At 71.4% G+C, this 230,686-nt stretch carries 195 protein-coding genes and 8 pseudogenes (2 of these 203 cut by a window edge); 116 read left to right on the forward strand and 87 right to left on the reverse strand.

From position 1 onward, the window contains the following. The 11 genes from AVL59_RS12400 to AVL59_RS55830 all read left to right on the forward strand — a co-directional run. Positions 1-1,304: the 3' portion of a cellulose-binding domain-containing protein gene (locus AVL59_RS12400; RefSeq protein ID WP_067302818.1), read on the forward strand. It extends 196 nt beyond the left edge of the window; only the last 1,304 of its 1,500 coding nucleotides appear in the window; the start codon falls outside the window, past its left edge; it ends in the stop codon at positions 1,302-1,304. A gap of 341 nt (positions 1,305-1,645) precedes the next feature. Then, positions 1,646-2,386: a Crp/Fnr family transcriptional regulator gene (locus AVL59_RS12405; RefSeq protein ID WP_067302821.1), complete on the forward strand. Its 741-nt coding sequence runs from the start codon at positions 1,646-1,648 to the stop codon at positions 2,384-2,386. Between the two features lie 109 nt (positions 2,387-2,495). Continuing rightward, positions 2,496-3,341 carry a nucleotidyl cyclase domain-containing protein gene (locus AVL59_RS12410; protein ID WP_067302824.1) on the forward strand — a complete coding sequence of 282 codons (846 nt, stop codon included), beginning with the start codon at positions 2,496-2,498 and terminating at the stop codon, positions 3,339-3,341. 5 nt (positions 3,342-3,346) lie between these two features. Continuing rightward, positions 3,347-5,932 carry a hypothetical protein gene (locus AVL59_RS12415; protein WP_067302826.1) on the forward strand — a complete coding sequence of 862 codons (2,586 nt, stop codon included), beginning with the start codon at positions 3,347-3,349 and terminating at the stop codon, positions 5,930-5,932. Next, positions 5,925-7,400: a chromosomal replication initiator protein DnaA gene (locus tag AVL59_RS12420; RefSeq protein ID WP_067302829.1), complete on the forward strand. Its 1,476-nt coding sequence runs from the start codon at positions 5,925-5,927 to the stop codon at positions 7,398-7,400. The genes AVL59_RS12415 and AVL59_RS12420 overlap by 8 nt, the downstream gene beginning before the upstream one ends. Next, the gene (locus AVL59_RS12425; protein WP_067302832.1) at positions 7,397-7,948 is read left to right on the forward strand and encodes a Pycsar system effector family protein; all 552 of its coding nucleotides are present in this window, start codon (positions 7,397-7,399) and stop codon (positions 7,946-7,948) included. Before AVL59_RS12420 ends, AVL59_RS12425 begins: the two co-directional genes overlap by 4 nt. Positions 7,949-8,051: 103 nt before the next feature. Continuing rightward, entirely contained in the window at positions 8,052-10,313 is a 2,262-nt protein-coding gene (locus tag AVL59_RS12430) for a vWA domain-containing protein (RefSeq protein WP_208870357.1), read from the forward strand. 120 nt (positions 10,314-10,433) lie between these two features. Beyond that, positions 10,434-14,192 carry a tubulin-like doman-containing protein gene (locus AVL59_RS12435; protein WP_067302835.1) on the forward strand — a complete coding sequence of 1,253 codons (3,759 nt, stop codon included), beginning with the start codon at positions 10,434-10,436 and terminating at the stop codon, positions 14,190-14,192. Positions 14,193-14,194: 2 nt separating this feature from the next. Beyond that, a complete protein-coding gene (locus AVL59_RS12440) occupies positions 14,195-16,972 on the forward strand; it encodes a hypothetical protein (RefSeq protein WP_067302837.1) in 2,778 nt (925 codons plus the stop codon). A 70-nt stretch (positions 16,973-17,042) separates the two neighbouring features. Continuing rightward, a complete protein-coding gene (locus AVL59_RS12445) occupies positions 17,043-19,133 on the forward strand; it encodes a hypothetical protein (protein ID WP_237281489.1) in 2,091 nt (696 codons plus the stop codon). Continuing rightward, a complete protein-coding gene (locus AVL59_RS55830) occupies positions 19,130-21,103 on the forward strand; it encodes a hypothetical protein (protein ID WP_067302839.1) in 1,974 nt (657 codons plus the stop codon). The genes AVL59_RS12445 and AVL59_RS55830 overlap by 4 nt, the downstream gene beginning before the upstream one ends. A 208-nt stretch (positions 21,104-21,311) precedes the next feature. On the opposite strand, the gene AVL59_RS12455 is transcribed toward AVL59_RS55830, so the two are convergent. The 6 genes from AVL59_RS12455 to AVL59_RS12480 form a co-directional block, all read right to left on the reverse strand. Continuing rightward, positions 21,312-21,914, reverse strand: coding sequence for an NUDIX hydrolase (locus AVL59_RS12455; RefSeq protein ID WP_067302842.1), 603 nt, complete (start codon positions 21,912-21,914; stop codon positions 21,312-21,314). Positions 21,915-21,926: 12 nt separating this feature from the next. Beyond that, positions 21,927-22,973, reverse strand: a complete 1,047-nt coding sequence (locus AVL59_RS12460; RefSeq protein ID WP_067302845.1) for a hypothetical protein — start codon at positions 22,971-22,973, stop codon at positions 21,927-21,929. After that, positions 22,970-23,809 carry an inositol monophosphatase family protein gene (locus AVL59_RS12465; protein WP_067302847.1) on the reverse strand — a complete coding sequence of 280 codons (840 nt, stop codon included), beginning with the start codon at positions 23,807-23,809 and terminating at the stop codon, positions 22,970-22,972. The genes AVL59_RS12460 and AVL59_RS12465 overlap by 4 nt, the downstream gene beginning before the upstream one ends. 110 nt (positions 23,810-23,919) lie before the next feature. After that, positions 23,920-24,792, reverse strand: coding sequence for a phytanoyl-CoA dioxygenase family protein (locus tag AVL59_RS12470; RefSeq protein ID WP_067302849.1), 873 nt, complete (start codon positions 24,790-24,792; stop codon positions 23,920-23,922). A 26-nt stretch (positions 24,793-24,818) separates the two neighbouring features. Beyond that, positions 24,819-27,467 carry an aconitate hydratase AcnA gene (acnA, locus tag AVL59_RS12475; protein WP_237281490.1) on the reverse strand — a complete coding sequence of 883 codons (2,649 nt, stop codon included), beginning with the start codon at positions 27,465-27,467 and terminating at the stop codon, positions 24,819-24,821. Positions 27,468-27,571: 104 nt separating this feature from the next. After that, complete coding sequence (locus AVL59_RS12480; RefSeq protein ID WP_067302854.1) at positions 27,572-28,462, reverse strand: isocitrate lyase/phosphoenolpyruvate mutase family protein; 891 nt, start codon at positions 28,460-28,462, stop codon at positions 27,572-27,574. A 478-nt stretch (positions 28,463-28,940) separates the two neighbouring features. Here AVL59_RS12480 and AVL59_RS12485 point away from each other — a divergent pair, with 478 nt between their 5' ends. The 11 genes from AVL59_RS12485 (at position 28,941) to AVL59_RS12535 (ending at position 40,563) form a co-directional block, all read left to right on the forward strand. Beyond that, positions 28,941-30,059, forward strand: a complete 1,119-nt coding sequence (locus AVL59_RS12485; RefSeq protein WP_067302857.1) for a homocitrate synthase/isopropylmalate synthase family protein — start codon at positions 28,941-28,943, stop codon at positions 30,057-30,059. Positions 30,060-30,156: 97 nt separating this feature from the next. Then, a complete protein-coding gene (locus AVL59_RS12490) occupies positions 30,157-31,293 on the forward strand; it encodes a hypothetical protein (RefSeq protein WP_067302860.1) in 1,137 nt (378 codons plus the stop codon). A gap of 6 nt (positions 31,294-31,299) precedes the next feature. Next, positions 31,300-32,283 (forward strand): isocitrate/isopropylmalate family dehydrogenase, encoded by a 984-nt coding sequence (locus tag AVL59_RS12495; RefSeq protein WP_067302863.1) that lies wholly within the window; start codon positions 31,300-31,302, stop codon positions 32,281-32,283. Positions 32,284-32,297: 14 nt separating this feature from the next. Next, positions 32,298-32,984: a hypothetical protein gene (locus AVL59_RS12500; protein ID WP_067302865.1), complete on the forward strand. Its 687-nt coding sequence runs from the start codon at positions 32,298-32,300 to the stop codon at positions 32,982-32,984. Beyond that, positions 32,981-34,027, forward strand: a complete 1,047-nt coding sequence (locus tag AVL59_RS12505) for a hypothetical protein (protein WP_159399901.1) — start codon at positions 32,981-32,983, stop codon at positions 34,025-34,027. The genes AVL59_RS12500 and AVL59_RS12505 overlap by 4 nt, the downstream gene beginning before the upstream one ends. Beyond that, the gene (locus AVL59_RS12510) at positions 34,024-35,133 is read left to right on the forward strand and encodes a Gfo/Idh/MocA family protein (protein ID WP_067302871.1); all 1,110 of its coding nucleotides are present in this window, start codon (positions 34,024-34,026) and stop codon (positions 35,131-35,133) included. The genes AVL59_RS12505 and AVL59_RS12510 overlap by 4 nt, the downstream gene beginning before the upstream one ends. Continuing rightward, positions 35,130-36,797 (forward strand): glucose-6-phosphate isomerase, encoded by a 1,668-nt coding sequence (locus AVL59_RS12515; protein WP_208870359.1) that lies wholly within the window; start codon positions 35,130-35,132, stop codon positions 36,795-36,797. The genes AVL59_RS12510 and AVL59_RS12515 overlap by 4 nt, the downstream gene beginning before the upstream one ends. Next, positions 36,794-37,750, forward strand: coding sequence for a ribose-phosphate pyrophosphokinase-like domain-containing protein (locus AVL59_RS12520; RefSeq protein WP_067302873.1), 957 nt, complete (start codon positions 36,794-36,796; stop codon positions 37,748-37,750). Before AVL59_RS12515 ends, AVL59_RS12520 begins: the two co-directional genes overlap by 4 nt. Next, positions 37,750-37,998, forward strand: coding sequence for a phosphopantetheine-binding protein (locus AVL59_RS12525; protein WP_067302876.1), 249 nt, complete (start codon positions 37,750-37,752; stop codon positions 37,996-37,998). Before AVL59_RS12520 ends, AVL59_RS12525 begins: the two co-directional genes overlap by 1 nt. A gap of 4 nt (positions 37,999-38,002) precedes the next feature. Continuing rightward, positions 38,003-39,298: a class-II aminoacyl-tRNA synthetase family protein gene (locus tag AVL59_RS12530; RefSeq protein ID WP_067302878.1), complete on the forward strand. Its 1,296-nt coding sequence runs from the start codon at positions 38,003-38,005 to the stop codon at positions 39,296-39,298. Then, positions 39,295-40,563, forward strand: a complete 1,269-nt coding sequence (locus AVL59_RS12535; protein ID WP_067302880.1) for an ATP-grasp domain-containing protein — start codon at positions 39,295-39,297, stop codon at positions 40,561-40,563. The genes AVL59_RS12530 and AVL59_RS12535 overlap by 4 nt, the downstream gene beginning before the upstream one ends. Before the next feature lie 126 nt (positions 40,564-40,689). On the opposite strand, the gene AVL59_RS12540 is transcribed toward AVL59_RS12535, so the two are convergent. Further along, the gene (locus AVL59_RS12540) at positions 40,690-41,448 is read right to left on the reverse strand and encodes an LmbU family transcriptional regulator (RefSeq protein WP_335743742.1); all 759 of its coding nucleotides are present in this window, start codon (positions 41,446-41,448) and stop codon (positions 40,690-40,692) included. A gap of 341 nt (positions 41,449-41,789) precedes the next feature. Here AVL59_RS12540 and AVL59_RS12545 point away from each other — a divergent pair, with 341 nt between their 5' ends. After that, complete coding sequence (locus AVL59_RS12545) at positions 41,790-43,709, forward strand: 1-deoxy-D-xylulose-5-phosphate synthase (protein ID WP_159399903.1); 1,920 nt, start codon at positions 41,790-41,792, stop codon at positions 43,707-43,709. Positions 43,710-43,798: 89 nt separating this feature from the next. Then, the gene (locus AVL59_RS12550; protein WP_067302883.1) at positions 43,799-44,839 is read left to right on the forward strand and encodes a zinc-dependent dehydrogenase; all 1,041 of its coding nucleotides are present in this window, start codon (positions 43,799-43,801) and stop codon (positions 44,837-44,839) included. On the opposite strand, the gene AVL59_RS12555 is transcribed toward AVL59_RS12550, so the two are convergent. Next, entirely contained in the window at positions 44,823-45,788 is a 966-nt protein-coding gene (locus AVL59_RS12555) for a PfkB family carbohydrate kinase (protein WP_067302885.1), read from the reverse strand. The two genes, AVL59_RS12550 and AVL59_RS12555, sit on opposite strands and share 17 nt — an antisense overlap. Before the next feature lie 148 nt (positions 45,789-45,936). Between AVL59_RS12555 and AVL59_RS12560 the strand changes: the two genes are divergently transcribed. From AVL59_RS12560 to AVL59_RS12570, 3 genes are all read left to right on the forward strand, one after another. Continuing rightward, entirely contained in the window at positions 45,937-47,013 is a 1,077-nt protein-coding gene (locus AVL59_RS12560) for an aldo/keto reductase family protein (protein WP_079146661.1), read from the forward strand. A 61-nt stretch (positions 47,014-47,074) separates the two neighbouring features. Next, positions 47,075-48,298 carry an MFS transporter gene (locus AVL59_RS12565; protein ID WP_208870360.1) on the forward strand — a complete coding sequence of 408 codons (1,224 nt, stop codon included), beginning with the start codon at positions 47,075-47,077 and terminating at the stop codon, positions 48,296-48,298. 1,109 nt (positions 48,299-49,407) lie between these two features. Further along, the gene (locus tag AVL59_RS12570; RefSeq protein ID WP_067302888.1) at positions 49,408-50,133 is read left to right on the forward strand and encodes a helix-turn-helix domain-containing protein; all 726 of its coding nucleotides are present in this window, start codon (positions 49,408-49,410) and stop codon (positions 50,131-50,133) included. A 7-nt stretch (positions 50,134-50,140) separates the two neighbouring features. Here the strand turns inward: AVL59_RS12570 and AVL59_RS12575 are convergent, their stop codons facing one another. From AVL59_RS12575 to AVL59_RS12590, 4 genes are all read right to left on the reverse strand, one after another. After that, positions 50,141-51,088 carry a phytoene/squalene synthase family protein gene (locus AVL59_RS12575; RefSeq protein WP_067302891.1) on the reverse strand — a complete coding sequence of 316 codons (948 nt, stop codon included), beginning with the start codon at positions 51,086-51,088 and terminating at the stop codon, positions 50,141-50,143. Positions 51,089-51,129: 41 nt separating this feature from the next. Next, positions 51,130-52,455: an FAD-dependent oxidoreductase gene (locus AVL59_RS12580; RefSeq protein WP_067302894.1), complete on the reverse strand. Its 1,326-nt coding sequence runs from the start codon at positions 52,453-52,455 to the stop codon at positions 51,130-51,132. A 78-nt stretch (positions 52,456-52,533) separates the two neighbouring features. Further along, positions 52,534-53,886 carry a DUF6545 domain-containing protein gene (locus AVL59_RS12585; RefSeq protein WP_067302897.1) on the reverse strand — a complete coding sequence of 451 codons (1,353 nt, stop codon included), beginning with the start codon at positions 53,884-53,886 and terminating at the stop codon, positions 52,534-52,536. Beyond that, positions 53,879-54,475: an ImmA/IrrE family metallo-endopeptidase gene (locus tag AVL59_RS12590; RefSeq protein WP_067302899.1), complete on the reverse strand. Its 597-nt coding sequence runs from the start codon at positions 54,473-54,475 to the stop codon at positions 53,879-53,881. The genes AVL59_RS12585 and AVL59_RS12590 overlap by 8 nt, the downstream gene beginning before the upstream one ends. A gap of 674 nt (positions 54,476-55,149) precedes the next feature. Here AVL59_RS12590 and AVL59_RS12595 point away from each other — a divergent pair. Beyond that, a complete protein-coding gene (locus tag AVL59_RS12595) occupies positions 55,150-56,832 on the forward strand; it encodes an SWIM zinc finger family protein (RefSeq protein WP_237281491.1) in 1,683 nt (560 codons plus the stop codon). 113 nt (positions 56,833-56,945) lie between these two features. Here AVL59_RS12595 and AVL59_RS12600 read toward each other — a convergent pair whose 3' ends face one another. Further along, positions 56,946-59,117: a SpoIIE family protein phosphatase gene (locus AVL59_RS12600; protein ID WP_067302905.1), complete on the reverse strand. Its 2,172-nt coding sequence runs from the start codon at positions 59,115-59,117 to the stop codon at positions 56,946-56,948. Between the two features lie 467 nt (positions 59,118-59,584). Here AVL59_RS12600 and rsgA point away from each other — a divergent pair, with 467 nt between their 5' ends. The 5 genes from rsgA (at position 59,585) to AVL59_RS12625 (ending at position 67,151) form a co-directional block, all read left to right on the forward strand. Continuing rightward, the gene (rsgA, locus tag AVL59_RS12605; protein ID WP_208870361.1) at positions 59,585-60,700 is read left to right on the forward strand and encodes a ribosome small subunit-dependent GTPase A; all 1,116 of its coding nucleotides are present in this window, start codon (positions 59,585-59,587) and stop codon (positions 60,698-60,700) included. A gap of 304 nt (positions 60,701-61,004) precedes the next feature. Beyond that, a complete protein-coding gene (locus tag AVL59_RS12610; protein ID WP_079146663.1) occupies positions 61,005-63,785 on the forward strand; it encodes a SpoIIE family protein phosphatase in 2,781 nt (926 codons plus the stop codon). Between the two features lie 69 nt (positions 63,786-63,854). Further along, the gene (locus AVL59_RS12615; RefSeq protein WP_208870591.1) at positions 63,855-65,261 is read left to right on the forward strand and encodes a DNA-3-methyladenine glycosylase 2 family protein; all 1,407 of its coding nucleotides are present in this window, start codon (positions 63,855-63,857) and stop codon (positions 65,259-65,261) included. Next, the gene (locus AVL59_RS12620; protein ID WP_067302912.1) at positions 65,261-65,755 is read left to right on the forward strand and encodes a methylated-DNA--[protein]-cysteine S-methyltransferase; all 495 of its coding nucleotides are present in this window, start codon (positions 65,261-65,263) and stop codon (positions 65,753-65,755) included. Before AVL59_RS12615 ends, AVL59_RS12620 begins: the two co-directional genes overlap by 1 nt. A gap of 175 nt (positions 65,756-65,930) precedes the next feature. Beyond that, positions 65,931-67,151, forward strand: a complete 1,221-nt coding sequence (locus tag AVL59_RS12625; protein WP_067302914.1) for an SGNH/GDSL hydrolase family protein — start codon at positions 65,931-65,933, stop codon at positions 67,149-67,151. Positions 67,152-67,249: 98 nt separating this feature from the next. Here AVL59_RS12625 and AVL59_RS12630 read toward each other — a convergent pair whose 3' ends face one another. Then, entirely contained in the window at positions 67,250-67,732 is a 483-nt protein-coding gene (locus AVL59_RS12630) for a DUF456 domain-containing protein (RefSeq protein ID WP_067302916.1), read from the reverse strand. A 42-nt stretch (positions 67,733-67,774) separates the two neighbouring features. Next, complete coding sequence (locus AVL59_RS12635) at positions 67,775-68,758, reverse strand: helix-turn-helix transcriptional regulator (protein WP_067302919.1); 984 nt, start codon at positions 68,756-68,758, stop codon at positions 67,775-67,777. A 463-nt stretch (positions 68,759-69,221) separates the two neighbouring features. On the opposite strand from AVL59_RS12635, the gene AVL59_RS12640 reads away from it, so the two are divergent. The 3 genes from AVL59_RS12640 to AVL59_RS12650 all read left to right on the forward strand — a co-directional run bounded on the left by AVL59_RS12640 (position 69,222) and on the right by AVL59_RS12650 (position 73,357). Next, positions 69,222-70,766 (forward strand): protein phosphatase 2C domain-containing protein, encoded by a 1,545-nt coding sequence (locus tag AVL59_RS12640; RefSeq protein ID WP_067302922.1) that lies wholly within the window; start codon positions 69,222-69,224, stop codon positions 70,764-70,766. 69 nt (positions 70,767-70,835) lie between these two features. After that, complete coding sequence (locus AVL59_RS12645; protein WP_067302926.1) at positions 70,836-72,578, forward strand: pyruvate dehydrogenase; 1,743 nt, start codon at positions 70,836-70,838, stop codon at positions 72,576-72,578. A 329-nt stretch (positions 72,579-72,907) separates the two neighbouring features. Continuing rightward, positions 72,908-73,357: an ATP-binding protein gene (locus AVL59_RS12650; RefSeq protein WP_067302929.1), complete on the forward strand. Its 450-nt coding sequence runs from the start codon at positions 72,908-72,910 to the stop codon at positions 73,355-73,357. Positions 73,358-73,436: 79 nt separating this feature from the next. Here AVL59_RS12650 and AVL59_RS12655 read toward each other — a convergent pair whose 3' ends face one another. Beyond that, positions 73,437-74,480, reverse strand: a complete 1,044-nt coding sequence (locus AVL59_RS12655) for a DUF2637 domain-containing protein (protein WP_067302932.1) — start codon at positions 74,478-74,480, stop codon at positions 73,437-73,439. A gap of 449 nt (positions 74,481-74,929) precedes the next feature. Here AVL59_RS12655 and AVL59_RS12660 point away from each other — a divergent pair, with 449 nt between their 5' ends. Next, positions 74,930-75,712, forward strand: a complete 783-nt coding sequence (locus tag AVL59_RS12660) for a GntR family transcriptional regulator (RefSeq protein WP_067302935.1) — start codon at positions 74,930-74,932, stop codon at positions 75,710-75,712. Between the two features lie 110 nt (positions 75,713-75,822). Here the strand turns inward: AVL59_RS12660 and AVL59_RS12665 are convergent, their stop codons facing one another. Together AVL59_RS12665 and AVL59_RS12670 are read right to left on the reverse strand one after the other, a co-directional pair. Continuing rightward, positions 75,823-76,590: a hypothetical protein gene (locus AVL59_RS12665; RefSeq protein WP_067302938.1), complete on the reverse strand. Its 768-nt coding sequence runs from the start codon at positions 76,588-76,590 to the stop codon at positions 75,823-75,825. Between the two features lie 165 nt (positions 76,591-76,755). Further along, positions 76,756-78,429 carry a PucR family transcriptional regulator gene (locus AVL59_RS12670; RefSeq protein ID WP_067302940.1) on the reverse strand — a complete coding sequence of 558 codons (1,674 nt, stop codon included), beginning with the start codon at positions 78,427-78,429 and terminating at the stop codon, positions 76,756-76,758. A gap of 348 nt (positions 78,430-78,777) precedes the next feature. On the opposite strand from AVL59_RS12670, the gene AVL59_RS12675 reads away from it, so the two are divergent. The 8 genes from AVL59_RS12675 to AVL59_RS52085 all read left to right on the forward strand — a co-directional run bounded on the left by AVL59_RS12675 (position 78,778) and on the right by AVL59_RS52085 (position 88,908). Beyond that, the gene (locus tag AVL59_RS12675; RefSeq protein ID WP_067302943.1) at positions 78,778-79,671 is read left to right on the forward strand and encodes an FAD binding domain-containing protein; all 894 of its coding nucleotides are present in this window, start codon (positions 78,778-78,780) and stop codon (positions 79,669-79,671) included. After that, positions 79,671-80,252, forward strand: coding sequence for a (2Fe-2S)-binding protein (locus tag AVL59_RS12680; RefSeq protein ID WP_067302946.1), 582 nt, complete (start codon positions 79,671-79,673; stop codon positions 80,250-80,252). Before AVL59_RS12675 ends, AVL59_RS12680 begins: the two co-directional genes overlap by 1 nt. Position 80,253: 1 nt before the next feature. Beyond that, positions 80,254-82,638 carry a xanthine dehydrogenase family protein molybdopterin-binding subunit gene (locus tag AVL59_RS12685; protein ID WP_067302948.1) on the forward strand — a complete coding sequence of 795 codons (2,385 nt, stop codon included), beginning with the start codon at positions 80,254-80,256 and terminating at the stop codon, positions 82,636-82,638. Between the two features lie 210 nt (positions 82,639-82,848). After that, on the forward strand, positions 82,849-84,315 hold the full coding sequence (locus AVL59_RS12690) for an NCS2 family permease (protein WP_067302950.1): 1,467 nt from the start codon (positions 82,849-82,851) through the stop codon (positions 84,313-84,315). Between the two features lie 145 nt (positions 84,316-84,460). Then, on the forward strand, positions 84,461-85,612 hold the full coding sequence (locus tag AVL59_RS12695) for an XdhC family protein (protein ID WP_067302953.1): 1,152 nt from the start codon (positions 84,461-84,463) through the stop codon (positions 85,610-85,612). A gap of 177 nt (positions 85,613-85,789) precedes the next feature. After that, complete coding sequence (locus tag AVL59_RS56330) at positions 85,790-85,864, forward strand: 50S ribosomal protein bL37 (RefSeq protein ID WP_099504217.1); 75 nt, start codon at positions 85,790-85,792, stop codon at positions 85,862-85,864. 797 nt (positions 85,865-86,661) lie between these two features. Next, complete coding sequence (locus AVL59_RS12700) at positions 86,662-87,609, forward strand: restriction endonuclease (protein ID WP_079146665.1); 948 nt, start codon at positions 86,662-86,664, stop codon at positions 87,607-87,609. 576 nt (positions 87,610-88,185) lie between these two features. Beyond that, complete coding sequence (locus tag AVL59_RS52085; RefSeq protein ID WP_159399904.1) at positions 88,186-88,908, forward strand: hypothetical protein; 723 nt, start codon at positions 88,186-88,188, stop codon at positions 88,906-88,908. Between the two features lie 234 nt (positions 88,909-89,142). Here AVL59_RS52085 and AVL59_RS12705 read toward each other — a convergent pair. From AVL59_RS12705 to AVL59_RS56840, 3 pseudogenes are all read right to left on the reverse strand, one after another. After that, a pseudogene (locus AVL59_RS12705) lies at positions 89,143-89,427 on the reverse strand (transposase); the annotation flags it as partial. Between the two features lie 17 nt (positions 89,428-89,444). Continuing rightward, positions 89,445-90,488, reverse strand: a pseudogene (locus AVL59_RS56835) (IS110 family RNA-guided transposase). A 211-nt stretch (positions 90,489-90,699) separates the two neighbouring features. After that, positions 90,700-91,149 (reverse strand): annotated as a pseudogene (locus AVL59_RS56840) (winged helix-turn-helix domain-containing protein); the annotation flags it as partial. Between the two features lie 41 nt (positions 91,150-91,190). On the opposite strand from AVL59_RS56840, the gene AVL59_RS12720 reads away from it, so the two are divergent. Then, positions 91,191-91,775, forward strand: coding sequence for a hypothetical protein (locus AVL59_RS12720; RefSeq protein WP_067302956.1), 585 nt, complete (start codon positions 91,191-91,193; stop codon positions 91,773-91,775). A gap of 1,275 nt (positions 91,776-93,050) precedes the next feature. Here AVL59_RS12720 and AVL59_RS12725 read toward each other — a convergent pair. Further along, the gene (locus AVL59_RS12725) at positions 93,051-93,491 is read right to left on the reverse strand and encodes a phage tail protein (RefSeq protein ID WP_067302958.1); all 441 of its coding nucleotides are present in this window, start codon (positions 93,489-93,491) and stop codon (positions 93,051-93,053) included. A gap of 526 nt (positions 93,492-94,017) precedes the next feature. Between AVL59_RS12725 and AVL59_RS12730 the strand changes: the two genes are divergently transcribed. Continuing rightward, on the forward strand, positions 94,018-94,383 hold the full coding sequence (locus AVL59_RS12730; RefSeq protein ID WP_067302961.1) for a hypothetical protein: 366 nt from the start codon (positions 94,018-94,020) through the stop codon (positions 94,381-94,383). Positions 94,384-94,612: 229 nt separating this feature from the next. Here the strand turns inward: AVL59_RS12730 and AVL59_RS50410 are convergent, their stop codons facing one another. Next, positions 94,613-95,101 carry a hypothetical protein gene (locus AVL59_RS50410; protein WP_067302963.1) on the reverse strand — a complete coding sequence of 163 codons (489 nt, stop codon included), beginning with the start codon at positions 95,099-95,101 and terminating at the stop codon, positions 94,613-94,615. A gap of 603 nt (positions 95,102-95,704) precedes the next feature. Between AVL59_RS50410 and AVL59_RS12740 the strand changes: the two genes are divergently transcribed. The 3 genes from AVL59_RS12740 (at position 95,705) to AVL59_RS12745 (ending at position 97,060) form a co-directional block, all read left to right on the forward strand. Continuing rightward, positions 95,705-96,274: a DUF4232 domain-containing protein gene (locus tag AVL59_RS12740; protein ID WP_067302966.1), complete on the forward strand. Its 570-nt coding sequence runs from the start codon at positions 95,705-95,707 to the stop codon at positions 96,272-96,274. A gap of 283 nt (positions 96,275-96,557) precedes the next feature. Beyond that, complete coding sequence (locus AVL59_RS47945; protein ID WP_079146666.1) at positions 96,558-96,791, forward strand: hypothetical protein; 234 nt, start codon at positions 96,558-96,560, stop codon at positions 96,789-96,791. A 44-nt stretch (positions 96,792-96,835) separates the two neighbouring features. Next, complete coding sequence (locus AVL59_RS12745; protein ID WP_067302968.1) at positions 96,836-97,060, forward strand: hypothetical protein; 225 nt, start codon at positions 96,836-96,838, stop codon at positions 97,058-97,060. Positions 97,061-97,298: 238 nt separating this feature from the next. Here AVL59_RS12745 and AVL59_RS12750 read toward each other — a convergent pair whose 3' ends face one another. Both AVL59_RS12750 and AVL59_RS12755 read right to left on the reverse strand, forming a co-directional pair. After that, on the reverse strand, positions 97,299-97,547 hold the full coding sequence (locus AVL59_RS12750) for a DUF7660 family protein (protein WP_067302970.1): 249 nt from the start codon (positions 97,545-97,547) through the stop codon (positions 97,299-97,301). 162 nt (positions 97,548-97,709) lie between these two features. Continuing rightward, positions 97,710-98,282: a TetR/AcrR family transcriptional regulator gene (locus tag AVL59_RS12755; protein WP_067302973.1), complete on the reverse strand. Its 573-nt coding sequence runs from the start codon at positions 98,280-98,282 to the stop codon at positions 97,710-97,712. A gap of 127 nt (positions 98,283-98,409) precedes the next feature. Here AVL59_RS12755 and AVL59_RS12760 point away from each other — a divergent pair, with 127 nt between their 5' ends. Further along, on the forward strand, positions 98,410-99,447 hold the full coding sequence (locus AVL59_RS12760) for a hypothetical protein (RefSeq protein ID WP_067302976.1): 1,038 nt from the start codon (positions 98,410-98,412) through the stop codon (positions 99,445-99,447). A 174-nt stretch (positions 99,448-99,621) separates the two neighbouring features. On the opposite strand, the gene AVL59_RS12765 is transcribed toward AVL59_RS12760, so the two are convergent. Then, positions 99,622-100,062: an SRPBCC family protein gene (locus tag AVL59_RS12765; protein WP_067302979.1), complete on the reverse strand. Its 441-nt coding sequence runs from the start codon at positions 100,060-100,062 to the stop codon at positions 99,622-99,624. Positions 100,063-100,254: 192 nt separating this feature from the next. On the opposite strand from AVL59_RS12765, the gene AVL59_RS12770 reads away from it, so the two are divergent. From AVL59_RS12770 to AVL59_RS12805, 9 genes and pseudogenes are all read left to right on the forward strand, one after another. Beyond that, entirely contained in the window at positions 100,255-101,268 is a 1,014-nt protein-coding gene (locus AVL59_RS12770) for a DUF2278 family protein (RefSeq protein WP_067302982.1), read from the forward strand. Positions 101,269-101,726: 458 nt separating this feature from the next. Then, the gene (locus AVL59_RS12775; protein ID WP_067302984.1) at positions 101,727-102,377 is read left to right on the forward strand and encodes a phosphoribosyltransferase; all 651 of its coding nucleotides are present in this window, start codon (positions 101,727-101,729) and stop codon (positions 102,375-102,377) included. 17 nt (positions 102,378-102,394) lie between these two features. Continuing rightward, positions 102,395-102,856: a TIGR03668 family PPOX class F420-dependent oxidoreductase gene (locus AVL59_RS12780; protein WP_067302986.1), complete on the forward strand. Its 462-nt coding sequence runs from the start codon at positions 102,395-102,397 to the stop codon at positions 102,854-102,856. 81 nt (positions 102,857-102,937) lie between these two features. After that, on the forward strand, positions 102,938-104,629 hold the full coding sequence (locus AVL59_RS12785) for a trypsin-like peptidase domain-containing protein (protein ID WP_067302989.1): 1,692 nt from the start codon (positions 102,938-102,940) through the stop codon (positions 104,627-104,629). A gap of 35 nt (positions 104,630-104,664) precedes the next feature. Beyond that, a pseudogene (locus AVL59_RS54125) lies at positions 104,665-105,705 on the forward strand (protein kinase domain-containing protein); the annotation flags it as partial. 53 nt (positions 105,706-105,758) lie between these two features. Further along, positions 105,759-106,874 carry a tetratricopeptide repeat protein gene (locus AVL59_RS54130; RefSeq protein WP_237281492.1) on the forward strand — a complete coding sequence of 372 codons (1,116 nt, stop codon included), beginning with the start codon at positions 105,759-105,761 and terminating at the stop codon, positions 106,872-106,874. A gap of 48 nt (positions 106,875-106,922) precedes the next feature. Further along, the gene (locus AVL59_RS12795) at positions 106,923-108,470 is read left to right on the forward strand and encodes a VWA domain-containing protein (protein ID WP_067302993.1); all 1,548 of its coding nucleotides are present in this window, start codon (positions 106,923-106,925) and stop codon (positions 108,468-108,470) included. Next, complete coding sequence (locus tag AVL59_RS12800) at positions 108,467-109,519, forward strand: hypothetical protein (RefSeq protein ID WP_208870363.1); 1,053 nt, start codon at positions 108,467-108,469, stop codon at positions 109,517-109,519. Before AVL59_RS12795 ends, AVL59_RS12800 begins: the two co-directional genes overlap by 4 nt. Then, positions 109,516-110,826, forward strand: a complete 1,311-nt coding sequence (locus tag AVL59_RS12805; RefSeq protein WP_067302996.1) for an ABC transporter substrate-binding protein — start codon at positions 109,516-109,518, stop codon at positions 110,824-110,826. Before AVL59_RS12800 ends, AVL59_RS12805 begins: the two co-directional genes overlap by 4 nt. Positions 110,827-110,891: 65 nt before the next feature. On the opposite strand, the gene AVL59_RS12810 is transcribed toward AVL59_RS12805, so the two are convergent. After that, positions 110,892-111,734 carry a patatin-like phospholipase family protein gene (locus tag AVL59_RS12810; RefSeq protein WP_067302999.1) on the reverse strand — a complete coding sequence of 281 codons (843 nt, stop codon included), beginning with the start codon at positions 111,732-111,734 and terminating at the stop codon, positions 110,892-110,894. A gap of 359 nt (positions 111,735-112,093) precedes the next feature. Beyond that, the gene (locus AVL59_RS12815; protein ID WP_067303001.1) at positions 112,094-113,092 is read right to left on the reverse strand and encodes a polyphosphate kinase 2 family protein; all 999 of its coding nucleotides are present in this window, start codon (positions 113,090-113,092) and stop codon (positions 112,094-112,096) included. A 161-nt stretch (positions 113,093-113,253) separates the two neighbouring features. Between AVL59_RS12815 and AVL59_RS12820 the strand changes: the two genes are divergently transcribed. Further along, a complete protein-coding gene (locus AVL59_RS12820) occupies positions 113,254-114,051 on the forward strand; it encodes an MFS transporter (RefSeq protein WP_237281869.1) in 798 nt (265 codons plus the stop codon). Between the two features lie 279 nt (positions 114,052-114,330). Further along, positions 114,331-115,524 carry a macrolide family glycosyltransferase gene (locus tag AVL59_RS12825; protein ID WP_079146668.1) on the forward strand — a complete coding sequence of 398 codons (1,194 nt, stop codon included), beginning with the start codon at positions 114,331-114,333 and terminating at the stop codon, positions 115,522-115,524. A 114-nt stretch (positions 115,525-115,638) separates the two neighbouring features. Here the strand turns inward: AVL59_RS12825 and AVL59_RS12830 are convergent, their stop codons facing one another. Further along, positions 115,639-116,652, reverse strand: a complete 1,014-nt coding sequence (locus AVL59_RS12830; RefSeq protein ID WP_372450345.1) for a magnesium and cobalt transport protein CorA — start codon at positions 116,650-116,652, stop codon at positions 115,639-115,641. Between the two features lie 398 nt (positions 116,653-117,050). Between AVL59_RS12830 and AVL59_RS12835 the strand changes: the two genes are divergently transcribed. The 3 genes from AVL59_RS12835 to dmpI all read left to right on the forward strand — a co-directional run bounded on the left by AVL59_RS12835 (position 117,051) and on the right by dmpI (position 119,341). After that, entirely contained in the window at positions 117,051-118,160 is a 1,110-nt protein-coding gene (locus AVL59_RS12835) for a winged helix DNA-binding domain-containing protein (RefSeq protein ID WP_067303007.1), read from the forward strand. Between the two features lie 31 nt (positions 118,161-118,191). Then, a complete protein-coding gene (locus tag AVL59_RS12840; RefSeq protein ID WP_067303009.1) occupies positions 118,192-119,058 on the forward strand; it encodes a LysR family transcriptional regulator in 867 nt (288 codons plus the stop codon). Positions 119,059-119,158: 100 nt separating this feature from the next. Next, positions 119,159-119,341: a 4-oxalocrotonate tautomerase DmpI gene (gene dmpI / locus AVL59_RS12845; RefSeq protein WP_067303012.1), complete on the forward strand. Its 183-nt coding sequence runs from the start codon at positions 119,159-119,161 to the stop codon at positions 119,339-119,341. A gap of 115 nt (positions 119,342-119,456) precedes the next feature. Here dmpI and AVL59_RS12850 read toward each other — a convergent pair whose 3' ends face one another. From AVL59_RS12850 to AVL59_RS12860, 3 genes and pseudogenes are all read right to left on the reverse strand, one after another. After that, positions 119,457-120,248, reverse strand: a complete 792-nt coding sequence (locus AVL59_RS12850; RefSeq protein ID WP_067303015.1) for a S1 family peptidase — start codon at positions 120,246-120,248, stop codon at positions 119,457-119,459. 203 nt (positions 120,249-120,451) lie between these two features. After that, the gene (locus AVL59_RS12855) at positions 120,452-123,298 is read right to left on the reverse strand and encodes an ATP-binding protein (protein WP_067303018.1); all 2,847 of its coding nucleotides are present in this window, start codon (positions 123,296-123,298) and stop codon (positions 120,452-120,454) included. Between the two features lie 139 nt (positions 123,299-123,437). Then, a pseudogene (locus AVL59_RS12860) lies at positions 123,438-123,917 on the reverse strand (helix-turn-helix transcriptional regulator); the annotation flags it as partial. Between the two features lie 188 nt (positions 123,918-124,105). On the opposite strand from AVL59_RS12860, the gene AVL59_RS12865 reads away from it, so the two are divergent. Then, the gene (locus AVL59_RS12865) at positions 124,106-125,779 is read left to right on the forward strand and encodes an AMP-binding protein (protein WP_067303023.1); all 1,674 of its coding nucleotides are present in this window, start codon (positions 124,106-124,108) and stop codon (positions 125,777-125,779) included. Continuing rightward, positions 125,776-127,365 carry an AMP-binding protein gene (locus AVL59_RS12870; protein ID WP_067303026.1) on the forward strand — a complete coding sequence of 530 codons (1,590 nt, stop codon included), beginning with the start codon at positions 125,776-125,778 and terminating at the stop codon, positions 127,363-127,365. The genes AVL59_RS12865 and AVL59_RS12870 overlap by 4 nt, the downstream gene beginning before the upstream one ends. Before the next feature lie 4 nt (positions 127,366-127,369). Here AVL59_RS12870 and AVL59_RS12875 read toward each other — a convergent pair whose 3' ends face one another. After that, entirely contained in the window at positions 127,370-128,065 is a 696-nt protein-coding gene (locus tag AVL59_RS12875; protein WP_067317206.1) for a hypothetical protein, read from the reverse strand. 195 nt (positions 128,066-128,260) lie between these two features. On the opposite strand from AVL59_RS12875, the gene gcl reads away from it, so the two are divergent. Then, entirely contained in the window at positions 128,261-130,048 is a 1,788-nt protein-coding gene (gene gcl, locus AVL59_RS12880) for a glyoxylate carboligase (RefSeq protein ID WP_099053053.1), read from the forward strand. 256 nt (positions 130,049-130,304) lie between these two features. Here gcl and AVL59_RS12885 read toward each other — a convergent pair whose 3' ends face one another. The 17 genes from AVL59_RS12885 to AVL59_RS12965 form a co-directional block, all read right to left on the reverse strand. Beyond that, complete coding sequence (locus AVL59_RS12885) at positions 130,305-130,538, reverse strand: hypothetical protein (protein ID WP_067303032.1); 234 nt, start codon at positions 130,536-130,538, stop codon at positions 130,305-130,307. 400 nt (positions 130,539-130,938) lie between these two features. Beyond that, positions 130,939-132,396: a catalase gene (locus AVL59_RS12890; RefSeq protein WP_067303035.1), complete on the reverse strand. Its 1,458-nt coding sequence runs from the start codon at positions 132,394-132,396 to the stop codon at positions 130,939-130,941. A gap of 207 nt (positions 132,397-132,603) precedes the next feature. Beyond that, a complete protein-coding gene (locus tag AVL59_RS12895; RefSeq protein ID WP_067303037.1) occupies positions 132,604-133,497 on the reverse strand; it encodes a 2-hydroxy-3-oxopropionate reductase in 894 nt (297 codons plus the stop codon). A gap of 43 nt (positions 133,498-133,540) precedes the next feature. Next, positions 133,541-134,380, reverse strand: coding sequence for a TIM barrel protein (locus AVL59_RS12900; protein ID WP_067303040.1), 840 nt, complete (start codon positions 134,378-134,380; stop codon positions 133,541-133,543). Between the two features lie 148 nt (positions 134,381-134,528). Next, a complete protein-coding gene (locus tag AVL59_RS12905; protein ID WP_067303043.1) occupies positions 134,529-135,296 on the reverse strand; it encodes a hypothetical protein in 768 nt (255 codons plus the stop codon). A gap of 36 nt (positions 135,297-135,332) precedes the next feature. Beyond that, positions 135,333-135,821, reverse strand: a complete 489-nt coding sequence (locus AVL59_RS12910; RefSeq protein WP_237281494.1) for a hypothetical protein — start codon at positions 135,819-135,821, stop codon at positions 135,333-135,335. After that, positions 135,818-137,092 (reverse strand): MCE family protein, encoded by a 1,275-nt coding sequence (locus AVL59_RS12915; RefSeq protein WP_067303049.1) that lies wholly within the window; start codon positions 137,090-137,092, stop codon positions 135,818-135,820. The genes AVL59_RS12910 and AVL59_RS12915 overlap by 4 nt, the downstream gene beginning before the upstream one ends. Further along, positions 137,089-138,363 carry an MCE family protein gene (locus AVL59_RS12920; protein ID WP_067303052.1) on the reverse strand — a complete coding sequence of 425 codons (1,275 nt, stop codon included), beginning with the start codon at positions 138,361-138,363 and terminating at the stop codon, positions 137,089-137,091. The genes AVL59_RS12915 and AVL59_RS12920 overlap by 4 nt, the downstream gene beginning before the upstream one ends. Then, entirely contained in the window at positions 138,360-139,469 is a 1,110-nt protein-coding gene (locus tag AVL59_RS12925) for an MCE family protein (protein WP_208870364.1), read from the reverse strand. The genes AVL59_RS12920 and AVL59_RS12925 overlap by 4 nt, the downstream gene beginning before the upstream one ends. Then, positions 139,466-140,536: an MCE family protein gene (locus AVL59_RS12930; protein ID WP_237281495.1), complete on the reverse strand. Its 1,071-nt coding sequence runs from the start codon at positions 140,534-140,536 to the stop codon at positions 139,466-139,468. Before AVL59_RS12930 ends, AVL59_RS12925 begins: the two co-directional genes overlap by 4 nt. 122 nt (positions 140,537-140,658) lie before the next feature. Next, positions 140,659-141,699 (reverse strand): MCE family protein, encoded by a 1,041-nt coding sequence (locus tag AVL59_RS12935; RefSeq protein WP_067303055.1) that lies wholly within the window; start codon positions 141,697-141,699, stop codon positions 140,659-140,661. Continuing rightward, positions 141,696-142,943, reverse strand: coding sequence for an MCE family protein (locus tag AVL59_RS12940; RefSeq protein ID WP_079147385.1), 1,248 nt, complete (start codon positions 142,941-142,943; stop codon positions 141,696-141,698). The genes AVL59_RS12935 and AVL59_RS12940 overlap by 4 nt, the downstream gene beginning before the upstream one ends. 5 nt (positions 142,944-142,948) lie before the next feature. Then, positions 142,949-143,764: an MlaE family ABC transporter permease gene (locus AVL59_RS12945; protein ID WP_067303059.1), complete on the reverse strand. Its 816-nt coding sequence runs from the start codon at positions 143,762-143,764 to the stop codon at positions 142,949-142,951. 3 nt (positions 143,765-143,767) lie between these two features. Continuing rightward, on the reverse strand, positions 143,768-144,538 hold the full coding sequence (locus AVL59_RS12950) for an MlaE family ABC transporter permease (protein ID WP_067303061.1): 771 nt from the start codon (positions 144,536-144,538) through the stop codon (positions 143,768-143,770). Continuing rightward, positions 144,535-145,464, reverse strand: coding sequence for an ABC transporter ATP-binding protein (locus tag AVL59_RS12955; protein WP_067303064.1), 930 nt, complete (start codon positions 145,462-145,464; stop codon positions 144,535-144,537). The genes AVL59_RS12950 and AVL59_RS12955 overlap by 4 nt, the downstream gene beginning before the upstream one ends. Positions 145,465-145,572: 108 nt before the next feature. Continuing rightward, complete coding sequence (locus tag AVL59_RS12960) at positions 145,573-146,541, reverse strand: RNA polymerase sigma factor (RefSeq protein ID WP_067303067.1); 969 nt, start codon at positions 146,539-146,541, stop codon at positions 145,573-145,575. 53 nt (positions 146,542-146,594) lie between these two features. After that, positions 146,595-147,677: a lytic transglycosylase domain-containing protein gene (locus AVL59_RS12965; protein ID WP_308281794.1), complete on the reverse strand. Its 1,083-nt coding sequence runs from the start codon at positions 147,675-147,677 to the stop codon at positions 146,595-146,597. Between the two features lie 235 nt (positions 147,678-147,912). Between AVL59_RS12965 and AVL59_RS12970 the strand changes: the two genes are divergently transcribed. From AVL59_RS12970 to AVL59_RS13005, 8 genes are all read left to right on the forward strand, one after another. After that, positions 147,913-148,170, forward strand: a complete 258-nt coding sequence (locus AVL59_RS12970; RefSeq protein ID WP_067303074.1) for a YkoF family thiamine-binding protein — start codon at positions 147,913-147,915, stop codon at positions 148,168-148,170. Next, on the forward strand, positions 148,167-148,535 hold the full coding sequence (locus AVL59_RS12975; RefSeq protein WP_067303077.1) for a helix-turn-helix domain-containing protein: 369 nt from the start codon (positions 148,167-148,169) through the stop codon (positions 148,533-148,535). Before AVL59_RS12970 ends, AVL59_RS12975 begins: the two co-directional genes overlap by 4 nt. Positions 148,536-148,652: 117 nt before the next feature. Beyond that, complete coding sequence (gene uraD, locus AVL59_RS12980; protein WP_067303080.1) at positions 148,653-149,165, forward strand: 2-oxo-4-hydroxy-4-carboxy-5-ureidoimidazoline decarboxylase; 513 nt, start codon at positions 148,653-148,655, stop codon at positions 149,163-149,165. A gap of 4 nt (positions 149,166-149,169) precedes the next feature. Continuing rightward, positions 149,170-149,574: a hydroxyisourate hydrolase gene (gene uraH, locus AVL59_RS12985; protein WP_067303083.1), complete on the forward strand. Its 405-nt coding sequence runs from the start codon at positions 149,170-149,172 to the stop codon at positions 149,572-149,574. A gap of 4 nt (positions 149,575-149,578) precedes the next feature. Beyond that, positions 149,579-150,502, forward strand: coding sequence for a factor-independent urate hydroxylase (pucL, locus tag AVL59_RS12990; RefSeq protein WP_067303087.1), 924 nt, complete (start codon positions 149,579-149,581; stop codon positions 150,500-150,502). A gap of 127 nt (positions 150,503-150,629) precedes the next feature. Further along, positions 150,630-152,009, forward strand: coding sequence for an 8-oxoguanine deaminase (locus AVL59_RS12995; protein ID WP_067303089.1), 1,380 nt, complete (start codon positions 150,630-150,632; stop codon positions 152,007-152,009). 315 nt (positions 152,010-152,324) lie between these two features. Continuing rightward, on the forward strand, positions 152,325-153,650 hold the full coding sequence (locus tag AVL59_RS13000) for a nucleobase:cation symporter-2 family protein (protein WP_067317211.1): 1,326 nt from the start codon (positions 152,325-152,327) through the stop codon (positions 153,648-153,650). Between the two features lie 68 nt (positions 153,651-153,718). Further along, complete coding sequence (locus AVL59_RS13005; RefSeq protein WP_067303093.1) at positions 153,719-154,342, forward strand: TMEM175 family protein; 624 nt, start codon at positions 153,719-153,721, stop codon at positions 154,340-154,342. A 7-nt stretch (positions 154,343-154,349) separates the two neighbouring features. Here the strand turns inward: AVL59_RS13005 and AVL59_RS13010 are convergent, their stop codons facing one another. Beyond that, a complete protein-coding gene (locus AVL59_RS13010; RefSeq protein WP_237281496.1) occupies positions 154,350-154,724 on the reverse strand; it encodes a carboxylesterase family protein in 375 nt (124 codons plus the stop codon). A 154-nt stretch (positions 154,725-154,878) separates the two neighbouring features. Continuing rightward, entirely contained in the window at positions 154,879-155,487 is a 609-nt protein-coding gene (locus tag AVL59_RS13015; RefSeq protein WP_067317213.1) for a TetR/AcrR family transcriptional regulator, read from the reverse strand. A gap of 359 nt (positions 155,488-155,846) precedes the next feature. Between AVL59_RS13015 and AVL59_RS13020 the strand changes: the two genes are divergently transcribed. After that, positions 155,847-156,248: a winged helix-turn-helix transcriptional regulator gene (locus tag AVL59_RS13020; protein WP_208870365.1), complete on the forward strand. Its 402-nt coding sequence runs from the start codon at positions 155,847-155,849 to the stop codon at positions 156,246-156,248. A 12-nt stretch (positions 156,249-156,260) separates the two neighbouring features. On the opposite strand, the gene AVL59_RS13025 is transcribed toward AVL59_RS13020, so the two are convergent. The 6 genes from AVL59_RS13025 to AVL59_RS13050 all read right to left on the reverse strand — a co-directional run bounded on the left by AVL59_RS13025 (position 156,261) and on the right by AVL59_RS13050 (position 161,958). After that, the gene (locus tag AVL59_RS13025; RefSeq protein WP_067303099.1) at positions 156,261-156,683 is read right to left on the reverse strand and encodes an acyl-CoA thioesterase; all 423 of its coding nucleotides are present in this window, start codon (positions 156,681-156,683) and stop codon (positions 156,261-156,263) included. Between the two features lie 53 nt (positions 156,684-156,736). After that, entirely contained in the window at positions 156,737-157,363 is a 627-nt protein-coding gene (locus AVL59_RS13030) for a hypothetical protein (protein ID WP_067303102.1), read from the reverse strand. A gap of 110 nt (positions 157,364-157,473) precedes the next feature. Next, positions 157,474-158,073: a histidine phosphatase family protein gene (locus AVL59_RS13035; protein ID WP_067303105.1), complete on the reverse strand. Its 600-nt coding sequence runs from the start codon at positions 158,071-158,073 to the stop codon at positions 157,474-157,476. A 105-nt stretch (positions 158,074-158,178) separates the two neighbouring features. Next, positions 158,179-158,712 (reverse strand): DUF4232 domain-containing protein, encoded by a 534-nt coding sequence (locus AVL59_RS13040; protein WP_067303108.1) that lies wholly within the window; start codon positions 158,710-158,712, stop codon positions 158,179-158,181. Positions 158,713-158,744: 32 nt separating this feature from the next. Then, a complete protein-coding gene (locus tag AVL59_RS13045; RefSeq protein ID WP_237281497.1) occupies positions 158,745-160,532 on the reverse strand; it encodes a trypsin-like serine peptidase in 1,788 nt (595 codons plus the stop codon). Positions 160,533-160,797: 265 nt separating this feature from the next. Beyond that, positions 160,798-161,958 carry a serine hydrolase domain-containing protein gene (locus AVL59_RS13050; RefSeq protein WP_067303111.1) on the reverse strand — a complete coding sequence of 387 codons (1,161 nt, stop codon included), beginning with the start codon at positions 161,956-161,958 and terminating at the stop codon, positions 160,798-160,800. An 86-nt stretch (positions 161,959-162,044) separates the two neighbouring features. On the opposite strand from AVL59_RS13050, the gene AVL59_RS13055 reads away from it, so the two are divergent. After that, positions 162,045-162,518 carry an HIT family protein gene (locus tag AVL59_RS13055; protein ID WP_067303114.1) on the forward strand — a complete coding sequence of 158 codons (474 nt, stop codon included), beginning with the start codon at positions 162,045-162,047 and terminating at the stop codon, positions 162,516-162,518. A 57-nt stretch (positions 162,519-162,575) separates the two neighbouring features. Here the strand turns inward: AVL59_RS13055 and AVL59_RS13060 are convergent, their stop codons facing one another. Then, a complete protein-coding gene (locus AVL59_RS13060) occupies positions 162,576-163,784 on the reverse strand; it encodes a pyridoxal phosphate-dependent aminotransferase (protein WP_067303117.1) in 1,209 nt (402 codons plus the stop codon). Positions 163,785-163,866: 82 nt separating this feature from the next. Between AVL59_RS13060 and AVL59_RS13065 the strand changes: the two genes are divergently transcribed. Further along, positions 163,867-164,493, forward strand: coding sequence for a winged helix-turn-helix transcriptional regulator (locus AVL59_RS13065; RefSeq protein ID WP_067303120.1), 627 nt, complete (start codon positions 163,867-163,869; stop codon positions 164,491-164,493). Positions 164,494-164,846: 353 nt separating this feature from the next. On the opposite strand, the gene AVL59_RS13070 is transcribed toward AVL59_RS13065, so the two are convergent. From AVL59_RS13070 to AVL59_RS13080, 3 genes are read right to left on the reverse strand one after another with little or no spacing between them, the layout of a single operon-like run. After that, the gene (locus AVL59_RS13070) at positions 164,847-165,647 is read right to left on the reverse strand and encodes a hypothetical protein (protein ID WP_067317219.1); all 801 of its coding nucleotides are present in this window, start codon (positions 165,645-165,647) and stop codon (positions 164,847-164,849) included. After that, positions 165,647-166,909 (reverse strand): VWA domain-containing protein, encoded by a 1,263-nt coding sequence (locus tag AVL59_RS13075; RefSeq protein WP_067303123.1) that lies wholly within the window; start codon positions 166,907-166,909, stop codon positions 165,647-165,649. The genes AVL59_RS13070 and AVL59_RS13075 overlap by 1 nt, the downstream gene beginning before the upstream one ends. A gap of 18 nt (positions 166,910-166,927) precedes the next feature. Further along, positions 166,928-168,433 (reverse strand): IucA/IucC family protein, encoded by a 1,506-nt coding sequence (locus AVL59_RS13080; RefSeq protein ID WP_067303126.1) that lies wholly within the window; start codon positions 168,431-168,433, stop codon positions 166,928-166,930. An 89-nt stretch (positions 168,434-168,522) separates the two neighbouring features. Between AVL59_RS13080 and AVL59_RS13085 the strand changes: the two genes are divergently transcribed. The 7 genes from AVL59_RS13085 (at position 168,523) to AVL59_RS13115 (ending at position 178,421) form a co-directional block, all read left to right on the forward strand. Next, entirely contained in the window at positions 168,523-170,025 is a 1,503-nt protein-coding gene (locus tag AVL59_RS13085) for an IucA/IucC family protein (protein WP_067303130.1), read from the forward strand. A 316-nt stretch (positions 170,026-170,341) separates the two neighbouring features. Continuing rightward, positions 170,342-171,358, forward strand: a complete 1,017-nt coding sequence (locus AVL59_RS13090) for a beta-ketoacyl-ACP synthase 3 (protein ID WP_099053055.1) — start codon at positions 170,342-170,344, stop codon at positions 171,356-171,358. A 17-nt stretch (positions 171,359-171,375) separates the two neighbouring features. Next, the gene (locus AVL59_RS13095; RefSeq protein WP_067303135.1) at positions 171,376-171,612 is read left to right on the forward strand and encodes an acyl carrier protein; all 237 of its coding nucleotides are present in this window, start codon (positions 171,376-171,378) and stop codon (positions 171,610-171,612) included. Further along, positions 171,609-172,847, forward strand: coding sequence for a beta-ketoacyl-[acyl-carrier-protein] synthase family protein (locus AVL59_RS13100; protein WP_067303138.1), 1,239 nt, complete (start codon positions 171,609-171,611; stop codon positions 172,845-172,847). Before AVL59_RS13095 ends, AVL59_RS13100 begins: the two co-directional genes overlap by 4 nt. Positions 172,848-173,613: 766 nt before the next feature. Beyond that, positions 173,614-174,528, forward strand: a complete 915-nt coding sequence (locus AVL59_RS13105; RefSeq protein ID WP_067303141.1) for a HipA family kinase — start codon at positions 173,614-173,616, stop codon at positions 174,526-174,528. Positions 174,529-174,538: 10 nt separating this feature from the next. Further along, positions 174,539-174,817, forward strand: coding sequence for an Rdx family protein (locus tag AVL59_RS13110; RefSeq protein ID WP_067303144.1), 279 nt, complete (start codon positions 174,539-174,541; stop codon positions 174,815-174,817). Positions 174,818-174,845: 28 nt separating this feature from the next. Beyond that, complete coding sequence (locus AVL59_RS13115) at positions 174,846-178,421, forward strand: NACHT and WD repeat domain-containing protein (protein ID WP_067303147.1); 3,576 nt, start codon at positions 174,846-174,848, stop codon at positions 178,419-178,421. A 40-nt stretch (positions 178,422-178,461) separates the two neighbouring features. Here the strand turns inward: AVL59_RS13115 and aceB are convergent, their stop codons facing one another. Continuing rightward, the gene (gene aceB / locus AVL59_RS13120; RefSeq protein WP_067303149.1) at positions 178,462-180,087 is read right to left on the reverse strand and encodes a malate synthase A; all 1,626 of its coding nucleotides are present in this window, start codon (positions 180,085-180,087) and stop codon (positions 178,462-178,464) included. 184 nt (positions 180,088-180,271) lie between these two features. Continuing rightward, positions 180,272-180,880, reverse strand: a complete 609-nt coding sequence (locus tag AVL59_RS13125; RefSeq protein ID WP_067303152.1) for a nucleotidyltransferase family protein — start codon at positions 180,878-180,880, stop codon at positions 180,272-180,274. Positions 180,881-181,010: 130 nt separating this feature from the next. On the opposite strand from AVL59_RS13125, the gene AVL59_RS13130 reads away from it, so the two are divergent. After that, positions 181,011-181,325, forward strand: coding sequence for a DUF5955 family protein (locus tag AVL59_RS13130; protein ID WP_079146671.1), 315 nt, complete (start codon positions 181,011-181,013; stop codon positions 181,323-181,325). Between the two features lie 95 nt (positions 181,326-181,420). Here AVL59_RS13130 and AVL59_RS13135 read toward each other — a convergent pair whose 3' ends face one another. Then, the gene (locus AVL59_RS13135) at positions 181,421-182,215 is read right to left on the reverse strand and encodes an IclR family transcriptional regulator (protein ID WP_067303161.1); all 795 of its coding nucleotides are present in this window, start codon (positions 182,213-182,215) and stop codon (positions 181,421-181,423) included. Between the two features lie 273 nt (positions 182,216-182,488). Here AVL59_RS13135 and allB point away from each other — a divergent pair, with 273 nt between their 5' ends. Further along, positions 182,489-183,829 carry an allantoinase AllB gene (gene allB, locus AVL59_RS13140; RefSeq protein WP_067303164.1) on the forward strand — a complete coding sequence of 447 codons (1,341 nt, stop codon included), beginning with the start codon at positions 182,489-182,491 and terminating at the stop codon, positions 183,827-183,829. Positions 183,830-183,884: 55 nt separating this feature from the next. Next, positions 183,885-185,000 carry an allantoicase gene (gene alc / locus AVL59_RS13145; protein WP_067303167.1) on the forward strand — a complete coding sequence of 372 codons (1,116 nt, stop codon included), beginning with the start codon at positions 183,885-183,887 and terminating at the stop codon, positions 184,998-185,000. Between the two features lie 68 nt (positions 185,001-185,068). Here the strand turns inward: alc and AVL59_RS13150 are convergent, their stop codons facing one another. Next, positions 185,069-185,866, reverse strand: coding sequence for an SDR family oxidoreductase (locus tag AVL59_RS13150; protein WP_079146672.1), 798 nt, complete (start codon positions 185,864-185,866; stop codon positions 185,069-185,071). Between the two features lie 102 nt (positions 185,867-185,968). On the opposite strand from AVL59_RS13150, the gene AVL59_RS13155 reads away from it, so the two are divergent. The 3 genes from AVL59_RS13155 (at position 185,969) to AVL59_RS13165 (ending at position 188,034) form a co-directional block, all read left to right on the forward strand. Next, positions 185,969-186,784, forward strand: coding sequence for an AIM24 family protein (locus AVL59_RS13155; protein ID WP_079146673.1), 816 nt, complete (start codon positions 185,969-185,971; stop codon positions 186,782-186,784). Between the two features lie 74 nt (positions 186,785-186,858). After that, positions 186,859-187,485, forward strand: coding sequence for a dihydrofolate reductase family protein (locus AVL59_RS13160; protein ID WP_067303173.1), 627 nt, complete (start codon positions 186,859-186,861; stop codon positions 187,483-187,485). 153 nt (positions 187,486-187,638) lie between these two features. After that, on the forward strand, positions 187,639-188,034 hold the full coding sequence (locus AVL59_RS13165; protein WP_067303176.1) for a ribonuclease: 396 nt from the start codon (positions 187,639-187,641) through the stop codon (positions 188,032-188,034). Between the two features lie 55 nt (positions 188,035-188,089). On the opposite strand, the gene AVL59_RS13170 is transcribed toward AVL59_RS13165, so the two are convergent. Beyond that, positions 188,090-188,290 carry a hypothetical protein gene (locus AVL59_RS13170; RefSeq protein ID WP_067303179.1) on the reverse strand — a complete coding sequence of 67 codons (201 nt, stop codon included), beginning with the start codon at positions 188,288-188,290 and terminating at the stop codon, positions 188,090-188,092. Positions 188,291-188,459: 169 nt separating this feature from the next. Here AVL59_RS13170 and AVL59_RS13175 point away from each other — a divergent pair, with 169 nt between their 5' ends. Beyond that, positions 188,460-189,734, forward strand: coding sequence for a sensor histidine kinase (locus AVL59_RS13175; RefSeq protein WP_079146674.1), 1,275 nt, complete (start codon positions 188,460-188,462; stop codon positions 189,732-189,734). Positions 189,735-189,823: 89 nt separating this feature from the next. Next, positions 189,824-190,492, forward strand: coding sequence for a response regulator (locus AVL59_RS13180; RefSeq protein ID WP_208870592.1), 669 nt, complete (start codon positions 189,824-189,826; stop codon positions 190,490-190,492). Between the two features lie 40 nt (positions 190,493-190,532). On the opposite strand, the gene AVL59_RS13185 is transcribed toward AVL59_RS13180, so the two are convergent. Beyond that, positions 190,533-191,552 carry a Gfo/Idh/MocA family protein gene (locus AVL59_RS13185; RefSeq protein ID WP_067303182.1) on the reverse strand — a complete coding sequence of 340 codons (1,020 nt, stop codon included), beginning with the start codon at positions 191,550-191,552 and terminating at the stop codon, positions 190,533-190,535. Positions 191,553-191,690: 138 nt separating this feature from the next. Between AVL59_RS13185 and AVL59_RS13190 the strand changes: the two genes are divergently transcribed. The 8 genes from AVL59_RS13190 (at position 191,691) to AVL59_RS54135 (ending at position 202,762) form a co-directional block, all read left to right on the forward strand. Further along, complete coding sequence (locus AVL59_RS13190; RefSeq protein ID WP_099053056.1) at positions 191,691-192,428, forward strand: GntR family transcriptional regulator; 738 nt, start codon at positions 191,691-191,693, stop codon at positions 192,426-192,428. Positions 192,429-192,628: 200 nt separating this feature from the next. Beyond that, positions 192,629-193,633: a sugar ABC transporter substrate-binding protein gene (locus tag AVL59_RS13195; protein WP_067303188.1), complete on the forward strand. Its 1,005-nt coding sequence runs from the start codon at positions 192,629-192,631 to the stop codon at positions 193,631-193,633. Continuing rightward, entirely contained in the window at positions 193,630-194,709 is a 1,080-nt protein-coding gene (locus AVL59_RS13200; RefSeq protein ID WP_099053057.1) for an ABC transporter permease, read from the forward strand. The genes AVL59_RS13195 and AVL59_RS13200 overlap by 4 nt, the downstream gene beginning before the upstream one ends. Beyond that, on the forward strand, positions 194,706-195,497 hold the full coding sequence (locus AVL59_RS13205; RefSeq protein ID WP_067303191.1) for an ATP-binding cassette domain-containing protein: 792 nt from the start codon (positions 194,706-194,708) through the stop codon (positions 195,495-195,497). Before AVL59_RS13200 ends, AVL59_RS13205 begins: the two co-directional genes overlap by 4 nt. 116 nt (positions 195,498-195,613) lie before the next feature. Continuing rightward, positions 195,614-196,759 carry an ROK family glucokinase gene (locus AVL59_RS13210; protein ID WP_067303194.1) on the forward strand — a complete coding sequence of 382 codons (1,146 nt, stop codon included), beginning with the start codon at positions 195,614-195,616 and terminating at the stop codon, positions 196,757-196,759. Further along, positions 196,756-197,337 (forward strand): sugar kinase, encoded by a 582-nt coding sequence (locus tag AVL59_RS13215; protein WP_067303197.1) that lies wholly within the window; start codon positions 196,756-196,758, stop codon positions 197,335-197,337. The genes AVL59_RS13210 and AVL59_RS13215 overlap by 4 nt, the downstream gene beginning before the upstream one ends. A gap of 95 nt (positions 197,338-197,432) precedes the next feature. Further along, entirely contained in the window at positions 197,433-200,288 is a 2,856-nt protein-coding gene (locus tag AVL59_RS13220; RefSeq protein ID WP_067303200.1) for a DEAD/DEAH box helicase, read from the forward strand. A 401-nt stretch (positions 200,289-200,689) separates the two neighbouring features. After that, entirely contained in the window at positions 200,690-202,762 is a 2,073-nt protein-coding gene (locus AVL59_RS54135) for an SWIM zinc finger family protein (RefSeq protein ID WP_237281498.1), read from the forward strand. 31 nt (positions 202,763-202,793) lie between these two features. Here AVL59_RS54135 and AVL59_RS13230 read toward each other — a convergent pair whose 3' ends face one another. Then, the gene (locus tag AVL59_RS13230; RefSeq protein ID WP_067303205.1) at positions 202,794-203,213 is read right to left on the reverse strand and encodes a hypothetical protein; all 420 of its coding nucleotides are present in this window, start codon (positions 203,211-203,213) and stop codon (positions 202,794-202,796) included. Then, positions 203,194-203,520 carry a hypothetical protein gene (locus tag AVL59_RS52090; RefSeq protein WP_159399905.1) on the reverse strand — a complete coding sequence of 109 codons (327 nt, stop codon included), beginning with the start codon at positions 203,518-203,520 and terminating at the stop codon, positions 203,194-203,196. Before AVL59_RS52090 ends, AVL59_RS13230 begins: the two co-directional genes overlap by 20 nt. Before the next feature lie 607 nt (positions 203,521-204,127). Here AVL59_RS52090 and AVL59_RS13235 point away from each other — a divergent pair. The 4 genes from AVL59_RS13235 (at position 204,128) to AVL59_RS13250 (ending at position 206,464) form a co-directional block, all read left to right on the forward strand. After that, positions 204,128-204,406 carry a hypothetical protein gene (locus AVL59_RS13235; RefSeq protein WP_067303207.1) on the forward strand — a complete coding sequence of 93 codons (279 nt, stop codon included), beginning with the start codon at positions 204,128-204,130 and terminating at the stop codon, positions 204,404-204,406. 30 nt (positions 204,407-204,436) lie between these two features. Continuing rightward, complete coding sequence (locus AVL59_RS13240) at positions 204,437-204,940, forward strand: hypothetical protein (protein WP_067303209.1); 504 nt, start codon at positions 204,437-204,439, stop codon at positions 204,938-204,940. Between the two features lie 225 nt (positions 204,941-205,165). Beyond that, the gene (locus AVL59_RS13245) at positions 205,166-205,849 is read left to right on the forward strand and encodes a S8 family serine peptidase (RefSeq protein WP_067303212.1); all 684 of its coding nucleotides are present in this window, start codon (positions 205,166-205,168) and stop codon (positions 205,847-205,849) included. A 126-nt stretch (positions 205,850-205,975) separates the two neighbouring features. Beyond that, positions 205,976-206,464 carry a GNAT family N-acetyltransferase gene (locus tag AVL59_RS13250; protein WP_079146675.1) on the forward strand — a complete coding sequence of 163 codons (489 nt, stop codon included), beginning with the start codon at positions 205,976-205,978 and terminating at the stop codon, positions 206,462-206,464. 87 nt (positions 206,465-206,551) lie between these two features. On the opposite strand, the gene AVL59_RS56345 is transcribed toward AVL59_RS13250, so the two are convergent. The 4 genes from AVL59_RS56345 to AVL59_RS13265 form a co-directional block, all read right to left on the reverse strand. Then, positions 206,552-206,920, reverse strand: coding sequence for a hypothetical protein (locus AVL59_RS56345; protein ID WP_372450316.1), 369 nt, complete (start codon positions 206,918-206,920; stop codon positions 206,552-206,554). Between the two features lie 30 nt (positions 206,921-206,950). Beyond that, positions 206,951-208,171 (reverse strand): metallophosphoesterase, encoded by a 1,221-nt coding sequence (locus AVL59_RS13255; RefSeq protein ID WP_067303215.1) that lies wholly within the window; start codon positions 208,169-208,171, stop codon positions 206,951-206,953. Positions 208,172-208,392: 221 nt separating this feature from the next. Further along, on the reverse strand, positions 208,393-209,421 hold the full coding sequence (locus AVL59_RS13260; RefSeq protein WP_208870366.1) for a zinc-binding dehydrogenase: 1,029 nt from the start codon (positions 209,419-209,421) through the stop codon (positions 208,393-208,395). Between the two features lie 68 nt (positions 209,422-209,489). After that, positions 209,490-210,467 (reverse strand): aldo/keto reductase, encoded by a 978-nt coding sequence (locus AVL59_RS13265; RefSeq protein ID WP_067303220.1) that lies wholly within the window; start codon positions 210,465-210,467, stop codon positions 209,490-209,492. A gap of 216 nt (positions 210,468-210,683) precedes the next feature. On the opposite strand from AVL59_RS13265, the gene AVL59_RS13270 reads away from it, so the two are divergent. Further along, the gene (locus AVL59_RS13270; RefSeq protein WP_067303224.1) at positions 210,684-211,592 is read left to right on the forward strand and encodes a helix-turn-helix transcriptional regulator; all 909 of its coding nucleotides are present in this window, start codon (positions 210,684-210,686) and stop codon (positions 211,590-211,592) included. A 413-nt stretch (positions 211,593-212,005) separates the two neighbouring features. Beyond that, a pseudogene (locus tag AVL59_RS54140) lies at positions 212,006-212,179 on the forward strand (IS5-like element IS4811 family transposase); the annotation flags it as partial. Positions 212,180-212,235: 56 nt separating this feature from the next. On the opposite strand, the gene AVL59_RS13275 reads toward AVL59_RS54140, so the two are convergent. Next, a complete protein-coding gene (locus tag AVL59_RS13275) occupies positions 212,236-212,865 on the reverse strand; it encodes a TetR/AcrR family transcriptional regulator (protein ID WP_237281499.1) in 630 nt (209 codons plus the stop codon). A gap of 152 nt (positions 212,866-213,017) precedes the next feature. On the opposite strand from AVL59_RS13275, the gene AVL59_RS13280 reads away from it, so the two are divergent. Further along, complete coding sequence (locus tag AVL59_RS13280; protein WP_067303229.1) at positions 213,018-213,683, forward strand: peroxiredoxin-like family protein; 666 nt, start codon at positions 213,018-213,020, stop codon at positions 213,681-213,683. 495 nt (positions 213,684-214,178) lie between these two features. Here the strand turns inward: AVL59_RS13280 and AVL59_RS13285 are convergent, their stop codons facing one another. Then, positions 214,179-214,841: an MBL fold metallo-hydrolase gene (locus AVL59_RS13285; RefSeq protein ID WP_067303236.1), complete on the reverse strand. Its 663-nt coding sequence runs from the start codon at positions 214,839-214,841 to the stop codon at positions 214,179-214,181. A gap of 129 nt (positions 214,842-214,970) precedes the next feature. Continuing rightward, the gene (locus tag AVL59_RS13290; protein ID WP_067303239.1) at positions 214,971-215,744 is read right to left on the reverse strand and encodes a DUF2306 domain-containing protein; all 774 of its coding nucleotides are present in this window, start codon (positions 215,742-215,744) and stop codon (positions 214,971-214,973) included. Positions 215,745-215,817: 73 nt separating this feature from the next. Between AVL59_RS13290 and AVL59_RS13295 the strand changes: the two genes are divergently transcribed. Beyond that, positions 215,818-216,468 (forward strand): TetR/AcrR family transcriptional regulator, encoded by a 651-nt coding sequence (locus AVL59_RS13295; protein ID WP_079146677.1) that lies wholly within the window; start codon positions 215,818-215,820, stop codon positions 216,466-216,468. A 68-nt stretch (positions 216,469-216,536) separates the two neighbouring features. Here AVL59_RS13295 and AVL59_RS13300 read toward each other — a convergent pair whose 3' ends face one another. From AVL59_RS13300 to AVL59_RS13320, 5 genes are all read right to left on the reverse strand, one after another. Then, positions 216,537-217,739 carry an IS110 family RNA-guided transposase gene (locus AVL59_RS13300; RefSeq protein ID WP_443732255.1) on the reverse strand — a complete coding sequence of 401 codons (1,203 nt, stop codon included), beginning with the start codon at positions 217,737-217,739 and terminating at the stop codon, positions 216,537-216,539. A gap of 316 nt (positions 217,740-218,055) precedes the next feature. Then, on the reverse strand, positions 218,056-218,625 hold the full coding sequence (locus AVL59_RS13305) for a TetR/AcrR family transcriptional regulator (protein ID WP_067303242.1): 570 nt from the start codon (positions 218,623-218,625) through the stop codon (positions 218,056-218,058). 147 nt (positions 218,626-218,772) lie between these two features. Then, positions 218,773-219,984 (reverse strand): alpha/beta hydrolase family protein, encoded by a 1,212-nt coding sequence (locus AVL59_RS13310; RefSeq protein ID WP_067303245.1) that lies wholly within the window; start codon positions 219,982-219,984, stop codon positions 218,773-218,775. Further along, positions 219,981-220,820 (reverse strand): NmrA family NAD(P)-binding protein, encoded by an 840-nt coding sequence (locus AVL59_RS13315; RefSeq protein WP_067303248.1) that lies wholly within the window; start codon positions 220,818-220,820, stop codon positions 219,981-219,983. Before AVL59_RS13315 ends, AVL59_RS13310 begins: the two co-directional genes overlap by 4 nt. Beyond that, positions 220,820-221,242, reverse strand: a complete 423-nt coding sequence (locus AVL59_RS13320) for a nuclear transport factor 2 family protein (protein ID WP_067303250.1) — start codon at positions 221,240-221,242, stop codon at positions 220,820-220,822. Before AVL59_RS13320 ends, AVL59_RS13315 begins: the two co-directional genes overlap by 1 nt. A gap of 604 nt (positions 221,243-221,846) precedes the next feature. Between AVL59_RS13320 and AVL59_RS13325 the strand changes: the two genes are divergently transcribed. The 3 genes from AVL59_RS13325 to AVL59_RS13335 all read left to right on the forward strand — a co-directional run bounded on the left by AVL59_RS13325 (position 221,847) and on the right by AVL59_RS13335 (position 223,683). Further along, positions 221,847-222,389, forward strand: a complete 543-nt coding sequence (locus tag AVL59_RS13325; protein WP_067303253.1) for a DUF5994 family protein — start codon at positions 221,847-221,849, stop codon at positions 222,387-222,389. Next, positions 222,386-222,913, forward strand: coding sequence for a hypothetical protein (locus AVL59_RS56350; RefSeq protein ID WP_372450377.1), 528 nt, complete (start codon positions 222,386-222,388; stop codon positions 222,911-222,913). Before AVL59_RS13325 ends, AVL59_RS56350 begins: the two co-directional genes overlap by 4 nt. 284 nt (positions 222,914-223,197) lie before the next feature. Next, positions 223,198-223,683: a DUF5994 family protein gene (locus AVL59_RS13335; protein WP_067303256.1), complete on the forward strand. Its 486-nt coding sequence runs from the start codon at positions 223,198-223,200 to the stop codon at positions 223,681-223,683. 317 nt (positions 223,684-224,000) lie between these two features. Here the strand turns inward: AVL59_RS13335 and AVL59_RS13345 are convergent, their stop codons facing one another. Both AVL59_RS13345 and AVL59_RS13355 read right to left on the reverse strand, forming a co-directional pair. Continuing rightward, entirely contained in the window at positions 224,001-224,864 is an 864-nt protein-coding gene (locus AVL59_RS13345) for a slipin family protein (RefSeq protein WP_067303263.1), read from the reverse strand. A gap of 398 nt (positions 224,865-225,262) precedes the next feature. Further along, the gene (locus AVL59_RS13355) at positions 225,263-225,898 is read right to left on the reverse strand and encodes a DUF5994 family protein (protein ID WP_067303269.1); all 636 of its coding nucleotides are present in this window, start codon (positions 225,896-225,898) and stop codon (positions 225,263-225,265) included. Positions 225,899-226,252: 354 nt separating this feature from the next. Between AVL59_RS13355 and AVL59_RS13360 the strand changes: the two genes are divergently transcribed. Together AVL59_RS13360 and AVL59_RS52100 are read left to right on the forward strand one after the other, a co-directional pair. Continuing rightward, complete coding sequence (locus AVL59_RS13360; RefSeq protein WP_067303271.1) at positions 226,253-226,858, forward strand: DUF5994 family protein; 606 nt, start codon at positions 226,253-226,255, stop codon at positions 226,856-226,858. 5 nt (positions 226,859-226,863) lie between these two features. Then, complete coding sequence (locus tag AVL59_RS52100; RefSeq protein ID WP_159399907.1) at positions 226,864-227,025, forward strand: hypothetical protein; 162 nt, start codon at positions 226,864-226,866, stop codon at positions 227,023-227,025. A 369-nt stretch (positions 227,026-227,394) separates the two neighbouring features. Here the strand turns inward: AVL59_RS52100 and AVL59_RS13365 are convergent. The 3 genes and pseudogenes from AVL59_RS13365 to AVL59_RS13370 form a co-directional block, all read right to left on the reverse strand. After that, positions 227,395-228,776 (reverse strand): annotated as a pseudogene (locus AVL59_RS13365) (acetoacetate--CoA ligase); the annotation flags it as partial. A 124-nt stretch (positions 228,777-228,900) separates the two neighbouring features. Next, positions 228,901-229,104: pseudogene (locus AVL59_RS56355) on the reverse strand (helix-turn-helix domain-containing protein); the annotation flags it as partial. 48 nt (positions 229,105-229,152) lie between these two features. Further along, complete coding sequence (locus AVL59_RS13370) at positions 229,153-230,073, reverse strand: helix-turn-helix transcriptional regulator (RefSeq protein WP_067303274.1); 921 nt, start codon at positions 230,071-230,073, stop codon at positions 229,153-229,155. Positions 230,074-230,373: 300 nt separating this feature from the next. On the opposite strand from AVL59_RS13370, the gene AVL59_RS13375 reads away from it, so the two are divergent. Beyond that, positions 230,374-230,686, forward strand: partial view of a hypothetical protein gene (locus tag AVL59_RS13375; protein WP_067303276.1) — the start only. Its footprint extends 752 nt past the window's final position; only the first 313 of its 1,065 coding nucleotides appear in the window; it begins with the start codon at positions 230,374-230,376; the stop codon falls past the right edge of the window.

Consider the following 230,686-nt stretch of genomic DNA (forward strand, 5'->3'; position numbering starts at 1 on the left):
GTGCGGGGCGGCTGCCGGTGATCCCGGAGCTGCTGACCGCCGTCCGCAGCACGGCCGCGAACTGGGAGGCCGACGGCCGGGGACACAAGCTGGACCCCGACCTGAGACTGTGGCTCAACTCCGGCCAGGCCGCCCGCTACGGCGGCCCGCCGCTGCGCCGTCCGGTCGCGCTGCGCGGGCTGCGGGACCTGCAGGACGCCGACGCCTCACTGCTGTGGCTCGCGGAGGTGGAGGCGCTGCCCCTGCCGACGGTGGCCCGTCGGCTCGCCCTGGACCCGGCCACGGTCACCGAGGAACTCGACCAGGTCCGCGGCCTGTTCCGGGAACGCTGTCACCGCGCGCACCTCGACTCCCCGATGGACGCGCAGTGCCGCAGCTACGCCGGGCTGCTGGACGCGGTCAGCCGCTCGGCCGCCGCCGACACGCCGGGCGACCTCTCCCGGCACCTCGCCACCTGCGCCCAGTGCGCCGAAGCCGCCGCCTGCCTGCGGCTGCACGGCGGCAGCCTGCCCGCCGCGCTGGCCGGCGGGGTCATCGGCTGGGGCGGCCTCGCCTATCTGGAGCGCCGGCGCCGCGCCGCCGAGGTCAGGCTCGCCGGTGTCCGCCCCCGCGCCGCCGAGGCGGACACCGGCGAGCCCGAGGAGGGCGCGGGCCGCACCCGGGTGCTGCGCGGCGGCCTGCTCGCCGCCGCCGTCCTGCTGTCGGCGCTGGCGCTCGGCGTGTCGATGATGCCGTTCGGCGACTCCCGAGGGCCCGACGGGCCCGGCGACGACACCGCGGCCGTCCGCGACGAAAGCCGGCCCGTCGCCGCGCCCGGCACCTCCCGCACCACCGCGGGACCGACGCCTTCCCGCACGCCCTCCGCCACCCCTTCCGCGACCGCCACCCGGACCAGGCCCGCACACGGGAACCCCGACCCCGAACCCCAGGGCACCTCCTCCGGCACCACCGGCACCGGCCCGAGCCGGACGACGGCCCCCGCCCCCGACCCCGCCTGCCGCGTCGCCTACGACCTGGTCAACCAGTGGGCCGACGGCTTCCAGTCCACCGTCACCGTCAGCACCGGAGAGGCCCTCACCGACTGGCAGGTCGGCTGGACCTTCCGTGACGGCCAGCAGGTCGGCCAGATGTGGGACGCGACCGTCGAGCAGAACGGCTCCCGAGTCACCGCCACCGCGGCCCCGTACGACAAGACCGTCGCCGCGCACGGGACGCTGAGCTTCGGCTTCCTCGCGTCCTGGCAGGGCGGGAACCGGGCGCCGAACCACTTCACGCTCAACGGGAAGCCCTGCGCGACGAGTTGAGGCCGTAGCGCCTCTTCCGTCCCGTGTGCCCTCAGGCGCGGTCGCCGGGGTGGCGATTAATCACCGTCCCCTCACCGTGCCACTACCTCGGCATCACCGCCCCGACGGCAGAAAACCTGAGTTTTCGCCAAATCCTCCACCCTCGGCGGACCAGCTCGCCGCACGTGACGGAAGCGGGCCCGTGACCCGGGCGAGGCACGCTCACGCGACCTACCTGGCGGTTCCGCAACTACCGGGCGGTACCCCCGGTGTGGCGCAATTCACTCGCCTGAAAACGGCGCTCTGTCACCATCAACGCCATCGCAAGACCAGGCATCAGCACTGCGGCGGGGGGCGTGGGCATGGGGCTGCTCGGCAATGAGCTCGCGTTCGCGCACGCGCTGACACCCCAGGAGCGGGAGAGCGTGATGGCTCTCGGGAGCCGGAAGCGCTACCCGGCCGATGCCCACCTTGTGACCGAAGGGGACCGGTCGAGTCACGTAGTGATCATACTTCAGGGGTGGGTGACCGTTTCCGTGGCCACGGACCGGGGTGCCACCCGGCTCATACTCGGGCTGCGCGGCCCCGGTGAACTGCTGGGTGAGATGGCCGCGTTGGACCGCCATCCCCGCAGTGCCACCGTGCGCGCGCTCGGCCCCATAGAGGCCCAGGTCATCTCCGGGGACGCGTTTCGCGGATTTCTCGCCGTGCACCCCCGGGTCAGCGGTCTGGTGATACGCCAGCTCACCTTCCGGCTCCGCAGCGCCGACCAGGAACGGTCCGCGCTCGCCTCACTCACCGTGCTCCAGCGCCTGGCCAGCCGGCTCACCGAGCTCTCCGGAGCCGAATCCGCCGGCCCCTACACCCCGTCCGCGGCGGCCTCTTCGAACGGTCTCACGCCCGCCGGGCGCGTCAGCCCCGTCGGCCCCGTCGTCCAACTCGCCCAGGACGAACTCGCCGCGACGATCGGAGCCACCCGGGAAGCCGTCGCCAAGGCCCTGCGTCTGCTGCGCGACCAGAACATTGTGCGCACCGGAAACCGGCTGGTGGAGATCCTCGATCCGGCGCTGCTCGCCCTCCTGGCGGAGGGACATCAGGAGTAAACCCCCGCCTCGCCATGTGTAAACGGCTACAGACGGCCTGCGTCCCGGGCCCGACGCTGATGGGACGAACCATTTCTTCGGCAAGCGAAAAGCACCGCAGGGGGCACGGGTGAACCACGAGGTACCGGAACTCGGGGAAGCGCACTACGAGTTGGTGATCAGCGTCGATGCCAGACGGTCGGGACAGTACGAGGACATCGACAAGCCGCGTATGCGCGATCAGATCTACCGAGTGCTGGAGACGGCGTTCGCCCACGCCGGAGTGGGGCTCGACGCCTTCCACATGGAGGACCGCGGGGACGGCGTGCTGATCGCGGTCGCGGGCCGGATCGCGGTGAGCCGGCTGCTCGGCCTGTGGCTGGTCGAGGTGCGCGAGAAGCTGCGGGACGAGAACCGCGGTCTGCGCGTGCCCCTGGGGCTGCGGATCGGCATGCACGTCGGCCCGGTCCGGCACGACGACCGCGGCATCAGCGGCCGCGCGGTCGACCTCGCCTGCCGGCTGGCCGACTCCTCCGTCGCCCGGCTGCTCCTCGACGCCGAGGAGGCCGACCTCGTCCTGGTGACCTCCCAGTCCCTGTACGAGGACGTGGTCAGCGGCGGCGGCAAGTTCATCGAGCCCGCGCACTACGCCCCGGCCCGGCTGGAGCTCAAGGAGGGCGAGGTCACCGCCTGGTTCCACCTTCCCGGGCGGCCCGCTCCGGAGATTCCCGACGCCGTACCGCCGTCGGCACCCGCACCCGCCTCCGGCTCCCTGACCGGCGCCGACGACGACGAGTTCGACGACAACGACGAGTACCAGGACGTCAACGACACCATGTCCGGCCACCGGACCGGTCCCGACGGAGTTCATTACAACGTCATCGGTGACGTGTCCCATAACCACCACAACAAGTACGAGGGGAACGTGCAGATCGGCCGGACCGTCAACCACGACTCCGGGCAGGGGAAGGGCTGAGCCGAGTGAGCGACGACGAGCAGGCGGGCGGCGCGGCCGACGACGTCCCCGAGAAGCCCGACGGGGGACGGTCGTCCGACGACGACAAGAAGCAGGACCGGGACGACAAGAGGCAGGACCGGGACGGCAGGAAGCAGGACCGGGACGACAAGAAGTCCAAGGACGACCACTCCCGGGACGACGAGGACAAGGACGACGACAAGAAGTCCGCCGAGGACGAGGAGGCGGAGAAGGAGAAGGAGCGGGAGAGGGAACGCGAGCGCGCCGCCGGGCGGTTCAAGGCGTACACCCGCGACCCCCTCGCCGACGACCAGGGCGAGGACGGGCCCACCGATCTCGCCGCCGCCGCGCGCACACGCCGGGCCACCCGGCTGCTGTTCGACGTCGGCCGGGACCTGAACCGCTTCGACCGCTCCTACATCAACAGCGCCCACATCGGCGACATCAACCTGCGGCTGGACGGCCGCCAACCGGGCGCCGGCATGCGCAGCGGGCCCGTACCCGAGGAGGAACTGCGCAGGCTCCGCCGCGTCCATGTGGAGCCGGAAGGGTACGTGCGGCTGCGCAACGCCCTTCGCGCCCGGCGGCTGCTGGTGCTCGGCGCCGCGCCCGGTACCGGACGTACGAGTACGGCCCTCTCGCTCCTCGACGAGGTCACCGGGCGCCCGGCCGAGGACACCGACACCGACCGGGTGCTGCGGGTCGACCCGGGCGGCGGGGTACGGCAGTTGGCCGCCGAGCTGGAGTCGAGCGGGGGCTCCGGGTACGTGCTGGAGCTGTCCCTCACCCGGCCCGGTGCGCTGCTCCCGGACGAGATGGACCTCGACGAGCTCGCCGCGGCCCTGGCCCGGCACGAGGCCTTCGCGGTGATCGTCGTCACCGTCGGCTCGGCGGCGAACCCGCTGCTGGCCGGCCGGTACGGCATGCTCTGCCCGCCCGTGCCCCACCAGGAACTGCTGCACACCCGGCTGCGCGAGCGCCTGGAGCGGCATGCCGCCACGGAGCCGGACGGCGGAGCCCGGGCGGACGACCTGCTCGCCCGCGCCCGGGAACTGGCCGAACGGGAAGAGGTCAAGGAGGCCGTCGGCCTCAACGAACTGCGCCCGGCCGAGGCCGAACTGCTCGCCTCGCTGCTGGCCGGACATGTGATGGGGGACTTCCCCTACGAGGAACTGCTCTCCGGGTGCCGCAGCCTCGCCGCGAGCCAGGCCCAGGAGTGGTTCGCCGGAGTCGACCGGGCGCTGACGGCGCGGCCGGCGCAGTCGGCCGAGGCGGACCGGAAGGCGGAGCGGCCGGGCACGGCGACCCTGTTCCACCCGGTGGCGTTCCGGATCGCCCTCGCCGTCCTCGGCGGGGCCACGCACAGCGCGGTGGCCGCCGCCGCGCACCTGCTGACCTGGGAACTGTCCGTGCAGTGCGACCCGGACAACACCCCGGCCCGCCCGCTGTTCTGCGACGACCCGGAAGCCGATCTGGCCCTCTCGCGCGCCGAACCGAAGGACGGCAAGGTCGAGGTGGACGGCGTCGAGGTGCCGGCGCGGCTGATCTGGTACCGGGGTTCCGCTCTGCCGTCCGCGGTGCTGACCGAGCTGTGGGACCGGCACTTCCCGGTCCGCGCGCCGGTGGTGCGCTGGCTGCGGCTGCTGGCGGACGACCCGCGCTCGCAGGTGTGGATGCGCGCCGCGGTGGCCGGGGGGGAGCTGTGCGTACGGGACTTCGACCACGGCTACACGGAGCTGGTCCGGCCGCTCGCCGAGGCGGCCACGCCCCGCCGCAGGATCTTCGCGGCCACCACCCTGGACCAGGCCGCCGGTCACGACTCGCACCGCAAGACCGTGCACAAGCTGGTCGCCGACTGGAGCCGCAACGGCACGAAACTCCTGCGCTGGACCGCGGCGATGGCGCTCGGCTACGGCAACGCCGCGGCCAGTACGGACGACACCCTGGACGCCCTGGCCCGGATCGGGGTCCGCGACGACGGGGAGCAGCTCGCGGCCGCCTCCTTCAACGTCGTACGGCTGCTCGCCCTGCCGGACGCGGCACAGGTGCTGGAGCGGATGGCCGAGTGGACCCACCACAAGCGCGAGCGGTACCAGGACCTGGGCCTGGTGACCACCGTCCGGCTCGCGCTGACCACGGTGGACGAGGTGCTCTCGGACGACCCGGACTCCCCGCTGGCCGACCGCGGCGACTGGCCGATGCCGCTCGCCCTCGCCGCCACCCGGCCCGAACTGGTCGGTCCCATGGCCGACTTGATGTGGACCGCGCTGAACACCGCGCGGGCCAGGGACGTGGCGATGGACGCGCTGGAGCGTCTGCTGCGCTCGGCCGTGCGCAAGGACGGCACCGAGTGGACCCGGCCAGGGCTCGCGGCGCTGCTGCCCGCGCTGGCGACCGACGAGTACGACCGGCGGCGGCTGGACTGGCTGCTGCGCCACATGATGAACGACCCCGAGAACCCCGTCCCCGAGCCGCAGGCCCGCGACTTGTGGCGGCTCGCCGTGAGGCCGCCCGAGCGGCCGCGGCAGGCGCGGCCGCGCCAGGAGATCACGCGCCGGGAGACGACCCGCGAGGAGGAGAGGCATGGCTGAGGACGAGGACGAGGCGGCGGCCGGAGGCGTGGCGCCCCCCGGGCCGTTCCTGAAGGAGTACAAGCCGATCGGGATCCCGCCGGTGAGCGCCCAGAAGGCCTCGGTGGTCTTCTACCGCAAGGGCGGCTACAGCGTGATCACCGTCTCCGGGGTGCGGCACGTCGACAAGCGGGCGCTGGCCCAGCCGCACTCCGTCTGCGAGATCGCGCAGGGAACCTATGTGTCGACCCTCGAACTGGATCTGCCGGCCGCCGGAGGCACCAGTTTCTTCAAGGCCGAGGTGGACATCGAGTGGGAGGTCACCGATCCCTACCTGGCCGCCGTCCAGGTCGTGACCGACGTCGCGGCGCGGCTCACCTCGCCGGTGCTGGAGCGGCTGCGGGAGGTCACCCTGACCTACCGGGTGACCGACGCCGAACAGGCCAACCGCGTCATCACCCGCGAGTGCGTGGGCGGACGCTGGAGCGATCTGGGCTCCGACCTCGGCCTGCGGGTGCGGCTGTACGTCCGCCTCGGGGTGGACGACGAGGCCATCGAGTACGCGAAGAAGCAGCGCGAGGTGCGTGCCGACGCCGAGGTCACCAAGGTGCGTCAGGACGCGTTCCGGCGCATGCTGCAGGGCGGGGAACTGGAGCAGCTCAGCTTCATGCTGGCCGCCGACCCCGAGGGGGCGAAGGACTTCCTGGAGAAGATCCGCCAGGAGGGCCGGCAGGACGAGCGGGACCGTGTCGACCGGCTCTACAGCATGGCGCTGCGGGGCGAACTCAACTCCATCGACGTGGAGACCCAGGTCCTGAACCTCCTCAACAAGGACAACCGCGGCCTGAGCGGCCCCATCGGGTCGGTGCCCGCCCGCCGCGAGCCCCGGCAGCTGGGGGCGTCCGCGGACGGCCCGTTCACCCCGGACTGGGTGTCGGACGAACCGCCCCGGCGGCAGCCGTACCGGGCGGAGCCCTCCCGGCAGGAGCCCCGGCGCAGGGAGCGCCACCACGGCGACGACACCGCGGCGGACGAACCGCCCTCCCGCGCCCGGCGCCGGCCCCACCGCTCCGACGCCTACCCGGCGGACGACGTGGACCGGGAGCCGCCGCGTGGCCGGGCGTACCGGCCGGACCGGTCGGACGGTTATGCGGAGGACGACTTCGACTGGGGACCGCCGCGCGGCAGGCCGTACCGGTCGGAGTCCTATCCGGTCGACGACGTGGACCGGGAGCCGCCGCGTGGCCGGGCGTACCGGTCGGACCGGTCGGACGGTTATGCGGACGACGACTTCGACCGGGATCCGCCGCGCGGGCGCACCCACCGGCCGGAGCTCTATCCGGCGGACGACCCCGACCGCGATCCGCCGCGCGGGCGCACCTACCGGCCCGAACGCTACCCGGCGGACGAGGACTTCGACCGGGAGCCCCCGCGCGGCCGCAGACGCCCGCGGGACGACGGCTGGGACTGGGCGGAAGAGGAACGATGACCGCCGAGGGTGAGGCCCAGACCTCCCCCGCCTCGGTCGGGCCTGTGCCGGACGGGGGTCGGCACTGCCACGACCGGGCGGGGGAGCGCATCGCCGAACGGCTGCTGAGCACGGCCAGGGAAGACCTCGGCCGGGCCGACTCGAAGGCCGCCGTCCTGCTGTCCGGGACGCTCGCCCTGCCCGCGTTCCTGCTCGGCCGGCACGGCCCACCGGGCTGGCACAGTCCCGCCGACGTGGCGCTCGGCCTCGCGGCCGTGCTCTGGTCCGGCGCGGTGATCGCGCTGATCGGCGCGCTGATGCCGCGCACCCGCACGATCCGGGGCCGCGAGGGGGTGACCTACTTCGGCGACCTGGCGGCCTCCCGCGACCCGCAGGGGCTGTCCATCCAGGTCGCCGAGGCCGGATGCGACCCCGCCGAATGGCTGCTCGTCCAGGCCGTGGACGTCAGCTCGATCCTGTCCGCCAAATACCGGGCCATCCGCTGGGGCATGGGCTCGCTCGCCCTGTCGGCCGCCCTGGCACTGGCCTGGGGGCTGACCCCGCGCTGACGCGTGGCCGGCCCGCACCAAGCACTCCATGCATCAACGAACGAAGAATCAGGGGACGGCCGTGGGAAGAGTCACGGGAAGACGGCACACAGAAAGGGGCCGGGTGCGTCGCGCCGCGGTCCCGGTACTGGCCTGCGCCGCGTTGTTCGTGTCCCTGCTGGCACCGGCCGGACAGGATCCGGTGCCGGCGGCGGACTCCACGCCGGCGTTCCCGGCGGTCAACTACGCGGTGGCCGTGGACGAGTCCACGAGCCTCGCGGCCGAGGACATGAAGGCCGAGAAGGCCGCCGCCGCACGGATCGCACTCGGTGACGTGTCCTCGGACTCCCATGTCACCGTCTTCGGCTTCGCCGCGGCCGAGGCCGACGGGCAGCGCGCGGTGGACCCGGTGTGCCCGCGCACCGGGCTGGACGCGACGGGCCGCGAGACGATCGGCGCCTGCGTCGGCAAACTGCACCGCCGCACGAAGAGCGAGGGCACCGGCACCGACTTCCCGAGCGCGATACGCCAGGGCGTGCACGACCTCACCGACGGCACCGACCCATCGCAGCCCCGAGTGCTGTTCCTGCTCACCGACGGGTACATGGACGTCAGCGACAGCCCCAAGTACGGTTCGCCCGAGCACCGCGAGGACGAGGGCAAGCGACAGCTGGGTCTCGCCCTCAAGGAGGCCGCCGCGCAGAACGTGCAGATCTGGCCGCTCGGCTTCGGAGACCAACCGCGACTCGACGAACTCAAGCGAATGGCCGCCGGCGGATACCAGAAGGGCTGCGTCGATCTGCCCTCCGCCAGCCCGCAACCCCACAAGGTCAAGGCGTCGGACATCGGCTCCACGCTGGAGGACATCTTCGCCGCCGCCCACTGCATGCGCCATGGGGAGGGAACCAGCAAGCGGCCCCCCGCCACCCTGGAGATCGGCATCTCGCCCCTCGCCACCGTGGGCAGCATCGTCGTCGACAAGGGCGACCCCCAGGTGAAGATCACCTACTACGACCCGAGCGGCGACGAGGTCCCCACCCACGGGTCGTTCAAGAAGTCCCAGTTCGAGCTGGCGGGCGGCACCGGGCCGGTGGAAGCCCTGAAGATCGTCGATCCGCTGCCCGGCACCTGGAAGGTCAAGGCCGAGGCCCCGGAAGGACACCGCTCCCTGCCGGTCTCCGTCAGCGTGCTGTGGCAGGGCGAACTGCGCGGCGCCATCACCATGGACCCGCCCTCGCCGGGGGCCGGGGACAAGGTCACGGTGACCATGCGGCTGCAGACGCGCGAGGGCTACCAGATCAAGGACCCGCGCGACTACGCGGGGCTGCGCGTCCGCAGCCAACTGACCGGTGACGGTTTCAGCCCCGTGGCGCTGGACCTCACCGACGACGGCAAGGCGCCCGACTCCACGGCCAGCGACGGTTCCTTCACCGGCGCCGTGCGGATCCCGAAGTCCGCCACCGGGGCACTGAAGGTGAGCGCCACGCTGACCGCCTCGGGGCTGCGTGCCGACACCCGCAGCGAGGACGGCTGGAGGGCGCCCGGCCAGCTGCCCGTCACCGCCTTCCTCAGCCTGCCCGAGGCAAGTGTCCACCCCGGCGCCACGATCACCGGCACCCTGGAGCTCCACAACAGCAGCGACACCGCGCACACCCTGCGGCTCTCCGTGGCCGATCTGCAGCCCGGGCTGCTCTCGGTGAACCCCGCCGAGATCACCGTCAAGGCTCACGAGTCCGGCACCCGGAAGGTGACGGCCGAGGTCGCCCCCGCGAACGTCTTCGGCGACCGCCTCGGCCACGACGGGCTCAGGCTCGCCGGCAGCGTCAAGGTCGCCGACACCACCGACCACGACCGGACCCTCGCACAGCCCCAGCTCTCCGTGCGGGTGACGCCCGAGCCGGGGATCTGGGACAAGTACTGGTGGGCGTTCGTGAGCGCCGCCGCACTGGTCGTGCTGCTCGCCGTGGCGGGCGCCGTCTGGGTACGGCAGCGCCGACGGCGCCGGGACCCGCACGGCCTGGTGCTGCGGCTGGTCTCGGACGACGGCACCGTCCTCAACGAGCACCCGGCCGGACACGGCCACAAGCAGTGGTACGAGTTCGCCGTCGCCGAAGCCCACCGCAGCCCGCGCATCGAGCGGCGCCCGCACGGCCCGTACGCCGTCCAGCGCAGCCCCGAGGGCGGAGCGGTCCTGCGCAAGCGGGGCGGCGGCCGCACCCTGGTGCCCGCCCGGGGCCAGGTCCCCCTGACCGACACGCTGCACCTGGCCGTCGGCGGGGACGTCAAGCCGACGAGGAAGGGCGGCAAGCCGAAGCAGCCCACCGTGGGCCCCCGACCCGGCGCAGGGGAGAGCAGCAACGCCAGCCCCTACATCGACTTCGAGTGATGCGCGGGCGGGCACCCCACCGCCCGCCCGCCACCGCTTCGCGGCCACCGCGCCGCGCACCACCACGGACGTTCCCAGCACGAACCCGCGGCCGCCCCGGCCGCGAGCGGGGAGGAAACCATGAAGATCTTCCAGCCGATGCTCTTCGTCGGCCTGGGCGGCACCGGGGGACTGGTCGGCGCCGAACTGGAACGCAGGCTGCGCGCCGAGCTGTGCGGCCCCGACGGCATGGCGCTCAGCCGGCAGAGCGGCCACGCCCCCTTCCAACTGCCCGACTGCCTCCAGTTCGTGTACGCGGACTACAGCGAGAGCGATCTGCAGCGGCTGCCGCAGTTCAACGTCGACCGGTCGCTGCGGGCCGCCTACGCCCGTACTTCCCGGGCCACGCACAACCTGCTGCCGAACTTCGACAGTTCACCGGAAGTGACCAAGATGCTCCGGGCGAGCCTGCGCGAGGAGGTGGCCGGCTGGCTGCCGCCGATCATCGACGAACCGGAGGTCACCCCGCTCCACAACGGCGCGGGCCAGCTGCCCACCGTCGGGCGCGCCGCCCTGTTCGCCACGCTGCGCTACGGCCTCGCCCCGGTCCTGGAGCCGCTGCTCCAGGCGATCGACGCGATCGCCAAGTCGGCGGGCGAGCTGAGCGAGCTGGGCGGCGGCAAGGTCAGCGGCTGCGACGTCTTCGTCGCCTTCTCGGTGGCCGGCGGCACCGGCGCCGGGATCTTCCTGGACTATCTGCACCTCATCAACCACGCCTTCCAGCTGCGCCGCTTCGACGGCGTGAAGATCTACCCGCTGGTCGTCATGCCGTCGTCGTTCTCCACCGCCACCGGTGGCGGCCGCGAGGCGGAACTCAACGCGGCCCGGGCCCTGGTCGACCTGTTCCGGCTGGTGGACCGGCAGAACGCGCCGCGGGAGGGCGCGGAGATCGGCGACCTCGACTTCGACTCCAGCTTCGGCATCCGCTACCCGGGCTCCACCCCCGTGCGGCTGCGCACCGGCATCCTGCCCACGGCGTTCCTGTTCAGCCCGACCGCCGGCATCCGCGCGGACGATCTGCGCCGCTCCATCGTCTCCCTGGTGATGTCGCTGATCGGCACCGAACTGGGCGACGGCCGCTCCCGGGGCCGCAAGATGGCGGCCGACGACGACTACCAGACCTTCGCCGCGAGCTTCATCAACCGGGGCGTGGCGCGCGGTTCCCTGTCGCCCACCGGAATCGGCCGGCAGGGCGTCTCCACCAGCCTGGTGGCCTCCATGACCGCCCCGATGGACCAGCTGGCCGACCTGGTGGCCGGGCGGGTGCTCAGGGAGGCGGTCGCCGATCTCGTGGAGCGGCCGCGGACCGCGCTGCGCGAGGGCGCGGTGCCGATGATCCGGCAGCTGTTCGCCGACTCCCACCTCGAAGAGCTGTGGGAACGAAGGCAGTTGGCGGTACCGGAGCCCGATCCGCTGCCGCGCGGCGGCAGGAACATCGAGCAGGCCCTCGGCGAGCGCATCGCCGACATGCAGCGGCTGGTGGCCGACCTGCGGGCCGAGGCCGACCGTCAGGCAGCCGTGATGGCCGACCGGTTCGCCCCGCGCCCCGCCATCGACAAGCTGCTGCAGAGCGCCGACCCCTTCCTCGTCGAACGCGTCGTCAGGGGCATACCGGAGAGCGACGAGAACATCGCACGCCTCGGCTTCCTCGGCATGCTGGAAAGCCGCGCCCGCGCCCCGCAGCGCCCGCCCGGCGTCACCGAGCAGCCGCCCAAGATCCCCCGGATCAAGGGCCAGCTGGCCGGACTGGCACCGGCCCGCTGGGGTGACGACGACGTGCAGGCGGCCATCCAGGAACAGGACGCCTGGTACCAGTGGCGCTGCCGGACGGTGTGGCACGAGGCCTGGCGGGAGCAGCAACAGCACTGGCAGCCCCAGGCGGACGCGGCCGGGACCGACCTCGACCGGCTGGTGCGGGCCTTTCGCAGTCACGGCGAACGGGAACGCAAGACCTCCCAGCAGAAGGGCCACGAACTGTACGAGGACCGCACCGGTATCTCGTATCTGCTGCCGCCGCAGCGCACCCTCAACCACTTCTACGAGGACGTGGTCGCCCGGCTGATCCGCCGCGAGGGGCTGCGCGAGACCGACTATGAGGCCGCGCTGCTGCTCAAGCTGGTCGACGGGGACACCTGGCGCCAGGTCCACGCGCGCAGCCGCCGCGACCCGGAGGGGGCCGTCGCACAGGTCAAGGGGCAGCTGGAGGCCCGCATCACCCGGCTGTTCGCCGAGAGCGGCACCCATCTGGAGGAACGGCCGCTGCTGCCGGCCATGGGCACCCTGCTGGCCGCCGCCGCGGGCAGCCAGGACGCCGGCGACCAGGTCAGCAAGGAAGCGCTCGATCTGTTCGGACGCAAGCTGGCCGGGCTGCTGCCCGTCGGGTTCACCCCGGAGGGCACCGGACCGCTGCGGGCCCTGATCACCCACCCGCGAGTGCAGGCCGTCGAGGAGGTCCAGGAGTACCTCGGCAAGACGCTGCGGCTGCCCTCGGACGCGAAGAACTCGGTCGAGTACCGCGGGGTGGAGAGCGACTCGGTCACCGTGGTCCTCTTCCGCAGCGAGATGAGCCTCACCCAGGTGCCCGAGGCCCGCAAGGTGCTGCGCCAGTGGGCCCGCGCGAAGGAGTCCGAGCAGGCCCAGGACGTGCTGCGGTGGCGCCAGCGGCTCGGCTACCGGGACAACTGGATGGTCAGCAGCGAGGAGGACCGGCGCACCATCCTGCACCGGCTGCTGTGCTGTCTGTGGAACGGCCAGGTGGACGTGGTGGACGGCGAGCCGGCCTCACCGGACCGGGTGCGGCTGCGGCTGTTCCCGGAGACGGGCGCCAATGTGCCCGGAGTCCGGCTGCGCCTCGGCGACTTCCCCGGCGGTGTGTCGAGCTGGGCGGAGCTGCTGCGGTCCTACGAACGCTGGACGGTCCTCGACGACGAGCGGACCGTTGAGGACTACTGCCGTGAGCTGATGGGGACTCAGCCGCTGGGCCTCGCCCGCACCGGCAGCGAACCGCATCAGCTCTTCGTCGACCTGGTCGAGAAGATCGCCCCGCGCCAGCTGGACCTGCTCGCGGACCGCCGGGAGCGGGGCGGCGAGCGGGTCGAGGGCTGGGTGCGGCCGCTGTGGGAGTTCTGGGCGGAGACCCTCCCGGCCGCCCTGGACAAGGAGTTCGGCGATCAGCGCGCCGTCCAGCCGACCCTGCGCACCCTGCTGGAACACGTGCGCGGCGGCACCCCGACGCGGCCTCGCGTCCGCGACGACGTCCAGGAACCCCGGCACGCGGTGGCCGATGACGACGACTGGGGCACGGCACCCGTCTCCTCCTTCGACACCTACCGCCGCGAGGACGAACGGGACGAGCCGAACGACAGGACCGGCACCGGGGGCCACGGGAACGAGCGGCCGTACGGCGAGGAGGGGCCGTACGGCGACGAGCGGCGGCGCGGCGAGGAGCGGACCTACGGCGAGGAGAGGGCGCACGGCGACGAGTGGCGGCGTGGCGACGACAGGCCGTACGGGGACGATCGCGGCAGCCGGTTCCGGAAGGAGGACAACGAAGAAAGGGGGGACAGGAGCGACAGGAGTGACAGGGGGGACAGGGGCGACAACGGGGGCGAGGCGGACCGGGACAGCTGGGCCGACTGGAGCGGCTCCCGCGACGAACGGTCCCGCTCCCGCTACGCCGCCGACGCCGACCCCGACTCCGCGAGTGACGGGGACGGACGCCCCCGTCGCGAGGACGTGCCTGCGCCGTCGTGGGACGAGCCCGGTGACCGGGACGCCTACGGCGGCGGCGACGAGCGCGACCGGTCCCGCCGCACCTCCTGGGACGGTGACGCACGGTGAGCATGCCTCAGGACTTCGGCGCCGTCATCCATCTGGACCTGCGGGCCGGAGCCGCCGAACTCGACAGCGCCTCGGCCCTGCGCAGCAGGGTCGCCCGGCAGCTGGGCCGGGCCGGGCTGCCGGAACCCGACGATCCGCTCTTCCTGGTGGTCGACACCCCGGCCGGGCTCACCGACCACCAGCTCCAGTACGAACTGCTCACCGGCTTCAGGGCCGTTGGGGAGGTGCGGCTCCTGGTGCTCCTGGTCGGCAGTGCGCCGGGCTCGTACGCCGGTGAGGACGAGGCGTTCCAGCCCGACCGCCGGCTGGTGCGGCCCGCAGTCCTGCGGGCCTCGAACACCGCGCTGCTGTGGGCGGGCGATCTGCGCTCGGCCCGCACCGCGCTGGAGCATCCCGCCGCCGACGACCCGGACGCGCTCGCGGTGCTGGTGGGCGTGCTGTCGGTCCCGGACCTCTACCTCAAGGTGCTGCGCACCATCGGCTCGCTGCCCGAGGCCGTCGCCGCGCCCGGGGTCCGGCTGTTGGAGCAGGACCTGCCGCCGGAGGTGCGCGACCGGGCCTGGCGCGACGCGCTCACCCGGTTCGCGGGCGAGGACACCGAACTCGCGCAGGACGTCCTGCTGACCGCCTCGTCCGGAGCCGATCTGCCGGAGCCGCTGCGCGCCCTGGTGGCGGTCCGGGGCGGCCGGGACCAGCGCCACCGGGAACCCGGCGGCGTGGCGGACGACGCCTACCGCGCCTGCGCGGACGCCCTTACCCACGCCGAGGACGCGCTGGCCGGGCTGCGCGCCCTGCCCGGTCTTGTGCGGCCCAGCCGCAGGGTGGCGTTCGAGGCGGACGTCGACCAGGCACGCGAGGCCCTCGACGAGTACCGGGACCTGGTCGCCACGGCCCTGCGCGGCGGCGGTGGCACGACACCTTCCGGCGCCGAGTCGGCGGCCCGGCTCGCGGCCCTCGGGCTGCGGGTGCCGTCGGCCGAGGGCATGGGCGAGCGGATCGGCGAGGGCCTGAAGGAGTTCGCCGGGAAGCTGCTGGGCCAGGGGCTCAGCATGCGGGCGGTGGCCCAGCGCTTCACCGGTCTGGCCGGGCGGGTGGAGCCGGTGCCGGGTTCGGCGCTGCTGCCGGGGCTCGCCGACTACTCCGCCGACACCGTCGCCCGGCAGTCCGGGACGGAGGGCACAACGGCGCCGAGCCCTCCGCTCGCCGCCCCGGCGGCCGCCCTGGCGGGGCTGTTCGGCGCGCTGTGGCAGGGGCCGTACCTCGTGCTGGCCCTGCTCGTCCCCCTGCTGTTCGTCGGCATGGCGGCGCTCGGGGAGGCCCGGCTGCGCGGTTCCGGACGGCCCGGCCGCTGGGCCGTGGCCCCTCGCGTCGCGGCGTTCGCCGGCGCGGCGGCCGGGGCGGGCCTGGGGCAGGCGACCGGGCCCTCGCTCTGGCTCGGCGGGTTCGGTCTGCTGGCGGGTCTCGGCGGCGCGGGGGAGACGGCCCGCCGCCTCTGGCGCGCCGCGGCGGGCGCCTGGGCGCCGGGCCGCGTCACGGCCGTGCTGCGGCGGGCCCTCGACGGGCTCGACGGCCTGCTGGCCGAGGCCGTACAGGAGCACTGGGCCGTCGAGGAGCGCCTGTACTGCGCCGACGCCGCCCGTTCCGTCGCCGGCATGCTGCGGGCGACGGCGGCCGCAGCGGAGGCCGAGGCGGTACCCGAGCCGGAGCGGCTCACGGCGTCGGGCGCCTTCGCCGAGCCGGGTGAGCGGACACCCGCCGAGGACGACTGGCTCGCCGGCCCCTCCGCACTGGAGACGGACGACGCCTTCGCCGCCACCGACGACGGCGAGGCCGACTGGGCGAGCGTGTACGCCTGGCGGGACGAGTCGTCGTGGGACGAACCGGCCGAGCGGGGCGAGCAGCGGGAGAAGGGAGCCGGGGAGAGCCAGGAGAGAAACCCCGCCGCCCCTTGGGAAGAGCGCACCAAGGGGGTGCCGCGCTGGCTGGAGCGGGAGAGCGGCGAAGGCGGACCGGAGCTGGTAGCCACCTTGGCCGCGGATCTGACGGACGCCGCCCTGGAGGCCATGAAGCACTACTGGGGCGCCGTCGAACGCGGCCAGGCCGGCGCCCGCGCCGTGCGGCGCACCGAGGAACGGGTCCACGAACTGCTGTCGACCGCCCGCCGTCACCTCCAGCTCAACGGCGTGCTGGCCCCGCCTCCGTTCGCCGCCGCCCGCCGGGTCCGCGCCACCTCGGCGAACCTGCTCGGCACCGACCCGTACCGGCCGGCCGAACTGGTCGGCGCGGATGCCGACCGGCAGGCCGTGGTGCAGCTGTCCTCGCCCGAGCAGGGCGCCTTGCTCAGCCGCGATCCGGCGGCCGCCGTGTGGATCAGATTCGCGCCGAGGGCCGTGCGTGACGAGGTCGAGAAGGCCTGGCGGTCCAGCGGTTCGGCCCAGCCGGAGGAGGTCCTGTGGACGTCGTCGGGCAGATACGCCGGTCTGGTGCGGCTCACTCCGCTGCGGATGGGCGTGGTGGACACCGTCCGGCCCCGCTACGGCTCCGGGCCCGACGACAGGCCGGACGCGTACGCCGAGTCGCCCTCGTACGACGGGACCGGTTCCTACCCCGGAGCGCACCCGTACGACGGGACCGGCTCCTACGCCAGGACGGGCTCGTACGACGCGGCCGACCCCTACGACCGGCCGAACTCCTACGACCGGACGGCGGACCGGGACGACCACGCGGACCCGTACGGCCCGCCGGACACGGATCGCCGAGGGGACGGTGACCGCTGGTGACCCGCGCTTCGCGCCCCGGCCGCGTCCCCCCGTACGGCCCGGCGCACACGTACGAAGGAGAGGACCGCCGGTGACCAGCCCCGTGCTCCCGGACAAGCTAGCGTTCACCCTGCCCTCGGGCCGGCGCCGGGTCACTCCGGCCCGCTTCGGCCGCGAGTCCCGCCGCGACCGGCTGCTGCCCCAGCTGATCCGCAACTGCCTGCTCGACGACGACGCGGAGCAGTGCGTCCAGGTACGCCTGACCGCCGCCGACGCGGCCAACCCCGCGGCCCGCGCCCTGCTGGACACCGAGGCGGGCACCGCCCTGCGACTGCACCGCGTCCTCGACGACACGGAGTTCGCCGCGCTCTTCCCGAGGATCATCGGCTACGAACTGGACGCGACCGAGCCGTTCCTGCTGTACGCCGCACCGCGCGGCATCGCCGCCGCACGCACCCATGTGATGGCCGCGAGCGACCAGCAGCGCTTCACCCGTGACCTGATGCTCGCCCTGTGCCTGCTGGACGGCCAGGGCCTGGTGCCGCGCGGCGTCTCGCCCGCCACCGTGCTCTGGGACGGCGCCAGGGTCCAGCTGTGGGGACTGGAGGCGGTGAGCAGGACGGGACAGCCGAGGAGCCCCTGGGGCCGGCAGCCCTTCTGCTCGCCCGAACAGCGCCGGGGCGAAGGGCTCACCGACGTGCGGGACGCGGTGTGGAGCGCGGCCCAGGTGCTCTACCGGCTGGTGACCGGCCGCACGGGGCCCGCCGACCGCGCGCCCGCCGACCTCGGTGAACACCGGGTGCTCGACCAGACGTTGCGGCAGGCCTTCGCACCCCGGGCGGCCGACCGGCCGACGCCCGCCCAGGTGCTCGACCTCGTGGCGCCGGGAGCCGCACGCCGCGTCCGGCTCACGCTTCCCCCCGACGAGATGCGACCGCACCGGGAGGCCTTCGAGGAGTCATTGCGTCTCAAACGGCAGGCCCCGGTGGTCCGTTCCGAGGGCGGGCCGGGCGCCGACGCCGGGCGCGCCGCCGGCGAGGTGCTGTGCCCGTACTGCCTGGAGACCATCCAGCTCGACCTCGGCAAGCTGTTCGTCACCGACAGCAGGATGCAGTACCAGCCGCTGGACCTCGCCGGCATCAAGAACCCGGTCCGGCGGCACGATGTCATGCGCGGCGCCGTCCAGAAGTGCACGGCGGACACGGACCTCCCCGAGCACTTCATCCCGGTGCCCTACCTGATGTACGGCCGCCCGCTGACCGTCGCGATGGTCGGCCAGTCCTCCACCGGAAAGAGCCATCTGCTGACCCAGATGATCGCGGCCGTCACCGACGGCGGCCTGGAGCCGTTCGGCCTGAAGTGGCAGTCCGTCAATCCGGAGCAGCACGCCCGGTTCGTACGGGAACGGGTCCAGCCCCTGCGCAGTGGCAAGGTCCTGGACCACACGGCCGCCCTGGGCCTGGACGACTTCGCCCGCTTCGTGGAGTCGCTCCTGATCACCGACGTCCGCGGACAGGTGCGCCCGGTCGCCTTCTTCGACCTCGGCGGCGAGGACCTCGTGCGCACCGACGCGGCGCTGCGGTTCCTGCTCGGGGTCGACGCCCTGATCTTCGTCGTCGACCCGGCGCTGGCCCTGCCGCTGCCCCAGCTGGACCACGTCAGGGAACGCTGGGGAGTGGAGGTGAACCGGGACGGTGACCTGGCCTTCGGCACCGTCCTGGACCGGCTGCGCAAGAACGGCCCGTATCTGGACGTGCCGGCCGCGATGGTGCTCGGCAAGGCGGACCTGCTCCGCTTCCAGCCGCCCGTCGACCGCTGGCTGAGCCGGCCGCCGGCCACCTCGCTCGACCCCGCGCTCGTGCACGAGGAGAGCCGGGACGTGTACGGGCTGCTGCGCCGGCACGCCGGGCAGGCGTGGCTGCGCCCGTTCGACGCGATCCGCCGCTGCACCCTGCACATCGCCTCCGCCACCGGCGGCCAGGAGGCCCACGGCCGCTATCCGGCGGGCGCGGGACCCCGGCGGGTGCTGGAGCCGCTGCTGGCCCTGCTGGCGATGCACGGGCTGATCGACGTGCCGGGCGGCGGCGAGGCGCTCGCCGTGGGGGAGACGCCCGTCCTCGAAGCGGTGCCGTGGGAGGAAACAGAGGGATCCGGGGGATCCGGGGGAGAGGAACTTCAGTGAACGGCTTCCAGGACCTGGACTCGGTGCACCAGGTCGTCTTCCGCTGGGACGGCAACCACGGCCGTCAGGGCACCGGCATGAACGCCGTCGCCCACTCCTGCTCGGCCGAGCGTGCCGAGGAACTGGGCCGGGAACTCGGCCGGTTGCTGTGGGGGTCCGGCCCGGCGGCGGCACGGCCCAGTGTCGTGCGCACCCTGTCCCGCGACGGCGACGTCATGCTCGTACAGCGCTGGCCGACCACCGACCGGGGCGGTCGGCCGAGCACGGTCAGCCATGTCCTCGTCGGCGACCCCGGGGTCCTGCAGACGTGGCGGTGCCTGGCCCTCGCGTACGGGAGCTGGGGGCGGCCGGAGAGCGCCGAGCAGGCGGTCGGGGGACAGGACAAGATCGACTGCTCGCAGATCGACGACATGGCCCGCCGCCGGCTGCCGGACATGCTGGAACTGCTGCCCACCGTCAAGCACGCGCTGACCATGGTCGCCGCGGAGTTGCTGCGCGATCCGAGGCAGCGGGTCTCGCTGCTCCTGGAGGAGCAGACACCGCCCGGCTGGCCGGACCGGGACCAGGTACCGGTCGTCTATCTCGGGCTGTTCCTGCTCTTCGGGGGCTGGCTGCGCCAGGAGTGGACGTTCGCCACCTACGACGCGGCGGACACCCACGCCCTGCGGCTGATGTCCGTCCCGCGCTGGGAGCCGGACACCGGCGGGTCCGGTCCGCTGGCCCGGGTCATGGGCCGCCGGCCGGCCCGTCCCCAGTTCGAGCACCAGGCGGCGGCCCAGCTGGTGAAGCACCTCCTCTCACACCCGGAGGCGGACCCCGGCGTGCCGCAGCTGACCGAGGAGTTCGCCGACGGTGCCTCCCTCGACTGGGAGCGACGGCGTGCCCGGCTGAAGGACATCCTCGACCCCGACCGCACGACCGGCCGGCGCACCGCGCCATCCGCGTCCCGCCCGGCGCAACCGGGTCTGCCCCCGGGCTGGGACAGACACGTCGAGCGGGAGCGGAGGAAGGAGCGGGAAAGGGGCGGGAGGGAGGACCGGATCCGCGATCCCGAGCGGGACAGGCGCCCGGAGCCCCGCCCCGAGCCGGTGGCCGCACCGCCTTCGCCGCCTTGGCAGCCGTCCGCGCACGAGCCCGCGCAAGGGCCCGCGCAGGGATCCCCGTACGCGCCTGGATACGAGCCTCGGTACGAGCCCGGGCCCGCAGGGCCGCAGGGGTCCGTACCCGGCGGCCAGGACGCGCTCCGGCGGGAGTTGCACGAGCATCGGCGCGGCGACAGCACGCGGCACGACCGCCTCAGGACGCAGCTCGGCCGGCAGCCGGACGAGTTCCTCCTCGATGAACTGCGCCTGGGCCGGCTGCCGCAGGACTCCCTCGATCTGGTGCTGAAGGAGCTGGGGAGGCCCGGCCGCGTCGGCGAACGCTCCCGGCAGACGGCGGAGGCCCTGTGCGCGCAGGTGCTCGACGACGACCTCTACATGTTGCCGCGGACGAGCGGCGGGGAGCACATGTCGAGGTCCGCCATGGTCGACCGGGCGGTCGTGCTCTTCCGCTGGGCCGTGGCCCCTCTGGCCCGGGAGGAACGCTATCTGAGACAACTGCGGGAGTTTCTGTCCCGGATGAGCCGGGACCCCCACCCCACCACGGGCAACTGGCTCTCGCAGACCATCGTCGACGCGCCGGACGACCAGATCCCCGATCTGCCGGCGACCCTGTGGCGCCAGATCCTGCGCGACGCGATCAGCCGGAGCAGCAGACCGCCGGCCGTCCCACCGGAACCCCGCAGCGCCCCGCCGCCGTTGGCCCCCCTGACCCGTCCGGTCGTCCCGGAGACCCCGGCCTTCGCGGGGCGGGAGCCCACCGTTGCCGCCTGGTTCGCCGACCAGTTGAACAGCGTGGGCTGCGTGGTCGGGAGCGGCGTCCTGCTCATCGTCGTCGCGCTCGTCGTCATCGTCATAACGGCCCTGTGACGACGATCTCCGCATGACGAGGAGCGATATTCCGTGGCGCGGGAGGTGTGACTCATGGCTGTCGCTGCCACCCGCCGACCTTCCGCGCCGGCCGCGCACGCCGGGGCCGCCCTGGCCCTGGCGTGGGAGGGCGCCGCCCGACCCAGGGCAGACCTCAGCACGGCGGGCTCCGATCGCGGCCAGGGCGCGAATGAGGTCCACATCATCCTCAGGGGAACGGCGGCGGATGCCCCTGCCAGCGCCAGTCGGGTGCCGGGACTCCCCGCTCGGCCAAGTGGTCGAAGTAGTGACTCACCGATCTCATGAAGCCCTCGGTGCACGGCCGGGTCGCGAACAGCTCGATGAGCCGGTCGGCCGAGTGGAACTCGATGCCCTCCACCGCGTCCGGATCCGGACGGAACGGCCCCCCACAGTGGTGCAGGAAGACGCCGCGCTTCTCGAACTGCCGCACCGAGTACCCGTCGTAGGTGAGCAGGTACTGGACCGGCCCGGGATGGCAGCCGAGTTCCTCGAGAAGTTCTCGCTCCGCGGCCTGGTGATAGGTCTCGCCGCTTTGGACGTGGCCGCCGGCCGAGGCATCCAGACGGCCCGGATGGGTGTCCAGGTGCGCCGAGCGCTCCTGGACCAGGATCTCCCCGAGCCGGTTGACGACGAGGACGTGCACGCCGCGGTGTCTCAAATGCCTTCGGTGGACATTCTCCCGCGTGTCCCGGCCGACGACCCTGTCGTGCTCGTCCACGATGTCCAGGTACTCCGGCTCCTCATCGACCCGATCGCCGTCAGGCCCCGGTTCGTCCCGGGCGGTCCTCACCGCTGCCCTCCCTCACTGTGTCAGTGCGCGCTGGATGTCGACGATCAGCCGCTGGTACTCGCAGACCGTGTCGCGCAGGCGGCGCAGGTACTTGAGGTACAGGTCGAAGCTCCGCGTGACCGGCTGCTGTACGACGAGACTGCCGAATTTCAGGACGTCGGCGAGCGCGGTGTCCATCTGGTGCCACTGCCCGCGGATGCGGGTGACGAGATCGTCGCCCAGGGCCGGGCCGATCTCGGCGTCGCTGAGGAGGAACTGCAGAAAGTGCTGCACCGGCTGGAAGCGGTTCTGCACGTGCTTGTTGAGACGCGAGGTGTCGTTGAACGAGACGGTACCCGCGGTGACGATCGACTCCGCCCGCTGCTCCCACGCATCGATGGCCTGATCGATGGCCTCGACACCGACGACCACCGGATTGACGTACCGGTACAGCCGGCCCTCCTCCCAGCGCAGGCCGAACTCGCGGAAGACCGCGCGGAAGGCCTCCAGGGAGCCCATGCCGAGGATCCGGTCGACCGTGGACGACGGGTGGATCTCCGTGGCGGACACCCGGCCGTCATCGGTGCATACGACACGCTCGAGAAGTTCGGAGAAGGGGACGGGGCGGCGGAACGCCCGGCTCTTGATGTCCGACGTGCTCTTCGTGTAGTAGATGGTGTCCTCGTCGATGACCTCGACGAGCCACTCTGTGACATACGGCGTGCCGTCGGAGTGGACGAAGGAGACGGGCAGTGCGACATGCGCACCGGAGGCGATGGCACGGCCGATCTCCGCGGCCAGTTCGTCCTTGGCGAAGGTGGTCTCCACCCAGGACTCCCGGCAGACCAGCTCCATGAATCCGTTGTAGCGGCTGATGATCGGCACGTCACCGGTGCTCTCGAACTGCCAGTCGTAGCAGCGGTCCATGAAGAACAGCGGGAACGCCGGAGACTCATCCAGGATGCAGTAGCGGTGGAACAGGTGCCGCTCCTGGCATATGTAGTACTGCGCCAGGTCGAGTTGCTCGTCGGACGGGGTGAACTCCGCCGGGGACTGCGCCGGATCGCGCCGTTCGCTCACTGCTGCTCCTTGATGTCATTGAGGAACTGGTCGTCGCCGACCAGAAGCGTCCCAGCTGTCCACTGCCAGGGGGTGCGGTCCGGAGACACATGATGCGCGCCCGCTTCCGCGGCGATCAGCTGTCCCGCCGCCATTCCCCAGACGCGCAGGACGCCCCTGCTCTCGGCGACCTGCTTGACGAGGCCGGCTCGCCGGCCGTCCGCGACCTGACAGAACCGCAGTGACGTGCACGCCATGTGCTCGAGTTCGTAGGACCTGCGCAACAGGTTCTCCACGGCGGGATTCGCGGCCGGGTCGACCACGACTCCGTTTCCCACGGACACCCGGCGCGGCGCCCGCGCCGCCCCGCCCGGCCCGGCCAGTCGACGGCCGTCCGCATACGCTCCCGCGCCACGGGCCGCCGAGTACAGAAGGCCGCCACGGGGTTGATAGACGAAGCCGAACACCGGCTCGTCACCGACACAGCCCGCTACCGACACGGCGTACATGCCACGGCCGGACGCATACGAGTTGGAGCCGTCCAGGGGGTCGAGCGCGAACCAGAAGTCGCCCGGCGCCGTGTGCGCGTACTCGCCGAAAGCGGTGAAGTGCTCCTCGGCGAGTACGGTCACCGGCCCGAAGTGACTCAGGATCAGGGTGACGATCTCCCGTTCGAGCTCCTGCTCCACGGCGGCGACGCGGGCCGGATCGGCCTGGACCCACGGCTGGAGCCCGGGCAGCCGATCCGCCAGCGCGACCAGCGCGCGGACGAACCGCTCCCGGTCCAGCAGACCTCGTGCGACGCCTGGTTCCAACGAACTCGTGTCCATCTCCCAGGGCACCGCGTCAGCGCGCATCCCGAGCCCTCGCTTCGCCGGCCCCGGGGCTCCTGGTCCGCGCCGGGCGCGGTGGGAGTACTTCGTCTGTCATCAAGTGTCCTTCCGCGGCGGGGCCGCGCCTGCGCGGGTCAGTCGTCGAGGTACTGCAGCTTCTGCTCGTACCGCGTGTGGCGGCGGACCTTGTGGGCCTCCACGGGCTCGGGGGTCTCACGCGCGAGGCCCCCGAGGTACAGCGGCTGGTCCTGCGCCGGCGGGCGGCTGAAGTCCTCCTGCGACTTTCCGTACGGACGCAGGAGGATGCGCTGCTCCCGGGTCAGACCGGTGAAGTCGTTCTCGTCCTGGAAGTAGTAACCGTTGACCCAGGTCGGCGTGTAAGAGAGGAACACGTTGATACGGGTGACATCGCTGTGGTTCGGCTGGATCCGGTGCCAGAGATTGGCACCGAACACCGTCATCGAGCCCTTGCCGCACGTCAGGACCTTCTGGCCGGCCACGTCACCGATGCCGGTGTGCTCGGTCTCGTAGTCGGCGCGCTGGCTGCCCGGAAGGTAGACCAGGTTGCCCATGTTGTCGTGCGGCAGGTCGGTCAGCCAGTACCCGATCCTGAGCTTGAGCGGGAGCACCGGCGAGAAGACGCGGTAGGGCACCGCGCGAGGGCCGTCGAAGTGCCAGTGATTGACGACGCTGCCGGGCGGGCGTACGAACAGGTCGTTCTGACTGAGCCGGGTCTGGTCGCCGAAGATGTCGTATGCGTATCCGATGTGTGTCTCGAGGTCGATCAGGCTCTGGAAGGCCGGATGCGCGCGGATGACGTTCTCGACCTTGTTGGTGTGCGCCCTGTTGTACGACTGCTCGTCGAAGCACTCCTGCGCGGCGTCGCGCATGGCGTCGACCTGTTCCGGGGACAGAACGCCCTCGCGGTGGATCAGGCCCTCGCGCCGGAAGGTCCGCCACTCCTCGTCGGTGAATCCCAGTGGCGCGGGCTTGAGTTCGTCCGTCATCGACTCTCCCTCTCTGCTGTGACTCTTCAGGCCTGGGCTGTTGCGGTCAGCGTGTCCGCGACGACGCCGAAGACGCCGCCGGAGCGGATGTACTGCAGTTCACGCTCTGTGTCGACGCGGGCGGTCATGGTCCAGGAGGCGACCTGCCCGCCCTCGTCGTCATGGGCGCGCACCTCGACGGCACCGCCCGGAGCCAGCGTGTCGAGACCGATGATGTCGAAGCTCTCGCAACCGGTCAGCCCGAGCGTCTCCGGTGTCTGACCGGCGGTGAACTGCAGCGGCAGGATGCCGACGGCGACCAGGTTGCTGCGGTGGATGCGCTCGAAGCTCTCGGCCAGGACCGCCTTCACGCCCAGCAGGCGCGGGCCCTTGGCGGCCCAGTCGCGCGAGCTGCCCATGCCGTACTCACGGCCGGCCAGTACGACGAGGGGGATGCCGTCCGCCTGGTAGCGCATCGCGGCCTCGTAGACGGTCGTCTCCGTGCGCTCCGGGAGCAGCAGAGTGCTGCCCCCCTTGTGCTCGACGAGCCGGTTCACCAGACCGGAGCCGGCGAACGTACCGCGCATCATCACCTCGTGATTGCCGCGGCGGCACCCGAACGTGTTGAAGTCCTCCACTTTCACGCCGAGCCCGGACAGGTACTGCCCGGCCTGTGTCTCCTGCCGGATCTGTCCGGCCGGAGAGATGTGGTCCGTGGTGGTCGTGTGGTTGGCGTACACCAGGGCTCTGGCGCCCCGGACGTCCGGGCCGCTCTGCTCCTTGTCCAGGCTGACCAGTGGCAGCGGCATGAGGTACGAGGACTCGGCGGGCCAGTCGAACAGGTCGCCGGTGGGGCTGTCCAGGTCGCGCCACGACTGCTCGCCCTGGTGCAGCTGCTCCGCCGCATGCCGGTAGTGCTCGGGGCTGACGAACCTCCGCACCTCTTCCAGCTCCTGCGGCGTCGGCCAGATGTCCGCAAGGGCGACCGGTCGGCCGTCGCTGCCGGTGCCGAGCGGTTCGGCCGTGAGGTCGGTCAGCACGGTGCCGGCCAGCGCGTAGGCGACGACCAGCGGGGGTGACATCAGGTAGGAGGCGGCCACGTCCTGGTGGATGCGCCCCTCGAAGTTCCGGTTGCCGGACAGAACAGCGGCGGTCCTCACCCCGTGTCCGCGCACCGCGTTCTCCACTTGCTCCACGAGCGGCCCGGAGTTGCCGATGCAGGTCGTGCAGCCGTATCCGGCGACGGAGAAGCCGAGTTCGCCCAGCGCGGGGAGAAGGCCCGCGGCGTCGAGGTAGTCCCGGACGGCCCGCGAGCCGGGGGCCATGGAGGTCTTCACCCAGGGTGGGACGGTCAGGCCGCGGGCCACCGCGTTGCGCGCCAGCAGACCGGCCAGCAGCATGCTCGTCTGGTTGGACGTGCTGGTGCAGCTGGTGATCGCCGCGATGGCGATCGCGCCGTCCCTCAGGCCGCCCGGCTCCGCCTCCGCGGTCGTCGCGGCCTGCGCCGCGAACTCCCGCCGGAAGCCGGCCGGGACCTGCGAGATCGGCATGCGGTCCTGTGGCCGGCGCGGGCCGGCCGCGCACGGCTCGATCTTCGCGAGGTCGACCTCGAGGACACGGGAGTACCGCAGCGGGACGTCCTCGTCGATCGCGTCCAGGCCTTGGGCGCGGCTGTACCTGGCGACCAGGTCGACCGTCTTTGCGGAGCGGCCGGTCAGGCGCAGGAAGCCGAGGGTCTTCTCGTCGACCGGGAAGTACGTGGTGGTGCAGCCGAATTCGGGTGCCATGTTGGACACGGTGGCCCGGTCGGTCACGGGCAGCGTGTCGGCGCCGGGGCCGAAGAACTCGACCATGCTGTGCACGACGCCGGCCGCGCGAAGCATCTCGGTCAGGGTGAGGGCCAGGTCGGTGGCGGTGGTCCCGGCCGGGAGGGAGTTGACCAGGCGGACGCCGACCACGGGCTGGGCGAGCATCGGAAGCGGCAGGCCGAGCAGTACGGCCGACGCGTCAAGCCCGCCGATGCCCCACCCGAGCACGCCGATCGAGTTCACCATGGGGGTGTGCGAGTCGGTGCCGAGTACCGTGTCCGGGGCGGCCAGACCCGTGGCGTCCACGTTCACCACCCGGGCCAGCTGTTCCAGGTGGATCTGGTGCACGATGCCCCGGCCGGGCGGCACGATGTTCACTCCCTCCATCGCCTGGTGCGCCCACTTCAGGAAGCGGAACCGCTCTGAGTTCAGGCGTGTTTCGCGCTCCATGTTGCGCCGCAGCGCGGTCGCGGTTCCCGCACTGTGGACCTCGACGGAGTGGTCGACGACCAGGTCGACGGGGAGCGAGGGCGACACGATCCCCGGCTCCAGCCCGCGCTCGGCGAGCAGCGAGCGCAGGGACGCCAGATCGGCCAGGACGGGTACACCGGAATGGTCCTGGAGCAGCAGCCGGACAGGGAAGAGATTGAAGGAGACCGGGGCGCCGCCCCCGGCTGCCCGGATGATGTCGCGGCACAGCCCGAGAGCCGCGTCCACCGCGCCGTCGTGGGATTCCGCCGCCCGGTGGGCCTGCCGCAGCACGTTCTCGACCAGCACCCGCGTGGTCCTGGGGGCGTGCTCGATCTCCGTCAGCCCGGCCTCGGCGGCCGCCTCCAGGCTGATGTAGGAGTACCCGGTACCCGGGAGCGGTCTCTTCAGCGTGTTCACCGGCAGTCCTCGCTCTCGGCGGTGGGGAAGGGGATGTCACAGACCCGTGACCGGGTCAAGTCGTCATCCGGCGGAGCGCGGAAGATCCGGCGCCGCGCGCCTCGTCATGCCTGCGCCCCGACCGCGGGGGCGAGGCCGGACCACGACTTGAGCCCGTCGAGGGTGTCGGTGTCCACGAGGGAGAAGAGTTCCTTGAGCGTCGAGATCTCCGGCTCCATCGCCGTGGTCGAGCCGTCCGCGTACAGTCGGGACAGCACGTGCTCCATGGCCGTGATCGAACCGCGGATCAGCTGGTTGGCGTAGATCATGCCGGCGATGCCCATCTCGTGGAGCTGATCGACCGAGGTGGTGTGGTACGTCGTCGGGACGGCGAACAGGGGTACCGTCAGTCCGGCCGTACGCGCCTCCCGGCTGAACGTCTCGATCTCGGCCGGGGTCTTGAGCCGGCTGTGGATCAGGATGGCGTCGGCGCCGGCCTTCGCGTAGACCAGTGCCCGCGAGACGGCGTCCTCCATGGTCGACCCGGCGATGAGTGACTCCAGCCGGGCGATCACCATGAACTCGTCCGACTGCTGGCTGCTCTTGGCGGCCTCGATCTTGCGGGCGAAGACACTGGGCTCCTCCAGCAGGTGCCCGTCGAGGAAGCTGTTGCGCTTGGGGTACTGCTTGTCCTCGATGCAGACCGCGTCGATCCCGGCCGAGTCGTACAGCTTGACCATCCGTCGTACGACGTCGACATCGCCGAACCCGGCGTCCACGTCGGCGATGACGGGAAGGGTCGTCGACCGCCGGATGCGGACCGCGTCCTGGTGGAACTCGGTCATGGTGAGGATCCCCGCGTCGGGGACTCCGTGGGAGGCGGAGATCCCGAGGCCGCCGGCCCACAATGCCTCGAAGCCCGCCTTCTGCGCCAGGATTGCCGACAGACCGTCGTGCACTCCGATGGCCCGGACGGGGACGTCGTCCGCGATGAGCTGGCGTATGGTGCGATTCACCGTTATCACCTCGATGTCAGTTGTGAGTGTGACGCAATGGTGCGCGACAGCAAGCTCGCCGAATAATGCGCGATGGCGGCCCGACTTCGGTCGCCGGGCATCGCAATGGCACGGCATTACCGGATGTGTGAATACGCGAGAGTCTCACGGCACCGCAAATGCCGAGTGCCGTGGAGAAGCCCGTGTGTTGTCTGTCCGATCCCGCCAACAGGCGGCTCTGCCTGCGTAAACGCAGCGAGTGCGAGCTGACTTCGGGCCCGGTGGAACCGGCGGGAATGCGATTCCAGCCGCTCAGGAACATAGCAGCCTGCCGTTCATTGGCCAGAGAAAAAGCGCGCAGCAAGGCAGTTCGCAGCCTCACCGAGAATCATCGGGTGCGCTCGAAAGCTATAGGCCTTGCGAGGGAATGGGCTAACGTCCCTCTGTCCCGCCGGCGGGACAGACCGCGGGTAACGACTCAGCGATTGGTTGGTACGTCATGCACCCTGACATCATCCTTGAGGACACCACACTGCGGGACGGCGAGCAGGCTCCGGGTGTCGCCTTCGGGCCCGAGACGAAGGAAGCGATCCTGGACGCGCTCATCGGCGCGGGCGTGCGGTGGGTCGAGGTCGGTATACCGGCCATGGGCGGAAGCGAGGTCGAGTTCCTCAAGAAGGCGGTGCGCCGTCAGGACGAGGCGACCCTCGTGGCCTGGAACCGCGGCGTCAAGGAGGACATCGAGTTCTCCCTCGGTCTGGGCTACAAGGCCGTCCACATCGGTCTGCCGGCCTCGAAGGTGCACTTGAAGCAGAGCGTCGGCAAGACACGCGACTGGCTCCTGGAGAACGCCCGCGCGCTGGTGGAGATGATCAAGGAGCGTGGCGCCTTCGTGTCGATCAGCGCCGAGGACATCGCGCGCACCGAAACGGACTTCCTCGTCGAGTACGCCAGCACCGTGGCGGCTGCCGGGGCCGACCGCCTGCGCCTGTCGGACACGATCGGCATCCTGACGCCCGAGCAGTACGGCGCCAAGGTCGCCGCGATCGCGGCGGAGGTCGACATCGACCTGCAGTGCCACGCACACAACGACTTCGGCCTCGGCTTCGCCAACACCCTGGCGGGCCTGCAGGCGGGTGCACGCTACTTCCACGTCACCGTGAACGGCATCGGCGAGCGGGCGGGCATGACCGACCTGGCGCAGGCCGCGGTCACGCTGCAGTCCCTCTACGACGTGGACCTGAAGATCGACACCACGAAGCTCTGCGAGCTCGGCAAGCTGGTCTCGAGCGCGAGCGGGCACCCGAACGTGCCGTGGCAGCCGATCGTGGGAGAGAACGTCTTCGCCCACGAGTCGGGCATCCACGTCAACGCCATGCTCCAGGACACATCGACCTTCGAGCCGTTCCCGCCCGAGCGTGTCGGCGGCGAGCGGCGCTACGTACTCGGCAAGCACTCCGGCCGGGCGCTGATCGAGGCGGTGCTGACCGAGCACGGCCGGGCGTTCGAGGACGAGCAGCTCAAGCAGTGCCTGGCATGGCTGCGCGAGGCGGCCGTGGAGCGCCGTGGTGCGGTCGAACCCAAGGAACTCCTCGACCACTTCGACCAGATCGCCTGATCCCGCGCCGCGCCGCACCGGCCCGATCCGACGGGCGGTGCGGCGTATCTCGAACGAAACGAAGCGCATCGTTCTGCGGGAGGAATCTGTGTTGCCCATGCGAGCCGGTCGGCGGCTCGCCGCATCCGCGGATGCGGCGCACCTCGGCGACGACGGGCGCCGCGCCGGCATCGTCGCCCTGGCCGAATCGCTGGACGCGCGCGGTCCGGCCGCTGCCGGTACGGCGCTGGCAGCCGCCGTCGCAACCGGAGCGCTGGCGGGCCGGTCCGGCGGCGCGCTGACGCCGACGGTGGCCGTCGACTCCGGCAGCCTGCCCCCCGTGCTGCGCCCATGGGTCGCGAAGGGCTTCACGCCGTTCCGCTGCAAACCGCTGGACTGTCCGGAAGAACACCGCGCGCCACTGGCTCTGTTGATCGACGCCGTGTCCGGGACACCCGCGCTGGGCTGCCCGCCGCACTGGGTGATCGGCGACTGCGTCCTGACCCTGGAACTGCCCGGGGCCGCGGATCTGCGGCAGGTGCTCGCGGCCGACCCGGCCGCCGGCCGAAGCTGGGTGAACGAGGCGTGCCTGCGTTCCCTGGAGGCGTTCGCCGCCCACGACGCCCGTCTCACCTCTCTCCTGACGGCCCGCGGGATGCCGGCACCGGAGGTCTTCCCCGTGGCGGAGCGGTACACGGCAGCCCGGGACCGGCTGAGCCGGATTCTGGGCCCCTTGGACCTGCCGGCGGCCCTGCCGACGCCACGGCACCCAGGACCACTCACTCTCTTCTGCGATCCGAAGCCGGCGAACTTCATCCTGCCGGAGGCGATGGCGGCGTGCGGTCCCGAGGACGGCTGGCCCGTACGCATCGACCTCGACCTGCTCCGCTACGTGTGCCCGATCTCGCTCCAAGTGGTCATCGCCCTGTGCACCTACCCGATCGCCCTGCCCGAGCACGGTGAGGGCGCCACCGGCTTCGCCGGGCTGCTCCACGACGTGCGCGGCGCCGGCCTGCGCTTCGGGGTCGAACCGGAGGAGACCGAAGCGATGCTCCTCTACCACCTCGTCCGCAACTTCACCTCGGCCGCCGACGACGGCTCGGCGGCCGGTGCCCGCAAGGCCGCGGCGCTGGCGCCGGTCCTGGGCGCGGCGCTGGTCTCCCTGCGGTCGCTCCCCCCTGCTCCGGCGACCGCCGACCTGCTGGCCTCGTGGCGCTCCGCCCACGGGGGTCACGACGAACGAATCATGGATTGAGACGATATGCCTGACGCACTGACCGTCGTCCGGATCGCCGGCGACGGCGTCGGTCCCGAACTCGTGGCCGCCGGCAGCGCGGTGATCGAGGCGCTGGGCGTGCCGGTCCGCTGGGTGGACGCCGTGGCGGGCTTCAACGCGATCGAGGAGCACGGGACGACGGCGCCGGAGTCCACCATCGCCGCGCTCCGTGAGCACCGGCTCGCCATCAAAGGTCCGTTCCACACGCCGAGCGGTGGCACCATCCGCAGCGCCAACCACTATCTGCGCCGCTCCCTCGACCTGTACGCGGCGCTGCGGCCGCTGCCCATCCTGCCCGGCAGGCCTCCTGTCCTGCTGGTGCGGGAGAACCTCGAGGACCTCTACGCCGCGGTGGAGTGGATGCCCGCGGCGGACGTCGCCCAGGCGGTCAAGACGGCGACCCACGGGGGATGCGTCCGCATCACCCGCTACGCCTTCGAACTCGCCCGCAAGGAGAAGCGCGGCAGGGTCACGCTGGTGCACAAGGCCAACAACCTCAAGCTGACCGAGGGAATGTTCCTGTCCGTCGCGAGAGAGGTGGCTCAGGAGTACCCGGACATCGAGTTCACGGACATGCTCTCCGACACCGCCGCCTCCACCATGGTGCTCGACCCGGGGGCGTTCGACGTCATCGTCACCTCGCACACCATCGGGGACATCCTGAGCAACCTCGGCGCGGCGCTCGCCGGCAGCCTCGGCCTGGTGGGCAGCCTCGACAGCAGTGGTGACGTCCACGTCGCCGAGGCCTCGCACGGCTCGGCCGACGAACTGGCCGGCAAGGACCAGGTCAATCCGGTGGCCTTCCTGCGCGGCGTGGTCCTGCTCCTCGGCGCGATCGGGCTCGACGACGAGCGGCACCGGCTGGAGCGGGCGCTCGACCAGTGGTCGGAATCTGGTGTTCGAACCGTCGACCTCGGCGGAGCCGCCACGACGGCGGATGTCGTCGGCACCATCTGCGGACTGCTGTGAGAGAAGGGGAAAGCATGACCGGCACGGTGCAGCTGGCGCTGGAGGGCGGGTCGTCGCTCGCCGGGGCACTGACGCGTGCCGCGCGGCACCACGGACACGAACTCACGCACGGCCCGTCCGGCGCCGAACCGGCGACGGACGTCCGGCTGACGTGCCGGCGGGACGGACAGACGGCCGCGGCCGTGCCGCTGGAGCCCGACGACCGGCTCGGGCGGGCGATCGCCGAAGAGGCGCTGCGGCACATCATGCGGATGTGGCCCTGCGGTGAGGCCTCGGCCGTGGTGCTGGCCCCCGCCGGGGGAGCAGCCGGTCCGGCCGCCGCGGGACCGGTGGACGCGATCACGGTGGGCGGCCCCTGGGTGGTCGAGGAGTCCGGCGCGCACTGCCTGGTCCGGATGCTGACGGCACAGCAGACCCGGTGCTGGCTGGTGTCCTACGCCTGTGAGAGCGCGCGCGAGGAAGGTCCGGGCCCGCAGGACCCCGGCATCGAGGTCGTGCCCTCCTGGATCGCCCGGGACACCGCCAGGTTGTGCGAGTACATGCACGACCGCGGAGCGGCCGACGACTGGTCCGAGCCGCTGCAGCTGGGAGCGCCGCAATCCGGGCCGGGTCGCCGGGTGGAAAGGCTGTTCGCGTTCACCGAGGCGGCGTACGCACGGCGGTTGGTCGCGTCGCTCCTGTCGGAAGCGAGGAGGGCATGACGGCTGTCGCCGTAGTGGGCGCCGGAATCATCGGCAAGAGGCTGGCCGCGGCACTGTCCGCACCCGCCGGGGAACAGGACACGTACGCGCCTCGCCTCGCCGGCATCGCTCTGCGCGGGCCCAACATATTCGCCACGGCCCGGCCCGAGCTGCCGGTGTTCGCCGCCGATGCACGCGCCGCGGAGCGTCTGCGAGAGGTGGGGACCGAGCCGAAGGGTGACCTGGACCAACTCCTGGCGTCCGCGGACATCGTCGTGGACTGCGGTCCTTCCCGCACCGGCGCCGGACGCTCCGAGGTCTACGCGGCACACGGCGTACGGGCCGTCTTCTGCGGCGGGGAACGCGACGCTCGCCTCGGACCGCTGATCCACAGCGCCCTGAACCCCCAGGTCGCCGCCCGGCCCGGCGGTCTGCGTGTGCTCAGTTGCAACACCACGGCACTGGCCCGGGTACTGGCCGGGATCGGGCCGGACGACGTCCGGACGCTCGATGCGACGATCCTGCGCTGCAGCACGGACACCGACAAGGCCACGAAGGGAATCACCAACGGCGCCGTCCTCGCACGGGACCCCTCCCACCACGCCGCCGACCTCCGCGCGGTCGCGCCGGGCCCGACCGTTCGCACCGCCGCGGCCACGGTGCCCATGACCGCGGGGCACTTCCTCCACGTCCGGCTCACCCTGCGCGCGGGCCTCGGCGCCGCCGAAGGACTGGACCGGCTCCGTCGTGCCGAACGGGTCGATGTCCTGGCCGGCGAGGAGCCGGTGCACACCGCGCAGCTGAAGGAGCGTTCCGAGGCGCCCTGGCACGACCGGTACGACGTGCAGATCGTCCCCATCGGGCAGCCGGGAAAGGACCGTCTGGAGTTCTGGCTGTCGCTGGACAACCAGGCCATCACCATCCCGGAGACGCTCGACGCCATCCAGCTGGCCGCGCCCGGCGGCACCGCGCGGCAGGCGCGACTGACGTCCGACCGCATGCTGCGCACACGCTCGACAGCGCACCACTCCCTTCACCCGACGTCGGACGGAGGACCCCGATGACGCCCGCCCCTGTGCCCGTGGCCGTGGTCGGCGGCGGGCGGGTCGCCCGCGCCGTGCACATACCGCTGCTGCTGATGAAGCCCGCATCGTTCCGGCTGGTCGCGGTCGTCGAGACCGACCGGCACAAGGCCGCCTCGCTGAAGCGTGAGTACCCCGCGCTCGACGTGGTCACGGATCCGGGGGCCGCGTTCGCGGCGGGCGCCCGGTGCCTGATCTGCGCCACACCCTGGCCGACCCACCGGGACGTCGTGACCGAAGCCCTGCGGCAAGGGCTGCACGTCCTCACCGAGAAGCCGGTCAGCCTGGATCCTGCCGACATCGCGGCGCTGCTGGAGGCCGAGCGCTCCTCCGCCGGGAGGGTCACGGTCGGGTACATGAAGCGCCACGACCCGGCCGCCGCACGTTTCGTCGACGCGGTGTCCACGAGGATCCACCGCCTGCGCCGCGTCTCGGTCGACATCGTCGACCCCGACTCGCCGCGGCAGGTCGCCCATCGCATGGCCACCCCGCTGGAGCCCTCCGCCGTCACCCGGGCGGCCGCCGAGCAGACCGTGTCCGCTCTGCTCGCCGACGCCTCCGACGGGCAGCGCGCGGTCTACTCACGCGGGCTCGGAGGATCGCTGATCCACCAGATCAACCTGATCCACGCCGCGCTGTCCGGATCGCCGTACCGACTCCTGGGCCGCATCGGGCACAGCACCCACTGGGCGGGAGGGGCCGCGGTGTCCTGCGGATGGTGGCCGACCGACGACTTCGGCGTGCAGATGACCCATGTCCGTGCCCCTCTGGCACCCGGATACGTCGAGGTGATCGAGGCCGTGGCCGACGATTGCCGCCTCACTCTGCGGGCGCCCTCCCCCTATCTGCTGGAGCAGTCGATGACGTTCACCGAGGAGAACTCCGGTGGCGTCCACACATGTCCGGGTCAGCCGCACCACAACGGTTTCGTGCGGCAGCTCGAAGCCTGGGGGGAGAGCCTCCGTACCGAGTCGCACACCCTGCCCGGGCTCGACGAGGCGCTGCTCGACCTGGAGGTGGTGCGCGAGGCCGCGCTCACGTCCAGTGGTGTCCCCGCTCTTGCGCAGGCGATCGAGGTGAGTTCATGACGGACATGACGGCAACCGCCGCAGCGGTGCGGGTGGAGATCGACGCCGGACTTGCGGAGCGCACCCGTCCGGTGCTGGAGGCCCTGATCCGGGCGGATGTGCCGACCGCGCTCATGGCCAAGGACCCGGGGGTGTGGGGCCCGAGCGCCCGGCCCGAGGCCGCCGGCCGGCTCGGCTGGGTGGACGCCGCGATCCCCGATCCGGACCTGCCCGGAGCCGTGCGGGCCCTGCGGGAACGGGTGACGGGCCTCGACCGCCTGGTACTGGTCGGCATCGGTGGCTCGTCGCTCGCGGCGGAGGTGGTCGCCGACGCGTTCGGGCACGAACTGACCGTGCTGGACACCACCGACTGCGACCAGGTCGCCGCGGTGCTGCGCGGACCGCTGGACCGGACGCTGATCGTGGTGGCCAGCAAGAGCGGTGAGACGGTCGAGACGAGGACCGTGTACGAGGTTCTGTGGGGGGCCATGTCGCGGGCCCATGGCGCTGCCGCGGCGGCAGGCCACTTCGTCGCGGTGACCGATCCGGGTTCGGTGCTCGGCCGTTCCGCCGCGGAGCGCGGCTTCCCGGCCTTCGTGGCCGATCCCACGGTGGGCGGCCGGTTCAGCGCCCTGACCGCCTTCGGCCTGGTGCCGGCCGGGTTGCTCGGCGCGGACGTCGCGGCCCTCGGCCAGGACACGGCACAGCTCGCCCGCCCGCTCGGCCGGCCCGGGGAGAACCCCGGCCTGCTGCTCGGAGCCGCACTCGGCGCCGCCGCGCTCGACGGCAGGGACAAGCTGTACCTCCGACCGGCTCAGGGCTTCGCCCCGCTGTTCGGCGCCTGGGCCGAACAACTCGTCGCCGAGTCCACCGGAAAGGACGGCCGTGGCATTCTGCCGGTGGTCGACGCGGCCCTGCCCGAGCGGCCCGGCTCCGACACCGTGACCGGCCTGGTCGCCGGGTCGCCGGCGAGCCCCGCACCGGATGCCGACATCCGCACGTACGGCTCGCTGGGCTCCCAGTTCCTGCTGTGGGAGTACGCCACCGCGGTGGCCGGCCGGGTCTTGGGCATCAACCCGTTCGATCAGCCCAACGTCCAGGAGGCGAAGGACAAGACGCAGGCGATACTCGCCGGACGAGGGTCCGGCGCCGGTCTGAGCGGGCCCGATGTGCGGACCTTCACCGAAGGCGCCGTCGAGGTGGGCATCGATGAGCTCTCCGACCGCACCCTGAGCGGTGCCGGCACCCTGCGCGACATCATGAACGGGCTGGCGACGCTGCTGGGCCCGGACGGTTACCTCGCGGTGACGGCCTACCTGAACCGCTACGAGGACGCCGAGGTCGCGGCCCTCCGCGAACTGCTGGCCCGCCGGACCGGCAGGGCCGTGACCTTCGGCTGGGGTCCCCGCTACCTTCACTCCAGCGGCCAGTACCACAAGGGAGGCCCGCAGCACGGGGTGTTCCTGATGATCACGGGCGAGGTCGAGGACGACATCCCCGTGCCCGGCAGTGCGCACACGCTGGCCACGATCCAGCGCGCCCAGGCCCGGGGTGACCTGGAGATCCTGCGCGGCCGCGGACGTCCGGTCGTGCGCATCCACCTCAAGGAACGCCGGGAAGGCATCCGCCGGCTGCTCCAGGCGCTCACCGCGAGCGGTACCGAGAGGGCGGAGGCATCACGGTGAGCCCGCGCGATCTGCTGGTGGTCCTCGGGCCCGACGACCACCACCGGGACGCCGACGTCCCTGACCACGTCGACCGCGTCCATGCCGTACGGTCGGTCTTCCCCGACGGCGAGCAACTGATCACCGTCCCGGACCCGGAGGCCATCCGGGGACGGCATGTGCTGATCGCGCAGACGACGGCGCCGCCGCAGGACGTTCACCTCATGTCCGCCTGCCAGTTGACCTCGATCGCGGACGCGGCCGGAGCGGCGTCGATCACCTGTTTCCTGCCGTACCTGGGCTACCAGCGGCAGGACAGGGCCGATGGTCCGGGTCAGGCCCTCAGCGGTTCCCTCGTGCTGCGCCTGATCCGCAGCGCCGGAGCGGGCACGGTCCTGACCGTCGACCGGCACAGCACACCGCGGTGGGACGGCGGACCAGGGCTGCCGAAGGTGGTGAGCCTGAGCAGCGCCGGGCCCGCGGCAGCCGTGCTGAAGGGGCCGTTCGACTACGTCGTCGCCACGGATCGCGGGGGCAGCGGGCGCGCCGCACGGATCGGAGAGGCGCTCGGAGTGCCGACCGTCGCTCTCGGCAAGCTCAAGTCGCCGGAACGCGGCACCTACTACGAGAGCCTGCCCGACCAGTTGCGCGAACGCCGCCTGCTGGTCGTCGACGATGTGTGCACCTCGGGGTCGACCATACGGCCGCTGTGCGCCGACCTGGCGGCCATGGGTGCACAGCTCACGGTGTTCATCACACATGTGGTGCCGACTGCCGAGGGCCGGATCACCGCCATGGACGGCGTCGGCCGGTTCGTCTGCTCGGACAGCTGCGGCGATGCCTCGGCACCCGTCCGGCTCATGCCGTCGGCCGTCGAGCACTGGATCAGTTTCCTCACCCGGGACCCCGCCCCGACCGGCGGACCCGGCCTCGCCGCGGCACGCGGCGGACGCGACGCGAAAGGCGGCTGTTGATGGACCACCGGTGGATCCGTTCGCTGCTCGATGGGCTGGTCGAGGACCAGACCATCCAGACGCTCTGCGACCGGTACGACGAGTACAAGGACGTGCCGTTGCGGCAGGTCGGACTCGAATCCGTACAGGTGATGGGGCTCGTGCTCAGAATGGAGTCGGAGTTCGGCAAGGAGATCGACTACGAGACCTTCGATCTCGCGGATGTGTCCACCCTGACCCGGGCCGCACGATACCTCGGAGTTGACTGACCGGATGGCCGCGACAAGGACGACCGTCAAGGCATCGGCCGGACAACAGGCTGTACGCGACACCCTGACGACGCAACTGCGCTTCCACTTCCCTGACATCACCGCGGTCGAGTTCCACGACGGCGAGATGGTGGTGCTGTCCGACGAGCCGGTGCCGCGGGAGAAGCTGGACCGCGCCGTCGTCCGGATCCTGGAGCGCTTCCGGGCGGTCCCTCGGGGGCTGCGGACCAAGACGCTGCTGGACACCGACGACCCGGCCTCGGTGGAGGACTGGCTCGTCCGCCCCGCCCGGTTCGCCCCGGACGTCATCGGCGATGCCGCCCATACGCTCGCCGCCGAGCTGCGCAGGGTTGCCGCCCGCACCGGACGCCGAGCCGTCCCCGGCCGCTCGGTCCCGGAGCGAGCGGGCATCAACGTGTACGGGCACGAGACCGCCGCCCTGCTGGCAGCGCTCGACAGGTTCGGCGCCCGCTGCGTCGTGCAGGCCTATGACGCCGAGGAACTCCTCATCCCTTCGCTGATCCCCAGCTCGATCGTCGACCGCGCGGGGTATTTCGAGACGGGGTGCCAGCACCTGAGTTTCGTGGCGCCGGTGAGCAGTGATCCCGATCGGTTCGAGGAGTTCCTGCCGTTCTGGAGGTCCGCGGCCCGGGGCGACGGCCCGGACGGTGACCGTCGCGTCCTGGACTACCTCAAGACGCCCCGGGACCTGTTGAACCCTGCCGCCTGCCTGCACTGCTACCGGCTGCTGGAGGGCCAGACCTTCGGCGAGCAGGAGGTGTTGGTGATGAGCGTGGGCGGCTCGGTGTTCCGCGACGAGTCGGGGAACCTCAACAACGAGGAGCGCCTGTACGAGTTCAGGCTCCGGGAGGGCGTCGTGGTCGGCGGCACGGAGCCGGTGGCTCACATGCACGCGGAGCTGCTGGATCTTCTGGCCCTCACCGGGCTCCTGCTCGGCCTGGACTTCACGCTCGAGACCGCGACGGACATGTTCTTCAACGACGGCGCCGGTGAGCAGCTGTTCTCGCAGCTGGTGTCGGACAGCAAGATCGAGCTGGCCGCCCGTTCGCACTCGCTCGGCCGCAAGGTGGCCGTCGCGTCGCTCAACAAGCATGGCAGCCACTTCTCCGACGCCTTCCGGATCCGGGACGAACGGGACCTGGCGGCATCGACGATGTGCGTCGGCTTCGGCGTCGACCGTCTTGCCTTCCTCCTGGCCGAACGCCACGGAACGGACCTGGAGGCTCTCGCGGCGACGGTGTCGGCGAACGCCGAGCGGATCGCGCGGGTGCGGGCGTGAACCAGACGTTCGTCTGTCTGGAGACGACGGAGCCGTTCACCCGGAAGCTGGCGAAGACGGCTGCCGCCGAGGGCGACCGGCTGCTGTTCGTCTCGGACGGAGAAGGGCAGCCGGAGGGGACCGCCCGACTGCGGTTCGACGTCAGGGAGGACCCGGCCGCAGCGGCTGCCGCCATTCGCGCGCAGTGCGGCGACGCCCCGGTCGCCGCTGTGGTGACCAGCGAAGAAGTGCTCGTGACGGCCGCCGCTGCCATGGCCGAGGCGCTCGGGGTGGGCCGGAACTCCGTGGCGGCCTTGAGCGCCGCACGTGACAAGGCGCAGATGAAGCAGCTGTGGCGGGCGGCAGGAGTGAGCACCCCGCACGGACGCCATCTGACCTCCCGCAAGGGCCTCGATCTCGAACAGTTCACGTTCCCGGCGATCGTCAAACCCGCACGGGGCTTCGCCAGTTGCGGGGTCCGGCGGGTGGAGTCCGGAGCGGAGCTGCAGGATCAGCTGCGCAGGATAGGACTGTTCAACGCGACTCTGATCGCCAAGGAGGGCGGGGCGTCGTCGGGATTCCTCGTCGAACAGTGCCTGGAGGGCCCTGAGTACGCGGTGGACACGGTGTGGTTCGACGGTGAACCGGTGTGCGAGTTCATACTCTCGCGCAACTGGGGCGCACAGGCGACGGGCCCCTGGTTCCCCGACCGGCTCTATCTGCTGGACCAGACCCTCCCCGAGGAGCGCCGCCGCAGGATACTCGGCCTGGTCCGCCAGGCGGTCGCAGCGCTGGGCATCTCCTACGGGGCCACCCACACCGAAATCCGGTTCCACGACGAGGAGCCCTACGTCCTGGAGGCAGCGGCTCGGCCGGGTGCCGGTGGGCTGTTCTACCAGGTGCTGGAGCATGCGCACGGAGTGGACTTCACACGCGCGTTGTACCTCAGCCAGGTGTGCGCCGACCGCGCGGAGTTCGACCGGCGGCTCGGGACCTGGGAATGGCGGCCCGTCGCGGCCGACACCGGCTACTTCCTCTACAACCTGCCGTACGCCGGCTCGGGCATCGTCGAGGAGGTCGTGGGCCTGGACGAGCTGGATCGCCGGGAGGAGGTGCTGTGGTCCGTCTGCTTGAAGGAGCCCGGCAGCCACCTCCCCCCGTACGACGACCTCAACTCCGACTATTTCGGCCACGTCATCGGGCGTCACGTCAGCCGGCCCGGAGGGCCGACGCTCGAGGAGCTGCTCGAAAGCCTCGGGACCACTGTGCGGGTCGTGTACCGCTGACCGTCCGGTGACGGCCGGGTGGATCCACGATCCACCCGGCCGTCCCGTCGTCTCCGTCCTCCCGCGGCACCGGCGGCCGCGAGTCATCGGTCCGTCGGCTTCCTCGCCGCCTCCGGGCTCGGTGGGCTACACGCCGGCAGCACCGCGCGCCGCGGCATCGAGTTCCCGCTGTGCCCACGCGGCAACGCTCAGCCCCGCCCGGTTCGCCGCGGCAGTCCACAGGTCACCGTCGCTCGTGCTGAGTTCGACGCGGAGTTCTGCCTGGTCCGTGGCGTTCGGCGGCTTCCCGTCCGTGACGGCGCCGCCACCGGACTCCGTGTCGGAGGCCGGTAGTTCGTCACCGTCCTTCGCGTGCCGCTGGTTCAGGCTGGCCCGTACCTCGCTGCGCAGCCGGTTGCGCGACCAGGAGAGGGTCTCAGCCTTGCTCAGCCAGTAGTCCTGCTCCGGTTCCGTGAGCCGGGCGACTTCGGCGTGATGGCCGAAGCTGAGTGTGTCCCGCCGGCGGGACAGAGGGAAACTCCGGGCGACCCAGGCGTAGTTGCGGAGTGTCTGATAGTGGAGCGAACACTGCTCGATGGCCTTGCGGTAGCGCCCTGCAAAAGCGCCCTCGCCGTAGACCAGCCAGTCACCTAGACACCAGGCCGACGTTGTGTGAATCGTCGACAACTGAAACCCGATGTTCACCCACTTTTCGAATGGCAGTCTCGGTGGGAGATTGAGGCCGGTCCTGGGGGTGACTATATTGTTTGCGTTGGCTTCTGCCGGTGATGCGACTTTCAGGTGGCGCTTCGGTTTCACTGTGAATGGTGCCGATGGTGCGGGTTTCGCCACGGTTTCTTCCCCCGTCGCAGTCTGGAGTGAACACCCCCGGTGGAGGGTGGACACTTCTCGCTGTCCCTATTCACTTGCACCCGTTGGTGGAGCTGCGGGCGTCCTCGGCGTGATGAGTTTGTTACCGCCGTGTAGATCATCACCGGGTCCCTCGGTGGCGGCAAGTCTTTCTCGTTTGCGGGCAGGCGATCCGCCGTCGGCGGATAGGTGTACCCGGCAGCTGGTCGGGCGTTTCGCCAAGACTCCCTAAAGTCATCATGGTTGGGCTCGGCGGCGCCGTCTGGACGCAGCTGGTACGGGGCAATGCTTCCGGTCTGGTCCCCGGGGGCGCGTATGTCCCTTTTCTCCGGGTGTCCTGGGTGGCGTGCGCCACGGAAAATCTTTGTTTCGCGGGAATGGCGCATTCCTCGGACGTGCCGGTCGAATGCGTGCCGCAATCCTGGAGTCCGAGTTATGGTGACGCGGTCGAACTCGATGCATTTTGCTCACGGAAGGGGCATGCTTTGGCGGCACAGGGCGGTATCGAGAGTGATTTCGGGCTTGATCTCACCAGTCTGGATCCGGCAGATGTGCGGGCTCTGGACCGCTCGGGTTGCAAGCGCCTGGCCAAGGAAATCCGGGAATTCCTCATAGAGAACGTCACCAGGAGCGGCGGTCATCTCGGTGCCAATCTCGGTGTCGTCGAGCTGACCATCGCGGTCCATCGGGCCTTCGACTCGCCGTCCGACGCCATCATTTTCGACATTGGGCACCAGGCCTACACGCACAAGATCCTGACCGGCCGTGGTGGCGCTTTCGATACATTCCGGGAACGCAAGGGAATGTCAGGTTTCCCTGCCCGTGGTGAATCACCCCACGACCGGGTGGAGAACAGCCACTCCTCGACAGGTCCGGCGTGGGCGCTGGGGATCGCTCTGGCGGACGGCACCAGGCCTGTGGTCGTCATCGGTGACGGCGCGCTGACCGGGGGCGTCGCGTACGAGGCCCTCAACAACATCGGCGTACGCCAACTGCCCGTCCTCATCGTCTACAACGACAACGGCCGGTCCTACGCGCGCACGACGAGCCGCCTCACGCTCGGTGAACCCTGCGAGTCGGAGGCCACCGGCTCCCGCAACGTCGAACAGTTCTTCACCGCACTCGGCTTCAGCTACGTGGGCCCGGCCAACGGCCATGACTTCGACGACCTCGAACCGGCCATCGAGCGCGCGGCCGCTGCCGATGGTCCGGTCGTGGTGCACGTCAGGACCCAGAAGGGATTCGGCTGGTCCGATGCCGAGCGCGACGAGATCATGCGTCTGCACCAGGTCGGCGGAACGGTGGCCGCCCCGCCCGCGCAGGAGCTTCCGCTCGCCACCGGACCGCAGGCCTGGGGTCAGGAACTGAGCGACATACTCTGCGAGCTCGCCGAGCAGGACCCGCGTGTCCACGTGATCACCGCGGCGATGCCGGACCTGCTGTGCCTTCTGGAGTTCCGCCGGCGCTTCCCCGACCGGTACCACGACGTGGGCATCTGCGAGCAGGCGGCGGTCGGCCTTGCGGCGGGACTCGCCAGCCAGGGCTGCCGGCCCGTGTTCGCCGTGTTCGCGACGTTCCTCACCCGTGGGATGGACCAGATCATCAACGATGTCGCGCTGCACGAACTGCCCGTGACCTTCGTGGTCGACCGCGGCGGTGTGGCCGGCGGGGACGGGGCCTCGTCCCACGGCATCTACGACGTGGGACTCCTGCGCATGGTGCCGGGTCTCGACATCTACGCGCCGACGAGCGGCGATCAGCTCTCCGCGGTACTGCGGTCCGCCATCGGCCGGGACAGCGGCCCGACGGTGGTGCGGTACGCCAAGTGGAAACCGCTGCGGAGCGACCCCGATGGCACATCGGTGGAGTCGGTCCTGCGGCGCCGGGGCAGCGACCTGTGTCTCCTCGCGCACGGCGCGATGGTCCAGACGGCCGTGGCCGCCGCAGACGTGATGGAACGCGAGCACGGCGTCTCCGCCACCGTCTGGGAGGTCGTCCGGCTGCGGCCCGCCGTGACGGACGTCTTCGCCGACGCGGCCCGGCACAAGGCGGTCGTCACCATCGAGGACCTCGCGGAGGGATCCGGACTCTATCCCGATCTGCTCACCCACCTCGCCCGCGGCCGCGGCACCGTCCCCGCCACCGCCCAGGTGGCGCTGCCGGCCGGGTTCCTTCCCTGGGGCATCCGTGAGGAACTGCTCGCCGAGTTCGGTGTCAGCACAGAGGCGGTCGTCCGCCACGCCGAGGAGCTGCTCGGACTTGAACCCACGGAAGGCTCCGACGCCGAGGCGCGCTGATCGCGCGCCGGTCACCGCGTGACCCGGGGAGCGGGTCACCGCTCCCCGCGGCGCAGTCCTGCAGATCAACCCAGCCCGAAAGAGCAGATATGAATGTCGTGCGCTACTACGCACCCGGGAACGTCCAGGTCGAGGACGCGCCCGAACCGGCGCCCGGTCCGGGCGAGATCAAAGTCAGGGTCCGTAACTGCTGTGTGTGCGGGACCGATCTGAAGATCTCGCGCCACGGACATCACCGCATACGCCCGCCCCGCGTACTGGGGCACGAGATCGCGGGCGAGGTGGCGGAGCTGGGCGCGGGTGTGACCGGTTGGGCCGTGGGCGACCCGGTCCAGGTGATCGGCGCCATCCCCTGCGGGAAGTGTGCGAACTGCCATCTCGGGCTGATGACGGTGTGCCTCGACATGGAGGCGATGGGCTATCACTACGACGGCGGATTCGCCGAGTACGTCGTCGTGCCGGGCAAGGTGCTTGCCGCCCACGGCCTGAACCGCATCCCGGAGGGCGTGGGGTTCGCCGAGGCGTCGGCCGCCGAACCGCTGGCCTGCGTGCTGAACGGTCAGGAGCTGATCGACGTCGCCGGTGACGACTGCGTGGTCGTCGTGGGCGGTGGTCCGATCGGCTGCATGCACGTGCGTCTGGCCCGGGCGCGAGGGGCGGCTCAGGTGCTCCTGGTCGAACTGAACCGTGAGCGCCTGGCCCGCGCCGCCGAACTGGTCGATCCCGACCATGCGATATGCGCCTCGGACGGGGACGTGGCCGAGCAGGTGCTGGAACTGACGAAGGGACGCGGGGCGGATGCCGTGATCACCGCGACGGCCTCCGGCAGGGCGCAGGAGGAAGCCGTGCGGTACGCCGCACACAGAGGCAGGGTCAGCCTCTTCGGCAGCCTGCCCCCGGGCGGATCGTTGCCCGCCCTCGACACGAACCTTGTTCACTACCGCGAACTGAGGCTCGTGGGCGCCAATTCGTCCAGTCCGGAGCAGAACGCCCAGGCGCTGGACCTGATCGCCTCCGGTGCCGTCCCCGTCGCCGACCTGATCACTCACCGGCTTCCGCTGAGCCGCTTCCACGAGGCACTGGAGATGGTCGAGCGCGGTGCGGCGCTCAAGGTCACTCTCGAGCCCTGACGGCCGGTTCACCGGAAGGGGACACCCGGCCCGCGGACCCGGCCGCCCGGGCCGGGGCGCCTCTCAGCCAGGCCCGGCTCCCGAACGAGGTGCAGGACAGCGATGCGTCGACGCTCGCCCGGCCCAGGCACGCGGTGAACCATTCCTCGTCGGCCGGACCGGTCCAGGTGGCGAACTGGTGGCAGAGCGAGCCGTGGAAGACGTCGCCGGCGCCGAGCGTGTCGACGATCTCGACAGCCGGAACCGGCACTTCGCCGCCTCCGTCCGGCCCGCGCCAGGCGATGGGCGCGTCACCATGGGTCACGGCGGCCCACCGCACCCCGTGTGCCGACAGATAGCCGAAGACGTCGGAATCGGTACGGCAGCCGGGCGGGCGGAAGTCCGCGGAGCAGACGGCCACGTCGATGCGCGGCAGCAGCGCGTCGAACGAGGGACGCCAGCGGCCACCGTCCAGTACGGTACGCCGGCCGAAGCGTCGTGCGGCATCGGCCGTCGCCAGGGCGAGCGGTGGATGGTGTCCGTCCATCAGGACCACGTCGCTGCGCCGCACCGCCTGGTCCAGGTGGCCCGGCACGTCGATGTCGTCGGATCCCGAGTAGTGCGCGATCACGGCGCGGTCGCCGGAACCACTGCTGACGGCGATGGACGACACCGTGGGTGGCTCGTCCCGCTGCGGGCTCGCGTCCAGGATCCGCACACCGTGTTCCTCCAGGTCCGAGCGGATGATCTCGGTGAGCCGGTGGCGGCCGATCGCGGTGACGAGCGTGGCGGAGCCGCCCCGGTGGGCGAACGTCACCGCGGCATTGGCCGCGGGGCCGCCGGCGGCCAACGCCTGCGCGCTCGCGGTGACCTTCTCGTTCGGCGACGGCATTCGGGTGACCGCGTGGATGACGTCGATCGTCGCGAGACCTGCGAAGAGACCCGCCGGCCTGCCGTGGTTCGTGTTCATGGGATTGGGAGAACCTCTCGCCGGATCCTGCCCTGGCCAGCGAATCCTACGGACAGGGATGCCAACTCGACGACAGACAGCGGCCGGTGTGCGGGCCGGCTGATCGAATTCTTGAGTCCGCCAGGGCTCGGTGATTAGGTTCTGCGGCATGGAGTACCGCCGTCTCGGCCGCAGTGGCTTGAAGGTCAGTGAGATCGCCTACGGTAACTGGCTCACTCATGGTTCCCAGGTCGAGGCAGCCGCCGCGCGGGCCTGTGTCGCCGCGGCGCTGGACGAGGGGATCACCACCTTCGACACCGCGGACGTGTACGCCCTCACCCGGGCCGAACAGGTGCTGGGCGAGGCACTACGGGGTGTGCGCCGGGAATCGGTCGAGATCTGCACCAAGGTGTTCTGGCCCACCGGCCCCGGTGCGAACGACCGCGGCCTGTCGCGCAAGCACATCATCGAGTCGGCGCATGCCTCGTTGCGCCGGCTCGGGACCGACTACATCGATCTGTACCAGGCACACCGGTACGACCACGACACACCCCTGGTGGAGACGTTGCGGGCGTTCGACGACCTGGTCCGGCAGGGAAAGGTGCTGTACATCGGTGTGTCCGAGTGGCGGCCCGAACAGATCGCCGAGGCGCTGCAGATCGCCGATCGGCTGGGTCTGGACCGGATCGTGTCCAACCAGCCGCAGTACAACATGATCTGGCGGGTGATCGAACCCGAGGTGGTGCCGCTCTGCCTGCGTGAGGGAATCGGTCAGATGGTCTGGTCGCCGCTCGCACAGGGCGCGCTGACCGGCAAGTACCTGCCGGCCGCACCTCCGCCGCGTGGGTCCCGCGCCACTGACGGTCAGGGGTCCGGTTTCATCACCAACTTCCTTGCCGACGACGTCCTGCGCAGGGTCCAGTCGCTCGGACCGCTCGCCGAAGAGGCGGGTCTGACGTCGGCACAGCTCGCCGTGGCGTGGACCCTGCAGAACCCGGCCGTCGCGGCGGCCGTCGTCGGCGCCTCCCGGCCCGAGCAGATCAGGGAGAACGCCAGGGCCGCCGGCGTCCGTCTGGACCCGTCCCTGCTCCAGCGGATCGACGATGTCCTCGGCGACCAAGTCGTCGCCGACCCCGCCTACATCCCTGCGTCGAGCACGAACAGCACGGCAGCCGCGAGGGCGCGGCTCGCCGGTCGCGACCAGGACGGCGACACCGTGGCCGGCGGATCCCGCCAGGACGCGTGACGACGCGGCCTCATGACCACACCCGCACCTCGACAGGGAACGGAGAACAGCGCTGAGTACCGTGCAGGAGAAAAGACGACTTGACCTGATACCGGACAAGGGGCCGCGCCGCGTTCTCGCGGCGGCGCAACTGGTCAACAACTTCGGCAACGGCCTGTTCATGACCGGCCAGGCTCTCTTCTTCACCCGCTCGGTGGGGCTGCCCGTCTCGCAGGTCGCGTTCGGCCTGGGGGTCAGTGCCCTGTTCGGTCTCGTGGGAGGTGTACCCGTCGGGCGTCTGGCGGACCGTCGGGGATCGCGCGAGACCTACACCATGACCATGTTCGTCCAAGGATTCACCGCCACCGCATTGGTGTTCGTCCACTCCTTCGTGGCGTTCCTCGTAGCGGTGTGCCTCATCCAGTTCGCCCAGGCGGCGAGTCTCGCGGCACGCGGCCCGATGATCCGTGCACTCGGCGGCGACAACCCCGCGCAGTTCCGTGCCTATCTACGGTCCCTGACCAACGTGGGCATCACCGTCGGCGGGGCTGCGGCGACCGCCGCGATCCAGATCGACACCCGGCCGGCCTACCTCACGCTCGTGCTCGGCGATGCGGCCACCTTCTTCGTGTGCGCAGCGCTGGTCAGCCGGCTGCCGCATGTGGCGCCGGTGCCGGAGCCGGCCCAGGCGAACCGCTGGATCGCCCTGCGCGACCTGCCCTACCTGTCCGTCACCGTGCTGGACGGCCTGATGGGCATGCAGTACGCGGTGCTGGTCTTCGCGCTGCCGCTGTGGCTCGTCGGTGACACGCATGCTCCGCGCTGGTTCATCAGTGCCGCGTTGCTGACCAACACGCTGATGTGCGTGTTGTTGCAGGTCCGAGCCAGCCGTGGGATCGACACGGCGGACGACGCCGGGCGTGCCATGCGCCGCGCCGGCCTGACCTTCCTGTTCTCCACCGCGCTGTTCGCCATGATGGAGGGCCTGCCGGGGTGGGCCGCCGGGCTGATCGTCCTGCCGGCCGCGGCGATCCACACGGTCGGTGAGCTGTGGCAGGCCTCCGCCGGTTTCGAACTCAGCTACGGACTGGCCGCGCCGCACGCCCAGGGCCAGTACACCGGCGTGTACAACATGGGCTTCGTCTTCGCGAACGCGGTCGGGCCGCCGGTCCTGGGCGCGCTGTGCATCACCTGGGGGCGCCCCGGTTGGTTCGTCCTCGGCGCGATCTTCGCCTCGCTCGGTCTGGTGATTCCCGGGGTGGTGAAGTGGGCCGAGCGCACGCGACCCGCGTCGGAGACGGCGTGAAGCCGACCAGGGCGTCGACGAGTCGGAGGAGGAGGTCGGCGGTGCCCACGCCGAGCTCGCGGATGGGTTGAAGACGGTCACCGCTCCTTGGCGCCACCCGACACGGGCGAGCCGGGGTGAGAGAGGTCTGGGTATCGGGCGGGATCCGTTTCGCGCTCAGGAACCGGCTCAACACCGACACGTTCAGATGGTGGTGTTCGGCGTAGGCCCTGAGAGACATGCTGTGCCTGTTGCCGGCGCATTGGCAACACCCCCTGGCCTGTTGCCTCGCGAGTGGGCAACACGTTGCCACGGGCGCACGGGGACCGCGCACGGCACCGTCGGGGCTGCGGCCATGACCTTGGCCGTAACCCGAGGTACGCGCCGCGCACAGGAGGAAGGCGAGCGATGCGGAAGCGGGCAAGGGAGTTGACGGTCTTCAACCGGGCTCGCGCTCGGGTGCGCCGACTGGCCCGTCGAGCCTGGCTGTCGTTCGGCAGGTTCGTGGTGCGTGGTGCCGGTACCGCGTTGGGCGCCGGGTCGGCAGGGTGGCTCATCTGATGGGTGCGGAGCCGCTGATCGGGTGGGCGCAGCCGGGTCGCCGAGGCCGGGCCGGCGTACTCGACCGATCCGACGGCCACACCGCTCCCCTGTGGCGGTGTGACCGTCGGAGTTTCAGGGGCCGACGCCGGGACTCGCCCCAGTGCACAGCCGACCAGTCCGGCGCGACACCCTCCTGTCGCAGATCACCGCCACCTCGACCGACGAGTGAGGTGATCTGCGAGTCGGTCGTGACCGGGAGGGGTCTGTCGTGGGGTGCGGTTCCGTGAGGTCGAGGGTCGTTGCTCCGGCGCGGCGTGATCGCCCCGGCCGGGGGAGAGGCGGCACCAGCAAGAGGTCTTCATCACGGTCGACGGCCGGCGTCTTCTGTGGAGGCGAGAACTCCATCACGATCAGGGATCATGCTGCACCCGCTCGCGGATGTCAATTGGCGCCCAGGTCATGTATCGAGACCCTCGATGGGCTACAAATGTGACCCGCTGGGTGCGTGGGGCGCCCTTCTGGCGCTAACCTTCAGTGCGCCGCCCACGCGGGTTGTTGCCGACGACGAAGCAGGAGACCGCCTGTTTATGGAGAACACCACCGGGGTGGAGGACGTCGCGGCGGCCCTGGCATCGATCAAGGCGGAGCTCGAGGAACTGGGCCACACCATCGAGGTGATCAACTTCGACCGGCTCACCCACGAAACGGGCATCGCCGAGGCGACGGTCCGCAAACTCTTCGCAGGGGATTCCGTCGTCCCTGACGAGGTCGACCCGCCCTTCAAGGACCGGCTGCGGTTCCTCCTGGACACCAGGCTCAAGGAGAACGGGCGCAAGCACACGTTCCAGGAGGTGGCCGATGCCGTCGGTGTGGCCAAGTCGACGATCACCAACCTGTTGAACGGCTCGCGCAACCCGGGATTCGACGTCAGCAAGGACCTGGCGGAGTTCTTCAACGCCCCGGGCTTCTTCACGCTCGGACCGAGGACGGCACTCCTGACGGCCCTTGAACCCGTCCTGGAACAGGCACGGCTGATCGCCGAACTCAAGGGCCGACGGGTGGAGCGCGTGGCCCTGAGGGGAAGCGTGTCGGCCGGCAGCGACCAGTTGTCACGGCAGTTGCAGGCGGCGATCCACCAGGTGGTCGAAACGGCCCAGCGTGCGTCCCAGGAGCCGACGGCCGCCCCCGCCGGCGACGAGGACCCTGAACTCAGCGAACTCGCCGCCACGATGCGCTTGTTGCCGGCCAAACACCGCAGGAGCGTGATGGGCATCCTCAGAAGCGCGGTAGGCCTGGCCAAGCACGACGACTGACCGTCCGTCACCTCGACGGGCGCCGCACGCTTCTCGCGGCACGATACTCCCGCGCCAGGACGCCGAGGGCGGCCGGGATCGACGGTCGTGGCCCGCCGTGCAGGAGGGAACCTCCCTTGCGCCGTACGGCCTGGAGTTGGAGAACCTGAAGGGAGATCAGGGCTCGCAGAAACGGCCGGTAGGGCGCGTCGACCAGATCGGGCAGTCCACGGCACGCGGTGAGCGCGGTCTCGGCGAGATCGGCCTGCGCGCCGACCAGCCGCCCCAGAGCGGGAACGCATGCCTGTGACTTGCTGCGCAGGTCCTCGATGGTCAGCCCGTACCGGTCCAGTTCCTCGCGTGCGATGCCGATGCGGCCCTGCTCGGCGTCCTCGGCGAGATCGGCCAGGAAGTCGGCGCGCTGCCACCCCTCGATCAGCGCCCGGCATCCCTGGAGGAACAGCTCGTCCCCACCCGTCTCCGGCGCCGGCGCGATCAGCGACGCGGTGAGCATCAGGGCGGGTAGCGAGTAACTGTCGATGTAGGCCTGGTAGTCGGCTTCGCTGTCGAAGCCGGTCCATTCGGCCTCGACGGGCGCCCCGTCCAGGAAGTCGTGCACCCGCGCAGCCGTGTACGGGTGTCGGCGTGAGGTGTCGGCGAGCGCCCGGAGCAGAGCGGATGCGGGAGCCCCCGGGCCGGGGACGGCATCGAGTGCCTCCCTGACCTCACGGTGCCATGAACTCAAGTCTTCCTTGCGGGTGCCGACCTCTCCGGCGTCGATCCGCTCGTCGGTTTCGTGCATGAAGGCGACCATGGCGACGACGGACGCATGGAGCTTCGCGGGGAGCAGCAGCCGGGTGGCGAGGTACTGGTGGAGAGCGAACTTCCGTACCAGGTCGCGCTGGGCGTCGTAGGCTCCCCGCAGTGTCGGGTCAGTGATGTCGGCCTCGGTCAGGGCCGCGGACCATCGGGGCACTGCTCTCCTTCGGTTGGTGGTTCCGGTACGGGCGCGGACGGTCAGCGGTCCAGGAGGACACGGGCCGTGCGCAGCAGGACATGGGCGCGGGTCAGGGTTCGCGGATGCCGTCGCATGTGGACGACGTCCAGGTAGGCGCGGTTGATCTCGGGATCCCGGACCGATGCCTGTGTGATCTTGTCGCCTACCCAGCGGATCAGGGGATAGCCGCGTGGGTAGGGCCCGGTGACGTGGGGCTGGGCCAGGTCGGCGGTCGTCGACAGTTTCCACCCGGCGTTGGTGAAGACGTCCGCGCGACGGAAGTAGTCCCAGGCCGGAGCGTGCGGCGCGGCTCCGGAGCGCAGGTACCCGGCGAGCGCGCCGGCCTGCAGAGCCGCGAGGGTGAGCCCCTGACCGTAGACCGGGTTGACGGAGGCCATGGAATCGCCCGCCGCGACCAGTCCGCCCGGGAAGCGACTCGTCGCGCGGAACAGGCGGCGCCGGCTCTCGCGGAAGGCGAACGTGCTGACATCGCCCTGCAGCGCGCAGTGCTCGGCGACCTCCCGCAGCGGGGCGACGCAACGTCGCATTCTGGCGATGAACTCCCGTGGGTCCCTGGTAGGGCGGTGACCGGCGTAACCGGCCAGGACGACCGTCCACCGGCTGTTCTCGACCGCCGCGAGCGCTCCGGGTTCGCAGTGTGCGGGCTGGTAGCCGCTGTCGGGTCCTGGGGTGGAGTGCGCGATCACTGTCCCTGGGAGTTCACCGCCCCGGTGGAATGTGGCCGTGGCGTAGCCGAGGTCGATCCGCATCCGCTCCACGGGCGGCACGGGCCACCCCTCCTGGTCGAGCCAACGGCTCAGGCGACTCGACCGGCCCATGGCATCGACGACGAGATCGGCGGCGACCGTCGTCTCGTGCTCGTGCTCGTGCTCGTGCCCGGCCGGGGCGTAGCGGACGCCGCACACGCGGTCGCCGCGCACCAGGAGTCCTCGGCCGCGGCCGGCGAGGAAGCGCACGTTGGACAGGTCTCGCGTGCGCCGTCGTACGCTGCGCTCGATGAACGGGCGCGTGGCGCTGAGCATTTCGACGTCGTCCAAGGGAGGGCGTGGCCTGCCGTCGACGTAGAACCGGACCGCTCGGCCGCCGCCGACCAGGGCACCGCCCGCGGTCATCTCCCTGGTGATGCCGGGAAACCAGCGCTCCAGCTGCGCATGCCCCATCGCGAGCAGGGCGTGCAACTGGTGCCGGTGCGGTGCGCCTGGGCCAGTAGCCTCACCGTCGAGGCCGTCTGGTTCCACGATGACGACCTCTTCGGCGTAGTCGCTCAGCACGCGGGCCGCCAACAGGCCCGCGTAGCTGCCGCCAAGCACAACTGCCCGTTGCACGGGGCTCCCCTCCGAGCCCGTGACGGCTCAGCTCCGTTCGAATGGCCGCGTCGCCGAGAAGAGCGACCGGACGGGACACTATCGTGCCGCTGCGCGAGTCCAGGGCACTCCCTCGCCCTCCCGGGCGGAGCGGACCACCTGTAGCGATGAGTCCACCAGAGGGGTGCGGAGCGCTCGGGCCAGGCGCACCAGGCGGGTCCTCTCCTGGGCGGCGGGCGTGTTCTTTCCCGGTGCGAACAGCGCGGGCCCAGCGGAGGCGGCCGGTGCCGCGCCGTCAGGGCCTGCCGCCTGGAGGCGTTCGACCGCGTCCCGCAGGACTGCGGCCGTGGCGGCAGCTTCGAGCTCGTGGGGGGACAGGCCCTTCTTCCCCAGGCCCAGCTGGTTTCGGAGGGAGTCGGTCTGCATTGCCTCGCCGTGCAGGCTCGCTACCGCCTGCGCCGGCAACTCGCTGATCCAGGCGCGCCGTTCCAACTGCCGGATTCCGTCGAGGATCTCGATCACTCGTCGATGAAGTGTCCACCGGACATTGAAGACGCGATTCGGCTTGGATCGCCCGGTACCGGCCGAGGCCTGCCGGTCGAAGGGATCCGGCCGGCGGTGCCCCGAGCCCAGGGACAGCTCCTGGTCGACCCCCGCGACGACGAGATCCCACAACGGCTGCAGAACCGCGATGTCCCGACGTTCGCCGAGCCACTTGCTCAACGCCGCTCCGGAGACTCCGTAGCAGGTCATGATGGATCCCACGACCCCGAAGGCGGAGCCCAGCACCCCCACGTCGTCGAGTTGGTGGTGACCGAGGGCGGCGGCTGCGGCTGCGGGCGCCGAACACACCACGTACCCGGACGTCACGAGCATGCTGCGCCCGTACCAGCGGACGGAGTGCATGATGGCCTTGTCGTCGGCCCGGGCACGTCGCGTGCGACGCCATGTGTGCACCGTTCCGCAGGTGAGCATGGTCAGAAACACACTGAGGAAGAGCTGCACCTGCGGATGCTTCACCTGCTCGGTGTTGAACTTGAGCGGATCGGCCGCCCCGCCGAGATCCGTGGTCAGGAACGCGACGACCATGACCGCGAAGGAGATGCCGTAGGCGACCGCCCAGGCCGCGATCTGCCGCCGGACCCGCCACGGCTGATCCGACCGGGACGGGGTCCACAAGACCGTCAACAGGTGCTGCGTCCCGAAGCACAACAGGATGCCCAGGTAGATCGGCAGCGTAGGGAGCCACGGTTGACCGGACGCCGAACCGAGACTCCGGTATCCGAAAGGAGAGGCGACCACGTAGACGATGCCGCCCAATCCGTGGGTGGCGACCTGCAGGCCCAGCGCGAACGAAGGGGAACGTACGAGAGCTGAGGCCTTCCAGATGGCGATCGTCAGATGGAGGGAGGCGATGACCAGATAGACAGTGGTCGCGCTGCTCTCAGACACCAGTCCTCCGGTGGGTGAAGCTGAAGACGAAGCCATGTGCGTCGGGCTCTTGGAGCGCGATCTTGCGGTCCAGCGCCACAGTGGCGAAGGCCTCGACCTTCCGCTCGACCGGCGAGTCGTAGTGAGACCGTTGGAAGAAGGCGGTGACCGTATCGGGGTTGAGTGCCGGTGTGAGCTGAACCGCCAGTTCCCTCGACAGCGGGCTGCCGTTGTCCGCCCCGACCGGCACCCTGACGTCCTCCGCCTTGTCGAACAGGAAATGACCCAGTTCGTGGGCGATGGAGTTCACTTGGGTGAGTTCGCTGGCGTACTCGTCGACCGCGATGTAGTCCTGATCCGGGGTGGCTAGAGAGAACGCGCTGACGGTGGGCGGCATGTCGATGTACAGTACAGAGATGGGGTTGCCGCGCCGTTCGGCGACGAGCTCCACCAGACCGTCGATGCTCTGGACGCTTGAGAGGCCCAGGTCTTTGCGGATCTGCCGGGCAGCGGCATGGGTTTCGCGGCGTATGGCGAGCTCTTCCCTGACCGAGCCGATCCAGCGTGGCCACTCCGGTCGCCGACGGCCCTTCCTCACGATCGGCTGCATCCTCGTCCCCCTCCGCCTGGGACCGCGGCCACCGCGTGTCGGCCGAACCCACGTGGCCGAACCCGCGGACCGACACGGAACCGCTCGCCGACGAGGGCGGCGGTCCGTACAGCACGATGATCACGCTTGGGCGGCGCGGTGTCGCAGGAGTGACGCGACTCCTGACGAGTCGACCGATGCTCGGCACCCGGTTGCACCCATGCCCGGTGCGTGGCTCGAGGGCTTGCCTGTACGGCCCTGATGCCCGCTCCTGTGGCGGATCGCACGATCCACCCCGTCATCCGTTCTCCTCACCTGCCCCGACGACACCCGGAAACCGCGCTCAAGTCACCAGACCCAGACAGTGTTTCAAAGCGTGTCGACCAACGCGTCGTCAACTATAGGTTGGGAACGTCCAGGGGTGGGCAACGCACCGTGGCCCGTGCAGCCGACGCGGCGGATGACCTGCCGCAGCCGGCCGAAGCGACCCCCGCGAACCCCGGCCCGAGGCCACCGTTCAACGCACACGCACATGCGACTGATCGATGCGGAGATCGGCCGGTACGGCTGGTCGTCCCTTGGGTGTGGGTCCGGGAACCCCGCCTTCGCCCGCTCCGCCTCCCCCAAGCGGTCCGAGGGGCAGATCCTCGCGGTATTGCGGAGGCATGGCTCCTCTCCTCCGGTTGAATGCCTCTGTGGCACAGGACTTGGGCTTCGACGAGGACGACCTGCGGGCGCTGGCCGGGCCACGCTCCTTCGGGCGGGGTCAGAATTATCCGGCCGCGGTGACCGCGGTGGAGGTCGGCGACGGCTGGATCACGGCCACCGTCCACGGGACGGACGCCTACCAGGTGGAGTTGGCCCTGGACGGGCCCGACGGCGTTGCCGGGGAGTGCGACTGCCCGTACGGCATGGAGGGCAACTTCTGCAAGCACCTGGTCGCCCTGGGCCTGACCGTGCTCGCCGAGCCGGAAGCGGTGCCGAGGCAGCGTGGCCGGGCCAGGACTCGTGCCCAGGAGCTGGATGCGTGGCTGGCTGCGCTCTCCAGGGACGAGCTGCTCGCCCTGGTACGGGAACAGGTGGCTGGGGACCGGCAGTTGGCGCGTCGGCTGGAGCTGCGGGCGGCGAGCGCCAGGGGGGACCTGGCCGAGGTCCGTGCCCGCATCCGGGAACTCCTCGACACCGCCCCCTTCGCACGGTATGGATACGTCGAGTACGCCGATACCCACGCCTACGGCGAACAGGCCTCGCAGGCGGTGTCCGCGATCGCCGCGCTGACCGCCGCCGGGCGGGCCGCGGACGCGATCTCACTGTCCCGGGAGGCGATGCGGCTCCTCAGTGATGCCCAGGACGCGATCGACGACTCCGACGGTCATCTGGGTCGAATCGGTGCTGCGCTTGCCGAAGCCCACCTCGGGGCGTGCCGCGCAGCACGCCCCGACTCGGACGAGACCGCGCGGTGGCTGGTCGGCCATCTGCTCAGTGACCTGGACGATCTCACCGGCATCGATCCCCTCGACTACGAGGATGTCCTTGGCGCGCAAGGGATGCTCAGGGTAAGGGAGTTGACGGCTGCCGCCTGGCGCCGCAACCGCACCGGCTGGGGGGAGAAGTATTTGATGGAGCGGCTGGCCAAGGCGGAAGGGGACGTGGACGGATGGGTCGCCGTGCACGCGGCCGTCCTCGCTCCGGATGGCAGCACTCACCTGAGCGTCGCCCGCGAACTGGACACCGTCGGCCGCGCGGACGAGGCCCTGCGGTGGGCGGAGCGTGGCATTGAGGAAACACCCGACGACGTCACCTCCGACATCGCCCTGATCGACTACCTCTGCGACCGCTACACCCGCGCCGACCGGCTCCTCGACGCCGTCGCCCTGCGCCGCGCCCAGTTCGCCGCCCGCCGTTCCCTGGCCGCGTACCAGCAGTTGCGTACGGCGGCACGAGCGGCCGGCTGCTGGCAGGCCGAGCGGGAGCAGGCGCTCGTGCCGCTGCGCGCCGACGCCGGGCAGCGGCAGCAGTCCTGGTACGGCGGCCCGGTCCTGGTCGACGCCCTGCTCGACGACGGGGACGTCGACGCTGCCTGGCGGGCCGCGGCTGAAACGCGTGCGCACGACCGGCAGTGGCTCGCCCTCGCCGACCGGGCCCGCGCCGTGCGTCCTGCCGACGCGCTCGGGGTCTACCTGCGGCTGGCCGGACCGCTCATGAAACAGACGGGCAACGCCGTCTACGAGCAGCTGACCGGTCTGCTGCTGAGCATGCGCGACTGCCACCACCGCCTGGGCACCGAGGACGAGTTCACCGCGTACCTCGCCGCTCTGCGCGCCGGCCAGAAGCGCAAGCGGAACCTGATGCGGCTCCTCGACCAGCACGGCCTGTGACGGGCACTGCCTGTATCCGGAAGTTCATCCACTCCATCTCCGTGGTCTCCGGCTGACCTTCCTGCCTCCTGCGCGCTGTGAACGCGGCACTGGCTGCCGCGCCGTCGTGACCATCAGGTGGCGGTGACGACCAGCGCGGCCCGGTCGTCGAGGGCGGCATCGCCTGCGAACGTGGTGACTGCGGCGGTGATGGACTCGATGAGGGTGGCGGCGGTGGGCGTCGTGGTCCGGTCGGCGACGAGCGCGTCGGCCAAGCGGTCCTCGCCGAAGAATTCGCCGTCGGTGGAACGAGCCTCGGTGATGCCGTCGGTGACCAGGACCAGGCTGTCGCCGGGGCGCAGGCCGATGTCGAACGGGCAGAAGCCGGGGTCGGGACGGATGCCCAACAGCAGGCCTGGTTGCGTGAGTTCTTCGACCGTACCGTCGGCTCGGCGCACGAGGGGCGGTACATGGCCTGCTCGAATCAGGTTGAGCGCGAGGTGAGACGCGGAGTACCGCAGCTCGCCGTAGACGAGTGAAACGAACTGGTCCTCATCGGCGGTGCCTGCCGTCAACGCGTCGTTGATGGCGGCGACCACCGCCGCCGGGTCGTTCAGGAGGCGGGCGGCGGCGCGTGCGGTGTGGCGGACCATTCCGGTGGTGGTGGCCGCCAGCGCGCCGCGCCCCGACACATCGCCGATCATGAACGCCCAGCGGTCGCCGGACAGCGGGAAGACGTCGTAGAAGTCGCCGCCGACGTCGAGTCCTTCACCGGCCGGATGGTACGAGGCGGCCAAGGTTGCGCCGGGAATCCTGGGCAACTCGGGAGGCATCAGACCTGCCTGCAGATCGTGGGCCAGCCGGACGCGGTCGGTGAACTGGTGGGCGTTGTCGGCACTCGAAGCGGCCCGGCGGGCGAGCTCCTGGGCCAGGGCGATCGTGTGGCCGTCCAGGGGCAGGGCGGTGGCCAGGAGAGTCAGCGTGCCGAAGGTACGGCCCCGGGTGGCCAGCGGCACGCACACGTAACCCGTGACGCCGAACTGCGCGCAGGCGCTGCCCGTGTGGGACGTCTCGATGGCGCCGGAAGCCAGCACGCGGGCGACGGCGGCGTCCACGTCGTCGCACAGCGCGGGGGAGGAGAGGAGCTCTTCCCCCTCCCGGGTCGAGGCGGCGACGGCGATGCGGTGGGTCCGGCCGCGCTCGACCACATGGACGGCACACAGCGGCGCCAGGGCCGGAACGGTCAGCCTGGCCAGGCACTGCAGGCTCTCCGAATAGTGTGTCTCGCCCGTGATGGCGGTGCTCGCTTCCAGCAGGAAGGCCAGATCCTCACGGACCGCCTTCTCCCGCTCCTGGGCGGCGTGCCGCGCCTCCACCGCACAGTGGCGTTCGATGGCCAGCGCGGCTATGCGTGCGAACGCGACGCTGAGCGTCACATCCCTGTCCGCGGGAGCCTTGGGGGTGCGGTGGTACATCGCGAAGGTGCCCAGCAGCCGGCCGTCCGCGTCCTGGATCGGCGTGGACCAGCACGCCGCGACCCCGGCCCGCAGCGCCAGGTCGCGGTAGTCCTTCCACAGGGGGTCGGTGGCGATGTCCGTGACGATCACCGGTTCATGCCGGAAGGCGGCCGTGCCGCACGAGCCGACACCCTCGTCGATGGGCGCCCCGTCGATCGCCTCGTTGTAGAAGTCGGGCAGGCGCGGGGCGGTGCCGTGCCGCAGGCGCTGGCCGTCGGGATCGACGAGCAGTACCGAGACGATCATGTCCGGGGAGAGCTCTTCGATCGCCGTGGCCATGCCGTCGAGGATCTCGGCGAGAGGGGCGTCGCGTGCGATCTGCTCCAGCAACACGCGCTGCTGAGAGGCCAGGAGATGCGCGTCGTGGTATGCGGTGGTCTCGACCGCGATCACCACGACCCCGTCGATCCGGCCGGCCTCGTCCCAGCGGGGCTCGTAGGTGAAGTCGAAGAACCCCTCCCGCTGCCTGCCTGGCTCTCCCAGCATCAGCCGCCCGTCCCGGGCCCGGTATGCGACGCCGGTGCGGTAGACCTCGTCGAGCCGGTCGAGGACGCCCTGCGGAACCAATTCCGGAATCACCTCTCCGACCGGCTCGCCGACGCGCCCGCGGTCGCACCCCACGGCCTCGAAGAATGCCGAGTTCGCCACTTCCAGCAGGTGTTTTGGGCCACTGAGCGCGGCGAAGATCACCGGGGCCTGCCCGAAGAGGTCCGCGTACTCCTCGCTCCGCCGGTCGATGGGGACGGAGCGGGCGATGGCCGAACTGTGGGGATCGAAATATATGGACATGACAGGCCGCCCTCTCCTGTCTCCTCCGTCCGCGGACGACGTCGTCTCGCCCCTCCACTCTGACACATGTCTGCGCTGTTTCCAGGCCGCAGCCGGGCCGGTCACGGCGGCGCTTCATGATCGGGGGGCCTGACGGCTCGACCTCCAGGAGGGCCGGCGGCGCATGGGGTGCCGAGCCCGTCGTCCACCGCAGGCGGCCTGGTCGTCTCCCTGGAGGAACGACGGGGGAAATTCTGTGGTGCCGCAGAGCGAGCCCCTCTAGGGTGGGGCTTGCTCCTCGCGGTGGCCGTCGGCTGCCGCGGTCAGTCGTGTGGAGAACGGGAGGTGTGACCGATGGCTGTCTCTGTGATGGGCGCTGCCCGCATCCGCAAGTTCATCCATTCCACCTCCGTGGTCTCCGGCTGACCTCACTCTTCTCCCGCGCCAGTGAGCGCGGTGCCGGGGCCACCCTTGTGAAGGGTCACCCCTTGTCTTTCTCGTCTCTCGTGGGTTCGTCCTCGCCTTCCTCGCATCCGCTCGTGCCGTACGGCTGGGATGTGGACTGGGAGGCCGAGTTCGCCCCCCACGCCGAGCAGGGCCTCCTGCCCGGCCGTGTCGTACGGGTCGACCGTGGCCAGTGCGACGTCGTCACCCCGGCCGGAACCGTCCGTGCCGACACCGAGTTCGTCGTCCCACGTGACCCGATGAAGGTCGTGTGCACGGGGGACTGGGTCGCGGTCGACCCTGAAGGCAGCGACCCGCGGTACGTACGGACGCTGTTGCCTCGCCGTACCGCCTTCGTGCGCTCCACCTCCTCCAAGCGGTCCGAGGGGCAGATCCTCGCGGCCAACGTCGACCACGCAGTCGTCGCCGTCTCCCTCGCTGTCGAACTCGACCTCGGCCGCGTCGAACGGTTCCTGGCGCTCGCGTGGGAGTCCGGCGCACAGCCCGTGGTCGTCCTCACCAAGGCCGACCTCGTGCCGGACCCCGTGACGCTGGCCCACCTCGTCCAGGACGTCGAGACGACCGCGCCCGGTGTACCCGTCCTCACCGTCAGCGCCCTGCACGGCGACGGCCTCGACGTGCTCGTCGCCCTCGTCGGTTCCGGCACGTCCGTGCTGCTCGGCCAGTCCGGCGCGGGCAAGTCCACTCTCGCCAACGCCCTCGCCGGTGAGGACGTCATGGACGTACAGGCCGCCCGTGACGTGGACGGCAAGGGCCGGCACACCACGACCACCCGCAATCTGCTGCCCCTGCCCTCCGGGGGTGTACTCATCGACACCCCCGGGCTGCGGGGTGTCGGCCTGTACGACGCCGAGAGCGGGGTCGGGCAGGTGTTTTCCGAGATCGAGGACCTGGCCGCTCGGTGCCGCTTCCACGACTGCGCGCACGAGACCGAGCCCGGCTGCGCGGTCCGCTCCGCGGTGGACAGCGGGGAGCTCCCGGTCCGGCGGCTGGAGAGCTACCGCAAGCTGATGCGGGAGAACCAGTGGATCGTCGCCAAGACCGACGCCCGCCTCAGGTCCGAACTCAGGAAGGACTGGAAGCGGAAGGGGGCGGAAGGAAAGGCGGCGATGGAGGCCAAACGGGGCCGCTGGGCATAGCAGCCCGGCAACGCCGACACGCCACATCCCGGCGGGCTGCCCCTGGCACCCGCCGGGGCCGCCCGTGCCGGGGCCGCCCGTGCCGGGGCCGCCCGTGCCGGGGCCGCCCGTGCCGGGGCCGCCCGTGCCGGGGCCGCCCGTGCCGGGGCCGCCCGTGCCGGGGCCGCTCGTGCCGGGGCCGCTCGTGCCGGGGCCGCTCGTGCCCCCCCGGCGGCCATGCCAAGGCACGCGGGGCCCTCGTCTGTCCGGCCGATGTGCGGTGGCGGAACCCGTCCCTTTTGTCGGCTGATGTTAGAAATAGACCATGGAGAGGCGTTTCGGCCTGTTCAAAGCGCGGGCCGCGTCCGCCCGTGCCGAGGCATTCCCGGCCGGCGAGGGCCGTCGTCTCCCGCCGGGCCTGCGCAGTGTCGCGGGCCAGGTGTTCGTCCTGCAACTCGTCATCCTGCTGCTGTTCGGCGCGGCGGCCGTGACGGCGCTGGTGCTGCAGTCCCAGCGGGCGAGCCTGGCCGAGGCCCGGGCACGCTCGCTCGTCGGGGCCGAGGCCTTCGCCAACGCCCCGGGCACGCTGGACGCGATGCGCTCCGCCGACCCCAGCGCGCTCCTCCAGCCCCGGGCCGAGGCGGCCCGCAGGACGTCGGGGGTCGACTACATCGTCGCGTTCAGCCCGGCCGGCTACCGCTGGACGCACCCCGACCCGCACCTGATCGGCAAGCGCGTGACCGGCACCTTCGGCGAGGCGCTCGCCGGGCACGCGCACACCTCCACCTTCGCCACACCGCTCGGCCAGGCCGTGGACTCGACCGTCCCGGTCCTCGACAGCCACGGCAAGGTCGCCGGGCTGGTCTCGGTCGGCATCACGGTCCGCAACGTGAACGCGCGCGTGATGCAGGAACTGCCGCTCCTGCTGGGCGCCGGCGCCACCGCCCTGCTGCTGGCGACGGCCGGATCGGCGCTGGTCAGCCAACGGCTGCGACGGCAGACCCGCGGCCTGGAACCGGCCGAGCTGCGCCGCATGTACGACCACCACGACGCCGTGCTGCACGCCGCGCGCGAAGGCGTCCTCATCATCGACGAGGACGGCGGGCTGCTGCTCGCCAACGACGAGGCACGGCGCCTGCTCGGCCTGCCCGAACACCCGCACGGGCGGCACATCGCCGGACTCGGCCTCGGACCAGCCCTCACCGGGCTGCTGTCCGGCCTGCGGCCCGTCACGGATCAGGTGTGCGAGGCCGGTGAGCGGCTGCTGGCGGTGAGCGTACGGCCGACCGAACCCTACGGCGGCCCGGCCGGCAGCGTCGTGACACTGCGGGACACGACCGAGCTGCGGGCCGTCGCGGGCAAGGCCGCCGTGGCGGAGCACCGGCTGCGCCTGCTGTACGACGCCATGACCAGGATCGGCACCTCCCTCGACGTGACCCGTACGGCGGAGGAACTCACCCGGTTCACGGTCCCCAGGTTCGCCGACTACGCCAGCGTCGACCTGGTCGACGCGATCCTCCAGGGCGGCGAGCCGGTGGGCACCATGATGCGCCGTACGGCCCTCACCGGCATCCACGACGACCATCCGCTGTACCCGGTCGGCACGCTCATCGACGCCGGCGCCGAGACCCCGCAGGCGATCGGCTTCGGAACCGGCGAGCCCGTGCTCGAAGCCGACCTGCCCGCCCTCACCGGATGGCAGGAACAGGATCCCGTCAGCGCGCGCCAGATCCTCGCCCACGGCATCCACTCGCTGATGGTGATCCCGCTGCGCGCCCGCGGCATCCTCATGGGCGTGGCCAGCTTCTGGCGCTCCGAGCGGCCCGAACCCTTCGAGGAGGAGGACGTGGCGGTCGCCGAGGAACTGGTGGCCCGGGCCGCGCTCGCCGTCGACAACGCCCGCCGCTACACGCGCGAGCACACCACGGCCGTCACCCTGCAGCGCAGGCTGCTGCCGCGCCGTATGCCCGAGCAGTCCGCCCTCGACGTGGCCCACCGCTATCTCCCCGCCCAGGCCGGGGTGGGCGGGGACTGGTTCGACGTCATCCCGCTGCCGGGAGCCCGGGTGGCGCTGGTCGTCGGCGACGTGGTCGGGCACGGGCTGCACGCGGCGGCCACCATGGGCCGGCTGCGCACCGCCGTGCACAACTTCTCCGCCCTCGACCTGAGCCCCGACGAACTGCTGGCGCGCCTGGACGAGCTGGTCAGCCGCATCGACAGCGACGAGGCGAGCGAGTCCGGCGCGGGCGTCGCCGGAGCCACCTGCCTGTACGCCCTCTACGATCCCGTCGCCGGGCGGGTCACCGTCGCCGGGGCCGGCCACCCCGGGCCCGCCCTCGTCCTGCCCGACGGCACCGCCTCCTTCCCCACCGTGCCGGTCTCCCCGCCGCTCGGCCTGGGCGACGGCATGCCGGTGGAGGCGCGCGAACTAACGCTGCCGGAGGGATCGCTGCTGGTGCTGTACACCGACGGGCTGGTCGAGGACCGCGGCCGGGACATCGACACGGGCCTGGCCCAGCTGCGCGCCGCGCTGGCCGGCGCGGTGGGCCGTACTCCGGAGGAGACCTGCGCGGACGTGCTCGGCGCGGTGCTGCCGGCCCGCCCCAGCGACGACGTCGCCCTGCTGGTGGCCCGCACCCGGCTGCTGGACCGCGACCGGATCGCCGAGTGGGACGTGCCCGCCGACCCCGCCGCCGTGGCCCCTGTCCGCGCCGCGTGCGCCCACACCCTGGAGTCCTGGGGGCTCTCGGAGCTCGGGTACACCACCGAGCTGGTCCTCAGCGAGCTGATCACCAACGCGATCCGCTACGGCTCCCCGCCCGTCCGGGTCCGGCTGCTGTACGACCGCCACCTGATCTGCGAGGTCTCGGACGGCAGCAGCACCGCACCGCATGTGCGGCGCGCGGCGGACACCGACGAGGGCGGCCGCGGCCTGTACCTGGTCGCCCGGTTCACCGCCCGCTGGGGCACCCGCTACACGGCCCGCGGCAAGGTCATCTGGGCGGAGCAGGCCCTGCACGAGGACCGGCCGGAGCGGGCCGGGCAGACGGCCGACGACCTCTTGGACCAGTGGGGCGACGACCAGTGGGACGACTCCGCCGGCTAGCCGCCGCTCAGCTGCACGTCCGATTCCCGCCGGTCCGCCCCGCGGCCGAGCCGCACACTGGAAGACGTGATGGACGAGGACACCAGGTACGAAGCGGTGCGCAGCCGGGACGGACGGTTCGACGGGGCGTTCTTCTTCGCCGTCGAGACGACCGGGATCTACTGCCGGCCAAGCTGCCCGGCGGTCACCCCGAAGCGGCGCAACGTGCGGTTCTTCGCGACGGCCGCCGCCGCGCAGGGCTCCGGCTTCCGCGCCTGCCGGCGGTGCCGGCCGGACGCCGTGCCGGGCTCCGCCGAGTGGAACGTACGCGCGGACGCCGTCGGCCGGGCCATGCGCCTGATCGCCGACGGAGTCGTCGACCGCGAGGGCGTCGCGGGCCTCGCCTCCCGGCTCGGCTACAGCGCCCGCCAGGTGCAGCGGCAGCTCACCGCCGAACTCGGCGCCGGACCCGTGGCCCTCGCCCGGGCCCAGCGTGCGCACACCGCCCGGGTGCTGCTGCAGACCACAGGCCTGCCCGTCACCGAGATCGCCTTCGCGTCCGGTTTCGCCAGCGTGCGGCAGTTCAACGACACGATCCGCGAGGTGTACGACGCGACACCGACCGGCGTACGGTCCGCCGCGCCCCGGGGCGGGGGAGCCCGCCGCGCCACCCCGGGCGCGGGCATCCCCCTCCGGCTCGCCCACCGCGGCCCCTACCAGGCCGCCGCCGTCTTCGACCAGCTGGCGCGGGAGGCCGTACCCGGCGTCGAGGAGGTGAGCGGCGCCCCGGGCGGCCGTACCTACCGGCGCACCCTCCGGCTGCCGTACGGCACCGCGATCGTCGCCGTCGAGGAGCGGGTCCGGGCGCCGAGGGCGGTCGGCGGCACGCATCCGGGCGGTTGGCTCGACGCACGGCTGCACCTGACCGACCCACGGGATCTGACCACCGCCGTCCAGCGGCTGCGACGGCTTTTCGACCTCGACGCCGACCCGTACGCGGTGGACGAACGCCTCGGCACCGACCCACGGCTCGCCCCGCTGGTCGCGGCCCGGCCCGGACTGCGCTCGCCCGGCGCCGTCGATCCGCTGGAGCCCGCCGTACGGGCGCTCGTGGGCGTGGCCGCGGCGCAGGACCTGGTCCGGCGCTACGGCAAGGCGCTCGACGCCCCCTGCGGCAGCCTCACGCACCTCTTCCCGGAGCCGGCCGCCCTGGCCGGGGCCGAGGACCAGGCGGAGTCCGGCGGCCCGCTGCGCGCGCTCGCCGCGGCCCTCGCCGACGGGAACGTGCACCTGGACCCGGGCGCCGACCGGGACGACGCCCAGCGGGCGTTGCTCGCCCTGCCCGGCATGGACCCGGCCGCCGTGGCCGCCGTCCGCGTCCGCGCCCTCGGCGATCCCGATGTGGCCCCGCCCGGCGTGGACGCGCCGGACACCTGGCGGCCCTGGCGGTCGTACGCCGTCCAGCATCTGCGCGTCGCGGGGGAGTTGACCCACTGATGGAGACGACGACGTACTGGACGGCCGTGGCCGCCCCGCTCGGCCGGCTGCTGCTCACCGCCGACCCGGACGGCGCGCTCACCTCGTTGTCCGTGCCCGGGCAGAAGGGCGCGCGGGCCGTCCAGGACGGCTGGCGGCACGATCCCGGGCCCTTCCGGGCGGCCGGGGAACAGCTCGCCGCCTACTTCGCCGGTGAACTCGGGGAATTCCGCCTGCCGTTCAGCACCCACGGCACCGAGTTCCGGGAACGGGTGTGGGCCGCGCTCGACTCCGTGCCGTACGGCGCCACCGCCACCTACGGCGAGATCGCCGCGCGGATCGGCGCGATCCGCGCCGCCGTCCGGGCCGTCGGCGGGGCGATCGGCGCCAACCCGCTGCTCATCGTGCGCCCCTGTCACCGCGTCATCGGCGCGAACGGCTCGCTGACCGGTTACGCGGGCGGCCTCGAGCGGAAGGTGTGGCTGCTGACCCTGGAGGGCGTGCTCCCGGGCTAGCCCGCCTCCCGCCCTCCCCGGCAGCGCACCCCGCGGCGACGGTCGCGGCCCGGCAGCCGGCCGCCCCGAGGCGGGCGGCCTAGGCCGAGTGGGTGGACCCCGTGTGATGTTCCGGCGCCCCGCTCCCGCCGTGTGGCACGGTCGCCTCCGACGGGTGAGGGAAGGGCGGGCGTACATGCGCAAGGTCGGGCGGGTCGTCGTAGCACTCCTGGTCGCGCTGCTGCCGGGTACGACGGCGACGGCCGTCGCCGAACCCGCGGCGCCGCCGTGGACCGGCAGCTGGGAGACGGCGCCCTCCGGCACCACCGCGGCGCTGCCCGGTGCGGCCGTCCGCAACGTCCTCCACCTCAGCGTCGGCGGCACCGCCGTGCGGATCCGGCTCAGCAACCGGTTCGGCACCGTGCCCCTGCTCCTCGGCGCCGTCACGGTCGCGCTGCGGCAGGGTGCCGGGCCCGATGCGGTGCCCGGCACCCTGCGCACCGCCACCTTCGGCGGCGCCCCGACGGTCACCGTCCCGCCGGGCACGGACGTGCTCACCGACCCGGTCCCGCTGCCCGTACCGGCCGCGGCCGACCTGCTGGTCACCGTCCTCACCCCGGTCGACAGCGGCCCCGCCACCTATCACCGCACCGCCCTGCAGACCAGCTACCTGGCCCCCGCCGGCGTCGGCCACGCGGCCGACGAGAACGGTTCCGCGTACACCAAGGCCATCGGCTCCTGGTACTACGTCACCGGCGTCGACGTCCTCGGCGGCGCGGCCGGCAGCGTCGTCGCCTTCGGCGACTCCCTCACCGACGGCACCGGCTCCACCCCCGACACCAACCGCCGCTGGCCCGACCGGCTCGCCCAGCGCCTGGGCGGTGACCGGTTCGGCGTCCTGAACGCCGGCATCGCCGGCAACCGCCTGCTGCGCGACGGCACCGGACCGAGCGCCCTGGCCCGCCTGGACGCCGACGCCCTCGACCGCGCCGGGGTGCGGGTCGTGATCGTGCTGGAGGGCATCAACGACATCAAGGGCACCCCCGAGGCGACCGACCCCGCCGCCTTCGCCACCGCCTACCGCACCCTCGTCGCCCGTGCCCACGCCCACGGCATCCGGGTCGTCGGCGTCACCCTCACTCCGTACGGCGGCTTCTCCGCCTACACGGCGGCCCGCGAGACGGTACGGCAGCAGGTCAACGCCTTCATCCGCACCGGCGGCGCGTTCGACGCGGTCGCCGACGCCGACGCGGCCGTGCGCGACCCGGCCGCCCCCGAGCGCATCCTGCCCGGCTACGACCCGGGCGATCACCTGCACTTCAACGACGCGGGCATGAGCGCGGTCGCCGACACGGTGGCCCGTGCTCTGGCCGTGCGCCCGTCCGCTCCTGCGGTCGGCGGCCAGGAAGCCCCCTAGGGACGCGGGGCCGTGTTCGGCATACGGCTCCGCCGCGCGGGCGCGACCAGCCACGCACAAAACCCGCCCCCGGCCGCAATCCGAACCTCCCACGGCGCTCAGCCCCACAGCACCGCCCCCACCCACGCCCCCGCGATCAGCAGACACGCGAAGAACTCGGCGAGCACGCTGGAGCCGCCCGAGCGCATCGTCGTGCGCAGCGCGGCCATCGCCTCACCGTGCCGGCCGAGCCGCAGCCGCTCGTACAGGTAGATGCCGGCCATGAAGCCCGGCACCGCGCCCAGCACCGGGATCAGGAAGAAACCGACGAGCCCGCCGACGCCCGCGTACACGCCCATGCGGGGCGTCGCGCCGCTCGCCCGCAGCCGGCGCGGCGGCAGCACCCCCCGCACCACCAGGGACAGCAGCAGCACCGCTGTGGCCCCGACCAGGACACCCCAGGCCAGTGGCTGCGGGTCCTTCAGCGCCCACCACAGGACCGCGGCCCACACCAGCCACGACCCCGGCACCCCGGGCACCAGCACTCCGCACAGGCCGAGCACCATCACCACGCCGACCAGCAGGAGTTCCCACACTCCCATCTGCCCAGAGTGCCGGAGCCCGGAAGAGAGCGCAGGTCACCGTCAGCCCTCGCGGGACACCCAGCCCCGCTCGTGGGCGTGCCAGCCCAGCTGGAGCCGGGTCGTCGCCCCGGTCAGCTCCATCAGCCGCTTCACCCGGCGCTGCACGGTCCTCAGGCCCAGGTCGAGCTGTTTGGCCACGCTCGCGTCGGTCAGCCCGGCCAGCAGCAGCGACAGGACCTCCAGGTCGGTGGCGTCCGGGCCGTCGGGCTGCTGCTCGGCCACCCCGGACGCGCTCAGCCTGAGCGGCAGCGCCTCCCGCCACACCGACTCGAACAGCCCGGCCAGCAGCTCCAGCAGGCCACTCGCGTGCACCACCAGCGCGGCCGGCTCGGCCGTCCTGGAGGTGAGCGGCACCATGGCGAGGGAGCGGTCGGCGATCACCAGTTTCGTCGGCACCCGGTCCACCACCCGCACCCGCTCGTCACGGCCGAGCGCGGCCGTCAGCTCGGTGAGCCCGTGCGGCAGGTCCAGCACCGAACGCTCCACCACGACCCGGTAGCGCACCCCGCGCCCGGCCGCCTGCTCCTCCGCGTCGTTGTCCGTCCCGGAGACCACCACCGGGTTGCCCGTGACCAGCGCGCACACCTCCTCGGCGGCGCCCAGCTGGAGCTGGAGGAAGCGCTGCGCGACCGCCGAGGCGCCGGTCACCACCTCCACCAGGTCGCGCACCTGCGGCTCGGCGGCCGCCGCCCGGTACTCCTCGGCCAGCAGCGCCGCCGCCAGCTCCGCCTTCTCCAGCTCGTGCCGTTGCCGGGTGAGCAGCGCGCCCAGCGCCACCCCGGGCGGGGCGGCCACCCAGCGGCCCGGCCGGGCCGGGGACTGCGCGGCCAGGCCCTGCCGCTCCAGGCCGCGCAGCGCACGCTCGGTGTCCGGCTCGGCCAGCGACAGACGCCGTGCCAGATCGGCCACCTCCGAGGCGCCCACGGACACCAGCGCCCGGTACGCCGACTCGTGTCTCTCGTCCAGGCCTATCGCTGCCAGCATCGACCCACGTCCCTCCCCTGTGAACCAGTCCTCCGCGCGACGCGCCCTGGCGGAAACCGGCCACGGCGCAAACCCGCCGCCGCCCATCATCGTCGTACCCGCGGTGACTCTGCCAAGGTGGCAGCACCGAGGAAGGCGCGGCCGTGCACACGGCCCACAGCCGTCTCCCAGGAAACCAAGCCACAATCAGGCCATTCGGTCGGCGCCCCGGCGGCACCGGTCGCACGGGTCGGTGACCCGGGCCCGGACGTGCGCGAGTGCGCGCGAAGGGGATGCGGGGCCGGGTCACTCCGGATGTCGCCGGGCGGTCCTCCCGTGGGGGGTGGGGCCGCTCGGCGGCCATCTGCCGTTTCTCGTACGGGAGTTCGGCCCGTCCCCCGGTTCGACGTTCGAGACGGGCGCGCGCGCCGGATTTTCCCGATGCCCCGTTTTCAACCGGCCCGAGCGGTGGACAATTAGGGGCATGAGCCAGCAGGGGGGTAGCCCCGCCCGTCATGAGGACGACTGGTGGGGTCAGCTGTACGACGACGACTCCACCGAGGACACGGGCCCCACGGCCGCGCCCGATTCCCTGGACGACCGCTTCGCCTCGGCGCAGAACGCGGTGACGGGCCGGTCCGGCCCGGCGGCGGGACGCCCCGGGGACACGACGCCGCGGAGCCCACGTCAGGCACCGTCCCGGAAGCCACGTCGGGAGCCGTCCCGGGAGCAGGCGGTCCCGTCGCAGCGGACCGCGTCACCGCCGACCACCGCGCCGACACCCGCCGCGCCGCCTCCCGCCGCGCCCCCGCGGCCGGGTCCGGCCGGGCCCGTCACCAGGCCGACGGCACCCGCGGCGACCGGACCAGCCGCCGCACCGCCCCTGGGCGCCGTGCCGCCCAGGCAGCGCGCCCCCTGGGAACCCCCGCCCGCCGAGCCCGCCCCACCGGTGACCTCCCCGCCCGCCCCGGCCCGAGCCGGGAACCGGACGGAGGCGGCACGCACTCCGGCCCCCCGGCCCGACCTGCCCACCCTGCCCCCGCCCCCCTCCTCCCTCGACTACGTCGGCTCCGGACCCCCCACCTACGACCCCGAACCCACCGCTCTGCCCGCCGCCGACCCCGATGACCTCGACGAACCGGTCCCCGACACCGTGCTGGACGGTGCCCGGTACGGTGCCTGCACGCTGCGGGCCGTGTCGATGCGCGGGGACTCGGGGCGGTACCGGGGCGAGCCGCGCCGGGACGCGCTGCTCACCGCGCGGTTCGGGACGGGGGAGCAGGCGCTGCTCCTCGTCGCGATGGCCACCGGCGCACGGGCCACACCGGGCGCGCACCTGGCGGCGGCCGAGGCCTGCCGGCTGATCGGGCAGGCCGTGGGCCGCAGCCGTCGGAGCCTGGTCGAGGACCTGCGGGCCGCCCGGCGCGGTGACCTGAAGTCCGGACTGCACCGCCTGACCGACCGCGGTCTCGGCAGACTGCGCGCGGGCGCCGTCGAACAGGGCCTGGACCCCGAGGAGTACTCGGCGAGCCTGCGCTGCCTGCTGCTGCCCGCCGATCCGGACTGCCGCACCCGTGTGTTCTTCGGCGTGGGCGAAGGGGGCCTGTTCCGGCTGCGGGACGGCGAATGGCAGGACGTCGAGCCGCGCGCCACGGCGGCCGACGGCGCCGGCGGTCCCGGCGGTCCCGTGCTCGGATTCGGCTCACTGCCCCCCGAGACCCCGGAGGGCGACCGGCTGACCATGGACCTCGGCATCCCGACCCCGCCGAGCCCGTACGAGCTGGCTCCCGAGCCGCCCCGCGAGCCTTTCCGCTTCCGCGCCTCGGTAGCCCGTCCGGGTGACGTGCTGGTGATGTGCACCGGCGGCCTCGCCGACCCGCTGCGCGGCGAGGCCGCCCTGTGCGCCTATCTGGCGCGCCGCTGGTCCGGCCGTGCCGCGCCCGGCCTGGCCGCGTTCCTCGCGGACGCCCAGGTGCGGGTGAAGGGCTACGCCGACGACCGTACGGCGGCGGCCGTGTGGGAGGCGTAACCGGGGCCCCTGTGGATTGATGGAACGGGGGAGGTCCATCCCGGGACACCGAAGGGGCAGACGACAGCCATGGCCAAGCAGAACGTCGCCGAACAGTTCGTCGACATCCTCGTCCGTGCCGGCGTGCGCCGCCTCTACGGGGTCGTCGGCGACAGCCTCAACCCGGTCGTGGACGCCGTCCGCCGCAACGCCGCCATCGACTGGGTCCATGTACGCCACGAGGAGACCGCCGCCTTCGCGGCCGGCGCCGAGGCCCAGATCACCGGCGCGCTGGCCGCCTGCGCCGGCTCCTGCGGCCCGGGCAACCTGCACCTCATCAACGGTCTGTACGACGCCCACCGCTCCATGGCCCCGGTGCTCGCCCTCGCCTCGCACATCCCCTCCAGCGAGATCGGCCTCGGCTACTTCCAGGAGACCCACCCGGACCGGCTCTTCCAGGAGTGCAGCCACTACAGCGAGCTGGTCTCCAGCCCGAAGCAGATGCCCCGGCTGCTGCAGACGGCCATCCAGCACGCGGTCGGCCGGCGCGGGGTGAGCGTGGTGTCCCTGCCCGGCGACATCGCAGCCGAACCCGCCCCGGACAAGGCCCCCGAGAGCGCCCTCGTCACCTCCCGGCCCACCGTCCGCCCCGGCGACGCCGAGATCGACAAGCTCGCGGAGATGATCGACGCGGCCGGCAGGGTCACCCTCTTCTGCGGCAGCGGCACGGCGGGCGCGCACGCCGAGGTCATGACGTTCGCGGAGCGGATCAAGGCGCCCGTGGGTCACGCCCTGCGCGGCAAGGAGTGGATCCAGTACGACAACCCGTACGACGTCGGCATGAGCGGCCTGCTCGGCTACGGCGCCGCCTACGAGGCCACCCATGAGTGCGACCTGCTGATCCTGCTCGGCACCGACTTCCCGTACAACGCCTTCCTGCCGGACGACGTACGGATCGCCCAGATCGACGTACGGCCCGAGGTCCTCGGCCGCCGCTCCAGGCTCGACCTCGCCGTGTGGGGCGATGTCCGCGAGACCTTGCGCTGCCTGATGCCGCGGGTGAGGGAGAAGACCGACCGGCGCTTCCTCGACAAGATGCTGAAGAAACACGCCGACGCGCTGGAAGGTGTGGTCAAGGCGTACACACGCAAGGTCGACAAGCACATCCCGGTCCACCCCGAATACGTGGCCGCTGTGCTGGACGAAGTCGCCGACGACCGGGCGGTGTTCACGGTCGACACCGGCATGTGCAATGTGTGGGCCGCCCGCTACATCTCGCCCAACGGCCGCCGCCGGATCATCGGTTCCTTCTCGCACGGCTCGATGGCGAACGCGCTGCCCATGGCGATCGGCGCCCAGTTCACCGACCGGCGCCGGCAGGTGGTCTCCATGTCGGGCGACGGCGGGTTCTCCATGCTGATGGGCGACTTCCTCACGCTGGTGCAGTACGACCTGCCGGTCAAGGTCGTGCTGTTCAACAACTCCTCCCTCAGCATGGTCGAGCTGGAGATGCTGGTGGCGGGCCTGCCCTCGTACGGCACCGCCAACACCAACCCCGACTTCGCCGCCGTCGCCCGCGCCTGCGGCGCCTTCGGGGTGCGGGTGGAGAAGCCCAAGCAGCTCGCCGGGGCGCTCAAGGACGCCTTCCGGCACAAGGGGCCCGCCCTGGTGGACATCGTCACCGACCCCAACGCGCTGTCCATCCCGCCCAAGATCAGCGCGGAGATGGTCACCGGGTTCGCGCTGTCCGCCTCGAAGATGGTGCTGGACGGCGGTGTCGGCCGCATGCTCCAGATGGCCCGCTCCAATCTGCGCAACGTCCCACGGCTCTGAACGGGCCGACCGGAGCGATGGTTTCCGGCCAGTTTCACGCCGTGTGACGGCCCGTCGGTCCCGGGCGGCGCGGGGCCGTTCCCTGCCGCGATGGGGCGCCCGTGGCGTGGTAGGGCGGTCCTGGCGGGCCCGGCACCGGTGCGGAGGTGCCCCGGGGCCGGCCCGGCGGCCGTACGGGCGTGGCCGAACAGACGGCCGTCGGCCGGACGGTCATGCGTGCCCGCAGGACCGCTGGGCATGGATTCCCGTGAGCGTGTTCGACCAGGAGGGGCAGGTTCGGCAACGTGCGGGCGGGGGTCATGAAGAGGCAGGCACGAGGGGGCGGTCCCGTGGCCGTCGGGGCCTCCTCGGCGAAGGCGGGGGAAGAGGCCGACACCATCACGGATCGGGCGTACGCGCCCCAGCTCAGGCGCAGGCTGGGGCGAGCGGACCTCAGGGCGGTGCCCGCGGCGCGCCGGGAGCTGCGCGAACTGCTGCGGCACTGGGGCAAGCCAGGCCGCTCGGAGATAGCCGAGTTACTCACCAGCGAGCTCGTCACCAACGCGCTCGTGCACACCGACGACGACGCCGTACTGACCGCCGTCGTCTCACCGCGCGGACTGCGTGTGGAGGTACGGGATTTCGTGGCCCGCAGACCGCGCCCGTGCGCGCCGGACACCGGGGACGGCACCCATGGCCGCGGGCTGTTGCTCGTGCAGTCCCTCGCGGACGCCTGGGGCGTACGGCCGCACGGCGTGGGCAAGTCGGTGTGGTTCGAGCTCGACGCCGAGGCCGCCTGAGGCCGGACGGCGCCGGAGACGGCGACGGGGCGGGGCGTGACCCGTGTGGTCACACCCCGCCCCGCGCCGAGCCGACGTGCTAGCCGAACTGCTGCTCCAGATCCTTCAGCTTGCGCTCCAGGGAGTCCAGACGCGGCAGGGCCATCGTGTCGTCCTCCGCGGTGAGGTCGACGGTGACCTGCTCAGAGCCTTTGCGTACCGGCTGAAGGGAGGGCCGAGAGCGTACGGGCAGTTGCTCCGGCGCGGATATGGCAGGCTCCGCGGTGGCCTGCGCGGGGCCGCGCTCCATGGCCTGCACCTCGACCTGGCGGGCACCGGTGCGACCGACGAAGCCACGGTGGCCCCGGCTGATGGCCTTGAGCTGGGCGCGCTCCACGCGCTGCTGGTCGCGCCTGCGCTGCCGCGCCTCCTCCTTCTGCTTCCGGTCGTCGCGGACCTCCTCGACGGCCTCGTCCAGGCTGCGCACGCCCTCCAGAAGCATCAGCGACCAGGCCCGATAGGTCTCGCGAGGAGCCCGCAGCCAGCGCACGATGCGGATCTGCGGCAGCGGACGCGGCACCAGACCCTGTTCGCGCAGCGCGGCCCGGCGGGTCTGCTTCAGCGCGCGGTCGAACAGAACGGCCGCGGACAGCGACATGCCGGAGAAGAACTGCGGCGCGCCGTCGTGCCCCACGCCCCTCGGCGCATGCACCCAGTTGAACCAGGCCGCGGCCGCGGCGAACAACCATACGAGTATCCGGGAGCCGAGGGCCGCGTCACCGTGGCTGGCCTCGCGCACCGCGAGGACGGAGCAGAACATCGCCGCGCCGTCCAGGCCGAACGGCACCAGGTACTGCCAGCCGCCGGTCAGCCCGAGGTTCTGTTCACCGAAGCCGACCAGACCGTGGAAGGAGAGTGCGGCCGCGACCGCCGCACAGCAGAACAGAAGCACATAGGAGGCGGTGCCGTAGACGGCCTCCTTGCGTCTGCGGCGCTCCTCGCTGCGCTCCCAGGAGTCGTCCGCGCTCGCGTTCTCCCCGGAGGAGCGCTTGCCGCGCGCGAGCACCGCCACCGCCGCCAGCATGCCCAGGAGCAGTACGGCGCCCGGAAGCAGCCAGTTCAGCGATATGTCGGTCAGTCTCATCAGGGGTCCCTTGCATTGGGATAGGGCGTAACGCCCGCCATAGTGGCCCACTCCCGACGGCCCTCAGGGGGTTTCGGGGCAAGAGGCCGTCATAAATATGCAAGTAGACGTCCAGGACGGCGATCTGCTCGAACTGCCGCTTGAGGGACGGGAGTTGAGTTCGAATAAGACTACCCGTGCGGATGGTTCCTCGGAAAGTTTCCGTGACGTGTGAGGAAGTTGTGAATCGCCTGTCCGGTGGCGGGCGGCCTGGTCCGGATGATCCTGGAGGGTGCGTGACCGTGCGGTGGCGCTGGGTGTCCGGGTCGGCGGGGCTGCTCCATAGGTAAGGCTGGCCTTACTTAACCTTCGGGGAGTTTGAACTGTCGCCATGTGCGCCTATGGTGCTTGACGGACAAGTGACAACCCGCCGTTAATGACCCAAGTGCCGACCCGCCGGAGGAGGACCCGTGAAGCAAGGCGTGCAGGGCACCGCCGGGACGTGGGACGCCGCCAGGGTGCCGGCGCAGCAGTGTGCGGGTGACGTGACCCGGGAGCGGGATGCCGCCGTGCCGGGCGCCCGGGGCGAGCACACGCACGGTGAGCAGCCGATTCCACGGCCGCGGGCCGTCGTGCAGCGGTCCTCGGTGCGCGGCCAGATCCTCGACGCGCTGCGGACGTCGCTGGTGGCGGGCGAGCTGCGGCCGGGCGAGGTCTACTCGGCACCGGTCCTCGGCGAACGTTTCGGGGTCTCGGCGACACCGGTGCGGGAGGCCATGCAGCAGCTCGCCCAGGAGGGCGCGGTCGAGGTCGTGCCCAATCGCGGCTTCCGGGTCGTCGAGCGGGGTGCGCGGGAGCTGGCCGAGCTGGCCGAGGTGCGGGCGCTGATCGAGGTCCCGGTGGTGCTGCGGCTCGCCCGCACGGTGCCGCCGGAGCGGTGGGCCGAGCTCCGTCCGCTCGCCGAGGCGACGGTACGCGCGGCGTCCTCCGGCTGCGCGGCGACGTACGCGGAGTCCGACCGGGCGTTTCACCGGGCGGTGCTGACCCTCGCCGGGAACCGGCAGCTGGTCCAGGTCGCGGAGGATCTGCATCGCCGGTCACAGTGGCCGCAGGCCGGGGGACCGGTGCGGCACGCCCGGGCGGACCTGGTGGCGGACGCGGCGGAGCACACGGAGCTGCTGGATGCGTTGATCGCCTGTGACCTGGATGTGGTGAGGGTGCTGGTCGGGGGACACTTCGCCGGGGCGAGCTGAGCGGGGTCTTGCCATAGGGGTACAGGTCCGATGCCGGGTGCGAGTCCGTCGTGGCCGCACGCGCCCCCCACCGGCCCACACCCGGCGATGATGAGTCCGTATCCCTTCCGCTAAGCCGTCGCAGTCCCCGGCGTCGGCGGTGCCAGCTGCCGGGCCAGCCACGTGGGTACACCCCCGAGCAGCCGGAAGAGCCGCCGAGCCTCCTCCCGCAGCCGCGAAGCCTCCGGCTCGGACTCCGCGTCCGCCAGGGACGCGAGCGCGGGGGCCGTACCCACCAAATAGCCCAACTCCTCCCGGATCCGCAGCGATTCGGCGAAGCCGTGCCGCGCCTCCGTCAACTCGCCGTCCCGCAGGGCGAGTCCGGCCAGATGGCGCCAGGTGAAGGACAGCAGCAGCGGGTCGGCATGCGCGGTGGCACCCGCGTGGGCCCGGCGATAGGCGGCGCGCGCGGCCTGTGGGGAGCGGGCGAGGTTCTCGGCGAGCAGGCCTCGGCGGAAGTCCAGCAGGGCCCGGCCCGCACCCCCCGGAGGGATCAGCGCGGCCGCCCGTCCCAGCGCGGCCCGCGCCTCGTCCGCCCGGTCCCGTACGCCGTGCAGCGTGGCGGCGTAGGCGAGTTGACCGCGCTCGCAGGCGGCCGCCCCCCGCTCCTCGTCGGTGTGCGCCAGTGCCTCGGCCGTACGCAGCGCGTCCTCGGCCTCCTCCCAGCCCCGCTCGGTGTACAGGCACCGCTCGACCATGAGCGCGGCCCGCTGGAGCGAGGCCGTAGGGGTGTCGGGTCGCAACAGGGCCGCCGCGTCCGCCCAGCAGGCCCGTGAGCGCAGCCGCCACACCGCGGTCTGGAGCGGATCGTCACCGGCGGTCGTTCCGTTACCAGACATGGCGGAATGCGCCACGTTGCCCTCCCCGAGCGCGCCATCGAGCTGTTGAGTGGTGGCGGCATTCCAGCACCAATGGCGGGCCGGGCCAAGGGGGTGGGTGAAAGATTTCACAAAGTCGTGGGGCATTGGCGTGACTTGGTTTGGCCGCCCCACACCCGTGTGTGCTCAGCTCATGCGCAGCGCCAGGAAGAAGTCCAGCTTGTCTTCGAGGCGCGACAGGTCCCGTCCCGTCAACTGCTCGATCCGGCCGACTCGGTAGCGCAGTGTGTTGACGTGCAGGTGCAGCCGGGTGGCGCAGCGGGTCCAGGAGCCGTCGCAGTCCAGGAACGCCTCCAGCGTCGGGATCAGCTCGGCGCGGTGGCGGCGGTCGTAGTCCTTCAGGGGGTCCAGCAGGCGCGCGGTGAAGGCGCGGCGGACGTCGTCCGGGACGAACGGGAGCAGCAGAACGTGCGAGGCCAGCTCCTGGTGGCCGGCCGCGCAGACCCGGCCGGGGCGGGCCGCGGCGACCCGGCGGGCGTGCCGGGCCTCCTCCAGCGCGCCGCGCAGCCCCTCCGCCGAGTGCACGGCGGCGCTCACACCGAGGGTGAGCCGCCCGTCGTCGTTCAGGCCGGCCGACAGCGGCTCCCGGACCGCCTGCAGCAGCGCGTCGGCGAGCAGGCCGGTCTCCGGGCCGTCGTGCTCGGAGGAGACCGCCGGGAGGGGCACCAGGGCGATCGCCTCGTCGCCCGCGTGTGCGACGGCGATGCGGTCCGAGGGCTCCGGACCGGTGGCTTCCGGGTCGACCAGGACCTCCTCCAACAGCGACTGGGCGACCGGGCCGCCCTCCACCTGCTCGCCCTCCCACTCGACGCGGGCCACCACCACCTGCCAGTGCGGGGCCGTCCCGAGCCCGGGCAGCAGTACCGGCGCCGCCACCCTGAGGCGCGCGGCGATCTCGGCGGGCGCGGCGCCCGTCTGGACCAGCTCCAGCACCTCCTGGGCAAGCCGGCGCCGCACCGTGCGCGCCGCGTCCCGGCGGTCCCGCTCGACCGCGATCAGCTGGGTGACGCCCTGGAGCAGATCGAGGCGCTCTTCCGGCCAGTCGCCCGCGTCCGCCTCGACGGCCAGCAGCCAGTCGGACAGGACCGTCTCGCGGACGTCCCGGGCGGCCTGCGGGGAGCGGCCGGAGGAGCGGATCGGGAAGAGGGAGTACCGGGCGCCGCCCACCAGCACCCGGTGCGGCCCGCGGCGGCCCGTGCGGGCGGCCGCGAGGTGCTCGGCGGCGAGCTTGGCGCAGGTCTCCGGCTCCAGCGACGGGCCCGCGACCTTCGGGCCCGCGATCAGCCGGCCGGTGGGGGAGAGCACCCAGGCGCGCAGGTCCAGGTCGGTGCCGAGCAGGTCCAGGACCACGTCCGGGCCGCCGCCCGCCGGGCCCGAGGTCATCATCCGGCGGTGCCGGTCCACCACCGCCGCGAGATCCCCGGCCCGCTCGCCGGAGACCTGCCGTACGACGTGCTCGGTGATCGTCGCGAACGCCACCGACTCGTGCACCGCGAACAGCGGCAGCCGGTGCCGCGCACAGGCCAGCACCAGGTCGTCCGGCACATCGCCCAGCTCTGCCTCGCCGGCCGCCAGCGCCGCCACCCCGGCCTGGACCAGGAGGCGCACGAACGGCTCGGAGTCGTTCGCGTCCCGGCGCCAGGCCAGGCCGGTCAGCACCAGCTCGCCGCCCGCGAGGTAGCGGCTGGGGTCGCGCAGGTCGGTGGTCATGACCCCGCGGACCGAGCGGTCCAGCTCGTCCTCGCCGCCGAGCAGCCGCAGGCCCAGCGCATCGGTGTCCAGAAGTGCGCGAAGCCGCATCTCGTCGCCGCCGTTCTCTTGTCTCGAAACCTACGATGAATCTTGGATGGGTGACGGGGGAGGGACCCGGCGCGGGACGCACAGGCCGTTCTCCGGGGGCCGTCGGCCCGTGTCCTGCGTTTCCCGAGGAAAACGGAGAGGTTACCGATGACCTCCGTTCATACGAATCTACAAGATGCCCGCCGTGGCCAGCCAACTCCTTCATGGTTTCGGTGACTGACCTCGCCGTGGTACTGGGCGGTGTACTGAGTCCACTCCGCGTTAACAGGACATGAACGAGCCGGGCCCGCCGCACACGGATTGGCTCAATCTGTACGACCCACGAGACGAAGAAGAAGAGAGCCGGTCATGGACTTCCTTCGCCCCGCCAGCTGGGAGGAGGCGCTCGCCGCGAAGGCCGAGCACCCCACCGCTGTGCCGATTGCGGGTGGCACCGATGTGATGGTCGAGATCAACTTCGACCACCGCCGGCCCGAGTACCTGCTCGACCTGAACCGCATCGGCGACCTCTACGAGTGGGAGGTCGGCGAGGGCTCCGTACGGCTGGGTGCCTCCGTGCCGTACACCAAGATCATGCAGAATCTCCGTGCCGAGCTGCCCGGGCTCGCGCTCGCCTCGCACACGGTCGCCTCCCCGCAGATCCGCAACCGCGGCGGCGTCGGCGGCAACCTCGGCACGGCCTCGCCCGCCGGTGACGCCCACCCCGCCCTCCTCGCGGCGGGCGCGGACGTCGAGGTGGAGTCCGCGGCCCGCGGCACCCGCCTGATCCCGATCGACCAGTTCTACACCGGCGTCAAGCGCAACGCGCTCCAGCCCGACGAGCTGATCCGCGCCGTGCACATCAAGAAGGCGGACGGCCCGCAGCAGTACTCGAAGGTCGGCACCCGCAACGCCATGGTCATCGCGGTGTGCGCCTTCGGCCTCGCCCTGCACCCCGAGACCCGCACGGTCCGGACCGGCATCGGCTCCGCCGCCCCGACGCCCGTGCGGGCCAAGGCCGCCGAAGAATTCCTGAACGCGGCCCTGGAAGAGGGCGGCTTCTGGGACAACGGAAAGATCATCACCCCGTCGGTCGCCAAGCAGTTCGCGGACCTGTGCTCCGCCTCCTGCAACCCGATCGACGACGTCCGTGGCACCGCGAGCTACCGCCGCCACGCGGTCGGCGTCATGGCCCGCCGGACGCTCACCTGGACCTGGGAGTCGTACCGCGGCGCCCGCCGCGCATCTGAGGGAGCTGCGTAATGCGCGTCAACTTCACCGTCAACGGACGCCCGCAGGAAGCGGACGACGTCTGGGAGGGCGAGTCCCTGCTGTACGTCCTGCGCGAGCGCCTCGGCCTGCCCGGCTCCAAGAACGCCTGCGAGCAGGGCGAGTGCGGCTCCTGCACGGTCCGCCTGGACGGCGTCCCGGTCTGTTCCTGCCTGGTCGCTGCCGGCCAGGCCGAGGGCCGCGAGGTCGTGACCGTCGAGGGCCTCGCGGACTACGCCAAGCAGCGCGCGGAGGGCGGCTGCGCGACCGGCGCGTGCGGCACCTCGCTCGACGCGGCCAAGGGATGGCAGGCCAAGGGCACCGACTCCCAGACCGGTGAGGGAACGGAACTCTCGCCGATCCAGCAGGCGTTCATCGACGCCGGCGCCGTCCAGTGCGGCTTCTGCACCCCGGGTCTGCTGGTCGCCGCCGACGAGATGCTGGAGAGCAACCCGAACCCGTCCGACGCGGACATCCGCGAGGCGCTGTCGGGCAACCTGTGCCGCTGCACGGGCTACGAGAAGATCATGGACGCGGTCCGCCTGGCGGCCGCACGCCAGTCCGAGGGGGTCTGACATGCCGGCCAACGGCGCTCCTACGAAGATCACGCAGGGCTCGCAGACCAAGGGCGGCATCGGCGAGTCCACGCTCCGCCCGGACGGCACCCTCAAGGTCACCGGCGAGTTCGCGTACTCGTCCGACATGTGGCACGAGGACATGCTCTGGGGCCAGATCCTGCGCTCCACCGTCGCGCACGCCGAGATCGTCTCGATCGACACCGGCGAGGCCCTGGCCACGCCGGGTGTCTACGCGGTCCTGACCTACGACGACCTGCCCACCGAGGTGAAGAACTACGGCCTGGAGATCCAGGACACCCCGGTCCTCGCCCACGGCAAGGTGCGCCACCACGGCGAGCCGGTCGCGATCGTCGCCGCCGACCACCCGGAGACGGCCCGCCGCGCCGCCGCCAAGATCAAGGTGGAGTACAAGGAGCTGCCCGTCATCACCGACGAGGCCTCCGCCACCGCCCCGGACGCGATCCTGATCCACGAGGGCCGCGACGACCACCACATCGGCCACGTCCCGCACCCGAACATCGTCCACCGCCAGCCGATCATCCGCGGCGACGTGGAGGAGGCCCGCAGGCGGGCCGACGTGATCGTCGAGGGCGAGTACACCTTCGGCATGCAGGACCAGGCCTTCCTCGGCCCGGAGTCCGGCCTCGCCGTACCCGAGGAGGACGGCGGCGTCCACCTCTACATCGCCACCCAGTGGCTCCACTCCGACCTGCGCCAGATCGCGCCCGTCCTCGGCCTGCCCGAGGACAAGGTGCGGATGACGCTGTCCGGCGTCGGCGGCGCGTTCGGCGGCCGCGAGGACCTGTCGATGCAGATCCACGCCTGCCTGCTGGCGTTGCGCACCGGCAAGCCCGTCAAGATCGTCTACAACCGGTTCGAGTCCTTCTTCGGACACGTCCACCGGCACCCGGCGAAGCTCTACTACGAGCACGGCGCCACCAGGGACGGCAAGCTCACGCACATGAAGTGCAGGATCGTCCTGGACGGCGGGGCCTACGCCTCCGCCTCCCCGGCGGTCGTCGGCAACGCCTCCTCGCTCTCGGTCGGCCCGTACGTCATCGACGACGTCGACATCGAGGCCATCGCCCTCTACACCAACAACCCGCCCTGCGGCGCCATGCGCGGCTTCGGCGCGGTCCAGGCGTGCTTCGCCTACGAGGCGCAGATGGACAAGCTCGCGAAGAAGCTCGGCATGGACCCGGTGGAGTTCCGGCAGCTGAACGCGATGGAGCAGGGGACCATCATGCCGACCGGGCAGCCGGTCGACTCCCCGGCCCCGGTCGCCGAACTGCTGCGCCGCATCAAGGCGATGCCCATGCCGCCCGAGCGCCAGTGGGAGTCCAGCGAGGGTGCCGACGTACGGCAGCTGCCCGGCGGTCTGTCCAACACCACGCACGGCGAGGGCGTCGTACGCGGTGTCGGCTACGCGGTCGGCATCAAGAACGTCGGCTTCTCCGAGGGCTTCGACGACTACTCCACCGCCAAGGTGCGCATGGAGGTCATCGGCGGCGAGCCCGTCGCCACCGTGCACACCGCGATGGCGGAGGTCGGCCAGGGCGGTGTCACCGTCCACGCGCAGATCGCCCGCACCGAACTCGGCGTCACCCAGGTGACCATCCACCCGGCCGACACCCAGGTGGGCAGCGCCGGTTCGACCTCGGCCTCCCGGCAGACCTACGTCACCGGCGGCGCCGTGAAGCACACCTGCGAACTCGTCCGCGAGAAGGTCCTGGAGATCGGGCGCCGCAAGTTCGGCACCTACCACCCCGCCTGGGCCACCGCCGAACTCCTGCTGGAGGGCGGCAAGGTCGTCACCGACGGCGGCGAGGTCCTCGGCGACCTGGTCGACGTCCTGGAGGGCGAGACCGTCGAGATCGAGGCGGAGTGGCGGCACCGGCCGACCGAGGCCTTCGACCTGCACACCGGCCAGGGCGACGGACACGTCCAGTACTCCTTCGCCGCGCACCGCGCGGTCGTCGAGGTCGACACCGAACTCGGCCTGGTCAAGGTCATCGAGCTGGCCTGCGCCCAGGACGTCGGCAAGGCCCTCAACCCGCTCTCCGTCGTCGGCCAGATCCAGGGCGGTACGACCCAGGGCCTGGGCGTGGCGGTGATGGAGGAGATCATCGTCGACCCGAAGACGGCGAAGGTCAGGAACCCCTCCTTCACGGACTACCTGATCCCGACCATCCTCGACACGCCGACCATCCCGGTCGACGTCCTCGAACTCGCCGACGACCACGCCCCGTACGGGCTGCGCGGCATCGGCGAAGCCCCCACCCTGTCGTCCACCCCGGCCGTCCTCGCGGCGATCCGGAACGCGACCGGGCTGGAGCTCAACCGCACTCCGGTACGGCCCGAGCACCTGACGGGGACCGCGTAACACCCCAGCTCTCCGGGCGGTGTGAGGGAACGTCACACACTCCGCCGCGCCGCCCGGAGGAACCCCCTTTGAGTTCCGCACCGCTCGCGGTCCTTGAAGTACCAGGAAATTCGTTCGTCTCGGGCCGTCCCCCGGGTCGTCCATTCCCCAAATCCCGTGACCGTCAGGGCGGTTGCACGGGTGCCCCTGTGAACCTTGGGAGATGGCACCATGACCCAGCAGTCAGTGGAGCCCACGACCACCGCCGAAGACGCGGGCGCGGGTTCGCGTCCGTCGGCCGGCAGATCGTGGCTCGACAGGTACTTCCACATTTCCGAAAGAGGATCCACCGTCGCGACCGAGGTCCGCGGTGGCGTCACCACCTTCATGGCGATGGCGTACATCCTCCTGCTCAACCCCGTGATCCTCAGTGGCGCGGACAAGTCCGGCGACTCTCTGAGTCAGAAGGCCCTCATCACGGCCACCGCGCTCGGCGCGGCGGCCACCACTCTCCTCATGGGCTGGATCGGCAAGGTGCCGCTCGCCATGGCCGCCGGACTCTCCGTCTCCGGTGTGCTGGCCGGTCTGGTCATGGGAACCAAGACCCTGACGTGGGCTCAGGGTCTGGGCATGTGCATCGCCTACGGTGCCGTGATCATGCTTCTGGTGGTCACTGGCCTCCGCGAGATGATCATGAACGCGATCCCGCTGCCGCTCAAGCACGGCATCACCATAGGCATCGGTCTGTTCATCGCCTTCATCGGTCTGGTCAAGGCCGGGTTCGTGCACGCGGGCACGGCGACCCCGGTCACCCTCGGCGACAAGGGCGAACTCGCCGGCTGGCCCGTCCTGCTGTTCGCGGTCACGCTCCTGCTGATCTTCGCGCTCCAGTCCCGGAACGTTCCGGGCGCCATCCTCATCGGCATCGTCACGGGTACCGTTCTCGCGGTGGTCGTCAACGCGGCCGGTCTCGTCGGCGACACGGGCTGGGCCAACGGCGAAGGCCCCGCCCTGCACGGCAGCGCCGTCTCGATGCCGGACTTCTCGCTCATCGGCAAGGTGTCCTTCGGCGGCCTGGGCGACGTCGGCTACATGACGGTCACCTTCATCGTCTTCACCCTGGTGCTCGCCGGCTTCTTCGACGCGATGGCCACCATCATCGGCATCGGCACCGAGGCCAACCTCGCCGACTCCCAGGGGCGGATGCCGGGCCTGTCCAAGGCGCTGTTCATCGACGGTGCCGGCGGCGTCGTCGGCGGTGCCGTGGGCGGCTCCGGCCAGACCGTGTTCATCGAGTCCGCGACCGGCGTCGGCGAGGGCGCCCGTACCGGACTGGCCTCGGTCGTCACCGGTGGGTTCTTCGCGCTCTGCCTCTTCTTCACACCGCTCACGGCGATCGTGCCGCGCGAGGTGGCCTCGGCCGCCCTCGTCACCATCGGTGCGATGATGATGATGAACGCCCGTCATGTGGACTGGGGGGACCGCTCCGTGGCGATCCCGGTCTTCCTGACCGTCGTCATCATGCCGTTCACGTACTCGATCACCCCCGGTGTCGCCGCCGGTGTGATCTCCTACGTCGCCATCAAGATCGCCCAGGGCAAGTGGCGGGAGATCGGCGGCTTCATGTGGGGTCTGACGGTGCTCTTCCTCGTCTACTTCTCCCTGCATCCGCTCCGAGCCGCGCTGGGCGTCCACTAGACGCTCCGCGGGCAGTGCCGTGATGGGCCGGCGGTCGTCCGCGGGCCCGTCGTGGCTTCTCGCGCCCACGCGGCGGAGCCGCATATCGATACAGCCCCGCGCCCCTTTGGGACGCTTGTCCCCGACCTCGTTAGGAGACCGACAGATGCTGGACATCGCCGACGAGCTGAACCGGTGGGTCGAGCAGGGACGTGACTTCGCCGTCGCCACCGTGGTGGCCGTCGGCGGGAGCGCGCCCCGGCAACCGGGCGCCGCGCTCGCCGTCGACAGCGAGGGCACGGCCATCGGCTCGGTCTCCGGCGGATGCGTGGAGGGCGCCGTGTACGACCTGTGCCGACAGGCTCTCGAAGACGGGGAAACCGTCCTCGAACGCTTCGGGTACAGCGACGAGGATGCCTTCGCCGTGGGCCTGACCTGTGGCGGCATCATCGACATCCTCGTCACACCGGTCCGGGCGGACGGTCCCGCCCGGCCGGTGGTCGCGGCCGCGCTGGCCGCCGCCGCCCGTGGGGAGGCGGCGGCGGTCGCGCGGATCGTCACGGGACCGGCCGAACTGCTCGGCCGGGCCCTGCTGGTGCGCCCCGACGGCTCCTGGGACGGCGGCTTCGGCGCCCACCCCGAACTGGACCGTACGGTCGCGGCCGAGGCCGGCGCCTTCCTGGACGCGGGCCGCACCGGCACCCTGGAGATCGGTGAGCAGGGCTCGCGCTGCGGCGCCCCGCTCACGCTCCTGGTGGAGTCCTCCGTCCCCGCCCCCCGGATGATCGTCTTCGGCGCGATCGACTTCGCCTCGGCGCTGGTGCGGGTCGGCAAGTTCCTGGGCTACCACGTCACGGTGTGCGACGCCCGGCCCGTCTTCGCCACCAGGGCCCGCTTCCCCGAGGCCGACGAGATCGTCGTCGAGTGGCCCCACAAGTACCTGGGACGCACCGAGGTCGACGGCCGTACCGTCCTGTGCGTCCTCACCCACGACGCCAAGTTCGACGTACCGCTGCTCCAGCTGGCGCTGCGGCTGCCGGTCGCCTACGTCGGCGCGATGGGCTCCCGCCGCACCCACCTCGACCGCAACGAGCGCCTGCGCGAGGTCGGTGTCACCGAGCTCGAACTGGCCCGCCTGCGCTCCCCGATCGGCCTCGACCTCGGCGCCCGTACGCCGGAGGAGACGGCGCTGTCCATCGCCGCGGAGATCGTCGCGGGCCGCCGCGGCGGCACCGGTGTGTCCCTGACCGGCGCCCACACCCCGATCCACCACGACACCACCGCGCGACCGACGGGGCTGATCGGGTCGGTGGCCTGAGGGACGGCTCGGGAGCTCAGGCGAGGCCGAGCGGGTGACGGGGCCTTCGCTTCGCGACCTCTGACCTGCGGAGCGCCGGCATGTGGGCGCTGCGCGCGGTACCGCTGATGCGGACGCTCCGGGCCGAATCTAGACTGGCGAATGCGTAGAAAGCCCCCAATCAGGGAGATATGCCCCATGGCTAAGCGAGGAAACAAGCGACGCGGCCGTAAGAAGAAGAAGGCCAATCACGGCAAGCGTCCCAACGCCTGAGCCGACCAGGCAGACGGCCGAGGGTACCCGCGCCTTCGCTGCCGGGATCGAGGCCGAAGGGCTGGAATCCCGCGGCGGTGCAGGAGCACGTCGAAGAGCCGGACCCGGTGAGACCGGGTCCGGCTCTTGCGGCCTGGGCGCCCTTCCGGAGCCGGGGAGGGAACGTTGGAAGCCGTGCACCGCTCGTCGTGCCATCCACGTTGATGACCCGCCCTTCAGGCACCTGTCGAGGCTCGCTGCCGGCGGGGGAGCCCGCGGCGCGTGTGGTGCTGTTCACCTGCGTTCATGCCCATCCGTCGGTTCAGCCGGGCCGGCTGCCCAATCCCGGCTGAACGCCGATGGCCGCAGCTGAATGAGACGGAGACCGAGACGGACGGTCACCCGTCCGATCAGGTCGGTCGATTTGCGGGCCGCCGACGCGTCCGGCCGCCGCCGGAGCCCTCGTCATTCGGCGAAGCCGTGCGGCTGTCCGGGTGCACTCTCACCGGCACCCACGGCGTCCTGGCGGTTGATGCCGCACCCCGCACCTCTGCCCCCGACCGCCGCTTCGGGAGTTCGATCCGAGCGCGGCCCGGCAGCGCCCCTGCTCGATCGGCGAGTACGTGCTGAGCCGTGCATGGGTACCTACGTCCGATGCCGTTGATGTCACCTGTGGATGTCAGCCCGACCCAAATCATCTTGGTGTCGGCGCAGGATCGAAGCCCTTCCGGGACCAAATCCCGTCATACAGGCTGGTCATCAACTGATCGGGCGGTACCGTGATAGGTCGGTCATCGTGCGTAAGGAGGAGGGGGACGGTGCCGCAGCCCAACAACCGCAGTAAGGCCATCCGCCCGGCCGCATACACGGCACTGGTCGAGGCGCTGACCACGATCTACTGGAACAAAGGCCCTTTTGAGCTCTACGTCCGAGCAATGCTGAAGGACCACAGTGAGCTCCTGGCACAGCTGAGCTTCCCGTCGTCCACCAAGCGGGAAGTGTCCGGCCAGTTGGTTAACCTGCTGCAAGCCAATGAGGCCCGGTACCTCGACCTGACGGTCGCACTCATGCTCGACATCGCCGACATGGAGACATTCCCTAACCTGACTTCCCAGCAGGATGGGGAAGAGAAAGTAGCCAAAGCGACTGCGGCTGTAGCGGAGTTGAGGCGTTGGACTGCCAAGCAGCGTGAGGTCATCGCGGAGCATGAGGCACACGCGGTTGCCATCACGGAGAGCGCCAAACAGGCCCAGGACGGCCGAGCGTTTGCCCAGGCCCATGAGGAGCTGAAGCAACGGTTCATGGTGATGCACTCGGCGGCCAACCCGCAGCAGCGGGGGAGGGGCTTCGAGGGCTTCATCAATGAGCTGTTCGCCCTGTACGACCTAGAACCGCGGGCGGCATACAGCTTGGACCACGAGCAGATCGATGGTGCGTTCTCTTTCGACACTGACCACTACGTCCTCGAAGCCAAGTGGTGGAAAGAGGCCATCGGTCGCCGGGAGCTGGACGTCTTCAAGAGCAACATCGAGCGCAAGGGTAAGAACACCCTCGGCCTATACATCAGCATGAGCAACTTCACCTCGGACGCCCTGGCGGTCTACAGCCTCAGCACGCCGTTCATCACGATGGATGGGGGCGACTTCATGGCTGTGCTCGACCAACGCATCCGCCTGGACGAGCTGATGCGCCGCAAGAAGCGGCACGCGAGCGAGACAGGGCACTGCTTCCTGCCCGTCTCCCAGATCTTCTCCGAGTCGGACTGAGCACTCTGCATCTGGCCGGGGCGGACGGCATCGAGAGCAGGCGGCAGCACTGCCCGCCATCCGCTTGTTGTCCGTTCGCCGGCCAGCACTGTCATTGCTCCAGACCAGCCCCCCGGGGCTTGTCTGTGCCTCGGCCGACGACGGTCAGCCACGACGGTAAGGGCGCCAACCGATCACGAGCGCGTATGCCTCGCTGCACCCCCATCGGACTCAGCCACGCCTTTGGGCTGCCTCCTCGAGAGGCCCACGACGGCCAGCACGTGGCGCCCGTGTGCTGTCAGCCATCATTGATCACCTCGATGGACCGGACGCCGGGCGCATGCCCCGCGAATTCCGAAGGACTGGCGCCCGATGACCTCGCCGGTGATCCGGGTCCCTACGGGCAGGGCCGCGACGGTTGCCGGCCAGCCTTCCAGTACCGCCTCCGTGGCTGGCGCGTCAGGACCCGCGGGCCACGCGCGCACTCTTCCATGGTTCGCGACAGGCCATGTTGGAGAGAACCCTTGCGGAGAGGGTCGGCTATATGGGGGGAACATGCCTAGGTTTTCGATCATGGTGCGTACTGCTATACGCAGCTTGGATCTCTACGTAACCCTAGTAGCGGCGATTGCATTCGGCGTCCTAGGCCTGGTAGGGAATGCCTCACAGGAGGTAGTAACCTCCGGAATTCTAGCAATTCTTGCCCTTGTGACAATTTCCCTTTTGAGGTTGCGCTCTCAGGGTGAAAAAATCAACCAGTCCCTGGCAGAAATTAAAGCCAGACCGAGCGCCGATCGATTCTTCTCCGAAGTTGATGATAGGGACGAGATCAGGGAGATGATCTCGTCATCGCGGGAAGTATGGCTCCACGGCTGGACGCTCGGACTACACCTTGTCTCATACGCGGACGAGATCAGGAGAGCTGTCACCAAGGGTCTACACATCAAGATTCTCGTGATTGAACCGCACAGCACGGCCATGAGTATCGCGGCAAGTGAGGCTGAAAACCGCAGCGCAGACGAACTTAGCTCTAATTTGGAGGCCAACCTAAGAAGGTTGGCTGCACCGATCACGGGAACTGTAGCCGGAAGGCTGGAAATCAAGACTCTCAGCTACGTTCCCCACAACACGGTGATTGCCTCCGACCCTTCAACCAAGCAAGGAAAAATCGTCATGCGGATCGCGACTTTCCATGCAGATCATTGGCAGCGGCCAACCTTTACAGTCACTCGACAGAACGACCCTGGGTGGTACGACTTCTTCAAGACCCAGTTTGAGAGGAAGTGGGAATCAGGACACTTGTATGTGTCACTTCCATAGAGCGGACGTCACCGACTCCAAGAGCAGTAGGTCCACTGAGCACGAGGCCGTTCCTTCTGCCGGCTTATAACGACTGGCACCACCAGGCAGCACGCCAGGTGGTGCCTTGGTGTAGCAGGAGACCTCTTCGTCCCGAAGCAGCTTGAGTGGGTGCGCCTCCTTGGGCTAGTGCGCTCCTCACCTGCGCTGATGGTCCGCAGACGTCCGTGCTCGTCCGTCGGCGTTGTCACGCAGTTACTGACGTTGTTGCCGTGATGTCGTCAAGGTGAGGCCAGTTTCGGCGAGACATCCGTCGATGAGGTTGCTGCGGTACTGGATCTGGCGGAGACCGTGCCGAAGCGCACTCATGAGGTGGTCAGGGTCGGTGAATGCGGTGTTGGCCTGGCTGCTGCGTCGCAGCAGCGACCGGATGCCCTCGACGGGGTTGAGGTCGGGTGCATAGGACGGCAGGAAGTAGCAGGTGATCCAGTCGTGGGTGCTGATGAACTCCCGCAGCCGGCTGTCTCTGTGCACGTTCAGGATGCCCCTATGTTGCGTCAAGCGGCAGAAGAGGAGGCGGCAAGGGCCGGTGTCGGCTGGATCTCACGGTAGATCTCGCGGGCGACGTAGCGTTTGAGGCAGCGGATGATCTCGCGTTTGGACATGCCCTGTTGCGTGCGTCGTTCGAGGTAGAGACGTGTGCGGGCATCCCGGCGGAGGCGGGTCACGACGATGCGGTAGAGGGCGGCGTTGGCCTGCCGGTTGCCCCCGCGGTTCAGCCTCCGGCGCTGGGTCTTCCCGGAAGACTGCTCGACAGGGCTGACGCCACATAGAGCGGCGAACGATGCCTCACTGGCCAGCCGCTCTGGGTTGTCGCCAGCGGCGATCAGCAGGGCAGCGGCACTGTCGGGCCCGACGCCGGTGACGTCCAAAAGCTGAGGACGGCAGTGACGCACGGCCTTGGTGACCCGGTGAGCGAGTTCCTTCACCTCGGCGGTCAGCTGCTGGATGCGCCGGGCCAGCAGCCGCAGCGTGAACACTGCCGCGTCGCCGGTTTCGGGAAGGTCGGCGCATCTGGCGATCAGCGCCGTGTTGGTGAGCTTGGAGAGTGCCTCGCGCAGCGCGGGATCAACTCCGAGCAGCACAGCCTTGAGCTGGTTCTTCGCCTACGTGCGAGCCTTGACGGCCGACTCCTTCGCCAGCCGCAGCACGCGCAGGTCGGCCGCCGGGCCCTCACCGGTCTTGGGTGTGACGTCAGCGCAACCGGACAGCACTGCGCGGGCGGCGGCCTCCGCATCCACGGCGTCGGTCTTGCCGCGCTTGCGGCGGATGGCGCGGTCCGGCTGATTGACCTCGATGACCTGCACGTTCTCCCGGCTCAGGAGGCGTGCCAGAGCCGCTCCGTAGGATCCGGTGCATTCCACACCGGCTCGGCGCAGGGCGCCGAAAGAGCATGCCCAGGCCAGGAGTTCCCCGAGCATGGTGATCACGGCGGCGACATGCACGTCCTTGTGGGTGTCCACCCCCAGGATCACGTCCTCTGCCAGCGGTTCTTCCAGCTGTGCGGGCAGAGTCGGCTGGGGGATGCTGGTGCTGGTCACGCGGCTCCTTGATCGGCACGGGGCTGTGGCCGACGTCGGTCCGGTGGGCGGTCAGAACTGTGACGGTGCCTTGTGCGGCAAGGCCCCTATCGAGACACGCTCGCCGGTCCGGCGGCAGCAAGCACCGCCCGGGCCACAGGCCGACAGATCCTCAACAAGGCAGGCTGGCCAGTTGTCCCACGGGTCAGACCCCTGGCCCGGACGGCGCCCCATGAGTCTCACAGTTGTCCCACACGAGCACGATCGGCGCGCCGAGTTGCTGGTGGGCGGCGATGAGCAGGTCGCGGTAGTCGGTCCAGGTGAAGCTGCGTCTGCCGCCCCGCTTGTGATCGACGTACCGTTTGGGCCGGCAGATCAGACGCGAGCGTTTGTCCTGCTTGTAGCAGGCCAGAGCGGCGCTGGGAGCGTCCCCGCACTCGGATGGCAGGTGTGTGGCCGCGCCTGGCCCAGGTGCGTGCGGTGGGCGGCGTCATCGAGAAGCCGGCTTCGTCCTCGAAACAGAGCCAGGCCCCGAGCGCCGCCACGGCGCATCCTCCTGGGGCCAGGTCTCCTTCCCCCAACCGGTCACCGCGTCCTCGTCGCGCTCGATCGCGCGGCGGGCGGGAACCTGGTAGCTGAAGCCGTGCCGGTGCAGCATCTGCGCGATGGCCGACAGCGTCATTGCAACCGCTGCTGGACGCACTCCGGGCACCGCTGGAGAAGATGGCCGATCACGAAGCGCGCACGGTCGAACTGAAGCTGTGCATCATCGTCGCCCATCTGAACCTGCCGATGGGACTGCCCGGAGGCCTTGTCCCCGCGCCCTGTAGTGGTCAGTCCGAAGCGGAGAGATTCTACTTCCGGGACTGCCCGGAGAACCGGCAGCGGATGTGGGACGATTCCGCCAAGCACAACTGGATCACACTGAAGAACCTGCTGGAACGGGTGCACCAGCGGAATCCGGGAATCGTCATATCCTGCGAGATCCGAGAGTCGCCGCAGATACCCGAGCGGAAGCTGTACATCATCAACCAGGAAACGGTTTTCTATACAGGGTGCGGCATCGAGCGCAGTGACGTCGCCTGGCACGAGAACACCTACCGGATCCTCGACACCGAGGGCTCCTGGCCGCTCTACGGCGAGGCCCGCTACGTCGGCTGGGATCTGCACTCGCGGGCGCGCTCGACCGCACAGATCGCGGAGCACTGCATGGAGTGCCACCGCAACCTCTGGGAGAAGCTCGCCGACATTAAGCCGGAGCGTCCTGTGATCACGCATCCACTGTGGGCCACTCCCCCTCGTCGGTGAGCAGGTCCCAAACCGACTCGAACCAATTCGGCATGCTCTCCACGAAAACGGAATCCAGTGCACGGGGGTTGTTGGTGCAGACGTGATGGGGGAGCGTCGACCCGTGGTGGGTCGGGAGGAACCGAATTCAGCCCTACTTCTTCTTGCCCTGGGTCTTGTCGGGGATCTTGATTACCTGCGTTTTCCCTGTTCAGGGATGGTGGCCCTGTGCGCCTGGTGGTTATCGTCGGTCGTCCTTGGCTACTGTCGAGCGACTTCGGACGGCTCAGAGACGGCCCAGACTCCTGCCGGATGCAGGGCCGCTCTCGGCTGCGAGCACCTTCGATGCGGCCAGTCTGAACCTCAGCCGACGACAGTCAGCCACGACGGCGAGAACGCCGACCGATCACGCGCGCGTATGTCTCGCTGTACCCCCACCGGGCTCAGCCACGCTGCTGGTGCCGTCGACCGGAGCAAGACGCAACGGCCAGCCCGTGACAAAGGCGCGGAGCCCTCAGCTCGGGGAGCTGCGACTATCCGGGGTCGGTTCGCCCGCTGACCTGGGCGAACAGCGGCACGGTGGCATAGCTGGCTGGGGCCGCTTTCACTGTGATTCCCCACTGTTTTTCCGCCCGATCTGGTGTGCTTATGGTGTGGCGGCCTTCAGCGCTGGGAGTCAGGCGCCGGCTCGATGACATCAGCCCAGACGCGATCGCTCCACGGATTGCCCGCGACGCCGAGACGTGCCGCGACGACATCGTCGAGGAAGTGCGCCTGAGCTATGCCCACTGTCTCGTCGGGCCACCACAGTGAGTCGCACTCGGTGCATAGCAAGAGGGGCGTCCCATCGGCCTTGAAGCGGTACCGGCGGACCCAGTCCTGCCCACAGCGCGGACAGACACATTCGGCTGACATGAAAAGGAAGGTATCCCGAACCCGGGTGCACGCTTTCCAAGTCTGTTGGTGCCTTGCTGGGCGGAGTACAGGGCCGTTCACCTGTGTTCATGGGTGGGTGAGTGCTGGGACGGCCCCTGCGGATGGTCCTGCCTGAACGGCGGTGAACCTCGCTGAATGAGACGGAAACTGAGACGGCCCGGCACAGGGCCAGACCGTCATCACCTGCTACGACCTTCTGATCCGTAGCCCTATGTGGATCGGTCGGTGAGGGTCATACCAGTTGCGCTTCTGCTCTACGAGGACGCCGCCGGACGGGGCGGTTGCTGTGGTTGCTGTATTTCGCTGCTGTACCGCATTGGCTTGCTGCCTGCTAGAGCGTGTCCGGCGAGCCAACCGTGGCTACTCGACGGTGATGTCCTCGTAGGTGATCGTTACTTGCTCGGTCGCAGGCCCGGACTCGGAAGCCCCCAATGAGGGGCCTTCCCAGCGGGACGCCCAGGCGTTGCTGAGGTGGATACGCCGGACAGTCTGCTTCTTCGCATCCTTCAGGGCGATGGTGATGTTCTGTCGGGCGCTGTCGAGATCGGCGTTGACCAGCGTCGCTTTGATCCAGTCGGTGAACGCGGTGCTCTTGTCCATGCCGCGGGTGATCGTGATCTCACCGCTCTTGCGTGCGCCCGGCTGTTTGCGCACGAGCGGCTCACCGTTCGCGGACACTTGACGGACCTCGACGACGTCCTGTTCCAGTTGCAGTCCGGACACGCTCTGGACCGTCTCGACTTGGAACTTGCCCAGTTCGACGGCAAAGGTGCTGCTGTTGAAACTGTCACCGGTCAGCACGATGGGTACCTCCTGCTGCTAGTTCCTTCGCCTGCCTGACTTGTCGATCATGCTTCGCCTCAGGAGTGTCCGCAATTGGAACCTTTGTCCATAGCCCGGATGCAAGCCTTCGAACACTCCTGAGGCAACGTCTGATGGATTGGGGCCGACCCAACGGACACGGCCTGGTTCTATGGCCACGGGCGGCACCCAGAAGCCCTGATGGCCAGTCCGGGTGACCGCGCTGATTGGTGGCGCATATGTCATGGCGGTATCTGTCGGTCACTCACACAGGTGAGCGCAGTTCGCGTCACGTCTTCGGCCGTGCCTGTCGAGCCATGCCCGGCTCGGATTGGCGAGTTCTTCCGGAAACGCGAATTTACGGCCAATAGGTGTGATCACTCGGAAAATTCGCTTGAAGGACGAATCGTTCCGTCTGGGGAGTACGAGTGAGGGGGCGGTGCGACTACGACGTCGCCCCCGCGGCGCAGGATCCCGTGTCCGTGATCACGGGGAATCTCGAACTCCCTCGACACAAGGAGTGCAGATGGCCGTCTTCCAGCTTGGTGAAGTCCCCACCGGCTTCGTGTTCAACGAGAACGGTGGGCTCATCCACTACAGGTACGGGCTCCTCCTGGCCATCCCTCAGCCCAACCAGGCCGGCGCCCCGGCGCCGTGGGGCGACGCCTACTTCAGCTTGGGCTCCAGCTGGGTGGACGTACGCCTGAAGGTGCAGATGCATGACGGTACGAACTGGCTCCCGGCTGTGGACTGGGACGTCAACCAGGGCAGCAGTCGCTACACGAAGAAGCTCCCCCAGGGGATCCAGAAGATCCACGTCGGGCGGGTGAAGAAGAGCAGCAGTGACGTCGTGGACGACAACCCGGTCGGCTGGCTCCTCGAATACGTGTAGCAGCTCGGACCTCGGCCCGGGTGCCCCCAGCCGGTCTCACGCCGGCTGGGGGCACTTTCCGGGACATCAGCTTGGGAAGCTCGGGTTCTACGGCGTCGACAGGCTTGCTGAGCTGCGGCGGAGCGGCGTCATGTCCTGAGGGTGTGCTGGGTGGGGTGACTGCTATTCCCCGTGGTTCCCCGCATTATCTGGCACGGGAATGGCACGGGAGCACGTTCAGGCGGGTGAGTCAGTCTCGCCTCGAACTTGGCACGCCAATGCTGGCGCCGAGGTCGGTGGAGGCGGTCAACGAGTGGGCCGCGGTTCTCAGATCGTGCTCCCATCCCGGGAGCTCGTCGGGGCCGATCCACTTGCTGTAGTCCGCTGCGACGGAGAGGAACCGTGTTTCCTCCTGCGTGCGGGCTGCGACCGTCATTGACAACCGGTCGGCCACGTCCTTGGGGCTCAGCTCGCTTCTTGCGAGACCGAACGCGAGGCTCGCGAGCAGGCATCGGCCGGCGATCTCCTCGTCGGGTAGAGATACGCCGAGTTCATGCAGGGCTTGGACGTACAGCTCACGGATCTCGGTCTCGTTGCTCCTGCGCGGCAGTCCGGCCAGCTCGCGCAGGGCAGGGGAATCACGCCCGTCGACGAGCGCATGAGCAGCGAGCACCGGGAGCTCCTCTGGTGGGAGTACCTCCGCTACGTACTGCCAAGCGCTGTGCTGCAACCGATCCATGCGCCCATCGTGGAGGCGATGAGAGGTCTTGGCCAGCCGATTGCAGTTGTGGCTTCTGCTTCTTCTTCCCCTGGGTCTTGTCGGGGATCTTGGTGAGCTGGGTTCTTGCTGGTCAGGGCCGCGCTCCGGTACGCCCGAGTGGTCGTCATTGGTCGTCATTGGCCACTGCCGAGCGGCCTCGGACGGCCCACGGACGGCCCGAGCTTCACTCAGGATTCGCTGCCCCAGACATGATCGTCCACGGGTTGCGCTCCCCACCGAGGCGTGTCCCGTGCCACTGGATCTTGACCGTTTGCCATCGGACTTTGACGGACGCGAGTTTGTGTCATCGGAGTTTGATCACCTCAGGTCAGCGACTCAGCGCACCTTCGGTGTGCGCCGGGGGCGTGGTAAAACCCGTGGCGCGCTGGAGGTGCTCCTGTCTGCCTTGACGGCCATCTGCACGGGTGCAGCCTGTCGTCACCGTTCCGTCACAAGTAGTCGCCGCACGGAACCCTGCCGCTCTCCCGCCCCGTCTGCACTCACGTACCACGACCACACGTACCGCGGGGCAACAACCGACGACCGAAACCCGCGGACGAGACGACTCAGGGGGACGACAGCATGCGGCACAGCAACGGCATTCGCAGGGCGGCTCTGGCGACGACGGCGGTCACGGCCGTCGCGGCGGCGGTGACCGGCATCCTGCCCGGCACCGCCATGGCGGCGAGCACCACCACCTCCACCCCGCCGCCCGCCTGCCCGGCCTCCGCCCTCCAGGTCAGCGCCTGGCAGGCCGTCCACCGGCCCGTCGGGACCGGGACCGGGGCGGCGGTCGTGCAGTTCACCAACGTCTCCCGGAGGACGTGCGCCCTGAAGGGCCATCCGACGGTCGCGGGCGCCGGCAACGGCTCCCCCGCCCACAACACCCCGCTCAAGGTCACCCCCACCGGCAGGGCGGCCACCGTGACGGTCCGGCCGCACGGCAAGGCGTGGGTGAAGCTGACCTTCGTCCAGGTCCAGGGGGAGGGCGACGGCTACTGCGTGTCGGGCAAGGACCCGGTGACGTATCCGACGATGGTCATCGGGCTGCCGCACTCCGGGAAGCACCAGGTCGCCCTGAACGACGGGGTGTGGGCCGAGTGCGACAACAAGGTGACCGTCACCCCGGTCTCGGCGGTCAAGCCTTCCTGACCCCACCGTCCCCACAAATCGAGCAGCCTGCACGACGATCGCAACGCTCTGACCTGCACGTTTACGAGGCGCTGCACATAAGTGCAGGTCAGCGACTCAGCGCACCGAAGGTGCGCTGAGTCGCTGACCTGCGGTGATCAAACTCCGATGACGCAAACTCGCGTCCGTCAAAGTCCGATGGCAAACGGTCAAGATCCAGTGGCACGGGACAGCGTGCCGCGACAACGTCGCCCGGCAGCATCTTCAATGGACCTGCAAATCGAACACGTGCTTGAATTTGGCCATGCGATCGTTCCCCGACGACCTCGCCCAGGCGCAGCAGGAGTGGAGTGCCGCGTACCGGCAGCTCGCCGAGCGGCCCGGTCGTACCGAGCTGCGCCGGCGTCTGTACCGGCTGTCGGCTCAGCTGTACTTCCATCCCTACTGGCAGCAACGGCGCCCAAGTCCCGCAGCATGGTGGGAACTGCGTGACCTGGGACGGCCAGACGGACACATGAGTGAGCGGCTTCATCCATGACGCGCTGGAATGCGAGGCCGCATGTTCCAGATAATCCTGAAGGCATGTCCGGTCCGATCCGCGTGATCGTCCATCCACCGTCACCCACAGGCGGCCGACGAGTGCGCGTGGACGGCGAGATCCTCGGCCTGGCCCACAACGTGGCCGACGTCGCAGAGTTCCTCCGCCGAGCCGGGCTGGAGATCGACCCGGCGGAGGTAGCGGAGTCACCGTGGATCGATTGGCGCGGAGTGGGGCCTGAGCGCTGGGGCCCGGAGACGAGCAGCTGACATACCGAAGGCAACGCACCCTAGAAACAGGGGTTATGTGGCCGCTCGGTGCGTAGCGACCCGCCACGCGCTCAGCTTGGGAAGCTCGGGTTCTTCGTGGGCGGCTGCTTGGCTGAACTGCGGCAGAGCGGGGCGCGGGGCCTGACTGACCGACAGCCTGGTCCCCGCCACTCCCCGTGGTTCCCCGCACAATCTGGCACGTGTCTGGCACGGGCGCGGTCGTCGGCTCGGCCTCGGATTACTCGTAGGTGGTCGCAGCTCGTAGAGCTCGTGCGAAGAAGCTCCAGTCCCCGTCGGCGGGCAGATCGCGGCCGGCGTTGCTGTACCAGCCGTCCGCATCGTCGATCCACGCTGCCGGCGACTCCAAGAAACTCGCGAGGTCCGCGTTTTCCCACGAGTGCCCCTCCTCGGTGTGGCTGCGGTGGAGGACGCGGTCGAAGGCAGCCAGGTCTTCTCTGCTGCCGACATGGTCAGGAGAAGTGGTCATGAGCGGCACCCTACTTGGCACGCTCGCGGTTGGAGGGGGCTGGCGAACACCGCTTTAGGAGTTCGGTCCGAGCGCGGTCCAGCTGCCGCCGACTGACGCGACGCCCGGACACAGACGCTGGTGTACGCCCCCGTCCGGCGTCGTTGATGTCGGCAGCGGATGTCAGTCATGCGGCTGCGGGGCGGGCGACAGTGCGGTGCGGGCGGCGGAGAGGACCTGCTCGGACAGCGGGGAGTCCTTGGTGGCGCGGGCCAGGAGAAGGGCGCCGAGCATGGTGCACAGCCGGGCGATGCCGTCCTCGTCGTCGGTGGCGAGCCACTGGGTGAAGTCCTGTACCCCTTCGGCGTAGGTGCGGGGCGCCCCGTGGTCGCCACTGTCCCGGGCCATGTCGGTGGCGAGCGCGGCGACAGGGCAGCCCGAGGAGGGGTTGTCCCGGTGCCGGACGGACAAGTACCCGTCGATCAGGGACTGCTGGGCCTCGGCACGGCGCCCCTCGTGCTCTTCGAGTGTGGTGGCGTGGAACTCGGTCAGTTCGCCGAACGCGTGGGTGACCGCCTCGTCGATCAGTGCCTCCTTGGAGGCGAACTGCTTGTAGAAGCCGCCGTGCGTCAGGCCGGCCGCCTTCATCAGATCCGCGACGCTCACGCCCGTGCCCTGCTCGCGGAACAGCCGCGAGGCCCGCTCCACGACCCGTCGGCGGTTCGCCTGTGCCTGTGCCTGTGAGACGCGACCCATCGGGCACCTCCCTTTTGGATGTCGGACGACATCTATCGTACGGTGCTATTTAGATTATTTGCATCATCTATTCGGGGCGCTCCTCTCCCCTCATCCAAGGGCGCGCCCCCTTCACGGGAGACACTCCATGGCCACTCGCCTCGGCCCGGCCGCCGAAGCCGACCTGACCACTGCCACCGCCGCCACCGCCCCCGCCACCTCCGCCACCGCGCCACCGGTCCGGCTCTGGCTCCAGCCGACCGTGATCGCCCTGGTCGTCGTGGCGGCCTTCGTCGGCTGTTACGTCGGTCTGCAGCGCAACCCCCAGCCGCACCGGGTGCCGGTGGCTGTCACCGGGCACAAGCTTTCGGGCGAGATACGCCAGGCCCTCGGCGACAGCGTCGATGTCCATCCGGTCGTCGACGCCGCCACGGGGCGCGACGAGCTGGAGCGCCGCGACGTCGTGGCCGCGCTCGGTGGCCGCGCGGACTCCGACCGGCTGCGCCTGGAGGTCGGCGGGGCCAACGGACAGTCGACGACGACGGCCGTCAAGAGCCTGATCGGCGCCTATGCCCACGGGTCGGGCCAGCGCCTGACCACGGTGGACGTCGTCCCGTTCGCCCGTTTCGACTCCCGTGGGCTGGCCGGGTTCTACATGGCGTTCGGAGTCACGCTGGCCGGCTTCGTCCTCGCCCAGAACGCCCTCGGCCTCGCGAACCATCTGCACCTGCGCCACCGGTTCTGGCTGCTGTCCGGCGTCTCCGTGGCCATCGGCATCGTCGCCACCGTCATCGCCGGACCCATCCTCGGGGCGGTGCCCGCGCCGGTGATGCCGCTGGCCTTCACCCTGACCCTGCTCGCCGCGGCAGCCACGTTCACCACCAAGCTGCTGGGCACCTACCTCGGCCCGGTCGGCGTGCCCGTCGCCACCCTTTTGCTGCTCACGGTCGGCAACTCCACCAGCGGAGCCACCATCGGACCGGACCTCCTGCCCTCCGCCGCTCGCGCCGTCTCCGCCCTGCTGCCGCCGGGCGCGGCCGTCCGCGCCGTGACCGACCTGAGCTACTTCCACGGCGCGCAGGCGGTGCAGCCACTGACCACCCTCGCGCTGTGGGCGGTGATCGCCGCCGTCCTGGTGGGCCTGCGCCCCCGCCTGAGGCGGCGGCGCACGCGAGTGACCACCTGACCCACGGTCAGGGTGGCGGTCGTGCCGCAGACATGCCACAGACGTGCCACTACGGGCCTGCGGGGTCCTCCTCGAACCCCGCAAAGCCGGCCCGGGTGGAAACCTCTCCTGAGCCGGCGCTTCTCTCTGTGCCCCGGGCGGGATCCGAACCCGCGCACCCGGATCCGGAAGCCGTCACGTCCCCCTGAGCAACCCGTTCACCGCCCGCCCGAACACCGCGCGTGCCGCTCGCGCCACCACGCCGTCGAGGAAGCCGGGGAGGAAACGGATCCGCAGCTCCTCGCGCCACACCACGCGGGTGCGGCCGCCGGGCCCCGGACGGACCTCGATCTCGGCCCATCCCCGCACGATCCGCCCGCGCTTGTCCAGACGGCACAGCCCGGGCTCACCGTCCACCGGCGGATGCCAGATGGTGACTTCCATGGGATCGTTGAAGGCGAGGGGGCCGAGGCCCGAACGGGCCACCAAGCGCGTGCCCTCCCGGGTCGGCGCGGCCGTGACCACGGTGACCCGGGTCAGTGGAACCACGGCGCCGTGGCGGGGCCACTCAGTGAGCCGCCGCCACGCCTCTTCCAGAGGGAGCGGGGCCGTGCGTTCGAAAGAGAAGGTGGGCACGGCACGATCGTAGGGAATGGGCGCCGGTCACCTGCGCCTTCGCCCCAGGCTCACCCGCTCGGCGCAGTCGGGTGTCCGCGAGACGTCGTATCCGGGAACAGTCGGTGCGAGAGCGGAGGGACGGCGGCCGCCCGCTTACGCTTCCTGCCATGGGCCGGGCAACCAGCCCGCCCGCATGGGGAGTTGATCCACATGCCACTGAAGACCTACGGCGTCCTGATCGCCCGGGCCATCGGCACCCGGCGCGAGGGCGCGCAGGACAGCCCGCACTATCAGATCCACCTCACCGACGACCAGGGAACGCACTACCGCGCCGCGGTCAACGTGCTCTCCCAGCAGAAGCCCGCCGACCTGCTCTACCTGGTCGCCGACGACTTCCGGCACCCGGTGACCACCCGGCTGGAGGGCCTGTCCGGCGGCTGGAACCCGCTGCCGCCCGATCCCGGCGGACCGAACCTCGACTTCGTGCGCGGCAACCTCTTCGACCCGGCGCGCCTGCGTACGCTGCCGGCGGACGTCGCGGGCCCCGACAACGACCTCGCGGACCTCCTCGACCACTACGTGCGGCGCGCGGTGGACGACCCGGACGCACGCCTGCACCTCTTCGGCGCCCGCTTCGGCCCCGAACCGCATGTCAAGGACAAGGTGTTCGGCTTCCTGCCCGGCAACGGCGTCCACGACATCCATATGAACCAGGGCAACAGCGGGCGCTTCATCGGTGACGACGGGGTCTTCCAGGACGGCGGGCTGCTGCTGCACTTCCCCGGCGAGTCCCGCTGGGTCGGGATCTTCCTCGCCTTCCAGAGCCAGTCCTGGCACACCGACGACACCACCGGCCGCCCCCTCGACGGCGTCGACGGCACCCGGCCCAAGCCCGGCACGCGACCCGTACGCATCGTGTCGGCGCTCGTCCACCCCACGGGCGCCGCGCCCGAGGCGGAGACCGTGACTCTCCTCAACGCCTCGCCCGAGCCGGTCGACCTGAGCGGCTGGCGCCTCGTCGACCGCGAGGTCGGGAGCGCGCGGGTATCCTCCGCGGCCCCCCTCGCGCCGGGCGCCTCTCTCGCCGTCACCCTCGCCGACGGCAGCCGGGTCGGGAACCACGGCGGCGAGATCACGCTCCTCGACCCGGCGGGCCTCAAGGTGCACGGCGTCTCGTACACCGCCGAACAGGCCGCGCGTGAGGGCTGGTCCGTGGTGTTCTGACGCACGGCGCGTCAGGGCCGGTGCACCGTCCCCGGCTCCGCCTTCCCGGGCGCCGGCGGCTGAGGGAACACTCCGACTTCGCTCCGTTCGCCTCGTGGCGGTCGAGGGTCCCGAACCGGGCCGGTGCCCCGTGCGCCGCCTCGGTGCGCACCGAGCTCGGTGCCGTGGTGTCGACCTGAGCGCAGCCGGACACCTTCAGCGCCAGGCAGGCGGCCGCCGAGGCGAGGGCGGCCGGGCGCACCCTTCGCCCCTCTTTGCTCCCTCTTTGCCCATCTTCATGGCGGCGGGCTGCGGGGCGCCGGGTGCGTCCCGGACGGTGTCGAAGAAGGCATGCCGGAGCTGTACACAGTGCGTATAGGCGCTTCGCGAAGGGCCCTGGGACGTCCGACGGCAGGGTCGTCCCTCGTCGTAGCACCATGGAGGTGCGGGGGAAACGACCCCGGCGAGAGGACGAGCCCATGCGCTTCCGGGACCGTGCCGAGGCCGGACGGGCACTCGCCGGCCTGCTGAGCGAACTGCGTGAGCGGGGCGAACTCCCCGACCCCCTGGTCCTGGCCCTGCCCCGCGGCGGGATCGCCGTGGCCGCGCCCGTCGCCCGGGCCCTCGACGCCCCGCTCGACGTGCTCGTCGTGCGCAAGATCGGCGCCCCGCACCACGAGGAGTTCGCCGTCGGCGCCCTCGCCGCCGACGACCCGCCCCTCTTCGACGCGGACACCCTCGAACGGCTGGGCCTGACCGAGCGGCGACTCGCCCCGGTCGTGGAGCGGGAACGGCGCGAGCTGGCCCGGCGTGAACGCCGCTACCGCGGAGACCGGCCTCCCCCGGACGTGAAGGGCCGTACCGTGATCGTCGTGGACGACGGCCTGGCCACCGGCGCCACCGCCCGCGCCGCCCTGCGCCATGTACGGCGCAGGTCCCCGGCCCGCACCGTGCTGGCCGTCCCGGTCGGCCCTCCCGACTCCCTCGACCTGCTCGCCGGCGAGGCCGACACCGTCGTGTGCCCGTACCGGCCCGCCGCCTTCTGCGCCGTCGGCCAGTGGTACGACGACTTCGCCCAGCTGACCGACGCCGACGTGCTCGACGTACTCGACGCGCTGCACGCCCGCTGAGCGCCCGGGGAGCGACGATGCCCGAACTCGACGAGGAGGAGGCGCGACGCCGGTTCACCGCGGCCCGGGTGGCCCGGCTGGCCACCGTCGGCCCGGCGGGCCGCCCCCACCAGGTGCCGGTGGTCTTCGCGGCGCACACCGCCGACGGCACCGACCGGCTCGTGACCGCCGTCGACCACAAGCCCAAGACCACCACCCGCCTCGTCCGGCTCCGCAACATCGCGGCGCACCCGCCGGTCTGCCTGCTCGCGGACGCCTACGACGAGAACTGGGACCAGCTGTGGTGGGTCCGCGCCGACGGCGAGGCCCGCGTCATGCCGCCCGACGCGGCCGACCCCGCCCTACGGCACACGTACGAGACCGCCGTGGCGCTGCTGTGCGCGAAGTACCCGCAGTACCGGGACCGCCCGCCCGCCGGTCCGGTGATCACCGTCACGGTGCGGAGATGGACCGGATGGGAGGCTCGGGCGCCCGTCTGAGGCGGTGGAGACCCGCCCGTCCGTGACAACACCGTGCACACCAGTAGTACCGGAAGGCCACGCGGAGTAACCTCGGGTGCCATGACGCGCACGGGGGAGCGAGCCGTCAAGTCGCGGTTACGGACGCCACCTTGGATCGCCCGCATCGAAGAGCCGGACGGGCGGGTCCTCGGTGCGGGGGTGCTGCTCGCGCCCGACCGGGTGCTCACCGCGGCCCATGTCGTCGGTCCGGGCCGGTCCTACGTCATCCACTTCGTCGGCGTTCCCGGCGTGCCCGGCGTCGCCGCCACGGCGGTCGCGGACGAGCACGTACCGCAGCGGGAGGACGCCTTCGGCGACCGCAGCGGCGATCTGGCCCTGCTGCGGCTGGCCCGGCCGCTGCCCGCCGAGCACGCCACCCGGCTCTACCGGCTCGCCTCCCCGCACGGGCCGGTGAGCATGTACGGCTTCCCGGCCGGCGACGACGGCGGCCGCTGGCACGGCGCCACCCTGGTCGCCGCCCGCGGCCGGGACAACCAGGTGCAACTGCGCCCGCAGACCCCGGACGAACGCGCCGAACCCGGCTTCAGCGGCGCGGGAGTGGTCGACCACGCCACCGACGAGGTCATCGGCATCGTCCTCAGCGTCGACGAGGGACCGGGCTCGGTCTTCAGCTACATGAGCCCCACCGAGACCATCCTGAGTCATCTGCCGCAGATCGCCGCCTGGACCGAGGGCGCCGAGGCCGTCGACCCGGCGCTGCGCACCGGCGCCACGGATGCAGCGGGCCGGCTCGACGTGTCCTTCGCCACCGAACTCGCCTGCTGGTTCCGGGGCGAGGGCTGGCCGGTGCTCGTCACCGTCGTCCCCGCCCGCAGCGGCCGTGACTGGACCCTCACCCGTGCCATCACCCTGGCCGACCGGGAACTGCGCACCCGGCACAACACCAGCGCCTTCAGCCACGACCCGCCCGAGACCGTGCCCCCCGCCGGCGGCCACGATCTCGCCCTGGACGTCCGTGGCATGACGGTTCATCAGGTACTGGACCGGATCGCGGGACGCCTGGGCATCCGCGGCGACCCCCGGCCCGAGCAGCTGGACGCCCTGCGCGTCCCGCTCGCCGCCGTCGTGGTCGGCGTCGACCAGGCGGCCGAACCCGACGCCCTGCTGGGCCTGCTGGACCGGCTCGCCCAGCAAGGGGCCCGCCTGCTGCTGGTCTTCCGCCGCCGCGGCGGCCGCGCCGCCCACGCCGCCGAATCCTTCGTCCGGCGCCCGCTGCACGACCGCTGGGTCCAGCTCGGCCACGAACTCGACCGCATCGTGGACGAGTTGGGACCAGCACTCGACGAGCGGCGCGACCGCGTCCTGCCGGACCCCGGAACCAGGCCCCTGCTGGAACAGGCCGAGGCCGGCGTACGACGCACCCGGATGCTGCGCGCCTGGGTCGCCCACACCCCCGAGGGCGAGCGCGAACCCCGGCGGGCCGACCTGATGTTCACCTTCGAGGACGCCGCCGAACGCCGCCGGCAGCGTCTGGAACAGGCGCTCTCGGCCCTCGACGCCCGCACGCGCCGCCGCGAGGAACTCCTCGGCCGCGTCAGCGCCGAATGGCCGCTGTGCAGGGAACGGGCCGCGGCCCAGGGCGACCGGGTCATGGAGGCCTACCAGCTCTACGAACGCGCCCTGGCACTGCTGCGGCAGACCCCCTGCGACGTGGACCGGGCGGAGCGCGCCGTCGACCGGTTCATCGGATTCTGCTCCGGCACGGCATCCTGGACGGAGGGCGCCCCATGACCTCGTGCATCCGGCCCGGCTGCGCGGGCCGCATCATGGGCACCGGCTACTGCGACACCTGCGGACACCGGCACCAGGAACCGCGGACCGAGCCGCCGTCCGCACCGCCCGGCCCCGGCGCGGAGGAGCCGCCCGGCCCGCAGCCCACCCACGCCGTCGCCGGCGTCGGCGAACTCGACCAGCACGGACTGGTCCGGCTGCCCGACGTCCCGGTCCCCGAGGACGGGCTCGTCGAGGACCCCAGGCCGCCCACCGGCGGCCGCCGCTGCGGCGCGCTCGGCTGCACCATGACCATCGGCGTCGGCTACGGCGGACAGCCCGCCCGGGCCACCGGCCGCTGCCCGCGCTGCGGCACCCCCTACTCGTTCCTGCCCCAGCTGAACCAGGGCGACGTGGTCGCCGGCCACTACCACGTCCTCGGCTGTCTGGCCCGCGGCGGCCTCGGCTGGATCCACCTCGCCGAGGACACCCGCGCCGACGGCTACCGCGTCGTCCTCAAAGGGCTGATCAACGTCCACGACGCGCTCGCCCGCCGCAACGCCGTCGAGGAACGCCACTCGCTCACCGACCTGCACCACCCCGACATCGTCCGCATCATCACCTACGCCGAGCACGAGGTCAGTGGCAGCTCGCCCACCGGCTACCTGGTCATGGACTACATCGGCGGCCGCTCCCTGCAGCGGCTCTTCGCCGCCGAGGACACCGAACGGATCTTCCACGGCCGCCCCCGTCTCGACCACGTCCTCACCTACGGCTGCAAGATCCTCGGCGCCCTGCAGTACATGCACGAACGCGGGCTGCTCTACTGCGACATGAAGCCCGACAACGTCATCCACTTCGGACGGGCCGTCAAGGTCATCGACCTCGGCGCGGTCCGCGCGATCGGCGACCGCGCCTCCGCCTACGTGTACACCGCGGTCTACGCCCCGCCCAAGGAGGAGATCGACCGTCGCGGCTGGCACGTCGACAGCGACCTCTACACCGTGGGCAGGACCTTGCAGGACCTGTACGAGGCCACCGAGCCGCCCCGGGGCCTCGCCTCCGACTCCTTCCGCCGCCTGATCGACCGCGCCACCCACGCCGAGCCCCGCGCCCGGTTCCGCTCGGCCGCCGAGATGTCCCGTCAACTGTGGGAAGTGCTGCGCGAGTTCCGCTCGCTGCAGTTCGGCGAGCAGCTGCCCGAGAGCTCCACCCGGTTCCGTGCCACCGACGCCAGTCTCGACGCCGGGCTCGGCGCGATCCCCTCCCTGGACCACTGGACCGGCCGGCCCGGGGAACACCCCGCCGCCCTCGACGTCTCCCCGCCCCGGCCGCCGAGGTCGCCGGCGTCCTGCCGGAGCCGGTTCCCGACCCCGACGACGGCGCCGCCCTGCTGCTGGACACCTTCCCGCCCGACGCGCCCGACCGGGTCGCCCGGCAGTGGCCCCGCGAATCCCGCCTCGGCACCCCCGAGACCGCGCTGTGGCTGTGCCGCGCCCACCTCAGAAGAGGCGAGCAGGACGAGGCCCGGAGCTGGCTGGCCGAGGCCGCCACCCAGCTCGGCGAACGCGCCGCCGCCTACGACTGGCGCATCGCCTGGCACCGCGGCGTCCTGCATCTGAGCCGGGCCGAGGTACGGGAGGCCGGCCACTGCTTCGAGGCCGTCTACCGGGCGCTGCCCGGCGAGTACGTGCCCAAGCTCGCCCTCGGCTACTGCGCCGAACACGGCGGCGACCAGCGCACGCGGCGCGCCATGCGGTTCTACGAGGCCGTCTGGGCCCGGGACTTCGCCCACACCGCCGCCGCGTTCGGCCTGGCCCGCGGCCACCTCCTGGCCGGCGACCGGGACGCGGCCGTACGCGTCCTCGACGACGTCCCCTCCACCTCCCGGCACTACGACGCCGCCCGGATCGCGGCCGTGCGGGTTCGGGCCGGCATCCTGCACGGCCTCGCCCCGTCGGCGGACGATCTGCGGGACGCGGACCGGCGGCTGCCCGAGCTGCGCCTGGACGGCGGCGCCGCCGACGGCGAATCACGGGCCCGGCTGGTCGCCGAGGTTCGCGAGAACATCCTGCGCTGCCGTCCCGAGGACGGCTGGGGATCCGGGTTCCCCGCCGGTGACCTGCTCGGCTCCGGCGCCGAGGGCACGCTGCGCGCGCTGCTGGAGCAGTCCTTCCGGCACCTGGCGGCGCAGGCGCGCACCGCGGGCGAACACGGCCGGCTGCTCGACCTGGCGCACGCCGTGCGGCCGATGACCACGTTCTGAGCACGCGCGACACACAACCGCCCACAGGGAAGCGAGGGGGACGCGGCCATGAGCGTGCCCGAGCACGCGGAGAACGCCCAGAACGCCGGGGGCAGCGTCGAGGTGACGCTCGCCGTCGGCCAGCAGAAGGAACTGCCCGTCCTGCCCGCCGCGGCCGGGCGGCCGCCCGACCGCGAGATGCACGCCATCCTGGAGATCGGGGTCACCAGTGGCGGCACCCCGGGGATCGCCTCCGGGCCCGCCCGCGGGTCCCGACCCGTCCTCGCCGAGGTGCTGATCGTCGACACCTCCCGTTCCATGCTCCACCCGGCCGCCAAACTGCACGCCGCGAAGGACGCCACGGCCGCCGCGATCCGGCTGCTGCCCGAGGGAACCGCCTTCGCCGTGCTCTCCGGCCGGTTCGACGCCACCGTGGTCCACCCCGGGGCGGGTCTGGCCGTGATGTCCGTCGCGGAGTCCGCCGAACGTGAGGCCGCCGAGCGCGCCGTACGCATCCTGGAGGCGGACGGCGGCACCGCCATCGGCACCTGGCTCGATCTGGCCCGGCGGCTGCTCAAACAGCAGTCCGCGCCGATCAAGCACGTCCTGCTGCTCACCGACGGGCGCAACGAGCACGACGACCGGAGCCCCAGCCGGCTGGACACCGTGCTCGACGCCTGCGAGGGACGGTTCGTCTGCGACGCCTGGGGGATCGGCGACGACTGGGACGCCGACCTCCTGCTGACCATCACCCGGCGGCTGCACGGCCGGGCGGGCGCGGTCCGCCACGAGTCCGAACTGCCCGCCGTGTACGAGGAGTTGATGAACGGACTGCTGGGCACGGCCGTACCTGAGCTGCGCATCAGGCTCACCCCGACCCCCGGCACGGTGATCCGCCAGGTCAAGCAGGTGGTGCCGAACGAACAGGAACTCCTCGCCACCGGAGCCGAGTTCGGTGAACGCGGCGTCGAGTACGTCACCCGGGCCTGGGGCGAGGAGAGCCGGCACTTCCAGGTCGTCCTGACCGCCGACCCGACCGAACGCGAGATCGGCGAGGACCTCCAGCTCGCCGCGGTGGACGTGGTCGTACCCGACTTCGGGCGCACGGTACGGCTGCCCGCGCCGCGGCCGATCCTGGTCCGCTGGACCGACGACCCGCGCGACGCCTCCCGGCAGCATCCCGGGGTCCGCCGCCACGAGCTGTACCGGCAGGCGAGCGCCGCAGCGGTCCGGGCCCACCGGGCCTGGCTGCGCGGCGCGGAGGGCCGGGCGACGGCGGACCGGGAACTCGCCCGGGCGCTGGCACTGGCCGTGGAACTGGGCGATGCCCCCCTGCTGCACGAACTGCGCCGGATCGAGGCCGCACCGGGTACCGGCCGGGTCCGCGACGGTCTCAGGGACGTCGACTGGCAGCATCTGATCCTCTCCACCGCCATGACCACACCACCGCGGCAGCCGGACGCCGGTCCACCCCCCGCCGGCCCGCCCGAAGCGCATCCACCGGCCGCGCCCGGACCTGACGAACTCATCGAGTGCCCGGGCTGCCGATGGATCGGCCCGGCGGACTCCGTGTACTGCGGCGGCGACTGCGGGCGCCTTCTGAAGGGGGCCCGATGAGCGGCGGCACGGGTACGGGAGGCCGGGTGCGTCCGCGGACGGCCACCGCCGTCCGCCCCGCCTTCGGCCCCCGCGCCCCAGCCCCCCTGCCCCGCCTGCTCGGCCGCCTCCTGGGGGCCGGGCCGCGCCCGCCGGACGGCGCCAGTACGACCGCCCACGACCTCGCCGTGTGCCGCCGGCTGCTGCTGGCCCTGTCGGCCCTGCTGACCCTGTCCCTGTTCCTCTCCTACGAGGGCGTGCACGGCGACGCGAACCCGCTGCGCACCTCCAGCGCCCCCGCCGTCCTCGCCATCGACACCGCGCTGTACGCGCTCGACCAGGCGCAGGCGGACGCGACCGCGACACCGCCGTCCCCCAGCGAGTTCCAGAAGCAGATCTCGGTGGCGGCGCAGAGCCTGTCCCGGGCCGCCGCGGGCGACGTGGGCGGGCCCGCGGGCCGACAGGCCGTGCAGACCGTCTCCGGACTGATCGCCGGGTACACCGGCATGATCCAGAAAGCCCAGGCGGAGCCCGAGACAAGCGTGCTGCGGGAGGCCTACCTCAGCTACGCGACCAGCATGCTGAAGGCCGGCGACTCCGGCATCGAGGCCCGGCTGACCGAGCTGCAGCGCGGACAACTGGCGGCGGTCGGACGGCAGACCTCCTTCGGGCCGCTGCTCTGGTTCGGCTGGAGCGTGGCCGCGCTGTTCCTCGTGGCGCTCGGCGCGGCCCTGGTGGAGACGCAGCTTTTCCTGCGCCGCCGGCTGCGGCGCAGGTACAACCGCCAACTCATCGCCACGGGCGTCCTGTCGGCCACCGGGTTCGGGGCCCTGCTGCTGTTCACGGTGTGGACCCACCAGGGCATGGCGGACACCCGCGCCCTGCTCGACGGCGCGCCGACCGGCTCGGACATTCCCGACGCGGGGCGGCACACCGCCTCGTATCTCGCGCACACCGGCTTCCGCGCGGCGGCCTCGGTGTGGATCGTGATAGGAGGTGTCGTGCTCATGGTGCTGACCGAGACGGGGCTCAGGCCGCACATCAACGACTACCGGTTCAGGCCCCGGTGAGCGCCCCCGGCAGCGGCCCCGCGACGGCCGTACCCGGCGCCCGGCGCCGCCCCACCCGGCACCTCGTGCGCGTGGTCACCGCGGTGGCCGGCTGTCTTGCCGTGCTGGCGGCGGCCGTCGTGGCGGGCGTCCACACCCTCGGGCGGGAACCGACCGTCACCCTGCTGGCCAACTGGACCGGCCCGGACGCGCGGCACTTCCGGGACAGGGTGATCGCCCCCTTCGAACACGCTCATCACATCCACGTCGACTACCAGGGCAGTTCCGCCGAGAGCCAGGTGCTCAGCGCCGACATGGAGGCCGGTACACCCCCCGACGTCGTGGTGCTCACCGGCCCGGGCGAACTCGCCGACTACGTGGGGCGAGGACAGCTCTTCCCCGTCGAAGACCTCATCCCCGAGAAGGCTTTCAGCACCTCCTGGGCCACACCGCTGCGGGGGCACGTGTACTGGTTCCCACTCAAGGCCGACATCAAGAGCATCGTCTGGTACCCGAAGGGGACCACCGGCCCGCAGCTGACGCAGGCGGGGAAACGGCCCGAACAGTGGTGCCTGGGCATGGGGTCAGGCGCCACCAGCGGCTGGCCCGGCACCGACTGGATCGAGGACATCCTCCTGCAGCAGTCCGGCCCGCGGGTCTACCAGCGGTGGGCGCGCGGCCTTCTGCCCTGGCAGTCCAAGGAGGTGGAACGGGCCTGGCGGACCTGGAAGGACCTGGTCGGTGCGGGAGGATCCCGGGACCTCGTGGCGCGGGCCCTGAAGACCGACTACCAGGACGCCTCCCAGCTGGTCGCGCAGCGGCCGCGGCAGTGCATGCTGGAACACCAGGCGTCCTTCGTGCGCACCTACGGCCCCTGGAAGGACGCGCACGGCGTCTACCAGCCCTCGTCCCGGCTGATCCCCGGCGCGAGGTCCAGGAACACCTGGGAGGTCTCCGGCGACCTGGTGGCCCTGCTGCACGACACCCCGCAGGCGCGGCAGCTGATCAGCCACCTCGCCTCCACCGACGCCCAGCAGGCATGGAACGCCTCGGAGTCCGGCTTCTCGGTGGACAGCGCGGCGCGGCCGGCCGCAGGCTCCGCCGACTGGCACCGCTCCCTGGCCGGCGCCCTGCTGAACCGCGAGGCGGTCCGCTGTTTCGATGCCTCCGACGCCATGCCGCCCGCCGTCCGTGACGCCTTCGCCCAGGCCACCATCGACTTCCTCGCCGACCCGCGCGACCTGGGCGGGCTGCTGAAGAACCTGGACAGCCTGCGCAGCGACGAGGAGCTGACCTGGCTGCCGTCGGTCTGCGACCGTGGTACCTGAGCGTGTGCGGCCGAGACCGGCCGGTGTGTCCCGCGTGCGGACACACCGGCCTGCGACGGGCTGCCTCAGGCCCGGCTCCAGGGAAGCCTCAGCTCCCGCCCCTGCGCCCGTCCCGCCTCGGCGGCCGGGCGGCGGGTGGCGGGGTCCAGCGCGTTGTCGCCGATCGCGGCCCGCGACGCCTCGTCCGGCCCGACGACCACGACCTCGGCCCCCCGGGCGCGCAGCTCCTCCACGGCCCGCTCCAGCGGCTGCTCGCTGGGGAACGGCTCGGTGGTCCCCAGCGGCACGATCACCAGCACCCGGTCAGCGCCCGCGGCGTAGTCGACGTTGGCGATGGACCGCACACCGCCGTCCACGTACCGGCGCCCGCCGATCGTCACCGGCGGCCACACACCCGGCACCGCACAGCTCGCCGCGACGGCGTCGACCAGGGGAACACCCGAATCCCGGTCGAAGACGCTCGGCTCCCCGCTCTCGGCGTCCACCGCGACGACCTTGAGCGCACGGTCCGGCCAGCCGTGGGACGGCAGCCGCGACTCGATCACCGCGCGCCGATCCGTCTCCGGCACGGTCCGCGCCTCGAGCGCCACCCGTCCGACGGCGCGCCGCAGCTCCGGCACCGAGGCGGCGGAGCCCGTCGCCGCGCCGATCTCCGCGGCGAACTCCTCCAGGTCCATCTCGGCCATGATCTCGGCCGCCTGCAACGCGGGATCCACCTGCCGGGCGTACAGGTCCTCCAGCCCCAGACCGCTGCCCAGCTGAGCCGCCACGGTCGCCCCCGCCGAGGTCCCGAGCAGGAGATCGGCTCCGGTCACGTCCTGCCCGGTGTCGGCGAGCCCCGCCAGCAGCCCGGTGGTCCACGCGATACCGCCCACACCGCCGCCGCCCAGCACCAACGCCTCGGTCATGTCAGCTCCTTGAAGTCCGTGATCCATGAAGTCGGTGATCCACAGAGAAGGACGCCTCACGGGGCGCCAGGATTCCCACGGGCGCCACAGACGTCCCGATGGCACTGCGCGGGCCGGGCGAACGGGCCCGGCGGCGACCGGCCGGGCGCGTCGGACATGCCGGACGGGGCGCCCGCCTCGTAGCCTGAAGTGGACGCAGACGCCCGGGAGCGGGACGTGGGCACGGGGGACGGGAGGTCGCCCCATGAACAGGCGCTGGACCGCCCGGCCGGCCCTGCTGGCGGGCGCGGCGGCGGTGGCGGTGCCGCTGGTCTTCGCCGGGCTCCACGGCCTCGTACTCGTGGCGGTGGGAGCGGCCGTCAGCCCCGGCCGCCTCTCCTTCCCTTGGCCCGTCCCCGGCCCGCCTCGGTCCCGCCGCCCGCCGACCCGTGCCCTGCCTCGTACGGATCGGCCGCGGCACCGCAGGGCGCCTCCTCCTCCAGTTCCCGCCGGGCCGTTCGGAGGTCCTGCCGCGCCTCCTCGCTCACCACGGGATAGCGCGGGTCGATGTCCATCAGGGTGTGGGCGAGGATCGCCGCCGTGCAGATCCGCGCGAACCACTTCCGGTCCGCCGGTACGACGTACCAGGGAGCCCATGGCGTACTGGTCGCCGAGAGCATCTCGGAGAACGCCCGTTGGTACGCGTCCCAGTGGCGCCGCTCCCGGACGTCGGCCGCGGAGAACTTCCAGTTCTTCTCCGGCAGGTCGATCCGCTTCAGGAAGCGGATGCGCTGCTCCTCCTCGGACAGGTTCAAGAAGACCTTCACCACCCTGAACCCGTTGTCCGTGAGATAGCGCTCCCAGTCGTTGATCTCGCGGTACCGCCGCGCCCAGACGTCGTCTTCACGTGCCTGCTCCGGCAGCTTCTGCCGGATGAGGTTCTCGGGGTGCACGCGTACGACGAGAACCTCCTCGTAGTGGGAGCGGTTGAAGATGGCGATCTCACCGCGCGCGGGCAGGCGCCGGACGTAGCGCCACAGATAGTCGTGGCTCAGTTCCTCGCTGGAAGGCACCTTGAAGCTGCTCACCTTCACGCCCTGCGGATTGACACCGCTCATCACGTGCCGGATCGTGCCGTCCTTGCCGCCGGCGTCCAGCGCCTGGAGGCACAGCAGCACACCTTGGGTGTCCTGGGCGGCCAGCCGCTCCTGGTACTCGGCCAGCAGGGCCACCCCGCTGCGCAGCAGCTCCACCCCGTCCCGCTTCTTCAGTCCGGCCCTGTAGCGGGGATCGAAGTCCTGGCCCAGACGCACCTTCGAGCCCGGCGCCACCCGGAGTGGGCCGATGAAGTCCGCGATGCTTGCGGCACTGTCGTCCACATGCTCATTCTCCGGTCGTCCGGACAAGATCGCCCGCCGGGAAGCCGGGCGATTTCAAAAATGAGGAGCTTCGACATGCCGCTGCTACGCCGCCCTGTCGGAGCCGGATGATCCGGCCGGGCCCAACGCCCGGTCGAGGGCTGTGCGCCCGTTCCGGATTGGTGATCTTCGCCGGTTCCTCGGTGTGGGCGGCGTACGCAGGCGACGCGGGCCAACTGATTGCCGCTCGGGCCGCGATGGGAGTAGGCAGCGCGCTGATCATGCCCGCCAACTTGGCCATCATCATGTGGACCTTCACCGGCCCCGCTCGGGCAACCGCGATCGCCATTTCCTCGACATCCGCCGGTGTCGGAATGGCTGTGGGCCCGGTATTGGCGGGGTTGCTTCTCGACCATTTCTGGTGGGGCTCGGTCTTTCTGGTCAATGTCCCGGTCGTGGTGCTGGCGTCGGCCGGGATCGCCATACTGGTCCCGAATTTCCGCAGCCCCGTCCTGCGGTCGCTCGACCCGGCTGGGATGTTGCTGTCGGTCAGCGGGCTCGCGGCGTTGGCCTACGGACTGATCCGTGCGGGGCAGGTGGCCGCCTGGAGTCGTACGGATGTCTGGGCGCCGATCGCCGTCGGACTGGTCCTGCTGGCCGCTTTCGTAATCGTCGAACTGCGAATGCAGGCGCCCAGCTTCGATCCCCGACTGCTTGCGCAACGTACGTTCGGTGGCGGTAACGCGGCGCTCGGACTGCTCCTCTTCGCCATAGCCGCCGTCACCTTCTACAGCGCGTTCTACCTGCGGGGCGCACGCGGCTTCTCGCCGATGGAGGCGGGCTCGGCCAGTCTCCCGACCGCGCTCGGCGCGACCCTCGGCGCGCGATCGAGCCCTCGCTGGGCGATGTACCCGGGCCGATGCAGGACCGGGCGCGGGTCTCCGCCGAACAGGCCCGGCATGTCGCCCGCCGCTCCGTGACCGGGGCGCCCCCCGTTCCGGGGCCGGTAGCCAACCCGCCCATGAGGGCGATGACGTGGGCAGCCACTGACACCGGGGGAATCGGTGCCCTCTTCTGTTCGACGAGGAAGCGGGCGTGGTCGACCCGGCAGCGCAGAGCGTCCGCGGTGACCGTGGCTGCCCGGGTCTCGCCGTGGCGTGAACGCGCCTGCCCGTGCAGAAGTGCCCCGTGCGCTGCGTTGCCCAGTCGGGTCCCTCGGCGTTTCTCAGCTGTAGACCTCTATCCAAGGGACTCCTGTCATGCCCTCTCCCGCCCATATCGCCATGGTCGGCACGCCTCTGGTCGGCCATGTGCTGCCCAGCCTGGAGATCATCCGTGAGCTGGTGGCCCGCGGCCATCGCGTGACGTACGCAGGCGCCGACCACGTCGCCGAGCTGATCACCCCCACCGGCGCCGACCTGGTCCGCCTCGCGTCCACTCTGCCGGTCGCCGACCGCGACTGGCCGCAGGACCCCATCGCCGCCGCCTCCCTCTTCCTCGGCGAGGCGATGGCCGTGCTGCCACAGCTGCACGCCGTGTACGACGACGATCCCGCCGACCTCTACCTCTACGACGTCGGCGCGTACGCGGGCCGCGCACTGGCCGAGGCGCAGGGCCGCGGCCTCGTCCAGGTGTCCGCGGCGCATGTGGCCTGGGAGGGTGCCCAGGACGAGATCGGCGCGGCGTTCGCCGGGCTGCCCGGAGGACTCGGATACCGAGCGCGGTTCGCCGCCTGGCTGGCCCGGTGCGGAGCGGTGACCACGAACGTGGAAGAGTTCATCGGCCACCCGCGGCGAGTGCTGGCCATGATCCCGCGAGTCATGCAGCCACATGCGGACCGGGTCGACACCGAGGCGGTGACGTTCGTCGGCCCGTGCTTCGGCGCCGGCCAGGAGCGGGACGGCTGGATGCGGCCGGCCGGAGCGGAGAAGGTGCTGTTGGTGTCGCTGACCGGCTCGGCGTACCCCGGGCCGCAGGAGACCTACCACCAGTGTGCGGCGGCCTTCGCGGATCTCCCGGGGTGGCATGTGGTGCTGCAGACGGGCAGCGGCGGCGATCCGGCCGAGCTGGAGAAACGGATTCCTCCCAACTTCGAGGTACGGCCGTGGGGGACGCCGTCGACGATCCTTGAGCAGGCGGACGCGTGGGTGACGCACACCGGACTGGACAGCAGTGGTGAGGGCCTGTACGCAGGGGTGCCGATGATCGCGGTACCGCGCGGGACCGACCAGTGCCTCCACGCCGACCGGCTCGTCGAACTGGGTGTCGCCCACCGGATCGACACCGCGGACGTCACGGCGGCGGCGCTGCGCACAGCCCTGATGGAACTCATCGGCGACCCACAGGTCGCCGCGCGCTCGGCGTGGCTGTGGTCTGAGGTGCGCGCCGAGGGCGGCACCCGTCGAGCTGCCGACCTGATCGAGGAACAACTGATGGAGGAGCGAGTGGGCTGACCGAACGGGGACGCCGCCCGGCATACCCCCCGCAGTCGCGACGGCCGTCGAAGCCTGTGAGCAAGGAGGGTCGCGGCATGGCTGCGACCCTCCTCGGCCTTCCGCCGCCCGAGGTCAGAGCCAGTCACGCCGCTTGAAGACGATGTACAGACCGGTGCATACGAGCGCCATCAGGACGATCGCGAAGGGGTACCCGAACTCCCAGTGCAACTCCGGCATGCGGGAGAAGTTCATACCGTAGATCGTGCCGACGAGGGTGGGCGCGAACAGGATGGCCGCCCATGACGAGATCTTCTTGACCTCCTCGTTCTGCTCGAACCCCGCCTGGGCGAGCGCCCGCATCTCGGCGTTCTGCTGCTGGGTGACCAGGGTCGCGTTGACGGTGAGGATCTCGGTGAGGGCCTGGCGGAAGCCGTCGACGCGCTCGCTGATGTGGGTGACGTGGTCGGCGACGTCCCGCAGATAGCGCTGGAGTTCCTCGTCGGTCTCGTACTTGGCGAAACCGGCCATCAGGCCGTGCAGCATGCCCACCAGCGGCCGGGTGGCGCGCTGGAACTCGACCATTTCGCGGGAGAGTTCGTAGATACGGCGGGAGACCTCGGGGTCGCCGCGGAAGACCTCGGTCTCGATCTCGTCGACGTCGTTCTGGACGCCGGAGACGACGGGCGCGTAGCCGTCGACCACCGCGTCGAGTATCGCGTACAGGACCGCCTCCGGGCCCAGCCTGAGCAGCTCGGGGGAGTCCTCCATTCGGCGGCGGACCGCGGACAGGTCCGGGGCCGCGCCGTGCCGGACGGTGATCACGAAGTCGGGGCCGACGAACACGTGGAGCTCGCCGAAGTCGACCTCCTCGGGCGCGTCGAGGTATCGGGCGGCACGCAGCACGACGAAGAGCGTGTCGCCGTACCGCTCCAGCTTCGGCCGCTGATGTGCCTCCATCGCGTCCTCGACCGCGAGCGGGTGCAGATCGAACTCGGCGGCCAGGGAGAGGAGTTCGGCCTCCGTGGGACGGGCGAGGCCGATCCACGCCATGCCGGCGGGCTCCTCGCGCAGCTCGCGGTAGGTCTCGGAGAGGCCGGCGGGGGCGGAGACACGGACGCCGTCGCGGTACAGCGCCGCCTGGACCACGCTCGCCGTCTCGGCGGACCGGGCGGTGGTGGCGGGCTCGGCGGCCTCCGGCTGCGGTGCGGCCGGGGCACGGCGCCAGACCGGCTTGCGCCCGCCTCCGTTGCCCTTGCCGCCGCCGTTCCTGCCGCCCACGGCGCTCGCGCCGTTCGCGGCGGCCGGGGAGTTCGCGGCCTGCGCGGCGGGACCGGAGGCGTCGGTGGCCCGGGCGGTCTGCGCGGCGGGGCGGACGGGGCGCTCGGACATCGGCTCCCTTTCGGTCGAGCCTGCGTACGGCGTGATCACGCGGCGGGTACGAGCAGGATAACGGGGGCATACCCGACAGGCGCCCGGAACGGGCACAGGGTTCGGTGGAGAGTTGCGGACCGTGTGTGTCCGCAAGCCGTGCCAGTGTGGTGGGCATGACGAAGAGCAGCGTGGCCACGGCTCCCCTCCTGGACACCCGCGCCCTGAACCGAGCCACCCTCGCCCGGCAGCTCCTGCTGCGCCGCTCCCCGCTGGGCGCCGCGGACGCCCTGCGGCATCTCCTCGGCCTGCAGGCGCAGAACGTCAAGCCGCCGTACCACGCCCTCGCCGCCCGCCTCGACGGCTTCGCCCCCGAGCGGCTGTCCCGGCTCATGGCCGACCGCGAGGCCGTCCGGATCGTCACCCTGCGCTCCACCCTCCACACCCACACCGCCGAGGACTGCCTGACCCTGCGGCCGTTCGTCCAGCCCGCCAGGGACCGGGAACTGTCGGCCTTCCGCAAGGGCCTGGACGGCGTCGACCTCGACCGGCTGGCCGCGCTCGCCCGCGAGCTGGTGGAGGCCGAGCCCCGCACCATGGCCCAGCTGCGCGCGGCGCTCGGCGCCGAGTGGCCGCACGCCGACCCGCGGTCCCTGGCCGTCGCCGCCCGCTGCCGGCTGCCCCTGGTCCAGGTCACCCCGCGCGGTCTGTGGGGCCGCAGCGGCCAGGTGGCCCTCACCACCGCCGAGCACTGGCTGGGCCGCCCCGCCGCTCCGGCGCCGGCCCCGGACGCCGTGGTCCTGCGCTACCTCGCCGCCTTCGGTCCCGCCTCCGTCAAGGACATGCAGACCTGGGCCGGACTCACGCGGCTCCGGGACGCCTTCGAACGCCTGCGCCCGCGGCTCCTCACCTTCCGGGACACGAGCGGGACCGAACTGTTCGACCTGCCCGAGGCTCCCCGTCCCGACCCGGCCACTCCGGCCCCGCCCCGCTTCCTCCCCGAGTTCGACAACCTCCTCCTCGGCCACGCCGACCGCACCCGCGTCGTACCGCCCGAGCACCGCGGCCGTACCTGGCAGGGCAGCCAGGCCCACCGCACCTTCCTGGTGGACGGCTTCCTGGCCGGTCTGTGGAAGCAGGACGGCGACACCCTCGTCATCGAGCCCTTCGGGAAGCTGACGAAGGCCCAGCGGGAGGACGTGACGGCGGAGGGCGCCCGGATGTCGGCGACCCTGTGCCCCGAGGTGCCGTACGACATCCGGTTCGGCACCGTCGCGGGGCGGTGAGCGTTTCGAGGACACGTCTACAGTCGGGGCCATGGAACTGCGGCAGCTCACCTACTTCGTCGCCGTCGCCGAGGAGTTGCACTTCGGGCGGGCGGCCGAACGGCTGCACATCGTGCAGTCGGCCGTCAGCCAGCAGATACAGCGGCTCGAACGGGAGCTGCGCGCGGAGCTGTTCGACCGCTCGCCCCGCCGGGTGCGCCTGACACCGGCGGGGGAGCGGCTGCTGCCCGAGGCGCGGGCGGTGCTGGCGGCGGCGCGGCGGGCGCGGGCGGCGGTGGCCGAGCCCGCAGGGCTGCGCATCGGCACCAGCACCGGGCTCGGCGCCCATCTGGACCGGGTGCTCGCCGCATTCGCCGAGCGGGCGCCGGACGTGCCCGTCGAGCTGGTCTCCCTGCCGGTCACCGAGCGGCTGGCCCGGGTCGCGGCCGGCGGGCTCGACGCCGCCTTCGTCCGTTCGGCCGAACCCCCGCCCGGCGTACGGGTGCTGCCCCTGTGGCCCGACCCGCTGGTGGCCGCCCTCCCGGCCGCGCACCCCCTGGCCGGCCGCCCGGACATCGACCTGGCCGACCTCGCCGGGCTGCCCCTCGCCCTCACCTCGCGCCGCAACAACCCCGCCCTGGTGGACCTCGTCGTCGGAGCCTGTCACGCGGCCGGGTTCGAGCCGCTCACGGGACCGGTCGGCGGCTCGCTCCAGGACACCCTCGCCACCATCGGCTCCCGCCCGCTGTGGACAGTCGTCTACGCCTCCCACGCGCGCGTGCTGCACACGCCACGTGTGTCCTACGTCCCCTTCCGCGCACCCGGCCTCGCCCTGTCCACGGGCCTCGCCGTGTCCACCGCCGCCCCCACTCCGCATCTGGAGAAACTGTTGCTGGCCTGCAACGATCACGAGCACTGATCGCTGCGGTCGCGATCTGCTCCTTGGTCGGCGGCCCGGGGCGCGATGGACTGTTCCCACAGGCGGTCATCAAGGGCCGCAGGGACACAGGGAGTCAGTCGTGCCGATCGTCACCATCCAGCAGGGCCCTCGCGACACCGAGCTGAAGCGGGACCTCGTCAAGCGGGTCACCGACGCCTTCGTGGACGCGTACCGGATCCCGGCGGAGAGCGTGCAGGTGTGGATCCACGAGGTGGAGGCGGACAGCTGGGGCGCCGCCGGGAAGCTCGTGGCCGACAAGTAGCCCCCGCGTCCCACGGGGGTGGACGTGGATAGGGAGGCGCTGCGGGCCGCTCGTGGTGGCTCGCAGCGCCCCCCTGGCTTCTACCTGAGGGGTGCTCAGGTGTCCTTCTTCCGGGTTACGAGCCGACCTGCTCGGTCACCAGGTCCGAGAAGGCGGTCAGCCGGGTGTACACACCCGGGTAACCGGCCTCCGCGCACCCCTCGCCCCAAGAAGTGATCCCTGCCAGGACGCCCCCGATGAGCAGGGGACCGCCGCTGTCGCCCTGGCAGGTGTCTACGCCGCCGGACGTGTATCCGGCGCAAACCATGTCGGTCTGGACGAAGTCCGAACCGTAGGAGCTCTTGCAGCTGGAGTCGGCCACGATCGGGACGGTCGCGGTCCGCAGCTGGTTGGAGGAGCTGCCGTTCTCCGAGGTGGTGCCCCAGCCGAGGATGCGGGCCGTGGTACCGGCCGCGTACACGCCGGACTGGGACGAGGAGACGTACGACGCCGGGGTGTACGGCATCGAGGCCGACAGGGTCAGCACCGCCACGTCGTCGCCGTTGGTGGCGTCGGTGTAGTCCGGGTTGATCCAGATCTTGCCGACCTTGCTGACCGTGCCGTTCGTGCCGTTCAGATACGTCCGGCCGCCGACCACGCGGACGCTGCCGGTGGACTCGCCGACCATGCAGTGCGCGGCCGTCACGACCTTCTTCGGGGCCACCAGGGTGCCGCCGCAGAACTGGTTACCGGACGCGTCGGTGATCTGCATCATGAAGGGGTAAGCCGTCGTGGTGGTGGTCGTACCGCCCACGATGGGCTGGGGTGCGGCGGTCGCCGTGGGGGAGGCGATCAGCGCGGTCGTCGCGGCGGCGGCGGTGGCCACCAGGGTCGCGGCGGTCTGTCTGGCACGTCTGAGCCCGAACATGAGTCTCCTCAGTGGCGTTGCCGGTGGGGGGTCGCACGGGTGTGGGGGTTGTGCACGGGGGTCGCGGGACCGACCCCCGTGTGCCCGAGCGAGCGGCACGCCTTTACGCTAGGACTCGGACCCCCAGGCTCCCAATGAGGGAACCCCCTAGGGGGTTGGGTGAGGGAAAACCCTCGGTCCGGCTCAGTTAACCGGCCACGTTCTCACTTCGCGCGGCGACCTGCCGCCAATCGGACGATGTCCACGCGCGATCGGATCCCCAGCTTGCGGTAGACCCGGGTCAGGGTCGCCTCCACCGTCTTGACGCTGATGAACAGCCGGGCGGCGATCTCCCGGTTGGTGGCGCCCTCCATGACCAGAGCGGCGACCTGACGCTCCATCGAGGCCAGGGACGCCAGCGCGTCCAGCCCGTCCACCGTGTCCGGCACGGTCAGGTCCGCCGGCTCGGGCTCCGGTGCGGTGAGGGCCTCGTCCACCTGGCGCAGCCAGGGCAGGGCCCGGCAGCGCCGGAACAGCCGGGCGGGCTCGTCGTACGCCGTCGCCCGGCGCTGGCCGGCCTCCGGCCACCGGGCGCGCAACTGGGCCAGCGCGAACGCGGCCCGCGCCTCCTCCAGGCCGTAGCCGAGCTTGGCGAGCCGGTCCTGAGCCGACGTCAGCTGGCCGACGGCGGCCTCCAGGTCGCCGTGCGCGGCGCGCACCAGGGCCTCCGCCCGGTCGAGCACGGCCAGCACGCTCTCCCGGCCGAGCCGGAGCGCGTGCTCGCGGCTGGCGTCGATGACGTCCTGCGCCTCGCCGGCCTCGCCGATGCGGACCAGCGCCTCGGCGAGGTCGCCGTGCCAGCGTCCGCGCGCCGGATCGGTGATGCCGAGGCCCAGCTCCAGCCGGCGTACCCGGCGCAGCGAGCGGACGGTGCCCGCCGGGTCGCCGGCCACCAGTTGGGCGTAGCCGAGCGCGCCGAGCGCCCGGGACAGGTACATCTGGTCGCCGTCCTCCTCGGCGTGCTCCACCGCCTCCCGGGCGAGGGCCAGCGCCCGGTCCACGTCCCCGCCCGAGGCCTCGGCGAGCGAGGTGAGCATCGCGGAGGCGGTCTCGCCGATCCCGGAGTCCCGGGCGAGCCGCAGGCTGTCGCGGGCCAGTTCGAGGGCGCGGCCGCAGTGCCCGGCGCGCAGCTCGGTCTCGGCGAGACCGCGCACGAAGTGCACCTCGCTCTCCACCGAGCCACGCCGGCGCACCTCGCGCAGCAGCATGGTGACCGTCGCTCTCGCCTCGTTCAGCTGGTCGCCCATGACCAGCCACCGGAACCGCGCGCTGCCCGCGCCGTTGTGATGGCAGGCCACCCGCGGGTCCTGAGGCTCCTTCAGGGCGCGCTTGATGGTGCGGGGGGCCTCCGGATGGCCCATCAGGGTCTCGGTCTGTGCCTGGAGGGCGAGGGCGAGCAGTTCGGTGCGCCGGTCGGCGCCGCACGCGGCCAGCTCGGCGGCGTGCGCGGCGGCCCCGCGGGCCTCGGTGAAGTCGCCCTCCACGATCAGCGCCCGCCAGGCCAGCTGGTAGTGGACCAGGGCCAGCAGCCGGGGGTCGTCGCCGGCGTCGGCGAGGGCCTGCGGGAAGACGGCGTCGACCTCCGCCATGGTGTGCCCCGCGGTGTCGATGACGTAGATCCAGGCCCGCACCCGGTGCGCCGGCACACTCGCCCGGGTCAGCACCTCGCGGGCGATGTCCCGGGCCAGGTCGACCTCACCGGCGGTGATGGCGTCCTCCGCGGCCTGAAGGCGGCGTTCCTCGGGGCCGGGCGCGCTGTCGGCGGGGGTGTGCCGGGCGGCCAGCAGCCCCAGCTGGGCGGCGACCGACGGGGCGCCCCGGTCCCGGGCGAGGGCGGCGGCCTCGGCGAGCCGGGCGGCCACCTCGGGGTCGGTACCGGTGGTGGCCAGGGCCAGGTGCCGGGCCCGCTCGATCGGGTCGGAGGCCGCGGTGGACAGCGCGGCGTGCGCGGCCCGCCGCTCCTGTGCGGGTGCCTCCGCGTACAGCGCGGCGGAGATGAGCGGATGCGCGAACCGTACGGCCGGTGCCTCGGACTCCGTGGCCAGCAGCCCGAGTTCGGCGGCCTGGGCGCACTCGGCCTCGGCGTTCTCACGGCCGGCCGCATGCAGCAGCGCCGGGGTGGGGCGGGCGCCGGCGCTGGCCACCAGCAGGGTGCGGCGGGCCTCGACGGAGAGCATGTCCAGCCGGCTGAGCACCAGGGCGCGCAGCGAGGTGGGCACCGGCAGCGGCTCGCCCGGGCGGGGCGGGGTCGGGCTGTCGGCGAGGGCGCGGCCCAGCTCCAGGGCGAACAGCGGGTTGCCGCCGCTGGTGCGGTGGATCTCGCGGACCGTGGAGCGGGTCAGGGCGCCGTGCCCGCGGTGGTCGAGCAGCTGAGCCACCTGGGCGCGGGTGAGCGCTCCGAGCCGGACGGCGACGGTGTCCGGCGGGGACGCGCGCAGATGACGGTCGTACTCCTGGCTCTCCTGACCCTCCGTGCGTACCGCGGACAGCAGTTGCACCGGGGTGCCCTCCAGACGGCGGGCGGCGAAGCCGAGCAGTTCGGCGCTGGCCGGATCCAGCCACTGCAGGTCGTCGGCGACGATCAGGACCGGCCCCCGGGCGGCGAGCGCGCGCAGCGCGGAGAGCACCGCGAGGCGCAGCGCGAGCCCGTCGCGCAGCAGGCTGGGCTCGCCGCGGCCGGTGAGCGCCGACTCCAGGGCGGTGCGCTGGGCCGGGGGCAGCCCGGGGGAGACCTCGTCGAGGACCAGGCCGAAGAGGTCGGCGAGGGCCAGGAAGGGAAGGTGGGATTCGGACTCCGTGGCGGAGCAGCGCAACACGGTGCGCGCCCGGGCGCCGTATTCCTCGGCCAATGCCCGCAGCACAGTGGATTTCCCTATTCCGGCTGGGCCGTGGAGCAGCACACTGCCACCCGAGGCGAGTTGCTCGCGCGCCGTCGCGAACAGGTCCTCGCGGCCGATGAGCAGGTCGGGGCGGCATCGGGCAGGCTCCTGGAAGTCCCGTCGCACGGTCACCGCTCCCCTCGTGTGTCGTGTCCGGGCCAAATTCTAGGCAACGATCCTTGAAATTCAGACGGAAGCTGTGGTGAGGGAAATAACAAACGGTCACGCATAGGGAAATTCAAGGCAGCATCCCATGAATGGGAAGGTTTCCTTACGGCAGCAGTCCCGCCCGGCGTGCCGCGCTCACCGCCTCCCCTCGTGTGTGCGCGCCCGGCTTCCGCATGGCCGAGCGCAGATACCCCTTCACCGTCTCCGGGCGCAGGCCCAGCCGTTCGGCCACGGCCGCGTCGGTGGCACCCGCCGCCACCCAGGACAGCACGTCCGGCTCGCGCGGCGCCAGGCTCGCGCCGCCGGCCGGGCGCGCCACCGTCAACAGCCCGCAGGCCGCGAGCAGTTCGGGGCGCAGAGCCGGCTCGGCGATCCGGGGCGCCGGCGCGCGCGGCGCCAAGGCATGAGGGAGGCCGGGTCGGCGCAGCGCGCCGTAGAGCACCCCGCGCACCCGGCGCCGCACCACCACCACCGGCACCGCGAGCACCGAGCGGATGCCCTCCGCCGCCACCTTCGCGTCGTACTCGTGGGTGATCTGCGGGGAGCTGGAGCAGTCCGTCACCGCGCACGGCCGGGTCAGCGCGCCGCGTATCTCCACCGCGTCCATGGCTTCTGCTGCCACCTGATCGCTCCTTCGGCGCGGCTCACATGCGGACTTGACCCCCGTACGTGTGGACCACACCCCCGTTCGGGGGTAGTGAGACCTGCATCACGGATTAGACGATGCCACAGAGCCGCCCGGCAATGGTCCGGCACATAGGAGGACAACCAATGACGACGGCGACCGAGCTGTTCCGCGGCGCGAGGGACTTCCTGCTGGAGCACCGCGAGGACTACGCCACCGCCTACGCGGGCTTCGCCTGGCCGCGGCCCGAACGCTTCAACTGGGCGCTGGACTGGTTCGACGTGATCGCCGACGGCAACGACCGGACCGCGTTGCACATCGTGGAGGAGGACGGCAGCGAGGTCCGCCTCTCCTTCGCCGAGATGGCGGAACGCTCGAACCGGGTGGCGAACCACCTGCGCGCGCGGGGCGTGGCCGCCGAGGACCGCGTCCTCGTGATGCTCGGCAACCAGACGGAGCTGTGGGAGACCGCGCTGGCCGCGCTGAAGCTGCGCGCGGTGGTCATTCCGGCCACCCCGCTGCTCGGCCCCGCCGATCTGCGCGACCGCGTCGAGCGGGGCCGGGTCGGGCATGTGCTCGTCCGGGCCGAGGACGCCGCCAAGTTCGCGGACGTGCCCGGCTCCTACACCCGCATCGCGGTCGGCGGCCCGGCGGGCGAGGGCTGGGAGTCGTACGAGGACGCGTACGCCGCCCCCGCCGAGTTCGTCCCGGACGGCCCCACCCTGGCCGACGACCCGCTGATGCTGTACTTCACCTCCGGGACGACCGCCCGCCCCAAGCTGGTCGAGCACACCCACACCTCGTACCCGATCGGCCACCTGGCCACCATGTACTGGATCGGCCTCAAGCCAGGCGACGTGCATCTGAACATCTCCTCGCCGGGTTGGGCCAAGCACGCCTGGTCCAACCTGTTCGCCCCCTGGAACGCCGAGGCGACGGTCTTCATCCACAACTACAGCCGCTTCGACGCGGCCCGTCTGATGGCCGAGATGGACCGAGGCGGGGTCACCACGTTCTGCGCCCCGCCGACCGTGTGGCGGATGCTGATCCAGTCCGACCTGAGCCGGCTCGCCACCCCGCCGCGCGAGGCCGTCGCCGCCGGCGAACCGCTCAACCCGGAGGTCATCGAGCAGGTCCGGCGGGCCTGGGGCGTCACCGTCCGGGACGGCTTCGGCCAGACCGAGACCGCCGTACAGGTCTCCAACAGCCCCGGCCAGCGGCTGAAGACGGGTTCCATGGGCCGGCCGAGCCCCGGCTACCGCGTCGAACTCCTCGACCCGGTCACCGGCGCCCCCGGCGCCGACGAGGGCGAGATCGCCCTCGATCTCTCCGGCGGTCCGGTGGGCGTGATGGCCGGCTACCACGGCGACCCCGACCGCACGGCGGAGGCGATGGCCGGCGGCTACTACCGCACCGGCGACATCGCCGCCCGCGACGCGGACGGCTATCTGACCTACGTCGGCCGCGCGGACGACGTCTTCAAGGCCTCCGACTACAAGATCAGCCCGTTCGAGCTGGAGAGCGCGCTGCTGGAGCACGAGGCGGTCGCCGAGGCGGCCGTCGTGCCCGCGCCCGACGAACTGCGCCTCGCGGTACCCAAGGCGTACATCGTCCTGGCCGAGGGCTGGGAGCCCGGACCGGACACCGCGAAGGTCGTCTTCGAGCACTCCCGCGAGGTGCTGGCCCCCTACAAGCGCATCCGCCGCCTGGAGTTCGCCCCCCTGCCCAAGACCGTCTCCGGCAAGATCCGCCGGATCGAGCTGCGCGAGGCGACGGCCGCGGGCTCGGCCGACGAGTACCGCGAGGAGGACTTCCGGTGAGCGAGTCGTCGTACACGCACGGAACGAGCCCGGTCGTCCTGCTCGCGGACACCATCGGAGCCAACCTGGACCGGGCCGTCGCCGCCTGGCCGGACCGCGAGGCGCTCGTCGACGTGCCGTCGGGGCGGCGCTGGACGTACGCCCGCTTCGCCGCGGACGTGGAGGAGCTGGCGCAGGCCCTGGTCGCGAGCGGGGTCGGCAAGGGCGACCGGGTGGGCATCTGGACCGTCAACTGCCCGGAGTGGGTCCTGGTCCAGTACGCCACCGCCCGCATCGGCGCGATCATGGTCAACATCAACCCGGCCTACCGCACCCACGAGGTCGAGTACGTCCTGGGCCAGGCCGGGATCTCCCTCCTCTTCGCCTCCCTCAGCCACCGGACGAGCGACTACCGGGCGATGGTCGAGCAGGTGCGGGGCCGCTGCCCCGAGCTGCGCGAGGTCGTGTACATCGGCGACCCGAGCTGGGCGGCGCTGCTGGAGCGCGGGACCGGTGACGCGGTGTACGAGCGGCTGTCCTGCGACGACCCCATCAACATCCAGTACACCTCGGGTACGACGGGCTTCCCGAAGGGCGCCACCCTCTCCCACCACAACATCCTCAACAACGGTTACTTCGTGGGTGAGTTGATCGCCTACACCGAGCAGGACCGGATCTGCGTCCCCGTGCCCTTCTACCACTGCTTCGGCATGGTGATGGGCAACCTGGCGGCGACCTCGCACGGCGCGTGCATGGTCATCCCGGCGCCGTCCTTCGACCCGGAGGCCACCCTGGAGGCGGTTCAGCGGGAGCGCTGCACCTCCCTGTACGGCGTCCCGACCATGTTCATCGCGGAGCTGAACCTCCCCGACTTCGCGTCGTACGACCTCTCCACCCTGCGCACCGGCATCATGGCGGGCTCGCCCTGCCCGGTGGAGGTGATGAAGCGGGTGGTCGCCGAGATGCACATGGAGGAGGTGTCCATCTGCTACGGCATGACCGAGACCTCCCCGGTCTCCCTGCAGACCCGCAGGGACGACGACCTGGAGCACCGCACCGCGACGGTCGGCCGGGTCCTGCCGCACCTGGAGGTCAAGGTCGTCGACCCGGTGACCGGGGTCACGCAGCCGCGCGGCACGGCGGGCGAGCTGTGCACCCGCGGCTACAGCGTGATGCTCGGCTACTGGAACGAGCCCGAGAAGACCGCGGAGGCCGTCGACGCGGCCCGCTGGATGCACACCGGGGACCTCGCGGTGATGCGTGAGGACGGGTACGTCGAGATCGTCGGCCGGATCAAGGACATGATCATCCGGGGCGGCGAGAACGTCTACCCGCGAGAGATCGAGGAGTTCCTCTACGCCCACCCCGGGATCAGGGACGTCCAGGTCGTCGGGGTGCCGCACGAGAGGTACGGCGAGGAGGTCCTCGCCTGCGTCATCCTGCGCGACCCCGCCGAACCGCTCAGCCTGGAGGATCTGCGCGCCTTCTGCCGGGACCGGCTCGCCCACTACAAGATCCCGAGCAGGCTCCAGATCCTCGACTCCTTCCCGATGACGGTGTCCGGGAAGGTGCGCAAGGTGGAGCTGCGGGAGAAGTACGGCCTCTGACCGGTCAGCCCGCGCCCGACTCGGACAGCTCCCGGCCCGGTCCGTTGACCGGCGTCGGGGTGCCCGTGAGGTCGAGGACGAACAGCGGGACGCTCAGCGTGTCGGCGCGGGCGCGGGCCTCCTCGGCGTACCCGGACAGGGAGAAGTAGACACACGCGGCCGACTCCGTCATCGCCGTCAGCCACAGGCACTCCACGTCCCGTGAGGAGGCCGGGCGCACGGCCGGGTCCACCTGCGCGACCAGGCCCGGTGCGGCGAGCCCGATCCCGGACGGGGGCCGCTGGTCGGCGCGGCGGATGTCCCGGTAGCCGAGCCAGCGCAGATAGAGCGCGGCCACGGTGACGGCGTCCCGGGCGGTACGGATGGTGAGCGGCCGGAAGGGCGTACGGCGGACGGGAGCCGTCAGCCCGGCGTCCGCCTCGGGCCGGGCCGGCGCGGGGGCATCACTCACCGGAATCCGCAGGACCGTGCCGCACGGGCAGCCCAGCTCCGGGTGCGGCCACTGGTTCCGGCGGCCGCAGGCGGCGCAGCGCACGGTGACCCACTCCTCGTCCCAGGCGCGGTGCGCGCGCACCACAGGTGCGGCCGTCCGGTCCAGCCGCGGGGCCGCGGGGCTGCCGCAGGCGCAGGGGTACGGAGGCGCGGTGTAGACGTGTTCGCGCCGGCAGGCCGGACAGCGCAACGGCACGCTCTCGGGCATGGCCACTCCAAGGCGTCGCGTCAGAACAGCGCTCCCATCCTGCTCTCGCCGGACCCTCCGTGTCCCTCTCTTGACGACCTTTGGCGCCCGCGCCTACATTGATTTCAGATAGTAGAAATTACTTTCCACAATACGGAAGTGCTACCGCGGGGCGCGACGGGAGTACGCATCCGACAGCCGAAGCAGGAGTACTCGATGGCTCGTATGACCGCTGCCCGCGCGGCAGTTGAGATCCTCAAGCGCGAGGGCGTCACCGACGCCTTCGGTGTGCCGGGCGCGGCGATCAACCCCTTCTACAAGGCCCTCAAGGAGGGTGGCGGCATCAACCACACCCTCGCCCGCCATGTCGAAGGCGCCTCGCACATGGCCGAGGGGTACACCCGCACCGAGCCGGGCAACATCGGCGTCTGCATCGGCACCTCCGGCCCCGCCGGCACCGACATGATCACCGGCCTGTACTCGGCCATCGGCGACTCCGTCCCGATCCTGTGCATCACGGGCCAGGCGCCCACGCACGTGATCCACAAGGAGGACTTCCAGGCCGTCGACATCGCCTCGATCGCCAAGCCGGTCACCAAAATGGCGGTCACCGTCCTGGAGGCCGCGCAGGTCCCCGGCGTCTTCCAGCAGGCCTTCCACCTGATGCGCTCCGGCCGTCCCGGGCCGGTCCTGATCGACCTGCCGATCGACGTCCAGCTCACCGAGATCGAGTTCGACCCGGAGACGTACGAGCCGCTGCCCGTCTACAAGCCGGCCGCGACCCGCGCCCAGATCGAGAAGGCGATCTCCTTCCTGCTGGAGTCCGAGCGCCCGCTGATCGTCGCCGGCGGCGGCATCATCGGCGCCGACGCCTCGGACCTGCTGGTCGAGTTCGCGGAGCTGACCCGGACCCCCGTCATCCCGACCCTGATGGGCTGGGGCACCCTGCCCGACGACCACGAGCTGAACGCGGGCATGGTGGGCGTCCAGACCTCGCACCGCTACGGCAACGCGAACTTCCTGGAGTCCGACTTCGTCCTCGGCATCGGCAACCGCTGGGCCAACCGCCACACCGGCTACAAGCTCGACGTCTACCGCCAGGGCCGTAAGTTCGTCCACGTCGACATCGAGCCCACCCAGATCGGCAAGATCTTCCCGCCGGACTACGGTGTCGTCTCCGACGCCAAGGCCGCGCTGGAGCTGTTCGTCGAGGTCGCCAAGGAGCTGAAGGCCGAGGGCAAGCTGCCTGACCGCGCCGACTGGGTCGCCTCCACCCAGGAGCGCAAAGCCACCCTGCTGCGCCGTACCCACTTCGACAACGTGCCGATGAAGCCGCAGCGCGTGTACGAGGAGATGAACAAGGCCTTCGGCCCCGAGACGCGCTACGTCACCACGATCGGCCTCTCGCAGATCGCCGGCGCGCAGATGCTGCACGTCTACAAGCCGCGCCACTGGATCAACTGCGGCCAGGCGGGGCCGCTCGGCTGGACCATTCCGGCCGCGATCGGCGTCGCCAAGGCCGACCCGGACTCCCCGGTCGTCGCGCTCTCCGGCGACTACGACTTCCAGTTCCTGATCGAGGAGCTGGCGGTCGCCGCGCAGCACCGGATCCCCTACGTCCACGTCCTGGTGAACAACGCCTACCTGGGCCTGATCCGTCAGGCGCAGATCGGCCTGGACATCAACTTCCAGGTCAACCTGGAATTCGAGAACATCAACGCGCCCGAGCTCGGCGTCTACGGCGTCGACCACGTCAAGGTCGCCGAGGGCCTGGGCTGCAAGGCGATCCGGGTCACCGAGCCGGACCAGCTGGGCGCCGCCTTCGAGGAGGCGAAGAAGCTGGCCGCCGAGTACCGGGTGCCGGTCGTCGTCGAGGCGATCCTGGAACGGATCACCAACATCTCGATGAGCCGCACCATGGACATCAGCGACATCTCCGAGTTCGAGGACCTGGCCACCGAGCCCGGCCACGCGCCGACGTCGGTCAAGCCGCTGAAGGTCTGACCCGCCCGACGCACACCAGGGGCGGCCCATCCCGAGGAGGGACGGGCCGCCCCTTCGCGTTGTCGCCTCTTCGCGTCGGTCGTCGCCCCCGCGCGCTGTGCGGGGCCCCGCACAGGGCCCGCCGCCCCCGTGCCGGCGGGTCCCGTGCAGTCGGTAATCTGCCTTGTTCCGGAGGCGGTTGGAGCCTCCTCGGCGGTGTTCAGAGGTTGATTTGAGGGTTGCGTAGACCGAGTACGGACGCTGCCGTACGCGGTTGCTAGACCTCGTGCTCCGACAGGCCCGGCCAGTCGTCCGGCCCGCCGCCCTGCCATTCGATGAGATCGCTCTCCTCGACCTCGATCCGGTCCAGGTCGGCCAGCCGCAGGATCTCGACGACGTCGTCCAGGTGGGAGGCGAGTCCCAGGGTGACCTCACCCTCGGTGACCCGGCGGGAGCCGTCCAGGGCCGGAGCGTGGACCACGATGTGCGGAAACTGCGTCGGATTGCCCATGGCTTCAGCGTCCTGCGGATGGGGCGGACGCGCACCCCGGAGGCGTCCCGGGACAGCGTGAAGCGCCCCCCTGAGCAGGGGGGCGCTTCGGTTTCGTGTGCTGGCCGTCCGACGGCACGAGGCTGGGCGCGACAGGACATTCGCGCCGCCGGACGGAGACGGGGGACCTCTGTGCCGAGGTCGTGGCTGGGGACCGCGGCGGATGCGACGGAGCCGGGAACCCTTTCCCTCTGGTCGAGAAGGGACTCGGATCCTTCACCACCGCACTGGCTCGCACGCCGCCGCGGTCCTCGCCCTGCCCGCCGTACCGAGTGGTCACCCCTCATCCGGACCGCTCGGTTGCGGGTCGTTCGCGTCCGGGCCCGACCTCCCCGTCGGATCCCGGACGCCGTCCGTGGCCTCAGTCCTCGCGCAGGGCGCGGACCGCCTCCTCCACGCGCTTGCCGTAGTCCGGGTCGGCGGCGTGGAAGTGGGCCAGGTTCTTCTCGATCACGTCGTCGCGGGAGACCTGCGAGAGGCCGCCGGCGATGTTCGCGACCAGACGCCGCTTCTCCTCCTCGGACATCAGCCGGTACAGCTCGCCGGCCTGGAAGAAGGCGTCGTCCTTGGTGTGCAGCGGGGCCTCGTGGGTGCCCGTGTGGCCGGAGACCGCCAGCGGGGCCGACAGCGGGCGGCCGGTCTCCACCGGGCCGTCGTACGAGTTCGGCTCGTAGTTCTTGGCGTGGCGGCCCTGGGCGTTGGACGCCATGAAGCCGTCGCGGCCGTAGTTCTGCGCGGTCGTCGCCTTCGGGGCGTTCACGGCCAGCAGGGTGTGGTTGACGCCCAGGCGGTAGCGGTGCGCGTCCGCATAGGCGAACAGACGGCCCTGGAGCATCTTGTCGGGGGAGGGGCCGATGCCCGGAACGAAGTTGTTCGGGGAGAACGCGGCCTGCTCGACCTCGGCGAAGACGTTGTCCGGGTTGCGGTCGAGGACCAGGCGGCCGACCCGCTGCAGCGGGTAGTCCTTGTGCGGCCACACCTTGGTGAGGTCGAACGGGTTGAAGCGGTAGTCCGCCGCCTCGGCCGCCGGCATGATCTGGACGTACAGGGTCCAGGACGGGTGCACACCCCGCTCGATGGCCTGCAGCAGGTCCGTCTGGTGCGAGTTGGGGTCCTTGCCCGCCAGCTCGGCGCCCTGCTCCGCGGACAGACAGCGGATGCCCTGGTTCGTCTTGAAGTGGTACTTGACGAAGAAGGCCTCGCCCTGCGCGTTCGTCCACTGGTAGGTGTGCGAGCCGTAGCCGTTCATGTGGCGGTACGACGCCGGGATGCCGCGGTCGCCCATCAGCCAGGTCACCTGGTGCGTCGCCTCGGGGGCGTGCGCCCAGAAGTCCCAGACGTTGTCCGGCTCCTGCTTGCCGGTGAACGGGTCCCGCTTCTGCGAGTGGATGAAGTCGGGGAACTTGATCGGGTCCTTGATGAAGAACACCGGGGTGTTGTTGCCGACGAGGTCGTAGTTGCCCTCCTCGGTGTAGAACTTCACCGCGAAGCCGCGCGGGTCGCGGACCGCGTCCGCGCCGCCGAGGGAGTCGGCGACCGTGGAGAAGCGCAGGAACACCTCGGTGCGCTTGCCGATCGCGCTCAGGAAGTCGGCGTGGGTGAAGCCGGTGACGTCGTCCGTCACCTCGAAGTGGCCGTACGCGCCGGAGCCGCGGGCGTGCACCACACGCTCCGGGATCCGCTCGCGGTTGAAGCGCGCCAGCTTCTCCAGGAGGTGCTGGTCCTGGAGAAGCAGCGGGCCGCCGACGCCGGCCGAGGCTGAGTTCTGGTTGTCGGCGACCGGGGCGCCGGACTCTGTCGTGAGCACGCGCTTCGACATCGTGGACCTTCCGTGCGAGAGGGCAGCGGGAATCTTCGGAACGTTCGGAAAGAGACTTCCGCTTTATGGAGCTTCCGCTGGCGTGAGCCTAGATTTGGGTGAACGAGACGTCAACAGTTTGTTGAACTTGATTCCGGGCCGCGGTGACGCCTGGGCGCGACAGGACAGATGTCAGCGGCACCGCGGCCCGGAAGTCTCGGGTGGCCGTCAGACCTGGGCGCCGGACAGGCGCTCCACGGCGCGCAGCAGCGCCGAGTGGTCGAGGCCTCCGTCGCCCTGGGCGCGCAGCGAGGCGACCAGCTGGGCGACCACGGCGCCGACCGGCAGTGCGGCGCCGACATTGCGGGCGGCGTCGGTGACGATGCCCATGTCCTTGTGGTGCAGGTCGATGCGGAAGCCCGGCTTGAAGTCGCGGTTGAGGAAGTTGTCCTTCTTGCGCGTCAGCACGGTCGAGCCGGCCAGGCCTCCGTTGAGGACGTCGAGCGCGGCCGCCAGGTCCACGCCCGACTTCTCCAGGAAGACCACGGCCTCGGCGCAGGCCTGGATGTTCACGGCCACGATCAGCTGGTTGGCCGCCTTCACGGTCTGGCCGGAGCCGTGCGGGCCGCACAGCACGATGGTCTTGCCGAGCGCCTCGAAGATCGGCTTGGCGGTGTCGAAGTCGGCCTGCTCGCCGCCGACCATGATCGACAGTACGGCCTCGACGGCGCCGGCCTCACCGCCGGAGACGGGGGCGTCGAGGACACGGATGCCCTTGCCCTGGGCCGCCTTCGCCAGGTCCACGGAGGTCTGCGGGGTGATCGAGGACATGTCGATCAGCAGGGCGCCCTGCCTGGCGTTCTCCAGGATGCCGTCGGGGCCGTAGGAGATGGCCTCGACGTGCGGGGAGGCGGGCACCATGGTGATGATCACGTCGGCGTCGCGCACGGCGTCGGCGATCGAGCCGGCCGCGGTGCCTCCGGCGGCGGTCAGGCGGTCCAGCTTGTCCTGCTCCAGGGTGAAGCCGGTGACCTGGTAACCCGCCTTGATCAGGTTCTCGGACATGGGGGAGCCCATGATGCCGAGGCCGATCCACGCGATCTTGGGAAGGTTGCTGCTCATGATTGGGGGTGCCTCTCTCAACTGCCTTGCAAAGTCAGGGGGTTCAGCGCGCGGCACGCGCTTCGCGCGGGAGCCACTCGAAGGACTCGGCGCTCGGGCGGTCGCCGGCCTTGTACTCCAGGCCCACCCAGCCGTCGTAACCGGCCTTCTTCAGCTGGTCGAGCAGCTCCTGAAGCGGGAGCGCGCCCGTGCCGGGGGCGCCGCGGCCGGGGTTGTCGGCGATCTGCACGTGCCCGGTCTTCGCCGCGTACCGCTCGATCACCGAAGGCAGGTCCTCGCCGTTCATGGACAGGTGGTACAGGTCCATCAGGAACTTCGCGTTCCCGAGGCCCGTCGCCTCGTTGACCTTGTCCACGATCTCGATCGCCTTGGGCGCGCTCACGATCGGGCACTTCGGCGACTCGGGCTGGTTGAGGGCCTCGATCAGCAGGGTCCCGCCGATCCGGTCGACGGCCCGGGCCGCGAGGGTCAGGTTCTCCAGGGCGAGCGCGTCCTGCTCGGCCGGATCCACGCCGTCGACGCGGTTGCCGTACAGGGCGTTGAAGGCGGTGCAGCCGACGGACTCGGCGAAGGTGACGGCCACGTCGATGTTGGCGCGGAACTTCTCCGACTCCTCGCCCGGGATCGACAGGGCTCCGCGGTCCGGGCCCGGCAGCTGTCCGGCGTAGAAGTTCAGGCCCGTGAGCTGGACGCCGGCGTCCTCGATCGCCTTCTTCAGGGCGTCGAGCTCGGACTGCTCGGGGGTGGGGGCGTCGACCCAGGGCCACCACAGCTCGACCGCGGTGAAGCCCGCCGCGGCGGCGGCCGCGGGGCGCTCCAGGAGCGGGAGTTCCGTGAAGAGGATCGACAGGTTGACGTTGAAGCGCTGGTCTGCGAATCCCACTGGGGCGGCGCTCCCTTCCTTGAATTCCGTATAGCGGAAACTTGTTTCTGCTTAATGGAAGACTGCCTGTGAGGGGGCGGGGCTGTCAAGAGATCCCACGAAAAAGTGCCCCCGCGCGTACTGCGCGGGGGCACTGACGCAGGCCTGGTCAGAGGGCGTCGACGCCGCTCACCTTCCAGCCGCCGGAGGTGCGGGTGAGCGTCATGCGCACCCGGTTCAGGTCCAGACGGGGCTCCGGGACCTGTGTGCTCACGGTGACCTGGTCGACGAAGAGCAGGACGACGGCCTTGTCCGGCGTGGCCGACACGACGGAGACCGCCGGGGCGCCGCCGTCGGCGGGTGTGGCCACGGTCGCCTTCACCGTGCCGTGGTACTTCGTCGCGGTCGGCGCGACCACCGTCTTCGTGGTCCTGTCGTACTCGTCGCGGAAGTGCCCGGTCAGCAGGGCGCGGGCCCGGGTGAAGTCACGGTCCAGGTGCCGGTAGTCGTACGAGAGCACGACCGGCGCGGCTTTCCGAACGGCCGCGAGGGCCGCGCCCCGGGCCTCCTCCGCCTGCCGCCCCTCCCGGTACTGCCACCCGAGGACGGCGGCCACGGCCAGGACCGCCATGAGGACGACGCCCAGCACCGCGGTGAACACGCCCCGCCCGGCCGTGCGCGGGGGCGCGCTCGCGTCCGCCTCCTCCTCGGGCGACTCGCGCGACTCGGGCGACCCGGGCTCCGGCGGGTCCTCCCAGCCGCCCGCCGGGGGCTCGACGAGCAGGGTGCGTCCGGGGGGAGCCTCCTCTTCCGGGCGGGCGCCGTGCTCAGGGTGCTCCAGCCGCCCGGCGCGCTTGGCTGCCGCGCGGGCGGCCGCTGTCATGCTGCGGCGGGCCGGGGAGCCGGTGCCGCGGGTGCGGGAGGTCGGGTTCGCCACGGTGTCTCTCCTTACTGGTGGGGGCAGTCCGGTGGGTCAGCCCACGAACGCGAGGTCGGAGGTCAGCCAGCGGCCGGCCACGCGCACGAGGTCGAGCTGCAGCCGGTAGGTGCGCGCCTGGCCCTCGGGGGCGGCGGTGTTGGTCACCTTGCTGTCGGCCACGACCAGGACCCGGGCCGAACGCTCGTCGGACCGCACGATGCCCGCTTCCAGGACCTGCCCCTCGGACACCGACTTGTTCTGCGCGACGAGCTTCGTCAGCTGCTCGGTCTGCGCGGCGAACTGCTTCTTGAAGTCGCCGGTGGCGCCCTTCAGCACGGTGCGGCCGTCCCGGTCGTAGTGCCGGTAGTCGAGCGAGGTGAAGTTCAGCGCCGACTGGCGGGCCGCCGCCAGGATGTCCTGACGGCGCTGCTCCGCCCCGTGCCGGCCGGACAGCTGCAGGCCCAGCCAGACACACAGCGCGGTCGTCAGTACGGTCGCGGCGACGAGCCCCGCCGACAGCAGCCTCACCCGTCCCTCTCTCATGCCATCGGTCCCACGAGCAGCCATTGCCACGACTCCTTTCCGAACACGGTCTGTTCGCCGCCCGTCGAGCCGATCTCGACGGGCGTGCCGTCCGGGCCGGTCACGGTGCCGGTCTCCGGGTCGTACGGGGCCACGAACGCGGCCTGGTTCGCGCCGGCCGGACCGGTCGTCGCGCCGGGGGCGTTCTGTGCGCCCCGCACCGAGGTCTTGCTCCCGCGCGGTGCGGTACAGCGCGCGTGGGTGTTCGCCGGGCGGGTGCCGGTGTCGGCGGGGTCGCGGCGCTGGGTGCCGTAGCCCTGGGTGCACGCGGGCGGATCGCCGGCGTTCACGGTCAGCCCGAAGTGGGTGGTGCCGTCGCCGGGGATCACCGTGTAGCTGCCCGCGACCGTGATCGGGAGGGTGACCAGGGCCTGCTCGACGCCGGGCAGCCGGGCCACGGTGACCTGGCCGCCGCTGATGAGGTTGGCCAGCAGGGCGGGCACGTGCGGCCGTGTGGACTTCAGCAGGGAATCGACCTCCTGCGTCGCGGGCACCGTAGTGCCGATCAGCCGGCGCAGATCGCCGTCGCTCGACTTCAGCTGCTCGGTGAGCCCGGCCAGGTCGCGGGAGAACGACTTGATCGCCGAGCCCTGGTCCGCCTGTGTCCGGAGCACCTTCCGCGAGTCCTCGATCAGCGAGGTCGTCTCCGGGAGCGAGTCGGACGCCGACTCCACCAGCGCGTTGCCGGAGTCCACCAGGCGGCTCAGGTTCGGTCCGGTGCCGGCGAAAGCCTTGCCCAGCTCGTCGACGGTCACGCGCAGATCGCCCTTGCCGACCGAGTTGACCAGCCGGTCGAGGCTGAGGACCAGGTCGGTGACCGGCAGTGGGGTCCGGGTGCGGTTGCGCGGGATGGGGCTGCCGTCGAGGAGGTACGGTCCGCCCGACCGCCGCGGCTGGAGGTCGACGTACTGCTCGCCGACCGCCGAACGGTCGGCGATCACCGCGAGCGTGTCGGCCGGGATCCTCGGGGCACCGTCCTCGATCTTCAGGGCCACCGAGATCCCGGACCCGGTCAGTCGGAGATCGCCCACGCGGCCCACCGGCACACCCCGGTAGGTGACCTCGGCGCCGGGGAAGACGCCCCCGGACTCGGCGAAGTCGGCGCGCACGGTGTAACCGCGGTGCAGGACGTCGTCCACCAGGCCCGTGTACCGGGCACCGACGTACGACACCCCGAGGGCGGTGACGGTCGCGAAGGCGAGCAACTGGGCCCTGACCGTACGTGTGATCACGGCAGTATCCCCTTCAGCATCAGCTCGGCGAGGCCGAGGTCGACCCCGGGCGGGAGGCGGCGTGAGCCGTCGCCGGCGCCGTAGGCGGCGGTGCACACCGGTGGACACAGCAGGGTGCTGCCGTCGGAAGGCTTCGAGGGCACGGCCGGCACGGACGGGGTGTCGGGCAGGGACGGGGTGTCCGGCAGGGACGGGAGGGGGGTGGGAGCGGGGACGCGGGGCAGGCTCGGGGGCCCTGGCTCCGGGGACTTCCCGCCCTTGCCCGGTGTGCCGTCGACGTTGCCGTAGAGGCCCGCCAGATCGAGGTCGGCGGTGATCTTCAGGTTGACGTAGTCGCCCTTGACGGCGTCGGCGGCGTTGCGCGGGAAGGGGTAAGTGGTGAGGATCTCAAGGGAGTCGGGCAGGTCGTCGCCTGCCTTGTTCAGCTGCTGAAGGACGGGCCGCAGCTCCTTGAGATCGGCGACGGTGTCGTCCCGGGAAGCGTTGACCACCCTGGTGCCGGTTCTGCCGAGCCTGGACAGGCCGGTGAGCATCTTCGTCAGGTCCCGGCGCTGGTCGGCGAGAGCCTTCAGGGCGGGCGGCATGGTGTCGACGGCCTGGGCGATGGTCCTCTTCTCCTTCCGCAGCCGCTTGGCCAGCCGGTCCACGCCCTTGAGCGCGCGCACGATCTCCGCCCGCTGGTCGTCGAGGCCGCCGAGGAACGTGTCGAGTTGCCTCAGCAGCGACCTGACCCGGTCCTCGCGGCCGTTCATGGCCTTGTTCAGCTCGACGGTGATGGTCTTCAGCTGGGCCACACCGCCGCCGTTGAGCAGTGCGGACAGGGCCGACAGCACTTCCTCGACCTCCGGGTTGCGGCCGCTGCGGGAGAGGGGGATGCGGTCGCCGTCGCGCAGCCGTCCGACGGGCCGGGTGCCGGCCGGCGCGGACAGCGCCACGTACTTCTCGCCGAGCATGCTGGTCTGCCTGAGGTCGGCGACCGCGTTGCCGGGCAGCTTCACCGAGTCGGCGATCCGCAGCCGCAGGCGCGCGTGCCAGCCGTCCAGCGCCACCTTCTCGACCGTGCCCACGGTGACGTCGTCGACCTTGACCGCCGACTGCGGCACCAGGTCCAGGACGTCCCGGAAGTCGACGGTGACGTGGTAGGCGTGGCCGTCCGAGGCGGCGCCGCCGGGGAGCGGGACGTCGTACCAGCCGTTGAACTCGCAGCCGGTCAGCAGCAGCGAGCCGACCGCCGTCCAGGCGGCCACCCGCCCCGTGCGCAGCCCGCTCATGCCCGTGCCCCCAGGATTCCACCGAGGGTCTTGTCGACCGTGCCCGTTCCCGCCGGGGCCGATGGCACCTCGGGCAGGGAGCCGAAGAGCTTCTTCAGCCCGGCGCAGTTGTCGTGGTCCTCCCCGGTCGTCCTCAGGAGCGAGCAGAGCAGGGACGCCGGGTCCTGGGAGGTCTGCGCGTTGTTGCGGGTGTCGAGGGTGCCGGCGGCCGGGTTGTAGGCGTTCTGCAGGTTCGACAGGCCCGTCGGGGCGACGCTCAACAGCTCCTCCAGTGCGGCCCGTTGGCTGACGAGCACCTTGGTGACCTTGGCCAGACCCTTGACGTCCGAGGTCAGCGCCTTCTTGTTGCCCTTCACGAAGCCGGACACGTCACCGAGCGCGGCGGCCAGGTACTTCAGCGCGGCCGCGAGATCCTTGCGCTCCCCGGCGAGCTGTGCGGCCACGCCGGCGAGGTCGGTGTCGAACGACCGCACGCTCTGGTCGTCCGCCGCCAGCGCGGCCGTGAACACCTGAAGGTTCCGCACGGTCCCGAACAGGTTGCCGCGCCCGTCGGACAGCGTGGTCACCGCCTGGGAGAGGTCCTCGACCGTCCGGTTGAGGTTCTCGCCCTGTCCCTTGAGGTTGTCCGCGCTCACCCCGAGCAGCCGGGACAGTGAGCCCTTCTTGCCGGCGCCGTTCGGGCCGAGTGCCTCGGCGGTCGTGTGCAGGCTGTCGAAGATCCGGTCCAGCTCGACGGGGACGGCCGTACGGGACTCGGGGATGACGTCGCCGTCCCGCAGGACCGCGCCCTTGCGGTACGCCGGCAGCAGCTGTACGTAACGGTCGCTGACCACCGAGGAGTTGACGATGGCCGCCTGCGCGTCCGCGGGGACCTTGCGGCCCTGGTCGTACTCCAGCTCCACCCGTACCCGGCCGCCTTCCGGTGTGATCTTCCTGACCTCGCCGATGCGGACGCCGAGGACGCGGACGTCCGAGCCGGGGTAGATGCCGACGGTGCGCGGGAAGTACGCGGTGACCCGCACGGTGCCGGAGTGCGGCCACAGGACCACCGCGAGCGCCACGAGGACGGCCAGCGCGGTGCACAGGGCCAGGAGTCTGCGGGTCATCGGGTGCCTCCCGCCCGTGGCGTGACCGGGGCGGCGACCAGGTTCTGGATGTAGGAGTCGAACCAGCGGCCGTTGCCGAGGGTGTTGGTGAAGAGCCGCACGTAGGGGGCGAGCAGCTGGACGCTGCGATCGAGGCTCGCCTGGTTGCGTTCGAGCATCTTCACGAAGGTGCCGAGGTTCTTCAGGGCGGGCCCGATCTCCTTGCTGTTGTCGTCGACCAGGCCGGAGAGCTCGACGCCCAGCAGCGCGGAGCTCTTGAGCAGCTGGTGGATCGCCGCACGCCGCTTGCCGATCTCCTTGAACAGCGCGTCGCCGTCCTTCACCAGCGCGGAGAAGTCCTTTGTGTGGCCTGCCAGCACCTTGGTCACTCCGTTCGCGTGGTCGAGGAGCCCGCGCAGTGCCCTGTCGCGGGCGGCGACGGTCCGGGAGATCCGCGACAGGCCCTTGATCGACGCCCGTACCTCCCCGGGTGAGTCCTGGAAGGTGACGGAGATCGTGTCCAGCGCCTTGGCAAGGCGGTCCGTGTCGACGTCCTCGGTGGTGGTCGTCAGGTCGCTGAAGGCCTGGACGACGTCGTACGCCGAGACGGTGCGCCGGAGCGGGATCTCGCTGCCGGGCCTCAACCGGCCTCGCCCCTTCGGGTACAGGGCCAGGTACTTCGCGCCGAGGATCGTCTTGACCCGGATCGAGGCGCCCGTGTCGGTGCCGAGCGCCGGGCGGCCCTTCACCTTGAAGGTGACCTCGACGTGGTCGCCGTCCAGGCCGACGTCCTCGACCTTGCCGACCTTGACGCCCGCGATCCGTACCTCGTCGCCCGGCTTGAGCCCGCCGGCCTCCGAGAAGGCCGCGCCGTACGTCTCGCCGCCGCCGATCAGCGGCAGGCTGTCGGCGTTGAACGCGGCGACCGTGAGCAGCGCGAGGACGGTGAGGCCGACGGCGCCGACGACGACCGGGTTGTTCCCCCACTGCCCGAAAGGCGTGGGAGGTGCCCCCACCCGGAAGGGCTTCGGCCGGGGGCGCTTCAGCCGGATGCCGGGCAGCTTCGGCGGCAGGACGCGTACTTTCACGAGGGGTTGGGGGCGGGGCTTGCGTTTCGGCAGCAGCCGGGGGAGTTTCGGCAGCTTCGGTGGCAGGACGTGTACCTTCACCAGAGGCTCGGGGCGGCGGCGCCGCCTTGGGACACGCAGTCTCATCCGCCACACCTCGCCCGTGCCACGTGCAGCTCCGGGGTGATCACCTGCTTCGTCTTCGGCAGCACGATCCGGCCGTCGAAGTCGCAGAGGTAGAAGTTGAACCAGGAGCCGTAGGACGCCGTCCCGGTCAGCTTGTCGAGCTTGTTCGGCAGCCGCTTCAGGACGCCCTCCACGGTGTTCTCGTTCTTGTCCAGCGTTCCGGTGAGCTCGCCGAGCCCGGCGATGTCGTCCTTCAGCGGCTCACGCGCGTCCTTCAGCAGTCCCGACGTGACGTCCGTGAGGTCGCCGATGCTCACCAGGGACTCCCCGATGGGCCTGCGGTCGGCGGACAGCCCCGAGATCACCCGGCGCAGCTGCGTGAGCAGCCCGGAGAAGCGGGATCCGCGCTTGTCGAGTGTTCCGAGGACGGTGTTGAGGTTGTCGATCACCGAGCCGATCAGCCGGTCGCGGTCGGCGAGCGTCGTGGTGAGCGAGGCCGTGTGCGCGAGCAGGCTGTTCACCGTGCCGCCCTCGCCCTGGAGGGTCTGGATGATCTCGGTGGCGAGCTGGTTGACGTCGTTCGGGCTGAGCGCGGCGAACAGCGGCTTGAAGCCGTTCAGCAGGGCGTTGAGGTCGAGCGCCGGCCGGGTCCGGGACAGCGGGATGGTGCCGCCCGGCCGCAGCTTCGCGGTGACGTCGCCGGTGCCCTCGGTCAGCGCGATGTACCGCTGCCCGACCAGGTTGCGGTAGCGGACGACCGCGTGGGTGCCGGCGAGCAGCGGCCGGTCCGCGGTGACGGTGAAGGTGACCTCCGCCAGGGTCCGGTCCTTGATCCGGATGTCCCCGACCTCCCCGACCCGCACACCGGCCACCCTGATGTCGTCGCCGGTCTCAAGCCCGGTCACGTCGGTGAACACCGCGTGGTAGGTGTCCTTGGGGGTGAAGGAGATGTTGACGATGGTGGCGGCGAGCAGCGCCGTCGCCGCGATCGTGACCAGTGCGAAGAGGCTGAACTTGACCAGCGGGGCGGCTGTCTGCCGGGTTCCTGCCCTGCTCATGCGACACTCACCGCCGTTCCGCGGGCGAGCGGCCCGAACAGCAGGGTCGCGACGGGCGGCACCTGGTCGGCGGGGACGCCCATGACGGGGGCCACGAGCGAGCCGACGGCCCGCTGCTCGGCCTCGGTGGCGGACACGGTGACACCTCCGGGGAGCGCGCCGCCCGGACTTCCGGCCGACGTACCGTCGTCGAGATGGGGCTTCGGGCCGGGCACCTGCGGATGCGGCAGGCCACGGCAGTTCGGGCCCGACCGCTCGCCGTAGACAGGTTCCTCACCGGGCCGGTACGCCCCCTGCGGCCGGACGACTTCGAGGGTGATCCGCATCTCCCCGCCCCGGAACGCCTCCTCCGACGCCTTCTCCTGCCGGGCCAGACCCTGGAACAGGCACGGGTACTCGGGGGAGTAGCGGGCGAAGAGCTCCAGTGTGGGGCGGGAGACCCGGCCCAGGGTGATCAGCCGGTCGCCGTTCTCGGACAGGAAATCGTCGGCCGTGCCCGCCACGGAAGCGGTCGAGCGGAGTGCCGCGGCCAGCTGGTCCTGTTTGTCCACGATCGTCCGGCTGGTGGTGACCGTGTTGCGCAGGATCCGCATCAGGTCGGGCGCGGCGTCGCCGTAGACCTCGGCGACGTCCGCGAAGCGCGAGATGTCCTCCTTGAGGGAGGGCAGGTACGGGTTCAGACGGCGCAGATAGCCCTCGACCCGGGTGAGGTTGTCGCCGATCCGGTCGCCGCGGCCCTCCAGCGCGGTGGCGAACGCCGAGAGGGCGGCGTCGAGTTCACCCGGCCGGACGGTCCGCAGCAACGGCAGCAGGTCGTTCATCAGCTGCTGCACCTCGATGCCGACCTTCGTGCGGTCCTGGGTGATGACGTCCCCGGCGCGGATCGGCCTGGCGGCGGAGCGGGCGGGCGCCACGAGGTCGACGTACTTCTCGCCGAACAGCGTCTTGGGCAGCAGGCGGGCATGAACGTCCGAGGGGATGTACGCCACGTACCGCGGCTTGAGCGCGATGTCGAGCGTGGCCCTGGTGCCGTCGGCGTGCACCTCGCGCACTTCGCCCACCAGCAGCCCGCGCAGCTTGACGTCGGCGCGGGGATCGAGCTGGTTGCCGAGGGCGTCGGCCTCCAGGGTGATCCGCACGACGGACGTGAACGCCTGCTGGTAGAAGGCGACCGCGAGCGACAGCAGCAGCGCGAGCACGGCCAGGAACGTGATGCCGTAGAGCCTGAGTCTCAGCGTTCTCACCGGCCTCACCCCGCGATCCGTACGGTCGTGTCGGCGCCCCAGATCGCGAGGCTCAGGAAGAAGTCCAGGACGTTGATGGCGACGATGGACGTCCGCACCGCCCGGCCCACCGCGACGCCGACCCCCGCCGGGCCGCCGTTCGCGTAGTAGCCGTAGTAGCAGTGCACCAGGATGATCAGCACGGCGAAGACGATCACCTTGCCGAAGGACCACAGCACGTCCACCGGCGGCAGATACTGCTGGAAGTAGTGGTCGTACGTGCCCGTCGACTGCCCGTAGTAGCCGGTCGTGATGGTGCGGGCGGCGAAGTACGAGGACAGCAGCCCGATCACGTACAGCGGGATCACCGCGACGAAGCCGGCGATCATCCGGGTCGTCACCAGGAACGGCAGCGACGGGACGCCCATCACCTCCAGTGCGTCCGTCTCCTCGCTGATCCGCATCGCACCGAGCTGCGCCGTGAACCCGGCGCCGACCGTCGCGGACAGGGCGAGTCCGGCCACCAGCGGAGCGATCTCCCGGGTGTTGAAGTACGCCGACAGGAACGCCACGAAGTTGGAGGTGCCGAGCTGGTTGAGGGCCGCGTAGCCCTGGAGGCCGACCTCGGTGCCGGTGAAGAAGGACAGGAAGGCGATCACGCCGACCGTGCCGCCGACGACCGCGAGCGCGCCCCGGCCGAAGCTGACCTCGGCGAGCAGCCGCAGGATCTCCTTCTTGTAGCGGCGCAGGGTGCGACCGGTCCATGCCGACGAGCGGCCGTAGAAGGACAGTTGGGTGCCCAGCTCCTCCAGGGAGCGCAAGGGGCGGTCGAGAAGGCGCATGGTTTACCCCTTCTGCGGGACGACCTGGAAATACACCGCGGTCATCACGAAGTTGGTCACGAACAGCAACATGAAGGTGATCACCACGGACTGGTTGACGGCATCGCCCACGCCCTTCGGACCGCCCTTCGCGGTGAGCCCCTTGTACGAGGCGACGATCGCCGCGATGGCCCCGAACACCAGCGCCTTGATCTCGGCCGCCCACAGGTCGGAGAGCTGGGCGAGCGTGGTGAAGGACGCCAGGTAGGCGCCGGGTGTGCCGTGTTGGAGGACGACGTTGAAGAAATAGCCGCCCGCGACGCCGACCACCGAGACGAGGCCGTTGAGCAGCACGGCCACGACCATCGACGCCAGCACGCGCGGTACGACGAGCCGGTGGACCGGGTCGATGCCGAGCACCTGCATCGCGTCGATCTCGTCGCGGATCTTCCGTGCCCCGAGGTCCGCGCAGATCGCCGTGCCGCCCGCGCCCGCGATCAGCAGCGCGGTGACGATCGGCGAGGCCTCGCGCAGGACGGCGAGCACGGATGCGGCACCGGAGAAGGACTGCGCGCCGAGCTGCCGGGTCAGGCTGCCGATCTGCAGCGCGATGACCGCCCCGAAGGGGATCGAGACCAGAGCGGTCGGCAGGATCGTGACGCTCGCGACGAACCACGCCTGCTGGATGAACTCCCGTGCCTGGAAGGGCCGTCGGGGCAGGGTCCGGGCGACGTCCAGCGCCATCGCGAACAGGTTGCCCGAGTGCCGGAGCGCACCCGTCGGGGAGAGGCTCATGTGCTGCTCACCGCCTTCCCGTGCAGCTGGGCCTCCTGTCTCGCGATCGCCTCCCAGCGGGGTGGGCGGGTGATGCCGGGACCGGGCAGCAGACGGGGAGTCAGGGCGTCGACCGGGCCGCCTGCGTCGATCTGGGCCAGCTCCTGCTCGACCTGGGCCGCGTCCTTCTCCTCCGCCATGCCGATCGGCCCCTGCATCCGGCCGTTCAGGAACTGCCGTACGACGGGTTCGTCACTGGTCAGCAGCTCCTCGCGGGGCCCGAACATCACCAGCTCGCGCCGGAACAGCAGCCCGATGTTGTCGGGCACCTGGCGAGCGGAGGCGATGTCGTGGGTGACGATCAGGAAGGTCGCGTCGATCTGTGCGTTGAGGTCGACGATGAGCTGGTTGAGGTAGGCCACGCGCACCGGGTCCAGGCCCGAGTCCGGCTCGTCGAACAGGATGATCTCCGGGTCGAGGACCAGGGCGCGGGCGAGCCCGGCCCGCTTGCGCATACCGCCGGAGATCTCGCCGGGCAGCTTCTCCTCGGCGCCGATCAGCCCGACCATCTCCATCTTCTCCAGCACGATGCGCCGGATCTCGCTCTCGGACCTACGGGTGTGCTCGCGCAGCGGGAAGGCGATGTTGTCGTACAGGTTCATCGAGCCGAACAGGGCGCCGTCCTGGAACAGCACGCCGAACAGCTTCCGCACCTCGTACAGGTCGCGCTCGCGCAGGCGGGTGATGTCCCGGCCCGCCACCTTCACCGAGCCGCGCTCCGGCTTCAGCAGCCCGACGAGCGTCTTGAGGAACACCGACTTGCCCGTCCCCGAGGGGCCGAGCATCACCGACACCTCGCCGGCGGGCAGCGTCAGTGAGACGTCCTGCCAGATGACCTGGTGGCCGAAGGACTTGGTCAGCCCTTCCACACAGATCTCGACACCCATCCGGTCCCACCCTTCGCCCGTGGAGCAGCTCCGACATCTGCTCTACGGGGAGGGGCGGGGCGTCCGTCGCGGCGATCGCGGATTTTTTTCGGACGCGTTTACGGCGTGCTACGGCAGCTTCGCGGAAGGCACGCTCGGGGTGGGTACGGGCAGGGAGACGGACGGGAGCGGCGGCGCGGCGGGGAGCGACGGCACCGACGGCACCGCGGAGTGCGTCGGCAGCTCCGGGAGCGGCGGTGAGGAGACCTCCGGCAGGGGCGGCACGGACAGCGGTACGACGGATTCGCCGGCAGAGGGCCGGGCCGCCGCCCGAGCCGGGACCATGGAGGGCCTGTGTGTCCTGGGAGTGCGAGCCTGTTCGGTGCTGTCGCTCCGGAGCACCTGCGCCCCGCCGGACACGGCCGGCCGCGGAGCCGGTGCAGCCGCGCCGCCGCCCCCGTCGAGCGCGTACGGAAGCACGAATCCCGCCACCGCCAGGGTCGCCGCCGTCGAGGTCATCGCCACCATGTGGGCTTTCCCGCCGCCGCGCAGCCGCCCGCGCCCGAGCAGGGACAGGACGAGCCCGAGCGTTCCGGCCAGCGAGGCGCGCAGCGTCCGCCGGGCCCGGGCGAGCAGCGACTCGACGGTCCGGTAGCTGAGCCCCATCCGCACCGCGACCTGGCTCACGTCCAGGTCCTCGGACTTCAGCCGTAGTGCCTCCGCCTGCCGGGCGGGCAGCTCCCCGCTGCGCACGGCGAGCCACTTCGCCTCGGCCCGGTCGCACACCGCCTCCTCGACGGGCACCGGACCCGGCGCGACGAGGGTGGGGCGGCTGCCCACCTCGGCCTCGCGGTTGACCTGCCGGTACCGGTCGACGCACAGCCGCATCGTCACCGTCGTCAGCCAGGCGCCGAGCCGCTCGTCATCGAGGTCCGGGCGCTCCGCGGCCCGCAGCATCGCCTCGTGCACGGCGTCCTCGGCGTCCTCCGGGCTCATCGAGCGCCGCCGGGCCACCTTGAGCAACTGCTCGCGGTGGCTCCACATGCGCTGCCAGCGCTCGTGGGCGGCTTCCGTGTCCGCAGGCATGTCCGTCGCCATGAGGGCCCCTTCGCACTCACCCGCCGGTCCTGTGCTCCCGGCGGGTGGCGACATTACCGCCGAGTATCCGCGGTTGTGGAGGGGGAGACGCTCATCGTGTTCCAGCCGTTGCCGGTCAGCGGCCCCGCGTCGGGCAGCACGCCGCCGCCGGGCAGCGTGAGGGTCGGCCGGGGTACGGGGACCTGCGGCGTCTCGGACTCCTTCGGGGCGCCGGCCGTACGGGACGGGGCGGGAGAGGACGAGGCGGGTGGCGCCGACGGCGTGCGCGAAGCCTCAGGACCCGGCCTCCGGTCCTGAGACGGCTTCGGCGAGGGCTTCGGGGCCTTGGGACGGGACGGCTTCGGCCGGTCCCGGGACCCGGCGGGGGCGTCCGGCACCACGCGGTGTCCGGTCAGGTAGTACGCGTACCAGGCCTTGACCGTGCGCAGATAGGCGTCCGAGCGGTTGTAGCCGAGGATCGCCCGGTCGAGGCCGGCCGGGTCCGACAGGTCTCGGCCGCCCGCGCACAGGTAGCGGCCGGCGGCGAGCGCCGCGTCGTAGACGTTGTCCGGGTCCGCCCGCCCGTCGCCGTTGCCGTCCGTGCCCCAGTGGGCCCAGGTGGACGGGATGAACTGCATGGGGCCGAGCGCGCGGTCGAACACCGCGTCCCCGTCGTACGCGCCGCCGTCGGTGTCCGCCACGACGGCGAAGGCGCCGCCGGTCAGCCGGGGACCGAGGATGCGCGTCACGGTCGTACCGTCCGGGGTCACCCGGCCGCCCCGTGCCTGCCCGGACTCCACCTGGCCGATCGCGGCCAGCAGCTGCCAGCGCAGCCGGCAGCCGGGCGCGGTGCGTGCCAGCTCCTCCTCGGCCCGCCGGTACGCGGCGAACACGCTCGCGGGCAGGGCGCCGCCGCCCGTCACTCCCTGTGCCGAGCTCCTCTTCTGTGTCCGCAGCGGGGGAAGACCGGTGCGGTAGGGGGTGTCGCCGGAGACGCTGGGGCCGTGCTCGGCCGCTGCCCCCTTCCGCGCCGGTTCCGAGGCCTCGGCCGAGACCGCCCCCGGCGCCTGCGACGCGGTCAGCGCGGCCATCGCCGCCGCCGCGATCGCCGTACCCTTCGCACCCCTCAGTGCCCCCTTGCGTGTACGCGCTGTCACCTTGCGGTCCCTCCCTTGGCAGCTTCCGTCCCCTGCTCTACGCGGGCGCGCGGCAGGTCCGTCGCACGAGGGCGGGGAATCCGGGAGCCTGCGGCGGGGTGCCCTCCGGGAGCGCTCGCGGGAGCGAGGGACGAAACGCGGTTCCGTTAAGGTCTCCCCAAGCGGCCCGGGCGGTCCGGCCCGGTCGTGGACCCGGCGGCACGCGCGGGTCCGGAGCGGATGCCTTGGGGGCACAGTGCGACTGAAAGTGGAGTTCACGACGGAGCCCTTCGATCTCGACGAGGCACCCGCGCACGCGCTGGTCGCCCGCGAGGTCATCGAGGCGGCCGCACTCGACGCGGTGGACGTCGGCCCGTTCGGCAACACGGCGGAAGGCGCCGCCGACGCCGTGCTCGGTGCCGTGGACGCCCTGCTGCGCAGAAGCCTGGAGGCCGGCGCCACCCGGATCTCCCTCCAGGTCAACGTCGTCGGCGCGGGGGAGAACGAGAAGTGACCGGCACCGGGGACGAGCGCTTCATCGCGGCCGTGAAGCCGCTGGTCGACGCCATGGGCGGGGAGATGCTCCCGCCGGACGAGGCCGGCACCGAGGACGTCGTGCTCGCCTGGGAGGGCGTCGACGTGGTCGCCGTACGCCTGCCTCAGCTCGCCGACTCGCTGGACCACATCCTGGCCGCCATGGAGCGCAGGCAGGGCAGGCCGCTGGCAGACCTGGACCGCAAGGCCAAGCAGGAGGTCGTACGGATACTGGAGGCACGGGGCGCCTTCGCCGTGCGGCATGGCGTGGAGACTGTGGCGAGCGCGCTCGGGGTGAGCCGCTTCACGGTCTACAACTACCTCAACCGTGAGAAAGAGGGCTGAGGGCGCGCGGGGATGCATCCCCGAATTTTCAACAAAGTGTTGACGTGGTGTTTCGGAGGGCGTTAGCTACAGGCAGCCCGTTCAGCACGAAGGCCGTTTCCGGCCACGGAGGCTCCCGTGACTACGACTTCCACGCCCCCGGGCCTGGCCCGGTTCAACGTCCTGGAGGAGCACGCGGCCCTCGCCGCCCTCCACGAGGCGTGCGCCTCCGCCGAGTGGGGCCGGCGGCTGCTGGCCGCCCGCCCCTACGCCACCGCCGACGACCTCTACACCGCCAGCGACGCCGCCATGGCCGAACTCGGCACCGCGGACCTGGAGGAGGCGATGGCCGGCCACCCGCCGATCGGCCGCCCCAAGCCCGGCGACCCGACCTCCGCGCGGGAGCAGGCCGGCATGGCCGGCGCCGCCGAGGAGCTCAAGGCGGAGATGCTCGAACTCAACCTTGCCTACCAGGACAGGTTCGGGCACGTCTTCCTCATCTGCGCCACCGGCCGGACCGGCGAGCAGATGCGGGACGCGCTCAAGGAGCGGATCGGCAACGCGCCGGAGCGGGAGCGGGAGATCGTCCGCACCGAGCTGGGCAAGATCAACCGCATCCGACTGGCCCGACTCGTCGAAGAGGACGCCTGAGACCATGAGCACCAGCACCACCGCCTCCGTGTCCACACACATTCTGGACACCTCGATCGGCCGCCCCGCCGAAGGCGTCGCCGTCCAGCTCTCGGCCCGTTCGGGACGGGATGCGGACTGGCAGGCGCTCGGCGGCTCCGCGACCGACGCCGACGGCCGGTGCAAGGACCTGCCGGCACTGCCGGAGGGGACCACACACGTACGGCTCGACTTCGAAGTCGAGCGGTATTTCGAAGCAAAAAGTGCGAAGAAGCAAGCCGATGCGCAGCAGGACGCCCCCGCGAATCGGGACAGCGGTGCCGTGTTCTTCCCCGAGGTGGCGATCACCTTCGCCGTGAAGCCCGGGGAGCATTACCACGTACCGCTGCTGCTCAACCCGTTCGGCTACTCCGTTTACCGAGGGAGCTAGCTAAATGCCCACCATTCTGGGACAGAACCAGTACGGCAAGGCCGAGAACCGAGTCGTAAAGATCACGCGGGACGGCGCCACCCACCACATCAAGGACCTCAACGTATCCGTGGCGCTGAGCGGCGACATGGACGAGGTCCACTACTCCGGCTCCAACGCCAACGTCCTGCCGACCGACACCACCAAGAACACGGTGTACGCGTTCGCCAAGGAGCACGGCATCGAGTCCGCCGAGCAGTTCGGCATCCACCTCGCCCGCCACTTCGTCACCTCGCAGGAGCCGATCCAGACCGCGCGGATCCGCATCGAGGAGTACGCCTGGGAGCGGATCGCGACCTCGGACGCCAACTCCAAGTTCATCGGCGCGGACGAGGTCAAGCACTCCTTCGTCCGCAAGGGCCAGGAGACCCGCCTCACCCAGATCACCTACGACGGTGAGAAGTGGGAGGTCGTCTCCGGCCTGAAGGACCTGGTCGTGATGAACTCGACCAACTCCGAATTCTGGGGTTACGTCAAGGACAAGTACACGACCCTCCAGGAGGCCTACGACCGCATCCTGGCCACGCAGGTCTCCGCCCGGTGGCGGTTCAACTGGACCGACGACGAGCAGAGGATGCCCAACTGGGAGAAGTCCTACGAGCAGACCAGGAAGCACATGCTCCAGGCCTTCGCGGAGACGTACTCCCTCTCGCTCCAGCAGACCCTGTACCAGATGGGGTCGCGCATCATCAACAACCGCAGCGAGATCGACGAGGTCCGCTTCTCGCTGCCGAACAAGCACCACTTCCTGGTCGACCTGGAGCCGTTCGGGCTCAAGAACGACAACGAGGTCTACTACGCCGCCGACCGGCCCTACGGCCTGATCGAGGCGACCATCCTCCGGGACGGCTGTGAGCCGAAGATCCCGGTGGACCTCACCAACCTCTGAGCTCCCCCACTCTCGGCACCCGTGGCCGGGGTGACGCACCCTCCGGCGTCCCCGGCCACGGCACTCAAACTCCCTAGGGTCCTGCCGTGCCCTCCCTCTTCAGTCCACTGAGCGAAAAGGACGAATCATGGCAGCAGCCCAGCGCATCGTCATCGAGAGCTGTTCGATCGCGACCGTCGACGCCGCAGACACCGAGTACGCCTCCGGGTACCTGGTCATCGCCGACAACCGCATCGAGGCGGTCGGCGCGGGCAAGGCCCCCGAGGGCCTGGAGAACGTCGTACGCCGTATCGACGCCACCGGGCATCTCGTGACCCCCGGCCTGATCAACACCCACCACCACTTCTACCAGTGGATCACCCGGGGCCTGGCCACGGATCACAACCTCTTCAACTGGCTGGTCGCGCTCTACCCCACGTGGGCGCGTATCGACGAGCCGATGGTGTACGCGGCGGCCCAGGGCTCGCTCGCGATGATGGCCCGCGGCGGCGTCACCACCGCCATGGACCACCACTACGTCTACCCGCACGGCTCCGGCGACCTGTCCGGCGCGGTCATCCGCGCCGCCCGCGAGATGGGTGTCCGCTTCACCCTGGCCCGCGGCTCCATGGACCGCAGCGAGAAGGACGGCGGTCTGCCCCCGGACTTCGCCGTCGAGACCCTCGAAGGCGCGCTCGCCGGGACCGAGGCCACCGTCAAGGAGCACCACGACGCCTCCTTCGACGCGATGACCCAGGTCGCCGTCGCCCCCTGCTCTCCCTTCTCCGTCTCCACCGAACTCATGCGGGAGGGCGCCGAGCTCGCGCGCCGCCTCGGCGTACGGCTGCACACCCACGGTTCGGAGACCGTGGAGGAGGAGAAGTTCTGCCACGAGCTGTTCGGCATGGGCCCCACCGACTACTTCGAGTCCACCGGCTGGCTCGGCGAGGACGTGTGGATGGCGCACTGCGTCCACATGAACGACTCCGACATCGCCGCCTTCGCCCGCACCAGGACCGGCGTCGCGCACTGTCCCTCCTCCAACGCGCGCCTCGCGGCCGGTATCGCCCGCGTCCCCGACATGCTGAAGGCGGGCGTCCCGGTCGGCCTCGGCGTCGACGGCACCGCCTCCAACGAGTCCGGTGAACTCCACACCGAACTGCGCAACGCCCTGCTGATCAACCGCCTCGGCGCCCACCGCGAAGCGGCGCTGAACGCCCGGCAGGCGCTGCGCCTCGGTACCCACGGCGGCGCCCAGGTGCTCGGCCGGGCGGCCGAGACCGGCTCGCTGGAGGCCGGCAAGCTGGCCGACCTGGTGCTGTGGAAGCTGGACACCCTCGCCCACGCCTCCATCGCCGACCCGGTGACCGCGCTGGTCTTCGGCGCCGCGGCCCCGGTCACCGCCTCCTTCGTCAACGGACGTCAGATCGTCGAGAACGGCCGCCTGCTGACCGTCGACGAGGACGCCATCGCCCGCTCCACGCGGGACGAGGCCCAGCGCCTGGCGCGGATCTCCGCCAAGGCCTGAGCCACACTCGACTCCGGCCGGGAGGGACGGCTCCCGGTCGGCGGCCGTGGACCCGAGCGGGGTCCATGGCGGCCGTCTCCGGGGCGCGCGTCCATGCGCGCGCCCCGGAACGGTCTCCGTCCCCAGGCCCCCGAGGGCCTCCGGTCCCGCACGACCGCGCACCACCTCCCTGAAACCCACGTCAGAGCCGACGTGTTTAACCGACCGGAGGAGCCGCCCGTGTCCGCCCACCCTGTCGACGAGACCCACCCGGCCGACGAGCTCCGCTCGGTCGGCGAACCCCACCCAGTCGACGAGAAGCTCCCCTTCCTCAAGATGGCGACCACCGGTCTGCAGCACGTGGCCGCCATGTACGCGGGAGTCGTCGCCCCGCCCCTGATCGTCGGCGCAGCCGTCGGCCTCAGCGGCAGCGAGCTCACCTTCCTCACCGGCGCCTGCCTGTTCACCGCGGGCCTCGCCACCTTTCTGCAGACCCTTGGCTTCTGGAAGATCGGCGCCCGGCTTCCCTTCGTCAACGGCGTCACCTTCGCCGGCGTCGCCCCCATGACCGCGATCGTCGCCTCCGCGCACCACAAGTCCGACGCCCTGCCGGTCATCTACGGCGCGGTCATCGTCGCCGGCCTCCTCGGCTTCATAGCCGCCCCCTTCTTCAGCAAGGCCGTCCGCTTCTTCCCGCCGGTCGTCACCGGCTCCGTGATCACCCTCATCGGTGTGTCCCTGCTCCCGGTCGCCTTCGGCTGGGCCCAGGGCCCCGACCCGGCCGCGCACGACTACGGTTCCGGCACCAATCTGGGCCTGGCCGCCGCGACCCTGCTGATCGTCCTGCTGCTGCGCCGCTTCACCCGCGGCTTCGTCAAGCAGATCGCGGTGCTGCTCGGCCTGGTCCTCGGCACCCTGCTCGCGATCCCGTTCGGCGCGACTGACTTCGCCCCGGTCGCCGACGCGGACGTGATCGGCTTCCCGACGCCGTTCCACTTCGGTGCCCCGCAGTTCCACCTCGCCGCGATCCTGTCCCTGTGCGTGGTGATGGTGGTCTCGATGACCGAGTCGACCGCCGACATGCTGGCGCTCGGCGAGATCGTGGACCGACCGTCCGACGAGAGGACGATCGCCGCGGGTCTGCGCGCCGACACCCTCGGCTCGGCCCTCAGCCCCCTGTTCAACGGCTTCATGTGCAGCGCCTTCGCCCAGAACATCGGACTGGTCGCCATGACCCGCATCCGCAGCCGCTACGTCGTCGCCGTCGGCGGCGGCTTCCTGGTCCTGATGGGCCTGTGTCCGACGGCCGCCTCGCTGATCGCCGTCGTACCCCGTCCGGTGCTGGGCGGCGCGGGTGTGGTCCTGTTCGGCTCGGTGGCGGCCAGCGGCATCCAGACCCTGGTGCGGGCGGGCCTCGACAAGGACAACAACGTCCTGATCGTGGCGGTGTCCCTGGCCGTCGGCATCATCCCGATCACCGCGCCGCACTTCTACCACGCCTTCCCGCAGACGGCGCGGATCGTCCTGGACTCCGGCATCTCCACCGGCTGTCTCGCGGCCGTGCTGCTGAACCTGGTCTTCAACCACCTCGGCAGGGACCGGGACGCCCAGGACGTGACCCACCCGATGGAGGCGGGCGAGGAGCTGGCGCCCGCGCACTGAGCGGCTGTTCGCCCGCGGGGTACGGCGATCGCCGTACCCCGCGGGCCCGATGGTGCACCCTGTGTGTCATGCCGAACGAGTCCAGCCGTGTCGAGGCCTTCAGCGACGGTGTCTTCGCCATCGCCATCACCCTGCTCATCCTGGAGATCAAGGTCCCGAAGGTCGGTGAACACGGCGATCTGTGGCGGGCGCTCGGCGAGCAGTGGCCCTCGTACGCCGCCTATGTGGTGAGCTTCCTGGTCATCGGCATCATGTGGGTCAACCACCACCAGGTGTTCAGCTACGTCGCCCGGGTCGACCGCACGCTGATGTTCCTGAACCTGCTGGTGCTGATGGTGGTCGCCGCGGTGCCCTGGCCGACCGCGATGCTCGCCGAGTACCTGCGCGAGGACCGCACCTCGCATGTCGCCGCCGCCGTCTACAGCCTGGTCATGGTCGTGATGGCGTTCACCTTCCAAGCCCTGTGGTGGCACCTCACCCGCACCGGCCACCTCTTCGACTCCCGCGTCGACGTCCCCGCCGCCAGGGCGACCCGGGTCCGCTTCGCCCTCGGTTCCCTGGGCTATCCCGTGACCGTCGGCCTGGCCTTCGTCTCCGCGCCCCTGACCCTGGCCGCACACGGCCTGCTGGCCCTGTACTACGGCTTCAATCAGGTACCCGTGCCGACCCGGCAGGAGCCGGCCACCGCCTGAGGCCGGGTCAGCGCAGGTCGTCCCACAGGGTGCGGAGCGCGCCGCGCGGGTCAGGAACGGTGGCCGGGGCGGGCGCGAAGCGGCGGACGGGCCGGTGCGGCGCGCGGTAGGCGGGCCAGCCGGGATCGCCGGTGGTGGCGAAGGAGACCCAGGCGGCGTGCATGCCGTCCGCGATCGCCTGGGGCGGGGCGTCGCCGAGCAGGGGCGCGAAGGCGGGGTCGGCCAGGTTGTCGAAGACGAAGGGGACGTCGAGCGCATGGCACGCGCCCAGTGCGCCGTCGTGGGCGGGGGAAGGCCAGGCGAACTCGTAGACGAAGGCGCGAGCGCCGTGGCGCGCCTGGGCTTCGGCCATGCGCAGCGCGGGGACGCGGTAGAACCACACCCGCAGGGCTGCTGGGACTGGTTCGGCTACACCGGCTCCGACTTCGCCGTCAGGAGCGCACCGCAGATGACCGCCGTCGTGAACATGGTGCACGCCTTGGGCGGCTGACCCGCGCCGGCCGTCCTCGTGGCGGGAACGGCGTGCGCCGGTCCGCTCATGGACGCGGCGCGGCCAGTGCCGCCGCCAGCGCGCGGGCGGCCGCCGACGTGCGGTCGCGGTCGCCGGTGGCCACCAGGTCGAGGAGCAGCCCGCGGAAGGCGGCGAGCGTGAGGGTGGCCAGGGCGAAGGAGCGCTCGGGGTCGACGATGCCGGCCGCGACGAGATGGTCGCCGATCAGCGCGAGCCAGTCCAGGACGATCCCGTCGAGGAACGCCCGATAGCGCTCCGGCTCGCGCACCGCATAGCCGTACGCCTCGAAGAAGAAGCGCCAGTAGCCCGTCTGCTCCGGGGCCGACATGGCCTCCCAGACCGCCTCGATCGCCTGGTCCGGCCCGGCGGAGGCCAGCACCGCGGAGTTCACGTCGAGCACCCGGCGGTCGTGTGCGCGGAAAGCCATGAAGATCTCCGCGATGAGTTCTTCCTTGCTGCCGAAGTAGTACAGCAGCGTACGGTGGCCGATCCCCAGGGCGGCCGCCAGCGGGCGGATGGACAGACCGTCCAGCCCCTGCTCCATCACATAGGCCGTCGCGGCGTCGAGCAGCTCGCTCCTGCGCGGCTCCTGCCTGGCGCGCACAGCCTCCGACCTCTCCAGGCTGTCGTCCATGACATCCATCATATCCACCACATGAACCGATCGGTTCAACGAAAAGTGCGGCCCCCGGCCGCGGCACCGCCGGGCCGCACGCCGGGATCAGCTCCTCGCCCCGCCGCGCGGCCACCCTGATCAGCGGGTTGACCAGGAAGATCGATGCCGGCGTCCAGGACCGTCACCGGTGTGCCCGCGCACAGCGCGGCGAGGGACGCCCGGCGGGGGTATGTTCGTGACGGTGCCACCGTCGCCGGTGACGGGCTGTTCTCGATCGCGGCAGGCATGGCTCCCCGTTCTTCATGTGCGCCCAGGTGCACGACGTGTGACGGAGTTCATCGAGGTGACCGTGGAGGCCGGCGCAAGGAGGCAGTCCGATGTCCCGCAGGAACACCGGCGTGAGCGTCCGGGCAGTGAACGCGCACGCCTGCCCCGTCCGGGAGGTTCTCGACAGGGTGGCCGGGAAATGGAGCGTGCAGATCCTTGTCGCGGCCGCCCGGGGACCCCTGCGCTTCACGGAGTTGGAGCGCGGCATCGAGGGCATCAGCCGCCGCATGCTCACGCTGACCCTGCGCAATCTGGAACGCGACGGCCTGGTCACACGCACCGTGCACCCGACGGTGCCGCCCAAGGTGGAGTACGAACTCACCGCCGTCGCCCATGAGTTGCACGAAACGCTGCGGCGGCTGACGGACTGGGCCGAGAGCAACCGGGAGTACATCGCAGGGGCGCGGGCGGCCTACGACGCCGAGCACCGGCCCGAGTTGCTCGACGCATAGGCCCGGGGGCGGCTAGAACCCGAAATGGCCGGGATCCTCGGCCAGTTCCCCGAACACCTTGCCGGGGTCGGCGAGCAGTTTCCGCTCCGTCAGGTTCAGCAGGCCGCACACCGCGTTGATCTCGGCGGCCACCGTGCCGTCGGTCTTGCGTATCTCCTGGAGGATCCGGAACGTCTTGCCGCTGCCCCACTCGAACACGCAGGTGACGTCGACCTCGTCACCGGCGAGCAGCTCGCGCCGGTAGCGGATCGTCGTCTCCAGCGTCACCGGGCCGACCCCCCGGCCGACGAGCTGGGCCTGGCTCGCCCCGGCGGCCTGGAGCAGCGACCAGCGGGCGTGCTCGGCGTAGTTGAGGTATACCGCCTGATTGAGATGACCCTGCACATCGGTCTCGTAGCCGCGGACGGTCACACGGACGGAAAACGGTTCGGCCACTGCTGCCCCCTTCTCGTGTACGGATCTCCGGACCACCGATCTTGGCACGCCGCTCACACCCGGCGCGGGGAGGCCAGCAGATAGCGCACGCGGGTGCGCGGCTCGGTGTACGCGCCGGCCTGCCAGCCCGCCCGCTCCAGCGTGTCCGCGCACGCCCGCAGGGTCTCCTCGTCCGGGCCGTGCACGGCGACCGCCTCCGGCTGCGGGGTCGACCGCACCCGGTAACCGTTGCCGTCCGGGCCCGCCGGCCGGTGCCCGGCGGCCTCCAGGGCGAGTGCGGCGGCGCGCACCAGATGCGTGCGCTCCCAGCCGCACGGCCGGTCGGTGGCCCCGCCGGGGTTGGTCATCCGGCGCAGCTCCAGCAACCCCTGCCAGGCGCTGCGCACCTCACGCAGCCGGGCCGGACCCGACACGGGTATCCGCTCCGGCTCCTCGCCGCCGGCGCGCGCCGCGAAGACCCCGGCGGACGGCACCGGCTCCGCCGGGACCTCGGGCGGCGCCTCCCGTATCCGGTGCCCCGCGGGGGTGAGGAAGTGATCGTGCGGCGGCCGCGGATGACGGAAGGCGAAGCCCCGCTTCACCAGCGCGACCAGCTGCGCCTCGGTTCCGCGCAGCCGCCCGGTGACCGGGTCGGCGGCATCGATCACCCGCCGCTGCGCGGCGGTCGGCGGTCGGGTCACGGCGTGCTCCCTCCGGTGCGTCGGCGCCCTGGAACCGCCGGGCGGGCGGCTCGTTCGAAGCCTACGACCGGGGTCTGACAACAGGCCGGGGCCCGGATCCGCCTGATGGGTCAGTCAGGGGGCCGCAGGTTCCACGCCGTCACCACCGGCCGCTCGTGCTCGGTGCCCAGGCTGCACAGCGTGCCCGTCGCCAGCTGGAAGAGAGCCCCCTGCCGCGGCGGCAGACCGAGTCGGCGGGCGGTCAGCACGCGCAGGAAGTGGCCGTGGGCGATCAGGACGACGCCGTCATCGGTGCCGGCGAGGGCGGCGTCCACCCTGCCCAGCACCCGGTCGGCCCGCTGCCCGACCTGCTCGGCAGTCTCCCCGGGATGCTCGGGCGGGCCCGGTGCGACCCCGTCCGTGAACAGGAACCAGCCGGGCCTGCTCCGCCGGATGTCCGCCGTGGTCACGCCCTCGTACCCGCCGTAGTCCCATTCCCGCAGGTCGGCGTCGACCTGGGCGTCATGGATGCCGATGAGTTCGGCGGTCTCCCGGGCCCGTCGCAGGGGGCTGACGAAGGCGGCCGCGATCCGGTGCGAGCGGATCAGCGGGACCAGCCGGCGCGCCTCCTGACGCCCGTGCTCGGTCAGGGGCACGTCGGTCCAGCCGGTGTGCCGTCCGGACCGCGACCACTCGGTCTCACCGTGCCGGACGAGAAAGAGGTCACCCACGTCAGCGCCCTTCCCGCTCGTCTTCGAAGCACGCTCGCCTTCAGGCACCGTGTCACACAGCGGCCGGGGCGCGCAGGGCGGACTGGGCCAGACGGGACGCCGCGCTCAGTTCCCCGCCGGCTCCCGGTGCGGCGGCGCCAGGGACAGGGTCTCGCCGCAGGCGTCGATCACGGCGGGCTTGCGGTGCCGGTCCAGGACCGGGACGACGATAGGGTGGGAGTCGTGCGGCGCCCGGACCAATGCCTCGCTCTGCCGTACGCACCAGCCGTCCGCGCCCTTGGTGCCCGGGGGCGTGTAGCGCAGGTCGACGGCGACCGTCGCCTTCGTGTCCAGTGGGAAGGACGCGGGGTGTCCGTGTCCGGCGCCGTCGACGCTCTCCGCCTTCCCGTTGTGGATCTCGATGCCCGGGTAGCCGTTGAACACACAGGCGTCCGGGCCCTCGTTGACGGCCGTCAGCCGTGCGTCGGGCCGGCTGCCGCCCTTCTCCTCGCCGAGCAGGACCAGCGTCCACTTCAGCGAACCGGTCCGGCAGTCGCTCAGTTTCGCGGCGTCCGCCTCGGTGGTGGTGCCGCAGGCCGTCAGGGCCAGCGCGGCCGTCACGACGGCCAGGCCGCCGGTCAGACGAGTCGTCGCTCGCATCGTTCCCCCTGAACCTATGGGTGGGTGGGCGGTCACGTGCCCGGGTAGACCAGCGTGCTCTCTTTGCCGAGGGCCCTGCGGCCGGTGTCGGCGTACAGGGTCGTCTCCCCGTCGGACCAGCGGACGATCAGGTCGTCACCCGCGCGGTTGGCGGTGTAGTCGCCCGCCGTCATGACCAGGTCGTTCTTCCACAGGGCGTTCGGGCCGCGCAGGCGCGACCTGGCGCCCAGTCCCGCGGCCGAGGTGCCCGCATAGACGTCGAGTGCGCCGTCCGCCCAGCGTACGAGGACATCCCCGGTGGCGCTGCCACTGAAGGTCCCGCTGGTGAGCAGCGTGGCCTTCTTCCAGGTGGCGTTCGGCGCGAGCAGGCGCTTCTCGGTGCCGAAGGTGCCGGCGCCGACGCCGGTGTAGAGGGTCAGTTCACCGTCGACCCACCGGACCAGCAGGTCGGTGGAGCGCGTGCCGCCGTGGAACCGCCCGGCCGAGATCTGGACGGCGCTCTTCCACACGGAGCCGGGCTTCGCCATCCGGACCTCCCGGCCCAGGCCCGAGGCACTGACGTCCGGGTAGAGGGTGACCTCACCGTCGGACCAGCGCACCAGCAGGTCGGACCGATCGCCGCCGGCGAAGTCCCCGCCCGTGACCGCCCGGGCGTGCGTCCAGGTGGCGTTGGCAGGCCGCAGCCGCTTCTCGGGCCGGAACCCGCCCTTGCCGTCACCGGGATACAGCGTGGTCTCGCCGTTGGACCGGACCACGATCAGGTCGCTGCGGCGATCGCCCGTGTAGTCGCCGGAGGCCATCAGCCTGGCCTGCCGCCACCGCCCCGCTCCGCCCGGGAGCTTGGCCTCGATCCCTTTGTACGGCGGCAGGTCGGACGGCGGCTCCTGGTTCGCGACGGCCCAGGAGAGGAGGTTGGCGGCGTCGGCCCCGAACGCCGGGGCGTAGCTGATGTAGTCGACGTTCGCGTCGTTGCCGCCGCCGTTGTAGCCGCCGAGGTTGCCGATGACGTGGCCGCTGGTGGCGCCGTCCTTGTAGTCGGTGATCCACGGGCTGCCGGACACACCGCCGTAGTAGCCACCGCAGGTCATGGACATCTGCCGGTACCCGGGCAGTTGCTTGGTCGGCACGGTGCACTTGATGGCGCGCCCGGCGCTGTTGTGGGCGTGCGACGGGTACCCGACCACCGTGACGTCGTGCTTGTAGCCGGACGGCCGGGTGAAGGTCAGCCCGCCTCCCACGGCGTCCTGGAGCTTCTTGCCGTGCTGGTTCGCCGAGACCCGGGCGAACGCGGTGTCCAGGTCGGACCAGGGCTTCTTGGTGGTCGAGGAGCCCCGGTCGGGGACGTAGCGGGGGTCGGTGAAGATGTGCTGGATGTGGAAGATGCCGTACGGCTGCTGGTCGGGGCCCGCTCCCTTGACGAACTTCGGGACGAAGATGAAGTCGCCCGTCATGTTCAGCCCGCAGTGGGCCGCGGTGAGCACGATGTTCTTCGACGTGGTGGCGATCACGCTGCCCGTGCAGTGCCAGGCGGTGCCGCGCGGTCCACCCGAGCCGAAGAAGGTTCCGACGAGACGGGTCCCGCCGTACTGCTTGCCCGTCGGCCGGGCCGCCGCCGCGGCAGCGGCCGGCCTTCCGGGCGCGGACTGCGCCGAGCGGATCTCGTCCAGCGGGCGGGCGTTCGCCATGCGCTCCGCGGTCCAGAAACGGGCGGCTTCCCGGGCTTCCTTCCCCGCGTCCGTCTTCCCCGCGTCCGCCATCGGCGGCGCGGGCGACGCCGCTCCCGCGGCCGGAGCCGCGAGGCCGAGTATCGCCGTGGACATGACGGTGACGACCGTCCGGCCACTTCGGTAGGACGACAAGTACGTTCCCCCCACGTGTCACGAAGGCCGGACCAGGTGGACCAGCGACCGTCGGCGCGACGCCGGGTCGGGCGCGCGCACGCGGACGACCGTGCCGCGAACTGTGGTGGAACCCCCTGGCCGCGTCCGCCGCCGGATGACGGCGGACCCAGGCGATCTTCGCATGCGTGTACGACTACGGGTCAAATCCATTGCGGGACCCGAGGCCGGAGCCGGGTGCCGGACGTCAGTGGCCGGCCGCCGCCCGCAGGACGGACCCGATCAGACGGCCGTTCTCCAGGGCCGCGCCATGCCCCGACGGGAAGGAGAAGCGCCGCCGTGTGTACCCGTAGGCCACCCCGCTCGCCGGGTCGGCGAAGCCGAGCGAGCCGGTCGCGCCGCTGTGTCCGATGGCGTCGTCGCCGAGGAGCGGGTAGCGGCCGGCGAGGTACTCGAAGCCGACGGCGAAGTGGTCCGTGCTGCCGGTGACCAGGTCGGGGCCGCCCGGCGTGCGGAGCCCGCCGAACAGGGCGGCGGTCTCGGGGGTGAGCAGTGGCGGCCTGCCGTCCACCGTGCTGATCGCGGCCGCGTACAGACCGGCGACCCCGCGCGCGTTGCCCACCCCGCCGGAGGACGCCGGGCCGAGGGCCTTGACCCGGGGGTGGTTCCCGAAGGCCACCAGGTCGATCGGCTCCGGCGCGTTCAGGCCGAAGGCGATGCCCCGGATGCTGTCCGCGGACGCCGCCCGCTGTGCCAGCAGCGCGGCCTCCTCCGCGGTGGGCAGCAGCGGCTGGACCTCCACCCAGCGCGGCTCCAGCTCCGCCGGCAGGCCGAGGTGGTAGTCCAGCCCGTACGGCGCCCGGATCCGCTCCTCGTACAGCTCCTGGATCGACTTGCCGGTGACCCGGCGCACCACCTCACCGGTGAGGGCGCCGATGACGAAGGCGTGATAGCCGTAGGCGGAACCCGGCTCCCACAGCGGCTTGCGTCCGGCCAGCCGGGCCGCGATCAGCCGGTCGTCCGCCAGCTCCTCGACTCGGAAGCCGCCTTCGGGATCCCCGACCAGTCCGGCCCGGTGCTCGAGCAGCTCCCGCAGCGTCAGCCGGTCCTTGCCCTCGGCCGCGAACTCCGGCCAGTAGGCGGCCACTTCACGGTCGAGATCCAGCAGCCCGTCCTGTACGAGCAGCGCGACGACCAGGTGCGCGGCACCCTTGGCTATGGAGTACAGGCTCGTCAGCGACGCTCCGTCGATGCCGTCGCCGTCCCACAGATCCAGCACGCGCCGGCCGTGCCGGTAGACCACCAGCTGCGCCCCCGGATCGTCCCGCTCCCCGGCGAGATGCGCCGCGAACTCCTCCCGTACGCCCTCGAACCCCTCGGCCACCGTGCCGTGCACGTCGAACGCCATGTCCCAAGCCCTCTGTTCGATGATCACCGTGGATACGACGCCCCAACAGCGGGGCGGCCCAGGGCATTCCCGTACGGTCACCGGTCATGATTCGGAACTGGCGAGAGGACCGCATCGGCAGTGCGCTGCGGGGCGAGAACCCCACGGTGCTGCGGCGTCTGGACGCGGGGTTCGCGGTGATCGGGGACGTCCAGTTCCTGCCCGGGTACTCGGTGCTGCTGGCGGACGACCCCGCCGTGGGACGGCTGTCGGACCTGCCGAAGGACAGGCGCAGAAGCTTCCTGGACGGCATGGACCGGCTCGGCGAGGCCGTCGAGCGCGCCTGCGGGCGGCTGGATCCGGCCTTCAGGCGGGTGAACCTGGAGATCCTCGGCAACACGGACGCGTTTCTGCACGCCCATGTGTGGCCGCGCTACGAGTGGGAGCCGGAGGATCTCGTGCGTCTCCCGGTGTGGCTGTACCCCCGGGAGACGTGGAGCGACGACGGACATGCGCTCGGTCCGCGCCATGACGCCCTGCGCGCGGCGATCGGCGAGGAACTGGACCTGCTCGCGCGGTGAGGCCTCAGGGCCGCCGGCCGTGCGGCCGGCGGCCCCGCCCGGGCCCGGGGGCTGCGGTCACTGCCGGTACCCGCTCAGGAACCGCCCGATCCGCCCGATCGCCGCCTCCAGGTCCTGTGCGTGCGGCAGGGTGAGGATGCGGAAGTGGTCGGGGGCCGGCCAGTTGAAGCCCGTGCCCTGGACGACCTGGATCTTCTCCCGCAGCAGGAGGTCCAGCACGAACTTCTCGTCGTCATGGATCTTGTGGACCTTGGGATCCAGCCGTGGGAAGGCGTACAGCGCGCCCTTGGGCCGCACGCAGGACACGCCCGGGATCTCGTTGAGCTTCTCCCAGGCCACGTTCCGCTGCTCGTACAACCGCCCGCCGGGAGCGGCGAGTTCGCGGATGGACTGGCGGCCGCCGAGCGCGGCCTGGATGGCGTACTGGGCCGGCGCGTTGGCGCACAGTCGCATGGAGGCCAGCATGGTCAGGCCCTCCAGGTAGTCCTTGGCGTGCTGCTTCGGGCCGGTGACGACCAGCCAGCCGGAGCGGAAGCCCGCCACCCGGTACGTCTTCGACAGCCCGCAGAAGGTGAGGACCACCAGGTCGGGGGCGAGGGAGGCGGCCGAGTGGTGGACGGCGTCGTCGTACAGGATCTGGTCGTAGATCTCGTCGGCGAAGACCATCAGGCCGTGCCGGCGGGCCAGGTCGAGGATGCCCTCCACGACCTCCTTCGGGTACACCGCGCCCGTCGGGTTGTTGGGGTTGATGATGACCACGGCCTTGGTGCGGTCGGTGATCTTCGACGCCATGTCGGCGAGGTCCGGGTTCCACTCGGCCTGCTCGTCGCACACGTAGTGGACGGCCTTGCCTCCGGCCAGGGTGGTCACCGCCGTCCAGAGCGGGAAGTCCGGCGCCGGGATCAGGATCTCGTCGCCGTCCTCGACCAGCGCCTGGACGGCCATCGAGACCAGCTCCGAGACGCCGTTGCCGAGGAACACGTCGTCGACGTCCACCTCCAGGCCGAGGGCCTCATAGCGCTGGGCGACCGCGCGGCGGGCGGAGAGGATGCCGCGCGAGTCCGTGTAGCCGTGCGCCTGCGGAAGCATCCGGATCATGTCCTGGAGGATCTCCTCCGGTGCCTCGAAGCCGAACAGCGCGGGATTGCCCGTGTTCAGGCGCAGCACGCTGTGGCCCGCCTCCTCCAGTGCGTTGGCGTGCTCGATCACCGGGCCGCGGATCTCGTAACAGACCTCGCTGAGCTTGTTCGACTGCCGGAACTCCATCGCGTCCCTCCGGAAACTCGTGTTGCTTGGTTTTACCAAGCGAGAGCTTGGAAAGTCCAACAACCCGTCTAGACTGCGTCGCATGCCACCTCGCCGAAGCTACGACCAGTACTGCTCCGCGGCCCGTGCCCTGGACCTCGTCGGGGACCGCTGGACCCTGCTGATCGTCCGGGAACTGCTCGCCGGCCCCCGCCGCTACACGGACCTGCACGCGGACCTGCCCGGGGTGAGCACGGACGTCCTCGCCTCACGGCTGAAGGACATGGAACGGGACGGACTGGCCACCCGGCGGCGGCTGCCTCCGCCCGGTGCGGCCTACGTGTACGAACTCACGGCGCGGGGGCGGGCGCTGCTGCCGGTGCTCCAGGCGCTGGGGGCATGGGGCGAGGCGGAGCTGGGCGAGCGGCGGCCCACCGACGCGGTGCGCGCCCACTGGTTCGCGCTGCCGCTGCTGCGGGCCCTGGAGGGGGAGGGGCTGGTCGAAGTCCGCCTTGAGGAAGGCGAGTTCCATCTGCGGGTCGGGGCGCAGGAGGGCCCGGTCTATGGCGACGGACCCGCCCCCGGCGAAGCCGACGCGCGCCTGGTGATGGACGCGGCGGCCTGCGAGGCCATCGCCCGGGGCGAGGTGGACCTGCCGGACGCGGTACGGGACGGACGGGTGACGGTGACCGGCGACGGCACACTGGCGAAGGCACTGCGGGAGGCGTGAAGCCGGGCTGTGGCCCGGGTTGGCGGTGTGCCGGGCGACCGGGTCGGGTGGGGGCTGGGGAAGGTGTTGCGGGACGTGCGGCGTGCGGGTGGTTGCCCGGGGTGCTGATGTGTCAGGTGGCCGGGTGGGGTGGGGCGGCCGGGGGGCGAGAGGCGGGCAGTCGGGAACTCGGCCGGGGCGCCGGTGTGCCGGGTGGCAGGTCGGGCGGGCGGCGACCGGGGTCGGCGGCTCGCCAGGCGGCTGCGCAAGGTGTGACGACGGGTTGCCGCCCCGGGGTCGCCTTTCTGCCGGCCGGGTCAGGTGGCCGGGCGAGACGAAGGCCCGCCGGTGGGCGGGCCTTCGACCAGGTCGGCTCAGACTCCGGGCGGTACCCGGGACGGCCGTCCCGAGCCGCGCGTGAGCGCGTATCCGCCGATGCCCGCGAGCGCGGCGAGCAAGCCGCCCACCGCGGTCCACACCCAACGGTCGGTCCACCAGCCCGAGGACCAGCCGTCGTCCGGCTCGATGCTGGAGAGCACCGCCGACTTCGAACCGTCCTGCTCCTTCTCGGACTTGACGGCGATGCCCGGCACCAGCGGCTTGGCCAGCGAGCCGTCCACCGCCGCCGCGCCGCCGATGTCCTTGGAGTCCACGCGCACCTCGGCGCTCACCGGCTGGCCGAGGTCGGCGGCGCCGAGGTCCACCACCGTCAGCCGGATGTAGTACGTGCCCGGCAGCGGGTCGTTGGCCCACGGCTCCGACCAGGCGCGCACCGTACGCAGCACACACGCCAGCTCGACCGAGGACGCCCCCTGGCCGGCGGTGCGCGTGGCCGTGCCGTACTGGCAGGCCTGGCGGCGGCGCAGACCGTCGTACACGTCGATCTGCCAGGTCTGGGCCCCGTGCGTCTCGGGCAGCTTCACGGTCGCGTCGACCGTCGGGCGCCGACCGGCGTCCGCCGCGAAGGACCAGTACAGGTAGTCGCCGGTGGAACCGGTCGCGGTGGCCTTCTGCCCCTGCTCCAACTCGGTCGCCGTACGGAACGAGGTGCCCGCCTTGGTGGGCGTCTTGCCGTCGTCCGAGGCGCTCGGCGAAGGAGAGGAGTCGGCCGCCGCGGGTCCCGCGGCCAGCCCGAGAGCCAGCAGGGCCGTACCCAGCACTCGAGTGATACGCATCAGTTCGTCCTCCAGACCGCGACCCGCCAGCGCGACAGCCAGCCCCACAGCAGACCGGCGAGGAAGCCGGCCAGCACCAGCGCGCCCAGCAGCCACCAGCCGCGTCCGAGACCGAAGGAAGCCACGTCGCTCGCCTTGTCCGGGCCGTCCACGACGTCGACGGTCAGCTCCAGCGGCAGACCCGGGCTCGTCTTGACGCCCGCCGCGGCCGAGAAGGAGTTGGTGACCTGGAGGCACACGGGCTCGGCGGTCGCGGAGTCGTCGTCGCTGTCGGCCTTCGGGTACCTGAGGCCCGTGGAGATGGCGTCCGTACGGCCGTTGCCCGCCGCCTCGCCGCGCACGATCTCCCGGCCCTGCGCGGTCACCGCCCGCAGCAGCACCCCGTAGTCGGGGTTGACGGCCCGGTCGTCCGCCACGCTCACCGAAGCCCGCAGCTCCTGGCCGGGCTTGACGTCCACCTTGTACCAGCGCTCCTGGCCGAACTCCTCACGGTCCGTGTACAGCCCGGATTTGAGCGACGGCGCCTTCGCGCACTCGGCCGCGCCCTCGGTGGCCACCGGCGTCACCACGGGATCGGCGGCCCGGTCGACCAACTGCCCCACGCGGTCGCTGAGTTCCTCCTTGTGGCGTACGTCGGTGTAGGTGCCGCCGGTCGCGTCCGCGATGCAGCTGAGCTGATCGCGGGTCTTGGCGTCCGGCACCAGGCCGAGCGTGTCGATGGTCAGCCCGATGCCCTTGGCCGCTATCTCGCGGGCCACCTCGCACGGGTCGAGCGGCTGGCAGGTGTCCTCGCCGTCGCTGATCAGGACGATACGGCGGGTGCCGTCGCCGCCGTTCAGGTCGTCCGCCGCCTTCAGCAGCGCGGGACCGATCGGCGTCCAGCCGGTCGGCGTCAGCGTGGCCACCGCCGTCTTCGCCTCGGTCCGGTCCAGCGGGCCGACCGGGTAGAGCTGTGCGGTGTCCTTGCAGCCCTCCTTGCGGTCGTTGCCGCGGTAGTTGGCGCCCAGGGTGCGGATGCCGAGCCGGACCTCCTTCGGGGTCGCGTCGAGCACCTCGTTGAACGCCTGCTTCGCCGCGGCCATGCGCGAGCCGCCGTCGATGTCCCGCGCCCGCATGGAACCACTGACGTCCAGCACGAGTTCGACCTTCGGAGCGGCCTGTTCCGTCTCGTCGGCCACAGCCGTGGTCGGGAACGCCAGCCCGGCCGTCAGGGTGGCGAGCAGAGCGCAGACGCCCGCCGCCAGCCGTTGTCTTCTGATCATCGGCGGATCTTATTGATCTCAGGCGCCGGGCTCCAAAACGAGCGGGTTCGGCAGCGCGCACCACTGGTCGCCGGGGGTGTCCGGGGACAGCCGCATCAGCGTCAGCGCCTTGGCCGGGACGGGACCTTCGAGCAGAGCCGCCAGGTCGGGGGTGCGGGGCAGAGCGGGTACGGCCGCCGCCAGCGCCGCCTTGAGCACCGGGCCCGAGCCCGCCGTACCGGCGAGCGCGCCCGCCACCAGGGAACCGAACAGCTTGCGGCGCAGGGCCGTCTCGTCGTCCGTGATCAGCCGGCCGGTCAGGGCGGGCGCGGGGATGCCGTGGCGGGCCAGGCGGGCGGGGCTGATGCGGATGTCGGCGAGGTCGCGGTAGACGAGGCGGAGCGGGGTGCCGTCGGCCGACACGATCACCAGGAGATTCTGGCCGTGGGCCTCCAGGGCCGCCCCGAGGTCCAGCACACGCAGACCGACGGTGAGGGAGAGCCGGGCGAAGGCGGCCAGCCAGGCGGGGGAGTCCGGGAGGGAGGTGGTGGGGAGGGCCGCCACCGGAATCACCCGTTCCCCCGGGCCCGCGTACATCTCGGGCGACTCCCGCAGCAGCGCGGCCAGATCGGGCGAGTGCGCGGTGGCCGCGCCCAGGGTGCGGGTGATGTGCAGCAGCCCGTCCGTACGTGCCGTCAGGTCCGTGGCGAGGGCCGACAGCGCCGCGGACGCCCCGATCGAGTACGTGGAGATGTCCCGTACCGAGGAGGTCAGCCGGGCGCTGAGCGCGGTCTTCACATGCGGGCCGCCCGGCAGGGCGAGGGTGCGCAGGGCCATCAGCGGGTGCGCGGGCCGCCAGCGGTCGCCGGGCCGCCTCAGCACATGGGCCGCCTGCCAGGGGTGCACCGGCAGCAACAGGTCGCCCCCGGCCCGCAGTTCCCCGGGCCACGCACCGGACACCAGGCAGCCGGCGGCCGGCACGGCGATCGTGCCCAGCTCGACCACCGGGTGGTGCTCCGGGGCGTAGGCGAGCTGCTCCGCCACCGAGAAGCCGGGCCGGGAGCGGCAGTTGGGGTGGAACGGATGGCCGTCCACCACCCGCTGCTCCCACTCCCAGTCCCGCTCGGGCCACTCCTTCGGGTGATCCGTACCGGCCCGGGACAGCGCCAGGGAGGCCACGCTGTGCCCGAGCTCGATCGCGAAACCCGTCGCGTGCGGCACCGCGAGCTCGGTCATCAGCCGCGCCGGATCGTCGTGCCGCTCGCGGTCCAGGCGTACGGCGGTGACGTAGGAGCTGGTCGCGTACGGGTCCGCGGGCGGGCCGTACAGCGTCCGGCCGTCGGCCAGCCGGAGGGCGAGGCTGTGCGCCCCGCGCACCCTGCCGGTGACCCACGGCAGCGGCTCGTGGGCCAGCGCCCGCCACAGGCGGGTCAGCACCGCCGCGCGGGCTCCCGGCAGCTCGGCCGAGTACCGGGGCAGCAGGCCGGGCCGGACGGCGGCCAGTTCCTCGGCGATCTCGGCCTCGGCGGTGGGGGACTGGTACACGGTCGGGCTCCTCGGGTCCGGGCGGCACGGGGCACGATTGTCAGGGAACGGGGGAGATACTGTTCGCTCGGGTTCAGGACGAAGAACGAATGGATCGCGTGGACCTCACATCCCCCACTGACGTCGTCGGACGGCGTGCCGACGCATACGCGGCCGCCGCGCTGCTCAACTGCCTGCTGCGAGAGGTCGCCGAGCCGCTCCCGGACCCCGGTGGGCGGCCGGCCCACCGGCTGCCCGGCACCGGGCGCCTGCTGCGGGTGCGGCCCGGCCGGCGGCCCGCCGACCCCGAGGTGCACGTCGCCGGGGACTGGCACCGCCTCGGCCACACCGAACTGGTCAAACTGGTCGCCGAGGAACTGCGCCGGCACACCGGGCTGCCGGGCGGTGATCTGCCCGCCGAGATGATCGACAGCCGGGAAGCGGTCGCCGCCCTGCTCACCGCCCGCGCCCGGGCGACGGCGCCCGAGGACCCGTACCTGCGCTCCGAGCAGTCCCTGATCACCGGTCACCCCTACCACCCCGCCCCCAAGGCGCGCGGCGGCGGCCCGGTCGCGTCCTGGCTGCCGTACGCCCCCGAGGCGCACGCGCACTTCCCGCTGGTGCTGCTCGGCGTCCGCGAGGACCAGGTGGCCGAGGAGGGCGACACCCGAGCCCTGGACGCCCTCGGCACGGCTCCGCCCGGCTACCGGCTGCTGCCCGCCCACCCCTGGCAGCTCGACCTGGTCGGCCACGACCTGGCTCCCGCCTTCGCCGACGGCCGCCTGGTCCGGCTCGGCACCACCGCCTTCGACACCTGGCCCACGGCGGCGATCCGCACGGTGTACGAGCCTGGGCGCGATCTGTTCCTGAAGTTCAGCCTCGATGTGCGCATCACCAACGACATCCGCCGCCTGTGGCGCCACGATCTGCTGAAAGTGCGCCGCACCGACACGGCCGTCGCCGGCGCCATCGCCGCCTCCGGAGCGCCGGCGGCCTGGTTGAGCGACCGCGGCTACCGCTCGGCCGCCTTCGCCTTCGAGGAATTGGCCGTCCTCGTCCGGGACGGGCTGCGCGGCCACCTCCTGGACGGCGCCACCCCGCTGCTCGCGGCCGGGCTCGCGGAGGGCTTCGACGGCAGTCCGCTGGCCGGCACGCCCGATCCACGGGCCTGGTGGGAGGCGTATCTGCGGCAGGTGGTCCCGCCCGCCCTCACGGCGTTCGACGGCCACGGGGTCGTTCTGGAGGCGCATCTGCAGAACACGCTGGTCGCCGTGGACGGGGCCGGCATGCCCGTGCAGGCGCTGTTCCGGGACGCCGAGGGCGCCAAGGTGCTCCCGGACGTCTCCCGTGCCGCCGGCTGGGAGCGGCTGGTGTACTGCCTGGTCGTCAACCACCTCGCCGAGATCGCGGCCGCGCTCGCCGAGCACCACCCCGGCCTCGACCCGTGGCCCGCCGCCCGCCGCGAGCTCGCCCGCCACGACCTGCCCGAGATCCCCGCCCTGCTCGCCTCACCCAGCCTGCCGGGCAAGACCAACCTGCTGCTGCGCTGGACGGGCGCGGACGGCGCCGACGCCCGCTATCTGCCCCTGCCGAACCCGCTGCGGGGCATCTGACCGAGAGCCGCGGTCCGGCAACGCCCTGAAGGTGCGCCGGGCCGCGTTCGGCACGCGGCTGCCCCGCGGGCGCCGCCTGCGAGGAAACGCGCGGACGCCGATGCCGGCCGGTACGCAATTCCCACCTCGACATGGTGACCGTACGACGGGACTTTCAGCCGCTACCGCGTTCAACCGGCGCGGAGGCACGGTTGAACAAATCGGCGGCACGGGACTTCTGTTGTATCCGTTATCCGGGTCCGTGTACGGTCATTTTCCGTCGAACTCCAATGGAAAACACCGTGTCCTGTCATTTGTGAAAAGGAACTGAAGGGGCATGAGAATGCGATCACCGGAGTCCGACGCCCCTTCCGCCGCGGTCGTCGCCGGACTCGGAACGTGCCTTCCCCGTACGGAAGTCGGCAATGCCGTGCTCGCGGAGCACCTGGACACCAGCGACGCCTGGATCCGTACGCGCACCGGCATAGCCGCCCGGCGCCGCGTCGCGCCGGACGTCTCCATGACGGACCTCGCCTGCTCGGCCGCGGCCGCCGCCCTGCGCTCGGCGGACCGTACCGCCGTGGACGCGCTCGTGCTCGCCACCACGACCCCGGACCGGCCCTGCCCCGCCGCCGCCCCCGAGGTAGCCCACCGCCTCGGACAGGGCGCGATACCGGCCTTCGACGTCTCGGCCGTGTGCAGCGGCTTCGTTTACGCGATGGCGACCGCCGCGGGACTGATCGGCGCCGGCATCGCGGACAGCGTCCTGGTGACGGCCGCCGAGGTGTACTCGCGCATCGTCGACCCGGCCGACCGCTCCACCGCGGTGGTCTTCGGTGACGGCGCGGGGGCGGTGGTGCTGCGCCGCGGCACCTCGCGGGAGCCGGGCGCCCTGCTCGCCTTCGACCTGGGCAGCGACGGCGCGGCCAGGGAGCTGATCCATGTGCCCGGCGAGCGCGAACAGCCCGAGGGCGCGCGCTGGTTCCGCATGGCGGGCCGCAAGGTCTACCTGCGGGCCATCGAGGAGATGACGAACTCGGCCCTGAAGGTGATGAAGGACTGCGCCTGGAGTCCGCAGACCGTCGGGGCCCTGGTGGCCCACCAGGCGAACGCGCGCATCATCGAGGCGGTCGCGGACCGGCTCCGGCTGCCGTCGGACGCGGCGGTGTGCGAGATCGCCCGGGTCGGCAACACCTCGGCCGCCTCGATCCCGCTCGCGCTGGCCGACGCCGCGGAAGGCGGCCGCCTCCAGCCCGGCTCCCGCACCGTACTCACCGCCTTCGGAGGCGGACTGACCTGGGGTTCGGCCGCACTCACCTGGCCGCGCCTGACGCCCGTACGTTCCGAGATCTGATCGAAGGGAATCCGCAGATGTTCGTCCCCTACCTCTCCGACCTCCTCGAGAAGTCCTACAAGGTCCCCGCCCCCATCGACCCCGACAAGTCCTTCCAGGAGCTGGAGGTGGACTCGCTGTCGCTGGCGGAACTCGGCGCACACCTGGAGGACGAGCTCGACGTCACCATCGACGAGGAGGAGCTCACACCCGCGACCACCGTGACCGCGCTGGCCGGGCTCCTGGAGGCCCGGGGGGCGGTCCTGACGGCATGACCGCACAACTGCGCGACCGTCTCGGTGTCGTCGTCACCGGCATCGGGATGGTCACACCGGTCGGAGTGACCACCGGCGTCGCCTGGAAGGCGACCTGCGCCGGTTCGGCCGGCGCCGCGGACGATCCGCGGCTCGCCGGTCTCGGTGTGTCCTTCAGCTGCGCCGTGACCGGCTTCGACGCGGAGCAGTCCTGCGGCGAAGACGCCCGCAGGATGGACCCCTTCACCCAGTTCGCCGTCGCCGCGGCCCGGGCGGCCGTCGCCGACGCGGGCGTGACCGAGGGGTCCTGGGACCCTTCCCGGGTCGGTGTCGTGCTCGGCACCGGGATCGGGGGGCAGCAGACCTGGGAGGAGCAGGGGCGGCGGATGGCGGACCGGGGACCGCGCGCGGTCAATCCGCTCACCGTCCCCAGGGCCATCGCCAACATCGTCTCCGGCACCGTGGCCCTCGACCTGGGGCTGCACGGCCCTTCGCTCTCCGTTTCCACGGCATGCGCCTCGGGCACCACCGCCCTGGGCGTGGCGCTGGACCTGCTGCGCGCCGGGCGGTGCGATGTGGTCCTCGCCGGAGGCACCGAAGCCACGGTGACCCCCTTGGTCACCACCGCCTTCGACCGCCTGAAGGCGCTGTCCAGAAACAGCGGGGACCCGGCGCGGGCATCCCGGCCGTTCGACGCGGGACGCGACGGCTTCGTCCTCGGAGAGGGCGCGTCCGTGCTCGTGCTGGAACGTGCGCAGGACGCCAGGGCCCGCGGCCTGCGCGGCTACGCCCGGCTGCTCGGATACGGCGCCTCCTCGGACGCCCACCACCTCACCGCCCCCGATCCCGAGGCGCACGGCGCCCGGCTCGCCCTGCGCCAGGCCCTCGCGGACGCGGGGGTCGGCGCGTCGGACGTCTCGCTGGTCAACGCGCATGCGACCGGCACCCCGCAGGGCGACGCGGTCGAGGCACGCCTCCTCGCCGGGATGTTCGGCACGGACACCGCCGTCACCTCCACCAAGGGCGTGACCGGCCATATGCTGGGCGCCGCGGGAGCGGTCGAGGCCGCGTTCACGGCCCTGTCGATCGACGAGGGAGTGATACCGCCCACCGCCAACTTCGAGACGCCCGACCCGGACCTGCCCGAGATCGACCTCGTGCACGGCGAGGCCCGGCACACCGCGGTGCCGGTCGCCGTCAGCAACTCCTTCGGGTTCGGCGGCCACAACGCGGTCGTCGTCCTCGGCGGCGTCTGACGCGGGTGGCTCCGCCGACGGACCGGCGCAGGTTCCGCCCACCGGGGCACCCGCCTGCTCGTCCCACGGCCGAGCAGGCGCGAGGACGGGTCATGCACGGACGGCCGGCGCACCGTCGGATCCGCCGTCGAGCCGGGTGGCGACGGCTTCGACGGCACCGAGGCCGCCGCGTTCCGGGTCGCCTCGACGGTCGGCTCCCGAACGGCCTTCGGCGCTGTTCGGCGGGCGACCTGACCGTCGCGGCCCACCCGGGTGTTCAACTGGCGCGGCAGTTGAACGGCGGCGGACGGCGGCCCTCGCCTCGGACCCGTGCCCCGAGGCGAGGGCGATGGTCCGGTGCGACATCCGCGGATGCGATGCATTCCGTCGATCCCCCGGAGGCCGGGCGGTCGACGAGGATCGGGGGCGGCGACCGCCGAATTCCGTGAGCCGGGCGGAGCGGAACGGAATCAATTCCGTTGGCTCTGGTTCCGGGTGTTTCGGTGACGAGATCGGCCGGCCCGGTAATTACGCCCGCTCTGTCTTTGCTCGTCGCCCGGTCCCCATGAATCATTTGCCGCGCTGCGCAGGCTGCCCGGGCCCCCTTTCGCCTAAGGCTCATGGCAACGACGCGCCGTCCGCGTGGTCAGGGCCAGTGGCGGCTCGGGCACTCCTCTCCGGCTGTCCCGTCCGGTTACCATGGTCACTTGATGTCGGAGGCGGAAGCACAGGGCACACCGCCATGGGCCGCGGAATGTAAGGCCGGGGAGTCGTGGGGCCTGGGAACATGCTGAGAGAGGTCACCGCAAACCACTACGTCGCACCCCTCCGGTCCGGTGGCTCCGTCCCCGGAGTCGTCGAGGCCGACGACCTCGGCACGTACGTCGTGAAGTTCACCGGCTCGGCACAGGGCCACAAGGCGCTGGTCGCCGAGGTGATCGTCGGAGAACTCGCCCGCGCGCTCGGCCTGCGCTTCCCGGAACTGGTCCTCGTCCACTTCGACCCGGCCATCGCCGCGGACGAGCCGCACCAGGAGGTGCGTGAGCTGCACGGCGCGAGCGCGGGGATCAACCTCGGCATGGACTACCTGCCGGGCGCCGCCGACTTCACCCCGCAGCTCGCGAAGTCCTTCCCGGTGGACCCCTTGGAGGCGGGCCGGATCGTCTGGCTCGACGCCCTGACCGTCAACGTGGACCGTACGGTCCACAGCTCGAACCTGATGATCTGGCCGACCTTCGGCACCGTGCCGCCCCGGCTCTGGCTCATCGACCACGGCGCCGCCCTCGTCTTCCACCACCGCTGGGACACCACGACCCCGGGCAAGAAGTACGACTTCCGCCACCACGCCCTCGGCCACTACGCCCCCGACGTCCGGGCCGCCGACGCGGAACTGGCTCCCCGGGTGACCGAGGAGCTGCTGCGTGGGATCGTCGCCGAGGTGCCGGACGCCTGGCTCGCCGAGGACGCGGGATTCGCGACCCCGGACGACGTCCGGGCCGCCTACGTCGACTACCTCCTCGCGCGCGTACGGTTGTCGTCAGAGTGGCTGCCCACCGACTTCCCGAGCCGCGAGGAACTCGCGGCCGAGGAGGCCGCCCGCGCGGCGAAGACACAAGCGGGCCGTCCGGCCTGGCTCCAGCGGGTCCCCGACCTGCACGGCAAGCCGGCGGCGGAACAGGATTGGTCGGTGCACCTGGGATGAGGACGGCCCGATGATCCAGCGCGTCCAGATCGAGTACTGCACCCAGTGCCGCTGGCTGCCCCGCGCGGCCTGGCTGGCGCAGGAGCTGCTCACCACCTTCGAGACCGAGCTGACCGAGCTGTCGCTCAAGCCCGGCACCGGGGGCGTCTTCGTCGTCCGGGTGAACGACGAGGTCGTCTGGGACCGCCGCGAGCAGGGGTTCCCGGAGCCCACGGCGGTGAAGCGGGCCGTACGCGACCGAGTGGCCCCGGGAAAGTCCCTGGGCCACTCGGACCGGGCCGCCGAGTGATATCGGCTCGGCGGGCGGCCGGCGTCCTGTGAAGGGAACCCGCAGGACGAGCCTCGACCTCGCGTCGCTGCTGCTCGGACTGGTCTTCGGCGTCGGCACCAACCTCCTCACCGCGGACCCGGACGGCTGGTGGGGACCGCTGCGCGCCGTGAACCGCTACGCCGCCGTGTGGCTTCCGGCCGGGGTCGCCGCGGTGATCGTCCGGGAACTCGGTCAGCGGTGGCGGGAGCGGCGCCGGGTGCCCTGGACCAGGGACGACAGCCCGTATCCCGGTCTGGATGCCTTCGCCGAGGACCGCACGCAGGTCTTCTTCGGACGCGAGGAGGAGACCCGGGACGCGGTGCGCGCACTGACCGCCGCCCGCTCGCCCGCGCAGCGCGTCCTCACCGTGGTCGGCCCGTCCGGCTGCGGAAAGTCCTCCTTCGTCGCGGCGGGCATCCTGCCGGAACTGAGGCGCCGCCGCTGTGCGGTCCTCGGCCCCCTCAGACTCGGTTCCAGCCCCTTCCTCGCCCTCGCGCAGGCCCTGGCGCCGCGCGCGGCGGAACGGCAGGACGACGCGGTCGTACGACTCGCGCGCGAGGTACGCCGAGAAGCCTCGGACGGAGGCGATGTGACGGCGTGCCTGGCCGCGCTGCGAGCGGCCCAGGGGCACCGGGCGCGGATCGTCCTCGCGATCGACCAGTTCGAGGACGTCGTGCGGATGACCTCGCCCGCCGAACGCGAGCTGTTCCTCAGGGTGTTACGGGCGTCCACGGATGCGCACCCGCAGCTGCACCTCGTCCTCACCCTGCCGTCCGGCTTCCTGCGCGACCCCGCGCTGGAGCGGTACGACGACCTTCTGCGCACCCGGTTCCCGCTGGGCACGCTCACCTCGCGGCAGACCAGGGCGGTCATCGCGGGTCCGGCGCGAGCGGCGGGCGCGCGCATCGCCGAGGAGGTGGTGGACGACCTGGTGGTCGAGGCCACCGAGGGCGACGCCCTGCCCCTGCTCGGCCAGTTGCTGCGCGACCTGTACGAGGCGGCGGGCCCGGACCACGTCATCGGGCGGGACCTGCTGGAGCGGACCGGGCCGCTGTCCCAGGCCATCGCCCGGTACGCGGAAGGCGCCTGCGAGCGGCTCGTCGCCGAACACCCCGAAGAACGGGTGGAGGCGGTGCTCCTGAGGTTCGTCGCCTGGGACGAACGGGGCGTGTCCCGGCAGTCCGTACGCAGGCCCGCCCTGGACCCGGAGGCTCTCGCGATCGTCGAGGCCCTGCGCCAGGCCCGTCTGGTGACGGACGTCGACGACGGCGAGGCCTTCGACCTCGTCCACGAGGCACTGCTGCGGCACTGGCCCCGACTGCGTGGACTGACGGATCGTCACCAGGCCGTACTGCGCCGTATCACCGACCTCGAACGCCGGGCGGCGGCCTGGTTGGCGAACGACCGGGCGGCGGACGACCTGCTGCACGGACAGCGGCTCGCGCAGGCGCTGGAGCTGATCGGTGCGCACGGCGTCTCCGAGGCCCTGACCGAGCTGGTCGCCGCGTCCCGGGCCAGACAGGAGGCGGTCGCCGAGGAGCGCGCCGACGACCTCGCGGAGCGGGCCCAGCAGGCCTACGCGCTGCGCGGGGAGCGCCGGCTGGCGCTGGCGCTGACGGCCGCCGCGGTACGGGAGTTCACGGCGACCGAGAAGGTGGCGCTCACGCTGTGGGGTGTCGCGAAGGACCCGGTGGTCGACAGCCTGGGATTCGGACACGCGGGGAAGGTGCTCGCCCTCGGCTGGGATCCGGTGAGCGGGCATCTGCGGACCGTCGGGTCGGAGGGCGACCTGTGCACCTGGACGGCGCGGGGTGACCTCGTCGGTCAGGAGCCCCTGGGTCTGGGGGAGCTGCGGGGTGCCGGCTTCAGCGGTGGCGGGGACGCGTACTGGGCGGACACCGAGGACCTGCTCACCGTGCGGCGCTTCGACACCCCGGAATTCTCGTCCGCCTCGCGTGCGGCGGCCGTCTTCGGGGACCGGACGATCGGGCTGTCTCCCGACGGCTGGCAGGCCGCCGCTCAACTGTCGGACAGGAGGGTCGACATCATCGACTTCGCTCCTGTGCCGCGGGGCCGGCTTCCCGACGATCACCGTTCCTTCGAGGCGCCGCCGGTCAACGCGCTGACCTGGTCGCCCGACTCCTCGCTCCTCGCCCTGTTCACCTGGCGTGAGCTGCACGTCGTCCGTGTGCCGGACGGCGACCCGGCCTGGCGGCTCGCCAGAGGCGATGACGAACTGCCCGGCACCACTTCCTGGTTCGCGTGGGCCCCCGACGGCCGTCGCGCCGCCCAGGTGTCCGGCCGGACCCTGCGGATCAGGGCCGCCGAGGACGGGACCGTCCTGGACGAGTGGGACACCGGGGTGGACGCCGGCGGTGTCTTCTGGTCGCCCGACGGACAACTGGTGGCCGTGGCGGTGTCCGACGCCGGCCAGGGAGCGGACGCGGCGATCACGGTGTGGCGGGTCGCCGACCGCACGCCGCTGCGCCGGCTGCGCGCCCCCTGGGGTGCCGAGGAGATCGCCTGGCGCGCCGACAGCGCCTGCTTCGCCTGGCGGTCGATCAGCGACGTGTGGATCGGCGATCACGGTTCATGGCGTCCCAGGGCGCTGCCGGGCGGCTTGCTGCGCGGCGTTTCGTCGGAAGCCGGGCGGGTGGCCGCCACCGTGCTGGGAGGCGACGCCGTCTATGTGACGGAGCCGGGCACCGGCACCGTGCCGCGGAAGCTCGTCACGGCCCGTGACCCGAAGCCGGTGCTGCTCGCCTGGCGGCCGGGGGCGGAGCGGCTGGCGGTCTCCTTCGCCGGCGGCCGAGTGGAGATGGTGGACCCCGCCTCGGGCCGCTGTGCCGCCGCGATGTCCACGGCGTACGACATGGTGGACCGCGTCCTGTGGTCCCCGGACGGCTCACTCCTCGCCACGGCCAGCCATGACTTCGTGACGGCCGCCTACCGCATCGAGGTCTGGGATCCCCTGACGGGGAGCCGCACGGCCCGGACGGAGGACATCGAGCGCGGGACCGGGGTGCTGGCCTGGAGTCCCGACGGCGGTCGTCTGGTGACCGCCGAGAAAGAGGGCCCCCTGGTGGTCCGGGACGCGTCGACCGGCCGTCGGCTGCTCGACATCCCCGTGGGCGAGGGAGCCACCGCCGGCGGTGCCTGCTGGTCGCCCGACGGACGGCGGCTCGCCTTCCTCGACGGGGAGTCGGCCGTACGGATCCGCGGTGCCGACGACGGCACACCCCTGGTGCGCTCCGCCGCCACCTACGGGAAGGCCGTCGTCATCCTGTGGTCCCCCGACGGACGGCTGCTCGCGACCGCGGGGGACGGGTGGGTCGCCTTCTGGCGGGCGGAGACGGGGGAGTGCCAGGCCGTGTCCCGGCTGAAGTGCCTGGTGCCGCTGGACGCGCACTGGTCCGGGGACGGCCGCTCGTTCGTCGTCATCGGCGAGGACCACCGCCGCTACACCTGGTCGCTGCCGGACCGCACGTACGCCCGGCAGTGCGCGGCGCTCCTGGAAGGGGCGGCGGACGAACTGCGGGAGCTGACCATCGAGGAGCGCCGGCGTCACGGACTGTCCGCGTGACCGCCCCCGGCACCGGGCGGTGCCGGGGGCGCGGGCGGGGTCAGCCGCGCAGCCGCTCGTACGCCGGCAGGGTGAGGAAGTCGGCGTAGTCCTCGTCGAGGGACACCTGGAGCAGCAGGTCGTGCGCCTCCTGCCAGTGGCCGGCCGCGAAGGCCTGCTCGCCGATCTCCTTGCGGATCGCGTCCAGTTCCTCGGCGGCGACCTTGCGGGCCAGCTCCGGGGTGGCCTTGTCGCCGTTCTCGAACTCGACGCCCGCGTTGATCCACTGCCAGATCTGGGAGCGGGAGATCTCGGCGGTGGCCGCGTCCTCCATCAGATTGAAGATGGCGACCGCGCCGAGCCCGCGCAGCCAGGCCTCGATGTAACGGATGCCGACCTGGACGGCGTTGACGAGACCGTGGTACGTCGGGCTCGCGTTCAGCGAGTCGACGGCGATGAGGTCGGCCGCCTCCACGTGGACGTCCTCGCGCAGCCGGTCCTTCTGGTTCGGCTTGTCGCCGAGGACGCGGTCGAAGGACTCCATGGCGATCGGGACCAGGTCCGGGTGGGCGACCCAGGAGCCGTCGAAGCCGTCGTTCGCCTCGCGGTCCTTGTCGGCGCGGACCTTCTCGAAGGCCACCTTGTTGACCTCGGGGTCCTTGCGGGAGGGGATGAAGGCCGCCATGCCGCCGACGGCGTGCGCCCCGCGCTTGTGGCAGGTGCGGACGAGGAGTTCGGTGTACGCCCGCATGAACGGGGCGGTCATCGTGACCGCGTTGCGGTCCGGCAGGACGAACCTCGGCCCGCCGTCACGGAAGTTCTTGACGATCGAGAACAGGTAGTCCCAGCGGCCGGCGTTCAACCCCGAGGCGTGGTCGCGCAGTTCGTAGAGGATCTCCTCCATCTCGTACGCGGCCGTGATCGTCTCGATCAGGACGGTCGCGCGGATGGTTCCCTGCGGGATGCCGACATAGTCCTGCGCGAAGACGAACACGTCGTTCCACAGGCGGGCTTCGAGGTGCGACTCGGTCTTGGGCAGGTAGAAGTACGGGCCCTTGCCGAGGTTCAGCAGACGCCGGGCGTTGTGGAAGAAGTACAGGCCGAAGTCGACGAAGGCGCCGGGAACAGCCGTGCCGTCGGCGTCGACGAGGTGGCGCTCGTTCAGATGCCAGCCGCGCGGGCGCATGACGACCGTGGCCAGCTCCTCGTCCGGGCGCAGCGCGTAGGACTTCCCGGAGCCCGGGTCGGTGAAGTCGATGCTGCGGGTGTAGGCGTCGACCAGGTTGATCTGGCCGAGGACCACGTTCTCCCAGGTGGGGGCGGAGGCGTCCTCGAAGTCGGCGAGCCAGACCTTCGCGCCCGAGTTGAGCGCGTTGATGGTCATCTTGCGGTCGGTGGGGCCGGTGATCTCGACGCGCCTGTCGTCGAGCGCGGCCGGGGCCGGGGCGACCTTCCAGGAGTCGTCCGCGCGCACGGCGGCCGTCTCCGGAAGGAAGTCGAGCGTGGAGGTGCGGGCGATCTCGGCGCGGCGCTCGGCCCGGCGGGCGAGGAGTTCATCACGGCGCGGGGTGAACCGCCGGTGCAGTTCCGCCACGAAGGCGAGCGCCGCGTCGGTGAGGACCTCCTCCTGCCGGGGCAGGGGCTCGGCGTCGACGATGGCCAGCGGAGACGGCGCTGGTGCGGACATGAGCTGTCACTTCCTTCAGCGGTGGCACCGGGTGCCAAGAGGCACGAATAGGGCAAATGGCGTCCACTGTGCGGTCGGACGCTTCTGAACAGTGGATAGTAGTTTCCTCATTGTGGAACTTCAATGGTTTGTTGATATCGAGATTCTCTGGGTCGAGGCAAGGTGGCGCTCAGTGCCACCCCGTTCACTCAAGGTGGCTCAGATCGGCCTCGGTGTCGATGTCGTACGGCGCGGCCACGTCCGCGCACTCCACCAGCCTGATCGCCGCCGCGTGATCCTTCAGGTAGGCGCGTGCCCCCCGGTCACCGGTGGCCGTCGCCGCGATGCCCGGCCAGTGCGCCGCGCCGAAGAGCACGGGATGCCCGCGCACGCCGTCGTAGGCGGCCGAGACCAGCGAGTTCTGGTCCTCGTACGCGCCGAGTACCCGTGTCACCGCCGCCGGCCCGATCCCCGGCTGGTCGACCAGGCTCACCAGGGCCGCGCGTGCGCCCGTGCCGGTGAGCGAGCCGAGCCCGGCGCGCAGGGAGGAGCCCATGCCCTCGGCCCAGTCGGGATTGTCCACGAGAACGCAGCCGTCCAGCTCGGCGCGGGCCCGGACCTCGTCGGCCCGCGCCCCGAGCACGACGTGGATCCGTCCGCACCCGGCCGTCCGCAGCACGCCGACCGCGTGTTCGACCAGGGGGCGCCCCCGGTGCTCCAGCAGCGCCTTGGGCCGCCCGCCGAGCCGTCTGCCGCCGCCCGCCGCGAGCAGCAGCCCGGCGATCTCCTCGTATCGGTCCCGCTCGTCCGTCATGCGTCCTGCATACCTGACGCGGAAGGCGACGGCCGGATTCCTTGGGCTGAATTTCGGTCCGCGCGGTGGCGCTCCCGCACGAGGTGGCGTTAACTGACCCGCGCACGAGGGAGCGGCAGGGGGGAGAGCTGTGTTGCGGAGCTTGGGACAGAGGCGAGTGACCGGCAGCGGCGAGGACCCGAGAGTGGTGGAGCTGCGGACCGCGGTGTCCCGGCTGCGCCGCGAACTCGCCGCGTTACCGTCCGAGTTCCCCGACCGCGGCATAGCCGAGGACGAACTGGCCACGCTGGCGGCGATGGCGGCCGGAGGCCTTCCCGAGACCCCGCGCCTGCGCAGTTCCCTGCTCCTGATCGCGGGCGCGATCGGCTCCGTCAGCGCGCTTGCGCGGGGGTTGTCGGACGTACGCCAGGCGGTGGATCTGTTCGGGGAGTCGCCGAGGTCTTGAAAGCGCTGGTGAGGTGGCGGCCGCAGGGGCGCGGGGAACTGCGCGAACGGCCACCACGCGCCCGCGGTCGCCGAAAGCCGGCAGTACTCCCTCTCTCAGGCGCCAGAACTGGCCAGTGCCTGGGACAACTCCAGGGCGACCTGCTGCAGCACCGGCACGATCTGCTCGGTCGCGGCCTCGGTGACCCGTCCGGCAGGCCCCGAGATCGAAATCGCCGCGGCCGTCGGAGACTGAGGCACGGACACCGCGAGGCACCGCACCCCGATCTCCTGCTCGTTGTCGTCGACCGCGTACCCCAGGCGCCGCACGTCGTCCAGAGCCCCCAGGAATCCGTCCGGTGTGATGATCGTCTTCTCCGTGGCGGCCGGCATACCCGTTCGGGAGAGCAGCGCACGCACCTCGTCGTCGGGCACGTTCGCCAGCAGCGCCTTGCCCACGCCGGTGGAGTGCGGCAGGACCCGTCGGCCCACCTCGGTGAACATCCGCATCGAGTGCTTCGACGGCACCTGCGCGACGTACACGATCTCGTCGCCGTCCAGCAGCGCCATGTTCGCCGTCTCGCCGGTCTCCTCCACCAGCCGGGCCAGATACGGCCGCGCCCATGTGCCGAGCAGCCGTGAGGCGGACTCGCCGAGGCGGATCAGGCGCGGGCCGAGCGCGTACCGGCGGTTCGGCTGCTGTCGGACGTAACCGCAGGCCACCAGCGTGCGCATCAGCCGGTGGATGGTGGGCAGCGGCAGTCCGCTGGACGCGGACAGCTCGCTCAGGCCGACCTCGCCGCCCGCGTCCGCCATCCGCTCGAGCAGATCGAAGGCACGCTCCAGGGACTGGACCCCGCCGCTGGCGGAGGACTTCGCGGAGTCGGTGGTGCTGGCGTCGGACGTCGGCACGGCGCGTTCCTTTCGGGGCTGGCAGGAAGGGCAGAAGCCTACCCGGCAGTCGGTTGACTCCCTGCTCGTACGTAACTACGTTCTGTCTGTCGGAATTGTAATTCCGTGTTGTGGAAACGTCCAGAGTGGACGCCCGCCCGCATCGCTCAGAAGTGTGCCCCTTGACGGCGGGATGACGGGAGTGAAGACTCCTTCAACAGAACGTTGAATTCCGTTACGTGGGTGTAAATCCCGTTTCCTGGACGTAAAACGGTGGCAGAGAGAGAGGTTCGGGTGTCCGACGCTGAACTGGTGCTGCGTTCGACGCGCGTCATCACTCCGGAAGGGACGCGGGCCGCCACGGTCACCGTGTCCGCCGGCACGATCACGGCCGTCCTGCCGTACGACGCCGAGGTCCCGGGCGCGGCACGCGTGGAAGACCTCGGCGACCACGTCCTGCTGCCCGGCCTGGTCGACACCCATGTGCACGTCAACGATCCCGGCCGCACCGAGTGGGAAGGCTTCTGGACCGCCACGCGCGCGGCGGCGGCCGGCGGCATCACCACCCTGATCGACATGCCGCTCAACTCCCTCCCGCCGACCACCACGGTCGAGAACCTGCGGGTCAAGCAGCGGGTCGCCGCCGACAAGGCGCACATCGACGTCGGTTTCTGGGGCGGCGCACTGCCCGACAACGTCAAAGACCTGCGCCCGCTGCACGACGCCGGGGTCTTCGGCTTCAAGGCGTTCCTGTCGCCGTCCGGCGTCGACGAGTTCCCGCACCTCGACCAGGACCGGCTCGCCCGGTCCCTGGCGGAGACGGCCGGCTTCGACGGCCTGCTGATCGTGCACGCCGAGGACCCGCACCACCTCGCCGTCGCCCCGCAGCACGGCGGCCCCAAGTACGCGGACTTCCTGGCCTCCCGCCCGCGCGACGCCGAGGACACGGCCATCGCGAACCTCATCGCGCAGGCCAGGCGCCTGGGTGCGCGCGTGCACATCCTGCACCTGTCCTCCAGCGACGCCCTGCCGCTCATCGCGGCCGCCCGCGCCGAGGGCGTCCGCGTCACCGTGGAGACCTGCCCGCACTACCTCACCCTGACCGCCGAGGAAGTACCGGACGGCGCCAGCGAGTTCAAGTGCTGCCCGCCCATCCGCGAGGCCGCCAACCAGGACCTGCTCTGGCAGGCCCTGGCCGACGGCACCATCGACTGTGTCGTCACCGACCACTCGCCCTCCACGGCCGACCTGAAGACCGCCGACTTCGCCACTGCCTGGGGCGGCATCTCCGGTCTCCAGCTCAGCCTGCCGGCGGTGTGGACCGAGGCCCGCGAGCGCGGCCACGGCCTGGAGGACGTCGTCCGCTGGATGTCCACGCGGACGGCCGCCCTGGCCGGTCTCGGCACCCGCAAGGGCGCCATCGCGGCCGGCCACGACGCCGACTTCGCGGTGCTCGCACCCGACGAGACCTTCACCGTCGACCCGGCAGGCCTCCAGCACCGCAACCGGGTCACCGCGTACGCGGGCAAGACCCTGCACGGTGTCGTGAAGTCCACCTGGCTGCGCGGCGAACGCATCTTCGAGGACGGCGAGTTCACCGAGCCGAAGGGCCGCCTGCTCACCCGCCCCCAGTAAGCCGGCCTCCCGCGCCCGCACCCCTGCCGAGCACCGAAAGGACCCCCTGATCACCGTGACGGCGATACCCAGCTTCACCGGCGACGCGAACCCCTACCTGGGCGGCGACCCGTACGCGGACTACCGCACCGCCGACTTCCCCTTCACCCGGTACGCCAACCTGGCCGACCGGCAGCTCGGCGCCGGAGTCATCGCCGCCAACGACGAGTTCTTCGCCCAGCGCGAGAACCTGCTGGTGCCCGAGCCGGCCGAGTTCGACCCCGAACACTTCGGTCACAAGGGCAAGATCATGGACGGCTGGGAGACGCGGCGCCGCCGGGGTGCCTCGGCCGAACACCCCTGGCCGACGGCCGAGGACCACGACTGGGCGCTGGTCCGCCTCGGCGCGCCCGGCGTGATCCGCGGGATCGTGGTCGACACGGCCCACTTCCGCGGCAACTACCCGCAGGCGGTCTCGGTCGAGGGCGCCTCGGTGCCCGGCTCCCCGTCGCCCGAGGAGCTCCTGTCCGACGACGTGAAGTGGACGACGCTGGTCCCGCGCACACCGGTCGGCGGCCACGCGGCCAACGGCTTCGAGGTCCTGGCCGAACAGCGCTTCACGCACCTGCGCGTCAACCAGCACCCCGACGGCGGCATCGCGCGCCTGCGTGTGTACGGCGAGGTCGTACCCGACCCCGAGTGGCTGTCGGTCCTCGGCACCTTCGACGTGGTCGCGCTGGAGAACGGCGGCCAGGTCGAGGACGCCTCCAACCTCTTCTACTCCCCGGCCACCAACACCATCCAGCCGGGCCGCTCCCGCAAGATGGACGACGGCTGGGAGACCCGCCGCCGCCGCGACCAGGGCAACGACTGGATCCGCTACCGGCTGGCGGCCCGGTCCCAGATCCGCGCGGTCGAGATCGACACGGCCTACCTGAAGGGCAACAGCGCGGGCTGGGCGTCCGTCTCCGTGAAGGACGGCGAGGACGGCACCTGGACCGAGATCCTCCCGCGCACCCGCCTGCAGCCCGACACCAACCACCGTTTCGCCCTCCCGGCCCCCGCCGTGGGCACGCACGCGCGCGTGGACATCTATCCCGACGGCGGTATCTCCCGGCTGCGCCTGCACGGCTCCCTCACCCAGGAGGGCACGGCCGGCCTGGCGGCCCGCCACCAGGAGCTGGGTGGCTGACCCGCCCCATACGTGCGTGGAGCGCGCCGCCGGCCGGGACAGCACCGGCGCGCGCTCCACGTGCCGTCTCAGGCCGCGTAACCTCCGTCCACCACCAGCTCCGCGCCGCTGACGTAGGCGGCGTCGGGTCCGGCGAGGTACGTCACCGTCGCGGCCACCTCGTCGGCCGTGCCGTAGCGGCCCAGCGCCGTCAGCGCCGCCTGGCCGGGAGCCTGGGGTCCGTCCGCCGGGTTCATGTCGGTGTCGGTCGGGCCCGGGTGGACGATGTTCGCCGTGATGCCGCGCTCACCCAGCTCCCTGGCCAGCGCCCTGGTCAGCCCCACGAGGGCCGCCTTGCTCGTCGTGTACAAGGTCCCGCCCGGCCCGGGCACGTGCTGCGTCATGCACGTGCCGATGGTGATGATCCGGGCCCCGGAGGTCATGCGCGCGGCCGCCGCCTGGGACGCCAGGAACACTCCACGGACGTTGACCGCCAGCACCCGGTCGACATCCGCGAGAGCGAGATCCTCCAGCGGTGCGAGGATGCCCACGCCCGCGTTGTTCACCAGCACGTCCAGCCCGCCCAGCTCCTCCACCGTGCGCTCCACCGCGCCCGCCGCCTCCGCGGCGTCCGCTGCGTCCGCGCGCAGGGCCACCGCCCGGCGCCCCAGCGCCCGCACGGCCCGCACGACCTCCTCGGCGCCGTCCTTGCCGTTCACATAGGTCACGGCCACGTCCGCGCCCGCCCGCGCCAGCCGCAGGGCGACCGCCGCGCCGATGCCCCGGCTGCCGCCGGTGACCAGGGCCGTCTTTCCGTCGAGACTCCCGTGCGGGGCGGCCGAGCCGTTCACATTCGTTCCTTCTGTCGCGTCAGCGGTGTTCGTCATGTGCTCATCCCACCGTCCCGGCTCCCCGTCCGCTGGCGGCGAACGGACACCGAATCCGGCCGCGGCCGGAACTCTTCGCTCCACCTCCCGCGTTCTCCTCGCGTGACCCTTCAGCAAGAAATCGTCGGCAACGCCATGCAGATGGCGGTCGTCAACCTGCACCCCGGCCAGACCGTGTACTGCGAGGCCGGAAAGTTCCTGTTCAAGACGACGAACGTGACCATGGAGACCCGGCTGTCGAGCCCGTCGGGCAACGGAGGTCAGCAGCAGAGCGGCACGAGCGGCGGCATGGGCGGCATGCTGCGCCAGGCCATGGGCACCGCCATGCAGGTCGGCCAGCGCATGCTGGCCGGCGAGTCGCTGGCGTTCCAGTACTTCACCTCCCAGGGCGGCGAGGGCACGGTCGGCTTCGCGGGCGTGCTGCCCGGCGAGATGCGCGCCCTGGAACTGGACGGCACGCGCGCGTGGTTCGCCGAGAAGGACGCCTTCGTGGCCGCCGAATCCACCGTCGAGTTCGGCATCGCCTTCCAGGGCGGCCGCACCGGCATGAGCGGCGGCGAGGGCTTCATCCTGGAGAAGTTCACCGGGCGCGGCACGGTGATCATCGCGGGCGCGGGCAATTTCATCGACCTCAACCCGGCGGACTTCGGCGGCCGTATCGAGGTGGACACCGGCTGTGTGGTCGCCTTCGAGGAGGGCATCCAGTACGGGGTGCAGCGCATCGGCGGCCTCAACCGCCAGGGCCTCATGAACGCCGTCTTCGGCGGCGAGGGCCTGTCCCTGGCCACCCTGGAGGGCAACGGCCGCGTGATCCTGCAGTCCCTCACCATCGAGAGTCTCGCCAACGCCCTGAAGAAGGCCCAGGGCGGCGACAAGCAGGGCCCGACCGGCGGACTGTTCTCGACACACGCCGGCTGAACCGATGAGTTGCGGGCGGGTGCGGGGTCTGAGGTGATGACAGCAGACCCCGCACCCGGAAGAAGGCACCCGCCATGGGCAAGCTCGTCTCCACCGTGTTCGTCACCCTCGACGGCGTCCACCAGGCGCCCGGCGGCCCCCAGGAGGACCCCAGCGGCGGGTTCGCCCAGGGCGGCTGGAGCTTTCCGTACGGCGACGAGGACTTCGGCCGGTTCGTCACCGAGGTGTTCGACCGCGTCGGCGGCTTCCTGCTCGGCCGCCGTACGTACGACATCTTCGCCGCCTACTGGCCGAAGATGACCGACCCGGCCGACCTGGTCGCAACCAAGCTCAACGCCCTCCCCAAGTACGTCGTCTCGTCCACGCCGGCGTCGCCCGAGTGGTCCGGCACCACCGTGATCGGCGGCGACCTCGGCAAAGAGGTCCAGGCCCTCAAGGAGCGCACGGACGGCGAGCTGCAGATCCACGGCAGCGGCGCCCTGGTCCGCTCCCTGCTGGACCTGAGGCTGATCGACACTTTGCATCTGCTGACCTTCCCGGTCGTCCTCGGCGCCGGCCGCCGCCTGTTCGAGGAGGGCGCGGTGCCCACCCGGTTCCGGCACACCGGCGGGCGCGTCACCGGCGCGGGTGTCTCCATCCAGTCCTACGACCTGCTGGGCAGCCCCGAGTACGGGTCCTACGCACTCCCCGAGGACGCCTAGGTCCCACCGCGGGACCAAGATCGCCGGTCCGTGTGGGGACCCCGTGAGGGCGCGGGGCGGCAGGTTAACTTCCCGAAAACTCATAGGACTTGAAGGGCAAATCTTCAACCTTGTCGTTGACATGCCAACGTCTACGCGCGTCATCATGGGTTCATGAGATTCCCCCCACACGCCACTCGCATCGGCGCCGCAGCCGCGCTCCTGTCCACCCTCCTGGTGGGCGGCACCGTCTCCGCCACCACGGCGGACGCCGCAGCCGCGTCGGTCGGCAGCATCTGCTCCAGCGCCCTGCCGTCGCAGGCCCACGACACCCTGAACCTCATCGACCAGGGCGGGCCCTTCCCGTACTCCCAGGACGGCATCGTCTTCTCGAACCGTGAAGGCGTCCTGCCCAGCCAGTCGTCCGGGTACTACCACGAGTACACGGTGAAGACGCCCGGCTCCTCCACGCGCGGTGCCCGGCGCATCGTGACCGGCGAGGAGAACCAGGAGGACTACTACACCTCCGACCACTACGCCACGTTCAACCTGATCGACTTCGGCTGCTGAGCCGACCGACCAGGTCCTGGAGAACGGTGCACCCGGCCGGGGATCCGATCCGCGCTCAGCCGGATCCCCGGCCGTCCGCGACGGCGAACAGCGCGAACGCGAGCAGCACGAGCCCGATGCTCGCGTACACCTCGTAGCCGTCGAGGAAGCCGAGCCGCCGCACGAGACCCACGTGCCAGTCGGTGAACTCGTGCACCAGGCCCAGTGCGCCCTGCACCAGGGCGATCAGTCCGAGAAATTCCAGTAACCGTTTCACGGCACGACTCTCACCCCGCCGCCGTGCCCCACGCATCGGCCGCGGGACGACGTGCCTCCGGCGCGAGACCGCTTCCCCGCCGGCCGGGACCACCGAAAGTCCACGGTGCCGCGACTTTGGTCGGCGATCGCGCGCACGGGGCGGCCACGGCGGCCGATCCTGCGTAGATTTGTCGATCGTGAGCAAAGACGAGCCGGCGCTGGTGCCGCAGGAGTTCGCGGTCCGACGCCGGTGGCTGTTCCCGTCCGCCCTGATCCACGAGCTGGACGCGGACGCCAGGGGCTCGGACCGGCGGCCGCGGCGCACGGCGCGCGACTGGGCCGTCGACGTCGTCTGCTTCCTGCTGGCCGCCCTGTTCGGTGCGATGGCCGCGCAATCCCTGCGCCACGAAACCGGCCTGCCGCACTCCGTCGCCGTCCTCGACGTGACACTCGGCGTCCTCGCCTGCGCGGCCGTCTGGCTGCGCCGCCGATGGCCGGTCGGGTTCGCCGTCGCGATGGTCGTGGCCGGCTTTCTGTCCGACACCGCGGGCGGCGCGTCGATGGTCGCCCTGTTCACGCTGGCCGTGCACCGGCCCTTCCGGTACGTGGCCTGGATCGGCGGCGCCGACCTCGCGCTGATCCCGCTCTTCTACTGGCTGCGGCCGGACCCCGGGCTGCCCTATCTCGCCGACGTCACGTTCACGGTCCTGCTCACCGTCTCGGTCATCGGCTGGGGCATGTTCGTCCGCTCCAAGCGGCAGCTCATGCTCAGCCTGCGCGACCGGGCCCGGCGCGCGGAGACCGAGGCGCTCCTGCGCGCCGAGCGGGCCCAGCGGCTCGCCCGCGAGGCCATCGCCCGCGAGATGCACGATGTGCTCGCGCACCGCCTCACCCTGCTCAGTGTGCACGCCGGTGCGCTGGAGTTCCGGCCGGACGCGCCCCGGGAGGAGATCGCGCGGGCGGCCGGAGTGATCCGGGAGAGCGCCCACGAGGCACTGCAGGACCTGCGGGAGATCATCGGCGTGCTGCGCGCCGGGGAGGCCGACGACGCGGCCGGGGGCCGCCCCCAGCCGACGCTTGCCGCGCTGGACGCCCTCGTCACCGAGAGCCGTGAGGCCGGCATGAAGGTCAACCTCGACCAGCGCGTCGCCGACCCGGCGGCCGTCCCCGCCTCCGTCGGCCGCACCGCCTACCGCATCGCCCAGGAGACCTTGACCAACGCCCGCAAACACGCCCCCGGCGCCGAGGTCACCGTCCAGGTCTGCGGAGCACCCGGAGCGGGCCTCACGATCACGGTCCGCAACCCCGCCCCCGCATCCGACGTCCCACCGGTCCCCGGCTCCGGCCAGGGCCTGATCGGACTGACCGAGCGCGCCACGCTGGCCGGGGGCCGCCTGGAGCACGGGCCGACGGCGGACGGCGGGTTCGAGGTGCGGGGGTGGCTGCCGTGGGGCGGGGGCTGACGGAGGAACCGGGACGTGCCGGTGCCGCCCGCCGTGGCCGACGGCCGCCCACCGGCCGGCCCGCACGTGATTACGTAACCCCCATGACTGTGACTGCGATCAGGCTCCTCCTCGTCGACGACGACCCCCTGGTGCGCGCCGGACTCGCGCTGATGATGGGCGGCGCCGAGGACATCGAGATCGTGGGGGAGGCCGCCGACGGAAACGAGATCGAGGACGTGGTCGGGCGGACCCGGCCGGACGTCGTGCTCATGGACATCCGGATGCCGTCGGTGGACGGGCTCACGGCCACCCGACGGCTGCGGGCGCGGCCGGACGCTCCGCAGGTCGTGGTGCTGACCACCTTCCACGCCGACGAACAGGTGCTGCACGCCCTGCGCGCGGGCGCCGCCGGGTTCGTGCTGAAGGACACCCCGCCCGCCGAGATCGTCGAGGCGGTGCGCCGGGTCGCGGCCGGGGAACCGGTGCTGTCGCCCGCCGTCACCCGCCAGCTGATGCGGCACGCGGCCGGCACCGCCGCCGACTCCCGCCAGGCACACGCGAGGGAGCGGCTCGCCGCCCTCAACGACCGCGAGCGGGAGGTCGCCGTCGCCGTCGGCCGGGGCCTGGCCAACGCCCGGATCGCCGCCGAGCTCTTCATGAGCGTGGCCACCGTCAAGACCCATGTGTCCCGCATCCTCGCCAAGCTGGATCTCAACAACCGGGTCCAGATCGCGCTGTTGGCGTACGACGCGGGACTTCTGGAGGACGGGCGCTGACCGCCCGGAGCGCCGCCGTGCCGGTGGACGAGCCGCCCGCTCAGCCGTACGACTCAGCCCGCTCCGGGATCTCCGTGAGCCGGACCGGCCGGTGTTCGCGCCGGGAGGCCTCGCAGGCCTCGGCGATCCGCAGCGCCTGCAGGGCCTCGCGGCCGTCGCACGGGTTGGGCCGTTCGCCGTGGAGCACCTCGACGAAGGCGCACAGTTCGGCCTCGTAGGCGGGCCCGAACCGCTCCAGGAAACCGGTCCACGGCTTGTCCGCGGGCGGCGGCCCGGTCGGCTCGGTGGACGCGATCGGCGTCCGGTCGTCCAGGCCCACCACGACCGTGTCCCGCTCCCCGGCGAGCTCCATCCGGACGTCGTAGCCCGCACCGTTGAGCCGGGTCGCCGTCGCCGTGGCCAGCGTGCCGTCGTCCAGGGTCAGCAGGGCCGCGCCGGTGCCGATGTCACCGGCCTCGCGGAACAGGGCGGGCCCGGAGTCCGAGCCGGCCGCGTAGACGTCCACCACCTCACGGCCCGTCACCCAGCGCAGCACGTCGAAGTCATGGATCAGGGTGTCCCGGAACAGCCCGCCGGACAGCGGCAGCCACTCCGCCGGGGGAGGGGACTGGTCGCAGGTCATCGCCCGCACGGTGTGCAGCCGCCCGAGCCTGCCCGAGCGCACCGCCTCCCGGGCGCTCGCGTACCCCGCGTCGAAGCGCCGTTGGAAGCCCATCTGGAGAACCGTTCCGGCTGCCTCCACCTCGGCGAGCGCGGCCAGTGTGCCCGGCACGTCGAGGGCGATCGGCTTCTCGCAGAAGACCGGCAGGCCGGAGCGGGCAGCCCGGCCGATCAGTTCGGCGTGCGCCGGCGTCGCCGTGGTGATCACCACCGCGTCCACGCCCCACTTGAAGATCTCGTCGACCCCCGGCGCCGCCGTCTCGCCCAGCCGGTGCGCCAGCCCCTGCGCCCGCGCCGGATCCGCGTCCGTCAGGATCAGCGATCCGACCTCACGGTGGCGGCTCAGTGTGTTCGCATGAATGGTGCCGATGCGGCCCGTACCGATGACCCCGATGCGCATGGAATCAAGGTGAGGGCGGACCCCGTACGCTGTCAATCACAATGTCCGAACAACTGGACAATCTGTCTACACAACTTCCCGTCAACCAGGCACGGGGCTACGCTCGGGCCCGTGCCCAAACCAGATGTGGATCCGACCGTGTCACTCGACCTCCGTGTGGACCGCAGTTCCCCGGTGCCGTTGTACTTCCAGCTCTCCCAGCAGCTGGAGGCCGCCATCGAGCACGGGGACCTCACCCCCGGCAGCCTGCTCGGCAACGAGATCGAGCTGGCGGCGCGGCTCGGCCTGTCCCGGCCCACCGTCCGCCAGGCCATCCAGTCCCTCGTCGACAAGGGCCTGCTGGTCCGCCGCCGGGGCGTGGGCACCCAGGTCGTGCACAGTCAGGTCAAGCGCCCGCTGGAGCTGAGCAGTCTCTACGACGACCTGGAGGCGGCGGGCCAGCGCCCCGCGACCAAGGTCCTGGTCAACGCCGTCGTCCCCGCCTCCGCCGAGGTCGCCGCCGCGCTCGGCGTGGCCGAGGGCGGCGACGTGCACCGCATCGAGCGCCTGCGCCTCGCGCACGGCGAGCCGATGGCGTATCTGATCAACCATCTGCCGTCCGGCCTGCTCGACCTGGACACCGGCCAGCTGGAGGCCACCGGCCTGTACCGGCTGATGCGCTCCGCCGGGATCACCCTGCACAGCGCCCGCCAGTCCATCGGCGCCCGCGGTGCCACCGCCTCCGAGGCCGAGCGGCTCGCCGAGGCCGAGGGTGCCCCGCTGCTCACCATGCAGCGCACCACCTTCGACGACACCGGCCGCGCGGTCGAGTTCGGCGATCACACCTACCGTCCGACCCGCTACTCCTTCGAGTTCCAACTGCTCGTACGCCCCTGAGGTCCGGCCCCGGGTTCGTCGCAATGTCCGGACAATGCGACCGTTTCCTGTGCCCCGGTCATGTCATGTGTGTTCCCTGTGTTCGATACTGAAGTGTTTGGGGCTGGTGAGGTCGCCGCCGGGACATGCCGACGGTGAGATCGTCCGCCCCTTGCGCTTGTCGGAGCACGGTCAGCACAGCAAGAAAGGGGCACGGCCTCGTGGCACGGTTTCGGACCTGGGTAGGCATCGCGGTGGCGGGGGCGCTGAGCGTCACCCTCGCCGGCTGCAGCAGCACCGGCGGCAAACGGGCCGAGGACGCCCGCAAGGCCGCCGCCGCCCAGGGCAGGGCGGCGGTGAACACGCCCCGCTGGACCTTCGCGATGATCACCCACTCGGGAGACGGCGACACCTTCTGGGACATCGTGCAGAGCGGCGCCAAGCAGGCCGCCGTCAAGGACAACATCAACTTCCTGTACTCGCACGACGACGAGGCCCAGCAGCAGGCCCAGCTGGTGGACGCGGCGGTCGACAAGAAGGTCGACGGCATCATCGTCACCCTCGCCAAGCCCGACGCCCTCAAGGCCGCGGTGGCCCGCGCCGAGAAGGCCGGCATCCCCGTGATCACGGTGAACTCCGGCTCCGAGCAGTCCAAGGCCTTCGGCGCCCTCACCCACATAGGCCAGGACGAGACCATCGCCGGCGAGGCGGTCGGCGACGAACTGAACAAGCGCGGGAAGAAGAAGGCCCTGTGCGTCCTGCACGAACAGGGCAACGTCGGCCACGAGCAGCGCTGCGACGGCGTGACGAAGACCTTCCACGGCACGGTCCAGAAGCTCTACGTCAACGGCACCAACATGCCCGATGTGCAGTCCGCCATCGAGGCCAAGCTCCAGGCGGACAAGTCCGTCGACGCCGTCGTCACCCTCGGCGCCCCGTACGCCGACACCGCCGTGAAGGCGAAGAGCGACGCCGGCAGCAAGGCCGAGGTCGACACCTTCGACCTCAACGCCAAGGTCGCCGCCGAACTGAAGGACGGCACCCTCGGTTTCGCCGTGGACCAGCAGCCGTACCTCCAGGGCTACGAAGCGGTCGACCTGCTGTGGGCCTACAAGTACAACGGCGACGTCCTCGGCGGCGGCCAGCCGGTCCTCACCGGCCCGCAGATCATCACCAAGGACCAGGCGGCCGCGCTGGCGGAGTACACCGAGCGGGGCACCCGATGAGCGCGACCGGGGAACGGACCGCCGAGGAACGGACCCCCGACGAGGGAGCCGTCAAGACGGCGGACGAAAGGCTTCTGCAGACCTCGCCGCTGCGGAAGCTGCTCTCCCGCCCCGAGCTGGGCTCGGTGGTCGGCGCGCTCGCCGTCTTCGCCGTCTTCGCCTTCGCGGCCGACGGCTTCCTGCACACCGCCAGCCTCAGCACGGTCCTGTACGCCTCCTCGACCATCGGCATCATGGCCGTACCCGTGGCCCTGCTGATGATCGGCGGCGAGTTCGATCTGTCGGCCGGCGTCCTCGTGACGTCCTCCGCGCTGGTCTCGTCGATGTTCAGCTACCAGATGACGGCGAACACCTGGGTCGGCGTGGGCGTCTCCCTTCTGGTCACCCTCGCCATCGGCGCCTTCAACGGCTTCATGCTCACCCGCACCAAGCTGCCCAGCTTCATCATCACGCTGGGCACCTTCCTGATGCTGACCGGCATGAACCTCGGCTTCACCAAGCTGATCGACGGCACGGTCTCCACCAAGACCATCGCCGACATGGAGGGCTTCCCGAGCGCCCGTGCCGTCTTCGCCTCGACCCTCACCGTGGGCGGCGTCGATTTCAAGGTCACCATCCTGTGGTGGCTCGGCCTCGTCGCCCTCGCCTCCTGGATCCTGCTGCGCACCCGCGCCGGCAACTGGATCTTCGCGGTCGGCGGCAACCAGGACGCGGCCCGCGCGGTCGGCGTCCCGGTCGCCAAGACCAAGATCGGCCTCTACATGGGTGTCGCTTTCGGCGCCTGGATCTCCGGCCAGCATCTGCTCTTCTCCTTCGACGCCGTCCAGTCCGGCGAGGGCGTCGGCAACGAGCTGATCTACATCATCGCGGCCGTCATCGGCGGCTGCCTGATCACCGGCGGCTACGGCAGCGCGGTCGGCTCGGCCGTCGGCGCGCTCCTGTTCGGCCTGACCAGCAAGGGCATCGTCTTCGCCGAATGGAACCCCGACTGGTTCAAGTTCTTCCTCGGAGCGATGCTGCTCCTCGCGACCCTGCTCAACCACTGGGTCCGCAAGCGTGCGGAGGCCACGAAGTGACCGAGACGACAGAGCGCACGGCGCTGGTCGAGCTGACCGACGTCGACAAGCACTACGGCAACGTCCGCGCCCTCGAGGGCGTCTCCCTGGAGGTGCACGCGGGCGAGATCACCTGCGTCCTCGGCGACAACGGAGCGGGCAAGTCGACCCTGATCAAGATGATCGCGGGTCTGCACCAGCACGACGGCGGCACCCTCAGCATCGAGGGCGAGGAGACCCGCCTGTCCTCCCCGCGCCAGGCCCTGGACCGCGGTATCGCCACGGTCTACCAGGACCTCGCGGTCGTGCCCCTGATGCCGGTCTGGCGCAACTTCTTCCTCGGCTCCGAGCCCCGCAAGGGCGTGGCTCCCTTCAAGCGCATGGACGTCGACCTCATGCGCCGCACCACGCGCGCGGAACTGCACCGCATGGGCATCGACCTGCGCGACGTCGACCAGCCCATCGGCACCCTCTCCGGCGGCGAACGCCAGTGCGTGGCGATCGCCAGGGCGGTGCACTTCGGCGCGAAGGTCCTGGTCCTGGACGAGCCGACGGCGGCACTGGGCGTGAAGCAGTCCGGTGTGGTCCTCAAATATGTGGCGGCGGCACGCGACGAGGGCCTGGGTGTTGTTTTGATCACCCACAACCCGCACCATGCATACCTGGTCGGCGACCGCTTCGTCCTGCTGAGGCGGGGCGCGATGGTGGGCAATTACACACGCGACGAGATCACGCTGGACGAGCTGACCCAGCAGATGGCCGGCGGTTCCGACCTGGACGCTCTGCGCCACGAACTGCAGCGTAGTTAGGGGCGCGGGGAACTGCGCGGGCAACCACGACGAATGACGCACCCGGCTCTGCTCGCGCACCCCCTCCGCCGCCCCGTACCGCACCCATACCGAGGGTGAGGCAGAATCGACGAACGATGAGCACCTACCGCGACCTCACCGCCCCCATCGGCTCCCGCCGGGCCCCCGTGCTCCGCACGGTCGGCACCAGGGAACGCCGCTCCCACCTGACCGCACCCCGCGTGCCGACGGTGGGCATCGACATCGGCGGCACCAAGGTCATGGCGGGTGTGGTCGACGCGGACGGCAACATCCTGGAGAAACTCCGCACGGAGACCCCGGACAAGTCCAAGAGCCCCAAGGTCGTCGAGGACACCATCGTCGAACTGGTCCTGGACCTGTCCGACCGGCACGACGTGCACGCGGTCGGCATCGGCGCCGCCGGCTGGGTCGACGCCGACCGCAACCGCGTCCTGTTCGCACCCCACCTGTCCTGGCGCAACGAACCGCTGCGGGACCGTCTCTCCGGACGGCTCTCCGTACCGGTCCTCGTGGACAACGACGCCAACACCGCCGCCTGGGCGGAGTGGCGCTTCGGCGCCGGCCGCGGCGAGGACCACCTCGTCATGATCACGCTCGGCACCGGCATCGGCGGTGCCATCCTGGAGGACGGCCAGGTCAAGCGCGGCAAGTTCGGCGTCGCCGGGGAGTTCGGCCATATGCAGGTCGTCCCCGGCGGCCACCGCTGCCCGTGCGGCAACCGCGGCTGCTGGGAGCAGTACAGCTCCGGCAACGCGCTCGTCAGGGAAGCCAAGGAGCTGGCCGCGGCCGACTCCCCGGTGGCCTACGGGATCATCGAGCACGTCAAGGGCAACATCGACGACATCACCGGCCCGATGATCACCGAGCTGGCCCGCGAGGGCGACGCCATGTGCGTGGAGCTGCTCCAGGACATCGGCCAGTGGCTCGGCGTCGGCATCGCCAACCTCGCGGCCGCCCTCGACCCGTCCTGCTTCGTCATCGGCGGCGGCGTCTCGGCCGCCGACGACCTGCTCATCGGCCCGGCCCGGGACGCCTTCAAGCGCCACCTCACCGGCCGCGGCTACCGCCCCGAGGCCCGCATCACGCGCGCCCAGCTCGGCCCCGAGGCCGGCATGGTGGGCGCCGCCGACCTGGCCCGTCTGGTCGCCCGCCGCTTCCGGCGGGCCAAGCGGCGCCGGGTGGAGCGCTACGAGCGATACGAACGGTACGCCCAGGCCCGCCGCGACCGGGACACCGCATGACCGCGTCGCTGCCCCACCAGGCCGCGTCCCCGGACGAGCCGCCGCGGCGGTCCGAGGACCCGCGCCACAAGGCCAGGCGCAGGGCGCTGACGCTGCTGATCATCGTGCTGCTCATCGGCGTCCCGGCCGGCTACCTGGTGATCTCCGCCAACCAGAGCCGCAACAGCGGCAAGGACAAGGAGGCGAAGTACTCGGCGACCGGCCTCACCCCGGGCCTGCCGTCGAAGGTGCAGCGCCGCCTCTACCAGGTGGCCGTCCCGCACCCCGCCGACTACGTCGCCACCTACGAGACCAACAACTGGAAGACCAGCCGCCTGTACGTGCAGTTCCGCACCAACGGCGCCGGCCTGGACAGTTACCTGGGCACCATGGGCCTGCGCCGCGACCAGCTGAAGAAGGACGACCTCACCATCGGCGACCGCGACCAGAAGGTCTCCGGCTGGCACTTCACCGGCCCCGGCCCCTGGTCCGGCATCACCCACCACCAGAAGAACCCGGCCCCCACCCAGGACGTGGTCGTCAACATGTCCGACCCGGACAACCCGATGGTGTACGTCGTCTCCCGCACGGTCCCGTAACCGGGCCCGGACCGGTCCCCGGAGCCGATTGTCAGACCCCGCCCGTACAGTCGAAGACGTCTGATCCGGCACAAGGGCGGGAGGTGGCAGGACGTATGAGCGGCGGCATGGCCGCGGTGGCCGAGAGCACGGAGGATTCCCGGGAGGCCGGGGCCTCGGTCCCGGTGCGCCTCGCGTCCGTCTACCTGCCCGCGCCCCTCCCGCGCGAGGGCCGCATCGCCTTCTGGGACCCCGAGGGCGGCCCGCTGCCCGCCGACGGCCACACCGACGAGCTGACCGTCGTACGGCGCCATGGCGCGAGCGTGCGCCGCCGGCAGGTGCCCGCGCTGACCCTGCCGCTCGCCGAGGCCCTGCCCCTTCTGGTCCGGGCCCGCCGGGACCCGGCCGCCCACCCGGCCACGGCCTGCTGGGGCGCCGCCGCCCTCCACGCGCTGCGGCTGATCGCCCGCGGCCGCCTGCTGCCCGGCCTCACCCCGGGCGGCCACGACGCCTGGCGGGCGGGCCCGCTGGAATCCGACGACATCGCCCACCTGCGCGCGGTGGCCGCGGCCCTGCCCCCGGAGGGCCACGCCGTGCCGCTCCCGGACCCCGGCCCGCTCCGGCTGCCCGAACCGGAGGCGCTGGTCCGCTCCTTCCTCGACGCGGTCGCCGACACCCTGCCCCGCACCCCGGCCGCCCCCTACACCTCGGGCCGGCCCTTCGCCGCCCGCGAACCCCACGCCCTGCCCCGCGCCCATGACTGGGCGGCGGAGGTCGCCGCCGGCATGGACGCGGGCGTACGGATCTCGCTGCGCCTCGACCTGTCCGCGTACGACGCCTTCGACGCCGGTGCCGCCGAAGGCGCGCGTGCCGCGGGCGCGGTGATCGTCCAGGTGCACAGCCTCGCCGACCCGACCCTGGTGGCCGACGCGGCGGCCCTGTGGACGGGGGCGGCCGAGACGTCCTTCGGGCCACGCGCACGCGTGGACGCCGCCCTCGCGGTACGGCGCGCGGCCCGCGTGTGGCCGCCCCTGGACCGGCTCGCCGAGCAGGAGGTGCCCGACGTCCTCGCACTGTCCGAGGAGGAGGTGGGCGATCTGCTCGGCGTGGCGGCCGGCCGGCTCGGCGCCGCCGGGGTGGCCGTCCACTGGCCCCGGGACCTCGCCCGTGACCTCACCGCCGCCGCGGTGGTCCGGCCCGCGCCCGGCTCGGCGACCGACGGCACCGGGTTCTTCGAGAGCGAGGACCTGCTCCGGTTCGGCTGGCAGCTGGCGCTCGGCGGCGACCCGCTCAGCGAGGCCGAGATGGACGCGCTCGCCGAGGCGCACCGGCCGGTCGTACGGCTGCGGGACCGCTGGGTGCTGGTCGACCCGGCCCTGGTCCGCAAGGCCCGCAAGCGCGAACTGGGCCTGCTGGATCCGGTCGACGCGCTGTCCGTCGCGCTCACCGGCACCGCGGAGGTCGACGGCGAGAGCGTAGCGGCCGTACCGGTCGGTGCCCTGGCCGCCCTGCGCGACCGCCTCACCGCGGGCCTGCGCCCCGCCGAGCCGCCCGCCGGGCTCGACGCCACCCTGCGCGACTACCAGCTGCGCGGCCTGGCCTGGCTCGACCTCATGACCTCCCTCGGCCTCGGCGGCTGCCTCGCCGACGACATGGGCCTCGGCAAGACGATCACGCTCATCGCCCTGCACCTGAAGCGGGCCCGCACCGAGCCGACCCTCGTGGTCTGCCCCGCGTCCCTGCTGGGCAACTGGCAGCGGGAGATCACCCGGTTCGCACCCGGTGTCCCCGTCCGCCGCTTCCACGGCCCCGACCGCACCCTCGCCGGCCTCGACACCGGCTTCGTCCTCACCACCTACGGCACGATGCGCTCCGCGGCCGCGCACCTCGCCGAGCAGCCCTGGGGCATGGTCGTCGCCGACGAGGCCCAGCACGTGAAGAACCCGTACTCGGCGACCGCCAAGGCGCTGCGCACCATCCCGGCCCCCGCGCGCGTGGCCCTGACCGGCACCCCCGTGGAGAACAACCTCTCCGAACTGTGGGCCCTTCTCGACTGGACGACCCCAGGTCTCCTCGGCCCCCTGAAGTCCTTCCGCGCCCGGCACGCGCGCGCGGTGGAGAACGGCGGGGCCGATGAGAACGGAGCGGCGGTGGACCGGCTGGCCCGCCTGGTACGGCCGTTCCTCCTGCGCCGCAAAAAGTCCGACCCCGGCATCGTCCCCGAGCTGCCGCCCAAGACCGAGACGGACCACCCGGTGCCGCTCACCCGGGAACAGGCCGCGCTGTACGAGGCGGTGGTGCGCGAGTCGATGCTGGCCATCGAGACCGCCGAGGGAATCGCCCGCCGGGGCCTGGTCCTGAAGCTGCTCGGCGCCCTGAAACAGATCTGCGACCACCCCGCGCTGTACTTGAAGGAGGACACGCACGCCGACAGGCTCGCGGCCCGCTCCGGCAAACTCGCCCTCCTGGACGAGCTGTTGGACACCGTGCTCGCCGAGGACGGCTCGGTTCTCGTCTTCACGCAGTACGTCGGCATGGCCCGCCTGATCACCGCTCATCTGTCCGTCCGCGCGATCCCCGTGGACCTCCTGCACGGCGGCACGCCGGTGCCGGAGCGCGAGCGCATGGTCGACCGCTTCCAGGACGGGCGGACACCGGTCCTCGTCCTCTCCCTGAAGGCCGCCGGAACGGGCCTGAACCTCACGCGCGCGGGCCATGTCATCCATTTCGACCGCTGGTGGAACCCGGCCGTCGAGGAACAGGCCACCGACCGCGCCTACCGCATCGGCCAGACCCAGCCCGTCCAGGTCCACCGCCTGGTCACCGAGGGCACGGTCGAGGACCGCATCGCCGAGATGCTGGCGGCCAAGCGCGCCCTGGCCGACGCCATCCTCGGCTCCGGCGAGTCGGCCCTGACCGAACTGACCGACCGCGAGCTGTCCGACCTCGTCTCGCTCCGGAGGCCGTCGTGACGAGCGGGGAACAGCGGCCCGGCGACGCCGCACGACAGGCTCTGCGAGCGGCAAGACAGCGCGCGGAGTCAGAACGGGCCGAGTCGGGACGGGCCGGGTCCGAGCGGGCCGAGTCGGAACGGGCTGGGTCTGAGTGGGGCGGGTCCGCGCGGGCCGAGTCAGGACGGGCTGGGTCTGAGCGGGCCGGGTCCGAGCGGACTGAGTCCGAGCGGGTCGGGTCCGAGTGGGTCGGGTCCGAGCAGGCTGGGTCTGAGCGGGCTGGGTCCGAGCGGGCCGGGTCAGAGCGCGGTGGTTTGGAGCGGAGCCGGTCCGATGCGGCTGGGGTCGAACGGACTGGATCCGGGGAAGCGGAGTCCGGTCAAGGCGAGTCCGGGCGGGAGGAGACCGCAGAGGCGGAAACCGTGGGTGAGCGGGTGCCCGAGCGCGCGGTCGAGCGGGTCGGCGCGGTGGGGCCGAGGCCCGCGGACGCCGCGAGAGCCGCCCTGCGGTCAGCGATGTCGGCCATGTCGGCCGTGCCCGCCCGCCGGGGCGCGGACGGCGCGACGGACGGGAACGGCGACTGCACCGTTTCCGGGGACAGAGATGCGACCGGCGTCACGGCGCGGTCCGCCGACGGCGAGGAGCCCGATGCCGGGGCGCAGTCCGTTGCCGGGGAAGGGCCCGGAACCACGCCGCGGTCCGCCGACCGACGCGTGGATCCCGGCGCCACGGCGCAGTCCGAAGACGTGGGTGACCGCGACCGGGACGTGCCCCGAGCCGCCCCCGCCGCACCGTCGGCGGGACGCCCTGCCGACGCGGCCAGGGAAGCGCTTCGCTCAGCCCGGCGGGAGGCGCTGCGTGCCGAGGCTGTGCGGGCGGACTCCCGGCGCGGCTCGCGCACACCGGCACGTCCCGCCGCCTCCGCACCCACCACCACGCGGCCCGGCGGAGAATCCCAGGCGGCCCGGGCCAAAGCCGCGCATGACATGCGGCAGTTCCTGACGAACGCCTTCCGCATGCCCTCCTGGACGGACACGTCCGAGGAGACGGACGACACCGGCACGGAGGCGGAGAGCACCCACGGCGGCGACACCGACCGTCCCGACCCACGCCCTTCGGCCGCTCCGGCGCCGGTGTCCCAGCAGGCGCCCTTCGCCGCGCGCACTCCCCACCCTCCCACCGAGCCCGGCCCCTCCGGCCCGGCACCCGCACGGATCCCCGCCACCATGGCCGCCCCCCACCGCGACACCGAACTCCGCCGCACGTTCCCGGCATTCCCGCCCCGGCCGACGGCCTCGCAGGACTCCTCGTTCGCCGAGACCTGGTGGGGCAATGCCTGGGTGGAGGCGCTGGAGCAGGGCGCGCTGGACGTCAAGAGGCTGGCCCGGGGCCGTGGTTACGCGGACCAGGGGCATGTGGACGCGATCACGGTGACCCCGGGGCTGGTGCTGGCGTACGTGCGGGGCAGCCGCCCGCGTCCGTACCGGGTCCAGGTGCGGCTGCGCACGCTGGAGAACGAGGACTGGGAGAGGTTCCTGGAAGCGGCCGCGGACCGGCCCGGGCACATCGCGGCGCTGCTGGACAAGGAGTTGCCCGAGTCCCTCGCCGACTGCGGTGTGCCCCTGCTGCCCGGCCCCCGCGACCTCGCCCCGCAGTGCAGCTGCCCCGACTCCGGCCACCCCTGCAAGCACGCGGCCGCTCTCTGCTACCAGATGGCACGCCTGCTCGACGCCGACCCCTTCGTACTGCTCCTGCTGCGCGGCCGCGGTGAGAGGGGACTGCTCGACACGCTGTCCCGCCGCAGCGCCGCACGCGCGGCCCGGGCCGCCCAGGAGCGGTCACCGCGGTCCCTGCCCGGCGTACGGGCCGCCGAGGCCCTCGCTCCGCGCCGACTCGCGCCGCTGCCACCGCCGTTGCCCGTGCCGCCGCATCCCGAGCAGCCGCCGGTGTACCCGGCGGCGCCCGGCGGCCCCGACCCCTTCGCGCTGGACCAGCTGGCGACCGACGCCGCCGCCCGCGCGCACGCGCTGCTCGCCACGGGCCGCGATCCGGTCGGCGAGCTGACCCTGTGGCAGGACGCGGTGCGCCTGGCCGCGGCCCGCCCCGGCTCCGGGCTGACGGCCACCACCCGAGCCCTGTACGCCACGCTCGCCACGGCCGTCGGCCGTACCCCTGCCGACCTGGCTCGGGCGGTCGCGGCCTGGCGGCAGGGCGGGCTCGCGGGGCTGGCCGTACTGGAAGAGCCGTGGGACCCGCCGGCCGGCCGTTTCGACCGGGCCCGCCCGCTGCTGCTCGCCGCCGACCTGCCGGCGTTCCGCCCCCGGCGCAACCGCCTCACCCACCCCGGCGGTCACGTCCAGCTCCGCCTGGGCCGTGACGGCCTGTGGTACGCCTACGAGTCGGAGCCGGACCACGACGACTGGTGGCCACGCGGCACCCCCGACCTGGACCCGGTGGGCGCGCTCACGGGCCTCGGCACCCCCGACGATCTGTGAGCCCGACCTCGTCGAAGGAGTTCCGCGGGCCCTACGGCCTGGCCGCGACGGCGGCGACGCCGGACGCGCGCGGCTTCCGGGCCAGCAGCTCCATCTCGGGAAGGGTGCCCCGGTGGTCACCGCTCAGCACCTGGCGCAGGGCCGCCCTGGCCTGCACGAGGTCCAGGCCGAGTTCGGCGCGCAGCACGCGCATGATCGCGACGTTCGACGCCGAGGGGTCGGCCACGTGCAGTCCGGCCGGACCGTGCTCGGCGAGCATCTGATCCCGGCGTTCGCGCGGTATGTCGCCGCCGCAGACGGCCACCGCGAAGCCGCAGGAGGAACACGCCGCCTCGACGTCCCACCGCAACCGGCCGTCCACGAGGGCCTGGACGCCCGAGCACTCCAGCTCGGCACCGCAGTCCTGACACATCGCGCGGTACCCGATCGATTCAAGAACCAGCTGCTCCATACCCACCCCAGGAAGACGAGGCCGAACGGTGTCGCCACGATCCCGCATCAGGAGAAGGCGCTGCGAGGGCCAGGGTGAGCCCAAGGGACCGCTGTGGACACGAGGGGCCGGACTGTCTGCTCTCCTCCAGCGCCTCGGCGAGCAGTTCGGCGGCCGCCGATTCCAGACGGCAGGCGCGCAGCCGGCGGCTGTCGACGAGAGCCTGTTCCAGGATGCCGATGGCGTCCCGCGCCTGGCCGAGGGCGAGACGGCATTCGGCCTCCGAGACCCGGTTGGCAACCTCCAGCAGCGGCAGATGGTGCGACACGGCCAGCCGGTGGCTCTCGGCGTGCAGATCCAGTGCCGTCTCCAGCTGCCCCTGGACGCGTGCGGTGACGGCGAGGCCGCGCAGGGCGGCGCTCTTGCCGTAGGGATCGCCGAGTTCCTCGGAACCGGACAGGGCCTTGCGAAGGGCCGCGATATGTCCCTGGAGAGCCGGCTTTCGTGTGCTCGGGAGGCTCCTCGCCCCACAAGAGCTCGCAGAACCGCTCCACGGGGACGACTTTGCCGAGCTCCAGCGCGAGCCGCGCGAGCACGGCCTTGCGTTGCGGACCCGCTACGGCGACCGGACCCGCTACGGCGACCGGACCCGCTACGGCGACCGTGCGCCCCGCGTCGTCGCGAAGCTCCGAAGAGCCGAGGAGTGCGACTCGAAGCGGGCTGGTCTCGTTCACACCGATAGTCAGTCTGAGCGCTTCGGCTCAGCGCAAGCCGACCACCCGAGAGGTCCTCTATGTCGGATTACCTCCCTATGTCGCCCCTGGTGACCCGCACCATGAAATCCCGCAGCCACTACGCGATGCGCACATTCCGGCCGATTCTGGAACGGCGCGGACTCCTGCCGCGGTGCGCCTGAATCGCCGCGGAGAAGAACTGTGTTCGCCCTGTTCCTGAAGAATTCATTGATCGTGCTGATGGCCGCGTTCATGGCATTGCTCGTCCTGTCGGGCCGGCAAGCGCCGCGGAGCGGCGGGAGGCAGGACTACTGCACCTCCATGCGCGTCGCGCCGCACAGCCTTTCCGGCCGCCTCGACAGCGGCAGGAATGCCGATCCTCACAGCCTGCCCGTGATCAGGTGGTGCGCGGACAGCCCCCGGCACGGTCGGCCCGGTGAGGCCGGTTCGGTTCAGCGGCTTCACACCTCATCCGAATGATCGAGAGACGGAATGCATACATCTTCCCTGGTGGCGGGCTTAGCGCTGGCCATCACCCTCACCGGCTGCACGGCTTCGCGTCCGCCGGCCGACCGGCCTGGCTGGAACGCCGGCTCCGCGCGGGAATCCGCCGAGAGGGTCGCGTCCCTCTGTGCCGATCCGGCCGGGCGGCCCGGAGCCGGTGAGGACGTTCCGCCGTTCGCTCCGACCGCCGCGACGACGGGCGGTGCGCCCGCCCTGGGCCGGCAGGTACGGACCGTCGAAGGCGACGAAGCGCCCATGCCCGCGCTGCCGGGAGCGTCGGTCCTCGTCTTCTGCGTCTACGGCCCGCCTCCCGTGTCCCCGGTCCCGGTGCCCGCGCCGCCGTCCTGTCCGCCCTGGCTGGTCTCCGACGAGAAGCCGAGGCCGGGGGCCGCCTGGGTCATCGCACCCGACGGCACGCCCAGCTCCGTTCCGTACCCGCGGTCCGGGACCTTTCGCGAGGGGGAGTGCGCCCCCACCGTGGACGACGCCCGGACGCGGCAATGGCTTTGAACCTCCCCGGACGTCCTCGGCGTTGACCGACGGGCGACATCGATTCCGCTGCGGCGGACGACGTGCGGGGACACCCGCGTGAAGCCAGGAACACGGAACAATGATCTTCGGAACAGCCCTGACGATCTTCATCACCGGTGTCGTGGTGGCCGGTCGCAGGACCCGGAAGAAGCGTGCGCCGCGGGGGCAGGACCACGGGACGCGGACGCGGGGAGGCGGCGGCCGGTGGGCTACCTCGTCCACAGGGACGCGGACCTGCTGGCGGGAGGCATCCGTGCCGCCGCGGGTGCGGGCGCACGGGTGATCCTCGTCGCGGTACCGGCGGCGCAGGGCATCCCGGCCCTGAGGCGGGCCGTGGACGACGTGACGCGTACCGGAGCGCTCGTCGTCGCACCGCCGCGATTCGACCAGGAGATGCCGCGGGGCGGCACCCTCTTCCCGGCGGCGTACCCCGAGGTGCTCTCGGTGACCAGCGTCGACCCCGGCGTCCCCGCCGAGGAGGAGCCCGCGCTGCGCGTCGATCTGGCGGCGCCCGGCGACCAGACCGGCCTCGCGACCGGCCGGAGCCCGGCTCCGGCCATCGGCTCGGGTCCCAGCTCGGCGGCCGCGCTCGATGCGGGCGCGGCGGCACTCGTCCTGAGCCACCGCCCCCGACTGGCGCCGGCCCAGCTGTCCGACCGGCTCAAGACGACCGCGCACCCACCGGCCCCCCGGCTGCCGGACAGCCAGATCGGCCACGGCGTGCTGGACCCGCAGGCGGCGATCTCCGCGCGGCCGCCGGACGAACCCGCTCCCTCCAGGTCTGCCGCGCCACGCCCGCACACGGTCACCAAGCCGGCGCCCACGCGTTCATCGGTGGGGGCAGCACCCCGACCGTGGCCGTGGCCCTGGCCGCCGCCGTCGGCGTGAGTGAGAAATGGTGAGATGGGAGAGCGTGCAGGGCGTGAGTGAGACACCGACCAGCGGTGCAGGAACGCCTGCCCGAGCAGCCGACCCGCCGCAGGAAGGCACTCCCCGGTGCGAAATACTCTCCCGATGAGTTCACGCACTTCTCCGATCAGCCAGCCGATCACGATACGGAGGGCAGTCGCGCGGGATGCCAAACGGCTCACGCGGCTCGTGCGTGGCTCAGGCGCCTACGCGGGTAAGTACGCATCCGCAGTGGCGGGCTACCGGGTCGGTCCTGATTACATCGAAGCCCACCGCGCCTTCGTAGCCGTCGGCGCCGACGAGCATGGAGGCCGGGTCATCGGGTTCTACTCGCTCGTCCTCGCTCCACCGGAGCTCGACCTGCTGTTCGTCGCCGACGAAGCGCAAGGACGGGGTATTGGACGGCTGCTTGTCGCGCACATGCAGTCCGAGGCCCGTGCAGCCGGGCTCGACCGTGTCAAGGTCGTGTCGCATCTTCCCGCCGAGGACTTCTACCACCGCGTTGGTGCGGTGCGGACCGGGACCGCGCTCGCGAACCCGCCCGCCGTGCCGTGGGACCGTCCCGAATTCGAGTTTCGCATTCCTTCGGAATGACGCGGTGTGCCGGTTGGCGGGGCACCGGCTTCGCCTGCATGGTGGCCGGCATGCACGATCGAGGTCGGCCGCGTCGAATATGTAGTTTCACACAACCCTGATCTGCGAGACGAAGTGGCCACAGTCCACCGTCAGCGCTGTAGGGGGTGATGCCTTGCCATTGCAGCCATCAGCGCAAGTGGAAGTCGTCACAGCCCTTGCCCCGTGGAGCTTGGCCGGCCGGCGTCGGTGCGGCCCGCGGTGGAGCGGATCGGCGGAGGTCAGGCCGTAGGCCGACTGCAGGTCGCTGGGGCCGCAGCCGGTGGAGGAGTCCGCGGCCGCGTTCGGCCGGACGGTCTGGGGTGCGATGCCCTTCCTCGCCGCCCGCTCTTCCTGGAAGGCGGTGGTGCCGCTGGTGACGCGCAGGGCGTTGCAGGATGCGTAGCCCTTCTTCGGGGCGCCGGCGCACTGCGGCATCTCCAGGCGGAACCGCCGGCCCGCCCAGCGCTACGGCGTGGGGGGCCGCTGCGGGGAGCGGAGTACGAGCAGGGTGATCTCGCTCGGGGCGAAGACGCGGAAGGGCGGGCCCCAGAAGCCGGTGCCACGGCTGGTGTAGAGGAGGGTGCGGGTGCCGTGGCGGCTGAGGCCGGCGAGGGCGGGCTGGTCGATGCGGACCAGGTGGTGGAAGGGCCAGATCTGGCCGCCGTGGGTGTGGCCGGAGAGCTGGAGGTCGACGCCGCCGGCTGCCGCCCGGTCGACGAACTTGGGCTGGTGGGCCAGGAGCAGGACGGGGTGGTCGGGGTCGGCGCCGTGCAGGGCTCCGGCGAGGTGGGCGCCGTGGCCGGCGAGGCCGGAGGACTCGGCCGTGACGTCATCCACGCCGGCGACCACGAGGGTGTCGCCACCGCGTTCGAGCAGCAGATGGCGGTTGCGCAGCGGCTCCCAGCCCAGCTCGTCCATCAGGTCGACCCAGCCCTGGGCCTCGCTGTAGTACTCGTGGTTGCCGGTGACGTAGACCCGGGCCCGGGTGGCCTGCACGGTGCCGAGTGGGGCGGCCTGGGCACGGCGGCGTTCGGCCGTGCCGTCCGCGATGTCGCCGGTGTGGCAGACCAGGTCGGCCTCCAGCGTGTTGACCGTCTCGCAGACCCGCGCCGACCAGCGGGCGCGGTCGAGCGGGCCGTAGTGGGTGTCGGTGATGAGGACGACGCGCGTGCCGTCCAACCCGGCCCCCAGGCGCGGAAGTTGCACGTCCAGGCGGCGTACCCGTGGTACCCGGCGGGCCTCGGCGTACCCCCAGGTGAGCAGCACGGTGGCTGCGCCGAGGACCACCCAGGTGACGATCCGGGCCCGGTCCTGGGCGTCGCCGACGCCGGTCACGGTCAGGGCGAGCCGCAGCGGGACGCCGAGCACGACGGACCAGGTGAACAGGATCCAGCTGGTGCCCAGCAGGGTGTCTCCGACGATCGCCGCCCAGTCCTGCTGGCGTCGGCCGTGGCCGCGCACCATCGCGAGCGGCATACCGATCAGGCCGAGGGCGAACACGGCGGTGCCGGCGAGCGTGACAGGGAGCGGCCAGTGCTGGCCGGTGTGCAGCAGCAGCCAGCCGGGCACGGTCCACAGCAGGACGGGGGCGATCAGGGGGAGGTAGCGCATCAGGCGGTGCAGTCGGCTCTGCTGAGTCGCGTGCGCTGCACTGTCGGCGGATCGGGTTTCGCTGGTGTCGGTCACGCTTCCCCTCCTTGAACAACCAGGCTGCCGTCGCGCGCACTGTATCCGGCCGTCCCGGGCCGGTCGGACGGGCGGGGTGCTCATGGTGGGCAGCCCCATGTGGCGAGGTGGCCTCCGAGTTCGCCCCCGGCTCACGCGGTTGGTGACTCTGTTCCTGACCGGTCACGTACTGCACGAGCGGAGGTCCTTCGCTGTGCGGCTCGGGGTGGGGCGGGAATGGGTCAGGGGCGGATGAGGGCCTTGAGGACCTGGCGGTCGGCCATGGCCCGGTAGGCGACCGGCGTCTGGCCGAGCGTGAAGGTGCGGTCGAAGACCCGGCCGGGGGTGATGGCGCCGTCCAGGACGTCGGGCAGCAGTTGCTCGATGTAGGCGCGGGCGGGGCTGGCGCCACCGGTCAGGGTGATGTTGCGCATGAACGCGGCCGGCCCGATCGGCCCCTGCTCGTACTGCGGGACGCCCAGGCGGCTGATCGTGCCGCCGTCCAGGGCCGCGCCCAGGGCGGTGTCCAGAGCCTGGCGGGTGCCGACGGCCTCGATCACCTTGTCCACGCCGCCGGTCAGCTCACGGATGCGGGCGATGCCTTCCTCTCCGCGTTCGGCGACGATGTCGGTGGCGCCGAACTCGCGGCCCAGGCCAGTGCGCGCCTCGTGGCGGCCCGCGAGCACGATTCGCTCGGCGCCGAGCCGCTTGGCGGCGATCACCGCGCACAGGCCGACCGCACCGTCCCCGATGACCAGCACCGCATCCCCGTGGCTGACGCCGGCGGTGACCGCGCCGTGGTGGCCGGTGGTCATCACGTCCGACAGGGCCAGCAGCGACGGGAGGAGCGCGGAGTCGGCGGCCACCGGCAGCTTCACCAGGGTGCCGTCCGCATGCGGGACGCGGACGGCTTCGCCCTGCCCGCCGTCGACGCCGTCGAATCCGTACCGGCCGCCGTTGCGGCACGAGATGTGCAGGCCCTTGGCGCAGTAGTCGCACGTGTTGTCGCTGTAGGTGAACGGGGCGACGACCAGGTCGCCCGTCTTCAGGCCGGTCACGTCGGCGCCGGTCTCCTCTACGACGCCGAGGAACTCATGACCCATGGGGCGGCCGGTGTCAGTGGCGGGCATCGACTGGTAGGGCCACAGGTCGCTGCCGCACACGCACGTGGCCAACGTGCGCACCACGGCGTCGGTCGTCTTCACGATCTTCGGGTCGGGCCGGTCCTCGACGTGGATGTCTCCGGCTCCGTACATCACTGCTGCACGCATAGGGGTGCTACTCCAAATGGGGGGCTGCAAATGGGGGGCTGCCGTGCCTAGCGCCGGCGGGGGTGAGGTCAGCGTTCGAGCATCTGTGCCTGGGCTTCGGTGTGGGTGTTTCCTGCGGCGGGCGGCAGGCTGCTGAGCTTGTCGAGCTGCTCGCTCGTCAGCGTGATGGCGTCGGCGGCGGTGTTCTCCTCGACGCGGCTGACCCGCTTGGTGCCGGGGATCGGGGCGATGTCGTCGCCCTGGGCGAGCAGCCAGGCCAGGGCCACCTGCGCGGGCGTGGCGCCGACTTCGGCGGCCACGGCCTGCACCTCGTCGGCGATCGCCAGGTTGCTCTGGAAGTTCTCGCCCGTGAAGCGCGGGTTGTCGCGCCGGAAGTCGGAGGCGTCAAACTGATCGGTGGAACGCACGGTGCCCGTCAGGAAGCCGCGCCCCAGCGGGGAGAACGGCACCAGGCCGATGTTCAGCTCCCGCAGGACGGGCAGGACGCGCTCCTCGATCCCGCGCGTCCACAGCGAGTACTCCGACTGCACCGCGGTGACCGGCTGGACGGCGTGGGCGCGGCGGATCGTGTCCGGCCCGGCCTCCGAGAGACCGAACGCGCGCACCTTGCCCTCGGCGATCAGCTCCGCGACCGCGCCGGCGGTCTCCTCGATCGGCGTGTTCGGGTCCACTCGGTGCTGGTAGTACAGGTCGATGTGGTCGGTGCCGAGCCGCTTCAGGGAGCCTTCGACGGCGGTGCGGATGTTGGCCGGGCTGGAGTCCAGGTTCCAGGCGCCGTCACCACCGTGGGAGACCAGGCCGAACTTCGTGGCCAGCACCACCTGGTCCCGGCGTCCCTTCAAGGCCCGTCCGAGCAGTTCCTCGTTGGCGTAGGGGCCGTAGATCTCGGCGGTGTCGATGAGCGTGACGCCCAGCTCCAGCGCCCGGTGCACGGTCCTGATCGACTCCGCCTCGTCGGTGCCGGAACCGGTGTAGCCGTGGGACATCCCCATTGCGCCCAGGCCGATCCGGGAAACCTCCAGGTCACGCAGCTTGATGTACCGCATCTCGCCCTCTCCGGTTCGTGTCGTTGCCCGGCCCCTCCCGCTCGCCCGACCCCGCAGGTCGTGCCTGCTGTGGTTCGGGCGGCGGCCGGGTGTCGGCATGTTGCTCATTCACCTTCGCCCGGATGGCGCCGGTGTGGCAGGGCGGGCTCTTCGGGGGTAATGACAGGGCCCCCCACTGACCCGCGCAGCGGGTGCCCAGCGGGCGAGACTGGAGTCATGGCATCCGAGAGCGCGAACAGCGAGGGCGCCGAGCTGGGCCGCTACCTGCGCGCCCGCCGCACCCAGACCAGCCCCGAACACGTCGGCCTCACCGTCGGCGCCGGTATCCGTCGCACCCCCGGGCTGCGCCGCGAGGAGCTGGCCACCCTCGCCGGCATCAGCATCGACTACTACGTGCGCCTGGAACGCGGCAAGGAGACCCGCCCCAGCCCCGCCGTCCTCGACTCGCTCGCCCGCGCCCTGCGCATGGACGACCAGGAGCACCAGCACCTGCGCGAGCTCGCCGCCCGAGCAGCCCGCTACGCCCCCGAACCCCCGCCCGTCCCCAGCCGCACCGTACGCCCCCACCTCAAGCTGCTGCTCGAATCACTGCGCCCGAACCCGGCCTACGTCATCAGCCGCAGCATGGACATGCTGGCCTGTAACCCCGGCGGCCTCGCCCTGTACACGGGCCTGGATGACTGGCCGGTCAAGCACCGCAACCTGGCTCGCTACCTCTTCCTGCACCCCGCAGCCCGGGATCTGTTCACCGACTGGGACCGGCAGATCACCGCCTGCGTCGCACGCCTGCGCGCCATCGCAGGAACCGCCCCCGACGCACCCGACCTGACCAACCTCGTCGGCGAACTCCTCCTCAAAAGCCCCGACTTCGCCGGCCTGTGGGAACGTTACGAAGTGACCGGGCGCAAACCCGCATACAAAACCTTCCAGCACCCCCTGGTTGGAAAGCTCACACTCACCTCGCAGTCACTGCACGTAGAAGGCACCCCGGGCCAACGCATCGGCGTCTACACCGCCGAACCCGGAACCCCCGACCACGACGCCCTTCTCCTGCTCGACATGACCGCACCGCGATCGGCGCAACGCCCCGCGCCCACCCCGAAAGTCACAGGTCAGCAGCCATAAGCCCGACGTACCTCCGCCACGAAGGTGCACCCACGGCATCCGCCTCATGACCGCCGCCCTCACATGCACCGTGAGGAAATGCCATGTCGCTGAGACAACGCAGATGGATGTCGAGCCCGAGGACGAGGCGAGCGCGGCCTGGGTGGAGTGGCGCGCCCTGGGCCGGACGTGTGGGCGCCGCCCGGGTGGGTCAGAGCGGCTTCAGACACATCACCGGCGCCTGACCTACTGTGGCGTAAGACCCTCGTGGTCTGCCGCGGCTGCCACGAGGACATCCACGCTGGCCGGGCGACCTCATCCACCCGGAAAGGATCACTGGAGAGCGGTGTGCCGGGAAACCGGCCCGCACCGTTCGGGAAGGGGCCGTCGGAAAAGGACGCGCGCCAGGAGTACCTCGCCGGCGGCCTACTCCACTGGCCCGCTGGACCGCTACCGGTGTCGTCGGACGGATCCGTTGCCGGCTCCGCAAACGGATCTGCCGCGACATGAGCAAGGCCCCCGGAGCGGTCGCCACCGCCATCGACTCCCAGTCGGTCAAGGCCGCCGAGACCGTCGGCCGCGACTCCCGCGGCCCCAAGCCCGGCCGAGCAACCAGAACTTGGCGGATCCCGCACCGCCCGACCCCAAGATCTTCATCGGCCTTCTAGGCGGCGTGGCTTCGGATGTAGGCGATGGCGGCGTTGAGGCCGGCACGGAGCGGGGCGACGTCGCGACGGGTCTCGGTGAGGAGCAGACCGCCCTGGAGGGCAGTGAGGGCGACCAGCGCGAGCTGATCGGGGTCGGCGTCGGGACGGAGCTCGCCGCGGTCGCGCATGGAGGCCAGGCCGTCGCGGATGGCGCTCTCCCAGCGAGCGAATCCGGTGACGAGGAGCTTTCGGGCCTCTTCGTCGGCGTCGGCGAGCTCGCCGGCCAGTGAACCGATCGGGCAGCCTCCCCGGCAGTCGCGCTGCTGCTGCAGATCGATCAGCAGGTCCCGCCATGCCTCCAGGGCGCCGAAGGAGTCGAGCCGGCCGAGGAGAGGCTGCTGGGCGTCGAGAACCTGTTGCGTCTGGTGCACGATGACCGCGCGGACCAGCCTGTTCTTGTCGTTGAAGTAGTGGTAGAGCTGCGAGTTGCTGACCCCGGCACTCTCCCGGACGTCCTCGGTGCTGGTGCCGGCGACGCCGCGCTCGAACATCAAATCGGCGGCGGCCTGCACGATCCGGGCGCGTGTCGCCCGGCCCTTGGCTGTCAACCGGGCCTCGTCCTCCGACATCAATGGGCGTTGCGTCATGTACGGAAGAGTAAACCGTTCTGGCCTTGACAGGCCATTTTTGGGAGAGCAAGGATTGGCTTGGTCAGGCCAAAAAACTGGAAGCCGCTGCCGCTGCCGCCACTGATCGTCCAGCGGGAGCGCGCAAGCGGCCCGATACCAGGAGAAACTTCATGACCACGCAGACTGGCTCGATCGCCGACCAGGTCACCCGGCTCAAGACCGCCATGGCCGGGCAGGCGCCGGTGGAGGTTCTGGCGGTCTTCGAGGCCGAACAGGCTGAGCTGAACACGGCAGGAGTGCCCGCCACCGCCGCAGCCCCCGGCACCAGGTTGCCCGACGTGGAACTGATCACCGCAGAGGGATCACTGGTCTCACTTCACACCGTGACCGGCGGCCGTCCGGCAGTGATCGTCTTCTATCGAGGCGCCTGGTGCCCCTACTGCAACATCGCGTTGAAGACCTACCAGGACCAGCTGCTCCCGGCTCTGGCCGAGCGGGGCGCGGCCCTGGTGGCCGTCAGCCCGCAAAGGCCGGACGGCTCGCTGACCATGCAGCAGAAGCACGCGCTGGAGTTCCCGGTTCTTTCCGATCCGGGCAATGCCCTTGCCGGGGCGCTCGGAATCCTCACCGCTCCGACCGCGGGAGCACGAGAGGCCCAGGCCAAGGTCGGCCTGGATCTCACCAGCGAGAACGCCGACGGCACCCACACGGTGCCGATGCCCACCGTCGTCATCACCGACGCCAACCACACGGTGCGTTGGATCGACATCCACCCCGACTACACCGCTCGCAGCGAGCCCGCCGCCATCCTCGCAGCCCTTGACGCGGCCCAGTAGGAAACGAACACCCAGCTGTGCCCCCAGGGTCTCCCTGTATCGGTGACGGCCTCGCGCCGTCGGGGCAGACGCCCTTTCACGGGACGTGGAGACGCCGGAACCGCGCCGCTCTCTCGTGAGGCCTCACGGCCGGGGAGATTCCCAGGCGTCTGCCCGGCGTCCGCATGCCCCGTGAAACCCACCACCGTGAGGGCGCCGCTCTATCGCGAGGCCTCATGGGCCCGGGGCCTTACAGGCGTCCGTCACACAGACAGCCCAGAAGCCCAGCTGCGGCCCTCTGGAGCCACCTTCACTACGGATTAGGGGCCTGATGCGAACCGTCCCTACTGCGTCTGCCAGTAACAAGCACCCCTTCCGCCGTCGACCGAAAGGTCACGTCCGTTGGAGCGGTGAGCCGACGGCCGCACAGCGGCGACGCTTGTGGGGCCCCGACTCCCCGGTCGGCTTCCGGGGAGTCGGGCGGTACGCACAGGAGTCGTCGAGGGCGGGGTGGTTTCACAGGGTCCTGAGTGCCGCGACGGACGGAGCCGCCAGGGGGCCGCCGTGGCCGACGTACACCGCGGTCGGCGCGTGGTCGGCGACGGCACGCATGCTGCGGACGGCGGCGTCCAGGTCCGTGGCGAACATGGGCTTGCGTGCGATCCGGGCTCGCATGAGGCCGCCGGAGAGGGCGTCGCCGGCCAGGATGCTGTTGTCGGGGAGGAGGATGCAGACGGATCCGGGGGTGTGGCCGGGGGTCACGAAGGACCGGCCGATTCCTCCGAACCGGGTCAGGTTCTCTTCGTCGTCGAGGATGATGTCGGGTTCGATCGCCGGGATTTCGGCCTTGGCGAGCATGGCCTTCATGAGCCGGGGCAACAGGCTGGTGGGTTGCAGGTCGACCCGCCCGCCGCGTCGGAGCTGGTCCGCGTCGTCGCGGTGGATGGCGATGGGCGCCCCGGTGGCCTCGCGCAGGTCCAGCGCTGAACCGCTGTGGTCGGCGTGGTGGTGGGTGAGCACGACGAGTCGGATGTCTGCGGGGCGCAGGCTCGCGTCGGCGATCTGCTCGAGCATCGCGGGGGCTCGCCCGGCGACGCCGGTGTCCACGATCATGGCGCCTTTCTCGTCGGTGACGAGAAAGGCGGACGAGGCGACGTTCTTGACGGTGTAGACGGTCATGGCTTCTCCGGGAGAGGTGATGCTGTCGGAGTGCGAGGGCGTGTGGGCTGGTCCGAGTGTGGTTCGGGGTGATGCTTGCCGGGGCTGGCCGACAGCAGTGGGCTCGCCGGCCGGCGGTCGTGCGTCAGGTCATCCACCGTTGGCTGCGGCCTGCGCAGACGGTTCGCGGTGTCGGGTCGAGGGGGGCGTCGTGATGTGCAGCGCCGGCAGGCCGCGGCGACGGATCATGAACTCGGCCATGACGATGTTGGGAAGCCAGCACAGGAAAGGCAGGGGGGCGTAGGCCTGCGTCAGGATGGCGTCGAAGGGGTCTGCGCCGTGTGTGAAGGGCACCTGGGCGAGGATCAGCACTCCGAACCATGACCGCAGGGTGACCGCCGCGTAGGTGAGCGCGAAGTTGCGGAGCATCCAGGCCTGATGACTGCGGATGTCACGCTCGCGGATGGCCTTGTAGCCGCGCCAGGCCGTCCATCCCCACAGCACCGACAGTGAGCCGAAGCCGAAGAAGCCCAGCAGGCCCACCGAGCTGAACATCGACATCACGAACCCGGAGACCGAGCCGATCGCAACGCTGACCAGGTACGCCTGGCCGATGGCACGGTGGACTCGCGGGCTGCGGTTGCGCAGCCGCTTGGAGAACTGCCAGGGGCCCAGGGCCAGGGACAGTCCTGCGAAGACGATGTGGGCGTAGAAGGCCGCGCGGATCGGCAGCGCCCGGGACGCGTAGTCGGCCGCCAGCCCGACGTGCTCGTGCGCCAGGGAGTCGAGAGTGCCCTGGGCGTACTGGCCCACGAAGTAGCCGGTGATCGCCAGCGAGGAGAGGGCCACCCAGGCCCAGCTCCACGGTGAACCCCCTGGCCGGGAGCGCCCTTTGGCGGGTGCGGGGGGTGCGATGGAAGTCATCCGAACTCCTCGTGTCCTCGTGCCACTCCAATGTGAATGCCTCTAACATAGCAGCAATGTTAGAATCGGTAACATGAAATCCGCTCCAGATGCCCGAGCCACCTCCGATGTGCGGGTGGCCGACGCGGCCGGTAAGGAAAAGAAGCAGGTGACACGCGCGACGTACCACCACGGCGCTTTGCGGCAGGCACTGATCGACGGAGCCCGGGAGATCCTTGCCGAACGAGGGCACGAGCAGTTCAGTCTCAACGAGGTGGCCCGCCGAGCCGGTGTGAGCACCGCCGCGCCATACCGCCACTTCAGCGGCAAGGACGAGCTTCTGGCCGCAGTGGCCGAGCAGGGCTACAGCACACTGGTCGACAGCCTGAAGAGGGCGGTGGCGGACACGGCTGATGCGCGCGAGCGGCTGCTGCGTCTGGCCGGGGCGTACGTGCGTTTCGCGCACGAGCATCCCGACCTGTTCGTCACGATGTTCCGCAGCCAGCCGGGTGCCGACCCGGTCGGTCACGACTCCTTCGAGGTGCTCCTGCGCGCCGTCGTCGACGCCCAGGCGGCCGCACTCGTCCCCGCGAAGCCGTCACCCGAGCTGATGGCCAGGTCCCTCTGGGCCACTCTGCACGGCCTTGCGGTGCTCAGCCTGCGTCAGCCCCACCAGCGGTTCGGCATGGACGAACCACCGGAAGACCTCGCCACCAGCACCCTGTCCGCGATCTTCGGACTGTAGCCAGGCCGCCGCCAGGGCCGTGAGGCTTCGACGGCATACCTGCGGGGGGGGTGCCCCTATGACTTTGGTCAAGGGGTGATCGGGGTTGGGGGTTGGTAGAAGGTGCCGTCGCGGAGCATGGCGAAGAGCACGTCGGCCCGACGTCTGGCGAGGCAGAGGAGGGCTTGGGTGTGGTGCTTTCCCTGGGCGATCTTCTTGTCGTAGTAGGTGCGGGAGGTCGGGTCGGCCAGGGCAGCGAAGGCGGAGAGGAAGAAAGCCCGCTTGAGCTGCTTGTTTCCCCGGCGGGAGGGCTGTTCGCCGCGGATCGAGGAGCCCGAGCTTCTCGTTGCCGGGGCGAGGCCGGCGTAGGCGGCCAAGTGGGCGGCGGACGGGAAGTTGGTGCCGTCGCCGACGTCGATGAGGATGCGGGCTCCGGTCCTGATGCCGATGCCGGGCATGGACATCAGGACCTGGGAAAGAGGGTGGGCCTCCAGGAGTTCCTCGATCCGGTGAGCGAGGAGTTTGCGCTGGTCGAGGACTGCTTGGAGCGAGTCGGCCAGGCTGGGGACGATCAGCGCGGCTGCGTCCGTGCCCGGGACGATGACCGTCTGTTCGTCGAGTGCGGTGAAGACCTCGTCGATCAGCCGTTCCGTCATCCTGGGAGCCTTGGGGCGGATCAGGGTGATCAGCCTTCGGCGTCCGGCCTTGCGGATCTGGGCTGGGGAGCCGAACTGGCTGAGCAGTTTCAGCACGGCGGGGTGCTGCATGCGCGGGCCCAGGACGCGTTCGAGGTGAGGGTGGACCTGGGTGAACAGGCCGCGGAGCCGGTTGGACAGTCGGGTGGCTTCGGCGGCGAGGTCGTCGTCGAAGCCGACGATCATCTCCAGCTCGGCGACGGTGGCGTCGTCCAGGTCGAGCGAGCGCAAGGTGTGCGGCATGGCGCGGGCTGCGTCCGCGATGATGAATGCGTCGCGGGCGTCGGTCTTGGCCTCGCCGGGGTAGAGGTCGGCTATCCGCCGCATCGTGAGGCCGGGCAGATAGGCGACCTGGCAGCCCATGTCGCGGGCGACGGCCAGCGGCAGGGCCCCGATCGTGGCCGGCTGGTCGACGACCACGAGGACGGTGCCGTGCTTGGCCTGCAGTTTCGCGAAGACCTCACGGAGTTTGGGCTCGCTGTTGGGCAGCCGCTTGTCGAAGGCTTTCTTGCCGGCCGGGGTGACGGCGGTGGCGTGGTGTTCGCCCTTGCCCACGTCCAGGCCGAGGTAGACGTCGATGTCGCGGGTGTCGATCACGTGCAGTGTCCTCCGGTCGTACTCGTCCGGCCCTGCCACGGCACTGATCGCCACATCCACATTACGAAGAGCCTCCCGACCTGGGGAAAGGCCGGTGGTCATGCCCCTAATCAGCGGTCTGTCAGTGCCTCCGGAGCTGGTGACACCACCCCCCAGGCCATGCACTCGACAAGGGGAGGCAGTCATGCCAACTCCGAAGGCCGGTAACCCCGTTGCGGGGCCACGAAGACGGTAATGGGGGGGCGTCGGCACTCCTGGGGGCCGTCGGCCGCGTCTCGGCACAGGACTGCTGTCCGACGGACCACTCAGGGGACGCTTACCCGGCGCCGAGGACGTTGTCGATGTAGGCCGCCAGCGAGGCCCGCAGAGCCTCGGGTGCCGTCTTCTGATCGTCGATCAGGTGTGCCACGAGATCGGCGCGGATGGTGGCCAGCAGTGCGTGGGCGGTGAAATCGGCGTCGTGGACGCCGGGTACTTGATCCAGTGCCGCACGAAGGGTGTCGTGCCACCAGTCATAGTGCTCGGCCTGGTAGGGGCTGCTGAGGCCGGCGTGCTCCGCGGCCGACATCAGGTTCCGGTTCTCGATCTTGAAGCACAGTGCGGCGTCGAGGAGGGCCCGCACGCGCTGCCGTGGTGAGGATCCCCCTGCGTCCTGCGCTTCCTGTACGGCGCGCTGCAGGGGTTCGAGACGGGAGGCGATCACGGCGCCGATCAGGCCGGCCCGGTCGCCGAAGCGGCGGAAGAGGGTGCCCTTGCCCACGCCCGCGGCGATGTCGTCCATCGACACGCTCTGGGGGCTGCTGCTGGCGGCGAAGAGGGCGTCGGCGGCAGCCAGGACGGCTTCTCGGTTGCGCAGCGCGTCCGCGCGCTCTGTGCGCTGGGCCACGGGTCCTCCTCGGTCTTCGGACGGGGCGTCGGCCCGTCCCGGGATCCCGGGACGGATGTGCGATGTCCGGGGGTTCACCTGTGCGGTGGCTCGCGCCCGGCTGCACTTCCCGCGCCCAGGGACGGCAGCCGAGCGGTCTGCATGGCGTCAAGCGGGTCGGATCGTGTCGTCGAGCCAGTCGAAGATACGCGCTACGGCCAGGCGGAGGGCGCCCGGGTGGCAGTGGGCGTCGGCGCCTTCTTCCTCCGTGAACGTCAGGAGTGTCTTCGGTGCGGTGAGGTGCCGGTAGAGCTTGCGCGGATCGGATTCCTCGGAGGTGGAGTAGTACAGGTCGTCGGTCGCCTCGCACACCAGTACGGGGCAGGTGATGTTCTCGGCGCTCCCGTCCTTGAAGCTGTAGCGGGCGTACTCGGCGAGGAACTCCCGGTCGGTCGAGGTCCTCGTGACGTAGCGGCCGTGGTCGAAGGCCCAGCGCAGGATCGGGCTCCGCGCGCGGGCGTCGGCGATCACACGGTCCAGTTCCTCGTCCTGCTCGGCTGCCGCGCGCCGGACGGCTTCCTCGTGTGGCACCGGGAGGTGCGCGGTCAGGGCGGAGACGGCGTCGAAGACACCGTCGAGGGCCACGACGGCCGCCAGGCGCGGCTCGTAGGCGGCCGCGCGGGGCGCGAGGTAGCCGCCGAGGCTGACGCCGAGCAGCGCGACGCGGCCCGGATCGACGCCCGGGTCCCGGATGAGGAAGTCCAGGACGGGACCGACCACGTTCTCCCAGTCCGGCCGGAAGGCCAGCCTGTCCCGGTGGATGGCCGAGGGCTGCCCGGGGCCGTCGAACGTCAGGACGTTGTAGCCGCGTTCCTGTCCGCCCAGTGCGCCGAAGAAATGCAGTTCCTCGGCGGCGCCGTCGAAACCGTTGTGCATCACCAGCGTCGGCTTCGGGCCCGTGCCTGTCGCCCGGTAGAAGTAGCCGCGCAGCACGGTGTCCTCGTACGGGATCTCCACCGGTGTGACGTCGGGGAGTTGGGTGATGGCGTCGCGGAAGCAGGCGACGCCGCGCTTGTAGGCGTGGTCGATCCGCGGATCGTCGGGGTTGCCGTGGAGGAAGAACTCGGCCGCCCGGTAGTAGCTGGACGCGCGCAGTAGTCCGTCGCGCGCGCTGATGGGGTGGCCTCCGCGAGCCTCGGTCTCCAGGCGCTGGGCGGTGGCCAGCCAGGCGTCGTGCCAGCCGTCGTAGTCGCCGGGAGTGACGCGGGAGGTGGTGGCGATGACCTCGCCGACGTCCGAGCCTCCGTAGGCGGCCAGTCCGAGGTTGCGCAAGGTCTCGAACCAGAACGCCGGGTCGTCACGGAACATCAGCTGTTTCATGCCAACTCCCTCCCCGCGAAGGCGCGGAAGGATCCCGGGGGGCGCCCGGTGAGGCGCTGCACGGTGTCCGAGGTGCGGTCCTCGGCCCCGCCGGCGATGGCTCGGTCCATGCCGGCCAGCATGGTGGCGAACTCCAGCGGTATCTCGGCTGCCCAGCGGTCGCGCAGCTGTTCAAAGGTCAGGTGCCGGTGCACCACGGGCCGGCCGGTGACCTCGCTGATGATCGCGGCGACGTCGCCGTAGCTCAGCGTCTGCGGCCCGGTGAGGATCAGGTCGGTGTTGGGGGTCTGTTCGTCGGTCAGGGCGCATACGGCGACGGCGGCGATGTCCTGCGCGTCGATGAACCCGACGCGGCCGTCTCCCGAGGCCGTCAGGATGGCGCCGTCCTCACGGATGCTGCGCGCGTGGGGGGTGGAACCGGTGAAGTTCTGCATGAACCAGGAGGGCCTCAGCACCGCCCACTGCTCGAACAGGCCGGGCAGCGCCTCGTGGACCTGTCCCACCGCCGGACCGCCCGCCGGGATCGCCGATGAGCTGAGCAGCACCGCGCGGTGCACACCTGCCGTGCGGGCCCGGCGGAGGAAGGGCAGCATGGCCGCGGCCGGGTCGGAGGAGCCGATGGGCGGGATGAGGTAGACGCGGTCGACGCCGTCAAGGGCCTCGTCCCAGGTCGAGGGTTTGTTCCAGTCGAAGCGGACAGGCTCCGCACCCTCCACCGGTGTGGCGCTCCGGCCCGCGGCCTTGACGCGGTAGCCCTTGGCGGTCAGTCCGGCGGTGACGCGGCGGCCGGTGGTGCCGGTGGCCCCGACGACGAGGGTGGCGCTCGTGGTGTTCATCAGTTCGCTCCTACGAAGTCGGCGCCGGGCTGTTGAACGGCGAGGGGGTTCCAGTAGTCGCGGTAGGAGGTGATGCGCCCGTCCTTGACCGTGACCACGGCGATGTAGGTCATGTTGAAGGGCCTGCCGGTCTCCACCAGGCGGCCGACCCCGCGCATTTCCACCACGACCGTCTCGGGGACGGTGGTCTGGTGGATCTTCACGTCGGGGAAGTCGTGGACGTCGACGTGATCGGGGTAATGGCGCATGTAGTCGGCGACGGCGGTCTTGCCTTCCAGTCGCTCGGGCCAGCCTTCGGGCGCGAAGGGGAACTCCAGGACGCCGTCGTCGTCCCACAGGTCGACCCAGGCGGGGATGTTCTTCTCCAGCAGCAGTTGCAGACCGTGGCGGTACAGCTCCGCAGGTGACATGGGCATGGTCATAGTCATGGCTTCCGTTCCGCTCGAAGATGCGGCATTCCTGGCCCCTCGGCTGTCGCCCCTCGTCGCGAGCCGGGTGATACCTCCGGTGGCGGAGGTTCCTCGCGACGGGCCACTTGAGAGAAATCCGGACCGTCGGTCCGCTTAGTTGAGATCATACGGACCGTCGGTCCGTTTTGCAAGTGTGAGCGCGGCCGGCACTCCGACCGGTCGTTCGGCGGCTCGCGAGACTCGGTCGTCGTCGCGCGACTGCCGTTCGAGTGACTGGAGTGGACGGCGGCAACGGTCACCGTCAGCCTTGGTGATCATCCGGCTCCAAGGCCGCCAGTCCGGATTCGTCACCTCCGCCGCCGTCATCGCGGTCCTGTCCGCACTGCTGTATGCCACGTTCAAACGCAAGGGCTGGCTCTGATCGACCCGGTGCCGGGCGCCGGCGCCCAGGCTCCGAAAGTAGGGAAATACCTGGTCACACCCGGCTTTTCGGGCCGGTGAGCGGAGTAGTGTGAAGAAACCGGGAGTTCTTCGCGTACCGGCTCCGCCGCGGGTGCCGTTTCCGGTGATCGACAATGCCGGGCCGCACCCACGAGCCCGGGGACAGGTCCGCGCCATGCCCGTGATCATTGACCGTACGACGTCGAGCAGGCGCGCGCCGGCGCAGCCGGCTCGGCTGTCCCTGACGCCCGCGCCGGGCGGGCTGGACGGCACGTGGTGGCCTCGTTCCCGTGCCCTCACCCGTGAGCTGCCCACCCTGACGGCCGCACTGGTCGAACATTGGGGCCGCATCACAGATGTCACCGTGCACCCGGCCTACTGGCCCGTCATCCCGCACTGGGTGTCCGTCGCCGGGCGTACCGTGCGGGTGGGCTGGTCCACCCAGGCCCAGGATCCGCACAGACTGACCTTCTTTTCCGTCGATGGTCGCCGGGACGTGCTGGTGATTCCGCCGGAAACCGGTGCGGATGCCGCCGCGCAGCTGATGGCGGGCGACGGCATCGATGCCCCGGCCCGGGAGGAAGCAGCGGACGGGATCGATGCCCGGATCAGGGAAGAAGCGTGGGAGACCGACGGCGGAGCAGGTCGTCCGTCGTCCCTGCCCCCTGGCCCATCGGCTCGACAGGGCCTTCGCCCCGCGGAGGTGAGAGAACCATGACTGTCATCGCCGTGGCCGTGCTGCTCCTTCTGATCGCCGTCGGAGTCGTTCTGATCCACCGGCTCAACGGTCAGCACGACGCGCGGATCGCTGCCTTCCACTACAGCGATCCTCTGCCGGGGATCGGGCGTCGGATCCGGAGGCGGCGTCGGTCGGCGGTGGACGCGACCGTTCCGATGCGCCCCACCCCGACGGCGACCGCGGATGACATCGACTTCGGCCCGACCGCGGGCGGTAGAGGAAGGCGCGTCATGGCGATATTGCGAGACCGGAGGACGTACCGCGAGAGGATCATGCAGGCTCTGTACCAAGCCGCCGAAGGCAATCGCCTCCTGGGTGTCGATGGGGCGAAGCTCCGCACCGACCTCGGCATCCCCGAGCAGGACATGGCCGCTGCCTGTATGTATCTGGCGGGCGAAGGCTGGGTCGTCGTGGACTGGGGGAGGGGCAATACACCCGCGATGATCACGCTGACGCACCAGGGGATCCGGCAGATGGAGACAGAAGAGGAAGGGCGTGGCTGACCCGCCGCGTCGGCTTCTCGGACCGAAGTGAACCTCCACAAGGATTGCTTATGCCGAATTGATCCCTTTGGCGTAACGTGGAAAGCGGGTCGGCGCACGCTCACGTGCAATGACCCGGAAGGGCGGCTCCGGCGGGTATACGCCGGAGCCGTTGCCTGTTTCCGTAACCGCGCCCGGCGGCGAGGCGCTCGCGGGAGCATCGTGCGGAGTACCGTGAGGTAGCAGGGCCGTATCGCGGTCACACGCCCTGCGGTCGCACTGCTCTCTACGGACGGGCGGACACCATGGCCGACTCCGACACCCCCGACCTCCCCAGGCTCCTGCCGGATGCCGTCCACCGGTCGGTGAAACCCGGGACGGCCCTGCTGAGGCTGGAGACGACACACGCACGCGAGGGAATCCTGGACGGCGCATGGTGGCCGCGGTCCCGGGACGTCGGTGCCGAACTCCCTTTGCTGATCTCCGCGTTGACCGAGCATCTCGGAACTGTCACCCGGGTCGGTCTGGACGGCAGCGCCTGGGACGAACTGCCGACCCGGGTGATGGTCGACGGCCGAGTCGTCCACATCGATTCCTTCCCGGTCGGTGACGACACCGTCCTCATCACCCGGGGCGACCGGGACCATTTCTCCCTGATGCTGGTCCCTCCGGACACGTCGCCCGACGCGGCACGCGCCGCGATGGCCAGGGCCGTACGGGCCGACAACGTCACCGAGGCCAAACAGATCCTCATCGATACGGGCAGCGACACGCCACCTGCGCCGGCCTGACACGTCCGTCGCGGATCGACCCCCGTCGGCCCGGACGCTGGATGCGGGCGAACTTCTCCGTCTGCTGGGCCTGGAGGGCGGTTACGGCGTCCGAGAGGGGGAAGAGCGGTGGCTCCTCGGTCGTGCGGCTCTCCATGTCGACACGGATCAGCGCTTCGAGATCGTCCTGGGCGTAGTCCCTGACCCGCCAACCCGTCATGATCAGCTCCGCGTGTTCGGCCGTACTCCCGTCATCAGCCGATGTCCGGAGCACGCGCGCGACAGGCGTCGGCCACGAGTCCTCCCTGGTGGCACGGATCGCTCGGGCCGTAGTCGGGTCACGCTGCGGTGCCGGGCACGCTGCCGGCCTGGCTGAGGGACTTGTCGGTGCGGCCGGTGTCGGCCGGTGGCGCTGCCGCGGCGGGTGCGGCGGCCGCGGTTTCCCGGGCGAGGAAGGAGCCGAGTTCGCCGATCGTGCTCATGAGGGGAGCTGGGAAGACGACGGTGGTGTTCTGGTCGACACCGATCTCCACCAGGCTTTGGAGATTGCGCAGTTGAAGCGCCAGGGGGTGGGCCATCATGGTGTCCGAGGCGTCGCCGAGCGCGGCTGCGGCCAGGGACTCGCCCTCCGCGTTGATGATCTTCGCTCGCTTCTCCCGCTCGGCCTCGGCCTGGCGGGCCATGGCGCGTTTCATGGTGTCGGGCAGCTGGATGTCCTTGAGTTCGACCAGCGTGACCTGCACACCCCAGTCGACGGTGGTGACGTCGAGGATCTGGCGGATGTCCAGGTTGATACGGTCCGTCTCCGACAGCGTCTCGTCGAGCGTGTGCCGGCCGACGACCTTCCGCAGGGTGGTCTGGGCGATCTGGTTGATCGCCGCGTTGACGTTCTCCACGGCGACGACCGACTTCACGGCGTCGACAACCCGGAAGTAGGCGACCGCCGACACGTCCACGCTCACGTTGTCCCGGGTGATGATGCCCTGGGACTGGATCGGCATGGTGACGACCCGCAGGGACACCCGGTGCAGGGCGTCGACGAACGGGATGATGAACCGCAGCCCCGGGGAGCGTGTTCCGACGAGCCGGCCGAAGCGGAACAGCACTCCTTTCTCGTACTGCTTGACGACCTTCACGGACAGGGCGAGGGCCAGGACGGCCAGGAGGCCGATCACGACGATGAGAACGATCAGGGCTTGCATGTGCTGCTCCTCGGGACGAGGACCACGTGGGGCGGGAACTCGCCGGTCGAGACCCCTGCAAGTGCCTGCGTCGGTTCGTGAGGCAGGGCCGAAACCCGTCGGTACGGGCCGCGCAGACGGTCGGTGCGTGGGGCCGGGGACATCGCCTCGTCCCCCGTGGTGAGCGGTGTGGCCACGGCCCCCGACGTGGTGGTCACGTCGTACGCCGACGGTCGGCGACTTGGACAGTGGCGGTCCCGCAGGGGGTTGTGCCGCGGCGCGAGCCGCCGGGTGGCGCGCGACTGTAGCGGTGCACGGCGATCCTTTCCGCGTGCTCGATGTACTCGATGGCGAGCCGGTGGATCACGAATGCCGCTGCCGCGATGAGGACCAGGAAGGCCATGGTCGTGGCGGCTGTCTCACGTGCCGTTGATCAGGCGACTGGCGCGTTCGGTCCGTGCCGGAACGGCCGCAGGGGCGGGGCCGTCCTCGTACTTCCCTGCCCCGGCGATGAGATCGCTCGCGGTCAGTGGTGGGCCGTCGTAGTCGGACGCGGCTGACATCAGGCGGGCCGCCGACTCCGTCTCGGTCTCGGGCGGGATGACCAGCAGATCCCAGCGGCCGGTGTCGTAGGAGAGCAGCAGCAGCTTGTGCGGGTCGATCTCCGGGGTGAACCATCCGACCTTGACGACATGACCGCCCACGGGGATCTCGTGCGGGATGACCGGCCAGTACTTCGGGTTGACGGCGATGCGGGTGATGCGGCCCCACAGAGGGTCCAGCGCATCGGTCAGTGCGGGCAGCTCGCTCAGCAGGTCCCGGGAGCGGGGCCACCAGGCACCGTCCAGGAGGCCGCGCGACGGGCCGTCCGTCTTCAGCGCGAGACGCGCGGCCGGGGCTGCGACGGGCTCGTGGTGTGGCAGGAGTTGGTGCGAGGTCGCCGACATGGTGCGGACCCGTCTCCGGGCCGCCTTGGCGGCGACCCGGTTTTCATCTCTCGCCGAGAACGACCCGGTGTGGAAGCCGGTGTGCGAAATGCCCTCGGTGCTACCCACGGTACTCCGCACACGCCGGGGCGGTTGTGGAGACGCCGCCGCATTCCGTGAAACGGCTGTCGATACCGGCGGGAGTGGGCCGAGGGCGCCGGGGCACTTCGTATGCCGGCTCCCGGACCGGTCTCACGCGCGACGGCTCGCGTGCCCTGGCCCAGCACTCCTTGGCTGTGTTACGTGGGAGGTGTTCCTCGTGTTCCGTTCGGCCCGTCGCTCCCCATCAGTCCGCCGGGCCTCGGCGAGGAGTATCCTGGTGATTACCGAGAGTATCTCGTACACCGGCTTCCATGCCGGGTCGTTCTCGGCAATTCATGACAACCGGGCCGGCCGTGACCGGCCCGGGGTTGGGTCCCCGCCATGACCGCGACCATTCCGTTCACACCCGCAGTCGGAGACCGGGCCCCTTCTTCGTCACCGCTCCGACTCACGCTGGCGCCGGCCGGCGCCCCTCCGGCCCTGATCGACGGTGCCTGGTGGCCCCGTTCGCGCAACCTGACGGAGCAGCTCCCGGCGCTCGTCGAATGTATCGACCCGCTGTGGGGGCGGATCACCCGGGTAGCGGTGAGCCGCACGTTCTGGCCGGTCATCCCGGGAGAAGTGCCCGCGCACGGCCACATGGTGCGCGTCGGCTGGTCCAACGCCGGGCAAGACCCGCACAAGCTGTTGCTGCTGTCCCACACCTTCGGCCGCTGGGACCTGCTGGTGATCCCACCGGAGACAGACCCGGCCACCGCGGCCCGGCTCATGGCCACGGCCACCGACCCGTCGCGGAGCCTCACGGCGACCGGCCTGATCCAGGAGGCCGAACGTTTCCGGGCCGCGGCAGAGGCAACGGCCGACTCGGACTCGCTCCAGGAGGCGGTCTGGGACTCCGAAGGCGGACACGACGCCCGCCGTCCCGCCTCACGCACTCCTGACGGACCGGTCACCGGTCAAGCGCCCACCGCGGCAGTAGGAGTGTGAGAGATATGGACACCTTCGTGACGGTGAGTGTGCTCCTCGCGGTGATCGTCTTTGGTGTGATCGTGATTCGGCTGTTCATCGCGAGCCACGATGATCGCTTGGAGACCCTGACATCCGGCCGTACCCGGCGGTGGCGGTTCTCGCCATGGCACCGCACAGAGAAGTGAACCCGCTCCAAGGAGGATCGCGGAGCCGGCTCCGCCGGTAGGACGTTCGGGAACAGCGGCGGGAGGGGAACGTTCAGTGTGCCGTCGGCCATGTCCATGGCCATGGTGGTGCGGCTGCCGGCTCACTCCAGGAGGGCGCGGTGGTCGGTGGCGCTCCCGCGCCATCCGATCAACAGGAGCGTCGCATCGTCCGTCGTGATCCCGCCCCGCGGTCGCGGTCCAGCACCTCGCCATCTACGGGCGGACGGGCCGTCTCGACATCTCCGCACCGAACACGAGGCGTTCGCGCCGACAGGACTCAGGGACCTCCGCCGCCTGCGTGCAGCAGCCGATGAGCAGGACGGTCCCGCATGTCAGCGGCATCCACTAGCCGCCGCCGGGTTCCTCCGTGCCGATGACGAGGGCTTCGGTGATCTCGGGGAGGCGTTCGACGATGTCGTGGATGTCGGCGCTGCCCAGGCGCACGCCGTTGCGGTTGAGGGTGGCGTCGGAGCGGCCGTGGACGATCACCGAGCCGTGGGAGGTGAGGGTGATCCAGTCGCCGTGCCGCCGCACGCCCGGGCAGGCGCCGAAGTAGGTGTCGCGGTAGCGGTTGCCGTCGGGGTCGTTCCAGAAGTACAGCGGCATGGAGGGCATGGGCCGGGTGACGACCAGTTCGCCGACCTGGTCGGCGACCGGGCGTCCCGCGACGTCGTACGCCGCCAGCGCCACGCCCAGGTTGGGGGCGGACAGCTCGCCGGCCCAGACGGGGGTCGTGGGGGCGCTGCCGGCGAAGGCGGAGACGACATCCGTGCCGCCGCTGGTGGAGGCCGGCTGGATTCCAGCCCACGTGGTCGCGGACCCAGGGATAGGCGGAGGCAGGGAGGGTGGAGCCGGTGCCGCCGATGGCGCGGACGGCCGACAGGTCGTGCACGGTGGATTCGATGCCCCGTTCGGCCATGGCCAGCAGGTACTGGGGGCTGGTGCCGAAGACGGTGACCTTGTGGCGGGCCGCCAGCTCCCACAGGACGTCGGCCCGCGCCACCGGCGCGGGGCTGCCGTCGTAGGTGCAGGTGGTGGCGCCGGTCAGCAGGGTGGAGACGACCAGGTTCCACATCATCCAGTGGGTGGTGGTGTACCAGAGCAGGCGGTCCCCGACGCCCAGGTCGCAGTGCAGGCCGAGGATCTTGAGGTGTTCGAGCAGGACGCCGCCGTGTCCGTGGACGATGCCCTTCGGCAAGCCCGTGGTGCCGGAGGACAAGACGATCCAAAGAGGGGTGGTCGAACGGCACCGGGGTGATGGTGAGGTACTCGGTACGGGTGGCGGCATCGTCCCAGGGGACCGTCAGGCCCGTGTGCCGGGTCTCGGGCCGGCCGAGACCCAGGTGGTCCACGAGTACCGTGGCCTTCAACGTGGGCAGGGCGCCGGCCAGTTCGAGGGAGGCTGCGCGGCGGTCGTGCGTGGTGCCGTTGAAGAGGTAGCCGTCCGCCGTGATGAGCACCGTGGGTTCGAGCTGGGCGAAGCGGTCGGCCGCTGCCTTGGGCGCGTAGTCCTGGCCGCACACCGACCACACCGCGCCCAGACTGGCCGTGGCGAGGAACGCGATGACGGCGTGAGGGGTGTTCGGCAGGTAGCCGACCACCCGGTCGCCCATCCCCACCCCCAGGTCGCGCAGGGTGGCCGCGACGGAGGCGACCCGGGCGCGCAGCTGTCGGCCCGTGATCTCGTAGCCGGAGCCGTTCTCGTCCAGCGCGGTGATCGCGGGAGCGTCCGGGTGCTGGGTGGTCATCGCGTGGTGCTCCTCGGCAGGGGGACGGGCCGGGCTTCGGTGGTACGGCGGGCCGTCCCGGACGTGGGGCGTCGGCCAGGGCATCGAACCCGCCACCGGTGAATCGGCGCACCGCATCGCGCACCGTGACCGGGTTGCATTCCACCAGATCGGCGACTTGCGGCACGGTCAGGCCCCGGCCCAGCAGCCGTATGCACTCCAACCGCCGCCGCTCGTCACGCGGCAGATCATGCCCGACCAGCCGTCGACGTACCGCGGCATGCTGCTCGCAGGCCAACTCCACCGTAAGGATCTTCGGCATCACCGCCATTCCCGCCAAGTTCCTACCCTTGCAGGGAGTTGACTTCACCGAGTCCGCTTAGCGTCGACTGTCCGCCCCGAACCGGGTGGATTCCGCGGCCTCGGCGCGACTTGCCTGCCGCACGGTCGGAACACTGGCCTGGGCGAGAAGGGTCAGCGCTGCCGCCGACGCGGTACCGGCGTCGGCGGTCGCCACGACGAGGCGCTGGCCTTCCGCCTGCGGGACGTTCAGGGTCTGGAGGTTGAGCTGCATGTGGCCTACCAGCGGATGGTGCATGCGGTACGTGGCGAGGTCCCACTTCCTGACCCGGTGCTCGGACCACATCATGGCGAACTCCGAGCTCTTCATGGTCAGTTCACCGATCAGCTCGGCCAGCCGAGGATCGTCCGGATGCTGCCCGGCGGCGAGCCGCAGCTTCCCCACCACGTCCCTGGCCTTCTTCGGCCAGTCCACGTACAGGTCCCGGGTGTGCGCGTCCAGGAAGACCAGCCGAGCCGTGTTCGGACGCCGGTCAGGTTGATCGGGGATGTGCGGGTCCAGATGCCCGGCGAACAGTGCGTGTCCCGTGCGGTTCCAGGCCAGTACGTCGCTGCGGCGCCCGAGCAGGATCGCGGGTGCGTCGCCGAACGCGCCGAGCAACTGCCGGGTCGTGTCGCCCGCCCGCTCCGGCGCGGGCCTGCGCCGGGTGCCGGTGCGGCGCGAGGCGCGGGCCAGGTCGTGCAGATGGGCCCGCTCCACCTCGTCCAGCCCGAGGGCACGGGCCAGCGCGTCCAGCACCTCCGGTGACGCGTTGAGCGAGAGCCCCTGCTCCAGCCGCGTGTAGTAGGACAGGCCCACCCCGGCGAGCTGTGCCAACTCGTCACGGCGCAGCCCCGGCACGCGACGACGCTCTCCGAAATCCGGGAGTCCCACATCCGCCGGCTGCAACTGCGACCGGCGCATCTTGAGGAACTCACCCAACCGCGGCTTCTTGTCCATGCACCGAGTATCGAGCACCGGGGCGCCCGGCAGCCTGCCCCTGGCAAGGGCAGGCTGCAAGCGGCCGGCGCCAGCACACTCGGAGCCACGAGCAGGACGCAGGACCGGCCCCGGAACGGAACACGGGCGGGGGCCGACCGGCGTCACCGGCCAGGAACCCGGTACGGGGACTTCGCGGTCCACGCGGCGTCGGTTTCGGCTCGGCCCGACTCGCTTGGTCACGGCATCCCCGCCCGCCACGTCCCGCACGCGATGTCCGGTGCACCGGCCGGACCGCGTCTTCGGAAGGAAGCACGACCCATGAGGCTGAAACATTCCGCGATCGCCGTGGTCCTCACCGCCATGACGGCCCTCGGCACCGCGCTGACCAGCACCACCGCCGCCCACGCCACGCCCGGCCGACACGCCACCACGTTCGCCCACGGCCCTTCCCGTCCAGCGGTGCCCATCGTCGAAGCCAGGGGTCCGGGGGTCTTCCCTCATTCCGTGGACTACGACCCGGATTCCCGGAAGTTCGTGGTGGGTTCGCTGGCGCACAGCACCATCTCCTCTGTCGGCCAGGACGGGACGGTGCGTACCCTCGTCGACGACAAGGATCTGGTGTCCGTGCAGG

It is taken from the genome of Streptomyces griseochromogenes (assembly GCF_001542625.1).
Classification (GTDB): domain Bacteria; phylum Actinomycetota; class Actinomycetes; order Streptomycetales; family Streptomycetaceae; genus Streptomyces; species Streptomyces griseochromogenes.

Excerpts from the sequence above, each read along its gene's own strand:
- AVL59_RS13370 (WP_067303274.1), bottom strand. The coding sequence starts at position 230,073 with ATGGACAAGAAGCCGCGGTTGGGTGAGTTCCTCAAGATGCGCCGGTCG.
- AVL59_RS13310 (WP_067303245.1), bottom strand. The coding sequence starts at position 219,984 with ATGAAACAGCTGATGTTCCGTGACGACCCGGCGTTCTGGTTCGAGACC.
- AVL59_RS12610 (WP_079146663.1), top strand. The coding sequence starts at position 61,005 with ATGGAGAGGCGTTTCGGCCTGTTCAAAGCGCGGGCCGCGTCCGCCCGT.
- AVL59_RS12555 (WP_067302885.1), bottom strand. The coding sequence starts at position 45,788 with ATGAACACGAACCACGGCAGGCCGGCGGGTCTCTTCGCAGGTCTCGCG.
- AVL59_RS13085 (WP_067303130.1), top strand. The coding sequence starts at position 168,523 with ATGGATCGCGTGGACCTCACATCCCCCACTGACGTCGTCGGACGGCGT.
- AVL59_RS12920 (WP_067303052.1), bottom strand. The coding sequence starts at position 138,363 with ATGAGCGGGCTGCGCACGGGGCGGGTGGCCGCCTGGACGGCGGTCGGC.
- gcl (WP_099053053.1), top strand. The coding sequence starts at position 128,261 with ATGGCTCGTATGACCGCTGCCCGCGCGGCAGTTGAGATCCTCAAGCGC.
- AVL59_RS12795 (WP_067302993.1), top strand. The coding sequence starts at position 106,923 with ATGAGCGTGCCCGAGCACGCGGAGAACGCCCAGAACGCCGGGGGCAGC.
- AVL59_RS12530 (WP_067302878.1), top strand. The coding sequence starts at position 38,003 with ATGGCCGCGACAAGGACGACCGTCAAGGCATCGGCCGGACAACAGGCT.
- AVL59_RS12840 (WP_067303009.1), top strand. The coding sequence starts at position 118,192 with ATGGAACTGCGGCAGCTCACCTACTTCGTCGCCGTCGCCGAGGAGTTG.
- AVL59_RS13230 (WP_067303205.1), bottom strand. The coding sequence starts at position 203,213 with ATGGAGCAGCTGGTTCTTGAATCGATCGGGTACCGCGCGATGTGTCAG.
- AVL59_RS12500 (WP_067302865.1), top strand. The coding sequence starts at position 32,298 with ATGACCGGCACGGTGCAGCTGGCGCTGGAGGGCGGGTCGTCGCTCGCC.
- AVL59_RS12935 (WP_067303055.1), bottom strand. The coding sequence starts at position 141,699 with ATGAGCAGGGCAGGAACCCGGCAGACAGCCGCCCCGCTGGTCAAGTTC.
- AVL59_RS13050 (WP_067303111.1), bottom strand. The coding sequence starts at position 161,958 with ATGGCGTTCGACGTGCACGGCACGGTGGCCGAGGGGTTCGAGGGCGTA.
- AVL59_RS12810 (WP_067302999.1), bottom strand. The coding sequence starts at position 111,734 with ATGACCGAGGCGTTGGTGCTGGGCGGCGGCGGTGTGGGCGGTATCGCG.
- AVL59_RS12635 (WP_067302919.1), bottom strand. The coding sequence starts at position 68,758 with ATGCTGGCAGCGATAGGCCTGGACGAGAGACACGAGTCGGCGTACCGG.
- AVL59_RS13250 (WP_079146675.1), top strand. The coding sequence starts at position 205,976 with ATGAGTTCACGCACTTCTCCGATCAGCCAGCCGATCACGATACGGAGG.
- AVL59_RS13200 (WP_099053057.1), top strand. The coding sequence starts at position 193,630 with ATGAGCGCGACCGGGGAACGGACCGCCGAGGAACGGACCCCCGACGAG.
- AVL59_RS13015 (WP_067317213.1), bottom strand. The coding sequence starts at position 155,487 with ATGGACGACAGCCTGGAGAGGTCGGAGGCTGTGCGCGCCAGGCAGGAG.
- AVL59_RS12675 (WP_067302943.1), top strand. The coding sequence starts at position 78,778 with ATGGACTTCCTTCGCCCCGCCAGCTGGGAGGAGGCGCTCGCCGCGAAG.
- AVL59_RS13090 (WP_099053055.1), top strand. The coding sequence starts at position 170,342 with ATGAGAATGCGATCACCGGAGTCCGACGCCCCTTCCGCCGCGGTCGTC.
- AVL59_RS13335 (WP_067303256.1), top strand. The coding sequence starts at position 223,198 with ATGGCCGACTCCGACACCCCCGACCTCCCCAGGCTCCTGCCGGATGCC.
- AVL59_RS12525 (WP_067302876.1), top strand. The coding sequence starts at position 37,750 with ATGGACCACCGGTGGATCCGTTCGCTGCTCGATGGGCTGGTCGAGGAC.
- AVL59_RS13055 (WP_067303114.1), top strand. The coding sequence starts at position 162,045 with ATGATTCGGAACTGGCGAGAGGACCGCATCGGCAGTGCGCTGCGGGGC.
- AVL59_RS13325 (WP_067303253.1), top strand. The coding sequence starts at position 221,847 with ATGCCCGTGATCATTGACCGTACGACGTCGAGCAGGCGCGCGCCGGCG.
- AVL59_RS12630 (WP_067302916.1), bottom strand. The coding sequence starts at position 67,732 with ATGGGAGTGTGGGAACTCCTGCTGGTCGGCGTGGTGATGGTGCTCGGC.
- AVL59_RS12960 (WP_067303067.1), bottom strand. The coding sequence starts at position 146,541 with ATGGCGACGGACATGCCTGCGGACACGGAAGCCGCCCACGAGCGCTGG.
- AVL59_RS13075 (WP_067303123.1), bottom strand. The coding sequence starts at position 166,909 with ATGATCAGAAGACAACGGCTGGCGGCGGGCGTCTGCGCTCTGCTCGCC.
- AVL59_RS12910 (WP_237281494.1), bottom strand. The coding sequence starts at position 135,821 with ATGAGAGAGGGACGGGTGAGGCTGCTGTCGGCGGGGCTCGTCGCCGCG.
- AVL59_RS56350 (WP_372450377.1), top strand. The coding sequence starts at position 222,386 with ATGACTGTCATCGCCGTGGCCGTGCTGCTCCTTCTGATCGCCGTCGGA.
- aceB (WP_067303149.1), bottom strand. The coding sequence starts at position 180,087 with ATGTCCGCACCAGCGCCGTCTCCGCTGGCCATCGTCGACGCCGAGCCC.
- AVL59_RS12885 (WP_067303032.1), bottom strand. The coding sequence starts at position 130,538 with ATGGGCAATCCGACGCAGTTTCCGCACATCGTGGTCCACGCTCCGGCC.
- AVL59_RS12950 (WP_067303061.1), bottom strand. The coding sequence starts at position 144,538 with ATGAGCCTCTCCCCGACGGGTGCGCTCCGGCACTCGGGCAACCTGTTC.
- AVL59_RS13095 (WP_067303135.1), top strand. The coding sequence starts at position 171,376 with ATGTTCGTCCCCTACCTCTCCGACCTCCTCGAGAAGTCCTACAAGGTC.
- pucL (WP_067303087.1), top strand. The coding sequence starts at position 149,579 with ATGCCCACCATTCTGGGACAGAACCAGTACGGCAAGGCCGAGAACCGA.
- AVL59_RS12465 (WP_067302847.1), bottom strand. The coding sequence starts at position 23,809 with ATGCGCGCTGACGCGGTGCCCTGGGAGATGGACACGAGTTCGTTGGAA.
- AVL59_RS12730 (WP_067302961.1), top strand. The coding sequence starts at position 94,018 with ATGGCCGTCTTCCAGCTTGGTGAAGTCCCCACCGGCTTCGTGTTCAAC.
- AVL59_RS12945 (WP_067303059.1), bottom strand. The coding sequence starts at position 143,764 with ATGCGCCTTCTCGACCGCCCCTTGCGCTCCCTGGAGGAGCTGGGCACC.
- AVL59_RS12435 (WP_067302835.1), top strand. The coding sequence starts at position 10,434 with ATGAAGATCTTCCAGCCGATGCTCTTCGTCGGCCTGGGCGGCACCGGG.
- AVL59_RS12925 (WP_208870364.1), bottom strand. The coding sequence starts at position 139,469 with ATGACCCGCAGACTCCTGGCCCTGTGCACCGCGCTGGCCGTCCTCGTG.
- AVL59_RS12785 (WP_067302989.1), top strand. The coding sequence starts at position 102,938 with ATGACGCGCACGGGGGAGCGAGCCGTCAAGTCGCGGTTACGGACGCCA.
- AVL59_RS13105 (WP_067303141.1), top strand. The coding sequence starts at position 173,614 with ATGCTGAGAGAGGTCACCGCAAACCACTACGTCGCACCCCTCCGGTCC.
- AVL59_RS12825 (WP_079146668.1), top strand. The coding sequence starts at position 114,331 with ATGCCCTCTCCCGCCCATATCGCCATGGTCGGCACGCCTCTGGTCGGC.
- AVL59_RS13265 (WP_067303220.1), bottom strand. The coding sequence starts at position 210,467 with ATGCGGTACATCAAGCTGCGTGACCTGGAGGTTTCCCGGATCGGCCTG.
- AVL59_RS12890 (WP_067303035.1), bottom strand. The coding sequence starts at position 132,396 with ATGTCGAAGCGCGTGCTCACGACAGAGTCCGGCGCCCCGGTCGCCGAC.
- uraH (WP_067303083.1), top strand. The coding sequence starts at position 149,170 with ATGAGCACCAGCACCACCGCCTCCGTGTCCACACACATTCTGGACACC.
- AVL59_RS13125 (WP_067303152.1), bottom strand. The coding sequence starts at position 180,880 with ATGACGGACGAGCGGGACCGATACGAGGAGATCGCCGGGCTGCTGCTC.
- AVL59_RS13320 (WP_067303250.1), bottom strand. The coding sequence starts at position 221,242 with ATGACCATGCCCATGTCACCTGCGGAGCTGTACCGCCACGGTCTGCAA.
- AVL59_RS13060 (WP_067303117.1), bottom strand. The coding sequence starts at position 163,784 with ATGGAGTTCCGGCAGTCGAACAAGCTCAGCGAGGTCTGTTACGAGATC.
- AVL59_RS12850 (WP_067303015.1), bottom strand. The coding sequence starts at position 120,248 with ATGTTCGGGCTCAGACGTGCCAGACAGACCGCCGCGACCCTGGTGGCC.
- AVL59_RS12510 (WP_067302871.1), top strand. The coding sequence starts at position 34,024 with ATGACGCCCGCCCCTGTGCCCGTGGCCGTGGTCGGCGGCGGGCGGGTC.
- AVL59_RS12545 (WP_159399903.1), top strand. The coding sequence starts at position 41,790 with ATGGCGCATTCCTCGGACGTGCCGGTCGAATGCGTGCCGCAATCCTGG.
- AVL59_RS50410 (WP_067302963.1), bottom strand. The coding sequence starts at position 95,101 with ATGGATCGGTTGCAGCACAGCGCTTGGCAGTACGTAGCGGAGGTACTC.
- AVL59_RS12690 (WP_067302950.1), top strand. The coding sequence starts at position 82,849 with ATGACCCAGCAGTCAGTGGAGCCCACGACCACCGCCGAAGACGCGGGC.
- AVL59_RS12680 (WP_067302946.1), top strand. The coding sequence starts at position 79,671 with ATGCGCGTCAACTTCACCGTCAACGGACGCCCGCAGGAAGCGGACGAC.
- AVL59_RS12470 (WP_067302849.1), bottom strand. The coding sequence starts at position 24,792 with ATGACGGACGAACTCAAGCCCGCGCCACTGGGATTCACCGACGAGGAG.
- AVL59_RS12695 (WP_067302953.1), top strand. The coding sequence starts at position 84,461 with ATGCTGGACATCGCCGACGAGCTGAACCGGTGGGTCGAGCAGGGACGT.
- AVL59_RS13260 (WP_208870366.1), bottom strand. The coding sequence starts at position 209,421 with ATGCGTGCAGCAGTGATGTACGGAGCCGGAGACATCCACGTCGAGGAC.
- AVL59_RS12685 (WP_067302948.1), top strand. The coding sequence starts at position 80,254 with ATGCCGGCCAACGGCGCTCCTACGAAGATCACGCAGGGCTCGCAGACC.
- AVL59_RS56345 (WP_372450316.1), bottom strand. The coding sequence starts at position 206,920 with ATGCCGCAGTGCGCCGGCGCCCCGAAGAAGGGCTACGCATCCTGCAAC.
- AVL59_RS12570 (WP_067302888.1), top strand. The coding sequence starts at position 49,408 with ATGGAGAACACCACCGGGGTGGAGGACGTCGCGGCGGCCCTGGCATCG.
- AVL59_RS12770 (WP_067302982.1), top strand. The coding sequence starts at position 100,255 with ATGCCACTGAAGACCTACGGCGTCCTGATCGCCCGGGCCATCGGCACC.
- AVL59_RS13290 (WP_067303239.1), bottom strand. The coding sequence starts at position 215,744 with ATGACTTCCATCGCACCCCCCGCACCCGCCAAAGGGCGCTCCCGGCCA.
- AVL59_RS12895 (WP_067303037.1), bottom strand. The coding sequence starts at position 133,497 with ATGAGCAGCAACCTTCCCAAGATCGCGTGGATCGGCCTCGGCATCATG.
- AVL59_RS12485 (WP_067302857.1), top strand. The coding sequence starts at position 28,941 with ATGCACCCTGACATCATCCTTGAGGACACCACACTGCGGGACGGCGAG.
- AVL59_RS12780 (WP_067302986.1), top strand. The coding sequence starts at position 102,395 with ATGCCCGAACTCGACGAGGAGGAGGCGCGACGCCGGTTCACCGCGGCC.
- AVL59_RS12665 (WP_067302938.1), bottom strand. The coding sequence starts at position 76,590 with ATGTCTGGTAACGGAACGACCGCCGGTGACGATCCGCTCCAGACCGCG.
- AVL59_RS12615 (WP_208870591.1), top strand. The coding sequence starts at position 63,855 with ATGGACGAGGACACCAGGTACGAAGCGGTGCGCAGCCGGGACGGACGG.
- AVL59_RS13165 (WP_067303176.1), top strand. The coding sequence starts at position 187,639 with ATGAGATTCCCCCCACACGCCACTCGCATCGGCGCCGCAGCCGCGCTC.
- AVL59_RS13360 (WP_067303271.1), top strand. The coding sequence starts at position 226,253 with ATGACCGCGACCATTCCGTTCACACCCGCAGTCGGAGACCGGGCCCCT.
- AVL59_RS12755 (WP_067302973.1), bottom strand. The coding sequence starts at position 98,282 with ATGGGTCGCGTCTCACAGGCACAGGCACAGGCGAACCGCCGACGGGTC.
- AVL59_RS13000 (WP_067317211.1), top strand. The coding sequence starts at position 152,325 with ATGGCGACCACCGGTCTGCAGCACGTGGCCGCCATGTACGCGGGAGTC.
- AVL59_RS12800 (WP_208870363.1), top strand. The coding sequence starts at position 108,467 with ATGAGCGGCGGCACGGGTACGGGAGGCCGGGTGCGTCCGCGGACGGCC.
- AVL59_RS13045 (WP_237281497.1), bottom strand. The coding sequence starts at position 160,532 with ATGTCCACGGCGATACTCGGCCTCGCGGCTCCGGCCGCGGGAGCGGCG.
- AVL59_RS12505 (WP_159399901.1), top strand. The coding sequence starts at position 32,981 with ATGACGGCTGTCGCCGTAGTGGGCGCCGGAATCATCGGCAAGAGGCTG.
- AVL59_RS12620 (WP_067302912.1), top strand. The coding sequence starts at position 65,261 with ATGGAGACGACGACGTACTGGACGGCCGTGGCCGCCCCGCTCGGCCGG.
- AVL59_RS12425 (WP_067302832.1), top strand. The coding sequence starts at position 7,397 with ATGACCGCCGAGGGTGAGGCCCAGACCTCCCCCGCCTCGGTCGGGCCT.
- AVL59_RS13285 (WP_067303236.1), bottom strand. The coding sequence starts at position 214,841 with ATGACCGTCTACACCGTCAAGAACGTCGCCTCGTCCGCCTTTCTCGTC.
- AVL59_RS13270 (WP_067303224.1), top strand. The coding sequence starts at position 210,684 with ATGGCATCCGAGAGCGCGAACAGCGAGGGCGCCGAGCTGGGCCGCTAC.
- AVL59_RS12420 (WP_067302829.1), top strand. The coding sequence starts at position 5,925 with ATGGCTGAGGACGAGGACGAGGCGGCGGCCGGAGGCGTGGCGCCCCCC.
- AVL59_RS13345 (WP_067303263.1), bottom strand. The coding sequence starts at position 224,864 with ATGCAAGCCCTGATCGTTCTCATCGTCGTGATCGGCCTCCTGGCCGTC.
- AVL59_RS12405 (WP_067302821.1), top strand. The coding sequence starts at position 1,646 with ATGGGGCTGCTCGGCAATGAGCTCGCGTTCGCGCACGCGCTGACACCC.
- AVL59_RS13150 (WP_079146672.1), bottom strand. The coding sequence starts at position 185,866 with ATGACGAACACCGCTGACGCGACAGAAGGAACGAATGTGAACGGCTCG.
- AVL59_RS12955 (WP_067303064.1), bottom strand. The coding sequence starts at position 145,464 with ATGGGTGTCGAGATCTGTGTGGAAGGGCTGACCAAGTCCTTCGGCCAC.
- AVL59_RS12865 (WP_067303023.1), top strand. The coding sequence starts at position 124,106 with ATGACGACGGCGACCGAGCTGTTCCGCGGCGCGAGGGACTTCCTGCTG.
- AVL59_RS12760 (WP_067302976.1), top strand. The coding sequence starts at position 98,410 with ATGGCCACTCGCCTCGGCCCGGCCGCCGAAGCCGACCTGACCACTGCC.
- AVL59_RS13295 (WP_079146677.1), top strand. The coding sequence starts at position 215,818 with ATGAAATCCGCTCCAGATGCCCGAGCCACCTCCGATGTGCGGGTGGCC.
- AVL59_RS12490 (WP_067302860.1), top strand. The coding sequence starts at position 30,157 with ATGCGAGCCGGTCGGCGGCTCGCCGCATCCGCGGATGCGGCGCACCTC.
- AVL59_RS12750 (WP_067302970.1), bottom strand. The coding sequence starts at position 97,547 with ATGACCACTTCTCCTGACCATGTCGGCAGCAGAGAAGACCTGGCTGCC.
- AVL59_RS13020 (WP_208870365.1), top strand. The coding sequence starts at position 155,847 with ATGTCCCGCAGGAACACCGGCGTGAGCGTCCGGGCAGTGAACGCGCAC.
- AVL59_RS13160 (WP_067303173.1), top strand. The coding sequence starts at position 186,859 with ATGGGCAAGCTCGTCTCCACCGTGTTCGTCACCCTCGACGGCGTCCAC.
- AVL59_RS12640 (WP_067302922.1), top strand. The coding sequence starts at position 69,222 with ATGAGCCAGCAGGGGGGTAGCCCCGCCCGTCATGAGGACGACTGGTGG.
- AVL59_RS13215 (WP_067303197.1), top strand. The coding sequence starts at position 196,756 with ATGACCGCGTCGCTGCCCCACCAGGCCGCGTCCCCGGACGAGCCGCCG.
- AVL59_RS47945 (WP_079146666.1), top strand. The coding sequence starts at position 96,558 with ATGCGATCGTTCCCCGACGACCTCGCCCAGGCGCAGCAGGAGTGGAGT.
- AVL59_RS12670 (WP_067302940.1), bottom strand. The coding sequence starts at position 78,429 with ATGCGGCTTCGCGCACTTCTGGACACCGATGCGCTGGGCCTGCGGCTG.
- AVL59_RS12600 (WP_067302905.1), bottom strand. The coding sequence starts at position 59,117 with ATGTCCATATATTTCGATCCCCACAGTTCGGCCATCGCCCGCTCCGTC.
- AVL59_RS13065 (WP_067303120.1), top strand. The coding sequence starts at position 163,867 with ATGCCACCTCGCCGAAGCTACGACCAGTACTGCTCCGCGGCCCGTGCC.
- AVL59_RS12560 (WP_079146661.1), top strand. The coding sequence starts at position 45,937 with ATGGAGTACCGCCGTCTCGGCCGCAGTGGCTTGAAGGTCAGTGAGATC.
- AVL59_RS12775 (WP_067302984.1), top strand. The coding sequence starts at position 101,727 with ATGCGCTTCCGGGACCGTGCCGAGGCCGGACGGGCACTCGCCGGCCTG.
- AVL59_RS13040 (WP_067303108.1), bottom strand. The coding sequence starts at position 158,712 with ATGCGAGCGACGACTCGTCTGACCGGCGGCCTGGCCGTCGTGACGGCC.
- AVL59_RS12645 (WP_067302926.1), top strand. The coding sequence starts at position 70,836 with ATGGCCAAGCAGAACGTCGCCGAACAGTTCGTCGACATCCTCGTCCGT.
- AVL59_RS13315 (WP_067303248.1), bottom strand. The coding sequence starts at position 220,820 with ATGAACACCACGAGCGCCACCCTCGTCGTCGGGGCCACCGGCACCACC.
- AVL59_RS12625 (WP_067302914.1), top strand. The coding sequence starts at position 65,931 with ATGCGCAAGGTCGGGCGGGTCGTCGTAGCACTCCTGGTCGCGCTGCTG.
- AVL59_RS12655 (WP_067302932.1), bottom strand. The coding sequence starts at position 74,480 with ATGAGACTGACCGACATATCGCTGAACTGGCTGCTTCCGGGCGCCGTA.
- AVL59_RS13275 (WP_237281499.1), bottom strand. The coding sequence starts at position 212,865 with ATGACGCAACGCCCATTGATGTCGGAGGACGAGGCCCGGTTGACAGCC.
- AVL59_RS13210 (WP_067303194.1), top strand. The coding sequence starts at position 195,614 with ATGAGCACCTACCGCGACCTCACCGCCCCCATCGGCTCCCGCCGGGCC.
- AVL59_RS13070 (WP_067317219.1), bottom strand. The coding sequence starts at position 165,647 with ATGCGTATCACTCGAGTGCTGGGTACGGCCCTGCTGGCTCTCGGGCTG.
- AVL59_RS12875 (WP_067317206.1), bottom strand. The coding sequence starts at position 128,065 with ATGCCCGAGAGCGTGCCGTTGCGCTGTCCGGCCTGCCGGCGCGAACAC.
- AVL59_RS12495 (WP_067302863.1), top strand. The coding sequence starts at position 31,300 with ATGCCTGACGCACTGACCGTCGTCCGGATCGCCGGCGACGGCGTCGGT.
- AVL59_RS13185 (WP_067303182.1), bottom strand. The coding sequence starts at position 191,552 with ATGCGCATCGGGGTCATCGGTACGGGCCGCATCGGCACCATTCATGCG.
- AVL59_RS12550 (WP_067302883.1), top strand. The coding sequence starts at position 43,799 with ATGAATGTCGTGCGCTACTACGCACCCGGGAACGTCCAGGTCGAGGAC.
- AVL59_RS52100 (WP_159399907.1), top strand. The coding sequence starts at position 226,864 with ATGGACACCTTCGTGACGGTGAGTGTGCTCCTCGCGGTGATCGTCTTT.
- AVL59_RS12745 (WP_067302968.1), top strand. The coding sequence starts at position 96,836 with ATGTCCGGTCCGATCCGCGTGATCGTCCATCCACCGTCACCCACAGGC.
- AVL59_RS12440 (WP_067302837.1), top strand. The coding sequence starts at position 14,195 with ATGCCTCAGGACTTCGGCGCCGTCATCCATCTGGACCTGCGGGCCGGA.
- AVL59_RS12995 (WP_067303089.1), top strand. The coding sequence starts at position 150,630 with ATGGCAGCAGCCCAGCGCATCGTCATCGAGAGCTGTTCGATCGCGACC.
- AVL59_RS12515 (WP_208870359.1), top strand. The coding sequence starts at position 35,130 with ATGACGGACATGACGGCAACCGCCGCAGCGGTGCGGGTGGAGATCGAC.
- AVL59_RS13100 (WP_067303138.1), top strand. The coding sequence starts at position 171,609 with ATGACCGCACAACTGCGCGACCGTCTCGGTGTCGTCGTCACCGGCATC.
- AVL59_RS12835 (WP_067303007.1), top strand. The coding sequence starts at position 117,051 with ATGACGAAGAGCAGCGTGGCCACGGCTCCCCTCCTGGACACCCGCGCC.
- AVL59_RS13280 (WP_067303229.1), top strand. The coding sequence starts at position 213,018 with ATGACCACGCAGACTGGCTCGATCGCCGACCAGGTCACCCGGCTCAAG.
- AVL59_RS13110 (WP_067303144.1), top strand. The coding sequence starts at position 174,539 with ATGATCCAGCGCGTCCAGATCGAGTACTGCACCCAGTGCCGCTGGCTG.
- AVL59_RS13005 (WP_067303093.1), top strand. The coding sequence starts at position 153,719 with ATGCCGAACGAGTCCAGCCGTGTCGAGGCCTTCAGCGACGGTGTCTTC.
- AVL59_RS12720 (WP_067302956.1), top strand. The coding sequence starts at position 91,191 with ATGGCCGATCACGAAGCGCGCACGGTCGAACTGAAGCTGTGCATCATC.
- AVL59_RS13220 (WP_067303200.1), top strand. The coding sequence starts at position 197,433 with ATGAGCGGCGGCATGGCCGCGGTGGCCGAGAGCACGGAGGATTCCCGG.
- AVL59_RS12740 (WP_067302966.1), top strand. The coding sequence starts at position 95,705 with ATGCGGCACAGCAACGGCATTCGCAGGGCGGCTCTGGCGACGACGGCG.
- AVL59_RS12590 (WP_067302899.1), bottom strand. The coding sequence starts at position 54,475 with ATGCAGCCGATCGTGAGGAAGGGCCGTCGGCGACCGGAGTGGCCACGC.